Origin of the sequence: Streptomyces albireticuli (assembly GCF_002192455.1) — a bacterium.
In the GTDB taxonomy this organism is placed as follows: domain Bacteria; phylum Actinomycetota; class Actinomycetes; order Streptomycetales; family Streptomycetaceae; genus Streptomyces; species Streptomyces albireticuli_B.
Genome location: NZ_CP021744.1, coordinates 6,119,040 through 6,346,195, shown reverse-complemented (window position 1 = coordinate 6,346,195; position 227,156 = coordinate 6,119,040). Strand labels below are relative to the sequence as shown.

Genomic DNA, 227,156 nt, shown 5'->3' with positions numbered 1-227,156 from the left:
TCACGCACGGCCCTTCCAGGTCGCCTCCTGCGTCACGAGGCCTTCCGTCGCACGGTGGGCAGCAGGATCAGGTGGGTGCCCGGCCGGCCCGCGCGCCGGCCGTTGGTGGTGGCGTAGACGTCCACGGGGCCGGCCGGGCGCCAGTGCTGGCCCAGCCGCTTGGCCGTGTACATCGCCTCGTCCGCGCCCCGCAGCAGCTCCGGGAGCCCGGCGCCGGGGCGGTGGCCGACCCGGCAGAGGCCTATCGAGGCCCGTGGGGAGAGCGTCGCCGCGTCGGTCTCGAGGGGCGCGGAGAGCCGGGCCGAGAGCCCATAGGTCAGTTCGGCGTCGGGGTCCGTGTCCGGGGCGAGCCGGACGACGGCGGTGAACTCGTCGCCGCCCAGCCGCGCCGCGAACCCGCCCCGCTCCCGGCACCAGAGCGCCAGGCGCCGGCCGGTCGCCGCGATGACCTGGTCGCCCACCGCGTGACCGTGGGTGTCGTTGATCTGCTTGAAGCCGTTGAGGTCCAGGAGCAGCACCGCGGCGTCCGGGTGCCGGATCGCCCGCTGCGCGCGGGAGGTGAACTCCTCACGGCGCATCAGGCCCGTCAGCGGGTCGGTGCGGGCGGTACGGAGCCGGCGGGCGAGGACGAGCGCGTGGGTGGCCCAGCCGAGGGTGGGGGCGGCTATGGGTAAGACCTGGAGCAGCAGGTTCATCGGGCACCTTCCGGAACGGAGAGCGGCCCGTCGCGTCGTCGTCGTGGGGGCGCGGGCGGGCCTGTGGGTGGGTCCGGTCATGCTGGAGATCCCCACTTCTGCCGGAAGGGAGCGAGCGACGGCGAACGCCCTGCCGCCGCAAGGGCTTTCCTGAGACAGCCCGCCCTCCGGTGCGTGCTTCCTCTGGCGGCGGGCGGCCGTCCCCGGCAGGCTGTGCACCCCGGGCGCTCCGCCCCACCCGACGCCCCGCCCGGCGCCCCACCGGGCGCCCCGACCGATGCCCCACCCGGCGCCACGGCCCGGCGAGTCACCCGCGGCGCGCGGCGGAAGCACCGGAAGATCCACCGGAAGGACCGAGGAACCAGCGGACAGAGACCAGCCGGAGGCCGGACCATGAGCCCACGCGACACCCGCCCCACGACTCCGCGGGGCGACGCGCGGCAGAGCCTGCGCGTCGCCCTCACCCCGCGCGCCGCCGAGCTCGTGCGCAGGCTGCGCGCGGAGCACGGCCCTCTGATGTTCCATCAGTCCGGCGGCTGCTGCGACGGCAGTTCGCCCATGTGCTACCCGTACGGCGAATTCCGTACGGGCGCCTCCGACGTGCTGCTCGCGGAGCTCGGCGTCGACGGCGTGGCCGAGCCGGTCGGGTTCTGGATGTCGGCCGACCAGTTCGAGCGCTGGCGCCACACCCACCTCACGGTGGACGTGGTCGCCGGGCGCGGCAGCGGCTTCTCCCTGGAAGCCCCGGAGGGGGTGCGCTTCCTGGTCCGGTCACGCCTGCTCACGGACGACGAGACCCGCCGCCTCGGGCCGGAAGGCTGAGACGGGACAGCGCGGACGGAGGCCGTCCGTACGTACGGCCAGCCGGACGTACACGGGGCCGTACGGGCGCCCGGCCGCGCGTACACCCAACCCCTACGGGGCCTCACCTCACAGCGACGCGTCCGCCGACGCCAGCGCGCACAGCCGCTCCGGCGGCCCCGGCCGGGCGTAGTACCAGCCCTGCGCCGTGTCGCAGCCGAGCCCCCGCAGGTGCTCCGCCTGCGTGCCCGTCTCGACGCCCTCGACCGTCACCGACAGGTCGAGGGTGTGGGCGAGGGACACGATCCCCTCGACGATCTTCACATCGACGGGGTCGGCGGGCGAGCACTGCATGCCGCGGGTGAAGGAGCGGTCGAGCTTGAGCGTGCTGACGGGCAGCCGGCGCAGGTAGGAGAGGTTGGAGTAGCCGGTGCCGAAGTCGTCGAGGGCGATGTCCACGCCCATGTCGGCGAGCTGCCGCAGCGGGCGCAGCTCCTCCTCGTCGGCGCCGATCAGCGCGTTCTCGGTGACCTCCAGGCAGAGGGCGGACGGCGGCAGGCCGGCGTTCTCCAGGATCGCGACCGTCTCGGCGACGAGCGAGGGGTAGCGCAGCTGGGACGGCGAGAGGTTGACGTTGACCCGCATCGGGGCCCGGCACTTGCCCTCGCTCCGCCAGGCGCGGGCCTGCCGGGCCGCCTCCTCCAGCACCCAGCGGCCGAGCGGCACTATCAGGCCCGTGCTCTCGGCGAGCGGGATGAACTGGTCGGGCCCGAGCACGCCGTGCACGGGATGCAGCCAGCGTACGAGCGCCTCGGCGCCCCGCACGCTGCCGTCGGTGAGCCGGACCAGCGGCTGGTACTCGATGAAGAACTCGCCGTTCTCCAGCGCCGCGGGCAGGCCGTTGGTCAGGCTGTGCCGGGCGATGGCGCGGGCGTCGCAGTCCGCGTCGGCGAGCTCGTAGCGATTGCCGCCGGCCGCCTTGGCGCGGTACATCGTGATGTCGGCGCTGCGCAGCACCTCGGCCGCGTCGCGCCCGCCCGCGGTCCCGTCGACGATGCCGATGCTGGCCCGTACGGACAGGTCGCGGCCTTCGAGGCGGACGGGCTCGGCGAGGGCGGCCAGCATCCGGCGGGCCAGCGCGGTGGCGTCGCTCGGCGCGGACGGGCCGGTGAGCAGGGCCACGAACTCGTCGCCGCCCAGGCGGGCGACGAGCTGCTCCGGCGCGGTGACGCAGGAGCGCAGCCGCTCGGCGACGGCGACCAGCAGCTGGTCGCCGACCGCGTGGCCGAGGCTGTCGTTGACGGCCTTGAAACCGTCGAGGTCGAGGTAGCACAGGCCGAAGCGGGCGGGGCCGTCCCCGGCCGTGTCGAGCGCCCGGTCCAGGGCCTCGAAGAAGAGGGTGCGGTTGGGCAGGCCGGTGAGGGCGTCGTGGGTGGCCTCGTAGCGCAGCTGCTCGTGCAGGAGGCGGCGCTCGGTGATGTCCTCCATGAGCGCCAGCTGGTACTGGGGGCGCCCGTGGGCGTCGCGCAGCAGGGACACCGTCAGGTCGGTCCACAGGACGCTGCCGTCGCTGCGGTAGTACGGCTTCTCGACGCGGTAGTAGTCGCGGTCGCCGCGGACGAGCTCGCGGTAGAGGCCCCATATGCCGGGCGCGTCGTCGGGGTGGACCATCTCGCCCACGTTCCGGCCCGTCACCTCGTGGGCCACGCTGCCGAACATCCGGGTCAGGGCGTCGTTGACGTCCATGATGCGGCCGTCGACGTCGGCGATGCCGACGCCGATGGCCGCGCCCTCGAACACCGCCCGGAACCGGGCCTCGCTGGTGTGCAGGGCCCGCTCGGTCTCCGCCTGCGCGGCGAGCGCGGCGCGGGAGAGGGCCTCCTGCTCGGCGAGGGTGCGCTCGCGCAGGGCGCGGGCGAAGCCCTCGGCGACGGCGTGCTGGATCCGCGCGCAGCGGGCGCGGGCCTCCTCGGGCGCGAGGACGCCGTCGCCGGGCGGGCAGCACGCGAGGAGGTGGGTGTCGACGGCGCCGAGGACCAGCGGCAGGGTGCCGGGGTCGGTGCAGTGGGCCTTGACGAGCGCGGCGCCGACCTCGGCGGCGGGCGCGGGGTCGAAGCCGGGGGCGCGCAGGGCGGCGGCGAGCCGCTCGACGAGGGGGACGAGGTGCTGCTCGAACTCGTCGCGGGTCATGGGCGTCGCGGTGGCCGGGTAGATCACCCGGTTCCAGAGCGCGGCGAACCGCCGCGGGCCGTCGGCGGAGGCCGTGGCGGTACGGGGCCGGGTGACGGGCCCCGGGCCGCGGCGGCCCGGCTCCGGAAGGGGCTCGCCCGGGCCACGGGCGCCCGCCCGAGGAAGGGGCTCCCCGGGACCGCGGACGCCCGCCCCGGGGAAGGTCTCTCCCGGGCCGTGAACGCGTGTCCCCGGAAGGGTCTCCCGCGGGCCGCGCGCATCCGCCGGCGGGGACTCCCCCGGACCGCGGACGCCCGCCCCGGGCAGAGGCACCCCCGGACCGCGGGCACCCGCCGCCGGGGAGGGCTCCCCCGGGCCGCTCCGGTCGCGTCCGCACAGGTCGAGTCCGCACGCGTCGGAGCCGCCCGGCTCCGGGCCTTTGGTCTCAGCCGTCCCGGCCGTCGCGGCTGCCCTGGCCGTCGCGACTGTCCCGGGCGACCCATCCGCCCCAGCCATCCCGACCGGCCCGGCCGTCTCCACCTCGTCGGCGCCGTCGCCACCGTCACCGCCGGCCGTCTCCCGTGCCCGGACGTGCGTCTGCCCGTCCCGCACGCAGAATCCGGCGATCCTGCCCACCGCGGCCCCCATAGCGGGCACCCCGCTTCCGATTCCCACCCCGACCCCGACCCCGGTTCCACCCGCGGTTCCGTTTCCGGTTCCGCTTGTCGTTCCGTCTGTTGCCCCGCCCGGCGCCTTGTCCCCCACAAGGTGCCCGGCGACTTCCGTCCTGGCAGGACCTAAGGTAACCCGGCGGGACGTTCCGTCCCCCGGTCCGCCCGGCCTGCCGCCTCCCGGCGGGCGGGTCATGGCTTGTGCCCCACTCCGCCGAACCCCACGTGCATCGCGGGGTCGTCGGCCGGGGCCGGTGGCGCGCCCCGCCCGCCGTTGACCGGATCGGGGCGCCAGGCCGGCATGGACACCAGGCCCGGCTCGACCATCTCGAAGCCGTCGAAGAAGCGGGCCACCTCGGCGCGCGGGCGCATGTGCAGCGGCGAGCCCGCCCTGCGGTAGACGCCCTCCACGGCCTCGCCCTCCTCCGGCTTCATCGGGCCGACGTCGGTCGACGCGTGGGTGAGGACCAGCAGGCTGCCCGGGGCGAGCGCCTCGCGCAGCTCCGCGACGGCGCCCCAGGGGTCGTCCCCGTCCGGCGTGAAGTGCAGCACGGCGACGAGGAGCAGGGCCACGGGCCGGTCCAGGTCGAGCAGGCCCACGACCTCGTCGCTGGCCAGGACGGCCCGCGGGTCCCGGAGGTCCGCGGCCACCACGGCGGCACGGGGGTCGCCGTCCAGGACGGCCCGGCTGTGGGCGACGGCGACCGGGTCGTGGTCGACGTAGACGACGCGCGTGGCGGGGTCCGCGGCGCGCGCGATCTCGTGGACGTTGCCGAAGGTCGGTATGCCGGAGCCGATGTCCAGGAACTGGGTGACGCCCTGCCCGACGGCGTAGCGCACGGCGCGCCGCAGGAAGGCCCGGTTCGCCTGCATGATCTTCGGCAGCCCCGGGAAGGCGACCATGGCGCGGCGCCCGGCCTCCCGGTCGGCCTCGAAATTGTGCGAACCACCCAGGAAGTAGTCGTAGATACGGGACACGCTCGGCACCGAGATGTCGATGCCCGGTGGGGCCCAGGTAGGACGCTCGATCACTCTGTCGCTCCAGCTCATCGCGCGGGCATTGGAGCAGAGGCTACTGATCGTTCGTTCGAATGGAAGATGCAAGCGGAAATCAACCATCCGCATGCGGTCGTTCACTCGTGTCCATCCGCTGCGAGTGCGTCACTCAGGGCGCGGTGAAACCACTTTCCCGCGTGAGATGCATCTCTCCCGCTCCCCTCATCCGCCACGCCCGTCCCGCGGTGGGCGGCGACGGCGGCACGCTCGGCCGAATCATGCCGATAAATAATTATGAGGGGGAAATGTTCCACTCCTGCCCCCGCGCCCGGGCACCCCGGCGCGCGGGGGCGCCCGGCGTCAGCGCAGCCGGAGCTCCTTCAGCACGCGGGCCTGCTCCGGGGCGGGGTCGACGGGGAAGTAGAGGTAGCAGACGCCTCCCGTGCCGCTCCTGACCTGCCCTTGCGCGTTGTAGCGCTTGGTCCTGAGCCAGATGTTCTCGAACTGGCGGCGCTTGTAGACGCGCCGGACCTCCGCGTCCGTGGGGCTCGCCGGGTCGTTGGCCACGACGTCACCGTTCCGGGTGAACCCGATGAGACACATGAGATGACCGGCCGTGCCGTAGCCCGCGCCGTCGAGCTCTTCGGCGAGGAACGACTGGGAGGTGATGACGGGGATCTTCGCGCGGATGAGCCGCTCGACGTCGTTCAGCGAGCCCAGCCGGGTGACCAGGGCCTGGAGTTCGCGGTACGTGGCGGCGTAGGCGGCGTTGAACGGCCAGTTGCCGCAGCCCTTGTACTGGTAGTCGTAGGTGTACCGGGCCGCGTGGCAGACCTGGGGGTCCTCGAAGGCCGGGTCGACCCAGGCGAGGTCCTCGGGCGTGGCCCTGCGGCCCCAGTACTCGATGACCATCTGCGAGGAGGTCGGGCTGCACCACGCCTCGCCGCCGTTGTCGTACTCCGGGTACTGCCCCTTGTGGATCTCCTGCGAGAAGCGCGGCACCTTCAGCTCGCGCCCGGCGCCGGGCCCCGGCGCCGAGGCGGGCACGGTGAAGCGGTCGGGGAGGTCGGACCCCATGGCACCGAGCCGCCACACGGTCGGGGTCAGCCCGGACCCGGGCCTGCGGTACAGGGTCAGGCGCAGCTCGTACGAGGCGATGCGCAGCCCGGTCGCGGGGTTGTCGACGGCCAGCGTGTCGGTGGAGACGCTGCTCTTCCCGTCGCCCTGCCCGTCGACGGAGGTGCGCCGGATGTCACCGGCCGCGTCCCCCGCGGTCCACCGGCCCATGACGTACCAGGGGGTCGTCGCGTGGTCGGTGTAGGTGCCGCGCAGCTCCACCTGGAGCCAGGTACCGGCGGGGGCGTGGGCGTTCCAGGAGGCGATGACCTCGCTCGCGGGGGCGGGCAGCCGGTGGACGGGGCTGGTCCAGGTGGCGTACTCCCAGGCGGCCGTGGTGCGGGTGTGCGGATCGGTGTAGTCGAGGGTGCCGACGGGGCGGGCGAGGGCCAGGCCGGGGCGCTTGTCCGTACGGACACGGGTGCCGTGGGCGCTGCCCTGGCGCCAGTCGGCGGCGGTGGTCCAGGCGCGGTCGTCGACGGCGGAGCGCCCGCCGGGCGCGGCCGTCGACGCGGAGGAAGCGGAAGAAGCGGAAGCGGAGGACGAGGAAGGCGAGGAGGAAGCGGACGGGGAGGCGGCGAAGGCGAGCGCGGGGGCGGAGGTGACGCCACCCGCCGCCGCGGCTCCGAGGGCCGCGGCGAGTACGGTGCGGCGGGGCGTGGGTCTGCTGGACATGGCGGTGGTCCCCCAGTCGGTCGACGGGTGCGGAAGTCCGCGGTCGGGCCCGGGTACGGGTTCGGCTCCGGGTACCCGTGCGGGTTCGGGTACGCCTACAGGTTCGGCTTCGGGTACGCGTACGGGTGCGGATTCGGCGTCGGGTTCAGGCGTACGGGTTGAGGCGTACAGGTTCAGGCGTACAGGTTCAGGCGTACAGGTTCAGGCGTACAGGTTCGCTTCAGGTGCGAGCCACTGATTCCCCGTACGGCGCGTCCCCAATACCGGGCGCCCGCCGTACCGGCCATAGGGTGATCCGGTGAACGACCCGCGCCCCGCTTCCGCCCGGTTCCCCCTGGATCCTCCCCCGGACCCGCTGCCGGCCCTCGCCCGGCGGCTGCGGGCGCTGCCGCCCTCGCTCGGGCCGGTGCGGCTCGTGGCCGTCGACGGGCACGCCGGATCGGGCAAGACGACCTTCGGCGCCCGGCTGGCCGCGGCGCTGGGCGGCGCGCCCGTCCTCCATCTGGACGATCTCGCGACGCACGAGGAGCTGTTCGGCTGGGTCGGACGGCTCGCCGAGGGGGTCCTCACCCCCTTCGCGCGCGGCGAGGCCGCGCGCTACCGCGCCTACGACTGGGTGGCACGGCGTTTCGCGGAGGAGCGCGAGCTGCCCGCCGCCCCCGTGGTGCTCGTCGAGGGAGTCGGCGCGGGGCGCCGGGCCCTGAGGCCCCATCTGGCGTGCCTGATGTGGATGGAGTTGGCGAACGAGAACTCCTGGGAAAGGGGTCAACTCCGCGACGGGCCCGGTCTGACCGAATTCTGGGACGGCTGGAAGCGAGCGGAAGTCGAACATTTCACCGTGGACCCGACGCGCCCGTACGCCGAACTGCTGATTCTTCAGGGCGAAGAGGGGTACGAGGTGCTGCCGGGGCCGCGGCAACTCCCTTGAATTCCCCTCACCCTCACTCTCGGTGACCGGTCGCCGCCCCACAGCCTCCACACATCCGCAGGTCGGAGGCACCCCACCGCCGGATCCCCGCCGAGTGCGCCAACTCCGCTTGACCGAGGGGGCGTACAGGACTTACGTTCTCATTGTGCGGCCGGTGAAGGCCGCCCGCGGACGCGAAGCCCCCGGTTGTTCCCCCGTGATCGGGGGCTTCGTTCCCCTCACCCCTTTCCCGTATGAGCGCTTTGCTCCCGGGCCCTCCTCACCCAGGGTGACCGCCCTCCGGCCCCCGGACCGACCTCGCGGGGAGCGCATTTCCGCCGTGAACAGCGGTGCGGCACCCTTCGGCCCATGCCGACCACGCAGGTACGATGCGAGCGGTGCACCCATCGGCGGGTGCGCCGAGCACACTGGTCAACTCCCGTCCACAGCACAGCGGTTCAAAAAGCGGGTCAGGCACGAGCCCGGCAGTACGCTACGGGGGCACGGTTTGTGGGGGACGTGATGGATTTCGGCATGCAGGGCCCACCCGCCCCGGCCGATCTCGCCTGGCTGCGCGCCGTCGACGCCTACACCATGGGCGCGTACGCACAGGCCGAGGAGGAGTTCCGCGCGGCGGTCCGGGTCGACCCGGGGATGGCGGACGCCTGGCTCGGGCTGCACGCGCTGCGCGCCGACACCACGACCGCGCTGCTGCGCATGTACCGCCACCGGGACCGCTTCGGCGAGCAGCGCGCCCGTCACCGGCGGACCCTCAATTCCTGGTACTGGCTCGGCTGGTGGGTGCAGCCCGTCCTGGAGAGCGGCCGCGACCTGCTGCTCGCGCACGCCTCGCACTGGCTCGACGGCCGCCATGTGCCGGAGCTGGACCGGGCCCTGGCCGGCTGCCCGCCCGTCGAGACCGATCTCCAGGCCCGCTTCCTGCACGCCTGCCGCGCCTATCTGGTGAAGGACTGGGAGCAGCTCGTACGCCACACCGAGCCGCTCCTGGACGACCCCCTGCTCGGCATCGAGGCGGGGCTGTTCGGCGGCATGGCCCGGGTCCGGCTGGAGATGTACGGGCAGGCCGAGCCGCTGCTGGCCGCCGCCCTGATGCGCTGCCGCAGCGAGCAGCCGCAGCGCAAGGAGCTGCGCTACTGGCTGGCCCGCGCCCACGAGGGCACCGGGCGCAGCGCCGCGGCCCTGCCCCTCTACCGGGCGGTCCACCGGGTGGACCCCTCCTTCATGGACACCTCGGCCCGGCTCACCGCCATCGCCGACGGGGACGGCCTGGAGGACCACCTGGGCCTCGCCCCGGTGCCGCTCGGCGGCCCGCCCGGCCAGGAGCCCGCGCCCGGCGACAGCACGGCGGGCGAGACCGATCCGGGCGCGGCTCCGGCGGCCCCGGGTTCCCTCGACGGCCGCGGCGTGCTGACCGGCACGGACCCGGCGCCCACCGGCTCCTCGCAGGCCGGCGGCGACGACCTCCGCCGCAAGGCCCGGGTCCCCGCGCAGCCCGCGCCCGAGCAGCCGTCGCCGGGCCCCTCCGACCCCGTGCTGCTGGCCAAGGCGCTCTCGGAGCTGGAGCGGATGGTGGGCCTGGAGCCGGTGAAGCGGCAGGTGCGGGCGCTGTCGGCGCAGCTGCACATGGCGCGGCTACGGGCCGGCCAGGGGCTGCCCGTGCAGCCTCCCAAGCGCCACTTCGTCTTCTCCGGCCCCTCGGGCACCGGGAAGACGACGGTCGCGCGGATCCTCGGCCGGGTCTTCTACGCCCTCGGGCTGCTGGGCGGCGATCATCTGGTGGAGGCCCAGCGGGCCGATCTGGTGGGCGAGTTCCTGGGCCAGACGGCGGTCAAGGCCAATGAGCTGATCGACTCGGCGCTCGGCGGGGTGCTCTTCGTCGACGAGGCGTACAGCCTCTCCAACTCCGGCTACAGCAAGGGCGACGCCTACGGCGACGAGGCCCTCCAAGTGCTGCTCAAGCGCGCCGAGGACAACCGCGACCGGCTGGTGGTGATCCTGGCCGGCTACCCCGAGGGCATGGACCGCCTGCTCGCCACCAACCCCGGCCTGGGCTCCCGCTTCACCACCCGGGTCGACTTCCCGAGCTACCGCCCGGCCGAACTCACCAGCATCGGCGAGGTGCTCGCCGGTGAGAACGGCGACCGCTGGGACGACGAGGCGCTGGAGGAGCTGCGCAGCATCAGCGGGCACGTGGTCGAGCAGGGCTGGATCGACGAGCTGGGCAACGGCCGCTTCCTGCGCACCCTGTACGAGAAGAGCTGCGCGTACCGCGATCTGCGGCTGTCGGGGTATCCGGGCGAGCTGACGCGGGACGATCTCGCGACGCTGCGGCTGCCGGATCTGATGCAGGCGTACGGCGAGGTGCTGTCCGGGCCGGGCTGGAACTCACCGCGGCCCGGGTCCCGGGATCCCCAGGACCCGGCGTAGGGCGGGGGCGCCTTCGGCCGGTCCTTCCCCTGACCGCCCCGTCCCGGGAGTCCTCGATCGCCGGACGGTCCGGAATCGGCCCGCCCGGCGACCGGGGACCGGCCGTCAGCCCGCCATCGCCTCCTCCCGGGGGAGCCGGGGATCCGCGACCCGCACCGTGGGGACCACCCGGTGCGAAGGATCCCGCACCTCGCCCACCAGCTTCTCCAGCACGTCCTCCAGCGCCACCAGCCCCAGCACCCGCCCGGTCCCGTCCGCGACGGCCGCCAGGTGCGCGGCGGCCCTCCGCATCACGGTGAGGGCGTCGTCCAGGGGCAGTTCGGCCCGGAGGGTCTCGACGCGGCGCCAGATGTGCTGCGGGACGGCGCGCTCGCGGTCCTCCAGGTCGAGGACGTCCTTCACATGGAGGTAGCCCATGACGGCGCCGCCGGGGCCGGCCACCGGGAAGCGGGAGTAGCCGGTCCGTACCGTCAGCTCCTCGACCTGCCGGGGAGTGACGGACGGGTCGACGGTGACCAGGGTGGCGGGGTCCAGCAGGACGTCGGTGACCGGGCGGCTGCCCAGCTCCAGGGCGTCCTCCAGGCGCTCCTGCTCGGCCCGCTCCAGCAGCCCGGCCTGACGGGAGTCCGCCACCAGGCGGTTGAGCTGCTCGCTGGTGAAGACGGCCTCCACCTCGTCCTTGGGCTCGACGCGGAACAGCCGGAGCACGCCGCGCGCGCAGGCGCCGAGCAGCGCGGTGACCGGCCGGCAGAGCCGGGCGAAGGCGACGAGCCCCGGGCCGAGCCAGAGCGCCGCCCGGTCGGGCGCCGACATCGCCAGGTTCTTCGGCACCATCTCGCCGATGACCAGGTGCAGGAAGACCACCAGCGCCAGGGCGATCACATAGCCCAGCGGGTGGATCAGCCCCGCCGGCAGCCCCACCCCGTGGAAGACGGGCTCCAGCAGCCGGGCCACGGTGGGCTCGGCGACCGCGCCGAGGGTCAGGGAGCAGACCGTGATGCCGAACTGCGCCGCCGCCATCATCTGCGGCAGGTTCTCCAGTCCGGTCAGGACGGTGCGGGCGCGGCCCGAGCCCGCCGCGGCCCGGGGTTCGATCTGGCTGCGGCGCACGGAGACGAGCGCGAACTCGGCGCCGACGAAGAAGCCGTTGGCGAGCACCAGCACGAGGGCGAAGAGGAGTGGGAGGACGCTCATCGCGCGTCCCCCAGGCCTGTCGCGCCCGCGCCGACGCCCACGCCGGCCAGGGTGGCCGTACGGGCGAACCGCACCCGCTCGGCGCGGTGGTGGCCCACCCGGCGCACCGAGAGCCGCCAGCCGGGCAGTTCGGCGGTGTCGCCGGGCACGGGGATGCGGCCGAGGAGGTCGGCGACGAGCCCGGCCACGGTCTCGTACGGGCCGTCGGGGGCCTCCAGCCCTATGCGGCGCAGGGCGTCGACCCGGCAGCCGCCGTCGGCGTCCCAGGCCGAGCGGCCGTCCTCGCAGGCCACGGGGGCCAGTTCGGGCCGGCCGGCGTCCAGGGCGTCGTGCTCGTCGCGGACCTCGCCGACGAGCTCCTCGACGATGTCCTCCAGGGTCACCACGCCGGCCGTGCCGCCGTACTCGTCGACGACGACGGCTATCGGCTGCTCGTTGCGCAGCTGCTCCAGCAGCGGCTGCACGGGCAGCGTCCCGGGGACGAGCATGGGGGCGACGGCGATCCGGCCGACGGGGGTGCGCAGCCGGTCGGGGCCGGGGACGGCGAGGGCCGCCTTGAGGTGGACCATGCCGACGACCTCGTCCAGGCGCTCGTGGTAGACCGGGAAACGGGAGAGGCCGGTGGCCCGGGTGAGGTTGAGGACGTCCTCGGCGGTCGCCGACGACTGGAGGGCGCTGACCTTCACCCGGGGGGTCATCACGTGCTGCGCGGTCAGCTCGCCGAGCGAGAGGGTCCGTACGAACAGGTCGGCGGTGTCCTGCTCCAGGGCGCCGGCCCGGGCCGAGTGCCGGGCGAGGGAGACGAGTTCGCCGGGGGTGCGGGCGGAGGCCAGCTCCTCGGCGGGCTCGACGCCCATGGCCCGCACCAGCCGGTTGGCCACCGCGTTCAGCGCGGTGATCACGGGGCGGAAGAGGTGGGCGAAGGCGTGCTGGGGGCCGGCGACGAAGCGCGCGACCTGGAGGGGCCGGGAGACCGCCCAGTTCTTCGGCACGAGCTCGCCGACGACCATCTGGACGGCGGAGGCGACCAGCATGCCGGTGACCACGGCGGCGCCGGGCGCCGCGCCCTCGGGGACGCCCGCGCCGGCCAGCGGGCCGGTGAGCAGGTGGCCCAGGGCGGGCTCGGCGAGCATGCCGACCACCAAGGAGGTGATGGTGATGCCGAGTTGGGTGCCCGAGAGCTGGAAGGAGAGTTCGCGCAGGGAGGCGACGACGGTGCGGGCGCGGCGGTCGCCGTCGGCCGCGGCCCGCTCGGCCTCCGGCTTCTCGACGGTCACCAGGCCGAACTCGGCGGCGACGAAGAAGCCGTTCGCCAGGATGAGGAGCAGGGCTGCCGCGAGGAGCAGCAGGGACACGGTGACACTCATGCCGCCGCCTCGTCACGGTGGGCGGCGGCGCGGGTACTACAGGACGATCCGTCCATTGCCGGAGGGAGTCACTCCTCGGTTCGCAGGTGCCCCGCGCGGCCGTGCTGAACCGTGACCGCTGCGGTGCGGGGCGGGGCACGGTGTGTGCCCGTGGCACCAGAGTAATCAAGGAGGTGCCGCCCGGGGGCGGGCGGGCGCCTCAGGTCGCGGAGCTGCCCGTGCCGTGCGCCTCGGCGAGCGCGCGCAGCGCGCGGGCGTCGGCGATGGCCTGCTGCTTGGCGACGCCCGGCTGGATGCCCATGGCCGGCAGGCTGGTGCCGTCGGAGAGGTCGAGGTGGACCCAGGCGTCACCGGCGCGCAGGTTGACCCGGACGACCTGGGCCCAGGCGAGCCGCCGGGTCGTCGCCAGGTTCACGACGGTGACGCCCTCCTCGGAGGCGACGACCTTGGGGCGGCTGAGCACCGCGAGCGCCGCGAAGAACAGCAGCCCGGTGCCGATGAAGGTGGCCCGGTCCCCGCCCGTCAGCGTGGAGAGCGTCAGGGACATCACCGTGAGCACGGTGAGCAGCGCGGCGCCGAGGGACAGCAGCACGATCCGGGTACGGGTGGGCCGGAAGGTGACGGGCAGCTCGGGCAGGCCGGCCGGGGGCGGGGTCGCGGTGGACACGTCGTACGTTTCCTTCGGGCCGTCAGAGGCGGCAGGCGTGGATGCCGGTGGTGAGGATGGCGCGCGCGCCCAGCTCGTACAGCTCGTCCATGATCCGCTGGGCGTCCTGGGCGGGGACCATCGAGCGGACGGCGACCCAGCCCTCGTGGTGCAGCGGGGAGACGGTGGGCGACTCCAGGCCGGGGGTGAGGGAGACGGCGCGCTCGACGTGCTCGACCCGGATGTCGTAGTCCATCATCACGTAACGCCGGGCGACGAGGACGCCCTGCATCCGGCGGAGGAACTGCTGGACCTTGGGGTCGTCGAGGGGCGCGCCGGCGCGGCGGATGACGACGGCCTCGGACTCCAGGATGGGCTCGCCGATGATCTCCAGGCCGGCGTTGCGCAGGGTGGTGCCGGTCTCGACGACATCCGCGATGATCTCGGCCACGCCGAGCTGGATGGCCGTCTCGACGGCGCCGTCGAGGTGCACGACGGAGGCGTCGACGCCGTGGTCGGCGAGGTGCTTGGTGACCAGGCCGGAGAAGGAGGTGGCGATGGTCATGCCGCCGAAGTCGCCGACGTCCTTCGCGGTGCCCGGCCGGGTGGCGTAGCGGAAGGTCGACCCGGCGAAGCCGAGCTGCATGATCTCCTCGGCCTGGGAGCCGGAGTCCAGCAGCAGGTCGCGGCCGGTGATGCCGATGTCGAGCTTGCCGGAGCCGACGTACACCGCGATGTCGCGCGGGCGCAGGAAGAAGAACTCCACGTCGTTCGCCGAGTCGACGAGGACCAGTTCCCTGCGGTCCTTGCGCTGGCGGTAGCCGGCCTCATGGAGCATCGCCGACGCAGGCTCGGAGAGAGAACCCTTGTTGGGAACGGCGATGCGCAGCATGAGGTTTGCTTCTTCCTTTATGTGTGATGCGTGTTTGTCTGTGATGCGGGTGCGTCAGATGCGGTCCGTGGGGCGTTTCGCGGGGTGCGAATCGCCCTACGGGCTACAGATGAGCGTATACGTCGTCGAGGGAGATACCCCGGGCGACCATCATCACCTGAACGTGGTAGAGGAGCTGGGAGATCTCCTCGGCGGTGGCGTCGGCGCCCTCGTACTCGGCGGCCATCCACACCTCGGCGGCCTCCTCGACCACCTTCTTGCCGATGGCATGCACCCCCTTGTCCACCAGCTCGGCGGTGCGGGAGGTGGCGGGGTCGCCGGAGGCGGCCTTCTGCTGGAGCTCGGTGAACAGCTCCTCGAACGTCTTCTTGGACATGGTGGTCCTACCCTACGGGGTCCGGCCCGCGGGTCAGTGCCAGGGCTCCGACACGGAGCGCAGGATGACGGCCGTGGCGACGGCGGCGGTGACCGCCTCGTGGCCCTTGTCCTCGTGGGAACCCTCCAGCCCGGCGCGGTCCAGGGCCTGCTCCTCGGTGTCGCACGTCAGGACGCCGAAGCCGACGGGGACGCCGGTGTCGGCGGAGACCTGGGCGAGGCCCTGGGTCACGCCCTGGCACACGTACTCGAAGTGCGGGGTGCCGCCGCGGATGACGACGCCGAGGGCGACGATCGCGTCGTAGCCCCGGCCGGCCAGGACCTTGGCCACGACCGGCAGCTCCCAGCTGCCGGGGACGCGGAGCAGGGTCGGCTCGTCGATGCCGAGGTCGTGCAGGGCCCGCAGGGCGCCGTCGACGAGGCCGTCCATCACCTTCTCGTGCCACTGCGCGGCGATCACGGCCACACGCAGGTCCTGACAGTTCCGCACACTCAGCTCGGGGGCGCCCTTGCCGCTCACGTTTCTCCTCGGTGATTCGTCTGGGGGGGTTCTGGGGTGGTCAGGGACGGGTCACTGGTTGGCGCAGGGGGACACCGGGTCGGCGTCGAGCCAGGGCAGGTCGTGGCCCATCCGGTCGCGCTTGGTGCGCAGATAGCGGAGGTTGTGCTCGCCCGCCTTCACGGGCATCGGCTCCCGGCCGGTGACCTTGAGCCCGTGCCGGGTGAGGGCGGCGGTCTTGTCGGGGTTGTTGGTCATCAGCCGCAGCGAGCGGACGCCGAGGTCGGCGAGGATCTGGGCGCCCGCCGCGTAGTCGCGGCCGTCCGCGGGGAGGCCGAGTTCGAGGTTGGCGTCCAGCGTGTCGCGGCCCTCCTCCTGGAGCTCGTAGGCGCGCAGCTTGGGCAGCAGGCCGATGCCGCGCCCCTCGTGGCCCCGGAGGTAGAGGACGACGCCGCGGCCCTCGGCGGTGATCCGCTCCAGGGAGGCGTGCAGCTGCGGGCCGCAGTCGCAGCGCTGGGAGCCGAAGACGTCGCCGGTCAGGCACTCGGAGTGGACGCGCACCAGGACGTCCTCGCCGTCGCCGAGCTCGCCGGCCACCAGCGCGATGTGCTCCACGCCGTCCACCGTCGAGCGGTAGCCGTGCGCGCGGAAGTCGCCGAAGGCGGTGGGCAGCCGGGTGACGGCCTCGCGGCGGACGGTGGGCTCGGCCGAACGGCGGTAGGCGATCAGGTCCTCGATGGAGATGATCGACAGGCCGTGCTTCCGGGCGAAGGGGATCAGCTCGGGCAGCCGCAGCATGGTGCCGTCCTCGCCCGCGATCTCCACGATCGCGGCGGCGGGCCGCAGCCCGGCGAGCCGGGCGAGGTCCACGCCGGCCTCGGTGTGGCCGTCGCGGACGAGCACCCCGCCGGGCTTGGCGCGCAGCGGGAAGACGTGGCCGGGGCGGACGAAGTCGCCGGGGGCCGTGGCCGGGTCGGCGAGCAGCCGGATGGTGGTGGCCCGGTCGGCGGCGGAGATGCCGGTGCCGGTGCCGTGGGCGCGGGTGGCGTCGACCGAGACGGTGAAGGCGGTGCGCATCGACTCGGTGTTGTGCTCGACCATCTGCGGCAGGTCGAGCCGGGTGATGTCCGGCTCCTCCAGCGGCACGCAGATCAGGCCGCGGCACTCGCTCATCATGAAGGCCACGATCTCGGTGGTGACCTTCTCGGCGGCGACGACGAGGTCGCCCTCGTTCTCCCGGTCCTCGTCGTCCACGACGACGACGGGCCGGCCGGCCGCGATGTCGGCGACGGCGCGCTCGACCGGGTCGAGGGTCAGGTCGTCGGTGTCGTACCAGGTCGGCAGGGCGGTCATGCCGCTGCTCCTTCCAGTGCCGGCTGCCGCGCGCCCGTACGGGAACGCAGCCACCAGTCGCGCAGGCCCCACAGGACGAGGGCGAGATAGATGACGTAGACGAGGCCGGAGAAGGCCAGGCCGCTGCTGAAGGCGAGGGGGACGCCGACGACGTCCACGAGCAGCCAGGCGAACCAGAACTCGACGAGGCCGCGCGCCTGGGCGACCATCGCGGCGAGGGTGCCGACGAAGATGTAGGCGTCCGGCCAGGGGTTCCAGGACAGCTCCGGCACGGCGGTGAACAGGGCGCCGACGGCGAGGGTGCCGAGGGCGGTGCCCGCGAGCAGGGTGAGGCGCTCGCGCCAGGTGGCGAAGCGGACGGCGATCGAGCCGTCCTGCGCCTCGCGCCGGCCGCGGTGCCACTGCCGCCAGCCCCACAGCGAGACGCCGATGACCAGGAGCTGCTTGCCGATGCCGCCGCTGAGGTGCGCGGAGGCGTAGGCGGCGACGAGGATCAGGCCGGAGAGGAACTGCGCGGGCCAGGTCCATATGGAGCGCCGCCAGCCGAGGGCCAGGGCGGCCAGGCCGATGCTGTTTCCGATCATGTCGGACCAGATGACGTGCTGCCCGAAGGCGGCGAACGCCTCACCGTTGAGCCAGGTCAGGGCGCTCATGCGACCGGCTCCCCGGTGCCCCGGACGGCGCCGTCGGCGAGCAGCCGCTCGACGTACTTGGCGAGGACGTCGACCTCTAGGTTGACCGGGTCGCCGGCCCGCTTCACCCCGAGGGTGGTCAGCTGGAGCGTGGTGGGGATGAGGCTGACGGTGAAGAAGTCCTGGCCGGCCTCGACGACGGTCAGGCTGATGCCGTCGACGGTGATGGAGCCCTTGTCCACGACGTAGCGGCGCAGTCCGGCGGGGAGGGCGATCTTCACGATCTCCCAGTGCTCGCCGGGCACCCGCTCCAGGATGGTGCCGGTGCCGTCGACGTGGCCCTGGACGAGGTGGCCGCCGAGGCGTCCGCCGAGCGCCATGGGGCGTTCGAGGTTGACGCGGGAGCCGGGGACGAGGGCCCCGAGGCTGGAGCGCTTGAGGGACTCGGCCATCACGTCCGCCGTGAACTCGCCGTCCGCGGTCTCGACGACCGTCAGGCAGACGCCGTTGACGGCGATGGAGTCGCCGTGCTTGGCGCCCTCGGTGACGAGCGGGCCGCGGAGCCGGAACAGCGAGGAGTCGCCACGGTTGTCGACGGCGACGACCTCGCCCAGTTCTTCGACGATTCCGGTGAACACGTTCAGTTCTCCTCAGGAGCGGTGGTGGAGTCGGTGGGGACCGCGGTGATCCGCAGGTCGGGGCCGAGCCGGGTGACGTCCGTGACGGCCAGGCGCGGGGCCCGCGCGATGGTGGCGACACCGGCATCGCCGAGGGCCGTGGGCCCCGCGCCGAGCAGGGCGGGGGCGAGGTAGCCGACGACGCGGTCGACGGCGCCGGCCGCGACGAACGCGCCGGCGAGGGTGGGGCCGCCCTCCAGCAGGACGGAGCGGACCCCGCGCCCGTGGAGCTCGGCGAGCAGGGCGGTGATGTCCAGGCCGGTCCCGTCCTGGGGCAGCCGGACGACGTCGGCGCCGGTCAGGTGGGCGGTGTCGGCGTGCTCGCCGACGGCGATCAGGGTGGGCGCCGCGTCGTCGAGGACCCGGGCGCCGGGCCGGACCGAGGCGTGGGTGTCGACGACGACGCGCAGCGGCTGGGTGACGGTCCCCGCTTCGAGGAGGGGGCCGCGCACGGCCAGGTGCGGGTCGTCGGCGCGCAGGGTGCCGGAGCCGACGACGACGGCGTCGGCCTCGGCGCGCAGCCGGTGGACGTCGGCGCGGGACTCGGCGGAGGTGATCCAGCGGCTGGTGCCGTCGGCGGCGGCGCTGCGCCCGTCGAGGGTGGCGGCGTACTTCCACAGCACGAAGGGGCGGCCGAGGGCGGCCGAGGTGAGCCAGGCGGCGTTGCCGGCCGCGGCCTCCTCGGCGAGCAGCCCGCCCTCGACGTCCACCCCGGCGGCGGCCAGGGTGGCGGCGCCGCCGGTGGCGTCGGGGGTGGGGTCGGCGACGGCGTAGACGACCCGGCCGACGCCGGCGGCGATGAGGGCCTGGGCGCAGGGGCCCGTACGACCGGTGTGGTTGCAGGGTTCGAGGGTGACGACGGCGGTGCCACCGCGGAGGTCGTGGCCGGCGTCGGCCGCGGCACGCAGGGCGTTCACCTCGGCGTGCGGCGTGCCGGCGCGGTGGTGCCAGCCCTCGCCCGCCGGGCGGCCCTGCGCGTCGAGCAGGACGCAGCCCACGACGGGGTTGGGGCTGGTGGAGCCGAGGGCACGAGCGGCGAGCGCGATCGCACGCCGCATCGCTTCTGCTTCGACGGTGCCCTCTTGGGTGGCCACCGGGTCCTCCTGCCTCTTCGGGCACGGACTCCGGGGCTGTCGTCACGGGACGACGAAGAGACGGGTACGCCGACGACGAGGACACCGGTGGCCCGGAACGGCCGAGGAGGGAACTCACCCCTCACGGGGCGGCCGCCACCTGTGGAACGGTGTGCCGTCGCATACCCGCCGCGCACTGCCTCCCATCCGGACTTTAACCGTCGGTCCAGGAATTTCACCTGGTCAACCGGCCGCTGGCTGCGGACGGGTCGCGGACTGTAACCGCCGGTTCGGACTTTCACCGACCCCGGAGTGCGCTGCGTAAATGGATCTCAGTTCATGCTACATGGCGCCTGACCTGCACGTTCCTTGAAACTGCCGGGACGTTACCGGTAAGGCGCCTCCGAGCGTACGCCGAGGGGCGGCGCGGTGTCCACGGTGATGTGACGGAGTACGGCGGCCGGAACCCGGGGTCCGGGAGGAGCCGCCCGGCGGAATCGGAGGGTCCGCCGAGCCGGTGCCGCGCGGGGGGCGGGGGCGTGCGGGCCGCGCGGTACGACCGGAGGCGCCCTGTCCGAAAACCGCGACTCGAACTTTGGTCCATACCTATTGACGCACTGGTCTAGTCCTCTTAACCTCTGCCACACCTCCGAGGAGTACGGCCCGCGGTACGCGCGAACCCGGGCCATGGCACGACGCACGCACCCCCCGCATCGCTCGACCGACCCCCCACCTGGAGGAACCCGATCGTGTTGGCCGGAAACAGACCCCTCGACCACCCGCCCGCGAGGCCCGCCCGCGGGCCGCGCCGCGGCCTCACCCTCGCCGCCGTCGGCACCGCCCTGGCCGGGCTGCTCGTCGGCACGCTCTCCGCGACCGCCTCGCACGCCGAGGACCAGACCGCCTGTCGCCCCGACGGCCTCTACACCACACCGGGCGTCGACGTCCCCTACTGTTCCGTCTACGACGCCACCGGCCGCGAGAAGATGGGCGCCGACCACCAGCGCCGCGTCATCGGCTACTTCACGGGCTGGCGCACCGGCAAGGACGGCACCCCCGCCTACCTCGCCCCCGACATCCCCTGGGACAAGGTCACCCACCTCAACTACGCCTTCGCGCACGTCGGGCCGGACGACCGGATCTCCGTCGGCGCGGACGGCGCGAACAACCCCGCGACCGGCATGACCTGGCCGGGCGTCGCGGGCGCCGAGATGGACCCGGACCTGCCCTACAAGGGCCACTTCAATCTGCTGAACAAGTTCAAGAAGCAGCACCCTCAGGTGAAGACCCTCGTCTCGGTGGGCGGCTGGGCCGAGACCGGCGGCTACATCGACGAGAACGGCAAGCGCGTCGACTCCGGCGGCTTCTACAAGACCGCGACCAACGCCGACGGCTCGGTGAACCAGGCCGGCATCGACACCTTCGCGGACTCCGCCGTCGCGTTCGTCAGGAAATACGGGTTCAACGGCCTCGACATCGACTACGAGTACCCGACCTCGATGAAGGACGCCGGCAACCCCAAGGACTGGGCGCTCGCCAACGCCCGCCGCGGCGGCCTCAACAAGGGGTACGCGGCGCTGATGAAGACCCTGCGCGAGAGACTGGACCGCGCGGGCGCGGCGGACGGGAAGCACTACCTCCTCTCCGTCGCCGCCCCCTCCTCCGGCTATCTGCTGCGCGGCATGGAGACGTACCAGACGACGAAATACCTGGACTACGTCAATGTGATGTCGTACGACCTGCACGGCGCCTGGAACGAATTCGTCGGGCCCAATGCCGCGCTGTACGACGACGGCAAGGACGCCGAGCTCGCCAAATGGGGCGTCTACACCACCGCGCAGTACGGCGGCCTCGGCTATCTCAACGGCGACTGGTCGTACCACTACTTCCGCGGGGCCATGCCGCCCGGGCGGATCAACCTCGGCCTGCCCTATTACTCGCGCGGCTGGAAGAACGTCACCGGCGGCACCGACGGCCTGTGGGGCACCGCGAAGACCACCACCTGCCCGGCCGGGTCGGGCCTGACCACCTGCGGTGACGGCGCCGTCGGCATCGACAACCTCTGGCACGACAAGGACGACGCGGGCAAGGAGTCCCCGGCCGGGTCGAACCCCATGTGGCACGCGAAGAACCTGGAGAAGGGCGTCGTCGGGGACTACGCCACGAAGTACGGCTTCCCGGCCGGCACCAAGCTGACCGGCACCTACGCCCGCAAGTACGACGCCACCCTGGTGGCCCCCTGGCTCTGGAACGCGGAGAAGAAGGTGTTCCTCTCCACCGAGGACGAGCAGTCGGTGAAGGCCAAGGCCCAGTACGTCGTCGACAAGGGGCTCGGCGGCACGATGGTCTGGGAGCTCGCGGGCGACTACGGCTACAACGCCGCCAAGGGCCAGTACGAGCCGGGCACCACCCTCACCTCCACGATGTACGACGCGTTCAAGGCGGCCCCCGCCTACGGCGCCCGGCGGGCCACCACCGAACTCCCCGCCCAGGCCGTCGACATCGACGTGAGCCTCAACAGCTTCCCGCTGGGCGACAGCAACTACCCCATCAACCCGAAGATCCACTTCACCAACCGGACGAAGAGCACCATCCCCGGCGGCGCGGAATTCCAGTTCGACTACGCGAATTCCGCACCGGGCAACGCCAAGGACCAGTCGGGCTGGGGACTGAAGGTCGTCCGCAGCGACCACACGGCGGGCAACAACATCGGCGGCCTCAAGGGCGACTACAACCGGGTCTCCGTGAAACTGCCGGCCTCCCAGCCGCTCGCGCCCGGCGCCTCGGCGGACCTCGACTTCGTCTACTACCTGCCGACGTCGACGCCGTCCAACTGGACCGTCACCTTCGGCGGGAAGACGTACGCCCTCGCCGGTGACCTGGCGCGCGGCACGACCGTGGTCGAGCCGGGCGGCGCCACGCCCACCCCGACCGGGACGCCGACGGGCACCCCCACCCCGACCCCGACCGGCGGCGCCTGCACCGCCCCGTCCTGGGACAAGGCGGGCGTCTACAACGGCGGCGCCACCGTCTCCTGGAAGGCGCACTCCTGGAAGGCCAGGTGGTGGACCCAGGGCGACGAGCCCGGCACCACCGGCGAATGGGGGGTGTGGCAGGACCTCGGCGCCTGCTGAGCGGGCCGTTTCACGGGCCGCGTCATCCATGACCGGGTGACGCGGCGACCCCGCGGGGTCCGTGGCGGGCTCGACCCGCGCGGACCCCGTCCGGAAGGATGCGCGTCCATGGCCACCAGAGCGAGGCGAACGGACCGCACGGCTCCCCCGGACCTCCGGCTGCGCCGGGCGAGACGTGCCGTGGCCGCCGTCTTCGCCGTGCACGGCGCGGTGAGCGGGAGCTTCGCCACCCGTATCCCCTGGATCCAGGGCCACTTGGACCTCGGCGCCGGCGAGCTCGGCCTCGCCCTAGCCTGCCCCGCGGTCGGCGCCTGCTGCGCGATGCCCCTGGCCGGCCGGATCGGGCACCGCTTCGGCGCGCGGGCCGCGCTGCGCGGGCTGCTCGTCCTGTGGTGCGCCGCCGTCGCGCTCCCCGCGCTCTCCCCCGGCCTGGCCGTGCTCTGCGCCGCGCTGGCCGTGTACGGGGCCACGTCGGGAACGGCGGACGTGGCGATGAACGCGCTCGGCGTGGAGACGGAGGAGCGGCTGGGCCGCTCGATCATGTCGGGGCTGCACGGGATGTGGAGTGCCGGCGCGCTCGCCGGGTCGGCCGCGGGCACCGTCGCCGCGCACACCGGCCTCGACGCCCGGATCCATCTCGGGCTCGCGGCCCTCGTGCTCGCCGTCCTCGGTGTCCTCGCCTGCCGGCACGTCCTGGACCCGCCGGCGGCGGCCGGGGAGCACCCGCCGCCGCGGTTCGCGCTGCCGCCGCGCTCCGCGCTGGCCATCGGGGCGGTGGCCTTCTGCGCGGTGTTCGCCGAGGGGGCGAGCCTGGACTGGTCGGCGGTCTACCTCCGCGACGTCGTCGGCACCGGACCCGGGCTCGCGGCGGCCTGCACCACGGCGTTCTCCTGCACCATGGCCGCGGCCCGGTTCGCGGGCGATCCGGTGACCGAGCGGCTCGGTCCGGTGCGGACGGTACGGGCGGGCGGCGCCCTGGCGACGGCCGGCGGGCTGCTGGTGGTCCTCGCGACCGGACCGGTCCAGGCCATCGGGGGTTTCGCCCTGATCGGGCTGGGCGTCGCCGTCGTCGTGCCGCTGGCCTTCGCGGCGGCCGGGCGCCGCGGTCCGGCGCCGAGCCAGTCCATCGCGGGCGTCGCGACGATCACCTACACCTCGTGGCTGATCGCCCCCGCCGTGATCGGCCAGATCGCCGGCGCCGGCTCGCTGGCGATGTCGTTCGGGCTGGTCACGGCGCTGACGGCGGGGCTGGTGGCGGGGGCCGGGGTGCTGCGGACCCCGGCGCGTACGGGTGCGGTCACCGCCGGGAAGCCGGCACCGTCGCGGGCACCGGACGCGTAGGCACGGGCGCCACGCGCGGAACGGGCCGTACGGCGGCCCCACTGGGGGGTCCGCCGTACGGCCCGGATCATCCGGCCTGGGAGTGTCGGTTACAGGATGCCGAACAGACCGCCGAGGCCGCCGAAGCCGTGGTTGCCCCAGCCCCAGCCGCCGCCGTGGTGGTGACGGCCGCAGCCGTCGTCGTCCCAGCCCCAGCCGCCGCGGTGGTGGCCGCCGCCCCAGCCGTGGTCGTCACAGTCGTCGTGGTGGCCGCCCCAGCCCCGGCCGTCGTGGTGGCGGTGGCCGCCCCAGCCGCCGCGGCCGTCGCAGTCACCGTCACGGTCGTGGTGACGGCCGTGGTCGTGGCCGTGGTGGTGGTCGCGGTCACGGTCACCGTCGTGGTCGTGGCCCCACGCCTGGACCGCCGGGGTCACGGGGGTGGCCTGGGCCACTCCCGACAGCGGGACGATGGCGGCGGCGGCGAGAACGGCGGCGGCCGCGGTACGGCCGACGAGCTTGCGCATATCTAGTCTCCTGGTTGCAGGAAGTCGGACAACGGACGCATACCGTGCGAGCGGTCCGGAACATCCCGAGGACCGGGTCATACAGTCGTACGGACCATCAATTGCCCCGATTGCAGCAACGCGCCGAGCGCCGCCGTCCCGCCCGGACGGCGAGGAGCACCACCCGCCGCGGCTTAGCATGAGGCGAATCCCCCACCACGAACATCAGGAGCAGTCATGGGCCTCGGCGTGCGCTGGACCCTGCACGGTGACGGGCGCACCCCCGCCCCCGGGGCCGTCGTCAGACCGGACGAACGGCTCTCCTGGCCACGGACGGCGGGCCTCGGCGCCCAGCACGTGGTCGCGATGTTCGGCGCGTCTTTCGTCGCCCCGGTCCTCATGGGCCTGGACCCCAACCTCGCGATCATGATGTCGGGCGTCGCCACCATGATCTTCCTGCTCGCGACGCGCGGCAGGGTGCCCAGCTACCTCGGGTGCAGCCTCTCCTTCGTCGGCGTGGCAGCGATCATCCGGGCCCAGGGCGGCGGCAGCGCGGCCGTCACCGGCGCGATCTTCGTGGTGGGCGCGGCGCTGTTCGCGGCCGGTCTGGTGGTGCGGAAGTTCGGCGCCCGGATCATCCACGCGGCGATGCCGCCGGTGGTCACCGGCGCCGTGGTGATGCTGATCGGCTTCAACCTGGCACCGGTCACGGCGCGCACGTACTGGCCGCAGGACCAGTGGACGGCGCTGCTGACGATGCTCTTCACCGGTCTCGCCGTGGTCTGCCTGCGCGGCTTCTGGTCGCGCGTGGCGATCTTCCTCGGCCTGGTCTTCGGCTACGCGCTCTCCTGGTGCCTGGACCGGGTCTTCGGGAAGATCCACTCGGTGAACGGCGGCACCGAGGCCGTCGACCACTGGCGCCTGGACCTCTCGGGGGTCTCCAAGGCCGACTGGATCGGGCTCCCCTCGCTGCACGCGCCGAGCTTCGGCTGGTCGGCGATCCTGGTGGCGCTGCCCGTGGTCATCGCGCTGATCGCGGAGAACGCCGGCCATGTGAAGGCCGTCGGGGAGATGACGGGCGACCGGCTGGACGACCAGCTGGGCACCGCGATCTCCGCGGACGGCGCGGCGACGATGCTCTCGACCGCGGTCGGCGGACCGGCCAACACCACGTACTCCGAGAACATCGGCGTGATGGCCGCCACCCGGGTCTACTCCACGGCCGCCTACTGGGCCGCGGCCCTCTTCGCCCTCCTCTTCGGCGTGTGCCCCAAGTTCGGCGCCGTGGTCGCCGCGATCCCGGGCGGTGTGCTGGGCGGGATCACCGTGATCCTCTACGGCATGATCGGCCTGCTGGGCGCCCAGATCTGGGTCCACAACAAGGTCGACCTGCGCAATCCGCTGAACCTGGTGCCGGTCGCGGCGGGCGTCATCATCGGCATCGGCGGCGTCAGCCTGAAGGTCAGCGGCAACTTCGAGCTCAGCGGCATCGCGCTCGGCACGATCGTGGTCCTCTCCGGCTACCACGTCCTGCGCGCCCTGGCCCCGGCCCACCTCAAGACGCAGGAGCCCCTGCTGGACGAGGGCACGAGCAGCTACGACCCCGTGCCCGCCCGCGAGGGGGACGGCGCGAACGGCGACGGGAACGACGGCGGGGGCGACGCGGCCGCGCGGGGCCGGGCCTGACGGCCCGCCTCCTCCCGGCTCCCTTCGCGTGAACCCGCAGGGCCTTCCGCCCCGGGCCGCCGGCTTCGGCCGTGTCGGCCCGGGGCGGCGCGCGTTGGCCGGGTATGAGACCTCCCCGCACGCTCCCCCGGCTCCTGACCGCCGCCCTCGCCACGGCCCTGCTCCTCGTGGGGCAGGCCCCGCCGGCGGTGGCCTCCACGCACCCCGGCCCGGCGGCCGGGCGGCTCTTCGGGACGGAGGTGCGCCGCCTGCCCACGGACGAGCGGGTGGTGGCCATGACGTTCAACGCGGGGTGGGACGAGGCCGGGCTGGCGAAGGTTCTCCGGGTGCTGCGCGCCGAGGGCGTCCCGGCGACGTTCTTCCCGACCGGGCAGTTCGCCGAGCGGCACCCGAGGGCGGTGCGGGCGATGGCGGCGGCCGGTTTCGGGCTCGGCAACCACTCGTACAGCCACCCGAGGTTCGGGGAGCTGAGCCGGAAGGAGATCGCCGCCGAGGTGCTGCGGGCGGACCGGGCGATCCGGGCGGCGGGCCGCGCGGAGCCGCTGCCGTTCTTCCGCTTCCCCTACAGCGACACCACGCCGCGCGGGATCGCGGCGGTGAACGCGCTGGGCTTCGCGGACATCGAGTTCACGGCGGACACCAACGGATACCTCGGCGCCGAGGGCGGCATGACGGTCCGTGAGGCCGTCCGGCGGGCCCTGGACGCGCTGGTTCCGGGGGCCGTCGTCCAGATGCACGTCGGCAGCTTCGACGAGCGGACGCCCCTGGACCCGGCGGCGCTGCCGCTGGTCATCGACGGCGTCCGGGCGCGCGGATACCGGTTCACCGATCTCCGCGCCTTCACCGGCACGCCGTGCCCGTTCACCCGTTCGGGCGGTCTGACCGAGCGGAGCCCCTACGCTCCGTACACGCATGTCACTCTGTGTGCATGACGATGACATGGGGGAAGCCCGTCGCACCCACCGGTATCGCCGAGGTGCTGGCGCGGATGCGGGGGCTGGAGGCGGCGCTGCCGCCGAGGGACGGTGTGGCCGTGTTCAACCGCGTGTATCTCGCGGTCACGGAGGAGATCGGGCGGCGGGTGCGGTCCGGCGGATTCACCGACGGCCCGGCGGCGGCCGAGCTGGACGTGCGGTTCGCCGGGCGCTATCTGGCGGCCGTGGACAGCGTCGCGACGGGCGGCCGGGCGCCCGCCTGCTGGCGGCCGCTGTTCCAGCTGCGGGGCCATCCCGCCGTGCGGCCGCTCCAGTTCGCGCTGGCCGGGATCAACGCCCACATCGGGCACGACCTCGCGCTGGCGCTGGCCGACACCTGCCGGGCGCTGGGGAAGGAACCGACGGCGCTGGAGGGCGACTTCGACCGGATCGGCGAGCTGCTGGCCGCCATGGAGGGGCGGATCCGCGAGGAGCTGATGCCGGGGCCGGACGTCCTGGACGTCGCCGACCCGCTGACGCATCTGGTGGGCGCCTGGAGCCTGGACGCGGCCCGCGGCGCGGCGTGGGCGTCGTTCCGCGCGCTGTGGGCGGTGCGGACGCTGCCCGATGTGGCGGAGGAGCTCACCGACCGGCTGGATTCCGGCGTCGGACTGGTCGGCCGGTGCCTGCTCACCCCGCTGGGATGAGGGCCCCGCCTTCCCGGGCGGGGAAGGCGGGGCCCGCACAGCGGACTTCGCGCGCGGCTCAGTCCTCCGGGAGCTCCACCGGCGCGATCTCGTCGTAGACGTCGCCCGGGCCCGGGTTGGTGGCGTCGGTCTCGCCGCCGAACTGGTGCATCACGCCCCACACGGCGTTGAGCGCGGTCTGCACGGCACCCTCGGCCCAGCCGGCCGTCCAGGAGATGTCGTCGCCCGCGAGGAACAGGCCGCGCTTGTCCTCCGGCAGCCGGTCCTGCATGAAGTGGGTGAACAGACGCCGCTGGTAGCGGTAGTGGCCCGGGAGGTTGGCCTTGAAGGCGCCCATGAAGTAGGGCTCGTTCTCCCAGGAGACCGTGACCGGGTTGCCGATGATGTGGCGCCGGATGTCGACCTTGGGGTAGATCTCGCCGAGCGACTTGAGCATGACCTCCATGCGCTCGTTCGCCGACAGCGGCAGCCACTTGAGGCTGTCGTCGCACCAGGTGTAGGAGAGGCAGATGACGGCCGGCTTGTCGGGGCCGTCGTCCAGGAGGTAGGTGCCCCGGGTCATCCGGTCGGTGAGCGTCATCGACATGACGTCACGGCCGGTCTCCTCGTCCTTGTCCAGCCAGAACGGCCGGTCCACCGGCACGAACAGCTTGGAGGACTCCATGTAGTGGGTGCGCTCCATCGCCGTCCAGTGGTCGATGGGGAAGAGCGAGTCGTCGCACGCGATCTTCGAGAGGAGCATCCAGGACTGCGCGGTGAAGATCGCCGCCCGGTAGGTGCGGATGTCGCCGCTCGCGTCGGTGACGGTGATGTGGTTGCCCGCCGTGCGGTGCAGCCGGGTGACGGCGGGGCGGGGCTCGCCGTCGTGCAGCGAGGAGAGGGAGGTGCCCGGTGCCCAGTGGACGAGCTTGCCCGGCTCGCGGTCCCACAGCCGCAGAGGGAGCTGCTGGCTGCCGCCGACGATGCCGCGGTGGTGGTCGTCGGCCTCGGTGTAGACGACGCGCAGGATCTCCAGGATGGAGTTGGGGAAGTCGGTGTCCCAGCCGCCGGTGCCGAAGCCGACCTGGCCGAAGATCTCCCGGTGCCGGAAGGACTTGAAGGCCTCCGACTCGCACAGGTAGCCGTAGAAGGTCTGGTTGTCGAGCTTCTCGACGAGCTTCGCCCAGATCTCCCGGATGCGCGGCACGTCGCGCTCGCGCAGGGCGCGGTTCATGTCCGAGAAGTCGGCGCCCTCCTCCAGACAGGCGTTCCACGCGTCCGCGACCTCGCGGTAGACCGCGGGCAGGTCGTCGAGGGACTTGGCGTAGTGCGACTCGCCCTTGAGGTCGACGACGGTCGACGGGGTGTCCGGGGCCAGCGGGTTGGGGAAGGGCTTGGTCTCCAGGCCCACCAGGTCGATGTAGTACTGGAGGGCGGTGGAGCTGGGCGGGAAGCGCATGGCGCCCATCTCGGCGGTGAGCGAGGGGTCGCAGCCCTCGAAGCCGACGGTGCGCAGCCGGCCGCCGATCTGGTCCGCCTCGTAGACGACGGGCTTGAGGCCCATCTTCATCAGCTCGTACGCGGCGATGATGCCCGACAGGCCGCCGCCGATGACCGCGACCTCGGTGCCGTGCTCGGTCGCGGGTATCTGGCCGAGGCCGGCGGGGTGCGCGAGGAAGTCGTCGTACGGGAAGGGGAAGTCCGGGCCGAACATCGTGATCGGCGGCAGGGCCGGCTCCGACTGCTCGTCGTGGGCGGCGGTGGGCACCATGGACGTCATCGGCTGAACTCTCCTGCGGAATGGGGGGCGGCTCTGAAAGCGGGCATCACGGGGCTTCGCTGCGCTGCGTCGCCTCGGCGGGGGGTGTCAGACGGATCAAGCGGGATCGAGCGGGTTCGTGCGGGACGGGACGGGGGGTGTGTCAGGTGAGTGAGCCGTAGAGCTCGGGGCGGCGGTCGTCCAGGTAGGTGTTCTCCGCCCGGGAGGCCTTCAGCAGCGCCGGGTCGACGTCGGCGACGATCAGGTCCTCACCTGCACCGGCCCGGGCCCGTACGGTCCCGTCGGGGGCGGCGAGGCAGCTGAGCCCGGCGAAGGAGAAGTCCCCTTCGGCGCCGCAGCGGTTGGCGTAGGCGAGGTAGAGCTGGCTCTCCCACGCCCGGGCCGGGACGATCGTCTGCGGGACGATCTCGTACGGGCGCATCAGCGCGGTCGGGGCGAGCAGCAGCTCGGTGCCGGCCAGGGCGTGCGCGCGGACGGGCTCGGGGAACTCGATGTCGTAGCAGATCAGCAGGCCGAGGCGGACGCCGTCGAGCTCGGCCTGGACGACCGGCTCGGAGCCCGGTGTGAAGTACGTGGTCTCGTACTCACCGAAGAGATGCGTCTTGCGGTAGTTCGCGAGGCTCGTCCCGTCCGGCCCGATGAGCTGGAGGGAGTTGAAGAGCGTGCCGTCGCCGTCGCGCTCGGGGTAGCCGTAGCCGATGGCCAGGCCGTGCTCGGCGGCGATGCGGGCCACCGCGCGGGCGCCCGGCCCGTCGGCGGGCTCGGCGAGGTCACGGACCGCGGGGCCGAGGGCGTAGCCCGTGAGGTACAGCTCATTGGTGAGCAGCAGCCGGGCCCCGGCGGCGGCGGCCCGGCGGGCGGCGGCGGCGAGCGAGGCGAGGCTGTCGGAGGTGGAGGCGGGAACGCCGGCGGGGCCTTGGTACAGCGCGGTACGCAGCGGCGTCATGCGGCCTCTTTCCACCTGCCGTGCTCGTGAAACGAGCGCGTTCGTTAAGACGCCTTGACGGTACGGTCCGCGCTCGGGGCCCGACAAGGCACCACTGTTGCGCGTGGGTGGACGATTCGTTGCGCCTTTTGGTCTTTTACGTGCGATTCATTGCGTGGGGCCCGCGGGGGTCCCCGGGGTGCCGTGCGCGCCCACCGCGTCCCGGACCAGGCCGCGCAGCCAGCGGTGGCCGCTGTCGGCGTCGTGGCGGGGGTGCCAGGCCATGGCGATGGCGAGCGGAGGGAGCTCCACCGGGACCTCGAAGGTCCGCAGGCCGAGCGCCGCGACGGCCGGGGCGCCGAACCGCTCGGGGGCGAGCCCGACGGCATCGGTCCCCGCGAGCACATGGAGCGCGGCGGCGAAGGTGGGCACGGTGCCGACGACCCGGCGACGCAGCCCGTACGCGGCGAGCGCCTCGTCGACCGGGCCGGACAGCCTGCCGCGCCGGGAGTCCACGAGGTGGCCCGCGGCGGCGTAGCGGCGCGGGGTGACGGTACCGGTGAGCAGCGGGTGACCGGCCCGGGCCACGCCGACCATGCGGTCCTGGAGCAGCGTCCCGACGCGGATCTCCGGCTCCTGCCGGTCGATGACCCCGACCTCCAGATCGATCGCCCCGTCGCGCAGCGGCGCCGGGCCGCCGGGCCCCTCGGCGAGGAAACGCAGCGTGACACCTGGGGCCTCGTCACGGGCGCGGCGCAGCAGTGCCGCGCCGAAGGCCAGGATGTTGATGTCGTGCCCGCTGAGGGTGAAGGTGCGGGCCAGGGTGGCCGGGTCGGCCTCCGCCTCGGCGGTGAAGAGGCCGCGGGCGTCGTCGAGGACCTGCCGGACCCGGGGACGCAGGGCGAGGGCGCGCGGCGTGGGCACCATGTGACGTCCGGCGCGTACGAGCACGGGGTCGCCCAAGGCCTGCCGGATGCGGCCGAGGGTGCGGCTCATGGCCGGGCCGGAGAGCCCCAGCCGGTCCGCGGCGGCGGTGACGCTCTCCTCGGCGAGCAGGGCGTCGAGCGCGACGAGCAGGTTCAGGTCGAGGCGGGCGGCGCCACCGGGGCCGCCGAGGGGGCCCGCCGGGCCGCCGGAGCCCTCGGCGGGGCCCCTGCTCATCGGGTGCTCATCGGGTGCTCATGGCGCGGTCGTCTCCCGCGTGCGTCGGCGTCGGAAGGCGGCACCGGTGCGACCGGCGGCCGCCGTGACTCAGGAGGGGGCGCCGGAGCTGAAGCGGCGCAGCAGCGGGGAGAGTACCAGCACGGACTTGGTCCGCTCGACGAAGGGCTCCCCCGCGATGCGCTCCAGCACGCGCTCGAAGTGGCGCATGTCGGAGGCGAAGACCTGGACGATGGCGTCCGCCTCACCGGTGACGGTCGAGGCGGACGCCACCTCCGGGTAGCGCGACAGGCCGCGGTGGATCGCCTCGGGCGAGGTGTTCCGGCGGCAGTAGATCTCGATGTACCCCTCGGTCTCCCAGCCGAGCGCCGCCGGGTCCACGCGGACGGTGAACCCGGTGATGGCGCCCTCGGCCCGCAGCCTGTCCACGCGCCGCTTGACGGCGGGCGCGGACAGACCGACCTCGGTGCCGATGTCGGCGTAGGAGCGGCGGGCGTCCTCGGCGAGGGCGTGGACGATGCGTTCGTCCAGATCGTTCAGTCGCACTGCGGGTGGATCACTTCTCTAGAGATACCTGCTGGTCTTCCCGGGACAGCCGCGAGCGGCTCTTCCCGTACATGAAGTAGATCACAAGACCGACGAGCATCCAGCCGCCGAAGTACTGCCAGGTCGTGCCGGGCAGGCTGAGCATCATGTACACGCACAGCCCGAAACCGATGGCCGGGAAGATCGGGGCGAGCGGGACACCGCGGACCCGCAGGCCGGAGAGCGGCACCTTGAAGCTGCGGTGCATCTCGGGGCGGGTGAAGAAGAGCACGATGACGGCCACGTTGACCAGGGCGAACGCGAAGAGCGTGCCGATGCTGGTGGCGTTCGCCAGCTCGCCCAGCGGCACGGCCGCGGCGAGGACGCCGCAGAAGACCGAGACGATCACGGTGTTGGCGCGCGGCACGCCGGTCTTCGCGTGGACCTTGGAGAAGGTCTTGGGGACGAGCCCGTCGCGGGACATGGCGAAGAGGATGCGGGTCTGGCCGTAGAGGACGGTCAGGACGACGCTGGCGATGGCGATGACGGCACCGGCGGCGAGCAGCACGGCCCAGAAGCTCTGGCCGGTGACGTCCTTCATGATCCCGGCGAGGGCGGCCTCGGAGCCCTCGAAGTCGCCCCACGGCATGGCGCCGACGGCGACCGCCGCGACCAGCACGTAGAGCGCCGTCACGATGAGCAGCGACAGCATGATCGCCTTGGGCAGGTCCTTCTTCGGGTCCTTGGCCTCCTCGCCGGCCGTGGAGGCGGCGTCGAAGCCGATGTAGGAGAAGAAGAGGCTGGCGCCCGCGGCGCTGACGCCGCCGAGGCCGAGCGGCATGAACGGGGCGTAGTTACCGGCCCGGATGCCCAGGAAGGCGACGGCGCAGAAGAGCAGCAGGGCCGCGATCTTCACGCCGACCATGATCGTGTTGGCGCGGGCGCTCTCCTTGGCCCCGCCCAGCAGGAAGGCCATGCAGAGCAGGACGACGAGCAGCGCCGGCAGGTTGAAGATGCCGCCGTCGGTGCCCGGCGGGTTGGCCAGCGCGGCCGGGATGGTGACCCCGATGGTGCCGTCGAGCAGTTCGTTGAGGTACTCGCCCCAGCCGACCGCGACGGCCGCGACCGAGACGCCGTACTCCAGGATCAGGCACCAGCCGCAGACCCAGGCGACGATCTCGCCGAGGGTCGCGTAGGCGTAGGAGTACGAGGAGCCGGAGACCGGGATGGTGCCGGCCAGCTCCGCGTAGGACAGGGCCGAGAACAGCGCCGTGAGGCCGGCGATGACGAAGGAGATGACGACGGCCGGACCGGCCTTCGGCACGGCCTCGCCGAGCACCACGAAGATGCCGGTGCCGAGGGTCGCCCCGATGCTGATCATCGTGAGCTGCCACATGCCGAGCGAGCGCCGCAGCGTGCCGCCCTCGCCCTGGCCGCCCTCGGCGACCAGGCGCTCGACGGGCTTGCGCCGCATGACACCGGTCACGAAGCCGGCGGCCGGCCGCGGGGACGACGGCTTCTCGTCGTCCGTGGCGGGGGGCGCTGTGCCGTTGTCCAACACTGAGGTGGCTCCATTCGTCGATGCCTGTCGAGGGGGATGACCGGCGACGGAACGCCCTCAGGGGGTGCTGTGGGCAGGGGGAGCCGACCCGAGGCAGAGGGGGAACCGCCGAGCAAGCGGTATCCGCCACTCCACGTACTGCGCAGACCTTATGAGCTGAGGGCCCGCGCTCGTAATGCACCATTCTTGCGCATGGCCGTTCGATCATTGCGCATGGGGGGCATTCACAGCCAATCGTTGCATCTCACATCATGAATCGGTACATCTGGGCGGATTACCGTGGTCCACATCACGTCTTCCGCACCCCCTCCGGAGAACGCGAAAAGGGGCGCGGTCCGGATCGGACCACGCCCCTTTCGGGCTGTGCGGACTACTGCCAGCTGGCGTGCAGCGGCTTGCCCTCGGCGTAACCGGCGGCGCTCTGGACGCCGACCACGGCACGCTCGGCGAACTCCTCCAGGGAGCCGGCGCCGGCATAGGTGCAGGAGGAACGGACACCCGCGATGATCGAGTCGATCAGGTCCTCGACGCCCGGACGGGACGGGTCGAGGAACATCCGCGAGGTGGAGATGCCCTCCTCGAACAGACTCTTGCGGGCCCGGTCGTAGGCCGACTCCTCGCTGGTGCGGTTGCGCACGGCGCGGGCCGAGGCCATGCCGAAGCTCTCCTTGTACAGCCGCCCGTCGGCGGTCTGCTGGAGGTCGCCCGGGGACTCGTACGTCCCGGCGAACCAGGAGCCGACCATGACGTTGGACGCGCCGGCGGCGAGCGCCATGGCGACGTCACGGGGGTGCCGGACGCCACCGTCGGCCCAGACGTGCTTGCCGAACTTCTTCGCCTCGGCGGCGCACTCCAGGACGGCGGAGAACTGCGGGCGGCCCACGCCGGTCATCATGCGGGTGGTGCACATGGCGCCGGGGCCCACACCGACCTTGATGATGTCCGCGCCGGCCTCGATGAGGTCACGCACGCCCTCGGCGGCGACGATGTTGCCCGCGACGATCGGGACCTGCGGGTCGAGGGCCCGCACGGCCTTGATCGCGGAGATCATCGACTCCTGGTGGCCGTGCGCGGTGTCCACGACGATCGTGTCGGCACCGGCCGCCAGCAGGGCCTTGGCCTTGCCGGCCACGTCGCCGTTGATGCCGACGGCGGCGGCGATGCGCAGCTTGCCGTCCGCGTCCGTGGCGGGGGTGTAGAGCGTGGCGCGCAGGGCGCCCTTGCGGGTCAGGATGCCGGCCAGGCGGCCGTCCTTGCCGACCGCCGGGGCGAGCTTGCGGTGGGCGGCGTCCAGCTGGTTGAACGCCTCGCGCGGGTCGATGTCGGCGTCGAGGAGCAGCAGCTCCTTGGACATGACCTCGGACAGCTGGGTGAAGCGGTCCACACCGGTCAGGTCGTGCTCGGTGACGATGCCGACCGGGCGCTGCTCCTCGTCGACCACGACGCCGGCGCCGTGCGCCCGCTTGGGCAGCAGCGAGAGCGCGTCGGCGACGGTCTGCGTGGGGGCGAGCACGATGGGGGTGTCGAGCACGTGGTGACGGCTCTTGACCCAGGAGATGACCTCGGTGACGACCTCGATCGGAATGTCCTGAGGGATGACGACGAGGCCACCGCGGCGGGCGACCGTCTCCGCCATCCGGCGGCCGGCGATCGCGGTCATGTTCGCGACCACGAGCGGAATGGTGGTGCCGGTCCCGTCGGGGGCGGAGAGGTCCACACCCTGGCGGGAGCCGACCGCGGAGCGGCTCGGCACCATGAACACATCGTCGTACGTCAGGTCGTACGGCGGCTTCTGGTCATTGAGGAAACGCACGTGCTGAACATCCCAGTCGTTCGGAGGTGACCCCCGACAAGGCATGCCGAGGGAAAAGCACGTACTTCATTCTCCCATGACGACCGGTGTGCGCGGCCCGGGCCGAACCTCCAGACCGGGCGGGACGCCCTGGTCGGATCGTCCTAAATCCGGCGGCGCGGCCCGCGGGACCCGCCGGCTACGCGCCGTCCGGGTCCGCCCGGTCCAGGGCCGGACGCGGCCCGGGGCCCGTCTCCAGGAGCAGGTAGTCGGCCGCGGCGGTGTCCGTGACCAGGCTGGTGACCAGTCCGGAGCGCAGCACCGCGCCGATCGCGGCCGCCTTGCGGGACCCGCCGGCGATGGCGACGACCTCCGGTATGCGCCGCAGCCGGTCCGCCTCGACGGTGATGCAGCGCTCGCCCAGGTCACGGCCGATACGGCGGCCGTCGGCGTCGAAGAGGTGGGCCGACATCTCGGCGGCGGCGCCGAGCGAGGCGTACTGCGCGCGCTCCTCGTCGGTGAGCATGTCGTAGACCGTCGAGATGCCCGGGGCCCAGGAGCCGATGGAGACGGCGGCGACGGTGACCTTGTCGAAGTAGTCGAAGGCCCGCGCGATGCCCGTCTGGCCGCGCAGGGCGGCGGCGGTGGCGGAGTCGGGCAGCAGCATCGGGGCGTAGATCGGGTGCGCCTCGCCGCCGGAGACCTGGGCCGCCCGGCGCACCGCCTCCACCGAGCCGCGCTCGGCGGTGCCCGCGTCGTAGACGCCGGTGAGCTGGACGACCGTGCACGGCGGCAGCCGGTGCAGGGCCGCGGCCATGTGGATGGTGGAGCGGCCCCAGGCCAGGCCGAGGACGTCGCCCTCGTGCACCAGCTCACCGAGCAGGTCCGCCGCCACCTCACCGAGGTTCTCGGGGTCGGGGGCGTCGTCCGCGGCGTCGGCCGGGGACTCCACCACGACCGCGTGCCGCAGGCCGTAGCGGGCGCGCAGCGCGTCGGAGCGCTCCGCGTCCAGCTCGGCCGGGACCCGGATCTCGATCCGCACGAGATCGCGCTCGAGCGCCGTCTCCAGCACCCGTGCGACCTTGAAGCGGCTCACGCCGAACTCCTCGGCGATCTGGATCTTCGACTTGCCCTCGAGATAGAAACGGCGGGCCATCGCCGCCGCCTGCACCAGCTCGGCGGGCCCCATCGGCGTGGCTGAACGGCCCGTCGACACCGCGGTCTCCTCACTACTGTGTTCAAGCTTCTGGACTCGACCGTCATCCTGTCAGAAACGGCGGTCCTTGATCAGCCCTTGACCTTCGCCCTCAGCATTTCGGGCGAGCGCCGGGGGCTGCGTCAGTGGGCGCAGGCCCAGGGCGCACCGGCCGTGGCCCGCTCCGCCTGCGCGCGCAGGGAGCGTACGGCCGCCGCCGGGTCATCCGTACCGTAGACGGCGGATCCGGCCACGAAGACGTCCGCCCCCGCCTCCGCGCAGCGCTCCACGGTCTCCGCCGACACCCCGCCGTCGACCTGGAGCCACATCTCCAGGCCGTGGCGCGAGATCAGCTCACGGGTGCGGCGGATCTTGGGGAGCATGATGTCGAGGAACGCCTGGCCGCCGAAGCCGGGCTCGACCGTCATGATCAGCAGCATGTCCAGCTCGGGCAGCAGGTCCTCGAACGGCTCGATCGGCGTCGCGGGCTTGAGCGCCATCGACGCCCGCGCCCCCTTGGCCCGGATCTCCCGCGCCAGCCGCACGGGGGCGGCGGCCGCCTCCGCGTGGAAGGTCACGGAACCGGCGCCGGCCTCGACGAACCGAGGGGCCCAGCGGTCCGGGTCCTCGATCATCAGGTGGCAGTCCAGCGGGATGTCCGTGGCCCGGCTCAGCGACTCGACGACCGGCACGCCGAGGGTGAGGTTGGGGACGAAGTGGTTGTCCATCACGTCGACGTGGAGCCAGTCGGCGCCCTTGACCGCCTGCGCCTCGTCGGCGAGGCGGGCGAAGTCGGCGGAGAGGATGCTGGGGTTGATCTGCGCGGCCATGTCCTTAAGCCTGCCATGCGGGCGCTTCTTTCCCCTACCCGCCCCTTCCCGGGACCCCGCCCCGGGAAGCTACGCCGTGCGGCGCAGCAGGGCCAGGTACATCGCGTCCGTGCCGTGCAGATGCGGCCACAGCTGCACGTCGGGGCCGTCCCCGAGCGCCGGGACCCCCTGCATGTACGGGCGCGCGTCGATCCACTCCGCGCTCACGCCGTCCCGCTTGAGGACGTCCGTCACGACGGCCTTGGTCTCCGCCGGGTGCGGCGAGCACGTGGCGTAACCGACGACGCCCCCGACCCGCACGGCCCGCAGCGCCTCCCGCAGCAGGTCGCGCTGGAGCGGCGCGAAGCCCGCCAGGTCCTCGGGGCGGCGGCGCCAGCGCGCCTCGGGACGGCGGCGCAGGGCGCCCAGACCGGTGCAGGGCACGTCCATCAGGACCCGGTCGAAGGTGCCCTCGCGCCACGGCGGGCGCGTGCCGTCGGCGGCGATCACCTGGTACGGGCCGGGGTTGCCGGCCAGCGCGCGCTCGACCAGCCGGGCGCGGTGCGGCTGCTTCTCGGAGGCCAGCAGCGCGGCACCGCGCCCGGCCGCGAGCGCGCCGAGCAGCGCCGCCTTGCCGCCGGGGCCCGCGCAGCCGTCCAGCCAGCGCGTGTCCGGCCCCTCCACGGGCACGGCCGCGAGGGCGAGCGCGACCAGCTGGCTGCCCTCGTCCTGGACGCCGGCCCGGCCCTCGCGCACGGCCTCCAGCGCGCCGGGCTCGCCGCCCTCGGCGAGCCGCACGGCGTGCGGCGACCAGCGGCCGGGCAGCGCGGAGTCCTCGCCGACCGCGGCCAGCAGCTCCTCGGTCGTGGCGCGCCCGGGGCGGGCGACGAGCGTGACCTCGGGCCGTTCGTTGTCGGCGTCCAGCAGGTCCTCGATGCCGGCCCGGCCGCCGCCGAGCGCGTCCCACAGGGCGGAGACGATCCAGCGCGGGTGGGAGTGGACGACGGCGAGGTGCTCCTCGGGGTCGTCCTCGTACGGCGGGGCGACCCGCTCCAGCCAGCCGTCCAGGTCGTGCGCCGTGATCTTGCGCAGCACCGCGTTGACGAACTTCGCGCGGCCGTCACCCAGCACGACCCGCGCCAGCTCGACACTGGCGGACACCGCCGCGTGCGGCGGGATGCGGGTGCCGAGCAGCTGGTGCGCGCCCAGGCTCAGGACGTCCAGCACCGGCGGGTCGACCTCGCGCAGCGGCCGGTCGACGCAGGACGCGATGATCGCGTCGTACGTCCCCTGGCGGCGCAGCGTGCCGTAGACGAGCTCGGTGGCGAGGGCGGCGTCGCGCGCCTCGAAGCCCTCCTGCTCACGGGCCTTGCGCAGCAGCGGGGGCAGCACCAGGTTCGCGTAGGCGTCGCGCTCGTCGACGGCCCGCAGCGCCTCGAAGGCGAGGATCCGCACCGGGTCCTTCTTGGGCCGGCGGTAGGGCTTTGCGGGACGGCGAGGGGCGCGATCGTTCACGAAAGGTGCTCCGGAGCTGGGGTGGTGAAGGGGTCAAGCGTACGACGGGCGCGGTGGGCGGGGCGCGGCGTCCCTCGGCGGGGGCCGGGCGGGGCCGCCGCGCGTCCTGGGCGGGGCGGCCCGCTCTTCCCGTCGGGGGGCGGCCCGCCCTTCTCCCCGGCGAAGCGGCCCACCCTTCGCGGGAGGCCATACGTCCGTCACGGGAAGCCACACGTCCGTTGCAGGAGGCCGCACAGCGGTGACGGGAAGCCAGGCTCGCACGCCCCACGGAAGGCAGCCGCCCCACGGAAGGCAGCCGCCCCACGGAAGGCAGCCGCCGCGGGCTACGCCGCGCCGAGCCGCTCGCCCTCGGCGATGCGGACGCCGCGGGCCCAGTCGGCCGCCTTCATCGGCTTCTTGCCCTGCGGCTGGACCCAGAGCAGCTCCACCGCGTGCGAGCCGGTGCCGACGTGCACGGAGTTCTTGGCGGCGGCGACGGCGCCGGGCGCGAGGTCGGTGCGGGCGGTGTCGAGGGCGACGGCCATCACCTTGAGCCGCTCGCCGCGGAAGACCGTCCAGGCGCCGGGCGCGGGGGCGCAGCCGCGCACCACGCGGTCCACCCGCAGGGCGGGCGCGGACCAGTCCAGCTGGGCGTCCTCGACATTGATCTTCGGGGCGAGGGAGATGCCGTCGGCCGGCTGCGGAACGGCCTCCAGGGTGCCGTCCTCGATGCCGTCCATGGTCGCGGAGAGCAGCCCGGCGCCCGCGAAGGCGAGCCGGGTGAGCAGATCGCCGCTGGTGTCGGTGGGTCGTACGTGCTCGGTGAGCACGCCGTAGACCGGGCCGGAGTCCAGACCCTCCTCGATCAGGAAGGTGGAGGCGCCGGTGACCTCGTCGCCGGCGAGGATCGCGTGCTGGACGGGCGCGGCACCGCGCCAGGCGGGCAGCAGCGAGAAGTGGAGGTTGACCCAGCCGCGGGCGGGGACCTCCAGGGCAGCCTTGGGCAGCAGCGCGCCGTAGGCGACGACCGGGCAGCAGTCGGGGGCGATCTCCGCCAGCCGGGCGAGGAAGTCCTCATCGCGCGGCCGGACGGGCTTGAGCACCTCGATGCCGGCCTCCTCGGCGCGCTGGGCGACGGGGCTGGCGACCAGCCGGCGGCCGCGCCCGGCGGGGGCGTCGGGCCGGGTGACGACGGCGACGACCTCGTGCCGGTCCGAGGCGATCAGGGCGTCGAGGGCGGGGACGGCGACCTCGGGGGTGCCGGCGAAGACGAGCCTCATGGGTGGCGAACTACCTCTCCTCGAGCGCCGAGTGGAACAGCCCACCAGTCTAGGGGCCCGCTCCCCCAGGGGGCGTACGGGCACTCACGCGCCCCATTCCGGCGGATGTGCGCCCCCATACCGTGACCCGGCGGCCAGTGGCGCGTTGTGGTCAAGAGAGATTGACCTGAACGGGCCGCGGCAGCGGCCCGCTTCCGTTCCTTGTCAACTCTCGCCTTTTTTAGTCCTTTTACCCCGCCGGTCCGAGAGGCTACTTCATGGCCGACCACGCAACCCACGACGCCCAGGCACGGGCCAGCCTGCATCTTCTGGTCCGGGACATCGAGCGGGTCCGCAGGCAGGTGGACGCCCTGCGCACCCTCACCGCTCAGCTGGGCAACGTCTACCGCCCGCGGCGCACCGGCCCGTCGGCCGGCTTCGTCGTCTACGGGCGGGCCCCCGCGCCGACCGTACGGCTGGCGCAGGAGCTGCGGGACAGCGTCGAGACGCTGGTGACGGCCGCGGTCGACTTCGACCGCTCGCTGGGCTTCTCGTGGGACGCGGTGGGTTCGGCACTGGGCGTCACCAAGCAGGCGGTGCACCGCCGTTACGGCGCCCGCCGGTCCAACGGCCAGAGCACCCCGGAGCCCGCGGAGGCGGTCCGCACCGCCGAGCCCGCGGCCGTCCCGGCGGTCCCGGTCGTCCCCGCGGCCCGCACCGTCCCGGTCCAGAGCGTGGCCCCCCACCGCGACGAACCGAGGCCCCCGGCCTTCCCCGGCCCGCGCAACGGCTGAGCGACGCGGGCCGTGGCACTCCGGCGGGCGGGGGCCCCGCACCGGGCCCGGCCCGCGCGGGCCGGCACCGGCCCCGAGGTCCCCGAAGGCTCCGTCGGCCTTCCGGGAAGCCGGCACCGGCCGGGCGCGTACGGGCCGGTCGCGGAACGCCGCCGCCCGGGAGGCGTCCCCGCTCAGCCGATGTTGAGCGGGTCGATCCGGAGCGACACCGGCTCGCCGTCCCGGCGGGCCAGCCGGGCGGCCTGGGCGATCTTGAGCGCCGAGGCCAGCGCGGCGCCCCGCCCGGGACGGACCCTCAGCAGGGCACGGTCCCACCGCTCCCCCGCCGGTGCCTCGCCCGGCCGGCGCGGGCGACCGGGTGCCGTGACGGGCATGGGCACCGGACCGAGCACCTCCGCGTCCGCCGGCAGCTCGGCCGCCGCGAGGAATTCGGCCACGGCCGCCGGGGGGCCCGAGACGGAGGCCATCCGCGACACGGGCGGGAAGCCCAGCTCCGCGCGGTCGGCGAGCTCGCGCACGGCGTGCCCCGCGGGGTCCCAGCGGACGAGCGCCTGCACCGGACGGAGCGTCGGCTCGGCGACGATCACCACGGTGCCGCCCTCGGCCTGGCTCCGCACCAGCGCCGCCGCGTCCAGCCAGCGGCGCAGCGCCTCCTCGTCCGCCCGCAGGTCGGGAAAGCCGAGCAGCGCCCAGCCGTCGAGGAGCAGCGCCGCCGCGTACCCCCCCTCGGCGACCGGCTCGGCCCCGGGCGTGGACACGACGAGCGCCGGGCGGTCGGGAACGCTGTCGAGGATGTGGTCACGGCCGGAGGTGCGCACGGGCACCGATGGAAAGGCCTGTCCCAGCTCCTCCGCGGTGCGCCCGGCCCCGACGACCCGGGCGCGGAGCTGCCTCCCGCCGCACTCGGCGCAGTGCCAGTCCGGCTGCCCCTGACCGCACCAGCCGCAGCGCAGGCCGCCGTCGCCCTTCAGCGCCTCCAGGGGCCCGACGCACGTCGTGCAGCGGGCCCGCTCGCGGCACCGCTCGCAGGCCAGCCGGGGGACGTACCCACGGCGCGGCACCTGCACCAGCACCGGGCCGTGCTTGAGGCCTTCCCGGGCGGCCTGCCAGGCGAGCGTGGGCAGGCGAGCGGCGCGGGCGGCCTCGTCCCGTGCCTCGTCGGCGTCGCCGACCGTGCGGATCAGCGGTGCCGTCGCCCTGACCCGGTCCCGGTCGGCGGCCAGCGGCAGGGCCCAGCCGGTGTTGACCAGCTGGGCGGCCTCCACCGTGCAGCCGAAGCCGCCCAGCAGGAACGCCGCCTTCTCGTGGGCCGCCCGGGACATCAGCACCTCGCGGGCGTGCGGGTGCGGGGCGTTCTGCGCGCTGTGGCTCGCGTCGCCGTCGTCCCAGATCGCGACGAGGCCGAGGGAGCGCACCGGCGCGAACATGGCGGCCCGGGTCCCGACGACGACCCGCACGGACCCCCGGCTGACCGCCAGCCAGCGGCGGTACCGCTCCTCGGGGCCGAGGTCGGCGGTCAGGAGGACATGCCGCCCCTCCCCCAGCAGCGCGGTCAGCTCGGCGTCGACCCGCGCGGCGGACCGGCCGTCCGGCAGGACGAGCAGCGCGCCGCGCCCGGCGGCGAGGGCGGTGCCGGCGGCCCGGGCCAGCTCCTGCGGCCAGTGCGGGCCCGGCAGGGCCGTCCACACGGCACGCGGCGAGTCTCCCCGGGAGACCGCGTCCAGGAAGGCCTGGCCCGTCGGATAGCGGGACCAGGTGCCCGGGCCGGGGCGGGCCGGGGAAGGCAGCGGTTCGGGGGACGGCTCGGCCTCGATGCGGGCGTGCCGGGGCGGCACCGCCAGCTGGAGGACGTCCGCGAGCGAGCCGGCGTAACGGTCGGCGACGGAGCGGCACAGCTCGTACAGGGCGGGGCTGAGCACGGGCTCGGGCGACAGGACCTGCGCCAGGGCCGCGAGCGGCCCCCGGTACTCGGACTCGGCCACCCGCTCGATGATGTACCCGTCGAGGAGCCCGCCGCCCTCCCGGCGGCCGTCCCGTACGTTGCGGGTGCCCGCGCCGAAGCGGACCCGCACCCGCGTGCCCGGCTGGGCGGCGGCGTCCAGCTCGGCCGGGACGGCGTAGTGCCACAGCTGGTCGAGGTGGACGGGGCCCTTGTCGACCAGCACACGGGCGATGGGCAGGGACTTCGCCAGAGGCGCGCCGCGCCACGTCCGCGGCTTCGCCCGCGGCACCTTCGCCTTGCGGACCGTCTCCCGGATGAACGCGAGCTGCTCCCCCCCTTGCTCCGCCGCCTCGGGCGGCACTCCCGCCCCCGACCGCCCGTTCTCGCTGCTCACAGCTCCAGTCTTAGCAGACCGCACTGACAGCGGAGGGCGCTCGGCCGGGGCGGGCGCACCGGCGGGAGGGGGTACGCGTACGGCCCCGAACCGATTCTGCGGTCCGGGGCCGTACGCGGCACAGCCGGCAGCCGGGGCTTAGAGGCCCGCGGCCTTCTTCAGGGCGTCCACCCGGTCCGTGCGCTCCCACGTGAAGTCGGGCAGCTCGCGGCCGAAGTGGCCGTACGCGGCGGTCTGGGCGTAGATCGGGCGGAGCAGGTCGAGGTCGCGGATGATCGCGGCCGGGCGGAGGTCGAAGACCTCGGCGATGGCGTTCTCGATCTTCTCGGTCTCGACCGTGTTGGTGCCGAAGGTCTCGACGAAGAGGCCGACGGGCTCGGCCTTGCCGATGGCGTAGGCGACCTGGACCTCGCAGCGGGCGGCCAGGCCCGCGGCGACGACGTTCTTCGCGACCCAGCGCATGGCGTACGCGGCCGAGCGGTCGACCTTGGACGGGTCCTTGCCGGAGAAGGCACCGCCGCCGTGGCGGGCCATGCCGCCGTAGGTGTCGATGATGATCTTGCGGCCGGTGAGGCCGGCGTCGCCCATCGGGCCGCCGATCTCGAAGCGGCCGGTCGGGTTCACCAGGAGGCGGTAGCCGTCGGTGTCGAGCTTGATGCCGTCCTCGACGAGCTCCTTGAGGACGTGCTCGACGACGAACTCGCGGATGTCGGGTGCCAGCAGCGAGTCCAGGTCGATGTCGGACGCGTGCTGGGAGGAGACGACGACGGTGTCGAGGCGCACGGCCTTGTTGCCGTCGTACTCGATGGTGACCTGGGTCTTGCCGTCGGGGCGCAGGTAGGGGATGGTCCCGTTCTTGCGGACCTCCGACAGGCGGCGGGAGAGCCGGTGCGCCAGGTGGATCGGCAGCGGCATCAGCTCGGGGGTCTCGTCGCAGGCGTAGCCGAACATCAGGCCCTGGTCGCCGGCGCCCTGCTTGTCGAGCTCGTCCTCGTCACCCTCGACACGGCTCTCGTACGCGGTGTCGACGCCCTGCGCGATGTCGGCGGACTGGCCGCCGATGGACACCGAGACGCCGCAGGAGGCGCCGTCGAAGCCCTTCTTGGAGGAGTCGTAGCCGATCTCCAGGATCTTGTTGCGCACGAGGGTGGCGATCGGCGCGTACGCCTTGGTCGTCACCTCTCCGGCCACGTGCACCAGGCCGGTGGTGATCAGCGTCTCGACGGCGACGCGGGAGGTCGGGTCCTCCCGGAGGAGGGCGTCGAGAATGGTGTCGCTGATCTGGTCAGCGATCTTGTCGGGGTGACCCTCGGTCACAGATTCCGAGGTGAACAGGCGGCGGGACACATCGCTCCCTGGGGTTGCAGCGGCTGCTGGCTGATCATTTGCAGGACCCGGTTCGAGAGCTGCGCTCGACGCGGATCCTGAGCCAGTTTATCCGGCGTTCTCGTGGTTGGGGCATCCGGTTCCCCTTCACCGGCGGAGTGACCTGCGACACCTTCCGTCTCCGGAGCCCCTGGAGCCTCAGGAAAGGCGGTCCGTCACAAGATTCCAGACGATGTCGGCGAGGCCCTCCTTGGGACCGAAGGGCACCGGCGTCTCGGAGCCGTCGGGCGCCAGCACGACGGCCTCGCTCCGCTCGGCGCCGAAGGTCTTCCGCTCCCCGACCTCGTTGACCACGAGGAGGTCACAGCCCTTGCGCGCGAGCTTGGTCCGGCCGTTGGCGAGGACGTCGTCCGTCTCCGCCGCGAAGCCCACCACGATCTGGCCCGGACGGGCGCGTTCCGCGGAAAGTTCCGCGAGGATGTCCGGATTACGCACCAGAACGACCGGTTCCGGGTCCTGTCCGTCCCGCTTCTTGATCTTGCCGGAGGCGTAGGAGGCCGGACGGAAGTCGGCCACGGCGGCCGCCATCACCACGGCGTCGGCGTCGGCGGCGGCCTTGAGCACCGCCTCCCGCATCTGCACCGCCGTCCCCACCCGCACCACATCGACGCCCGCGGGGTCGGGCAGCTCGCTGTTGGCGGCGACGAGCGTCACCCTGGCCCCGCGCGCCACGGCCGTACGGGCCAGGGCGTAGCCCTGCTTGCCCGAGGAGCGGTTACCGAGGAAGCGCACGGGGTCCAGCGGCTCCCGGGTGCCGCCCGCGCTGACGACCACGTGGCGGCCCGTGAGGTCCATGGCCCGGCCCTCGGCGCCGCGGGCCAGCACCCGGCGGCAGACCTCGAAGATCGCCTCGGGGTCGGGCAGCCGGCCCTTGCCGGTGTCGACGCCGGTCAGCCGGCCGACGGCGGGCTCGATCACGATCGCGCCGCGGCGGCGCAGGGTCGCCACGTTCTCCTGGGTGGCCTGGTTCTCCCACATCTCGGTGTGCATCGCGGGCGCGAAGACGACCGGGCAGCGGGCCGTGAGCAGGGTGTTGGTCAGCAGGTCGTCGGCGAGCCCGTGCGCGGCCTTGGCCAGCATGTCGGCGGTGGCGGGCGCGACGACGACGAGGTCGGCCTCCTGGCCGATCCGCACGTGCGGCACCTCGTGCACGGAGTCCCACACCTGGGTGGCGGCCGGCTGCCCGGACAGCGCCGACCAGGTCGCCTCGCCGACGAAGTGCAGCGACGCGGCGGTCGGAACCACCCGTACGGAGTGCCCCGACTCGGTGAGGCGGCGCAGCAGCTCGCAGGCCTTGTAGGCGGCGATCCCGCCGCTGACCCCCAGGACGACCTTGGGCTTGTCCATCGTTTGGCTTCTCCCCGCCATCTCGTGCGTACGTACGACCGTACGGTCCCATGACACACCACAGGCCCGGCAGGCGCTCCCCCCGGCAAACGCGGGAGGGGCCCTGCCGGGCCTGTGGCTGTGAGGAACCGAAGGCCTACTGGGCCGGGGCCTCGATGGCCTCGGAGGTCAGCAGACCGGCGTTGATCTCACGGAGCGCGATGGAGAGCGGCTTCTCGTGGACGTGGGTGTCCACCAGCGGACCGACGTACTCCAGCAGGCCCTCGCCGAGCTGCGAGTAGTAAGCGTTGATCTGACGGGCGCGCTTGGCGGCGTAGATCACCAGGCTGTACTTCGAGTCGGTGGCCTCGAGGAGCTCATCGATCGGAGGGTTGATGATGCCCTCGGGCGCGGTGATGGAAGAGGACACTGTCTGCCTTCCGATGGGGGTGGAGATCAGGAACTTCGGGGGGATATCCCCAGTTCAACGCAGCAAGGCTAGCAGCTCGCGCGCGACGTCCTCGACGGAGGTGTTGACCAACGTCACATCGAACTCCGACTCGGCCGCCAGCTCGACCTTCGCGGCGGCCAGTCGGCGCTCGATGACCTCGGGCGACTCGGTGCCCCGGCCGGTGAGCCGGCGGACCAGCTCGTCCCAGCTCGGGGGCGCGAGGAAGACCAGCTGGGCGTCCGGCATGGACTCGCGGACCTGCCGGGCGCCCTGGAGGTCGATCTCCAGCAACACGGGCTCACCGGCCTCCAGGCGGTCGAGGACCGCCTGGCGCGGCGTGCCGTAGCGGTTGCCGGCGAACTCCGCCCACTCCAGCAGCTCACCGTTGGCGACGAGCTTGTCGAATTCGCCGTCGTCCACGAAGAAGTACTGGACACCTTCCTGCTCGCCGGGGCGCGGCTTGCGGGTGGTGGCCGATACCGAGAGCCATACCTCGGGGTGGGCCTTGCGCATATGGGCGACGACCGTGCTCTTACCGACCCCGGAGGGGCCGGAGAGCACGGTCAGCCGCGGTTGTCTGGCCGGGGGTACGGGGGACGTCCCCCGGGAGACTGCAGTACTCATGCAGTGATTATCCCGGTTCCCGGGAGTGCCTGGGAACGTCAGGCGGCCTTGCCGCCGAACTCACGCTCCAAGGAGGCGATCTGATTCGAGCCGAGCCCGCGCACCCGGCGGCTCTCGGAGATGCCGAGCCGCTCCATGATCTGCTTGGCGCGGACCTTGCCCACACCCGGAAGGCTCTCCAGGAGTGCGCTGACCTTCATCTTGCCGATGACTTCATTCTTCTGGCCCTGCTCGATGACCTCGTGCAGCGAGGCGCCGGAGTGCTTGAGCCGATTCTTGACCTCGGCGCGCTCCCGGCGAGCCGCGGCGGCCTTTTCGAGCGCGGCTGCGCGCTGTTCAGGGGTAAGGGGCGGAAGAGCCACGCCTACGTCACCTCGGATATCGAACTGTCGGATAACGGACCGGTGAGGAACCTAGTCGGCCCACACCTGCGGAGCAACGAGCAACGCGCTTGCACGTTCGCTCTCGTCGGAGACTAGCGGCCGATCCCGCTCCAGTCAGCGAGAACAGACGAAAAGTCCTGGTCAGACTCGCTCGACCAGGACCTTTCCGGACATAATGACCGACAATTCTTGTCCGAGATCTTGTCCCGGGTACCGCCGGGTACTGTCGGAGACCGGTCCCGGACCCGTCCGGGACCGGCCCGCGGCCCTCCGGGGCCCGCCTCCCGCCGCCCTGCCGGACGGCGGGGCGGCTTCAGCGTGCCCCGGTACCGCTCGCGTCCACCGCTTCCCGGACCTCGTCCGCGAACCGGGCGGCGCTCGCGCGCAGCGCGGCCACGTCCGGGCCGTGCCGCAGCACGCCGCGGCTGACGTTCGGGACGACGTCGCGCACGGCCGCGCCGAAGACCTTCGGCAGGTCCGCCGCGGTCGCGCCCTGCGCGCCGATGCCGGGCGCCAGCAGCGGGCCGCCGATCGCCAGGTCGGCGCCGGCCGCGCCGAGCGTGTCGCCCAGCGTCGCGCCCACGACCGCGCCGTACGAGCCCATGGCACCGGACGCGTTCTCCGCGGCGTTCTCGGCCCGGAGGTGGTCCAGCATCGTCGCGGCGACGCTCGCTCCCCCGGCCCGCACCGCGTGCTGCACCTCGGAGCCCTCGGGGTTCGAGGTCAGCGCGAGGACGAACACGCCGGTGCCGCTCTCGCGGGCCAGGTCCAGGGCCGGGCGCAGCGAGCCGTAGCCCAGGTAGGGGCTGACGGTGACGGCGTCCGAGAAGAGCAGCGAGGCCGGGTCCAGGTAGGTGGCGGCGTAGGCGGCCATGGTGGAGCCGATGTCCCCGCGCTTGGCGTCCATGAGGACCAGCGCGCCGGCCTCCCGGGAGTCGGCGACCGCCCGCTCCAGGACGGCGATGCCGCGCGAGCCGAACCGCTCGAAGAACGCGGACTGCGGCTTGAGCACGGCGACCCGGTCGGCGAGCGCCTCCACGACGACGCGCGTGAAGCGCTCCAGGCCGGCGATGTCGTCGGACAGGCCCCAGTCGGCCAGCAGGGACGCGTGCGGGTCGATGCCGACGCAGAGCGGGCCGCGCTCGTCCATCGCCCGGCGCAGGCGGGTACCGAAGGGTGCGAGGGTCATGCGGCGGCCTTCTTCCGGGTCTCGGCGCCGACGGCGTCGGCGAGGGTGGCGTACGGGGAGGCGGCGAGGCGCTCGGCCAGGCCGCGGTGGATCCGCCGGCACCAGAAGGGGCCCTCGTAGATGAAGGCGCTGTAGCCCTGGACCAGCGTGGCGCCCGCCAGGATGCGCTCCCAGGCGTCGTCGGCGGTCTCGACGCCGCCCACGCCCACGAGGGTGATCCGGTCGCCCACGCGGGCGTACAGGCGGCCGATGACCTCCAGCGAGCGGGCCTTGAGGGGCGCGCCGGACAGGCCGCCGGCGCCGATGGCCTCGACGGTCCGCGCGGGGGTCTTCAGGCCGAGGCCGTCCCGGGCGATGGTGGTGTTGGTGGCGATGATGCCGTCCAGGCCCAGCTCGACGGCGAGGTCGGCGACGGCGTCGACGTCCTCGTCGGCCAGGTCGGGGGCGATCTTCACCAGCAGCGGGACGCGGCGCGAGGTGACCGTGCGGTCCGCGGCCTCGCGGACGGCGGCCAGCAGGGGGCGCAGCGCCTCGGTGGCCTGGAGGTTGCGCAGGCCGGGCGTGTTGGGCGACGAGACGTTGACGACGAGGTAGTCGGCGTGGGCGGCGAGGCGCTCGGTGGAGGTGACGTAGTCGGCGACGGCCTCCTCCTCGGGCACCACCTTGGTCTTGCCGATGTTGACGCCCACGGTCGTCCGGAAGGCCGCCTTGCGGGCCGCCAGGCGCTCGGCGACGGCCGCGGAGCCGTCGTTGTTGAAGCCCATGCGGTTGATGAGCGCGCGGTCGGCCACGAGGCGGAAGAGGCGCTTCTTCGGGTTGCCGGGCTGCGGCTGGGCGGTGACGGTGCCGATCTCGACGTGGTCGAAGCCCAGCATCGTCATGCCGTCGATGGCGGAGGCGTTCTTGTCGAAGCCGGCCGCGAGGCCGAAGGGGCCGTGCATGCGCAGGCCGAGGGCCTCGGTGCGCAGCGCCTTGTGGCGGGGGGCCAGGACGGCGGCGACCAGGGTGCGCAGGACGGGCACCCGGGCGGCGGCGCGGATCCAGCCGAAGGCCAGGTGGTGGGCCTTCTCCGGGTCCATGCGCTTGAAGAGCAGATCGAAGAGGAGACGGTACATTTCAAGCCTTCTTGGCGAGGGGGGCGGCGGGCCCCGGGCGAAGGGGGCCCGTGAGGGCTCATGAGCGGGCCCGTGCGGGCCCGTGGAGGGGCTTCATGAAGAGGGGGACACCGGTCGGTGTCCCCCTCCTGTGCCCTACGCCTCGCGGGCGGCGGTGAGCGCTCCGGCGTGTTCCTGGAGGGAACGGACGCCGACGTCGCCGCGGGTGAGTGCCTCGATGCCCTGGACGGCGGCGGCGAGCGCCTGGACCGTGGTCAGGCACGGGACCGCGCGGGCGACCGCGGCGGTGCGGATCTCGTAGCCGTCGAGACGGCCGCCGGTGCCGTACGGGGTGTTGACGATCAGGTCGACCTGGCCGTCGTGGATGAGCTGGACGATCGTCTTCTCGCCGTTGGGGCCCTCGCCCTCGCTCTGCTTGCGCACGACGGTGGCGTTGATGCCGTTGCGCTTGAGGACCTCGGCGGTGCCGGAGGTGGCCAGCAGCTCGAAGCCGTGGGCGACCAGCTCACGGGCCGGGAAGATCATCGAGCGCTTGTCGCGGTTGGCGACGGAGACGAACGCGCGGCCCTTGGTGGGCAGCGCGCCGTAGGCACCGGCCTGCGACTTGGCGTACGCCGTGCCGAAGACCGTGTCGATGCCCATGACCTCGCCGGTGGAGCGCATCTCCGGGCCGAGGACGGTGTCCACGCCGCGGCCGGAGGCGTCGCGGAAGCGCGACCACGGCATCACGGCCTCCTTGACGGAGATCGGCGCGTCCAGCGGCAGGGTGCCGCCGTCGCCCTCCCGGGGCAGCATGCCCTCGGCGCGCAGCTCGGCGACGGTGGCGCCCAGCGAGATGCGGGCGGCGGCCTTGGCCAGCGGCACGGCGGTCGCCTTGGAGGTGAAGGGGACCGTGCGGGAGGCGCGCGGGTTGGCCTCCAGGACGTAGAGGATGTCCCCGGCCATGGCGAACTGGATGTTGATCAGTCCGCGCACGCCGACGCCCTTGGCGATCGCCTCGGAGGAGGCGCGCAGCCGCTTGATGTCGTGGCCGCCGAGGGTGATCGGGGGCAGCGCGCAAGCGGAGTCGCCGGAGTGGATGCCGGCCTCCTCGATGTGCTCCATGACGCCGCCGAGGTAGAGCTCCTCGCCGTCGTAGAGCGCGTCGACGTCGATCTCGATGGCATCGTCGAGGAAGCGGTCGATGAGGACCGGGTGCTCGGAGATCAGGCCGGCGTGCCGCTCCAGGTAGCCGCCGAGGGAGGGCTCGTCGTAGACGATCTCCATGCCGCGGCCGCCAAGGACGTAGGACGGGCGGACCATGACCGGGTAGCCGATCTCGGTGGCGATGGCCTTGGCCTCGTCGAAGGAGAAGGCCGTGCCGTACTTCGGCGCGGGCAGCCCGGCCTCGGTGAGCACGCGGCCGAAGGCGCCGCGCTCCTCGGCGAGGTCGATGGCCTCGGGCGAGGTGCCGACGATCGGCACGCCGTTGTCCTTGAGCGCCTGGGCGAGGCCGAGCGGGGTCTGGCCGCCGAGCTGGACGACGACGCCCGCGACGGGACCGGCGAGGGTCTCGGCGTGCACGATCTCCAGGACGTCCTCCAGGGTGAGCGGCTCGAAGTAGAGCCGGTCGGAGGTGTCGTAGTCGGTGGAGACGGTCTCGGGGTTGCAGTTGACCATCACGGTCTCGTAGCCCGCCTCGCTGAGCGCGAAGGAGGCGTGGACGCAGGAGTAGTCGAACTCGATGCCCTGGCCGATGCGGTTCGGGCCCGAGCCCAGGATGATCACGGCGGGCTTCTCACGCGGCGCGACCTCGGTCTCCTCGTCGTAGGACGAGTAGAAGTACGGGGTCTTCGCGGCGAACTCGGCGGCGCAGGTGTCGACCGTCTTGTAGACCGGGCGGACGCCGAGCGCGTGGCGGACCTCGCGGACGACGTCCTCGCGCAGGCCGCGGATGCCGGCGATCTGGGCGTCGGAGAAGCCGTGCCGCTTGGCCTCGGCGAGGATGCCCGGCTCCAGCTTCTCGGCGGTGCGGACCTCCTCGGCGATCTCGTTGATCAGGAAGAGCTGGTCGACGAACCACGGGTCGATCTTCGTGGCGTCGAAGACCTCCTCGGGCGTGGCGCCGGCGCGGATCGCCGCCATGACCGTGTTGATCCGGCCGTCCGTGGGGACGACGGACTTCGCCAGCAGCTCCGCCTTGTCGCCGGGCACGGAGACGAAGTCGAACTGCGAGCCCTTCTTCTCCAGCGAGCGCAGGGACTTCTGGAGCGCCTCGGTGAAGTTGCGGCCGATGGCCATGGCCTCGCCCACCGACTTCATGGTGGTGGTGAGGGTGGCGTCGGCGGCCGGGAACTTCTCGAAGGCGAAGCGGGGGGCCTTGACCACGACGTAGTCGAGCGTGGGCTCGAAGGAGGCCGGGGTCTTCTCGGTGATGTCGTTGGGGATCTCGTCCAGCGTGTAGCCGACGGCGAGGCGGGCCGCGATCTTGGCGATCGGGAAGCCGGTGGCCTTGGAGGCGAGCGCCGAGGAGCGGGAGACGCGCGGGTTCATCTCGATGACGATGATCCGGCCGTCCTCGGGGTTCACCGCGAACTGGATGTTGCAGCCGCCGGTGTCGACGCCGACCTCGCGGATGATCGCGATGCCGATGTCGCGCAGCCGCTGGTACTCGCGGTCGGTGAGGGTCATCGCCGGGGCGACGGTGATCGAGTCACCGGTGTGCACGCCCATCGGGTCGAAGTTCTCGATGGAGCAGACGACCACGACGTTGTCGTTCTTGTCGCGCATCAGCTCCAGCTCGTACTCCTTCCAGCCGAGGATGGACTCCTCCAGGAGCACCTCGGTGGTCGGGGAGAGCGTGAGGCCCTGGCCGGCGATGCGGCGCAGCTCCTCCTCGTCGTGGGCGAAGCCGGAGCCGGCGCCGCCCATGGTGAAGGAGGGGCGGACGACGACGGGGTAGCCGCCGAGGGTGTCGACGCCCGCGACGACCTCGTCCATGGTGTGGCAGATGACCGAGCGGGCGGACTCACCGTGGCCGATCTTGGCGTGGACGGCTTCGACGACGCCCTTGAACAGGTCGCGGTCCTCACCCTTGTGGATCGCCTCGACGTTGGCGCCGATCAGCTCGACGCCGTACTTCTCCAGGACGCCGTTCTCGTGCATGGAGATCGCGGTGTTGAGCGCGGTCTGGCCGCCGAGGGTGGGCAGGAGGGCGTCGGGGCGCTCCTTGGCGATGATCTTCTCGACGAACTCCGGGGTGATCGGCTCGACGTACGTGGCGTCGGCGATCTCCGGGTCGGTCATGATCGTGGCCGGGTTGGAGTTGACCAGGATGACCCGCAGGCCCTCGGACTTCAGGACGCGGCAGGCCTGGGTGCCGGAGTAGTCGAACTCGGCGGCCTGGCCGATGACGATCGGGCCGGAGCCGATGACCAGAACGGACTGGATGTCGGTGCGCTTAGGCACGCTGGCCCTCCATCAGGGTCACGAAGCGGTCGAACAGGTAGGCGGCGTCGTGCGGGCCCGCCGCTGCTTCGGGGTGGTACTGGACGCTGAAAGCCGGCTGGTCGAGCAGCTGGAGGCCTTCCACCACGTTGTCGTTGAGACACACGTGGGAGACCTCCACCCGGCCGTAGGGCGTGTCGGTCGGCGCGTCGAGCGGGGCGTCGACGGCGAAGCCGTGGTTGTGCGCGGTGACCTCGACCTTGCCGGTCGTGCGGTCCTGCACGGGCTGGTTGATGCCGCGGTGGCCGTACTTCAGCTTGTAGGTGCCGAAGCCGAGGGCGCGGCCCAGGATCTGGTTGCCGAAGCAGATGCCGAAGAGCGGGGTCTTCCGCTCCAGCACCCCGCGCATCACGGAGACGGGGTGGTCGGCGGTGGCGGGGTCGCCGGGGCCGTTGGAGAAGAACACGCCGTCGGGGTTGACGGCGTAGACGTCGTCGAGCGTCGCCGTGGCGGGCAGCACGTGCACCTCGATGCCGCGCTCGGCCATCCGGTGCGGGGTCATGCCCTTGATGCCGAGGTCGATCGCGGCGACGGTGAACTTCTTCGCGCCGATCGCGGGGACCACGTAGGTCTCCTTGGTGGCGACCTCGGCGGAGAGGTCGGCGCCCTGCATCTCGGGGGCCTGGCGGACCTCGGCGAGCATCGTGCCCTCGTCGGGCAGGCTGTTGCCGGAGAAGATGCCGACGCGCATGGCGCCGCGCTCGCGCAGGTGGCGGGTGAGGGCGCGGGTGTCGATGCCGCTGATGCCGACGACGCCCTGCTTGACCAGCTCCTCGTCGAGGGAGCGGCGCGAGCGCCAGTTGGAGGGCATCCGGGCGGGGTCGCGGACGACGTAGCCGGCGACCCAGATCCGCTGGGACTCGGGGTCCTCGTCGTTCACGCCGGTGTTGCCGACGTGCGGGGCGGTCATGACGACCACCTGGCGGTGGTACGAGGGGTCGGTCAGGGTCTCCTGGTAGCCGGTCATGCCGGTGGAGAACACCGCCTCGCCGAAGGTCACCCCCACGGCCCCGTAGGCGCGGCCGCGGAACATCCGGCCGTCCTCCAGGACGAGTACGGCGGGAGCGTGCGCGGCTCCCCTGGTGGAGGTCGTCATCGTGCGCCTTCCATGTCGTGTCGGTTCGAGTGGTGCTGTGCGGTGAGGGCCTCGACCCAGGCCGCGTGCTCGGCGGCCCGGTCGGAGCGGAACCCGGAGTCGATCTCCCGGCCGCCGTGCTCCCAGGTGATCACCAGCAGGCCGCCCTCGGCGAGGACCTTGCCGGCGATGCCCTTGTCGAGGCGGGCGCCGCGGAGCGCGGCGGCGGGGATGAAGAAGTCCTCCGCGCCGGGCCGTACGACGTCGACGCCCTGGTCCGTCAGGGTGAGCTCGGCCCGGCTGCGGGTGCCGAGGCCACGGGCCACGATGCGGTCGAGCCACTGCCCGGCGGTGGTGGAGCCGTGGTAGCGGCCCGCCATCGTCAGGGTGGCCGCGCCGGGCTCGGCGGGGGCGGTGGGCAGCTCGGGCAGGTCGCCCTGGAGCGTGCCGCGCCACTTCCAGCCCTCGCGCATCAGCCAGTAGACGAGCGCGATGAAGAGCAGCAGTCCCACGACCCAGCCGATGCGTGCGGCCCAGTCGGTCACCTGCTGGGACTTCTCCTCAGCTGCGAGCGTTGTCAGAGTGTGCAGAGGTGTCACGCCAGTTTCCCGTCCACGACCGTCGCGCGGCCCCGCAGGAAGGTGTGGGTGACGCGACCCGGCAGCTCTCGCCCCTCGTAAGGGGTGTTCCGGCTGCGGGAGGCGAAGCCCGCGGGGTCCACGACACCACGGTAAGCCGAATCGACCAGCGTGAGGTTGGCGGGCTCCCCGGGAGCGATGGGGCGGCCGTGGCCGGGGAGGCTGCCGATGCGGGCGGGGGTGGCGGACATCCGGTCGGCGACGCCGGCCCAGTCCAGCAGCCCGGTCTCGACCATCGTGTGCTGGACGACGGAGAGCGCGGTCTCCAGGCCGACCATGCCCATGGCGGCCGCGGCCCACTCGCAGTCCTTGTCCTCGTGCGGGTGCGGGGCGTGGTCGGTGGCGACGATGTCGATCGTGCCGTCGGCCAGCGCCTCGCGCAGCGCCATGACGTCGCGCTCGGTGCGCAGCGGCGGGTTCACCTTGTAGACGGGGTTGTACGAGCGGACCAGGTCGTCGGTGAGGAGCAGGTGGTGCGGGGTGACCTCGGCGGTGACGTCGATGCCGCGGGACTTGGCCCAGCGGACGATCTCGACGGAGCCGGCCGTGGAGAGGTGGCAGATGTGCACCCGGGAGCCGACGTGCTCGGCGAGGAGGACATCGCGGGCGATGACCGACTCCTCGGCGACGGCGGGCCAGCCGCCGAGGCCCAGCTCGGCGGAGACGACGCCCTCGTTCATCTGGGCGCCCTCGGTGAGGCGGGGCTCCTGGGCGTGCTGGGCGACGACGCCGCCGAACGCCTTCACGTACTCCAGGGCGCGGCGCATGATCACGGCGTCGTCGACGCACTTGCCGTCGTCGGAGAAGACGGTGACCCCGGCGGCGGACTCGTGCATGGCGCCGAGCTCGGAGAGCTGCTTGCCCTCCAGGCCGACGGTGACGGCGCCGATGGGCTGCACGTCGCAGTAGCCGGACTCCTTGCCCAGGCGCCAGACCTGCTCGACGACGCCGGCGGTGTCGGCCACGGGGAAGGTGTTGGCCATCGCGAAGACGGCGGTGAAGCCGCCGCCGGCGGCGGCGCGGGTGCCGGTGAGGACGGTCTCGGAGTCCTCGCGGCCGGGCTCGCGCAGGTGGGTGTGCAGGTCGACCAGGCCGGGCAGCAGGATCTTGCCGTCGGCCTCGATCACCTGGGCGCCCTCGGCGGAGAGGCCGGTGCCCACCTCGGCGATGGTCTCGCCGTCGATCAGGACGTCCTGCGGCTCGCCGCCGAGGACCTTCGCACCACGGATCAGGATCTTGGACATCAGTTGTTCTCCTCGGTGCGGGCGTTGTTCGTGCTGACGGCCGGCCCGGAGCCGCCCAGCAGCAGGTAGAGGACGGCCATGCGGGTGCTGACGCCGTTGGCGACCTGCTCCACGGCCGTGCAGCGGTCGGAGTCGGCGACCTCGGCGGTGATCTCCATGCCGCGGTTCATCGGGCCGGGGTGCATCACGATCGCGTGCTCGGGCATCTTCGCCATGCGGTCGCCGTCCAGGCCGTACCGGCGCGCGTACTCGCGCTCGGTCGGGAAGAAGGCCGCGTTCATCCGCTCGCGCTGCACCCGCAGCATCATCACGGCGTCGGACTTCGGCAGCACGGTGTCCAGGTCGTAGCTGACCTCGCAGGGCCAGGTCTCGACGCCCACCGGCACCAGGGTGGGCGGTGCCACCAGGGTGACCTCGGCGCCGAGGGTGGTCAGCAGGTGGACGTTGGAGCGGGCCACCCGGCTGTGCAGGACGTCGCCGACGATCGTGATCCGGCGGCCGGACAGGTCCCGGCCGAGGCCGGCGTCGCGGCCGACCAGGCGGCGGCGCATGGTGAAGGCGTCCAGCAGCGCCTGGGTGGGGTGCTCGTGGGTGCCGTCGCCGGCGTTGACGACGGCGCCGTCGATCCAGCCGGAGTTGGCGAGCCGGTAGGGCGCACCGGAGGCGTGGTGGCGGATGACGACGGCGTCCGCGCCCATGGCCTCCAGCGTCAGGGCGGTGTCCTTGAGCGACTCGCCCTTGGAGACCGAGGAGCCCTTGGCGGAGAAGTTGATGACGTCGGCGGAGAGCCGCTTGGCGGCGGCCTCGAAGGAGATGCGGGTGCGCGTCGAGTCCTCGAAGAAGAGGTTGACGACGGTGCGGCCGCGCAGGGTCGGGAGTTTCTTGATCGGCCGGTCGGCGACCCGGGCCATCTCCTCGGCGGTGTCGAGGATCAGGACGGCGTCGTCGCGCGTGAGGTCGGCGGCCGAGATGAGGTGGCGCTTCATCCGGTTGCTCCGTGGTCGAGGAGGTGTGGGGGGATATGAACGGGCAACAGCCGGGCATGCGGCTTCACGGGCCCGGGCGCACCGGGTCCGCGGGGGCTGCTACTGCTCGGCCGGGGTGGTCTCGCGCGTGCCGAGGAGCACGCTGTCGCGGCCGTCCTCCTCGGTGAGCTGGACCTTGACCGTCTCCCGCAGCGACGTGGGGAGGTTCTTGCCGACGTAGTCGGCGCGGATCGGGAGCTCGCGGTGGCCCCGGTCGACGAGGACGGCGAGCTGGACGGCGCGCGGGCGGCCGATGTCGCCCAGCGCGTCGAGCGCGGCGCGGATCGTGCGGCCGGAGAAGAGCACGTCGTCGACGAGGATCACCAGACGGCCGTCGACGCCCTCACCGGGGATCTCGGTGCGGGCCAGCGCGCGGGCGGGCCGCAGCCGCAGGTCGTCGCGGTACATGGTGATGTCGAGGGAGCCGACCGGCATCTTTCCGCCGGTGATCTCTTCGAGCTTGGCGGCCAGCCGGCGGGCGAGGAAGACCCCGCGGGTGGGGATGCCGAGGAGCACCACGTCGTCGGCGCCCTTGGCGCGTTCGACGATCTCGTGGGCGATACGGGTCAGGACCCGGGCGATGTCCGGTGCTTCGAGCACGGGACGGGCGGAGACGGAACCCGGAGGGTTTGCGTCACGGTGTGCGTCCATACGAAACGGACCTCCTTCTCCGCCTCACGGGACGGACTTTAAAGGACGTCGGATTAACGGTTTCACGTTACCAGGGTCCGCGCTGAACAGGCGCCATCGCCCCTGACGGGGGATGCTGTGGACCATTCGGCTTGACGAAGTCAGATTACGCTGCGTAACCTCACAGTGAGTTACCAGTCTTCGTCCGGGGAGCTTTATGTCCAGCGAATACGCCAAACAGCTCGGGGCCAAGCTCCGCGCCATCCGCACCCAGCAGGGCCTCTCCCTCCATGGCGTCGAGGAGAAGTCCCAGGGCCGTTGGAAGGCCGTCGTAGTGGGCTCGTACGAGCGCGGCGACCGTGCAGTGACCGTCCAGCGCCTGGCCGAGCTGGCCGATTTCTACGGCGTTCCGGTGCAGGAACTGCTGCCGGGCACCACTCCCGGCGGGGCCGCCGAGCCGCCGCCGAAGCTGGTCCTGGACCTTGAGCGCCTGGCTCATGTGCCGGCCGAGAAGGCGGGCCCGCTCCAGCGTTACGCGGCGACCATCCAGAGCCAGCGTGGCGATTACAACGGCAAGGTCCTGTCGATCCGCCAGGACGACCTCCGCACTCTTGCCGTGATCTACGACCAGTCGCCCTCGGTGCTCACCGAGCAGCTGATCAGCTGGGGCGTCCTGGACGCCGACGCGCGCCGCGCCGTCCAGCACGAGGACGCCTAGCCGTCCCGGTCATAAAAAACGAACCGCCGTGGGGGGCGGGAAACCCGATGGGTTTCCCGCCCCCCACGGCGGTTTCGTCATGCCCGGCGGAGACTCGGCTTGAGCTCCTTGAAGCGGCCGAGCAGGCCGTTGACGAAGGCCGGCGAGTCATCGGTCGAGAACTCCTTGGCGAGCTGCACCGCCTCGTCGATCGCGACCGCGTCCGGAGTGCCGTCCTCCCAGATCAGCTCGTAGGCACCGAGCCGCACGATGTTCCGGTCCGCGACCGGCATCCGGTCCAGGTCCCAGTCGACCGCGTAGGTGGCGATCAGCTCGTCGATACGGGCGACGTGCTCGGCGTACCCCTCGACCAGCTGCATGGTGTACTCATTGACCGGCGGCTGCCGGTCGTCGGACCGCGAGTGCCGGATCCAGTCGGCGAGGACGTTCTGCACGGTGATCCCGCGCTGATCGGCCTCGAAGAGGATCTGGAAGGCGCGCTTACGGGCCTTGCTGCGAGCGGCCACGGTTAGCTGTTCACCCGACCGAGGTAATCACCGGTGCGAGTGTCGACCTTGATCTTCTCACCGGTGGTGATGAAGAGCGGGACCTGGATCTCGTAGCCGGTCTCCAGTCGCGCGGGCTTCGAGCCACCGGTGGAACGGTCGCCCTGGACACCCGGCTCGGTGTGCTCGATGACGAGCTCGACGGCGGCCGGCAGCTCGACGTAGAGCACCTCGCCCTCGTGCGCGGCCACGGTGGCCGTGAAGCCCTCGAGCAGGAAGTTGGCGGCGTCGCCGACGGTCTTGCGGTCGACCATCAGCTGGTCGAAGGTCTGCATGTCCATGAAGACGAAGTACTCGCCGTCCATGTACGAGAACTGCATGTCGCGGCGGTCAACGGTGGCCGTCTCGACCTTCACGCCCGCGTTGAAGGTCTTGTCGACGACCTTGCCGGAGAGCACGTTCTTCAGCTTCGTACGGACGAAGGCGGGGCCCTTGCCGGGCTTGACGTGCTGGAACTCGACGACGGACCAGAGCTGGCCCCCGTCGAGCTTGAGCACCATGCCGTTCTTGAGGTCGTTCGTGGATGCCACGGTTGCGGTATCTCCTGGGCTGGTGGAACCAGAAAGTGCGGTGCGCCCGTCAGAGCGCGAGCAGCTCTTTGGTCGTAATGGTGAGTAGCTCGGGTCCGCCGTCCGCTTCTGAGCGGACGACGAGCGTGTCATCGATCCGGACCCCGCCGCGCCCCGGGAGGTGAACCCCCGGATCTACGGTGACCGGCACGCAAGCGTCCAGTTTACCCATTGCCGAAGGCGTCAGCCGAGGGTCCTCGTCGTTTTCGAGTCCCACGCCGTGTCCGATGCCCGGTCCGAGCCGCTCACCGTGCCCCGCGGCCTCCAGCACGACCCTCGCCGCCCGGTCCACGTCGCGGTACGGAGTGCCCGGCGCGAGGGCCTCCCGGCCGGCCCGCTGAGCCGCGAAGACCTGGTCGTACAGCTCGATCTGCCAGTCCGCCGGGGCGGTGCCGATGACGAACGTACGGGCGATCTCGCTGCGGTAGCCCCGGTAGTCGGCACCCAGGCAGACGCTGAGGAAGTCACCCTCCTCGACCCGCCGGTCGGTGGGCGTGTGCCCGGCGAGACCGGAGTTCGGCCCGGCACCCACCGAGGTCGGGAAGGCCGGCCCGACCGCGCCGTGGTCCACCAGCCGGCGCTCCAGCTCCAGCGCCAGATGGCGCTCGGTGCGGCCGACGAGAATCGACTCCAGGAGCTCGCCGAGGGCCTGATCGGCGATCTCCGAGGCGATCCGCAGCGCGGAGATCTCCTCGGGGTCCTTGACCAGCCGCTGCTGCTCCACGGCCGTGCCCAGGTCGGCCAGGCGCAGCCGGGGCGCGACCGAGCCCAGGGCGCGGTGCCGGGCGACGGTGAGGTGGTGCTCCTCGACCGCCAGCGAGCGGACGCCCGCCTCGGCGGCCCGCTCGGCGGCGGCGACGGCCGGGTCGCCGTCGGGCGCTGCCAGCACCAGGACCCGCACGTCCTCGGCGGGATGGTCGGCCGCACGGTCCCCGAAGGGGTCCGTGGCGCAGCACAGGAGGTCCTGGCCGGCCCCCACGAGCAGGGTGGCACCCGGCGGGGCACCACCGGCCAGATACCGGACGTTGGCGTCGCCGGACACCAGGGCGGCCTCGCTCCCGGCCGCCTCGCAGCGCTCACGCAGCCGCGCGCGGCGAGCCGCGTACACCTCGGACATGCCTCCGAGCGTACGGCGGGGCCCGGCACCCGGCCGTCCCAGCGCGTCCGACCGGGCGCGCGGGCCGGGCTACCGGCCGGGGCCGGGCGGGGCGGTCAGGGCGCGGGCGACGATGTCGTCCAGGAGGCGGCCGGTGGTGGCGACGTCCTGCTGGGTGTTGTCGATGATGGGCAGGCCCGAGCCGTACCAGCCGGCCATCCGGCCGTGGATCCGGGCGACCTCCTCGTCGCTCAGACGGCGGTTGCCGGAGCGCTCGGCGTTGCGCTCCAGGACGACCTCCAGGCCCGGCAGCAGGACCACAGGCAGCAGACCGGGGCCCACGTGCCGCTTCCAGCCGCCGAGGCCCACCACGGGCCGGTCGGGGAAGACGGCGTCGTCGAGGATGCAGGAGATGCCGTTGGCGAGGAAGTTCCGGGCGGCGAAGCCGCAGGTGCGGCGGGCCAGGCGGTACTGCGCCTCGGAGTGGTCGTTCCAGCCTGACTGCGGGTCGGCGAAGCCGGACCGCACCCATTCGCGGACGTCGTCGAGGCTGATGTGGGCCGTGGGCACCCGGCGGGTGTCGGCCCAGTGCCGCGCCACGGTCGTCTTGCCCGCCCCGGCCGGACCGATGAGGAGCACCGCCACGGGGGCGTGCGCGGGGTCGGCGACGGCCATGGGCTGCGGGGGTGCCGGGGCGGCGGGGAGGGGCGGGGGTGCGGGCAGGGTGAAGTGACCGGTGGGGCCCACCGCGGGCGCGGGGGCATCGGGGGATGGCCGCCCTGGCCCGCGGGGACGCCGGGGGCGTGGGGTGGTGGCGGTCCCACGGGGTGCTGCATCCGGTGGCTCCGTCTCGTTGCGGCGAAGTGAAGGGGCGCGGGGTGGTCGGCCGGAGGTTCCTTCTCCCCTGCCCCGCCCCTTCCCGATACCGGGGCTCCGCCCCGGACCCCGGTCCTCAAGCTCCCCCAGCTACCGCTGGGAGGTGCCCCCAGACGGGCTGATTTTCAGCCCGCCCGGCGATTGAGGTCACCGCGCGTCAGCGCGGAAAAGGGGGCCCGGGGGCTTGCCCCCGCCACGCGGCGGAGCCGCACATCGGATGCAGCGGGAAGGGGCGGGGCTGGGGAAAAAACAACCCCCCGGCCAGACGGGAGCGTACCCGAGCCCGTTCCCGCGACCACCGTCGTGGCAACGCCCGCGTCAGCCCCCGAGTTCCTCCGCCAGCGCACGCAGCGCCAGCCGGTACGAACCGATGCCGAACCCCGCGACCGTCCCGCTCGCCACCGCCGCGATCACGGACGTGTGGCGGAACTCCTCCCGGGCGTACGGGTTCGAGATGTGCACCTCGATCAGCGGGGCCGTGCGCTGCGCGGCCGCGTCCCGCATCCCGTAGGAGTAGTGCGTGAACGCACCGGGGTTGATGACGACCGGGAGCGAGCCGTCGGCGGCCTCGTGCAGCCAGCGGATCAGCTCGCCCTCGTCGTTGGTCTCCCGGACCTCGACGGCGAAGCCGAGCTCCTTGCCGAGCCGGGTGCACTCCTCGACCAGGCCCGCGTAGGAGGTCGCGCCGTACACATCGGGCTCACGGGAGCCGAGCCGGCCGAGGTTCGGCCCGTTGAGCACGAGGACCCGGCGCGCTCCGGCCGCTCCTGCCACGGGGGTCACGCCGCGATCTCGGCGTGCGCGGCCAGCAGCATCGCCGGGTCCGGCGACTCCAGGACCGTCGGCTTGGCGAGCCCGTCGAGGACGATGAAGCGCAGCCGGTCGCCCCGGGACTTCTTGTCGACCTTCATGTTCTCCACCAGCTTGGGCCACTGGTCGCCGCGGTAGGTGACGGGCAGGCCCACGGCCTCCAGGATCGCGCGGTGCCGGTCGGCGGTCGCGTCGTCCAGCCGGCCGGCGATCCGGCCGAGCTCGGCGGCGAAGACCATGCCGACGGAGACGGCCGCGCCGTGCCGCCAGTTGTAGCGCTCGTTCTTCTCGATGGCGTGGGCGAGGGTGTGGCCGTAGTTGAGGATCTCCCGCAGGCCCGACTCCTTGAGGTCGGAGGAGACGACCTCGGCCTTGACCCGGATCGCGCGCTCGATCAGCTCGGCGGTGTGCGGGCCCTCGGGCGTACGGGCCGCCTCCGGGTCCGCCTCGATCAGGTCGAGGATGGCCGGGTCCGAGATGAAACCGGCCTTGATGACCTCGGCGAGGCCGCTGACGTAGTCGTGCACCGGCAGCGAGTCCAGGGCCGCCAGGTCGCACAGCACGCCGGCCGGCGGGTGGAAGGCGCCGACGAGGTTCTTGCCCTCGGCGGTGTTGATGCCGGTCTTGCCGCCGACGGCCGCGTCGACCATGGCCAGCACGGTGGTGGGCACGGCGATCCAGCGGACGCCGCGCAGCCAGGTGGCGGCGACGAAGCCGGCCACGTCGGTGGTGGCGCCGCCGCCGACGCCGACGATCACATCGGTGCGGGTGAAGCTGGTCTGGCCGAGCGCCTTCCAGCAGTAGGCCGCGACCTCGACGGTCTTGGCCTCCTCCGCGTTGGGGAGCTGGATCGCGATGGCCTCGTAACCCTGTGCGGCCAGGTCCGCGCGCAGCACCTCCCCGGTCTCGGCGAGCGCCTCGGGGTGCAGCACGGCCACGCGCTTGGCCTGGGTGCCGATCAGTCCGGGCAGCTCGCCCAGCAGCTGGCGCCCGACCAGGACCTCGTACGGCGCGGTGCCCGCGCTGCCGGCGACCTGGATGCGGGTGGGGGCGTCGGTCATGCGTTCCTCACTGCGTGGTGTCGGGGGTACGGTCCCGGGGCAGGGCCAGCGCGTCGAGCACGGCGTCGGCCACCTCGGCCGGGGTCCGGTCGCCGGTGCTGACGGTGGCGCGGGCGACCTCGGTGTACAGCGGGCGGCGCGCCGCCATCAGCTCGCGCCAGCGCTGCCGCGGGTTGACCGCGAGGAGCGGGCGGGGGGCGTCCAGGCCCACCCGGTGCACGGCGTCGGCGAGTTCGACGTCGAGGAAGACCACCGGAAGGCCCTTGAGCAGGGCGCGGGTGCCGTCGTCCATGATCGCGCCGCCGCCGAGGGCGAGCACCCCGGGGTGCTCGGCCACGGCGTCGCGGACGGCCTGCCGCTCCAGCTCGCGGAAGTGCGGCTCGCCCTCGTCGATGAAGATCTCCGGGATGGACTTGCCGGCCCGCCGCTCGATGTCGGCGTCGGTGTCGCGGTAACCGGTGCCCAGCCGCTGGGCGAGCAGGGCACCGGTGGTGGACTTGCCGGATCCCGGCGGGCCCACCAGCACGACCACGGGCGGGGTCACTTGATGGCCAGGTTGTCGAGGTAGCCCTGGACGTTGCGGCGGGTCTCGGTGACGCTGTCGCCGCCGAACTTCTCCGTCACCGCGTCGGCCAGCACCAGCGCGACCATGGCCTCGGCGACGATGCCCGCGGCGGGCACGGCGCAGACGTCGGAGCGCTGGTGGTGGGCCTGGGTGGCCTCGCCGGTGGTGACGTCGACGGTGGCGAGCGCGCGGGGCACGGTGGCGATGGGCTTCATGGCCGCCCGGACGCGCAGCAGCTCGCCGGTGGTCAGACCGCCCTCGGTGCCGCCGGAGCGGCCGGAGGTGCGGCGCAGGCCCTCGTCGGTGGCCACGATCTCGTCGTGGGCCTTGGAGCCGGGCACCCGGGCCAGCTCGAAGCCGTCGCCGACCTCGACGCCCTTGATGGCCTGGATGCCCATCAGGGCGGCGGCCAGCCGCGCGTCGAGACGGCGGTCCCAGTGGACGTGCGAGCCCAGGCCGACGGGCACGCCGTAGGCGAGGACCTCGACGACGCCGCCGAGGGTGTCGCCGTCCTTGTGGGCCTGGTCGATCTCGGCGACCATCGCCTTGCTCGCGGCCTCGTCCAGGCAGCGCACCGGGTCGGCGTCCAGGCGCTCGACGTCGGAGGGCTTCGGGTAGACGCCGTACGGGGCCTTGGCGGCGGCCAGCTCCACGACGTGGGAGACGATCTCGATGCCGGCCGTCTCCTTGAGGAAGGAACGGGCGACGGCGCCGAGGGCGACGCGGGCGGCGGTCTCGCGGGCGGAGGCGCGCTCCAGGATCGGGCGGGCCTCGTCGAAACCGTACTTCTGCATGCCGGCCAGGTCGGCGTGGCCGGGGCGCGGGCGGGTCAGCGGGGCGTTGCGGGCCATCGTGGCGAGCTCGGCCGGGTCGACCGGGTCGGCCGCCATGACCTTCTCCCACTTGGGCCACTCGGTGTTGCCCACCATGACGGCGACCGGGGAACCCAGGGACAGACCGTGGCGCACGCCGCCCAGGAAGGTGACCTCGTCGCGCTCGAACTTCATCCGGGCGCCGCGGCCGTAGCCGAGCCGGCGCCGGGCGAGGGCGTCCGCCACCAAGTCGGTGGTGATCGGCACACCGGCGGGGAGACCCTCCAGCGTCGCCACCAGTGCCGGACCATGCGACTCCCCGGCCGTCAGCCAGCGCAACCTGCTCAACGGGACTCCTCTACTCGCACCACGGATCATGCAGTGGCGCGCCGCGGGGGCGCCGCCCAGCCCAGCTGGGGGCGCGCGGCCCTGGCCCGCCACCTCTGATCCTCCCATGCCGGGAGGGCGTTCCCCGCCGCAGGTCCGTCCACCGGACCTACTGCGTCAGATAGGAGCGGCCGGAGGCGGCTACTCCGTCAGCTCGCGTCCCGCGGCGCGGGCGCCGAGCGCCGCCTCGCCCGCGGCGCGCATGGCCGCCAGCGGCGCCGTGGCGCGGCCGGTCATCAGCCCGACCTGGAGCACCGCCTGGTGGACGAGCAGGTCGAGGCCGCCGACGACGGCCCCGCCGCGCCCGGACCAGGCCGCGGCCAGCGGGGTCGGCCAGGGCTCGTACAGCACGTCGAAGAGGGTGCCGGGGCGGTCCGGGACGACGCCCGCGAGGCCGTCGGTGGCACCCGCCGGGGTGGTCGCGACGACAAGCGGCGCGGTGAGGGCCTCGGCGGCGCGGGACCAGTCGGCGGTGCGCACGGACACGCCGAGCCGCTCGCCCCACCGGCGCATCTCGGCGGCCCGCGCCTCGCTGCGGACGTACGCGGTGACCTCGCCGGTGCAGATCCGGGCGAGGGCGGCCAGGGCGGAGGAGGCGGTGGCCCCGGCGCCGAGGACGGCGGCGGAGGGCACGGAGCCGACGCCGCGCTCGCGCAGGGCCGCCACGATGCCCGGGATGTCGGTGTTCTCGCCGACGCGGCGACCGTCCGGCGTGAACACCACGGTGTTGACGGCCTCGACGGAACCGGCGGTCTCCCGCACCTCGTCCAGCAGCGGGATCACCGCCCGCTTGAGCGGCATGGTCAGCGACAGCCCGGCCCAGCCGGCGTCCAGCCCGTCCAGGAAGGCCGGCAGCGCCGCCTCGTCGACCTCGAAGCGGTCGTACGACCACTCCTTCAGGCCGAGCTCCGCGTAGGCGGCCCGGTGCAGCACCGGGGAGAGCGAGTGGGCGATCGGCGAACCGAGCACGGCCGCCCGGCGGCGGTGCTCCCTCAGGTCACTCATCCCTGCTTCTGCTTCCTGGCGAACTCGTCCGCGAGCTTCTGGTGCTCCGCGTAGGTGGTGGTGAACGTCGTGGTCTTCCCGTCCAGGGAGACGAAGTAGTACCAGTCACCGGCCTCCGGGTCCATCGCCGCCTTGAGCGCCTCCTCGCCGGGGTTGCCGATGGGGCCCGGGGGCAGGCCCTTGTTCTTGGCGAAGTACGTGTTGTACGGGTGGTCCAGGGCACGCATCGCCGACTGGCTCATGTTCAGCTTGCTCTGGTTCGTCGCGTAGTTGTACGTCGAGTCGAACTCCAGCTTGCCGTTCGTCTGGGTGTTGCTGGGCTTGAGGCGGTTGTAGATGACGCGCGACATCTTGCGGAAGTCGTCGTGCGTCTTGCCCTCGGCGTTGACCAGGCTCGCCACGGTGATCAGCTGGAGCGGGGACTTCAGGCCGAGTTCCCTGGCCTTGCCCTCCAGGTCCTGCTTGGCGTAGTTCTCCTTGGCCCGCGCCACCATCTGCTTGAGGACGGCCTCCGGCTTGGTGCCCTTGCCCGCGCTGTACTGCGAGGGGAAGAGGAAGCCCTCCAGCGGGTCCTCGATCTTCGGGTCGCTGTTCGCCCAGTCCGGCAGCCCGAGGTTCTTCGCCTCGCTCTTCGCGACGCCCTTGGTCGTTCCCGCCGGGAGACCGAGCTTCTGGTCGATGGCGGCGTAGATCTGCACGGCACGCCGGCCCTCGGCGATGACGAGGAAGTTCGCGGCGTTGGTCATCATCTCGACCGCCGCCTTGCCGGACATCTCCTTGTGCAGGGAGTACGTGCCGGGCTGGATGGCCCCGCCCTTGGGGTTCTTTCCGGCCGCCTCGGTGAAGGCGCCGACGCTCTTCACGACGCCCGCCTTCTGGAGGACCTCGCCCATCTGACCGAGGCCGGCCCCCTTGGGGATCTCGACCTGCACCTGACCGGTGCCCTCGCCCTCGTAGTCGGGCGCGGCGCCGAAGTGGCTCTGCCAGTAGTCGTAGGCGAGGTAGCCGCCACCGCCGACGACGCCGACGAGGACGACCGCCACCAGCAGGCAGGCGGTGCCGCTGCGGCGCTTGTTCTTCTTGGGCTTCTTGCCGCGCCGGTCCCGCCGGGACTCCTCGCGGGGCTCGTCGTCGGCGTCACCGGAACCGCCGGCGGGCTTCACGGGGGCCGCGGGCTCATCGTCGAAGAGGGAGATCTTCTCCTCGTCGGGCTCGGAGTTCCAGCGGAGGGCCGGCTCCGGCTCGGGCGCCCCCTGCTGCTCGTACCCCTGCTGCCCCTGCTGCCCCTGCTGTTCGTACCCCTGCTGCTGCCCCGGCTGCTGGGGCTGGGGGTGCGGCGGGTACGAGGCGTCCTGCTGCGCGTAGTAGTCGGGGCCGCCGCCGGCGTAGCCGCCGGCGGACCGCCCGTACTGCTGCGGGTCGCCCGGCTGCTGGTGACCGTACTGGCCCCCCGCGGTCTGCGAGGGGTCCCAGTCGTACTGCTGCTGACCGTACGAGGACTGCTGCTGCGACTGCGGGTGCTGCTGCTGTCCGCCGTACCCCTGGTCCCCGTACAGAGGGTCCCCGGGGTGCCACGGGTGGGAGCCGGAGTCCCGGCCGTACTCAGTCATCGATCCCCTAGAGCCGCACAGCGGCAGCCGGCGCGTTCTCGCGAGCGCGAGTCCGAATCGTCCGGTTCTATAGGGACGACGCGCGGACGGCTGCCATGTCGCGCGGAACGTTACCGTATTGCGATCAGATGACCACTTCGACTGCCTCGCCCGGAGGCCGTCCCGAGACCTTCTCGATCTCCAGCGCGTTCTGGAGAATCACCACGGCCGCCGCCTGGTCAACGACCGAGCGGCCCTTCTTCGAGGACACCCCCGAGGCGCGGAGACCCTGTGTCGCTGTGACGGTCGTCATGCGCTCGTCGACCAGCCGGACCGGCACCGGCGCGATGCGCCGGGCCATCTCCCGGGCGAAGGTCCGCACCTTGGCCGCGGCCGGCCCCTCTCCCCCCTTGAGGGAGCGGGGCAGACCGACGACGACCTCGACCGGCTCGTACTCCGCGACGATCGCCACGAGCCGCTTGTGGGCCTGCGGGATGTCACGGCCCGGCACGGTCTCGACCGGGGTGGCGAGGATCCCGTCGGGGTCGCACGAGGCGACCCCGATCCGGGCGTCCCCGACGTCCACCGCGATACGCCTGCCTCGTCGCACGATCAGGCCGCTTCCGCTACGAGACGCTCGACGGCGGCCATGGCCTCGTCGACGGCCTCGGGGTTCTGGCCACCGCCCTGGGCGACGTCCGGCTTGCCGCCGCCACCGCCGCCGAGGGTCTTGGCGGCCGTACGGACCAGGTCGCCGGCCTTGAGGCCGCGCTCACGGGCGACGTCGTTGGTGGCGATGACCGTCAGCGGGCGGCCGTTCACCACGGTGAACAGCGCGACCACGGCGGCCCGGCCGCCCTGGATCCGGCCCCGCACGTCCAGGACCAGCTTGCGCAGGTCGTCGGCGCCGGTGCCGTCCGGCACCCGGCCGACGGCCAGCGCCACGCCCTTGACGTCCTTGGCGCCCTCGGCGAGACCCGCGGCGGCCTGGAGGACCTTCTCCGCGCGGAACCGCTCGATCTCCTTCTCGGCGTCCTTGAGCTTGGCGAGCATGCCCGAGATCTTCTCGGGGAGCTCCTCCGGACGGCCCTTGACCAGCTCCTGGAGCTGGGCGACGACCGTGTGCTCCTTGGCCAGGAAGTTGTAGGCGTCGGCGCCGACGAGGGCCTCGACGCGGCGCACGCCGGAGCCGATCGAGGACTCGCCGAGCAGCTTCACCAGACCCAGCTGGGCGGTGTTGGCGACGTGCGTACCGCCGCACAGCTCCTTGGAGAAGTCGCCGATGGTGACGACGCGCACGCGCTCGCCGTACTTCTCGCCGAACTCGGCGATGGCACCGGACTTCTTGGCCTCGTCGAGGCTCATGACCTCGGCGTGGACCTCCAGCTCGCGGGAGAGGACCTCGTTGATCCGCTGCTCGACGTCGGTGAGGACGCTGCCGGGGACGGCGGCCGGGGAGCCGAAGTCGAAGCGGAAGCGGCCCGGGGAGTTCTCCGAACCGGCCTGGGCGGCCGTCGGGCCCAGGGCGTCGCGCAGCGCCTGGTGGGTCAGGTGGGTGGCGCTGTGGGCGCGGGCGATGGCCCGGCGGCGGGCGACGTCGATGACGGCGTACGCGGTGGCGCCGACGGTGACCTCGCCGACCTGGACGACGCCCTTGTGGACGTTGACGCCCGGGACGGGCTTCTGGACGTCGCGGACCTCGATCACGGCGCCGCTGTCGAGCTTGATGCGGCCCTGGTCGGCGAGCTGGCCGCCGCCCTCGGCGTAGAAGGGGGTGCGGTCCAGGACGACCTCGACCTCGTCGCCCTCGGTGGCGGCGGGCGAGGGCACGCCGTCCACCAGCAGGCCGACGACGGTGGCCTCGTTCTCCGTGCCGGTGTAGCCGGTGAAGACGGTCTCCCCGACGCTGTCGGCCACCTCGCGGTAGGCGGACAGGTCGGCGTGGCCGGTCTTCTTGGCCTTGGCGTCGGCCTTGGCGCGCTCCCGCTGCTCCTTCATCAGGCGGCGGAAGCCGTCCTCGTCCACGGACAGGCCCTGCTCGGCGGCCATCTCCAGGGTGAGGTCGATCGGGAAGCCCCAGGTGTCGTGGAGCAGGAACGCCTTGTCGCCGCCGAGGACCGTGCCGCCCGCGGCCTTGGTCTCGGAGACGGCGGTGTCCAGGATGTTGGTGCCGCCCTTGAGGGCCTTGAGGAAGGCGGCCTCCTCGGCGAGCGCGACGGTCTCGATGCGCTTGCGGTCGGTCAGCAGCTCCGGGTACTGCTCGCCCATCGTCCGGATGACGACGTCGACCAGCTCGGCCACGACCGGGCCGGTGGCGCCCAGCAGACGCATGTTGCGCACGGCGCGGCGCATGATGCGGCGCAGGACGTAGCCGCGGCCCTCGTTGCCGGGGGTGACGCCGTCGCCGATGAGCATGACGGACGTGCGCATGTGGTCGGCGACCACGCGCAGCGAGACGTCGGTGCCGTGGGCGGCGCCGTAGCGCACGCCGGTGAGCTCGGTGGCCTTGTCCATGACGACGCGCAGGGTGTCGGTCTCGTACATGTTCTGTACGCCCTGGAGGATCATCGCGAGGCGCTCGAGGCCGAGACCGGTGTCGATGTTCTTGCTGGGCAGGTCGCCGAGGATCGGGAAGTTCTCCTTGTCCTCGCCGGCGCCGCGCTCGTACTGCATGAAGACCAGGTTCCAGATCTCCACGTACCGCTCGTCGTTGACGGCGGGGCCGCCCTCGGCGCCGAACTCGGGGCCGCGGTCGTAGTTGATCTCGGAGCACGGGCCGCAGGGGCCGGGGACGCCCATGGACCAGAAGTTGTCCTTCTTGCCCAGGCGCTGGATGCGCTCGGCGGGCACGCCGATGACGTCGCGCCAGATCCGCTCGGCCTCGTCGTCGTCGAGGTAGACGGTGATCCAGAGCTTCTCGGGCTCCAGGCCGTAGCCACCGTCCGCCACGGAGCTGGTGAGCAGCTCCCAGGCGTGCTTGATGGCGCCTTCCTTGAAGTAGTCCCCGAAGGAGAAGTTGCCGCACATCTGGAAGAACGTGCCGTGGCGGGTGGTCTTGCCGACCTCTTCGATGTCCGGGGTGCGGACGCACTTCTGCACGCTGGTGGCGCGCGGGAAGGGCGGCTTGACCTCGCCGAGGAAGTACGGCTTGAAGGGGACCATGCCGGCGGGGACCAGGAGCAGCGTGGGGTCGTCCGCGATGAGCGACGCCGACGGCACGACGGTGTGCCCGCGCTCCTCGAAGAAGCGCAGCCAGCGGCGGCGGATTTCAGCCGACTCCATCAGTGGTCCTCTTTCCGGGTGAAGTGGTAGGTGTGGTTCGGTTCGAGTGCGGCCAGGCGGCGCTGCTCGGGCAGTTCGCGGTGCTCGGGGCCGGGCGCGGCGCCGAGGCCGAGCGCGTCCTTGAGCGCCTCCTCGCGGTGCGCCATGCCGTCGCGTACGTCGAGGGCGAAGAGCTTGACCCGGCGGCCGGCGATGACCGCGCGGTCCGCGGCCTGGAGGGCGAGGCTCTCGGGGGTGAGCTTGGCGAGCTTCCGGTTGACCTTGGTGGTGGCCCAGACACCGGCTGCTACACCGGTGGTGAACCAAAAGGTGCGGCGGAACATTTCTGGGGTCAACCCTTCCCACGGGCGCGGCGGCTGCCGCGCCGGGCGGACGGCAGGGTCCGGTCGACGGTCCGGCCGACGAACGCGGAGCGCTCGGGGGCGGGCTCGGCCTTGCGGCCCATCGCGCGCCGCACGCCGTACCCGAACGCGGCGACCTTGACCAGCGGACCGCCGAAGGCGGAGGAGACGGTCGAGGAGAGCGCGGAGGCGTTCGCCGTGACCTCCTGGACGTCCGCGGCGATCGAGTCGACGCGGGCGAGCTGGGTGTGGGCGGAGCGGACGGTGGCGGAGGCGTCGGCGAGGAGGGGCACGGCCTGCTCGGAGACGTCGGCCACCAGCTTGGTGGCGGCCTTCAGCGTCTGCGCGAGGCGCGCCAGCACAAGGGCGAGGAAGGACACGAGGATCGCCCAGAAGACGGCCACGAGGATCCCGGCCACCTCTCCACCGGACACGCTGCACCGCTCCCTGCTGGTCGTCGTCGGTTGCCTGCTGCTTGCTCAATGACGTCTGCGGACGTCCCTGGACGTCCGGTACGACCTTATCGCGCCGGGCCTCGGCAGCCGTACCGCATTGTCGGCGCCCCGCCGCGGGCGGAACGGGTGCTCACCAGCCGGAGTTTACGGTGCGCATCCTCATCAGTACGCTCTGTGTGCCATGTCACCGCACTCCGGCTCCGCGTTCCCACCGTTCCCGCCTTTCCCCCCACGACCGGGCTCCTCGTCCGACGGCGCGACGCCGGGCCCCGGCCGGTTCGCGCCGCCGGGCAACCTCCCCGCCGAGCCCGGCCGCTTCGTCGGCCGCGCCGAGGAGCTGGCGGCGCTGGCGGACGAGCTGGCGCGATCCCGGGTGGTGACGGTCACGGGGGTCGGCGGCGTGGGCAAGACGCGGCTGGCCGGCCGGGTGGCCAGAGAGGTGCAGTATCGCTTCTGCGACGGGGTGTGGCTGGCGGAGCTGTCGACGCTCACCGACCCGGCCCTGCTGGACCACGCGGTGGCCGGCGCGCTGGGCCTGACCGACCACACGGACCGCCCGCCGCGCGCCTGTCTGCTGGAGCAGCTCGCCGACCGCCGGCTGCTGCTCGTCCTCGACGGCTGCGAGCACCTCGTGGAGGAGTGCGCGCCGCTGGTCCGGGAGCTGCTGCGGCGGGCGCCCCGGCTGCGGGTCCTGGTGACCTCCCGGCGCCCGCTGGAGATCGCGGGCGAGCAGGTCTTCCCGTTGCGGCCGATGGCGGAGGCGGAGGCCGCCGCGCTGTTCGAGGACCGGGCGGCGGCGGCCTGGCCGTCCTCGCTGCGGTCCCGCTCCGCCCGCGCCGAGCCGGGCGCCGTGGCCGAGCTGTGCCGCAGGCTCGACGGCATCCCGCTGGCCCTGGAGCTGGCGGCGGCGCGGCTGGGCGCGCTGTCGGTGACCCAGGTGCTGGAGCGGCTGGACGACCGCTTCCGGCTGCTGACCGGGGGCGCGCGCGGGGAGCTGCCGCGCCACCAGACGCTGCGCACGGCCATCGGCTGGAGCCATGAGCTGTGCACGCCCGCCGAGAGGCTGTTGTGGGCCCGGCTGACGGTCTTCGCGGGCCTCTTCGACCTGGAGGCGGCGGAGTACGTCTGCTCGGGCCCCGAGCTGCCCGCGGAGGAGCTCCCGCATGTGCTGGCGGAGCTGGTGGCGCAGTCCGTGGTGGTCCGCGAGGACACCCCGGCGGGCCCGCGCTACCGGCTGCTGGACAGCGTGCGGATGTACGGGGCGGGCTGGCTGGACGCGCTGGCGGACTCCGGGCGGATGCGGCGCCGGCACCGCGACTGGTACATGGGCCTGGCGACCTGGTGCGAGCTGGACTGGTTCAGTCCGCGGCAGGCGGAGGTGGCGGCCATGGTCGACGCCGAGCTGCCGAACCTGCGGCTCGCCCTGGAGCACAGCCTGGAGGACAGCGCGGAGGCGCACATCGGCCAGTACCTGGCGGGGACGCTGTGGTTCTGCTGGGTGGGCTGCGGACGGCTCGCGGAGGGCCGGTACTGGCTGGACCGGGCCGTGGCGGTGCCGGCCGACAACCCGGCCACCGAGGAGACCCGGCTGAAGGCGCTGTGGGTGCTCGGCCACGTGGCGGTGCTCCAGGGCGACCAGGCCGGCGCGGTGGCCGCGCTGGACGAGTGCCGGGAGGCCGCGGAGCGCGCCGGGAACGCCCGCGCGCTGGCCTACGCCGAGCACCGCACCGGCTGTCTGGCGCTGGTCTCGGACGACATGCCGCGCGCGGAGGCGCTGCTGCGCGGCGCGCTGGCCCGCTACGAGGCGATCGGCGAGCTCAACAGCAATGTGCTGATGGGCAAGGTGGAGCTGGCGATGGCGGTGGCGTTCCAGGGCGACCTGGCGGGCGCGGTGCGTTTGTGCGAGGAGGTGCGGGCGGCCTGCGACGAGCACGGCGAGCGGTGGACGCTGGCCTACGCGCTGTACGTGCTGGGGTTCGCGGCGTTCAGCGGCGGCGACAGCGCGCGGGCGCGGGCGCTGCTGGAGGAGTGCCTGGCGATCGACTACGCCTTCCACGACCTGGTGGGCGCGGTGCTGGCGCTGGAGCTGCTGGCGCTGATCACCCTGGAGGGTGAGGGCGGGGCGCACGAGGGCGACGCGGTGGAGGCCGCGGTGCTCCAGGGGGCCGCGGGGCGGCTGTGGCGCTCGGTGGGGCTGCCGCTGTTCGGGTCGCGGTACTTCAACGGTCCGCACGCGCTGTGCGAGCGGCGGCTGCGGGACCGGCTGGGCGCCCGGCGGTACGAGAACCACGTCCGCGAGGGGGCCCGGCTGGATCTGGACGCGGTGACGGCGCGGGCGCTGCGCGGGCCGCGGCCGGACCACGAGGCCCTGCCGGACCGGGGCAGGGTGCCGGGCGCGCGCACCCGCTCGCGGTCCCCGGAAACGCACCAGCCCGCCGGCTCTCCGGTCACGGGGACCGGGGAGACGGCGGGCTGAAACCGATCTCACTGGAGCGGCTCCCCCGGCCGAGGCCGGGGGGCGCCCCCGGGATCAGCGGGCGTAGTACTCGACGACGAGCTGCTCGTCGCAGATGACCGGGATTTCCTTGCGGTTCGGGTCACGGTCCAGGCGGAAGGCCAGAGCCTGGAGGTTCACCTGGAGGTAGCGCGGGGTCTCGCCCTCACCGGCGTAGCCGCCGGCCATGGCCACCTGGAAGGGGTGCTTGGCGCGGCTGCGCTCGCGGACCATCACGACGTCGTCGGGACGGACGCGGAACGACGGCTTGTCGACCTTGCCACCGTTGACCTCGATGTGGCCGTGGACGACCATCTGACGGGCCTGGTAGATGGTGCGGGCGATGCCCGAACGCAGGACCAGGGCGTCGAGGCGGCGCTCGAGCTCGACGACCAGCGCCTCGCCCGTCTTGCCCTCGGCCTTCTTGGCACGGTCGTAGGCGCGGGCCATCTGGCGCTCGCTGATGTCGTACTGGGCGCGCAGACGCTGCTTCTCGAGCAGACGAACCTTGTAGTCCGAGTTCTGCTTGCGGCCGCGGCCGTGCTCACCCGGCGGGTAGGGGCGGGCCTCGAAGTACTTGACAGCCTTCGGGGTCAGCGCGATACCGAGCGCACGGGACTTCTTGACCTTGGGACGCGACTGGTTAGGCACGTTCTCCAGACCTCCGTTGTAGGTTAGGTTAGGCTCACCTTACTCAAGGAGATCGCATGTCTCGCCCTGGGAAAACCACGCGCGCCACAGACAACACAGACGAGAATGTCGACGCGGCACAGCGCATCGACTCGACGGAGGTCCGATCAGCTCATGGTCTGCCGCGTCCCAGCGGGCTTGAAATCGCGCGGATGCCGTCAGCAGCCGAGCGCACACGAACTCTCGTACAGAGTACATGCTCCGCGGTGCTCCTCATCCCGGGGCTGACCGGGGGCGCCGCCACGCGCGTGGACCAGCTGACCCCGGAGGCCCGCAGCGTGGGCCCCGACGGCGAGATCTTCCTGGTCTTCCCGGCCGATTCCCCGGCCGTCCGGGCCGCCACGCACGCACAGGACGACGAGCTGTCGGCCGTGCTGGAGATCACGGACGTCGCACCGGTCTCCGTGCCCCACCGGATCCGCGGCCGCGCCTGGATCTCCGGCTGGCTGACCTGCGTGCCCGGGGTCACCGAGCCCGGCCGGATGATGCTGCGGCTGGAGGTCGGCGAGACCAGTGTGGACGACCTGTGGGGCGCGGAGAGCGTCGAGCCGGACGACTTCGCGCGGGCCGAGCCCGATCCGCTGGTCACGCACGAGGCGGAGCTGCTCCAGCACCTGCACTCGGCCCACGGGGACCAGGTGCGCGGGCTGTCCGTGCTGCTCGGCGAGCGCGGCTCGGAGGGTGAGCACCGGGCGGTGCCGCTGTCGCTGGACCGCTTCGGGCTGCGCGTCCGCTTCACGGAGGGCGGGGGCGTCGGCGCGGCCGACCGCACCTTCGACGCGCGCTTCGAGTTCCCGGAGCCGGTGCGGGACATCGCCCAGCTCCGCAGGGCGATGCACACGCTGTTCGAGGCGGCACTGGGATAGGTACGGGCCGCATACCGGCTCCGCCCCGGGCCCGGTCCTCACACGCCGGACAGGCTTGAGTGCAGATCGCCCGGACCGGGCGCGATCGAGCCCGTCCGGCGTGTGAGGGCACCGCGCGCAGCGCGGCAGGGGCCCCGGGGCACAGCCCTCGGAGTCACTCACCCGCCCCCGGCGGGGCCTCGCCGCGCAGGCGGGCCCGGACGCGCTCCGCCACGTCCGCGTACCGCGCCTCCGCGCCGTACCGCGTCGGCTCGTAGTACCGCTTGCCGTGGATCGCGTCCGGCGCGTACTGCTGCGCGGCGATGCCGCCGGGCAGGTCGTGCGGATAGAGATAGCCCTGGGCGTGGCCCAGCTTCTCCGCGCCCTTGTAGTGCCCGTCGCGCAGGTGCGGCGGGACCGGGCCCGCGAGACCCGCGCGCACGTCCGCGAGGGCCGCGTCGATCGCGAGGTACGCGGCATTGGACTTGGGGGCGAGCGCGAGGGCCACGGCCACCTGGCCCAGCACGATCCGGGCCTCCGGGAATCCGATCAGCGCCACGGCCTGGGCGCCGGCGACCGCCGTCTGTAGAGCCGTGGGGTCGGCCATGCCGATGTCCTCGCTCGCCGAGATCATCAGCCGCCGCGCGATGAACCGGGGGTCCTCCCCCGCCTCGATCATCCGAGCGAGGTAGTGCAGCGTGGCGTCCACGTCCGAGCCGCGGATGGACTTGATCAGGGCGCTGGCGACGTCGTAGTGCTGGTCGCCGTCGCGGTCGTACTTCACCGCCGCCCGGTCGACGGCGTCCTCCAGGGTCTCCAGGGTGATCTCGGCCTTGCCCTTGGCGAGGGCCGACCCGGCCCCCGCCTCCAGCGCCGTGAGCGCCCGCCGCGCGTCGCCGCCGGCGATCCGCAGCAGGTGCCCCTCGGCGTCCTCGGGCAGGGTGACCGCGCCGCCGAGGCCGCGCTCGTCGGTGAGCGCGCGGCGCAGCAGGCCGCGCAGGTCGTCGTCGGTGAGCGCCTGGAGGGTGAGCAGCAGCGAGCGGGAGAGCAGCGGGGAGATGATCGAGAAGTAGGGGTTCTCCGTCGTGGCCGCGATGAGGGTGACCCAGCGGTTCTCGACGGCGGGCAGCAGGGAGTCCTGCTGGGCCTTGCTGAAGCGGTGGATCTCGTCCAGGAAGAGGACGGTCTCCTTGCCGTAGCCACCGGAGGCGCGGCGGGCGCTGTCGATGACGGCGCGCACCTCCTTGACCCCGGCGGTGATCGCGGACAGCTCCACGAAGCGCTTGTTGGTGGCCTGGCTGACGACATAGGCCAGCGTCGTCTTGCCGATGCCGGGCGGGCCCCAGAGGATCACCGAGGACGGGCCGGCCGGACCGCCGCTGCCCTCCCCGACCAGGCGCCGCAAGGGGCTGCCCGGCTTGAGGAGGTGCCCCTGGCCGACGACCTCGTCGAGGGTGCGCGGGCGCATGCGGACGGCCAGAGGACTGCTCGCCGGGTCTTTCTCCTGGCGGTCCTCCGCGGCGGCGGTGAACAGGTCGGGTTCCACGTCGAAAACCCTATGCCACCCCACTGACAACGCCGCCGGACATCCCTGTCCGGCGGCGTTGTCAGTGAGGTGCGGGGGTGGTCAGGCGGAGCCGCCCGTCCAGAAGTCCCACCACTTGGTGAGGATGAGCATCCCGATGACGCCGATCCACAGCACCGGCACCACCCAGTGGAACTCCAGCAGGCCGTTCTTCACCGCCCCGCGGACGGGGATGAAGCCGTGCCGGATGTTCTGCACGGTGACGTACCAGAACATGACGATCGTGGCGACCCAGGCGAGGCAGCACCACAGGCAGAGCGAGCCGATGACGTACAGCGACTGGTACTGGAGCCAGGTGCAGAAGCCGACGCCGAAGAGCGTGCCGGCCTCCATGCCCAGCCAGTACCAGCGGCGGTAACGGGCGCCGGAGAGCAGACCCAGCCCGATCGCGATGATCGCGCCGTAGCAGACCAGGCCCAGCATCGGGTTGGGGAACCCGAAGGCGTGCGCCTGCTCGCTCTCCATGATGTTGCCGCAGGAGACGATCGGGTTCAGGCTGCACCCGGGGGTGTAGGTCTTGCCCGCGACCTTGGCCTCAAGGATCTTGTTCTTGTCGATCGTGATGACCCAGGCCGCGAGCAGCCCCAGCGCGCCGGTGATCACCAGCAGCAGTGCGAACGCGCGGCTGCCTCCGACAGCCCCCGTGGGCGGGCCGTCCCGTTCCGCTCCGTCGGTCGCCGAGCGGTCAAGTGCCGAAGTGGTCATAGCGCCGTTGATCCCATCAGTCGGTCGTCGCCGCCCATTCTGCCCCAAGCGCCCGGGAATCAGCCCTGCTTGGCGAGGAGTTCGCCCACCACCGCGTCGAACGCGACGGCGGTCTGCTCACCGCTCTCCAGGTCCTTGAGCTGCACGACACCCTCGGCGAGGTCCCGCTCGCCCGCGACGAGCGCGAAGCGGGCACCGGAACGATTGGCCGATTTCATGGCGTTCTTCAGGCCCTTGCCGCCGAACGCGAAGTCCGTGGCGACGCCGGCCCGGCGCAGCTCGGTCACGAGGCCGAAGAGCGTCTTGCGGGCCTCCTCGCCCAGCGGCACCGCGTAGACCTGGGTGGCGGCCGGCAGGTCGAGCTCGATGCCCTCGGCCTTCAGCGCCAGGACCGTGCGGTCGACGCCGAGCGCCCAGCCGACGGACGGCAGCGCGGGGCCGCCGATCATCTCGGAGAGGCCGTCGTAGCGGCCGCCGCCGCCCACCGCGGACTGCGAGCCGAGGCCGCCGTGGACGAACTCGAAGGTGGTGCGGGTGTAGTAGTCCAGGCCGCGGACCAGCTTCTCGTCGTCCACGAAGTCGACGCCGGCGGCGGTCAGCAGCGCGCGGACCTCCTCGTGGTAGGCCTTGCAGGCCTCGCAGAGGTGGTCGCGGAGCATCGGGGCGCCGACGAGCTGCTTCTGGACGGCCTCGCGCTTGTCGTCGAGGACCCGCAGCGGGTTGATCTCGATCCGGCGCCGGGTGTCCTCGTCGAGGTCGAGGCCGCGCAGGAAGCCCTGGAGGGCCTCCCGGTAGGCCGGACGGCACTCCTTGTCGCCCAGCGAGTTCAGCAGCAGGCGGAAGTCGCTCAGGCCGAGCGACTTGTAGGCGTCGACGGCCAGGATGATCAGCTCGGCGTCCAGCGCCGGGTCCTCGGTGCCGATGGCCTCGGCGCCGACCTGCGAGAAGTGCCGGTAGCGGCCGGCCTGCGGGCGCTCGTAGCGGTAGTACGAGCCGGAGTACCAGAGCTTGACCGGCAGGTTGCCGGCCTTGTGCAGGTTGGCCTCCAGGGCCGCGCGCAGCACGGAGGCGGTGCCCTCGGGGCGCAGCGCGAGCTCGTCGCCGCCGCGCGTGGTGAGGGTGTACATCTCCTTGGACACGATGTCGGTGGACTCGCCGACGCCGCGGGAGAACAGCTCGACCTGCTCGAAGCCGGGCGTCTCGATGTAGCCGTATCCGGAGCGCTTGAGCGGCGCGGCGATGGCCTCGCGCACGGCGAGGTAGATCGCGGAGTCGGGCGGGGTCAGGTCGTAGGTGCCCTTGGGGGCCTTGAACGTACTCACGGAAAAATCGTCACATTCCTCGTCGCGGAGCGGCGGTAGAACCGCTTCCGATGCCGCGCTGCGCGTCGGCGACCTCCCGCAGGAACGGGTTGGTGGCGCGCTCGCGGCCGATGGTCGTCTGGGGGCCGTGGCCGGACAGCACCACGGTCGAGTCGTCCAGCGGCAGGGCCACGCGGGCCAGCGACCGGAGCATCTCGGCGTGATCGCCGCCGGGCAGGTCGGTGCGTCCGATGGAGCCGGCGAACAGGAAGTCCCCCGAGAACAGCACCGACGGGACGTCGGCGGTCTCGGGCATCCTGAAGGTCACCAGCCCCTTGGTATGGCCGGGCGCGTGCGCGACGGTGAACTCCAGGCCCGCGAGCTCCAGACGGGTGCCGTCGGACAGCTCCTTGAGGTCATCCGGCTCTCCCACCGTCAGCTCGCCCATCAGACGCTCCCCCAGGGAGCGGCCCAGCGCCTTCTCGGGGTCGCTCAGCATGTAGCGGTCCCCGGGGTGGATCCAGGCCGGGATGTCGTGCGCGCCGCACAGCGGGACGACCGACGCGACGTGGTCGATGTGGCCATGGGTGACGAGGACGGCGACGGGCTTGAGCCGATGCTTCTTCAGTGCGTCCTCGACGCCCTGGGCCGCCTGGTGGCCCGGATCGATGATCACGCACTCCTCACCGGCGGCAGGGGCGACCAGATAGCAATTGGTCCCCCAGGCCCCGGCGGGGAACCCGGCAATGAGCACGTTCGTCCTTAGAGATCGACCAGCGGAGAATCCAGCAGTGGATCACCGGGGGCCCCTGGCGGGGAACCCGGCCGCTACAGAGCCTACCGGCGGCACTCCCGCCACCGCGAACCCGTATACGGTACGGGCACACACGCAACACGGGCTCACCATCTGGACGAGACGGCACGAGGAGACACCCGGTGGTCAGTAACGAGCAGCGGCGGCGGCAGCTCGCCCGGGAGAAGTTCGAGCGCCAGCAGGAGCGCCGGGAGGCGGCGCGCCGCAAGGTCCGCCGCCGCAACGCGGTGATCGCCGCCGGGCTCGCCGTCGTGGTGGCCGCGGGCGCGACCGCGTTCGCCACGGGCGCGCTGTCGGGCGACGACAAGAAGGACACCGCGGCGGACGCGGCGGCCCCGTCGGCCACGCCGAGCCGCGGCCCGGACCCGTGCGCGAAGGCGGCCCCGGGCGCGCCCGCCGCCAAGACGTGGAAGACCGAGCCGGAGATGTCCGTCGACACCTCGGCGTCGTACGCGGCGAAGCTCGACACCACCTGCGGCACCATCGACCTGAAGCTGGACGCCGCCAAGGCCCCGCACACGGTCAACTCCTTCAACTTCCTCTCCGGGCAGGGTTACTTCGACCACACCACCTGCCACCGGCTGACCACGGACCCGTCCCAGATCTTCGTGCTCCAGTGCGGCGACCCCAAGGGCACCGGCATGGGCGACCCCGGCTACCGCCTCAAGGACGAGAACCTGAAGGACCCGGCCGTCAAGGACGGGGTGTACCCGGCCGGCACGGTCGCGATGGCCAACGCCGGTCCGGACACCGGCGGCAGCCAGTTCTTCCTCGTCTACAAGGACAGCAAGCTGGCGCCGAACTACACCCCGTTCGGCAAGGTCGGCCCCGAGGGCATGAAGGTGCTCCAGAAGATCGCCGCCGCGGGTGAGCAGCGCGGCGGCGGGGACGGCCCGCCGAACGCGACGGTCGTCGTCAACAAGGCGGCGGTGACCAAGTCCTGAGCCCGTTCCGGTGGCCGCCGGCCGTCCGTCACATGCCCGCCCGGCGAAATTTCGGTCGCGCGGGATACGGACAGCCGGGCCGCCGGTCGCCTATGTTGGCGTTGTGTAGGGTGCCTGCTCCGACGGCTGCGAAGCACCCATCGACACCCGAATCGATCAGGCCGTCGGACCGGTCAGGGCGCGGCCCTGCCGGAACAACTGTGGACGATGCCCGAGGGGCCGCGCACCGGCCCCGGCATCATGTGGAGGAGGCGCTGTGAGCAGCGACCCATGGGGCCGCGTCGATGAGACGGGGACTGTGTACGTGCGTACCGCCGACGGGGAGAAGGTCGTCGGATCGTGGCAGGCGGGCTCCCCCGAGGAGGCCCTCGCTTACTTCGAGCGCAAGTACGAGGGCCTGGTCGTCGAGATCGGCCTCCTCGAACGCCGGGTCAGGACCACCGACCTTTCGGCCAAGGACGCGACGACCGCGATCGACCATCTGCGCACGCAGGTGGACGAGCACCACGCGGTCGGCGATCTGGACGCGCTGCGCAAGCGGCTCGACCAGCTCGTCGCCACGGTCGAGACCCGCCGCGAGGAGCGTAAGGCCGCCAAGGCCAAGCAGTCCGACGAGGCCCGTACGGCGAAGGAGGCGCTGGTCGCCGAGGCCGAGGAGCTGGCGGCGAGCGAGCAGTGGCGGTCGGCGGGTGAGCGGTTGCGCGCCCTGGTCGACACCTGGAAGGGCCTGCCGCGCCTCGACCGCAAGGCGGACGACGAGCTGTGGCACCGCTTCTCGCACGCCCGCTCGGCGTTCTCCAAGCGGCGCAAGGCGCACTTCGCGTCGCTGGACGCGCAGCGCGAGGAGGCCCGTAAGGCCAAGGAGAAGCTGGTCGCCGAGGCCGAGTCGCTCTCCGGGTCCACGGACTGGGGACCGACGGCCGCGCGCTACCGCGAGCTGATGGCCGAGTGGAAGGCCGCGGGCCGGGCGCAGCGCGAGTCGGAGGACGACCTGTGGACCCGCTTCCGCGGCGCCCAGGACGTCTTCTTCCAGGCGCGCGGCGAGGTGTTCGCCGAGCGCGACGCCGAGCAGCAGGTCAACCTGACGCAGAAGGAGGAGCTGGCCGTCGAGGCCGAGAAGCTGCTCCCCGTCACGGACCTGAAGGCGGCGCGGGCCGCGTTCCGCTCGATCAACGAGCGCTGGGAGGCCATCGGCCATGTGCCGCGGGACGCCCGGCCCAAGATCGAGGGCCGGATGCACACCGTCGAGCGCGCCCTCCAGGAGGCCGAGGAGTCCGAGTGGCGGCGTACGAACCCGGAGGCGCGGGCCCGTGCGGCCGGTCTGACCGGGCAGCTCCAGGCCGCCGTGGACAAGCTCCAGGAGCAGGCCGACAAGGCGCGGGCCGCGGGCAACACCGCCAAGGCGGACAAGCTCACCCGTGAGCTGGAGGGCCGCAAGGCCCTGCTGGACCAGGCCCTGAAGGGTCTTGAGGAGTTCGGCGGCTGAACGCGGCGTCACGCGTGAGTGAGGGGCTCCGGCGATTGCCGGAGCCCCTCACTCATGCGCGGGCCGAAGTGGTGCTCAGGGCCGGCGGGCCGACGTGACGCGGTAGACGTCGTAGACGCCCTCCACGCCCCGCACCGCCTTCAGGACGTGGCCCAGGTGCTTGGGGTCGCCCATCTCGAAGGTGAAGCGCGAGGTGGCCACCCGGTCCCGGGAGGTCTGCACGGCGGCCGACAGGATGTTGACGTGCTGGTCGGACAGGACGCGGGTGACGTCCGACAGGAGCCGCGACCGGTCCAGCGCCTCCACCTGGATGGCCACCAGGAAGACGGAGGACTGGGTGGGCGCCCACTCGACGTCGATGATCCGCTCGGGCTGCTGGGAGAGCGAGTCGACGTTGACGCAGTCGGCGCGGTGCACCGAGATGCCGCTGCCGCGGGTGACGAAGCCGATGATCGGGTCGCCCGGCACCGGGGTGCAACAGCGGGCGAGCTTCACCCACACGTCGTCGACGCCCTTGACGACGACGCCGGGGTCGGCGCTGGAGCGGCGCTTGGAGCGCGCCCGGATCGGGGCGTCCTCCTCGATGTCCTCCGTCGCCGCGTCCTCGCCGCCGAGGGCCTGGACGAGCTTCTGCACGACGCCCTGCGCCGCGACGTGTCCCTCGCCGATCGCGGCGTAGAGCGAGGAGATGTCGGGATAGCGCATCTCGTGCGCGAGGGTGACGAGCGAGTCGCCGGTGAGGATCCGCTGGATCGGCAGGTTCTGCTTGCGCATGGCGCGCGCGATGGCGTCCTTGCCCTGCTCGATGGCCTCGTCGCGGCGCTCCTTGGAGAACCACGCGCGGATCTTGTTGCGGGCGCGGGGCGACTTGACGAAGCCCAGCCAGTCGCGGGAGGGGGCGGCGCCGGGCGCCTTGGAGGTGAAGACCTCGACCAGGTCGCCGTTGTCGAGCGTGGACTCCAGCGGGACGAGCCGGCCGTTGACCCGGGCGCCTATGGTGCGGTGGCCGACCTCGGTGTGGACGGCGTAGGCGAAGTCGACCGGGGTGGCGCCGGCCGGCAGCGCTATGACATCGCCCTTGGGCGTGAAGACGAAGACCTCGTTGCGCGAGAGGTCGAAGCGCAGCGACTCCAGGAACTCGCCCGGGTCCTCGGTCTCCTTCTGCCAGTCCAGGAGCTGCCGCAGCCAGGCCATGTCATTGACGGTGTCCTGGTTCTTGCCGGCGTTCTTCGGGACGTCGGTGCGGATCTTGGAGGCGCCGGCGACGGCCTCCTGCTTGTACTTCCAGTGCGCGGCGATGCCGTACTCGGCGCGCCGGTGCATGTCGAAGGTGCGGATCTGGAGCTCTACGGGCTTGCCGCTGGGGCCTATGACCGTCGTGTGCAGCGACTGGTACATGTTGAACTTGGGCATCGCGATGTAGTCCTTGAACCGCCCCGGGACCGGGTTCCACCGGGCGTGGACGGTGCCGAGCGCCGCGTAGCAGTCGCGGACGGTGTCGACGAGGACGCGGATGCCCACCAGGTCGTAGATCTCGGCGAAGTCGCGGCCTCGCACGATCATCTTCTGGTAGACGCTGTAGTAGTGCTTGGGGCGGCCGGTGACGGTGGCCTTGATGCGGGCGGCGCGCAGGTCGGCCTGGACCTCGTCGGTGACGATGGCCAGGTACTCGTCGCGCTTGGGGGCCCGCTCGGCGACGAGGCGGACGATCTCGTCGTACATCTTGGGGTAGAGGATCGCGAAGGCGAGGTCCTCCAGCTCCCACTTGATGGTGTTCATCCCCAGCCGGTGCGCCAGCGGGGCGTAGATCTCCAGCGTCTCGCGGGCCTTCTTCTCCTGCTTCTCCCGCTTGAGGTAGCGCATGGTGCGCATGTTGTGCAGGCGGTCGGCGAGCTTGATGACCAGGACCCGGGGGTCCTTGGCCATGGCGACGACCATCTTGCGGACGGTCTCGGCCTGCGCTGCCTCGCCGAACTGCACGCGGTCGAGCTTGGTGACGCCGTCGACCAGCAGGGCGACCTGGTCGCCGAAGTCGCGGCGGAGGGTGTCCAGGCCGTACTCGGTGTCCTCGACCGTGTCGTGCAGCAGCCCGGCCATCAGGGTGGCCGGATCCATGCCCAGCTCGGCGAGGATCGTGGTCACCGCGAGGGGGTGGGTGATGTACGGGTCGCCGCTCTTGCGCTTCTGGCCCCGGTGCCAGCGCTCGGCGACCTGGTAGGCGCGCTCGATCTGGCGCAGGGTGCCCGCGTCGGCCTTGGGGTCGTTGCCGCGGACGATCCGCAGCAGGGGCTCCAGCACGGGGTTGTACGGGCTGGAGCGCTGGACGCCCAGGCGGGCGAGGCGGGCCCGGACGCGGCTGGAGGAGCCGGAGCGGGGCGGAGGTCCCGGCGTCGGCGTGGGCCGGACGGGTGAGGCGCCCGCCGGGGCGCCGCCGGCCGGCTTGTCGGCGGCGGGGCGGCTGTTCGAGAGGGGGCCGCCTGGGGGGCCGTGGTGGGGGCCGGACGCGTCCGGCCCGCCTGGTCCGGGCCGCCGGTGGCGTCCGGGGGCTCAGGGGCGCTCTGCGGGCGGCCCTGGGGCGTGCCCGGGGCCGCCGCGGCCTCGGGAGACGGCTTGTCCTGCTGTGCGGCGGTGAGCGGCTGGGCCTCGTCTGGCAAGAGCACTCCTCAAGCGGGGTCCGGCCCCCGATCAGGTCCGGGACTGCCATGGTATCGAGCCACGGCGGCCGACCGCCGCGCGCCCGGCTGTGCCCCGGTACGACAGGGGGCGGGCCCGGAGGTTCTCCCCCGGGCCCGCCCCCTGTCGTACGCCGTCGGCTCAGACGGTGATCAGCGCCTCCAGCGGCGCCCCGCCGAGCGCCTCGGCCAGCCGCGCGCGGCCGGGCAGGAAGCCCAGCTCCATCAGCACGGCGACGCCCGCGACCTCGGCGCCGGCCCGGCGGATCAGCCGCAGGGACGCCTCGGCGGTGCCGCCGGTGGCCAGCACGTCGTCGATGACCAGGACGCGGTCGCCGGCACCCACGGCGTCGGCGTGCATCTCGATCTCGGCGGTGCCGTACTCCAGGTCGTAGGCCTGGGCGAGGGTGGCACCGGGCAGCTTGCCGGCCTTGCGGACGGGCACGAAGCCGAGCCCCGCGCGGACGGCGGCCGGGGCGCCCAGGATGAAGCCCCGGGCCTCCAGGCCGACGACCTTGGTGGCGCCGTACTTCTCGCACAGCCCGGCGAGGGCGTCGGTCAGCGCGGCGAACGCCTTGGCGTCGGCGAGCAGCGGGGTGATGTCCTTGAACATCACGCCCGGCTTGGGGTAGTCCGGCACGTCGTGGATGTGCGCCAGGAGCAGGTCGCGCAGCTTCTCGTCGGCGGTGCCGACGCTCACGGCGCTCATCGGCGCTTGCCCGACGGACGGCCGCGGCCACCGCGGCTACGGGTGTCGGTCTGCGGGACGACACCGGCCGGGGACGCGTCCTCCGGCTCGTCGCCGTACCCGGCGTCCTGCGGCTCCTGCTCCACCGACTCGCCCTTGGCGGCAGCGGCGGCGCGCTTGGCGCGCACCCGCTTGGCCAGGGCCTTCATCTGCGGGTCGCGCTCCTTGAGGTCGGCGACCAGCGGGGTGGCGATGAAGATCGAGGAGTAGGCGCCGGCCGCGAGGCCGACGAACAGGGCGAGCGAGATGTCGTTGAGCATGCCCGCGCCGAGGAAGCCGCCGCCGATGAACAGCAGGCCGGCGACCGGCAGCAGCGCCACGACGGTGGTGTTGATGGAGCGCACCAGGGTGCCGTTGAGGCTGCGGTTGGCGATCTCGCTGTAGGTGAAGCGCGTCTGCTTGGTGATGTCCTTCGAGCCCTCCTTGAGACCGTCGAAGACGACGACGGTGTCGTAGAGGGAGTAACCGAGGATGGTCAGCAGACCGATCACGGTGCCCGGGGTGACCTCGAAGCCGACCAGTGCGTACACACCGACGGTGATGGTGAGGTCGTGGATCAGGGCGATCAGCGCGGCGATGGCCATGCGCCACTCGAAGGCGATCGCCAGATAGATCACCACGAGAACCATGAAGATCCCGAGACCCATCCAGGCCTTGTTGGCGATCTGGTCACCCCAGCTGGGGCCGACGATGTCGGTGTTGACCTTGTCCGTGGAGACGCCCAGCTTCTTGGCCAGCGCGTCCTGGGTCTCCCGCGACTGCTCGGTGGTGAGGTCGCTGACCTGGACGCGCAGCGAGCCGCCGCCGAGCTTCTGGACGATGGCGGTGTGGCCGGAGGCCTCCTCCGCCGTGTGCTGGGCCTGGGTGGCCGAGACGGACGTCTTCGGGGTGGTGAAGACGGCACCGCCGGAGAACTCGATGCCCATGTTGAGGCCGCGCACCGCCAGGCCGACGATGGCCGTGATGGTGATCAGGATCGAGATGCCGTACCAGATCTTCCGCTTGCCGACGAAGTCGTAGCCGACCTCGCCGCGGTAGAGCCGGGCGCCGAGATTGCCGAGCTTGGACATCTCACGCCTCCTTGGGGTCGACGGGGGCGGAGGGGCGGCGGCGGGCCCGCAGCGGCGGGCGGGCGCCGAGCCGCTTGGGGTCGAGCCCGGACCACGGGTGGCCGCTGGCGAAGAACTTCCGCCGGGCCAGGAGCGTCATCAGCGGCTTCGTGAAGAAGAAGACCACGACCACGTCGAGGAGGGTGGTCAGACCCAGCGTGAACGCGAAGCCCTGGACCTTGCCGACGGTCACGATGAAGAGCACCGCGGCGGCGAGGAAGGACACGAAGTCGGAGACCAGGATCGTGCGGCGGGCGCGCGGCCAGCCCCGCTCGACGGCCGGGCGCAGCGTCCGGCCCTCCCGGATCTCGTCCCGGATGCGTTCGAAGTAGACGATGAAGGAGTCGGCGGTGATACCGATCGCGACGATCGCACCGCAGACGGCCGGCAGGTTCAGCGCGAAGCCGATGGCCTCACCGAGCAGCACCATGATCGTGTAGGTGAGGATCGCGGAGGCCAGGAGGCTGGCGAGCGCGACGAGCGCGAGACCGCGGTAGTACGCCACCAGGTAGACGATCACCAGGACGAGGCCGATGGCGCCGGCCAGCAGACCCGCGCGCAGCTGCTCACCGCCGAGCGCGGCGGTGACCGTCTGCTCGGTGACGACGTCGAAGGACAGCGGCAGGGCACCGTAGGACAGCACGTTCGCGAGGTCGCGGGAGCTCTCCTGGGTGAAGCCGCCGGAGATCTCCGCCTGGCCGCCCGAGATGGAGGTGGACACCGAGGGGTCGGAGACGACCGAGCCGTCGAGGACGATCGCGAACTGGTTCTGCGGCGGGGCCTTGGTGGCCAGCTGGCCGGTGATGTCGGCGAACTTCTTGGAGCCGCTGGAGTCGAACTTCAGCTGGACGATCCAGCCCTTGCCCTGCTGGCTGTCGAAGACGGCGTCGGCGTCGGTGACGCCGGTGCCCTCGACGGCCACCGGGCCGAGGATCTCCTTGGCCGAGCCGTCCCGCTTGCACGCGACGATCGTGTCGGTGGGGAGGGCGCTCGCGGCGGCCTTGCTCGCCGCGGCCATGCCCTCCTTGGTGGTGCAGTCGAGAGCGCCGAGCTTCTTCTGGAGCGCGGCGATGTCGGCCGGGGACGGCGTGGGGTCCTTCTTGGCGTCCTTGTCCTTGGCCTTGTCGTCCTTGGCCTTGTCGTCCTTCGCGCCGTCCTTGAGGGAGGCGGTCGCGTTCGGGCTCGGCGTGCCGTCGGCCTTCAGCGCGTCGGAGACCGCGCGGCCCTTCGGGGCCGTGCTCGCGGAGGCGGAGGCCGAGGCGGACGGGGAGCCGGACGGCTTGGTCTTGTCGTCCTTGCTCTTGTCGCCGTTCTTGCCGTCCTTGTCCGAGGCGGAGGAGCTGGGGGACGGGGCGGGCGCGGGGGCGGCGGCGTCGGCGATGCTCAGCACCGGGCGGAAGCCCAGCTTGGCGGTGGTACCGACCTGCTCACGGGCCTGCTTCGCGTTCGTCCCCTTGGGGATGTTCACGATGATGTGGTTCTCGCCCTGCGTCTGGACCTCGGCCTCGGAGACACCGAGACCGTTGACACGGCGCTCGATGATGCCGACCGCCGTGTTCATGTTGGTCTGATTGATCGCGTTGGGCTTGCCGGGCTCGTTCTTGGCCTCCAGCGTGAAGCTGGTGCCACCCGCGAGGTCGATGCCCAGTCGTGGAGTGGTGCGCCCGGAGGCGAACATCCCCGCCGTGAGCGCCACCATGGCGATCAGGATCAGGACCAGGACACGGCCCGGCCTGCCCTGGCCGCCCGGGGACCTGCGGCCCTTCTTCGGTGCTGCCACCTTGTCGTTTCTCCCTGTCCAACCGCCCGGCGTCGGGTGTTCGCCGGACGGCCACGAAGTCTTGTGGGGACGTGCCCCCCGCCGGAGCCTAGACCGTAAAGGAACCGCGGCGCACCGCTCACGCAGTGCTCCGCGGTTCCCTGAAGGGGCTACTTCGCGTCGGCGTCGCCGTCCTGCTTGCCGTCCCGCTTGGCGTCCTCGGTCTTCTCGGCCTTCGCGGCCTCGTCCGTGGCGCCGGCCGCGGTGTCCTTGCCGAGGTCGATCTTCTTCTCGGCCGGGGCGTCGCCCTCGGCGGCCTCGGTCAGCGAGGAGGCGTCGTCCGGGACGACGGGGGCGTCGGACTCGTCCGGCTCGATCCCGTGGACGATGCGGTTGTACTCCTCGTCCTCCAGGACGGCGCCGATGGCGTTCTTCGCGTAGATCGCGTGGACGCCCGGGGCGACCTCGAGGAGGACCGAGTCGTCGCTGACCTCCTTGACCGTGGCGTACATGCCGCCGATCGTCCGCACGCCGGTGCCCGGCTGCATCTGGTCGCGCATCTGCGCCGCCTGGCGCTGCTTGTTCTTGGCCGACCGGGTCATCAGGAACATGGCCCCGATAAGCACGATGAACGGCAGGAGAGTCATGATATTCACGGGACGGGGTTTCCTTCGCACGACCACGGGAGGACGCGGCCTGGTCTACGGGGGTGGTATGCCGCGTCTGTACGGACGGGCATCGGCGGAGTCTAAGCGAGTCCGCGCCTAGGGAACAACGCCCAGCATGGCACCGTGGTTCCTGACCGGACCAGTACCCGCGCCGTTCAGCCGCCGAAGAGTCCCTGCTGGCCGGGGGCGCCCGCCGCCTGCTGCGGGGGCACCAGACCGAGGTGGTTCCAGGCCGCCGGGGTCGCGATCCGGCCCCTGGGCGTGCGGGCCAGCAGACCCTCCCGGACCAGGAACGGCTCGGCGACCTCCTCGACCGTCTCGCGCTCCTCCCCCACCGCGACGGCGAGCGTGGACAGGCCCACCGGTCCGCCGCCGAAGAGCTTCAGCAGGGCGGTGAGCACGGCCCGGTCCAGCCGGTCGAGGCCGCGGGTGTCGACCTCGTAGACCGCGAGGGCCTGGGCGGCGACCTCCCTGGTGACCAGGCCGTCGGCCTTGACCTGGGCGTAGTCGCGCACACGGCGCAGCAGGCGGTTGGCGATGCGGGGGGTGCCGCGGGAGCGGCCCGCGATCTCGGCCGCGCCGTCCGCGTCTATGCCGACGTCGAGGAGCCGGGCGGAGCGGTGGATGACGCGCTCCAGCTCGGCGGGGGCGTAGAACTCCATGTGCCCGGTGAAGCCGAAGCGGTCGCGCAGCGGGGGCGGCAGCAGGCCGGCCCGGGTGGTGGCGCCGACGAGGGTGAAGGGCGGCAGCTCCAGCGGGATCGCGGTGGCGCCGGGGCCCTTGCCGACGATCACGTCGACGCGGAAGTCCTCCATCGCCATGTACAGCATCTCCTCGGCGGGCCGGGACATGCGGTGGATCTCGTCGAGGAAGAGGACCTCGCCCTCGGTGAGGGAGGACAGGATCGCGGCCAGGTCGCCGGCGTGCTGGATGGCGGGGCCGGAGGTGATGCGGATGGGCGCGCCCATCTCCGCCGCGATGATCATCGAGAGGGTGGTCTTGCCGAGGCCGGGGGCGCCGGAGAGCAGGACGTGATCGGCGGTGGCGTTGCGCTGCCGGGCGGCCTTGAGCACCAGGTCGAGCTGCTCCCGGACCCGCTCCTGCCCGACGAACTCCTCCAGGTCCTTGGGGCGCAGGGCGGCCTCGACGGCCTGCTCCTCGCGGTCGGCGGCGGCACCGACGAGGCGGTCGCCGGGGGTGGTCGTGGGGGCTTCGTCGTCCCAGTTCACAGGGGCCTCTCTGGGGAGCGGGGTCGGGTGCGGGTGGGTGGGTCGGGGCGGGTCTTTCCCCTACCCGCCCTTTCCCATGACCGGGGGCGGGCTCCCGGGCCCCCCTTCCGCGCTGACGCGCGGTGTCCTCGAACGCCGGACGGGCTGGATCTCCGCCCGGTCCGGACGACGAGCCGGCCCGTCGGGCATGCGAGGGCCGTGGGCCGGGACCGGGTCCCGGGCCGGAAAGGGGCGGGGCCGGGGGGCGGCCACCGTCAGCGGGCGCGGTTCAGGGTCTGGAGCGCGGCCCGGAGCAGCTGTCCGACCTGCGGGGTGCCGCCGCCCGCGACGACCTCCTCCGCCTGCGGCGTCACCGCCGCCACCGCGTCGTCCGCCTCGCGGGCCGCGTATCCCAGCCCCACGAGCGCCGCGTGCAGCTGGTCGCGCCAGCCGGCGGCGGCCGCGGGCGCGGGGGCCGCGCCGGTGCCCACGGGGGCGCCCAGCCGGTCCTTCAGCTCCAGCAGCAGCTTCTGCGCCCCCTTCTTGCCGATGCCCGGCACGGCCGTGAGCGCCTTCTCGTCGCCCGTGGCGACCGCGCGCCGCAGGGCGTCCGGCCGGTGCACGGCGAGCATGGCCTGGGCGAGGCGGGGGCCGACGCCGCTGGCCGTCTGGAGCAGCTCGAAGACCTGGCGCTCGTCGTCGTCGGCGAAGCCGTAGAGGGTGAGGGAGTCCTCGCGGACCACGAGGGACGTGGCGAGCTTGGCGTGCTCGCCGACCCGGAGGGTGGAGAGGGTGTCCGGGGTGCACAGGACGGCCATGCCGACGCCGCCGACCTCGACGACGGCGGTGTCCGGGGCGAGGGCCGCGACCGGGCCGGAGACAAAGGCGATCATGCGCTGCCCTTCAGGGTTCGTGCGGTGGCGTCCTGGGGACGCGCGGTGCGGCGGTGGGCGGCGACGGCCTGCTGGAGGCGGTTGGTCGCGGGGGCCCGCCAGATGTGACAGATGGCCAGGGCGAGGGCGTCGGCGGCGTCGGCCGGCCTGGGCGGTGCGTCGAGCCGGAGCAGGCGGGTGACCATGGAGCCGACCTGGGCCTTGTCGGCCCGGCCGCTGCCGGTGACGGCGGCCTTGACCTCGCTGGGGGTGTGCAGGGCGACGGGCAGTCCGCGGCGGGCGGCGCAGAGCATGGCGACCGCGCTGGCCTGGGCGGTGCCCATGACCGTGCTCACGTTGTGCTGGCTGAAGACGCGCTCCACGGCGACGAACTCGGGGCGGTGTTCGTCGAGCCACTGCTCGATGCCGCGCTCGATGAGGACGAGGCGGTCGGCGACCTCGGCCTCGGCCGGGGTGCGCACGACGCCGACGCCGAGCATCCGCAGCGGCCGCCCGGCGACGCCCTCGACCACGCCGATGCCGCACCTGGTCAGCCCCGGGTCCACGCCCAGCACGCGCATCGCGCCCCCTCCTCCGTCGTCCGTCCGCAGACTATCGGCTGCCACTGACAACGCCCGGTCATGCCGACGGGCCGACGGGGCGGTGTCCCGTCGGCCCGTTCACGGCCGGTGTCCGCGGCGCGTGGCGGATCGTCGCTTACGCGTCGACCTTGGCCATCACGTCGTCGGAGACGTCGAAGTTGGCGAAGACGTTCTGCACGTCGTCGCTGTCCTCCAGCGCGTCGATCAGCTTGAAGATCTTGCGCGCGCCGTCCTCGTCCAGCTCGACCTGCATGGTCGGGACGAAGTTGGCCTCGGCGGAGTCGTAGTCGATGCCCGCCTCCTGGAGCGCGGTGCGCACCGCGACCATGTCCGTGGCCTCGCTGAGCACCTCGAAGGTCTCGCCCAGGTCGTTGACCTCCTCGGCGCCCGCGTCCAGGACCGCGCCGAGGACGTCGTCCTCGGTGAGCTCGCCCTTGGGGACGATCACGACGCCCTTGCGGTTGAAGAGGTACGAGACCGAGCCCGGGTCGGCCATCGAGCCGCCGTTGCGGGTCATGGCGACGCGCACGTCGGACGCGGCACGGTTGCGGTTGTCGGTGAGGCACTCGATGAGCACCGCGACACCGTTCGGGCCGTAGCCCTCGTACATGATCGTCTCGTAGTCGGCGCCACCGGCCTCCAGGCCGGCGCCGCGCTTGACGGCCGAGTCGATGTTCTTGTTCGGGACCGAGCTCTTCTTCGCCTTCTGGATGGCGTCGAACAGCGTCGGGTTGCCCGCCGGGTCGGCACCGCCGGTCCGGGCCGCGACCTCGATGTTCTTGATCATCTTCGCGAAGAGCTTGCCGCGCTTGGCGTCGATCACGGCCTTCTTGTGCTTAGTCGTAGCCCATTTAGAGTGGCCGGACATCCGCCTGTCTCCTTCGCGTAACCATTTCTGAACGAACGACTGAGATCCTACCGGGACCTCACCGCTACGCCGCGCGCACCATGTCGACGAACAGCCCGTGCATCCTGTGGTCGCCCGTCAGCTCCGGGTGGAAGGACGTCGCCAGCACGTTCCCCTGCCGCACGGCGACCGTGTGGCCGTCGTACGTGGCCAGCACCTGCGCCTGGGCACCCAGCGACTCCACCCAGGGGGCGCGGATGAAGACGCCCTCGACGGGACCGCCCTCGATCCCCGCGACCTCGACGGCCGCCTCGAAGGACTCGTTCTGCCGCCCGAAGGCGTTACGGCGCACGATCATGTCGATGCCGCCGAGCGTCTCCTGGTCCTCCCGGCCGTCCAGGAGCTTGTCCGCGACCATGATCATGCCGGCGCAGGTGCCGTAGACCGGCAGCCCGGCCCGCACCCGCTCGCGCAGCGGCTCCAGCATCCCGAAGGCGACCGCCAGCTTGGACATGGTGGTGGACTCGCCGCCGGGTATGACCAGGCCGTCGAGGTCGCCGAGCTCCTCGGGACGGCGGACCGGGCGGGCCACGGCCCCGGCGGCCGCGAGGGCGATCAGGTGCTCGCGGACGTCGCCCTGGAGGGCGAGTACGCCGATGACCGGGCTGTCGACGGGGCTTGTCACGGGGTACCTCTCACAGCGGGACGCGGTGTACGGACGGTGGGCGGCCCTGGGAACGGGCCGCCCACCGGGGGGAACGCGGGGCGGACTACCAGCCGCGGTTGGCGTAGCGCTCCGACTCGGGGAGGGTGTCGCAGTTGATGCCGACCATGGCCTCGCCCAGGTTGCGGGAGGCGTCCGCGATGACCTTCGGGTCGTCGAAGAAGGTGGTGGCCTTCACGATGGCGGCGGCGCGCTTGGCCGGGTCGCCGGACTTGAAGATGCCGGAGCCGACGAAGACGCCCTCGGCACCGAGCTGGCGCATCAGCGCGGCGTCGGCGGGGGTGGCGACGCCACCGGCGGAGAAGAGGACCACGGGGAGCTTGCCGAGCTCGGCGACCTCCTTGACGAGCTCGTACGGGGCGCGCAGCTCCTTGGCCGCGGCGAAGAGCTCGTTGTTGTCGTAGCCGCGCAGGCGGGCGATCTCGTTCTTGATCTGGCGCAGGTGGCGGACGGCCTCGACGACGTTGCCGGTGCCGGCCTCGCCCTTCGAGCGGATCATGGCCGCGCCCTCGGCGATGCGGCGCAGGGCCTCGCCCAGGTTGGTGGCACCGCAGACGAAGGGGGTGGTGAACGCCCACTTGTCGGAGTGGTTGACCTCGTCGGCCGGGGTGAGCACCTCGGACTCGTCGATGTAGTCGACGCCGAGGGACTGGAGCACCTGGGCCTCGACGAAGTGGCCGATGCGGGACTTGGCCATGACCGGGATGGAGACCGCGCCGATGATCTCCTCGATCATGTTCGGGTCGGACATCCGGGCCACGCCGCCGTCCTTGCGGATGTCGGCCGGAACCCGCTCCAGCGCCATGACCGCGACGGCGCCCGCGTCCTCGGCGATCTTCGCCTGCTCTGCGTTGACGACGTCCATGATCACGCCGCCCTTGAGCTGCTCGGCCATGCCGCGCTTGACGCGTGCGGTGCCGGTCTCGGGGTTCGTGGACGTGCTGGGGGCCGTGCTGGACACGTGGTGACCTCACTATCAAGGGCGGTGATGCTGCACGGTCATCCAATCCGCCGCCCGATGGGCGAAAAAAGAGCCAATTCGAGGTCAGTGGCTTGTGCGGTCCCCGAGCACCGCCGGCGGCTCGTCGTCCATCTCGAACGCGAGCGGGAACGGCGCGTGGCCCGCCAGCCGGAACCAGCGCACCACCCGGTGCTTGCGGACCGCGCGCGCGGCGCGCACCGCGTCGTTGTGGAACCGCCGCGCCATCGGCACCCGGCGCACGGCCTCCCCGAGCTCCGTCAGCGACTCCTCACCGCCCGGCGCCGCCCGCACCGCCTCGACCTGCGGCGGCTCCGCGAACACGGCCCGCAGCGCCTGGCTCAGCTCGCTCTCCGCGACCTCCCGGTGCTCCTCCTCCGCCTGCCGGGCGGCGTGCGCCGCCTGGTAGAGGACGATCGAGGCCGCCGGATCGAGCACCCCCGCGGTGGCGAGCTCCTGCGCGACCGAGGCGCGCCGCAGCAACTGGGCGTCGAGCGCGGCCCGCGCCGCGTCGATACGGCTGTGCAGCCGGTCGAGACGGCCGGCGGTCCAGCTCAGGTAGACGCCGATGACGACCAGCGCGACGACGATCCAGATCATTGTGGTCACGCGAGCTCACGTTACCGCTCGCCGCGACGCCGCTCGCCGCGTTGCCGCTGCCGCGTTGCCGCTGCCGCGACGGTGCGGGGGCTTACGGGCCGCCGTAAGGGTGCCGCCGAGTGGCGGGCGCGCCTTACCGATGTCCTCAAACGCCGGACGGGCTGGAGTGTGGCCGGGCACGGACCTGATCGTGCCCCCCGCTCGCACTGCGTCGAGCCCCTGGACGCGGAGCGGGCCGCAGGCCCGGCCCGCAACGTGGCCGACGCGAGTGGAGCCCGGCCCGGAGCGTGGCCGGCACGAGTGGAGCCCGGCCCGGAACGTGGCCGGCACGAGTGCACCCCGGCCCGGAACGTGGCCGGCACGAGTGGAGCCCGCCCTTGGCCCGTGGCGTACGACCCCCGCCGACCGGCCTCAGTCCCGCGCCAGCCCGAACCGGGCCCGGAAGCCCGTGCGTTCGTCCGTGGCCACCGACGCCGCGCCCGCCGTCACCGTCTCGTAGACCGCCAAAATGTCCGCGCCGACCCGCGACCAGTCGAAGCGGCGCACGTGCGCCGAGCCGCGCTCGCGCAGTTCCGCCCGGCGGTCCGGGTTGCCCAGCAGACCCACCGCCGCCGCGGCCAGCGCGTCCGCGTCCTCGTTGGCGAACAGCTCGCCCGCCGCGCCCTTGTCGAGGACCTGCGCGAACGCGTCCAGGTCGCTCGCGAGGACGGGCGCGCCCGCCGACATCGCCTCGACGAGGATGATGCCGAACGACTCGCCGCCGGTGTTGGGCGCCACGTACACGTCCACGCTGCGCAGCAGCCGCGCCTTGTCCTCGTCGCTCACCATGCCGAGGAACTCCACCCGCTCGCGCATCTCCGCGGGCAGGGTCGCGACGGCCTCCTCCTCGTCACCGCGCCCGGCCACCAGCAGCCGGGTGCCGGGGCGCTCCGCGAGGATCTTCGGCAGGGCGCGCATCAGGACGGGGAGCCCCTTGCGCGGCTCGTCGATCCGGCCGATGAAGCCGATCGTGCCGCCCTCGACACCACCCTGCCACTCCTTGCGGGGTTCGGCGCGGGCGAAGAAGTCCACGTCGACACCGTTGGGGATGACGACCGCGTCCCCGCCCAGGTGCTCGACCAGCGTCCGCCGGGCGTACTCGCTCACCGCGATCCGGGCGCTGATCTTCTCCAGCGCCGGCTGGAGGATCGGATAGGCCGCGATCATCGCCCGGGAGCGGGGGTTGGAGGTGTGGAAGGTCGCCACGATCGGGCCCTGCGCCGCCCAGCAGGTCAGCAGGCCCAGGGAGGGCGAGGTCGGCTCGTGGATGTGGATGACGTCGAAGTCGCCGTCGTGCAGCCAGCGCCGCACCCGGGCGGCGGACAGGAAGCCGAAGTTCAGCCGGGCCACCGAGCCGTTGTAGGGCACCGGCACGGCCCGGCCGGCCGAGACGACGAACGGCGGGAGCGGCGTCTCGTCGTCCGCCGGCGCCAGCACCGACACCTCGTGCCCCAGCCGGATGAGGTGCTCCGCCAGGTCCCGGATGTGGAACTGCACCCCGCCCGGCACGTCCCACGCGTACGGACAGACGATCCCGATCCTCATGGCTTCCCCTCCCCGGCCTGCGGGAGGTCCGCGAGCCACAGTCGCTGGAGCATGTGCCAGTCCTGCGGGTGCTCGGCGATGCCGCTCGCGAAGGCGTCGGCCATCTGCTGGGTCATCGCGGCGGCCTTCTCCTGCCGGGTGCCCGTCTCGGGCACGTCGACGGGCGGGTGGATCCGCCCCCGCATCACCGGCGACCGGTCGTACCAGAGAGTGACGGGCAGCAGCGCCGCACCGGTCTGCACCGCCAGCATGGCGGGCCCGGCGGGCATCTTCGCCGCCTCGCCGAAGAACTTCACCTCTATGCCGGAGGAGGACAGGTCGCGGTCGGCCACCAGGCAGACCAGCCCGCCGGCCCGCAGCCGGCGGGCGAGGGTGCCGAACGCGCTGCCGCCTGCGTGCGGCAGCACCTCCATGCCGAGCCCCTCGCGGTAGGCCACGAACCGGTCGTAGAGCGTCTCGGGCTTGAGCCGCTCGGCGACGGTCGTGAAGGGCACCCCCAGCCGGGTGGTGACCCAGGCGCCCGCCAGGTCGTAGTTGCCCATGTGCGGCAGGGCGACGACGACGCCCCGACCGGCGGCCAGGGCCTCCTCCAGGATGCGCAGGCCCTCCGGCGTGAAGCCGTCCCGGATCCGCTGCGGGCTCCACGCCGGCAGCCGGAAGGACTCCATCCAGTAGCGCATGTACGAGCGCATGCCCGCCCGCGAGAGCTGGGCCAGCCGCCCGGGGCCCGCGTCGGGCAGCACCCGTGCGAGATTGGCCTCCAGGCGCAGCACGCCCTTGCCGCGCCGCTTCCAGGCGGTGTCGGCGATCCGCTGTCCGAGCCGCGTGGCCACCGGCTCGGGGAGCTTCTTCACCGCGCCCCAGCCGAGCCCGTACAGCGCGTCGGTCAGCTTCTCCTTCACCCGGCCCCGCCTCCGCTCGCCGCCGCGTCGGCCTCGTCCGCCTCACGGCGCACGGTCACCACACGCTGGACCATGGTCACCAGGCTGCCGACCGCCACGATCCACAGGGCGATGGGCAGCAGGATCTGGATGCCCGGCACGCCGAACTTGTGCAGCCCCGAGAAGCCGCACGCCACCAGCGAGATCACGAGCCGCTCGGCCCGCTCGACCAGGCCGTTCACATCGACCGGCAGGCCGATGGCCTCACCGCGCGCCTTGGTGTACGACACCACCTGGCCGCTGGCGAGGCAGAAGATCGTCACCGCGCACAGGGTGAGGCTGTCGCCGCGCCCCGCGTACCAGAGGGCGAGCCCGCCGAAGATCGCCGCGTCGGCGACCCGGTCGAGCGTGGAGTCGAGGAACGCGCCCCAGCGGCTGGAGCGGCCGAGCTGGCGGGCCATGTTGCCGTCGACCAGGTCGGAGAAGACGAACAGGGTGATGGTGACCGTGCCCCAGAAGAACTCCCCCTGGGGGTAGAAGACCAGCGCACCCGCCATCACACCGCCGGTACCGATGAGGGTCACCGCGTCGGGGCTGACGCCGAGGCGGATGAGCAGGGCGGCGAACGGCGTGAGAACACGCGTGAAGAACGCACGCGCGTACTTGTTCAGCATGGCCTTCCCGGAGGGTCGAATCGGGCCGGGTGGTCAGAAGGCCACCGGCTGGCCCATCGTAGCCAGGCGGCCGGGGGCGCCCGCGCACGCACCGCTCGCACACCGGCCGGGGCCGCCGCCGCCCCGCGCGCGCACCCGCCCGCGCGCCGCCGACGGCGCGCCGGTGGCACCGCCGCGGGTACGCCTCCGTGTGCGACGTATGGACGCAGCGTTACGGCGGTGGAAAGCTCGAAGGACCGCAGGTGTCGACCGGGAGGCGGGACACATGGGCGAGAAGACGGGCACGTACCCAGGGGCCGCGGGCAGAGCAGTGTCGGCCGACCGGCCGAGCCACGTACGCAACGTGGTGCTGGTCGGCCACAGCGGTTCCGGCAAGACCACGCTGGTGGAGGCACTGGCGCTGGCGACGGGCGCGGTCAACCGCGCCGGCCGGGTGGAGGACGGCTGCGCGATCTCGGACTACGACGAGATGGAGCACCGCCAGCAGCGCTCGGTGCAGCTCTCGCTGGTCCCCGTGGAATGGGCCGGTATCAAGATCAATCTCTTGGACACCCCCGGCTACGCCGACTTCGTCGGAGAGCTCAGGGCCGGTCTGCGCGCCGCGGACGCGGCCCTTTTCGTCGTCTCGGCGGCCGAGGGCGCCGAGAACATCGGCGGCGCGACCCGCATGGTGTGGGAGGAGTGCGCGGCCGTCGGCATGCCCCGCGCGATCGTCGTCACCCACCTGGAGGCCGCCCGCGCGGACTTCTCCGAGATGACGGAGAACTGCCGCACCGCCTTCGGCGGCGACTCCCCCGACAGCGTGCTGCCGCTCTACCTCCCCCTGCACGGGCCCGAGGGCCCCGACGGGCACCGCGGCGTGGCCGGCCTGATCGGCCTCCTGTCGCAGCGCGTCTTCGACTACTCCTCCGGCGAGCGCGCCGAGCACCCGCCCGCCCCCGACCAGCTGCCGCTGATCGAGGAGGCCCGCAACCGGCTCATCGAGGGGATCATCGCCGAGAGCGAGGACGAGACCCTCATGGACCGCTATCTGGGCGGCGAGGAGATCGACGTCAAGACGCTCGTCGAGGACCTGGAGCGGGCCGTGGCACGCGGCACCTTCCACCCCGTCCTCGCCGCCGCGCCCGCGGCGGAGGGCGCCCGGCACGGGCTGGGCACCATCGAGCTGCTGGAGCTGGTCACCGGCGGCTTCCCCACCCCGCCCGAGCGGACCGTCCCGGCGGTCACCACCCCCGACGGCCGTCCCCGCGCGCCCCTGACCTGCGACCCGGCCGGACCCCTGGCCGCAGAAGTGATCAAGACCTCCTCCGACCCCTATGTCGGACGGATCTCCCTCGTCCGGGTCTTCTCCGGCACCCTGCGCCCGGACGAGACCGTGCACGTCTCCGGCCACGGCCTGGAGGACCGCGGCCACGAGGACCACGACGTGGACGAGCGCGTCGGCGCCCTCTCCTCACCCTTCGGCAAGCACCAGCGCCAGCTGAGCCAGGCCATCGCCGGGGACATCGCCTGTGTCGCCAAGCTCACCCACGCCGAGACCGGCGACACCCTCTCCGCACGCGGCGAGCCCCTGCTCATGGAGCCGTGGCAGATGCCCGACCCGCTGCTGCCCGTGGCCATCCAGGCACACAGCAAGGCGGACGAGGACAAGCTCTCGCAGGGCCTCGCCCGGCTGGTCGCCGAGGACCCCACCATGTGCCTGGAGCAGAACGCCCAGACCCACCAGGTGGTCCTGTGGTGCCTGGGCGAGGCGCACCGCGACGTCGCCCTGGAACGGCTGCGCACCCGCTACGGCGTCCGCGTCGACGCCGTGCCGTACAAGGTGTCGCTGCGCGAGACCTTCGGCGCCAGGGCCACCGGGCGCGGGCGGCACGTCAAGCAGTCCGGCGGCCACGGCCAGTACGCCATCTGCGAGATCGAGGTCGAGCCGCTGCCCGGCGGCTCCGGTATCGAGTTCGTCGACAAGGTGGTGGGTGGCGCGGTGCCCCGGCAGTTCATCCCCTCCGTGGAGAAGGGCGTCCGGGCCCAGGCGGCGCGCGGCGTCGCCGCCGGCTACCCCCTGGTCGACGTGCGGGTGACGCTCCTCGACGGCAAGGCGCACTCGGTGGACTCCTCCGACGCCGCCTTCCAGACCGCGGGCGCCCTCGCCCTGCGCGAGGCCGCCACCGAGACCCGCATCCACCTCCTCGAACCCGTCGCGGAGGTCCGGGTCCTGGTTCCCGACGCCTACGTCGGCCCGGTGATGAGCGACCTCTCGGGGCGGCGCGGCCGGGTGGTCGGCACCGAGCAGTCCGGCGCCGGCCGCACCCTCGTCCGGGCCGAGGTCCCCGAGATCGAGATCGTCCGGTACGCGGTGGACCTGCGCTCCCTGTCGCACGGCACCGGCCGGTTCGCGCGGAGTTACGCCCGCCACGAGCCGATGCCCGCCCAGGTCGCCGACCGGCTCCGCGAACTCCCCGAAAACGGAGCATAGTTCACAAGCCGCCCGTCCCAACTCCAAGGAGACGGGCGGCTTTCCGATCTCCGGCGACAGCCGGTACCCCGCACGGATACGCTGGGCACGCGGACCAACACGTATGACACGGGCGGCCGTCGTCAGGCAGGCCGCAGGATCGGGCATGCGCGGCATTGGGGGCAGCGGTGGCAGCAGGGGACGCGTTCGACTTCAGCCCGGGTGCACAGATCCCGCTCTCGGGCTCCTCCGGGCAGACGGCGGCGACCCAGGCACTCGCCTCGGCCGCCTACCGCGACGGCCCGGTGGACCAGCTCCTCAAGGCCAACTCCGACTGGGCCACCTCCGAGGTCAAGCCGCCCCGCATATCGCTCTTCGAGCCGAACCTCGGCGAGGCCTTCTCCCGCGCCGTCCAGCTGAGGGTCCTCGGCGGCGGCCGCAAGCCGCTGATCCAGTCCTTCGGCCTCGACCCCCAGCCCGTCGTCGAGCACTGTCTGGCGGCCAGCCGCATCCGCAAACAGCGCGACACCCGGCTCACCGTCATCATGCTCGTCTGCGGCCTCCTCTTCCTGCCCGGCGTGCTCCTCTGGCTCGGCGCCTTCCAGCTCCGCCGCTCCCTCGCCGGCGCCCAGAACAAACGGGCCGGCGCCCTCGGCATGGCCCTGCTCGCCGCCCTCGCCGTGTTCGCCGTGATCTTCATGGTCAAGATGCCCTTCCACGGCTTCTGGAGCCTCTACCTCCGCGCCATGCTCATCGCCCCCCTCATCGGCGGCCTCTGGGCCAAGACCGTCTGCGAGAACACCGCCAAGGACCTCCGCGACCGCTGGACCGGCCTCCTCTCCGGCGGCGGCATCGGCGCCAAGATCCCCGAAGCCGTCCCCAAGAACCCCGGCGAGACCGCCGCCGAGCGGCTCCGCCAGTCCCTGGAACGGCTCGCCGCCGAACAGCACAGCAACGTCGCCTTCTACGCCGGCCCCAAAGGCATCCTCGGCATGGGCACCCGCTGGGGCAGCTGGCAGCTCGCCGAGGAGCTCGTCCCCGCCGACCCCGACAAGGAGATCAACCCCTTCCGCAGCTGGGACGTCGTCCGCGCCATCCACGACCAGCTGCGCCTCCTGGAGCGCAGCCCCCTGCACACCGGAGGATTCCCCACCCCCTCCGTCGAGCACTGGGTCGTCTCCCCCGTCGGCGAGGGCGCCGGAGCCGTCTCCCGCCCCGAGGGCACCGACGGCTTCCAGATAAGGGGCGCGGAGCTCCAGAAGATCTGCAACGAACAGCAGTTCGGCGCCGGCAGCCGGCACTACCTCGGCGTCCAGTTCGTCCTCTGGGACGGCCAGCTGGTCATCACCCTCCTGATCACCGTCACCGTCCTCCACAAGACCCTCCGCATCGAGGTCACCGGCCACGCCCTCGGCCCCGTCCACGGCCTCTTCATGGGCAAGCCCTCCCCCCGCACCAAGACGGTCACCAAGACCGTCAAGTTCTGGGAGACCAGGACCCGCAAGCTGTCGATCGTCCCCGCCAAGGAGGTCGTCCGGCTCGCCGCCCGCGCCCCCCTCACCTGGTACCCGCCCCTCCTGGAGTACTGGGGCGGCAAGCTCGTCCTGCCCGAGCCCTTCGGCCTGCGCCACGCCTGGGCCGACAAGCCCTGGCGCCACCGCTTCATGGCCGACGACGCCCTGCGCGCCACCACCCCCGTCCTCCGCGTCGTCCACGAGGCGGCCCTGCGCGTCCTCGCCGAGAACGGCGTGAACACCGAGCGCTTCGCCGGCCGCGCGATGTCCCTCAGCGGCGCCGTCCAGGACCCCAAACCCGGCCAGGCCGACGTCTACAACGCCTGACGGCAGAAAACGACAGGGAGGGGCCGCCGTCCCCGGACGGCGGCCCCTCCCCCTTCCCTCAGCTCACCTGAAGATCCCCGTGTGGCCCAGCGAATACCGCCCCGGCTGCGGATACACCGCCAGCCCGTGCGGCCCCGACCCCACCGGGATCCGCGCGATCTGGTGCCCGTCCCGGGTGTCGATGGCGTACACCTCACCGTCGTAACGCCCCGACAGCCACAGCACCTTGCCGTCCGCCGACACCCCGCCCATGTCCGGACTCCCCCCGTCCGGCAGCTCCCACTTCTTCACCAGCTTGCGGCTCGGCAGGTCCAGCACCGACACCGAACCCTCACCCCGGTTCGAGATGTACATCGACCGGGAGTCCCGGCTGACGTACAGCCCGTGCGCCCCCTTGCCCGTCCGCATCAGCGACGGCTCGGTGAACCTGTCCCCGTCCAGCACCCAGATCCCGTCCGCCATCATGTCCGCGACGTACCAGGTCTTCCCGTCCGAGGAGATCTTCACGTCCTGCGGCATCGCCCCTCGAACGGCAGCTTCTGCTTGGCGATCACCTTCATCCGCGCCGTGTCGACCTTCAGCAGCTCCCCCGAGAACTCGCACGAGACGATGAAGTACTTCCCGTCGGGCGAGAAGTCCGCGTGGTTCACCCCCTTGCAGTTCACCGGCTCCGTCTTCATCCGCTTCATGGTGTGCGCGTCCCGGAAGACCAGCTCCCGGTCCATCGACGCCATCACCACCGCGTACTTCCCGTCCGGCGTGAAGTAGAGGTTGTACGGATCGTGGACGTCGACCGTCTTCCCCGCCTTGCCCGTCGCCGGATCGATGGGCGTGAGGGTGTGGCCCCGGTCGTTGTTCACCCACAGCGTCTTCAGGTCCCACGACGGCACCACGTGCTGCGGCTGCCTGCCCACCGGGATCGTCTCGATGACCTTGTACGTCTTCGGGTCGATGACGCTGACCGTGTCCGACTCGGTGTTGGGCACGTACACCCGCGACGGGAAGTCCTTCACCACCGGCGACAGGGCGTTCGGCCGGTCCGCCGCGTACAGGTCGTTCGGATCGAGCAGCGGCGGCATCCCCGGCAGGCCCGCCGGAGCGGCACCGGCCTTACGGGTCCCGCCCTCACGGGCGGCGGTGCCGGGCCCGTCGTCACCCGAACCGCCGCAGCCGGACGCCAGCAGGACACCCGCCGCGGCGAACAGCAGGGCCCGGCGGACCCGGCGCGGCCGCGACCGGCCGGGACACGGACCGGAACGCGCGCCCCGCCGGCCCCGGGCGGACTGGGCGGACTGAGCGGGCTGGGAGGACTGGATCGAGGACTGGCTCATCGGGTCAGCAGCTCCGTTGTCGTCACCGCGCGCAGACCGCGCCGGTGCAGGCCGTCGAGGATCGCGGGCAGCGCGGCGACCGTGCCGGCGTGCCCGAAGTGCAGGCTCACCACCGACCCCGGCCGCACCGCGCCCAGCACCGTACGCCGGACCGCTTCCGCGCCCGGGTCGGTGTGGTCGAGGGAGTCCACGTCGTACGAGAGGACGTGCGGATATCCGGCCTTACGCGCGAGCCGGACCACCCGATCGGTGGCGAGCCGGGCCCGCGACGGCCGGAACCACCGGCCGATCCCGCCCGTCAGCCTGCGCAGCCGCTCCGCACACTGGACGATCTCGGCGGTGGCCGCGCGCTCCCCCATCGTGCAGATGTCCAGATGGTGCATCGTGTGATTGCCCAGCTCGTGCCCCCCGTCGAGAACCCGGCGCGCCATCCGTGGCTCGGCGTCCAGCCAGGAACCGACCGCCAGCACGGTCACCCGCGCCCCGGCCCGCTCGGCCTCGGCCAGCAGCGCGGTGACACCCTTCGGGTCACCCTGCCCATGAAAGGTGAGCGCTACGGCGGAACCCTTGCGGGACCCGTACTCGATCTGCGGGGGCAGCAGCGGCGGAAGCGGGGGCAGGGCGGACACGCCCGGAGCCACCGGCCCTACGAGCGCGGGGGCGCGCGGACCGGGCGGCGGGGAAGAGGCGGCGGGCGAGGGCGCGGACGCCGAGGCGTGCGACGCGGGCGCCCGCGCGGACGGGTCCGCCGCGCGGACCTCGTCCCCATCGGACCGGCCGCAGCCGACGGCGCCCGCCCCGGCGAGGGCACCGCCCGCGGCCGCGCGCAGCACGGTGCGGCGGTGAAGGAAAGTCACCGCACCATTAGAACTTCTCTTTATTAATGCTTGGGGATATTTGCCCGATTTTGCCTCACGCGTGTCCCCGGGGTACGCAGGCGGGCAGGGTGGCTACGCCTCGGGCCAGACGTCCGCGAGCATCTTGCGGGTGTCGGCGAGCAGTTGGGGCAGCACCTTGGTATGGCCGACGACGGGCATGAAATTGGTGTCGCCGCCCCAGCGGGGGACGATGTGCTGGTGCAGGTGGGCGGCGATGCCGGCACCGGCGGCCTGCCCCTGGTTCATCCCGATGTTGAAGCCGTGCGCCCCGGACGCCTTGCGGAGCGCGGTCATGGCCCGCTTGGTGAAGTCCGCGAGCTCGGCCGTCTCGGGCCCGTCCAGCTCCGTGTAGTCGGCGACGTGCCGGAACGGGACGATCATGAGGTGGCCGCCGTTGTAGGGGTAAAGATTCAGCACGGCGTAGACGTACTCACCCCGGGCGACGATCAGCCCGTCCTCGTCACTCTTGGCCGGAATCGAACAGAACGGACAGCCGTCGTCGGCGCCCGGCCCGGTGGGCTTGTTCTCACCCTGGATGTACGCCATCCGGTGGGGCGTCCACAGGCGCTGGAACGCGTCCGGTGCGCCGACTCCGATCTGCTGCTCCGGCTCAGTCGTCATGGTGAGCAGCATATTCCCCGTGTGGGTGAGGATGCGCCGAGGGGCGGCCCTGATGGGCCGCCCCTTCATTAACCCCGCAGAAGCGGGGACGACGTCTACACTCTGCACGCCACTAAAGGCGCCCTCGGAGCACCCCCGCTCACACGGGGACCAGCGTCACACCTGCACGCGACGCTCCACCACATCAACGAGCTTGGCGAGCGCCCGGTCACGGGGAACCCCGTTCTCCTGCGACCCGTCCCGGTAGCGGAACGACACCGTGCCCGCCGCCATGTCGTCATCACCGACGATGATCATGAACGGGGTCTTGGCCTTCTGGTGGTTCCTGATCTTCTTCTGCATCCGGTCCGAGGACGCGTCCACCTCGACCCGCAGGCCCTTCTTCTTCGCGTCGGCCGCGAACTCCTGAAGGTATTCGACGTGGGCGTCACCGATCGGGATGCCGACCGCCTGGACCGGGGCCAGCCACGCCGGGAACGCGCCCGCGTAGTGCTCCAGCAGAACGGCGAAGAACCTCTCGATGCTGCCGAACAACGCACGGTGGATCATGACCGGCTGCTGCTTGGTGCCATCAGCCGCCGTGTACTCGAGATCGAACCTCTGCGGCAGATTGAAGTCCAGCTGAATCGTGCTCATCTGCCACGTACGGCCGATCGCGTCCCGCGCCTGGACCGAGATCTTCGGGCCGTAGAAGGCCGCGCCGCCCGGGTCCATGACGAGCTCCAGGCCCTGCTTCTCCGCGACCTTGCGCAGGGTCTCGGTGGCCTCTTCCCAGTTCTCGTCGCTACCGACGAACTTTTCCGGGTCCTTGGTGGACAGCTCCAGGTAGAAGTCGGTCAGACCGTAGTCACGGAGCAGGTCCAGGACGAAGGTGAGCGTCGTGTCGAGCTCCTCGCCCATCTGCTCGCGGGTGCAGTAGATGTGCGCGTCGTCCTGCGTGAAGCCACGGGCACGGGTCAGACCGTGCACGACGCCCGACTTCTCGTACCGGTACACGGTGCCGAATTCGAACAGGCGCAGCGGCAGCTCACGGTACGAACGCCCGCGCGCGTCGAAGATCAGGTTGTGCATCGGGCAGTTCATGGGCTTCAGGTAGTAGTCCGTGCCCTCGTCGAGCTGCATGGGCGGGTACATGCCGTCGGCGTACCAGTCCAGGTGGCCGGACTTCTCGAAAAGCTTGCCCTTGGTCGCGTGCGGCGTGTAGACGAACTCGTAGCCGCTCTCCTCGTGACGCCGGCGCGAGTAGTCCTCCATCACCCGGCGGATGATGCCGCCCTTGGGGTGAAAGACGGCCAGACCGGAACCGATCTCCTCGGGGATGGAGAAGAGGTCCAGTTCGGAGCCCAGGCGGCGGTGGTCGCGCTTCTCGGCCTCGGCCAGGAACTCCAGGTGCGCCTTCAGCTCGTCCTTGGTCGGCCACGCGGTGCCGTAGATGCGCTGGAGCATCGGATTCTTCTCGCTGCCGCGCCAGTACGCGGCGGCGTTCCTCATCAGCTTGAACGCCGGGATGAACCGCGTCGTCGGCAGGTGCGGCCCACGGCACAGGTCCGACCAGCAGGTCTCGCCGGTCTTCGGGTCCAGGTTGTCGTAGATGGTCAGCTCGCCGGCGCCCACCTCGACGTCCGCGCCGTCGGCGTGCGAGGCCGAGCCCTTGAGGCCGATGAGCTCCAGCTTGTAGGGCTCGCCGGCGAGCTCCTCGCGCGCCGCCTCGTCGGTCACCACGCGGCGGGAGAACTTCTGCCCGCGCTTCTGGATTTCCTGCATTTTCTTCTCGATGGCCTTGAGGTCATCGGGGTGGAAGGGCTTCTCGACGTCGAAGTCGTAGTAGAAGCCGTCCTTGACCGGCGGGCCGATGCCCAGCTTGGCCTCGGGGAAGAGCTCCTGCACGGCCTGGGCCATGACGTGGGCCGTCGAGTGGCGCAGGATGTCGAGGCCGTCCTTGGAGGAGATCTCGACCGGCTCGACCTCCTCGCCGTCGAGCACGACGTACGCGAGGTCCTTCAGCTCGCCCGCGATGCGTGCGGCCACGACGGTGCGCTCCCCGGCGAACAGGTCGGCGGCAGTAGTGCCCGTCGTCACCACGCGCTCTTCCCGCTCGGAATCGCGATGGATGATCACACGGACGTCTGACACCGGTCTCTCCTGACTCAAGGGGTCGCGCGGGCGGATGCCGCGCGCCTGAATCGTACCGAGCCCGGCCCCTTGGTCGCGAAACGGTTGCGTCGCGCTCCCGGCGGGCCGCCGGGAGCGCCGTCCCCGCCTGTGCCCGGTCAGCCCTCGGGGCGGTCGTCCTCGCGGGAGTCCTGGAAGAGGTCGAGGTTCTCGTGGAGGGACTTCAGCAAGCGGTCCCGCTCGGCCTCGTCCACCTCTACGGGCGTGACGTCGGAGGCCTCCGCCAGCCGGCGGAAGCCGGCCCGGCTCTCCAGCCGGCCGCTGACCCGGACCGGGACGCCGACGAGGTGGGCGTGGCCCGCGATGCGGTAGTCGTCCTCGCCGAGGGCGACGCGGACCTGGGGGACCTCGGCGCCCGCGAGGACGCGGAGCCGCACCACGCCCGGCCCGGCGGGGTCGTCCCGGCGCATGCGCACCACGGCGCCCGTGAGCCGCACGGGTACCGAGGGTTCGTCGCGTATGTAGCGGGCGCCGGCCTCCCGGAGCGCGGGGAGGTCGCCGGGGGTGAACTCCACGGGCTCGGGGTGCGCGGCGAAGCCCTCGGGCGGGCCCGCGGCCGGGGACCAGTGCAGGGCGATGCGGATGCCCGCCGAGCCGCGGAGGAGGGTGCCGAGGGCCTCGGTCAGCTCCTGGCAGACGCCGTCCTCGACCGCCGCGGCGAAGGCGTCCCGGCCTCCTGTGGCGCGCTGGTGGTCCGTGGCGTCGCGGGTGGCGTACAGGGCGCGCAGCAGGGTGGTGGTGACCGTCCGGCCGGAGGGTTCCGGTCCGGGGTCGCCGGGGCCGACGGGCAGGAAGACGGTGAGTTCCCGGCCGCTCGGGGCGGGGCCGGTGAGGAGGCCGTCGAGGGTCGCCTCGGCGGGGCGGCGGTGGCGGGCCCCGTGGTAGCCGGCGCGGTCGTGGGCGGCGAGCGCGGCGGCGAGGAGCAGGGCGCGGGCGCCGGCCCGCAGGCGTTCCTGGGCGGCCCAGGCGGCGGCCGGGACGGCGGGTTCGGGTACGTCGCGCGTCCAGTGGATCTCGTCGCCGGGCACGCGCAGCGACAGCAGGATGTCGCGGGCCGACGGGGCGGGGCTGCGCTCCAGTGCGGTGAGGGCCTCGGCGAGCAGGTCGGCGCTGTCGGGGAAGGAGCGGCTCGCGGGGAGGAGGAGGCTGGTGCCGCCTCCTTCGGGCGGGGTCCAGCGGCTGTAGGAGGCGCCGGAGCTCCCGCCGCGCCGCCGCCAGCCGTGGCGGGCGAGCAGGGCGCCCAGGACCAGGGGGTCGGCCTGCTCGGGGGCGGGGGTGCGGGCGGGTCGTACGGGCTCGTGCGGTGGCCGGTGCATCAGGGTCTCCCTCCCGCTCCGACCCGCGTCATGATCTCGCAGAGCGCGCGGTCGTCGAAGACGCGTGCGGTCGGTATCCGCACGGTGGTCCTGCGTCTGCCGGTCACGGGGTGGCCTGCGAGGTTGGTCCAGTAGCAGCAGTGCCTCAGTTCGAGGCGGTCGTGGCCGGCGCGCAGCCAGTCGTCGCGGGCGCGCGGGACGATCATCACGACGAGGATCTTGTGGACCGAGACGGGGGTGCGGGCGAGCTTGGCCAGGTGGTCGTTGTCGAGGGTGAAGGAGAAGGTGGGCGTGGTGGGGGCGGGGGTGAGCTGGTAGGTGCTCTTGAGCTGCACCTTGATGGTGACTTCGTCGTCTATGCCATGGCCGCCGGGGGCGGTGTGGCTGATGTGCCAGTCGATGCCGTAGTCGGGGAACGGCTGGGCCAGTGAGCAGCCCGCCGCGGCGGCGACGGCGTGCAGATAGCCGACCTGGAGCGTCTCCATGCAGGCGGTGGTGGCGAGCGCGCCGCGCGGTGGGGCGGTCCGTCCGGGCAGCAGCCCGCTCGGTTCGGGGCGCGGGAACGCCATGTCCGAATCCCTCCGGGCGTCAGGACCTTCGGTCCGTACACATGTGTTGTCTCCTTTGCAACTCCACTGCAAACAAAGGCGGTTCGCCGGACCTGTGGGCCGGGTATCACCTGGCCGGGAGGGCGGAATCACGCCAGTCCCCTGGCAAGCGCGAGGAGTTGGGACATGTGCTGGTTCGAGGGGCCGCTCACCGCGTTCGACACCGAGACCACCGGGGTGGACGTCGAGCGTGACCGGATCGTGTCGGCGGCGCTGGTGGTGCAGTCGGCGGCGGGCGCACAGCCGATCACGACGCGGTGGCTGGTGAATCCGGGGTGCCGGTGCCGCCGGGGGCGACGGCGATACACGGTCTGACGGACGAGCACCTCCAGCGGCAGGGGCGGTGGCCGGCGCCGGTGATGGAGGAGGTGGCGCGGGCGCTCGCGGGGCACGCGGCGCGGGGGATACCCCTGGTGGTGATGAACGCGCCGTTCGATCTGACGTTGCTGGACCGTGAGTTGCGGCGGCACCGGGCGTCGACGCTGGCGGATTATCTGGCGGCGGCCCCGCTGTGCGTGCTGGATCCCTGGGTGCTGGACAAGCATCTGGACCGGTACCGGAAGGGCCGGCGGACGCTTTCGGATCTGAGCGCGCAGTACGGGGTGGAGCTGGCGGGCGCGCACGACGCGGGTGCGGACGCGCTGGCGGCGCTGGAGGTCGTACGGGCGGTGGGGCGCAGGTTCGCGGAGCGGCTGGAGCGGTTGAGTCCGGCGGAGCTGCACGCCCGGCAGGCGGTGTGGCACGCGGCGCAGGCGCGGGGGCTCCAGGCGTGGTTCGCGCGGAACGGTACGGAGGAGGCGTGCGATCCGGCGTGGCCGCTGCGGCCGGCGATGTCGGCGGCGGCGTGAGCGGTGGCGGGTCGTGGCGGGCCGGCCCGTGTCCGGCGGTCCGGTCCGGTCGGTGTCCTTCGGGTGGAACGCGCAAGGCCGGTCCGTCTGGTGACGGACCGGCCTTGCCGGGGTGGGCGATACTGGGATCGAACCAGTGACCCCTTCGGTGTGAACGAAGTGCTCTCCCGCTGAGCTAATCGCCCGGGTCTGTCCCCGGTGTTTCCCCCGGCGACGCACTGAACAATACAGGCCCTGGCGCCGCCGCATCAAATTCCTTCCGTGTGGGGTGCCAGCCGGGCCCTGAGTCCGCGCCGGGCGCCGCGCATCATCCAGGTGTGGTTGGCGCGCAGGAGGGGGCGGGCGGGGAGGGCGAGGAGGCGCAGGAGGGGTCTGCGGGCCTCGACGGCCTGTTCGTAGCGGAGGTGGGTGCCGGTGGGGTGGCGGGGCAGGACGGTCCAGCGGGCCCAGCCCTCGACGTCGCCGGTCATGGTGATCTCCAGGACGCGGGCGGCGGGGTCCTGGCGGCCGGCGCGGACGGTGACGGTGAGCTCGTAGGGGAGGAAGGAGCGGATGCGGGCGGTGCCGGTGTCGGGGCCGGTTCCGGTGCGGGTCACCTGGCGTATCTGGGGCCACCAGGCCGGGTAGTCGTCGGGGGTGCCGAGGCAGGCGTAGACGGTGGCGGGTGCCACGGCGAGGTCCCACTCGCTGTGGAAGCGGTAGTGGTGGCGGCCGGTCCGGGAGGTGCGGGGTTCGACGGTCACGGCTTCAGGGCACACAAAAAACCGGCGGTACGCAAGGGGTCTTCCTTGCGTACCGCCGGTTTCGACGTGGGCGATACTGGGATCGAACCAGTGACCTCTTCGGTGTGAACGAAGCGCTCTCCCGCTGAGCTAATCGCCCGGGCGCACCGCAAACATTACCGCATGTCAGACGGTGTTCCGAACCAGGGTGAGGGGTCAGCGGCCGGCCTTCCACGGCATGGTCATGCCGTACTTCCAGACGTAGACGGCGACGAGGGCCGCGACGATCACCAGGCCGACGGTGGTGAGGATGATGTTGCGTCGGCGGACCGCGGGGTCGAGGGCGCGCTGGGCGGCCTCGGTGACCTTGCGCTTGGTCCAGCGGAGGACGAGCTGGGCCCAGACGAACTCGGTGGCCCAGATCGCCATGCCGCCGAAGATCACCAGCCAGCCGGGGCCGGGCAGGGGCAGCATGATGATGCCCGCGACGACGACGGCGAGGCCGACCACGAAGACGCCGACCTGCCAGCTGACGTGCAGGGGCCGGGAGCGCTTGATGAAGTGGGGAGCGCGCGATCCGAGGGCGGGTTCCGCCGTCGTGCCGTTGTCCCCGTCGGCCGTGGCGCCATCCGCGTCCGTGCCCGGGGTTCCCGGGGTTCCGGCCTTCGCGGCGGGCCGCCGCTCGTCACTCTCCGCATTCATACGCCCTAACCTACCGGACCGAACCGGAACTCACTGGAATGGCGGTATTAGCGGGCGAGCGGCTGGGCCGTACGAGGTATCCGAAGAGTCTCAAAACGGTCAGAGGGGTTTACAACGGCACCGTAGGTGGCATGTCGATTTCGCCGACGTGCGAATCCCCGAGCGCACACTGAGCGAAAGGCCCTGGCGCTTATGAACACCACGGTCAGCTGCGAGCTGCACTTGCGCCTCGTCGTGTCGAGTGAATCCTCACTGCCTGTCCCCGCAGGCCTGCGGTACGACACGGCCGATCCGTATGCCGTTCACGCCACCTTCCACACCGGAGCCGAGGAGACGGTGGAGTGGGTCTTCGCCAGAGATCTGCTGGCCGAAGGCCTGCACCGGCCCACCGGTACCGGAGACGTCCGTGTCTGGCCGTCCCGCAGCCACGGTCAGGGCGTCGTGTGCATCGCCCTGAGCTCCCCCGAGGGGGAGGCGCTGCTGGAGGCCCCGGCGCGGGCCCTGGAGTCGTTCCTGAAGCGGACCGACGCCGCGGTGCCGCCGGGCACCGAACACCGTCACTTCGATCTGGACACGGAGCTCTCGCACATCCTCGCGGAGAGCTGAGTCCGGACGGTGTGACACCGGGCGCGCCCGCCCACTCGGGGGTCGGGCGCGCCGGCCGGCACGAAGGGCGTGGCGCGACGGCGCCGTCGCCGCGGATCCACCGCGGGCGACGGCGCCGTCGCGCTGCGGAGCCGCTAGAGTCGTCTCCCTGATCGAACCGATCGAACAGCCGCCGCGCCACTCCAGTCGGCCAGGGAGCGAACGAACCGTGCTGATCAACCATGACACCCGGTGCGCGCTCGACGCCGTCGTCGATCTCGTGAACACCGCGGCCCCCGGGCCGGACGGCACGGTCCGGGAGGGGCTCGCGGACCTCGCGGCGCTGCGCGGTTTCGTCGAGCGCAACGACGTCAGCGGGGTCGGTGAGCTCCGGGAGCGGGACCTCGCGGCCGTGCGGGCCGTGCGGGGCCGGTTCGCCGAGGTGTTCGCCGCGAAGGACACGGCGGCCGCGGCGGAGCTGCTGAACGCGATGGTCGCGGAGGCGGGTACGACGCCGCGGCTGACGGACCACGACGGCTACGACTGGCATGTGCACTACTTCGCGCCGGGCGCCGCGGTGGCCGAGCACCTCGCGGCGGACGGCGGGATGGCGCTGGCCTTCCTCGTGGTGGCGGGTGAGCGGGAGCGGCTGCGGCAGTGCGAGGCGCCGGACTGCGGGCGGGCGTTCGTGGACCTGTCGCGGAACCGTTCGCGGCGCTACTGCGACGGGCGTACGTGCGGTAATCGGCTGCATGTGGCGGCGTACCGGGCGCGGCGCAAGGGCGCGGCGGGCTGACGGCGGCGTTCCGCGGCGATTCACGCCGGCCGGGAATGTGTAGTGCCCCGATAAATGTACGGAAACAGGTGCCGGAGAGAGCGCGGAGCGCATCCCGGAAGCTGACGCCCCGGCAGTGCGCCGGGCGTGCGGGCGGGTTCGCTTTATATTCCGTGCTTTTTCAGAATTGCCTCGATGTCGGAGAAGTCCTCGCCCGTGCCGGATTTCCGTTCGGCGGGGCGGGGGGCGGGCGTCCGGCGGCCCGGGCCCAGTGACGGAGCGGAGGCGGCGGGGGCCACGGCGTCACTCCCCGTGGCGGCGACGGCGCGCCGCTCGGCGACCCTGCTCACCGTGAACAGCAGGGCGGAGAGCGCCAGCACCCCGAAGCCCGCCCAGACGGTGGGCTTGAGGACCAGGCCGGCTATCCAGTCGAGGATCCCGGTCATGAGGAGCCCGAGGGGCACCAGGGCGTAGGCGGCGGTGCGCGTGGCGGCCCGGTAGCGGCGGCGCCGGGCGGTCAGCACCGCGAGGCCCAGGCCGGCCGCGGTCACCGCGGCGCAGATGATCGTGGTCAGCATCCGGCTCTCCTGCTCCCGTACGGAAATGGGGCTCTTCTCCCATCCTGCACCGGCCGGTACCCCGGCAGCCAGGTCCGGACGACGGCCTCAGGGAGATCTCCGGGTCGCCCCGGAGACGGTCCCCTCCCGGGGCCGCCCGGCCCCGGGCCTGGGAGACTGGCCCCATGAGCGATTCCGACTCCGCCCGCGCCACCCTCGACGTCTGGTGCGAGCTCCAGTGCACCGACTGCCGCAGCGCCCTCGACGACCTCCGCGCGCTGCGCGCCCGCTACGGGGACCGGCTGGAGATCCGGCTGCGGCACTTCCCGCTGGAGAAGCACAAGCACTCCTACGCCGCCGCGCAGGCCGCCGAGGAGGCCGCCGGGCAGGGCAAGGGCTGGGCGTACGCGGAGGCGGTGCTGGGCCGCGCCGAGGAGCTGGCCGAGCGGGGCGAGGAACTGCTCGTCGCGGTGGCCGCCGAGCTCGGGCTGGACGCCGAGGAGGTGGACACCGCGCTGATCGACGGCAGGCACCTGCTGGTCGTCGACGCGGACCAGGCCGAGGGCAAGGCGATCGGGGTGCGGGGCACCCCGACCTACGAGATCGGCGGGAAGCTGCTCGACGGCAGCAAGGACCAGTCGGGGCTGCGGGAGCGGATCGAGGAGATCGCCGACCGGCTGCTGGGCTGACGCCCGTGCGCCGGCCCGGCGGTCAGAGCAGCGCCTTGTACAGGTGGAACTCGGTCGGCCGGTAGCCCAGCGACTCGTAGAGCCGCAGGGCCGGGGTGTTGCCCGCGAAGACGTTGAGGCCGAGCCGGGTCTCCCCCGCCCTCAGCGCCTGGCCCTCGGCCAGCAGCATCAGCGACCGTCCGTGACCGTGGCCGCGGTGCGCCTCGGCGACCTCGATGTCGTAGACGTACGCGCCCGGGTCCCCGGGGTCGGCGTCCGAGGCGGCGCGCAGGGTGACCCAGAGGGTGCCGACGGGCTCTCCCGCGTGGGTGAGGACGCTGAGGAGCGCGCCGGGGGTGGCCAGGCCGTCGGGGAGCGCGCCGCGGTGGTCGGCCTCGGCCTTGGCGCGGGCCTGCTCGGGCGGGACGCCCCGGCGGGCCCAGTCCTGGGCGTAGGCCTCCTTGGCGTGCCGCTCCCAGGCGGTGAACTCGTCGGCGGTCATCGGCCGCCCGTCGGTGCCCTCGGGCAGCCGGGGGGCGGCCGTCAGTGTCTTGGCCATGTTGCGGTTGCGCTCGACGTAGCCGAGGGCACCGGCCAGGCCCAGGGCGACCCGCTGCGCCGCGCCGACGGAGATCTCGACGCGGCGGCATCCCCAGCCTCGCAGCACCTCCTCGGCGGCGAGCGCGGCGACGGTGCCCCGGCCGCGGTGCCGGTCGCGCGGGTCTATCCGGAGGTGGGTGATCCGGCCGACGCGGGAGCCGAAGCGGGCGTCCGTGGCGAGGTCGATCCGGCCGACAGGCCTGCTGTTGACGCAGACCTCGTAGGAGCGGGCCCGGCCTCCGTCGGGTGTGCGCTGTTCGGGTGCGGTGGGGCGCAGCGTGGTGGTCACCTTCGTGTTGTACCTGCCGTGCGGCCGCGCGTCACGCCCTTTACGGATCGAGGTCGGCCGTCGACCGCTCGTCGAAGATCCGCATGGCCTTGGCGGTCACCGGGCCGGGGGCGGTGGGCAGTTCGCGTCCGTCGAGGCGGTGGACGGCCTGGACGTCGCGCAGGGACGAGGTCAGGAAGATCTCCTCGGCGCGGTCGAGGACGTCCATGGGGAGGGTGGTCTCCGCGGCTCCGGTCCACTCGGTCACAAGGGCGCGGGTGATGCCGGGGAGGCAGCCGGAGGTGAGCGGCGGGGTGTGCAGTTCGCCGTCGAGGACGACGAAGACGTTGGATCCGGTGCCTTCGCAGAGGGCGCCGGTGGTGTTGGCGAGGAGCGCCTCGGTGGCGCCCTGCGCGCGGGCGCGGGCGAGGGCGACGACGTTCTCGCCGTACGAGGTGGATTTGAGGCCGGTGAGGGCGCCGCGTTCGTTGCGGGTCCAGGGGACGGTGACGGCGGCCGTGGCGGCGGGGCGGGGGTCGGCCGGGACGAGGGCGACGCAGAGGGTGGGTCCGCCGGTGCCGCGGTCGGAGCCGAGCGGGGAGAGGCCGCCGGTGTAGGTGACGCGCAGCCGGCCGAGCGGCATGGGGTTGGCCTCCAGGACGGCGGCGCAGGCCCGGCGCACCTCGTCGAGGTCGGGCTCGGGCAGGCCGAGGCCCTGGGCGGAGGTGGCGAGCCGGGTGAGGTGGCGGGTGAGCGCGAAGGGGCGCCCGTTCTCGGCCTTGAGGGTCTCGAAGATGCCGTCGCCGACGGTCAGCCCGTGGTCGAAGACCGAGACGCGGGCGCTGTCGGGGTCGCGGAGGGAGCCGTTCAGCCAGATCTTCACCGTTTCGTCCCTTCGAGCGGCTGATGTGTGCCCGACGCTATCGCGAGCAGCCTGGCCGCCTTGAGCTCCGTCTCGGCCCACTCGCGCTCGGGGTCGGAGCCCCAGGTGATCCCGGCGCCGGTGCCGAACCGGAGGACGGGCGCGGGGCCGGCCGCGCGGTCGATCCAGAAGGTGCGGATGCCGACCGCCAGTTCCCCGGTGCCGCGGTCGGCGTCGACCCAGCCGACGCCGCCGCAGTACGGGCCGCGGGGCGCGGTCTCCAGGGCGCCGATGATCTCCAGGGCGCTGGCCTTGGGGGCGCCGGTGACGGAGCCGGGCGGGAAGGTGGCGGCGAAGAGGTCCGCCCAGCCGGTGCCGGGGGCGAGCTCGCCGCGCACGGTGGAGACGAGGTGGACGAGGCCGGGGTGGGGTTCGACCGCGCAGAGCGCGGGGACGGTCACGGAGCCGGTGGCGCAGACACGCCCGAGGTCGTTGCGGACCAGGTCCACGATCATGACGTTCTCGGCGTGGTCCTTCTCCAGCAGGTCCGCCTCGGTGCGGCCGGTGCCCTTGATCGGCCCGGACTCGACGACGCGGCCGGTGCGGCGCAGATAGAGCTCGGGCGAGGCGGTGGCGACCTCCACGCCGTGCGCGGGGAGGCGGACGGTGCCCGCGTAGGGGGCGGGGTTGCCGCGGGCCAGCAGGGCGGTCAGGGCGTCGATGTCGGCGGGGGCGCCGGTGGGGGCGGGGGGAAGCGGTGCGCCGAGGACGCGGCAGAGGTTGGCCTGGTAGACCTCGCCGGCCGCGATGTGCTCGCGTATGCGCCGTACGCCCGCGGTGTAGGCGTCCCGGTCCAGGGAGCTGGTCCAGTCCTCGCGGGCGGGGCCGCGCCAGTGGCCGGGCACGGCGGTGGGGGCCGGTGCGGGGCGGACGTCGCCGAAGCGCGCGCACACGGTCCTTCCCTCGAAGTCCGCGACCACGGCCCACCAGCCCGTGGAGTCCAGGGCCGCCGGATCACGGGTGACATCGCGCAGGTCGGTGGCGAGGAGGCCGCCGAAGCGGGCCATCGGCGGGAGCGTCGGGGAGGACGTCGGGGGGAACGTCGGAGGGGGCTTGCGCACGTCATCGAGTCTATGGCGGGGGCGGGTGATGCGGCCGGGACGGACAATCACGGCAGCACGCTGCGGAAACGGAATTTGAGCTGGCGCTGGAATCCGCTAGAGTTCAACACGTCGCCGGGACGCGGAAGCGGACCGGGCAGACACTGCGGACGTAGCTCAGTTGGTAGAGCACCACCTTGCCAAGGTGGATGTCGCGAGTTCGAGTCTCGTCGTCCGCTCGCTGTGGGGGATCTTCCCGAACCCCCTCACTCCTGGTGGAGTGGCCGAGAGGCGAGGCAACGGCCTGCAAAGCCGTCTACACGGGTTCAAATCCCGTCTCCACCTCCAAGGACGATTAGCTCAGCGGGAGAGCGCTTCCCTGACACGGAAGAGGTCACTGGTTCAATCCCAGTATCGTCCACCAAGGTCCTCACGGACCTTCCCGCGCGATTAGCTCAGCGGGAGAGCGCTTCCCTGACACGGAAGAGGTCACTGGTTCAATCCCAGTATCGCGCACGCTGCACCTGCGGAAACGCGGTGCGATCCCGGACGATTAGCTCAGCGGGAGAGCGCTTCCCTGACACGGAAGAGGTCACTGGTTCAATCCCAGTATCGTCCACCGAGATCCTCGCGGATCTCCCCGCGCGATTAGCTCAGCGGGAGAGCGCTTCCCTGACACGGAAGAGGTCACTGGTTCAATCCCAGTATCGCGCACATGATCGGCGGAGGGCCGGGGCCATGAGCTCCGGTCCTCCGTCTTTTGCGTTCCGTTTTCGTGTCCCGTTTTCGTATCCCGTTTCGCGTTCCGTGCGCTCCGGTGCCGGCAGGCCCTGCCTTCGGGTGCGGACGCGCGTCGGGCCGGGTACCTCCCCAGGTACCCGGCCCGTCGTGCCGTCCGCCGTACCCCCGTCCCCACGGGGTTGATCACCGGGACTGTCCCCGGCCCGGGCCGCTCTCCCGGGCCCGGGGCGCCTCTCAGCGCCCCAGCATTCCGGCTACGGACGACGCTTGGATGACGACGGCGTCCCAGCCGCCGAAGAGCACGGCGAGGAACGCCGCGAGGGGGAGCACCATGGCCGCGGCGACGAGCGGGTGACGGGTGCCGGACGGGCCGGCGCCGAAGGCGTCCGCCGCCTGCCGGCCGCGCGCCCTCACCGTGCGCCCCGCGATGTCCGCCATCGTCCCTCTCCTCGCCTTTCCCGTGCCGTCGTGCCGTGCTTGGTATGTCTGTCCGCCGTGCCTGTCGCGCCCGTCGTGCCGGGCAAGCGGCGGGCGTATGACCTCGGGGGACGAGTACTCCACCCGCCGCTCTTCCACCACATTAGGGGCGGACCGGCGGGCCGGTCGTCATGCGTGCGTACCGCTCGCGGGCCTCCCCGAGGATGAGCGGATCCGGGGGCGGCTACTCCTCTGGTTGGAGACGGGCGGCCGGGACCCCGGGGTCTTCCCGGAGGGGTCGCCCCGGAAGCCCTCACTCCGCGCACTTCCGCCGTCCCGGGTGACTTCGCTCACTTCCGCCGCTCCCCCGCACATCAAGATCATCCCCATCTCCCCGGCCCCCTCCCCCACCGCTTCACGGGCCTCACGCGCCTCTTCCGCCTCCCGCGTCCGCGGCCTCCGGACGCGTCGCCGGCGCCCAAACCCCCTGCCGGGACGGCTCCTTGGCCACTCGGCCGGCACCCGCCGCGCGGCAACCGGCGCCCCGCACCCGGCCGTCGCCGTTCCGCGCACACGCCGGCAAACCGGTTGCCGACGCATGCGCGGCCTATCAGCGCGCCCGCCCGTCAATCCGTAAGCTGGGCCACGTCAGACGGACCGGGCAGCGGGGATGAACATGGCGATGATGCGGCTCCGGCGCGAGGACCCGCGAGTCGTCGGCTCGTTCCGGCTCCACCGCCGGCTCGGCGCGGGCGGCATGGGTGTGGTGTACCTCGGCTCCGACCGGCGCGGGCAGCGGGTGGCGCTCAAGGTGATCCGGCCGGACCTGGCCGAGGACCAGGAGTTCCGTTCGCGCTTCGCGCGTGAGGTGTCCGCGGCCCGGCGCATCCGCGGCGGCTGTACGGCACGGCTGGTGGCCGCCGACCTCGACGCGGACCGCCCCTGGTTCGCGACCCAGTACGTACCCGGCCCCTCGCTGCACGACAAGGTGAACGAGGAGGGGCCGCTGTCGGCGGCTCAGACCGCGTCCATCGGGGCCGCGTTGGCCGAGGGTCTGCTCGCCGTGCACGACGCGGGGGTCGTGCACCGCGACCTCAAGCCGTCGAACATCCTGCTGTCCCCCAAGGGCCCCCGGATCATCGACTTCGGCATCGCCTGGGCCACCGGCGCGAGCACCCTGACCCACGTCGGCACGGCGGTCGGCTCCCCCGGCTTCCTCGCGCCCGAACAGGTGCGCGGCGCGGCCGTGACGCCCGCGACGGACGTCTTCGCGCTCGGCGCGACCCTCGCCTACGCCTCGACGGCGGACTCCCCGTTCGGCCAGGGCAGTTCGGAGGTCATGCTCTACCGCGTCGTGCACGAGGAACCTCAGCTCATGGCCGTACCGGACGCGTTGGCGCCGCTGGTGCACGCCTGCCTCGCCAAGGACCCGGAGGAGCGGCCCAGCACCCTCCAGCTGTCCCTGCGGCTGAAGGAGATCGCGGCGCGCGAGGCGCACGGCCTGCCGGACAGCCGGCCCCCCGCCGCCCGTCAGCCTGACCGTCCGTCGGGCCAGCGCGCCGCGCAGTACGCGGAGCAGCGCACCGAGCGGCGCACCCTCCAGGCCCCCGCGCCGCGCCCGCAGGCGCCGGCCCCCGGCCGTCACCCCGACCAGGCCCGGCCCCCGGCCCAGCGCCCCGCGACGGGCCGCCCGCCCGGCGCCCGGCGCCCCGGCTCCGCCGCGCGTGGCGGTGCGGCGCGCGGCGGGGCCGCCGGTGGCGCGGCCCGCGGCAAGGCGCGCCCTGGTGCGCGTACGGGCTCGGGGGCGCGGCGGCCCGGGCCGGACCGGCGGCTGCTGCGGCAGCGGCTGACGGTGTTCGTGGTCGTGACGCTGCTGGTGGCGCTGGGGATCGCGGTGGCCCAGGGGTGTCAGGGACCCGCGCACAGTGCGGGGGAGGTTTCCCGGGTGCCGGTGGTGTCCGTGGACCGTGTGATGTCCGTGGAACCGGTGGTGTCCGTGGGTGTGGACGCTCTTGAGGCCCGGCCCGACGGTGAGGACGCCGCGGCCGCTGGTTAGGGCCTGGTGCGGTCGTCGGGGCTCGGTGAACGTCGGGCCCCTCGCCGAGGGATTTCCAGGGGGCTCCGTGCGGAGCCCCCTCGGGCGTTTCAGGCCGTCGGCCGGCCCGTCGCCACCGCGTAGAACGCCACGGCCGCCGCCGCGCCCACGTTCAGCGAGTCCACCCCGTGCGCCATCGGGATGCGCACCCAGTCGTCCGCCGCCCGCAGCGCCCGCGCCGACAGCCCCTCGCCCTCCGCGCCGAGCATGAGCGCGACCCGCTCCATCCGGTGCGGGGCGACGTCGTCCAGGGACAGGGCCTGCTCGGCCGGGGTGAGGGCGAGGATCCGGAAGCCCGCCTCGCGGACGGTCTCCAGGTCGCGGGGCCAGGTCTCCAGGCGCGCGTACGGCACCGAGAACACCGCGCCCATGGACACCTTCACGGACCGCCGGTAGAGCGGGTCCGCGCAGTCCGGCGAGAGCAGGACGGCGTCCATGCCCAGGGCGGCGGCGCTGCGGAAGATCGCCCCGATGTTGGTGTGGTCGTTGACCTTCTCCATCACGGCGACGCGCCGGGCGTCACGCAGCAGCTCGGCCGGTTCCGGGAGCTGCTTGCGCTGCATGGAGGCCAGGGCGCCGCGGTGCACGTGATAGCCCGTCACCCGCTCGGCGAGCTCCGGGCTCACCGCGTAGACCGGCGCGGGCACCTCGTCGATGACGTCCCGCATGGTGTCCACCCACTTGGCCGACAGCAGCATCGAGCGCATCTCGTACCCGGCCTGGCGGGCGCGCCGGATGACCTTCTCGCCCTCGGCGATGAAGAGTCCCTCGGCGGGCTCGCGGCGGCGGCGCAGCTCCACGTCGGTCAGGCCGGTGTAGTCGCGCAGGCGCGGGTCGTCGGGGTCTTCGATGGTGATGAGCTCGGCCATGCTGGGGTCTCGTCGTCCTCGGTGCGGTGCGGTGCGGTGGTGTGGTGGTGCGGTGGTGCGGTGCCGGGGTTCAGCGTTCGGCTGCCGGGCCGACCTTGACCACATCGCCGACCACGATGACGGCCGGCGGGCGTATGCCCTCGGCCGCGATCCGCTCCCCGAGGGTGGCGAGCGTCGCGTCGACGCGGCGCTGGGCGGCGGTGGTGCCTTCCTGGACCACGGCCACGGGGGTGTCGGCGGCGCGGCCGTGGCGGACGAGCTCGGCGGCGATGGCGCCGCCGTTCTCGACCGACATCAGCAGCACGAGCGTGCCGCGCATCCGGGCGACGGCCTCCCAGTCGACCAGCGAGCGCGGGTCGTCGGGCGCGACGTGGCCGCTGACGACGGTGAACTCGTGGGACACGCCCCGGTGGGTGACGGGGATGCCGGCGGCGCCGGGCACGCTGATGGTGCTGGAGATGCCGGGCACGACGGTGCACGGGATGCCGTGCTCGGCGAGGGCCTGGACCTCCTCCATGCCGCGGCCGAAGACGTAGGGGTCGCCGCCCTTGAGCCGGACGACGGCCTTGCCGGCCTTGGCGTGCTCGATCAGGGCCTCGTTGATGGCCTCCTGGGCCATGTAGCGGCCGTACGGGATCTTCGCCGCGTCGATGACCTCGACGTGCGGCGGGAGCTCGTCGAGCAGGTCGCGGGGGCCGAGCCGGTCGGCGATCACGACGTCGGCCTCGGCGAGCAGCCGGCGGCCGCGGACGGTGATGAGGTCGGGGTCTCCGGGGCCGCCGCCCACGAGGGAGACGCCCTTGCCGCGGGCGCGGTGGTGCGGTGCGGTCAGGGAGCCGTCGCGCAGGCCTTCCACGACGGCGTCGCGGAGGGCGGCGGAGCGGCGGGGGTCGGAGCCGGTGAGCACGGCGACGGTGACGCCCTCGACGCGGCCGGTCGCCGGGGTCCAGGCGGAGGCCGCGGTGGCGTCGTCGCTGCGGACGGCCCAGACGCGGTGGGCCTCGGCCTCGGCGGAGGCGGCGCGGTTGGCGTCGGGGTCGTCGGTGGAGATCAGGGCGTACCAGGCGTCCGCGAGGTCGCCCTCGCGGTAACGGCGGCGCTCCCAGCGCAGCTCGCCGGCCTCGGCCATGGCCTCGACGGAGGGGGTGGCCGAGGGGGAGATCAGCAGCACGTCCGCGCCGGCTGCGAGCAGGGCGGGGAGCCGGCGCTGGGCGACCTGGCCGGCGCCTAGCACGACGACGCGGCGCCCGGCGAGGCGCAGTCCGACGGGGTAGGCGGCGGATTCGTTGTGCTCGGCCATGGGGGTGCGGGTCTCCTCGTGGGCGAATGCGCTGGTGGGGACACCCTACGGTGCGCGGGCGGGTCGGGGGCGGGGCGGGACAGGCCCTTCCGGGGCTGCATGATTTACGGCGGGTGAGGTCACCTGTGGAGCGAGCCCCCCAAGCCGCCGCAAATCATGCTTCACGCCCTCTCCAGGGCCCGTCCCGCCCCGCCCCCTCCGGCCGGTGGGTCCCCTACCGCGGGGACGACCGGTCTCCGAGAGCGTGCCCGCGCGCCCGGGCTTTGACAGCGCGGGGTGGGCTCGCGGACAGAGACGGCGGCCGCGTCACGCCCGTACGTCGCGCTGTCGCGCCGCGATGCGCCCGCCTGCCGGTGGGCGGCAGCCTCGGGGCGGCGTAGGCCGGTCGACCGCGGCCGGTCCGGTTCCGATTCCGGCGCCGGGCGCGTCAGCGGGCTGCGGGTGGTCGGGCCTCCGGATGCCGGGTGCCGGGTGCCGGATGCCGGATGCCGGATGCCCGTACGCCGCGGCGGCGTACGGGCCTGCGGCGGCCCGCGCGTCAGCCCTTCTCCGTGACTCCCGCCGAGTCGAACGTCGCGACCTCGTGCATCGCGCGCGCGGCGCTCTGCACGATCGGCAGGGCCAGCAGTGCGCCCGTGCCCTCGCCCAGCCGCAGGTCGAGGTCGACCAGCGGGCGGAGGCCCAGCTTGGTGAGCGCGGCGACGTGGCCCGGCTCGGCGCTGCGGTGGCCGGCGATGCAGGCCGCCAGCGCCTCGGGGGCGATGGCCCGCGCCACCAGCGCCGCGGCGCCCGCGCTCACACCGTCGAGGATCACCGGCGTGCGCAGCGACGCGCCACCGAGGATCAGGCCGACGAGGGCCGCGTGCTCCAGGCCGCCGATCGCGGCGAGGACGCCGATCGGGTCCTTCGGGTCCGGCTGGTGCAGTTCCAGGGCGCGCCGGACGACGTCGATCTTCCGGGCGTGCATCTCGTCGTTGATGCCCGTGCCACGGCCGGTGATCTCGGCCGGGTCGGTCTCGGTGTAGACGGCGACGAGCGCGGCGGACACGGTCGTGTTCGCGATGCCCATCTCGCCCGTGAGCAGGGCCTTGTTGCCCGCCGCGACCAGGTCGCGGGCGGTCTCGATGCCCACCTCGACGGCGCGCAGCGCCTCCTCGCGGGTCATCGCCGGGCCCGCGGTGATGTCGCTCGTGCCGGGGCGGATCTTGCGCGGGAGCAGGCCGGGCGTGCTCGGCAGTTCGCTCGCGACGCCGACGTCCACGACGCAGACCTCGGCGCCGACCTGCGCGGCGAAGGCGTTGCACACGGCGCCGCCGCCCAGGAAGTTGGCGACCATCTGCGACGTGACCTCCTGCGGCCACGCGGTGACGCCCTGGGCGTGCACGCCGTGGTCACCCGCGAAGACCGCCACGGCGGCGGGCTCGGGGATGGGCGGCGGGCACTTGCGCGACAGGCCGCACAGCTGCGCGGAGATGATCTCCAGCATGCCGAGGGCGCCGGACGGCTTGGTCATCCGCTTCTGGCGCTCCCAGGCCTCGCCGAGCGCCTTGGCGTCGAGCGGGCGGATGCCCCGCAGGGTCTCGGAGAGCAGGTCGTGCGGCTCCTCGCCGGGCAGCGCGCGACGGCCGTACTCCTCCTCGTGCACGACCCACGACAGCGGCCGGCGCTTGGACCAGCCGGCCTGCATCAGCTCGGGCTCGTCCGGGAACTCGTCGACGTAGCCGACGCAGAGGTAGGCCACGACCTCCAGGTGCTCGGGCAGGCCGAGCTCGCGGACCATCTCGCGCTCGTCGAAGAAGCTGACCCAGCCGACGCCGAGGCCCTCGGCGCGGGCGGCGAGCCAGAGGTTCTCGACCGCGAGCGCGGAGGAGTACGGGGCCATCTGCGGCTGGGTGTGCCGGCCGAGCGTGTGGCGGCCGCCCCGGGTGGGGTCGGCGGTGACGACGATGTTGACCGGCGTGTCGAGGATCGCCTCGATCTTCATTTCCTTGAACTGCTTCGCCCGCCCCTTGGGCAGCGACTTCGCGTACGCGTCGCGCTGCCGGGCGGCCAGCTCGTGCATCGCCTGCCGGGTCTCCGCGGACCGGATGACGACGAAGTCCCAGGGCTGCGAGTGCCCGACGCTGGGCGCGGTGTGCGCGGCCTCCAGGACGCGCAGCAGCACCTCGTGCGGGATGGGGTCGCGGCGGAAGCCCTTGCGGATGTCCCGGCGCTCGCGCATCACGCGGTGCACGGCGTCGCGCTCGGCGTCGCCGTACCCGACCGCCGCCGGGCCGGTCGGCTCGGCAGCCTCGGCCGGTTCGGTCAGTTCGGCGGCCGGCGTCGCGGGCTCGGTGAGCTCGGTCTGCTCCAGGGCCTGCGGGACCTGGGGTGCCTCGTCGGCGACGACGGCCTCCGTCGGCTGTTCGGCGGTCGCCTCCACGGGCGCCTCCGTCACCGGGGCCGTCTCCGGGGCCTCGGGAGTCGCCGGCGTCTCCACCGGCGCCCGCTGCTCCACCACCGGGGCGGCGTCCACGGGCGTGGGCTGCGGCGCGGATTCCGCCGGGGTGATCACGGGCGTACCGGCCACGGGGGGCTGCTCCTGTGACAGGTCGTCGGAGATCTGGGGTGCGGGCGTGGCCGGGGTCGCGGCCGGGACCTCGGGCTGCTCCGGGGCCGGGGCGGCGGCCGGGGCGGTTTCCACCTGCGTGGTGTCCGCCGGGGCCGTCCCGGGCGCTACGGCCTCGGGGAGCGGCTCCTGTGACGGGGCGTCGGCGGCCGGGACCTCCGCCGGAGCGGGCTGCTCCGGGACGTCCGCCGCCTGAGGCTCGACCGGAGCCGCCACCTCCGCTTCCGCGGCGGGCTGCTCCGCCGCCGGGGCCTCCGCCGCCGGTACGGGCTCCACGACGGCCGCCTCGGTCACCGGCGCGGCTTCCTCGGCCGGAGCGGCCGGGGGCTGCTCCTGCGGCGCGGTGGCCGCCGGGACCTGGACCGCCACGGGCTCGGAGGCGGCCACGGCGGGCTGCGCCTCGGCCGGAGCGGTCTCCGCCGGCTGCTGCGGCGCGTCGGCCTGGACCGCCTCGGCGAGCTGCTCCGGGGCCGTCGTCTCCACGGCGGGGGTCGCGGCCTCGGGGGTCACGACGGGTACCACCGGCTGCTGCGCGGCCTCGGCGGCCGGGGCCTCGACCGGGGTGACGGGCGCCGGAGCCACCGTCTCGGCCGGAGCCACGGCCACCGGCTGCGCCTCGGCCTCGGGTGCCTGCTCGGCCGGGACCGTGGCGACCTGCTGCCGCGTCATGTCGGCCTGCTGGTCGACGGGCTGCGCCCGCGGCACCGCGACGGCGGCGGGCGGCACGGGCGCGCCGGTCACGATGACGGTCTCCTGCGCCGGGACGTCCACGACCGGTGCGGCCTGCTCCTCCCCGCCGGGCTGCGCCTGCGGAGCGGGCTCGGCGGTCGGCGCGGCCACGGCCTGGGGCGCCTCGGCGGCCACGGTGGGCTGCGCCGGGGCGTCGGCCACCGGGGCGGTGACGGCCTGGGGCTGCTCGGCCGGGGCCGCCTCCGTCACGGGCAGGGCCTGCGGCATCGCGTCCGTCACCGGTGCGGGTGCCGCCTGCGCGGCCTCGGCCGGTGCGCTCACCACGGCGGGCGCCTGCGGCTGCTCGACGGCCGGAGCCTCGGGAACGTCCGGGGTCTCGGCAACGGCCGGGGTCTCGATGACCACAGGGGCCTCGACAACCGCCGGGGGCTCGGCGGCGACCGGCGCCTCGGCGACGGGCCGCGCCGCCGCGACGGGCTGGGCGACCGCCGGCACCGCCTCGGGGGCCGGCGCCGGGGCCGCGGCGGCCTGGAGCTGTTCGGTGGCGGCGGGCGCGGGCTGTGCCTGGACCGCCTCGGCGGGGGCCGCGACGGCCTCCGCCACCGCGTCGGCGGCCGGAGCCGGCTCCACCGGTGCGACGTGCGGGGTCTCCACCACGGGGGCCGCCACGGCGACCTGCTCCGGCGTCACCGGTGCGGCGGCCTGCGGCGCGGGGTCCTCCGCGACTATCGGCTGCGCCGTGTCCCGGTCGGCCGGCACGGCCTGCGGCGGTACGAACGCCACGGCGGGGTCGGCCGCGTATCCGGCCGCGTGGTCGGCGACGGGCTCGGCGACCGGCGCCTGGACGGCGGCCTGCGGCGCCATCGGGGCCTGCTGTGGCTGGGCGTCCCAGGTGCCCGGCTGCTGCTGCGGGACCTCGCCGAGGCGCGGCACCGCGGACACGTCCGGGGCCTCGGGGGCGCCCTGGACGGTGTCGAGGTATTCGGGGCCCGGGACCGGGGTCACGGGCGGCTGTACGGGGGTGCCGGGGGCCGGGTGCGGGGCCGCGGGGCCGCGGTCGGCCAGGGAGCGGACGACGCCGCCGGTGGGGTCCGGCACGGGCGGGCCCATGTGCAGCGGGCGCCGGGGGGCCGCGGGCGGGGCCTGCGCGGGCGTCCGGACGTCACCGTAGTCGACGGACGCCGTGTCACGGCCGCCGGTCTCGTGCGTACCGCCCTGGACGGGCGGCTGCTCCATCCAGGCGCCCTGGGCGCCCGGCATCAGCAGCAGGTCGTCCTCCTCGGCGCCGTCCGCTTCGCCGCCTTCCACATGGTCGTGGAAGGTGTAAGCGGCCGGGGCACCCGGATCGGCAGGGGCTACGGCGTCCGTGGGGAACGGGTGGCCGGGCAGCGCGCCTGCGTTCTCCGGCTGTCCCTCGCCCGGGAACTGGCCGGTGTCGGTCATGCGTACCCCTCGCCCATCGGTAGTGCTCCTTCCAACCGCTCACGCCCATAGTCAAGAACGAGCGTCCATGCCTTGCGGCACGTTGCTTGTCGCCCGCCCCTACCTTGCCGTGCTCCCGCCAAGAGGAGGGTGCGTTCGGGACATTGACGACTGTGGTGTCGGACACCGAGGGGCGGTACAACGATCCGCCAGCCTACCCCGCGCTCGGCGGAGCAAGGTCACAGGTGGGTGAGGCGCCCGCTCAGCAGGAAGGCCACGGACCGCTCGCGCTCGGTCCAGGCGGTGGTGTCCAGCTGCACCGCCTGGAGCAGCGCGCACTCGACGGCGTAGCCGCCCTCGGCGAGCGCCCGGCCGATGGCTTCCGCGTCGTCACGGGTGGCCGCGTGGGCGACGATCCGCTCGGGGCGGCGGGCCGCGCAGGCGGCGACGACGGGGGCTCCGCCGCCGCCGACGCGGACCACGTCGGGCTCGGGGAGGTCCTCCAGGACCAGCGGCGCGGTGCCGTGGACGACCTGGAGCTGGACGCCGTAGCGGCGGGCGACGGCGGTGGTGCGCGCGCAGGCGTCGGCGTCGCGGTCGACGGCGATGACGGCGGCGCCGAAGCGGGCGGCCTCCACGGCGGCGGCGCCGCCGGCGGAGCCGATGTCCCAGACGAGGTCGCCCACGCGCGGGCCGAGGCGGGCGAGTTGCGCGGCCCTCAGTTCGGCGGACTCGCCCTCGCCGAGGCCCGCGCCGTAGGCGTCGGCGGGCAGCGCCCAGCCGCGGACGGCGGGCGGGTAGTTGGGGTCGCGGCCGGCGATCCAGCCGCCGCCGGCCCGGGTGCGCACGGCGCCCCAGCCCTGGGCGGCGGGCTGTCCGCCGCCCACGCCGGCGCCGGTGCCCGCGCCGCCGATGACGATGACGACGTTGGGGTCGCGCCAGCTGTGGTCGGCGACCTTGTCGGAGGTGAGGACGGTGACCTGTTCCCGCTCGGTGCCCAGCTCCTCGCAGATGACGAAGGTGCGGTGGACGGGGCCGAGGAGGAGGGCCAGTTCGGCGGGGCCGGCGCCGGGCGCGGTGAGGACGGCGACCTTGGTGTGGGCGCGGCAGACGTTGACGGCGCGGCGCAGGTCGCGGCTGTGGGCGACGACGACCTGGGCGTCGTCCCAGGGCATGCCGGCGCGGGCGAAGGCGGCGGCGACGGCGGAGACCGCGGGCACCACCTCGACCTCCAGGCCGTGCTGGGGGGCGCGCAGGGCCCGTACGACGCCGAAGAAGCCGGGGTCGCCGTCGGCGAGGACCACGGCGCCGCCGCGGTGGCCGGCGATGCGGCGGGCGGCGAGGTCGAGGCTGCCGAGCCTGATCCGCTCGGCGGTGGGCGGGATCTCGGGCAGTGCCAGGTGGTGGGCCGCGCCGGCCACGAGGGTGGCGGCGGCGAGGGCGGAGCGGGCCGCGTCCGTCAGTGGCGAGCCGTCCCACCCGATCACCGTGACCCGGTCGGCCATCGTCGTCATTCTCCTGGGCTTGTCGCGGGTCGGTGCCCTCGGCGGGTACGGGCAGGCTGAGAGTACCCCGGCCGGTGCGGGCCGGAGGCGAGCGCGGGGTGCGGCGGGTCAGCGCCAGTCGGGGAAGGCGCCGGCGTAGCCGGTGCCGCCGGCGTGCTGTTCGAGCGCCTCGTCGAGGTCCTCGGGCAGCAGGCTCCAGACGATGAGGTCGGTGCGGATCTCGGTCCAGCCGCCGTCCTCGGTGCGGCTGCGCGCTATCCAGGCGTTCCTCAGGACGCCCTCGCTGATGCAGCCGATCTTCTGGGCGACCTGCTGGGAGGCGGTGTTGTCGGCGGCGGTGCGCAGTTCGAGGCGTTCGAAGCGCTGGTCGCGGAAGAGCCATTCGGCGACGGCGAGGACGGATTCGCAGGCGTAGCCCTCGCCGCGGGCCCAGGGGGCGACGACGTAGCCGATCTCGGCGGAGAGGGTGCGCCAGTCGGTGTGGTGCAGGTGCACGCAGCCGACGAGGCGGTGGGTGAGGAACTCGGTGACCGCAAAGACGATTCCGCGCCCCTGGGTGCGCTCGGCGGGGGCCTCGCGCAGGGCCCAGTCTCGGGCGTGGACGGTGGTGTAGGGGTGCGGTGCGCAGGTCCAGGCGGTGACGAGCTCGTCGCCCATCATCTCCGCGAGGGCGGGGATGTCCTCGGCCTCGAACGGGCGCAGCACCAGCCGGTCCGTACTGATGGAGATGTCCGGGAAGGTGGATGTCATGTGCTGCTCCAACGCCGGGGCGGGTGGTGCTCGGGACGGGATCCGGAGGTGACTCCGGGGAAGGGTCCTGGCTCTTGAGTGCACCAGCATGCAGCATCGACGCGTGGGTGCGCCAAGCGCCTGGGCCCCGCGCCCGCATGTCGCGGGGGCGGGGCCCAGGCCCGTACGGGCGTCGGCGGCCGGGCCGGGCGGCCGCGGCCCGGCGGGGCGTCAGCTCTTGACCGGGCCGAAGGCCGGGATGACGGAGCCGTCCTTGTACTTGTCCTGGATGAACTTCTTGACCTCGTCGGAGTTGAGGAGCTTGGCGAGCTTCTTCACGCGCTCGTCGTCCTCGTTGCCCTGCTTCACGGCGAGGAAGTTGGCGTAGGGGTTGCCGTCGGCCTTCTCCAGGGCGAGGGCGTCCTCGGAGGGCTTGAGCTTGGCGCCGATGGCGAAGTTGCCGTTGATGACCGCGGCGTCGACGTCGGCGAGGCGGGGGGCGATCTGCGGCGCCTCCAGCTCGGTGAGGTTGAGGCCCTTCTTGTCCTCGACGTCGGCGAGCTTGGCGGTGGCGCCGGCGCCGGCCTTGAGGGTGATGACGCCGTTGTCGGCGAGCAGCTTCAGCGCGCGGCCCTGGTTGGAGGGGTCGTTGGGGACGGCGACGGTGTTGCCGGACTTCAGGTCGGAGAGCTTGTCGATCTTCTTGGAGTAGAGGCCGAGGGGCTCGATCGCGACGTTCACGACGGGCACGACGTGCGTGCCGTTCTTCTTGTTGAACTCGTCGAGGAAGGGCTTGTGCTGGAAGAAGTTGGCGCCGACCTCGCCCTTGTCCGTGAGCTGGTTCGGCAGGGTGTAGTCGTTGAGCTCCTTCACCTCCAGCTTCAGGCCCTCCTTCTCCGCCAGCTTGTCCTTGACGAAGTTGAGGATGGCGCCGTGCGGGGTGGGGCTCGCGGCGACGACGAGCGGCGAGCTCGCGTCGTTCTTCTTGTTGCCGGAGGAGGAGCTGTCGGAGGGGGCGCTGCACGCCGTGGCGCCGAGGGTGAGGGTGGCGGCGGCCGCGACGGCGGCGGAGATCTTGATGATGTTGCGCACGAAGAGTGCCTCTTTCTTGATCACACGAGTTCACGCGAGGTGGTGCGCCCGGCAAAGGGTCCGGGCTCGTGAGGTGGGTTCCTGGGCCTCGGTGGGCTCAGGAGGTCTTGGTCAGGGCGGTGGCCGGCTCCTCGGTCGCGGTGGCCGGGGCGGCCTGGGCGGGCTGGACGGTCTGAACGGGCTGGACGGTCCGCGGGCGGCGCAGGCCGACGCGTACGGAGCCGGAGGAGCGGCTGCCGCGGCCGGCGAGCCGCTTGACGACCAGGTCGCCGAGCAGCTGGACGACGGTGACCAGGAGGATCAGCAGGACGACGGTGACGACCATCAGCCGGGTCTCGTACTGCTGGAAGCCGTAGGTGTAGGCGAGGTTGCCGAGGCCGCCGCCGCCGACGGCGCCGGCGATCGCGGAGTAGCCGATCAGGGTGATGACGGTGGTCGTGACGGCCGCGACGAGGGCGGGCAGCGCCTGCGGCAGGAGCACCTTGAACACGACGGTCCAGGTGCCGCCGCCCATCGACTGGACGGCCTCGACCAGGCCGTGGTCGACCTCGCGCACCGCGGCCTCCACCAGCCGGGCGAAGAACGGTATGGAGGCGATGGCGAGCGGGACGACCGCGCCCGAGGGGCCGATGGAGGTGCCGACGAGGAAGCGCGTGAAGGGGATCAGCACGACCATCAGGATGAGGAAGGGGAAGGAGCGGCCGATGTTCACGATCGCGCCGACGACCTTGTTCACCACGACGTTCTGGAGCAGTCCGCCGCGGTCGGTGAGGATCAGCAGCAGGCCCAGCGGTACACCGACGACGACCGCGTAGAAGGTGGACCACCACACCATGAACAGGGTGTCGAGCGAGTTGTTGTACAGCAGCGGCTGCATCGTTTCCCAGCTCACTTGGCACCTTCCTTGAGGAGCGCGGCGTCCGCGGGCGCCGGATACGCGACGTCGGCGACGTCGACCTGGAGACCCTGCTCGCGCAGGAAGCCGATGGGCACGACGTTCTCCTCGAAGCGGCCGGGCAGCTCGATGCGCATGCGGCCGATCTGCTTGCCGGCGACGGTGTCCATCGCGGCGCCCAGGATGGAGATGTCGATGTTGTACGTGCGCGACAGCTGCGAGATGACGGGCTGGGTCGCGGCCTCGCCGTGGAAGGTGACGTCCACGACGGTGCGGTCCGCGCCGGAGGGTTCGCCGCCGACGGGGAAGAGCTCGGCGGCGAGCTCGGAGCCCGGGGTGGCGAGCAGCTCGGAGACGGTGCCGGACTCCACGACGCGGCCGCCCTTCATGAGGGCCGCGGAGTCGCAGATGGTCTTGACGACGTCCATCTCGTGGGTGATGAGGAGGACGGTCAGGCCGAGCTGCTGGTTGAGGTCGCGCAGCAGCTGGAGGATGGAGCGGGTGGTCTCCGGGTCGAGCGCGGACGTCGACTCGTCGGAGAGCAGCACCTTGGGGTCGCCGGCCAGGGCGCGGGCGATGCCCACGCGCTGCTTCTGGCCGCCGGAGAGCTGGGCGGGGTAGGCCTTGGCCTTGTCGGCGAGGCCGACGAGGTCCAGGAGTTCGAGCGCCTTGCGCTCGCGCTCCTTGCCGGAGACGCCGAGGATCTCCAGCGGCAGCTCGACGTTGGCCTGCACGGTGCGCGAGGAGAGCAGGTTGAAGTGCTGGAAGACCATGCCGATGTGGCTGCGTGCCTTGCGCAGCGCCGCGTTGGCGCGGGGGCTGCGTCCGGCGAGGGCCGTGAGGTCCTGGCCGTTCACGGTGACCGTGCCGGAGCTGGGGCGCTCCAGGAGGTTGACGCAGCGGATGAGGGTCGACTTGCCGGCGCCGCTCTGGCCGACGACGCCGTACACCTCGCCCTCGCGCACATGGAGGTCGACGCCGTCGAGGGCGGTGACCTCGCGGCCGCGTGAGCGGTAGACCTTTGTCAGGCCCGTAGTGGTGATCACAGGGGTTTCCGTCACTGTCGAGTGCGCGGCGGTGGGGTGCCGGCACGGGCATGCATTGCGGAACGCGGCATCGGTGAGCCCCGGCGGCGCGTGGCGCGGCTTCTCGGGGTCAGGGGTGACGCGGGGGCGGAGCGACCCGTCCGGTCCGGGTGGGACCGGTGGCGGGGGCTCTACGGGTCTCGCTTCGGGGCGCGAGGCACGGATCGGGGGCCCTCAGCAGTCACACATTCGACACATGCAACGAGCAGCACCGGGCGTCGTCATCGCCTCGGTCGCAAGAGTGCGGGTGCTCGTCGTGGTCATGCGGGAAAGTAAAACAGACGGATGTGCGGCTCGGCCAAGCCTGTCCGAATAGCGGACAGGCTTGATCACTTCGTGGACATCGGGCGGCCACCGTCAATGATCTTGAGGGACCGCTCCGGCCTGCGGGAACAGGACCGGAAGGGCGCTGCCCACGGGCCGCGGACCGGCCGCCGGACCGGCTCGTTGTGGCCAAGACCACGCCCGCGCGCGCCCGGGCCGGGGCCGCGCGCGGGGCGGGACCCCCGGGCCATTAAAGTCGTCCCATGCTTGTCAAGCCCCATCCGCACGCCCACGCCGCGCGGGGGCCACGGTGATCGACGCGCTGACGCTCGCGGTCGGTCTGACCGCCCTCGCGCTGGCCGCCTGGTGCGGCTTCGCCTTCTCGCGCGACCAGCCGACCAAGGACTGGCACTTCATCGGCATGGCCGTGGTGTCGGTCCTGGCCCTGGTCCAGCTCGTCATCGGCGTCGTCCGGCTCGGCGGCGGCGACCGGCCCGCGCAGGGCACCGCGATCTTCGTCGCCTATCTGCTGGGCTCGGCCGCGGCCGTCCCGGCCGCCGGCTTCATGTCGCTCGCGGAGCGGACCCGCTGGGGCTCGGCCACCGTGGCGGCGGGCGCCGTCATCCTGGCCGTGCTCGAAGTACGGCTCTACGACATCTGGGGAGGCTGACCGTGTCCGGACCCGTGACGGAAGAGAAGCCCGGCTTCGACCTCGGCCAGGGGCCGGGGCGGCTGCTGGTCTGGCTCTACGGCGTGTTCACCGTGGCCGCGGCGTCCCGCTCGGTCGTCCAGATGCTCATGGACTTCGGCCGGGCCCCCCTGGCGTACGTCCTGTCGGCGATCGCCGCCGTGGTGTACGCCTTCATCACCTACTCCCTGGTCCGCGGCGGGCCGGCCGCCCGCAAGGCGGCGCTGGTCTGCTGCGCCGCCGAGCTGGCCGGCGTCCTCGTCGTCGGCACCTGGACCCTCGTCGCGCCGTCGGCCTTCCCCGACGCGACGGTGTGGTCCGACTACGGGATGGGCTACCTCTTCATCCCGGTGATCCTGCCGGTGACGGCGATGGTGTGGCTGCGGCGGGGCGTCCCTGGCGGGACGGGCTGATCCCAGCCCGTCCGGCACCCGGGGACCGGGGTCCGGGGCGGGGCCCCGGCGCCTAGACCCGCGCCGGCTCCTTCGCCGGCACCGCCACCTTCTCCAGCGTGACCACGGACCGCTTCCCCGTGACCCGCTCCACCGCCACCCGCTCGTACCCCCACCCCCGGTACAGCCGCAGCGTCCGCTCGTTCCGGTGCCCCGTCGCCAGCCGGTACCGGTCCGCCGACCGCTCCGCGGCCAGGCGTTCCTCGATGGCCGCGAGCAGGCGCCCGCCCAGGCCGTGCCGCTGCATCCGCGGGTGCACCATCAGCCCGGAGATCAGGGCCGTGCCGTCCTCGCCCACCGTGCCGCGCGCCGAGCCGACGACCTCGTCGCCGAGCCGGGCGACGAGCACCAGACCGGCGGCGAGCTCCGTCCGCAGCGCGGCGAGGCTCTGGGTGAGGGGTTCGAGGGAGTAGTCGCCGTAGAGCTCGGCCTCTTCCTGGAAGCAGAGGTACTGGAGTTTGAGGATCCGCTCGGCGTCGTCCTCGGTCGCCGCAGCGAGGGTCACGCTCATGCCCATGTGCGCACGCCTCCCCTTTTCGGTTCGGTCCGCCCTGACAGGAGCCGGCGCGGATGCGCGTCGCCTCCATGGCGCCGGTCGTCTACCGCTCCTTTCCCCAACGTCCAGGAGCCGCAACCTCCGCCGTGAGCATTCTGCGCAAGCAACCAAGGCAACGGGAACGCACCGGCCCCAAAGATCCTTGTGACATTCCCAACTCGCCTGCGATTTCCCGGTAGGTCGGGTCGTGGCGGGAAAGCAGCGCGCCGAGCAGCCGGGGGCAGCGGCCGGGCAGCCGGCGCACGGCCGCGCGGAGCACCCGGCCCTCCTCGGCGGCCAGCACCGCGTGTTCGACCCCCGACTCCGGGCCGCCGGAGGGTTCGGAGTGGGTCGGGTCGTAGAGCACCTCGCGGCGCGCCCGGCGGCGGGCGGAGCGGGCCTCGGCCCGTACCGCCGCGCGTAACCGGGCGGCGGACGCGGCCGGGCGGCCGCACTGCGGGCGGCTGTCGCTCAGCACCCGCACCCAGACAGCCTGTTCGAGGTCAGCGGCCTCGACGCCCGCGGCCGGTGCCTCCGCCGCGCACTCGGCGGCCAGCAGGGGCCGGAGCGAGGTCAGAAGATCGTTCGGTGTCATGCGGGTCGGGACGTGCGCCCCGGCCCGGCCGGTTTCGGCGACACCGGGTAACCACCCCTACGGGTGAGGTGACCCGGCGAGGCGACCGGTGGGGGCGGCCGGCCTCGCCGGACCGCCCCCACGGCCGCCCCGGAGGAGTCAGCGCTTGACGAAGTCGGCGCGGGCCAGCGCCGCCGTGTCGCAGTTGTCCGAGAAGATCCCGTCGATGCCGGTGGCGAAGTACGTCTTGAACGCGCCGAAGACGTCGCCGTAAGCGTTGGGGTCGGTGCCGCGCCGGAAGTCCGCCGGCAGGAAGCTGTTCTCGTTGCGCATGGTGTAGGGGTGCACGATCAGCCCGGCGGCGTGGGAGTCCCGCACCAGCGTGGTGGGCTTGGTGAGCCGGTCGTTCTTGTCCCGGGGGATGACCAGGTTCAGCCACGGGCCGATGCCCTGGGCGAAGCCCGCGACCCACCGCAGGCCCTTGGGCGTGATGAGGTCGGCTACCGTGCGCGGGTCCTTGGCCTCGACGAAGTCCCAGGGCTGGGTGGTGAGGTCGTCGAGCAGGAGCACCTTGGGGCAGTCGACGCCCAGCTTGTTCAGCCGCTGGAGGCTGCTGGGCTCGAAGGACTGGAGGAAGGTGTGGGAGTTGCGGCCCGAGCGGCCGTAGCGGCGCAGCAGCTTGGCGAGGCGCTCCTCCAGGCCGAGGCCCGCCTTGCGGAAGTACGTGGGGTGCTTGGTCTCGATGTGCAGCCAGACCCGCCGGCCGCGCTTGCGGCCCTGCTCGTCGGCCCACTTCAGGACCTCTTCGAAGGTGGGCACCTGCCAGCGGCCGTCGTAGAGGGTGTTGTGGCCGCGGGTGCCGGGGATGCGCTCCTTGGCACGGAGCGTCCGCAGCTCGGCCAGGGTGAAGTCCTCGGTGAACCAGCCGGTGTGGGCCTCGCCGTCGACGGTCTTGGTCGTCTTGCGGGAGGCGAACTCCGGGTGCGAGGCGACATCGGTGGTGCCGGTGATGTCGTTCTCGTGACGGCAGACGAGGTGGCCGTCCTTGGTGGGCACGAGGTCCTGCTCGATGACGTCCGCGCCGTTGTCGAGGGCGAACTGGTAGGAGCCGAGGGTGTGCTCGGGGCGGTAGCCGCTGCCGCCGCGGTGGCCGACGACGGTCGGGACCGGCAGGTCCTTGTACGAGCCCGAGTCACCGTGGCCGCCGTGCCCCTGCCCGCGCGGGGCGGCCGAGGCCTGGCCCGCGCCGCCGCCGAGGACGACCGCCCCCGCGCCGAGGGCCGCGGCGGCCCCCAGAAGGCTGCGCCTGCCCGGCCGCTGTCCCTGCTCCATAAAAACTCCTCGTTCTGCGTGTGCGGTGCCCGTCCGGCACCTTTCCGCCGCGCCGATCGTAGACACGTGCGACTTTCGGATGGGGAGACGAAGGTCAAACGGGGTGCAAACTCACGTCAACACTCCGTATCGCCGCGTAAACCTGGTGTGCGCACCACGGGTACCGGCGAGTATGGTCTCCCCCTGCGCAGGCATGCGCCGCACGACCACCACGACCGGAGGGCCCGTTGTCCCGCATCTTGCTCAAGGCGTTTCTCGGATTGCTCATGCGCGTCCTGTACCGCCCGAAGGTCGAGGGCGCGGAGCACATCCCGGGCACCGGGCCGGTGATCCTGGCCGGCAGCCATGTGACGTTCGTCGACTCGCTGTTCCTCGCGCTGGTCGTCAAGCGTCAGGTGTTCTTCATCGGCAAGGACGAGTACGTCACGGGCAAGGGCGTCAAGGGCCGGCTGATGGCCTGGTTCTTCACCAGCTCCGGCATGATCCCGGTGGACCGTGACGGCGGCCGCGGCGGTGTCGCGGCGCTGATGACCGGCCGCCGGGTGCTGGACGAGGGCAATGTCTTCGGGATCTACCCCGAGGGCACCCGCTCCCCCGACGGCCGCCTCTACCGCGGCCGGACCGGCATCGCCCGGCTGACGCTGATGACCGGCGCCCCGGTGGTCCCGTTCGCGATGCTCGGCATGGACAAGGTCCAGCCGGGCGGCAAGGGCCGGCTGCGGCTGGCCCCGGTGACCGTGCGCTTCGGCGAGCCGCTGGACTTCGCCCGCTACGAGGGCATGGACCGCGACCGCTATGTGCTGCGCGCCGTCACCGACGAGGTGATGAGCGAGGTCATGAGCCTGTCGGGTCAGGAGTACGTGGACATGTACGCCACCAAGGCGCGGGAGAAGAAGGCCGCCTGACGGCCACCTCCTCCCGCACATCCCGCACTCCCCCGGGTTCTCAGGCCCGGCCGATGCACTGGGGCTGGAAGCCCGGGTCGGCCGGGCCTTCGTGCGCCAGGGCGTCGAGCACCCACTGGGCGACGACCGGGTCCTTGGTGGCCTGGTCGTGCATGTAGAGGTCCAGCGGGCACTTGTCCTGGAGCACGATGTTGGTGAGGTGCTCCTTCGGGCCGGTGAGCAGCGCGCTGGTGTACGGGATCACGACCTCGTCGTAGCGGGTGGTGATGACCGTGTAGTCGGGGCCGGCCGGGGTCTCCTCGCCGGCGTTGAGCTTGCGCATCAGCGGCGAGTCCCACTGCTGGTCGACGCAGGAGGGGCAGATGGTCCAGCCGGCCGGGACGGCGAGCGGGTTCTTGGTGCCGTGGTTGGAGGGGACGATGCCGACGAGGTCGTCGACCTTGTCCGCGCCGCCGAGGAACTTCACGTAGTAGCGGGGCAGCATGCCGCCCTGGCTGTGGCCGACGAGGTCGACCTTCGCGGCGCCCGTCGCGCCCCGCACGGCCTCGACGAAGTCGCTGAGCTCGGCCGCGGCCTGCGGGATCGGAGCGGTCTCCATGTTCCCGTAGTTGAAGGCGAAGACGCAGTAGCCCGCCTCCTTGAGCTTGGGCGAGAGCTTCGCCCAGTTCTCGGCCATCAGCTTGAAGGTGCCGTTGACCAGCACGACGGGCTGCGGGTGGGCCGAGTCGGGCTTGCAGGACCAGTCGTTGGCCCCGCGCGGCGGGATGTCGAGGACCGAGGCGGAGGCGGGGGCCGCGAAGCCGGTGAGGCCCAGGGCGGCGGTGGCCGCGGCGGCGAGCAGGAACCTGACGGTCTTGCGCATACGCATGTGGGGGATTCCTTTGAACGCGGACTTCGTCGTCCGACCCGTGTTCGACAATGTCGACCAGTGGTCGAGATCGTTGCGCGCACATAAGGATCGCGTCAAGGGAATATGTTTCCGGCGTATGTCACACAGGCCGGGGCTTGCCGCCCCGGCCTGTGATGCGGTTTGCTGCTCGTTTGAGCTTTGGCCTGCTCAGTGCTCGGGAGCGCCTCCGGCGCCCTCTTCGAGCTTCTGGCCGCGCAGCAGGAACCAGGCCGCGACGGCGGTGCCGAGCAGAACCAGCGCGCCGGCCCCGGCGGCGATCCGCAGGCCCTCGACGAACGCGTCCTGCGCGGAGGCCAGCAGCGCCCCGCCGGTGCCGCCCGGCAGTTCGGCGGCCGCCTCGACCGCTCCGCCGAGCGAGTCGTGGGCGTCCGAGGCCGCCTTCGCCGGCACCCCGGCGGGGGTGTCGAAGCCGCGGTAGACACCGGTGACGATCGAGCCCAGGAGCGCGATGCCGAGCGCCGCGCCGAGCTCGTACGCCGTCTCCGAGACCGCCGAGGCGGAGCCCGCCTGCTCCTTGGGCACGCTGGAGAGGATCACGTCGGCGGTGACGGTGAAGGAGAAGCCCGCGCCGACCCCGACGAGCAGCAGGGCCACGCCGAGGACCGGGTAGGCGGTGTCCGCGTGCAGCAGGACGAGCACCGCGAGCGCGACGCCGATCGCCGCGAGCCCGCCGGCCACCACCGACCGCACCGACCAGCGGCGTGCCGCCTTCCCGGCGAGCAGGCCCGCGGTCACGGCGCCGACCGCGGCGGGCAGCTCGGCGAGCCCCGCCTCCAGCGGGTTACGGCCCTGGACCAGCTGGAGGAACTGGGACAGGAAGAACACCAGCCCGGACAGGCCGAGCACGGTCAGCAGGTCGGCGAGGACCGCCCCCGAGAAGCCCCGGTGGTGGAAGAGCCGCATGTCCAGCAGGGGCTTGGGCAGCTTGAGCTGCCGCCGCACGAACCGGATCAGGGCCAGCGCGCCGAGGACGCCCGCGAGCAGGAAGTGCCAGCGGAAGCCGTACGCGGCCGCCTCCTTGATGGCGTAGACGATCGCCACGATGCCGACCATCGACAGCAGGACGCTCGGCATGTCCCAGGGGCCGGGCGCGGGGTCGCGCGACTCGGGCAGCAGCTTGATGCCGACGAGCACCAGCACGGCCATCACCGGCAGGTTGATCAGGAAGACCGATCCCCACCAGAAGTTCTGGAGCAGGACGCCGCCCACGACCGGGCCGACGGCCGCGCCGGCGGAGGCCATGGCGCCCCAGATGCCGATGGCGAGGCTGCGCTCCTTGGGGTCGTGGAAGAGGTTGCGGATGAGCGCGAGGGTGGACGGCATCAGGGTCGCGCCCGCCACGCCGAGCAGGGCCCGGGCGGCGATCATCATCTCGGGACTGGTGGCGTAGGCGTTGAGCACGGACACCGCGCCGAACGCGACCGCGCCGCAGAGCAGGAGCTTCTTGCGGCCGATCCGGTCGCCGAGGCTGCCCATGGACACCAGGAGGCCGGCGATGACGAAGGAGTAGACGTCGCCGATCCACAGCAGCTGGGTGCCCGAGGGGCGCAGGTCCTCGCTGAGGAAGGGCGTGGCGAGGCCGAGGACGGTCGCGTCGACGGCGACGAGGAGGACGGCCAGGACGAGGACGGCGAGGGCCAGCCAGCGCCCGGGGCGGGGTGCCTCGGCGGCCGGGGCGCCGCCGGTGGGGGTGTCGACCGGGGAAGTCACTGTTTCATCCTCCGCTCGGCGCCGCCGAGCAGCAGCTCGGCGACCATGCGGGTGCGGTCCTTCGCGGCCAGCCGGCCGTCCTGCACGGCCCAGGCGCCGGAGCCGATCAGACCGTAGAGGGCCTCGGTGAGCCAGGCGGACGTCAGGTCGAGCCGGAAGGCGCCTTCCTCCTGGCCCCGCCGGAAGAGGGCGTTGACCCGGGCGTCCAGCCGGTTCCAGCCCTCGTTGAGGCCGGCCTCGTAGAGCTGGTTCTCGGTGAAGAGGAAGGCCATGATCCCGGCCACCGGCTCGGTGGAGGCGATCAGCCGGCGGACGGCGTCGGCCGCGTCGCCCTCCTCGATCCGGGCATCGTCCAGGGCCTGCTCCAGCTGGCGGATGCCGAGGTCCTCCAGGGCGCGGACGAGCGCGTCCCGGCCGGAGAAGTGGCGGTGGAGGGTGGCCCGGCCGATGCCGGCGGCTCTGGCGATCTCGTCCATGGAAGCGGTCGCCTTGCGGGTGAGCAGGGCGGCGGCTTCCTTCAGTACATGATCACGATCGACACTCATGAGACGACGATAACCCGAATGAGACAATGATGTCTCATTCGGTTATCGGGCGTATCGCTGCCGAGTGCGTCGGGGCGGTCCGGCGGGGTCGTACGCGCGGAGCCCTCAGGGCCCCGCGTCAGCTCCGGCCGGCGTCCGCCCACTTCCGCTGGACCGCCAGGTCGGCCTTGACCTCGCCCAGCTGGACCGCGACCGCCGAGGGCGCCGTGCCACCCCGGCCGTTCCGCGAGGCCAGCGCGCCGGGCACGTCGAGGACGCCGCGGACCTCGGGCGTCAGGTGCGGCGAGATGGCCGCGAACTGCTCGTCCGTGAGCTGGTCGAGCTCGATGCCGCGCGCCTCGCACTCCTTGACGCACTCCCCCGCGACCTCGTGCGCCACACGGAACGGCACGCCCTGCTTGACCAGCCATTCCGCGATGTCCGTGGCGAGCGAGAAACCGGCGGGGGCCAGTTCCTCCATCCGGGCGCGGTTGACCGTGAGGGTCGCCATCATCCCGGTGAAGGCGGGCAGCAGGACCTCCAGCTGGTCGCAGGAGTCGAAGACCGGCTCCTTGTCCTCCTGGAGGTCGCGGTTGTAGGCGAGCGGCAGCGCCTTGAGGGTGGCCAGCAGGCCCGTCAGATTGCCGATCAGCCGCCCGGACTTGCCCCGCGCCAGCTCGGCGATGTCCGGGTTCTTCTTCTGCGGCATGATCGAGGAGCCGGTGGAGAAGGCGTCGTGGAGGGTGACGAAGGAGAACTCCTTCGTGTTCCAGATGATGACCTCCTCGGCGATCCGGGAGAGGTCCACACCGATCATCGCCGTGATGAAGGCGAACTCGGCGACGAAGTCCCGGGAGGCCGTCCCGTCGATGGAATTGCCCACCGAGCCGCGCTCGAAGCCGAGGTCGGCGGCGACCGCCTCCGGGTCCAGCCCGAGCGAGGAGCCCGCGAGCGCCCCGGAGCCGTAGGGCGAGACGGCCGTGCGGTCGTCCCACTGCCGCAGCCGCTCGGCGTCCCGGCCGAGCGCCTGGACGTGGGCGAGGACGTGGTGGGCGAAGAGCACCGGCTGGGCGTGCTGGAGGTGCGTACGGCCCGGCATGGCGACGTCCGCGTGCGCCTCGGCCAGCCCGACCAGGGCCTCCTGGAGTTCGGTGAGCAGCCCGCCGATGATCCGGGCGTGGTCCCGCAGGTACATCCGGAAGAGCGTGGCGACCTGGTCGTTGCGGGACCGGCCGGCGCGCAGCTTGCCGCCGAGGTCGGGGCCGAGCCGCTCCAGCAGCCCGCGCTCCAGGGCGGTGTGGACGTCCTCGTCGGCGATGGTGCCGGTGAAGGTGCCCGCCGTGACGTCGGCCTCCAGCAGTCCGAGGCCGTCCATCATGCGCTGGAGCTCGTCGTCCGTCAGCAGCCCGGCCTTGTGCAGGACGCGGGCGTGGGCGCGGGAGCCCGCGATGTCGTACGGCGCGAGCCGCCAGTCGAAGTGGACGGAGGCGGAGAGCTTGGCCAGCGCCTCTGCCGGGCCGTCGGCGAAACGGCCGCCCCAGAGCCGGACGTCGTCGGTGGTGCCGTTGCTCACTTGCGTGCTCCTCGTGGGGTGGTGGGGGACGGCCGGCGCCGTGGGCGGGTGGCCTTCGCGGCACTCCTGCCCGCGGCGGCTGGTCGGTCAGGCCAGGTCGCGCTTGGCGGCGATCTTCGAGGACAGGCCGAAGATCTCGATGAAGCCCTTCGACATGGACTGGTCGAAGGTGTCGCCGGTGTCGTAGGTGGCGAGGTTGAAGTCGTAGAGCGACTTCTCGGACCGGCGGCCCGTGACGACGGCCCGGCCGCCGTGCAGGGTCATCCGGATGTCGCCGGTGACGTGCTCGTTGGCCTCGGCGATGAAGCCGTCCAGCGCCCGCTTGAGCGGGGAGAACCACAGGCCGTCGTAGACCAGCTCGGTCCACCGCTGCTCGACCTGCCGCTTGTACCGGGCGAGCTCGCGCTCGACGGTGACGGCCTCCAGCTCCTGGTGGGCGGTGATCAGCGCGATCGCGCCGGGCGCCTCGTAGATCTCCCGGGACTTGATGCCGACCAGCCGGTCCTCGACCATGTCGAGCCGGCCGACGCCCTGGGCCCCGGCCCGGTCGTTGAGCCGCTGGATGGCCTGGAGCACCGTGACGGACTCGCCGTCGACGGCGACGGGGACGCCCTGCTCGAAGGTGATGACGACCTCGTCGGCCTCCCGGGGCGTGGCCGGGTTCGCGGTGTAGTCGTAGACGTCCTCGATCGGGGCGTTCCAGATGTCCTCCAGGAAGCCCGTCTCCACGGCCCTCCCGAAGACGTTCTGGTCGATGGAGTACGGGGACTTCTTGGTGGTCGCGATCGGCAGGCTCTTGGCCTCGCAGAAGGCGATGGCCTTGTCCCGGGTCATGGCGTAGTCCCGGACCGGGGCGATGCAGGTGAGCTCGGGGGCGAGGGAGGAGATGCCCGCCTCGAACCGGACCTGGTCGTTGCCCTTGCCGGTGCAGCCGTGGGCGACGGTGGTCGCGCCGTGCTTCCTGGCCGCGGCGACCAGGTGCTTGACGATCGTCGGCCGCGAGAGGGCGGAGACCAGGGGGTACCGGTCCATGTAGAGGGCGTTGGCCTTGATCGCCGGGAGGCAGTACTCCTCGGCGAACTCGTCCTTGGCGTCGGCGACCTCCGCCTCCACCGCACCGCAGGCGAGCGCGCGCTTGCGGATGACGTCCAGGTCCTCGCCGCCCTGGCCGACATCCACGGCGACGGCGATGACCTCGGCGCCCGTCTCCTCGGCGATCCAGCCGATGGCGACGGAGGTGTCCAGACCGCCTGAGTAGGCGAGTACGACGCGCTCGGTCACGGGTTTCTCCTTACGGTGCATACGCTGATAGGCATAAGTATGCACTCCACCGTATGTTTCGTCAATGAGGTAGCGGAGGGGGCGTGTGACGCGTGCGGAGACTGCAACAGGGGCGGCGGAGGGGTGGCCGGGGGCCCGGATTTGGATCACGCCGCCAAACAGGTTATTTTCTTCTTGCACGCCCGACCGGGGAAGACCCGGGAGGAAGCGGGCACCGGGACGTGGCGCAGCTTGGTAGCGCACTTGACTGGGGGTCAAGGGGTCGTGGGTTCAAATCCCGCCGTCCCGACCAGCGTTTTCGCAGGTCGGAGGCCGTTTTCGCAGAGATGCGAGAACGGCCTTCCGTATTTTTACGATCTTTTCCGCGCCTCTCCCGCCGCGACTCTCCGGGTTCTCAGCCCGCGACGTCCAGGTCCTCGTCGAGCCAGCCGGCCTTCGCCGCGTTGACCCCGGCCTGGAAGCGGCTCGCCGCGTGCAGGCTGGCCGCCAGCTCGGCGACCTTGCGGCGTACCGTCCGCTCGTGCATGCCGAGGTGCCGGGAGATCGTCTGGTCCGTGAGCCCGCTGGCGAGCATCCGCAGCAGGGCGAGCTGCCTCTTGTCGCGCGGCCGGCCGGCCGGGGTGACGGCGGGGGCCGCCGCACCGGCCGGCGGCGGTCCGCTCTCCTCCGGCGCCGGCTCACCGCTCCCCCGCCGGCCGGCCGCCTTCTGCCCCTGGAAGACCACGGAGGCGGAGTGGTTCCAGTAGTGGTCGAAGACGGGGCGGAGGACCTCGTTGACCAGGGGGCTGTGCGCCACGACCATCCGCGGGCCGGCGGTGTCGTCCTCCGTCAGCCTGCTCGGGGGCGCGTAGAACATCGCCATGGAGTCGTCGACGAGCGCGAAGCTGATGGGCAGCGTCGGGGAGATACGGGTCTCCGCACCGGCCGCCGCGAGGTCACGGAGCTTCGCCGCGGGCTGGGGCAGCGTGGCCGTGGACGAGCGGACGACGAGGCGGACCGCGATGCCGCGCCGCAGCAGGGAGTGGCAGACCGGCGCCAGCGCCTCGGTGTAGACGTGCCCCGAGCCCTGGAGCACGACCTCGGAGTGGGCGCCGAGCAGTTCCCTTTCGAGGGTCGCCAGAATCTCCGGCTGCTTGTCGAGGACCGTCAGCCGGTTGTCCTCCAGCTGGCGCATGTAGATCGTCTTGAACTGGGTGAGCACATCGGTCATGACCACGCCGGTCCGTGTCATGTCCTCGTAGAAATCGAGCATTCGGCTCCGCGCGGTGTCCAGGAGATTGTCCGCGGCGGCCTGCGGGGGTAATGCCGTCCAGCCGCTCGGTGTCTCGGAACTCCGCGAGAACAGGCCGATCTCCTCAAGCCCCGCCGCGGTTTTCCATAGGGTCGCCTTCGTCCATTTGAGCCTCTTGAGGGCGGTCTCCGGATGCCAGGAAATATCTTCGAGGGCGAGTTCATAGAGGGCGCGGGCGCGTTGCCGGTCCCCGCATTGATCCCCGGCCGAACTGTTTTTTTCAGACATGAAGAGAGGTCCCCAATCCAATCTCCAGGGATCGATTGATCAACAAGTTAGATGATCGCCACCTGGAAGGCAAGGGATAATTGTGGGCCAAAGCCGACCCACCGATTACTCTGCTTTTCTCGATAAAACAGCAGAGAGCCGCTATATCCGATGTCGGGGAAATGTAGCGGTTTGAACTTTCTGCGGCGTTTGCCCAATACACACAGCGACCGTCGCCGGGTTCACGCTTCACCGATGAATAGCCCGGCATTCCGGCGGGGGCGGCTCACGGATGCGGCCGGGCAATATTCCCGGGGCTCCGGAAGTACCCGCCGGGAGCCCGGGCCCGGCGCTCAATGCGTACCCGCAACCTATCACCACTCCGGCCCTTTCCTTTCGGCCGGCCCCGCACCTCCGCTACCGGACATAGCCGGATCAGGCCACCGTGCGCAGATCTCCGCGAGCTTCGGCTGGTCCATGATGAGAGCCATGCTGCAACCGAAATAAATGAGGCCTCTGATTCATCGGTGTAACCGAGGGGACGTAATTCATGGAACGAGTTCTCGTCATCGGACATGGAATGGCCGGCGCCCGCCTCGCGAGCGAGCTCTCCCGGAGGGATCCGGAACTCTCCGTCACCATCCTCGGGGAGGAGCCGCAGGAGCCTTACAACCGCATTCTGCTGACCGACGTGCTCGCCGGCACGACGGACGAGAGCGAACTGGGCCTCACCGACGAGCGGAACGCCGCGGAGATACGTCCCGGGGTGCGCGCCCTGCGTATCGACCGGGAACGCGCGACCGTCTCCGCGGGCGACGGCCGGACTTATGACTACGACGTGCTGGTACTGGCGACCGGGAGTACCCCGAGGCTGCCCCCGGTGAAGGGTCTGATTTCGGACGACGGGGGCCTGGCCCCGGGAATCGCGGTGTTCCACACGCTCGACGACTGCCGGCGCATTCTGCGGCTCGCCCGGGACTGTTCCCGCGCGGTGGTGCTGGGCGGCGGGCTGCTCGGCCTGGAGACCGCCCGCGCCCTCGCCCTGCGGGGCGTCGAGGTCGAGGTGCTGCACGCCGTGGACACGGTGATGGAGCGCCACCTGGACGCCGAGGCGTCGTCGATGCTGATCGGGCAACTGGCCGGGCTGGGGGTTGCCGTCCGGACGGGCTGCGCCGTGACGCGGACCGTCGGCTCCGGACGGCTCACCGGTGTGCAGCTCGACGACGGCGAGGTCGTCCCGTGCGACCTCCTGGTCGTGTCGTGCGGCGCCAAGCCGGAGACCGCGGTGGCCGAGGCCGCGGGGCTGCCGGTCGGCAGGGGCGTGCTCGTGGACGCGCGGATGCGGACGGCGGACCCGGCCGTCTACGCCATCGGCGACTGCGCCGAGCGGGACGGCGCGCTGCACGGGCTGGTCGCGGAGGCGTGGGAGCACGCCCGGGTGGCGGCGGACGCCATCGCCGGGCCGCTCGACGAGCCGCCGGCCGTGGCCCCGGCCGCGACCACCCGGCTCAAGGCCGACGGGATCGAGCTGACGGTGGTGGGCGAGTCCAACGTGCCCGCCGGGCCGGCGGGCGAGGGCCCGGAGGTCCTCACCTCCGTGGACCGCGACGGCGGCGTGTACCGGCGGGTCGCGCTGCGGGACGGCCGGATCGTGGGCGCGGTGCTGCTCGGGGGCGTGGAGGCCGAGGCGGACCGGATCGTCGAGCTGTTCGCCGCCGGGTCCGTCGTCCCGGCGGCCGAGCGGCCCGCCCTGGTCAGGCCCGGCGCGGCGGAGGAGTCCGGCCGGGCGGCCGGCCCCGACCCCGACGCCACGGTCTGCTACTGCAACAACGTGCCGCGGAAGAAGATCCTCGAAGCCTGGTCGCAGGGGGCGGTGACGGTGGCGGCGGTGGCCCGGCGGACGAAGGCCTCCACGGGGTGCGGGATCTGCCGGAGCAAGGTGAAGGCGCTGATCGAGTCGGCGTCGGCGGAGGCGTAGCCGGGGCCGGGGCCGGGCGCCGCTCCCGTACCGGGGCTCCGCCCGGACCCGGCCGCGCGCCCCGCCCGGACCGCGCCCGGACCGCGCCCGCGGCTAAATTCCGCTCGCCCCACCGCCGTTCTCCGCTAGCCTCGCGCACTCGTCAGACCGGTGCCGGGCCGCCGCGCCCCACCGTCGTCCGCACCCCGTGGGAGCACACCCGTATGACCACGCACAGCGCCAACCGTCTGATCACCGTCGTCCCCGACGACACCCCGCGAGGCGGGCGCCGGCCCGTCCCGCTGCGCCGCCTCGGCCAGTCCGCCAAGCTGGCGGACGTCTGCTACGACATCCGCGGCCCGGTGCTCCAGGAGGCGATGCGGCTGGAGCGGGCGGGCCGGCGGATCCTGAAGCTGAACACCGGGAACCCCGCCGCGTTCGGCTTCGAGGCGCCCCCCGAGATCGTCCAGGACATCCAGGAGGCCCTGGCCTCCGCGCACGGCTACGGCGACGCGCAGGGCCTGCCCGCCGCCCGGCGCGCCGTGGTGCAGCACTACGAGACGCGGGGCGTCGGCGGGATGGACATCGAGGACGTCTACCTGGGCAACGGGTGCTCCGAGCTCATCCAGATGTCCATGCAGGCGCTGCTGGACGACGGCGACGAGGTGCTCGTCCCGGCGCCGGACTACCCCTTGTGGACCGCCTCCGTCAGCCTGTCGGGCGGGCGCCCGGTGCACTACCGCTGCGACGAGGGGGCCGACTGGTTCCCGGACCTCGCGGACATCGAGGCCAAGGTGAGCGACCGCACCAAGGCGATCGTCCTGATCAACCCGAACAACCCCACCGGCGCGGTCTACGACGAGGAGCTGCTGCGCGGGATCGTCGGCATCGCCGCCCGGCACCAACTGGTGCTCTGCGCCGACGAGATCTACGACAAGATCCTCTACGACGGCGCCACCCACACCCCGCTCGCGAGCCTCGCGCCCGACCTGCTGTGCCTGACGTTCAACGGCCTGTCGAAGTCCTACCGGGTGTGCGGCTACCGGGCCGGCTGGATGGCGGTCAGCGGCCCCAAGGCCCACGCCCGGGAGTACCTGGAGGGCCTGACCATCCTGGCCAACATGCGGCTGTGCCCCAACATGCCCTCGCAGCACGCCATCGCCACCGCGCTGGGCGGCCGGCAGTCCATCGAGGACCTGGTGCTGCCCGGCGGGCGGCTGCTCGCCCAGCGCGACGCGGCCTGGCGGGCCCTCGGGGACATCCCGGGCGTCAGCTGCGTCAAACCCAAGGGCGCGCTGTACGCGTTCCCGAAACTGGACCGGTCGGTGCACCCGATCGAGGACGACCGGCAGTTCGTGCTCGACCTGCTCCGGCAGGAGCAGATCCTGGTGGTGCAGGGGACCGGCTTCAACCTCCCGACGCCGGACCACTTCCGCCTGGTCACGCTGCCCGGCGCCGAGGAGCTGACGGACGCGGTGACGCGCATCGGCTCGTTCCTGGCCACCTACCGGCAGAACTGACGACGTCACGGCCCCCACCGGCCGGAACCCGCCGCCGAAACCAGACCACCTCCCCCGCATTGGCTAGGGTTCCGGCCGGTCCGACCTGCCTACCGTGGTCCGCGGGAGCCCCGCCGGCATACACCCCCGGTGCCGGCGGGGCCCCGCCGTGGGAGGGGCGCTCCGCGCGGGGAGGTGGCCCGTCGCGGAGCGCCGACCACGGCTCTGGCCGACACCGGGCACGCCCTGATCATGGCCCCGGCCAGGCCCCCGCCCGTGCGGACTTCCCTCCCATGATGGGTGCGCGGGGCGATCACCTGGGCTGAGGGCAAGTCCTGCGAGAGCGATAGGAAGATGCATGCAACCCGTCACCACATCCAAGTCCAGCAACGGCGTAGGACTCGTGCTCGCGGGAATCGGGGTGCTGGCCTTCTCGCTGACGTTCCCGGCGACGCAGAAGGCCCTGCCCTCGTTCAACGCGTGGACGATCGGCATCGGGCGGGCCGTCATCGCGGCGGCGATCGCGGGCGCCTGTCTGATGATCAAGGGCGTCAAGCTGCCCGAGCGCCGGCACATGACGTCGCTGCTCCTCGTCGGCGTGGGCGTCGTGGCGGGCTATCCCATCTTCACGGCACTGGCCCTGGAGCACGTGACCTCGGCGCACGCCGCGGTCGTCACCGGGCTGCTGCCGCTGGCCACCGCCGCGTGCGGCCGGCTGCTGGGCAACGAGCGGCCGAGCGCGCTGTTCTGGTGGGCCTCGGCCGCCGGCGCGGCCGTCATCGTGGCCTACTCGCTGCGGCACGGCATCGGCGGCTTCGGCCTGGCGGACCTCTTCCTGATCGGCTCGCTCGTCACCGGCGGCCTCGGCTACGCGGAGGGCGGGAAGCTGTCGAAGTCCATGCCGGGCTGGCAGGTGATCTCCTGGGGCCTGGTGCTCTCGCTGCCGCTCACGCTGCCGATCACCGTGGTGTCCGTCGTGGTGTCACCGCCGCACGACATCGGCGGGCAGTCGCTGCTGGGGCTCGGCTATGTGTCGCTCTTCTCGATGTTCCTGGGCTTCTGCGCCTGGTACCCGGGGCTGGCCCGGGTCGGTGTCACCCGGGGCAGCCAGATGCAGCTGCTCCAGCCGCTGATGACGGTGGGCTGGGCCGCGTGGCTGCTGGGTGAGTCGATCGACTCGTGGACCCTCGGCGCCGCGGTGCTGGTGCTCGTGTGCGTGGGGCTCGCGCAGTGGGCCCGGCTCTCCACGCCCGCCGTCACCCTCCCGGCGCCGCCCGACCGGGCACCGGTGCGCGCCGAGCGCACCTGACGCCCCGTCCGGTCCTCCGGCCCGTCCCGCGGGTCCTGCCGCAGCCCTGCCGCAGGGCCCGCCCGGTCCGTCCCGGATCCCCTCAGCCCGCCGGCCCCGCCGCCAACCGCCGTGCCACCCACGCCATCGACAGTAGGGGGACGATCCATGCCTGCGATCTTCGATGATCTGGACAGTCTGCTTCCGGACCTGGAGTACGTGTACAAGGACCTGCACGCCCATCCCGAACTCGCCTTCCAGGAGAAGCGCACCGCCTCCGTCGTCGCCGGCCGGCTGACGGGGCAGGGCTGGGAAGTGACCACCGGGGTCGGCGGCACCGGGGTCGTGGGCGTGCTGCGCAACGGCGACGGGCCGGTGGTGATGCTCCGCGCGGACATGGACGCCCTCCCGGTGCGGGAGGAGACCGGCCTGCCGTACGCCAGCCAGGTCACGGCCCTGGACGACCAGGGCGTACGGGTCCCCGTGATGCACGCCTGCGGGCACGATGTGCACGTCACCTGTCTGCTGGGCGCGTGCGCGCTGTTCGCGGCGCGGCGCGAGGAGTGGCGGGGGACGGTCGTCGCCGTCTTCCAGCCCGCCGAGGAGAGCGGCCTGGGCGCCCGGGCCATGGTGGCCGACGGGCTCTTCGAGCGGTTCCCGAAGCCCGAGGTGGTGCTGGGCCAGCACGTCGGGCCGGGCCCGGCCGGGCTGCTCGCCAAGGTGCCGGGGCTCGCCATGGGGGCCACCGACAACCTCAGCGTGCGGCTCTTCGGGCGCGGCGGGCACGGTTCCAAGCCCGAGTCGGCGGTGGACCCGGTCCTCATGGCGGCCCATCTGGTCACCCGGCTCCAGACCATCGTCTCCCGGGAGACCGCGGCGCAGGACTCCGTGGTGGTGACCGTGGGGTCGCTGCACGCCGGTACCGCCGCCGCGGTCATCCCCGCCGAGGCGGAGCTGGGCATCAACGTGCGGACGTTCTCGCCCGCGGCCCGGGAGCGGGTCATGGCGGCGATCGAGCGGTTCGCGAAGGCGGAGTCGCTGGCGGCGGGCGCGCCGCGCGAGCCCGAGATCGTCTCGCGCTGCGAGCTGCCCGCCACGGTCAACGAGCCGGCCGCCACGGAGCGGGTGGCCGTCGCGCACGGCGAGCTCTTCGGCCCGGGAACGGTCGTCGAGCTGGGCCCGAACACCGCGAGCGAGGACTTCGGGGTGCTCGGCACGGAGGCCGGGGTGCCGTCGGTGCTGTGGTTCTTCGGCGGGAACGACCCCAAGGAGTTCGAGGCCGCGTTCCTCGCCGACCGCCTGGCCGAGGACATCCCGCAGAACCACTCACCGAAGTACGCCCCGGTCGTCCAGCCGACCCTCTCCGTGGGGGTACGGGCCATGACCGCGGCGGCGCTGGCCTACCTCGCGCCCCGGGAGCCCGGTGTCCGCGCCTGACCGGGCGGTGGCGGGGCGGGCGCCGGGGTCCTCCCCCGCGCCCGGCTCCGCCGCGCCCGCTCCGGCGGGCGGCGGGCCGTCGGCCCTGCGCTACGCCGTGGGCGCCTTCGCCACCGGCACCTTCGGCACCGTGCCGGGCCTGCTGCTGCTCTACTACCTGACGGACACCCTGGCGGTGCCGGCCGCGGTGGCCTCGGTCGTGGTCTTCCTGCCCAAGGCGTGGGACGTCTTCCTCAACCCGTGGGTGGGCCGCCGCTCGGACCGTACGCGCGGGCGCTTCGGCCCCCGGCTGCCGTGGATGGCGGGCGGCGGCGTCGCCCTGTCGGCCGGCTTCGTCCTGCTGTTCGCGGCGCCGACGCCCAAGGGCCTGCCGTCGGCGGTCTGGGTCGGGGTGGCCTTCTTCTGCTGCGCCTCCGCCTACGCGGCGTTCCAGGTGCCGTACACGGCGGTGCTCGCCGAGATCGCCGACGACCCGGCGGTCCGGACCCGGCTCGCGACGTGGCGCACCGTCTTCTACGGCACGGCGATCCTGCTGTCCGGCGGCGCGGCCCCGCTGCTCGTGCACGCGGCGCGCAGCGAGCGCGTCGGCTACGCCCTGATGGGCGGGGTGCTGGGGCTGGTGCTGCTGGCCGGGACCCTCGCGGCGGCGTCGAACGCGCCGCGCGCGGTGGACGCCCGGCACCGGCCGGCGCCCATGACGTTCCGTCAGCAGGTCGCCGTGGCGAAGGCGTCGCGGCCGTTCCGCCGGCTCCTCGGCGTCCATCTGGCGCAGACGCTGGCGACCGGGATCATGCTCGGGGCCGCGCAGTACTTCGCGACGTACCGGCTGCACGACTCCAGGGCGACGACCGCGCTGTTCGGCTGCCTGATCCTGCCGCTGCTGCTGACGGCGCCGGTGTGGCACGCGGCCGGGCGGCGGCTGGGGCCGGGGCGCGGTCTGCTGGCCTCGATCTGCCTGTTCGTCGCGGGCGGCTCGCTGCTCCTGGCCACCCCGGTGGTGCCGCGGCTCCTCGTGTACGGGTTCGTCGCCGTCTGCGGCGTCGGGTACGCGGGGATGCAGACCTTCGCCGTGGCCATGCTGAGCGACGTCATCGCCGACGACGCGCGGGAGCGGGGCGGCGGGAACAGCCGCGGCGGCGCGTTCACCGGACTGTGGACCGCGGCGGAGGTGATCGGGGCCGGTGCGGGACCCGCGCTGTTCTCCGGGCTGCTGGCGGTCACCGGCTTCGTGTCGTCGAGCGCGGAGCACCGGGCGGCGCAGCCGGGGGCCGCCCTGACGGCCATTCTGCTGGGGGTGTCGCTGCTGCCGGCGCTGGTCCTGGTGCCGGCCGCGGTGTGTGCCCGGCGGCTGGCGCGCGACCGCGGGGCCCGGCCCGGCGGCTGAGCCGGGCCCCGGGCGCGGGGCTCATGCGCCGGGGCCCACCGGGGCGAGGAGCGAGGACAGCTTGGCCCGCCCGTCCCCCGGCGGGCGGGGCGCCGGCGGGCGGCGGGCGTCGGAGGTCCCGATGTACAGCCAGCCGAGCGACTGCTCGGTGCCGGCGAGGCCGAGCACGCGCCGCACCGGCGGGGCGTCGGCCAGGGCCCCGGTGCGCCAGATGGAGCCCCAGCCGCGCTCGTGCAGCAGCAGGATCAGCGTCTGGACCGCGCACACGGTGGCCGCCAGCTGTTCCCAGCGGGGGACCTTGGGGTGGTCCTGGGGGCAGAGCACCACGGAGATCAGCAGGGGTGCCCGCAGGGCCTTGGCGGCCGTCCGCTCGCGGTCGGCGGGGTCGCCGCCGGCCGCCTCGGCCATCGCCCCGCCCAGCAGGCGCCGTTCGTCGCCCCGGAGGACGACCAGCCGCCAGGGCTACAGCCGCCCGTGGTCGGGGGCGGTCATGGCCAGCTCGACGAGCTCCGCCAGCTCCCGGTCGTCCGGGCCGGGGCCGGTCAGGCGGGTGGCGCTGCGCCGGGCGAGCACGGTCTGTTCGACGTTCATCTTCCCCTGCACCTTCTCCACCCGGTTTCTCACCAGGGCGCTCGGCAATTCCTGCGCCCATGGTGGAGGGGGGAAATGGTGCGGGGACAGGGACGCGCGGCGCCCCTTAGCGGTCATGACCGGATCCGACCACACCGGAGGGGCGGGGGCGGCTCCTCCGGAAAGCGGCTTCTCCGGAAAGGTGTCACAAGAAGTAGCGCTGTGCCGCCCGTACGCCTTCGGCGAGGGCCTTCACATCGTCCTGCGAATTGTAGAGATAGAAGCTGGCGCGAGCCGTCGCCGGAATGCCGTAGCGGTCGCAGATGGGCCGGGCGCAGTGGTGGCCGACGCGGACGGCGACGCCCCGGTCGTCCAGGACCTGGCCGACGTCGTGCGGGTGGATCCCGTCGACGGTGAAGGCGATCGTGGCGCCCCGGTCCCGGGTCGTCCGGGGGCCGATGACGGTCACGCCGTCGATGTCGCCGAGGGCTTCGAGTGCGAGCCGGGAGAGGGTGTTCTCGTGCGCCTCGACGTTCTCCATGCCGAGGGCTTCGAGGTAGCGGATCGCGGCGGCGAGGCCGACCGCCTGGGGGGCCATGGGCACGCCGGCCTCGAAGCGCTGCGGGGGCGCGAGGAAGGTGGTGCGGTCCATGCGCACCTCTTCGATCATGGAGCCGCCGGTGAGGAAGGGAGGCATCCGCTCCAGCAGTTCCCGGCGTCCCCACAGCACGCCGATGCCGTTGGGTCCCAGCATCTTGTGCGCGGAGAAGGCGAAGAAGTCGGCGCCCAGCCCGGTGACGTCGATGGGCTGGTGGGCGACCGACTGCGCGCCGTCGACCAGCACCAGGGCGCCCACCGCGTGGGCGCGGTCGGCGATCTCCCGGACGGGGTTGACGGTGCCGAGCACGTTGGACTGGTGGGTCACGGCGACGAGCCTGGTGCGTTCGCCGATGAGCGCGTCGAAGGTGGTGGTGTCGAGGCGGCCGTCGTCGGTGAGGGGCACCCAGCGCAGGGTGGCGCCGGTCCGCCCGGCCAGCTGCTGCCAGGGCACGAGGTTGGCGTGGTGCTCCATCTCGGTCACGAGGATCTCGTCGCCGGGGCCGACGCGGAAGCCGGCGTACTCCTCCCCCGCCTGGCTCGCGTTGTTCATCGCGTAGGCCACGAGGTTGACGGACTCCGTCGCGCTGCGGGTGAAGACGATCTCGTCGGCCCGCGCCTTGAGGAATCCGGCGACGGTCTCGCGGGCCGATTCGTAGCCCTCCGTCGCCTCCTCGGCCAGCTGGTGCGCGCCGCGGTGCGCGGCGGCGTTGTGGTGGAGGTAGAAGTCCCGCTCCGCGTCGAGCACCTGGAGGGGCTTCTGCGAGGTGGCGGCGGAATCCAGATAGACGAGGCGCTGGTCGTCCCGGATGCGCCTGCCGAGGATGGGGAAGTCCTTCTTGATGACTTCGGGGTCGAATGCCGCATTGTCCAGGCTGGCTGTCACCGAGAACCGTCTCCCTTGGTGCTCAATACTGCTGACATATCGCTGACATATTTTCGTCGGTGTCCTTTTCCCAACCATCGTAGGGGGCACCGGCATTCGCCCGTCCGGGGGTCGCTCCCCTGAGCGCCCTGAACAGGACACGCCCTGTTCAGGGCGCCCTGGGGCGGCCATGTCCCGTGCCGCACCCGGGTGTTCAGACCACCCAGTGCGGGCGTTCGACCGCGGACTCCAGGGGCATCCCCTCGTCGAGCGAGGCGGCGAGGCGGCGGACCGCCTCGTCCAGGGTGTCGGCGGGCAGGGTGTAGGGGATGCGCAGGCGGTGCTCGAACGTCCCGGGGTCGGCGCCGAAGCGGGCGCCGCTCTCGATGCGCACGCCGTGGCCGAGGGCCCGGTCGGCGAGGGCGGAGGCCACGGGCCGCCCCAGGTCGACCCAGAGCGAGAGCCCGCCGGCCGGCAGCCGCCAGTCCCACCGCGGGGCGTGCCGGCCGAGCGCCGCGGCGAGCGCGTCCCGTTGCCCGCGCACCTGCTCGATGCGGGCGGTGAGCCAGTCCCCGGTGGACTCCATGAGGGCGACGGCGAGGAGCTGGTCCAGCACGGAACCGGCCATGTCCACGGTCACCCGCAGCCCGGCGAGTTCGTTGATCAGCCGGGGCGCGGCCCGCAGCCAGCCGATGCGCATGCCGCCCCAGAGGGTCTTGCTCAGTGAGCCGATGGTGATCACATGGTCGCCCTCGCCGGGTGCCGCGTGCGAGGCGTAGGGCGCCGGGACCGGGACATCGAGGGCGATGTCGGCGAGGGTCTCGTCGATCACCAGCCAGGTGCCCGACTTGCGGGTGGCGCGGACGATCCGGGCGCGCTGGGCGACGGGCATGAGGCAGCCGACGGGGTTCTGGAAGTCGGGGATCAGATAGGCCAGCCGGGGCACCACCTGGCGCAGCGTGGACTCCATGATCTCCAGGTCCCAGCCGTTCTCGGTGACGGGCACCGGGGCCATCCGCAGCCGGGCCCGCCGGATCGCCTCCAGGGCGTTGGGGTAGGAGGGGTTCTCGACCATGACCCGGTCGCCGGGCCCGCAGAGCAGCCCGATCGTCAGCATCAGGGCCTGCTGGGCGCCGGAGGTGATGATGATCTGCTCGGGGCGGGTCGGCAGGCCGCGCCGGGTGTAGCGGTTGGCGACGGCGGCGCGTAATTCGATGAGCCCGAAGGGGTTGTAGCCGGCCGTCTGGGCCCGCTCCGTCAGCCGGGGGGCGACCTTGGCCAGGGCGTGGGTGAGCACCTCCTCGGGCAGCGCCAGGGCCGCTGCCGTGAGGTTGATGAAGGCGTCGGGGGCGGGCAGGAGCCGGCTGACGCCCGCCGTCTCACCGCCGTCGGGCACGGCCGTCCAGGTGCCCGAGCCCCGGCGGCTGAGGGCGTAACCGCTCTCGCGCAGCAGGTCGTAGGCGGCGGTGACGGTGGCCCGGCTCATCCTGAGCGTGGGGGCGAGCTCCCGCTCGGCGGGCAGCTTCACATGGAGCGCTATCCGGCCGTCGAGGATCAGGGCGCGGATGGCCGCGGCGAGGTGGCGGTAGACGGGACGGGCCATCGTCACGTCAGAGAGCAGTGCGCCCAGCCTCCGGGCCCCGATCGACCTGCCGCCGGACTGCGGAGTGTACGTGTCAGGCATACCACTACCTCTGAATTGGTCGTGTTTTCCAGACCAATGAATGTACAGACTCGCCCACGTGGCAAGCGGGGCCACGGCGAACCGGCCACAAGGGGGCGGCCGTGGCCGGGAGTACCCGAGGGACGGACCGGGAAGTGGCCGGAGCGGCAGCCCGCATGACGGGACGTCAGTTCTTTGGGGGCGCGAGGAGGAAGGAGAGCCGTGTCCCACGCATCAGGACGCGTCGTCGTAGGGGTCAGCGGGTCGCTGGGCAGTCTGGCGGCGCTCCGCCGTGCGGTCCAGGAGGCCCGGCGCGACGGCCGGACGCTGGTGGCGGTGATCGCCTGGTCGCCGCCGGAGGGCGAGACGCTGTACCGCAGGGCGCCGTGCCCGCCGCTGGCCAAGGCATGGGCGGGCAAGGCGGCGGACCGGCTGGACACGGCCTTCCACGAGGCGCTCGGCGGGGTGCCGGAGGACGTGGACGTCGAGTTCGAGGTGGTGCGCTCCGAGCCCGGGTTCGCGCTGTGCGACATCGCCGACCAGGAGGGCGACCTGCTGGTCGTCGGCGCGGGCGGGCCGGGCCTGGCGGGCCGCCTCCGGTGGAGCCCGGTCCGCCGCTACGTCCTGGCGAGGGCGCGCTGCCCGGTGCTGGCGGTGCCCGCTCCCGCCGTGTCCTGGCGGACGGCCCGCGCCGCCCTGCGCCGGGTCGATCCGATGGACTTCACGCCACGGCGCGCCGACCCGCACGGGACGACGGCGTGACGTCCCGCGGCCGGCGGCCGGGGTTCCCGGGGAGGGCGCGCGCGGGCGCGCCCCGGCCGAGCCCGGTCAGCCGACGAGGCCGGCGAGCGGGGTGTGCAGGAGCGGGTCGCACATGAGGATCACGCCGAGGCCGGCCAGCACCCCGCCGGTGGCCATGGCGATCCGCTTGCCGGCCTTCAGCGCGCGCTCGGCCAGGAAGAGCAGGGTGAGGATGCCCATCCAGAGCAGGTTGTGCAGGCCCACGGCGACCTGGACCAGCATCAGGGCCCAGCAGCAGCCCAGGCAGTACAGGCCGTTGAGCACTCCGGCCCGCAGGGTGCCGAGCGAACCGGCCTTGAAGTCATGGGTGAGGACGAACGACAGCGGGCTGCGGCAGACGGTGAGGCAGCGCGTCTTGAGGCCGCTGAACTGGAACAGGCCGGCGGCCGTGATGACGACGCCGGCGCCCGCGACGGACCAGGGGCTGCCCTCGGAGACCGGGAGCAGCCAGCGCTTGCCCGCCAGGAGCAGCAGCGGCACGAGCCCGGAGAGCACCCAGATCAGCAGATAGCCACCGATGAACACCGAGGTCGAGACGGCTCCGGCGCGGCCCTTGGGGCGGGTGACGAACCGGTGGGCGGCGACCAGGGGCACGGCCACGGGCAGCATCATGGCGATCACCATGCCCGCCCACATCGCGAGGAACATCTCGGCCTCGGCGGCCGAGAGGGTGCCGGCGGCGGCGCCGTGGTGGCCGCCGTGACCGCCTCCGGACATCCCCGGCATGTCCGCCGTGCCCGAGGACCCGCCCGAGTGGGAGGACCCGCTCAGGTACATCCACCACCAGGCGAGGGCCGATACGGCGCACACCCACACCGCGGTGGTGAGGGTGAGGCGCCGCATCACGATCTGAGGCGCAGTGGTCACTCCGACCCCATCTTCATCGGGCCGAAGTCCGCGTGCACCAAGGGCCAGTCCCAGCCGAGGTCGGGGTCGACGAACCGGCTCTCGGTCTTGGCCAGCAGCCGCTCGCCACCGAAGGACATCAGGGCGTTGTGCACCGCGATGGGCGTCTCGCCGTCGCGGCCCAGCAGCGGCTTGACCGGGATGGTGCTGGCCCGGCCGAGCTGGAAGTAGGGCTTGTCCCCCGAGTCGTCGAGCTCGATGGGGACCCTGCGGACGCCCTTGAAGTCCTCGACGAGCGTGAACAGCAGGGCGAGCAGCCCGCCGGCCTTGCCGGTGAGGATCTGCTCCATGGCCTCGCTCTGCGCCTCGGGCGTCTCCTCGCCGATGTACACGGCGACCTTCAGGCCGCCGTCCCAGACGTGCTTGACGGTGCGGTAGGCCACGCCGAGCTTGCAGCCGGCCAGGTCGACGTCCCCGTAATGGCCTTTGTCGACGATGCCGACGCCGATGGCGTCGCAGGATCCGTGGGTCGGCGCTTCCGCGAACCAGCAGGGGCACGGCGTGCCGCAGTTGCACGCGCCCGCCAGGCGGCCCTCGATCGACCACTCCATAGCGCGAGTCCTTTCAAGGTCATTGACAGCTGTCCGACATGGGTGCCCGCCGGCGCAGGGCCGCGCGCCGGCGGGCGGGGCCGGCCGGGGTGCCGCGGGGGAAGGCCCGCGGCACCCCGGCCGCGCGGGTCAGGCCGTGGCGGCCGCCAGCTCGGCCTCCTTGGCGCGGGTGGCCTCGTAGGCCTCGACGAAGTACATGGTGAAGAGCTTGTACAGGTGGGCGAAGTGGCCGAGCAGCCGCTCGACGTCGGCGTCCGTCTTCACCAGCGTCATCAGGGTGTTCCACACATCGCCGGTGTGGTCCTCCTCGATGTCGTAGTTGACGTGCGTACGGGCGCCCTTGACCTCGTCCTTGCCGAGGGTCTTCTCCAGGTTGTCCAGCCAGTCCGGCTGGGTCTTGCGGGTCGTGTACTCCAGGAAGTAGCTGCTGGCTATGGCGGCCAGCGGCGTGCCCTCGAACTCCAGGCAGTAGAGGAAGTAGCCGTTCAGCAGCTTGGTGGCCAGGAACGGGTCGGTGGAGTAGACCTCCTCCGGCTCGATGCCCACCCGGGCCAGGTCGGCGAGGAAGAGACGGTCGTGCAGCATCTCGTCATCGGTGTACTCGGCCCACTCCTTGGCCGCCACCGGGTCGTGCAGGGTGAAGTAGCGGATGGCGTGGGCGTCGATGGTGCGCTTGCGGCGGATCCGCAGGATCGTCTCGATGGTGTGCCGCTTGTAGTACGGCATGTCGACCTCGGCGTCGCTGAGGAAGTGCGTGGCGTACGGCACCTCCTTGTAGAACTGCCCGATGTAGGCGTCGAGCTTCGCGTTGACCTGCTCGCGCAGCTCCGGGCGGATGATTTCGGTGTCGGACATGTGTGTCTCTCCTGGATCCTGTTGGATTTTCACTTGCCGATCGGCCGGCCGCCGGCCACAAGGGCTACTACTGGCCGACCGACCCCGAACCTGACGGCACCCGGGTTTCTCCGATGAGGTCCTCCATCGAGAAATCCATCTTGCCCGCCGCGGTGGCCTCGAGCAGCGGCCCGAATCCATAACCGGTCAACCGCTGCACGACCTCCGCCACATCGGCGACGATGGTGTAGTAATCGTCGCCGCGCTCCGGAATCTCGTACGGCCCGGCCACCACCTTCGCCCCGGACGCCTCGAAGCCGGAGAGTTTTCCGCCCCGGCAGTACGAGACGACCTTCTTGATGGGCAGATTGGCCAGCGCCCATTGCGAGGCCCAGCCGAACAGCAGCCGGGAATAGGGCAGATCCCGGCCATGGCTGGGTGCGGAGACCAGTCGCCCGAGTTCCCAGACCGTCGAGTCACCCTTCAACTCGTCGGGCAGGAGCCCGAGCTCCTCGATCTCCGTCGTGCAGGCCGTGACCGGCACGATGCGAAGGGTCGCCCGGACGCGATCGCCCTTGCGGAGCAGGAATACTTTGCCTTGAAGGTCACGGTCCTTGTCAAGCCACCAGAACTCGCTCTCCGGGAAGCGGGGTTCATAACGGAGCAGACGCAGGGCGTGGGCCTCCGAGAGGTCCTCTATGTTCTGCGCGAGTGAGAATCGGTAGAGGTCTTCCATGAATCCTCCCGAGTCGAACGGCGAAAGAGCAGCCCTCCCATTAAGTTCCTCATCATGGCCCCGCCAATAGCCGCTGGCCAGAAAAAGCCATGGCCCTGAATGGGGCATGCCCGGATGCAGACGTCCGGCACAGGGCGGCTACCAGCCCTGATGCGGGCACGGACGGTGTCCGCATCAGGTCATGCCCGGTTGATGCGCACACCCGCGAACGCGGCGGATCGATGGCATGATCCAGGATGGGGGAGGCCACCGGGCCGGGCCGGCGGGCCCATGCGCGACCGGGCCGGATCCGCGGTCCCACGGCCGCGCCCCCGGGGGCCGGCCGCCGGCCTCCGGGCCCCCGACCGCGGGTCATGGCCGCCCGGCCGGGCGTCCTCCGGACACAGAAAGTCACTGAATACTGTGGAAGCGCACATCGGAAAAGTCTCCGATCCCTCTCCGGGCGATGCCGTCGACGCCCTGGCGAAGACCGGCCGGGACGGCTCGCCGCAGGTCGCGGAGGGCGAATCCGCGGAGGGTTACCACCGAGGTCTCGGTGCCCGTCAGATACAGATGATGGCCATCGGCGGAACCATCGGCACCGGCCTTTTCCTGGGTGCCGGATCGGCCATCGCCCAGGCCGGGCCGAGCCTTATCCTCTGGTACGCCGTCGCCGGCGCGGTCCTCTTCGTCGTCATGCGTGCGCTCGGCGAACTCCTTGTCTACCGGCCCGTTTCCGGAAGTTTCGCCGAATACGCCCGCGAGTTCCTCGGACCGTTCTGGGGCTATGCCACGGCCTGGACCTACTGGATCATGTGGGTCACCACCGGAATGGCCGAGATCACCGCCGCCGGACAGTATGTCCATTACTGGGCGCCCGGTTTCGCCCAGTGGAAGACCGCACTCATCTCACTGCTGGTGCTGTTCGCTCTGAACCTTATTTCCGTGAAGGTTTTCGGCGAGCTGGAGTTCTGGTTCGCCCTCATCAAGATCGTCGCCATCGTCGGGATGATCCTGATCGGCGTCGGAGTGCTCACCATCGGTTTCAGCGCCGCCGGTGACACCGCCTCCGTCACCCATCTCTGGGCCGACGGCGGAATCGCTCCGCACGGTGTGTGGGATTCGACGATGACCCTTCAGATCGTCCTCTTCGCCTATCTTGGCGTGGAGCTCGTCGGGGTGACCGCCGGTGAGTCCAAGGACCCCGAGAAGAACATTCCGCGGGCCATCAAGAGCCTGCCCTGGCGATTCGGCATCTTCTACCTGGGCGCGCTGATCGTCATCCTTTCCGTGGTCAGCTGGCGGGAATTCCAGCCCGGCGTCAGCCCGTTCGTGGCCGCGTTCGCGAAGATCGGCATCCCGGCCGCCGCGGGCATCGTGAATTTCGTGGTGCTCACCTCCGCCCTGTCCTCGTGCAACGCCGGCGGCCTCTACGCCACGGCCCGCATGCTGCGCACGGCCGGGCGGAACGGACACGGCCCCAAGGTCCTGGGGCGGCTGACGAACCGGAACATCCCGGCCGTCGCGCTGACCGTCTCCGCCGTGACCATGGCGATCGGCGTGGGCATCAACGCGATCGACCCGGAGCACGCGTTCGTGTACATCACCTCGGTGTCCACCGGCGGCGCGATCCTCGTCTGGAGCGTCATCCTGGTCACCCACCTGCGCTACCGGCGGGCCGTCAGCGCCGGCCGGGTGGCGGCCTCGGACTACCGGGCGCCGGGCGCGCCGTACACCAACTACCTGGCGCTGGCCTTCTTCGCCTTCGTGACCGTGCTCATCGCGTCCTCGTCCGACAGCCGGGTGGCGCTGTACGTCATCGCGGGCTGGCTCGTCCTGCTGGGGCTCGGCTACGGGCTGCTGAAGCGCCAGGCGCGGGCGCGCCGGGCCGCCGAGCCCCACGGGAGCCGGTGACGCGGGTCCCGCGCGGCGGGCGGCCGGGAGACTCCGGGCCGCCCGGCCGGCTCAGACGACGCGCGCGCCGCCGCGGAAGACCGCCGCCACGGCGTGGACGGCCTCGATGCCGGTGAGCGGGTCGCCCGTCACGGCCACCACGTCCGCGTCGTACCCCGGTGCGAGACAGCCCTTGTGCGCGGCGATCCCGCACAGCCGGGCCGCCGTCGACGTCGCGGCGCGCAGCGCCTCCACGGGGGTGTAGCCCCGCTCGACCATCGCGACGACGCTGTACGGATAGCTGCCGTGCGGCTTGACCGGGAAGACCCCGGAGTCGCTGCCGCACGCGGTGGTCACGCCCGCCTGCCGCATGGCCGCGAGCCCGGCGGCCAGGCCCGGGATCCGCTGGGCGATGCGGGGCGGTGGCGGCGGGCCGCCCGGCAGCGCGCCGAGGGTCAGCGAGGCGACGACGCCGGCGCGGACCATCTCGTCGAGCACGCGGCGGTCGAAGTCGACGCCGTCGTCGGTGAGGAAGAAGCAGTGCTCGACGGAGTCGAAGCCGGCGGCGACGGCGTCGGCGATGCCGCTCGCGGCGTGGGCGTGCGCGGTGATGGGCAGTTCGTGCCGGTGCGCCTCGCGCACGGCGGCCCGTAACTCGGCGGGCCCGTACTGCGGGCGGTAGGGATCGGAGCCGGGCGTCAGGTCGCCGCCGGTGACCATCACCTTGACGACGTCGACGCCGCGCTCGGCGCGTTCGCGGACGGCCGCGCGCACCCCCTCGACGCCCTCGGCCTGGCCGCCGAGGAACCAGCAGTGCCCGCCGGGCGTGGTGACCGGGGGCCCGGCCGCCAGGACGCGAGGGCCCGCCGTGGGGTCCGCGGCGGTCTCCTCGCGCAGCCGCAGGGAGAGATAGCCCCGGTCACCGAGGTCGCGCACGGTCGTGACGCCCGCGGCGAGCGCCGCCCGGCCCGCGGCCCGCATCCGGTCGAGGAGCTCCGCGTCACCGGCCCGCCGGACCCGGCCGACGACGTCGTCGCTGGCGTCGAAGGCCAGGTGGACATGGGTGTCCACGAAGCCGGGCAGCAGTGTCGTGTCCCCCAGGTCGACGACGGTGGCGCCGGGCGGCGGCGCCCCGTGCGCTTCGACGGAGACGATCCGCCCGTCCTCGACGGTCACCAACGGCCGGTCGACGGGCTCCGGACAGGCCCCGTCGAACAGCGATCGCGCGCGTAATGCCAGCATCGGCCCTCCCTGCCACCGGGCAACCATGCCCCGTGGTGGCACGGTGCCAAACCGGGGCCGGCCCGCCCGCCCTGCTCAGCGCTCCTTCTGCGCCAGCCTGAGCAGGTGGTCGGCGAGGGCCTGGCCGCCCTTGGGGTCGCGGCTGATGAGCATCACGGTGTCGTCGCCGGCGATGGTGCCGATGATCTCGTGGACGCCGGCCTGGTCGATGGCCGAGGCGAAGAACTGGGCGGCGCCCGGCGGGGTGCGCAGCACCACGAGGTTCGCGGACGCCTCCGCCGAGATCAGCAGCTCGCCCGCCAGCCTGCCCATCCGGGCCTCGGTCGCCGACTCCCCCAGCGGGGCCCGGGGGGTGCGGTCGCCGCCCTCGGAGGGCACCGCGTAGATCAGCTCGCCGTTGGTGTTGCGGATCTTGACCGCGCCCAGCTCGTCGAGGTCCCGGGAGAGCGTGGCCTGGGTGACGGAGAGTCCGTCGTCGGCGAGCAGCTTGGCGAGCTGGCTCTGCGACCGCACCGGTTGCCGGCCGAGGATGTCCACGATCCTGCGGTGGCGGGCGGTGCGGGTCTGCGGTACGGCCTGTCCGCCGTGGAACGGCTCGGACTCCTGCGCCTCGGTCATCGTCTCGTCTGTCTCCGCATCGTCGTTCCCCGTGGCCTCGGAAAAGGCCTCCTACGCCCCCTCGCCGGCGGTCGCGGCGTCCAGGACGCCGGGCAGCGCCCGGAGGAACGTTTCCACCTCATCTTCGGTGATGATCAGCGGAGGGGCCAGCCGCACCACGTCGGGTGCGACCGCGTTCACCAGGAACCCCGCCTCCTGTGCCGCGTACTGCGCTTTCGGTGCGAGGGGCTCGGAAAGGACAATACCCAGCAGCAGGCCCGCGCCACGGACGTGGTCGACCGCGGGGTGGCCGAGCGCCTCGATCCCGTCACGCAGCAGCGCGCCCACGCGCCCGACGTGCCCGAGGATCCCCTCGGCCTCCAGGGTGTCGAGGACGGCCAGGGCGGCCGCGCAGGCAACGGGATTGCCGCCGAAGGTCGAGCCGTGCTGACCGGGTGTCAGCAGGTCGGCGGCGGGCCCGAAGGCCAGCGTCGCGCCGATCGGCAGGCCGCCGCCGAGGCCCTTGGCGAGGGTGACGACGTCGGCCTCGACGCCCTGCGCCCGGTGCGCGAACCAGTGGCCGGTGCGGCCGATACCTGTCTGGATCTCGTCCAGGACGAGGAGGGTGCCGGTGGCCCGGGTGATCTCCCGGGCGGCGGCGAGATAGCCGGCCGGCGGTACGACCACGCCGTTCTCGCCCTGCACGGGCTCCAGGACGACGAGCGCGGTGTCGGTGGTGACGGCGGCGCGGAGCGCGTCGGCGTCACCGTAGGGGACGTGGGTGACCTCGCCGGGCAGGGGCAGGAAAGGCGCCTGCTTGGCGGGCTGGCCGGTGAGGGCGAGGGCGCCCATGGTGCGGCCGTGGAAGCCGCCGGCCGTGGCGACCATGTGTGTGCGCCCGGTCCGCCGCCCGATCTTGAGGGCGGCCTCGACCGCCTCCGCCCCGGAGTTGCCGAAGTAGACGCGGCCGGGGCGGCCGTCGAGGGCGAGGAGGCGCTCGGCGAGGGCGACCGTCGGCTCGGCGGTGAAGAGGTTGGAGACGTGGCCGAGCGTGGCGATCTGCTCCGAGACCGCCCGGACGACCGCGGGGTGCGCGTGGCCGAGGGCGTTGACGGCGATGCCGCCGACGAGGTCGAGGTAGGGGCGGCCGTCGGCGTCCCAGACGGTGCTGCCGGCGCCCCGGACGAGCGGCACCCGCGGGGTGCCGTAGTTGTCCATGAGGCTTTCCTGCCACCGCCGGGTGAGTGCGGCGTTGCTCGCGGGGCTCACTGGTCGCCCTTCCTCTCTACTTCGTCGTGACCGTCCGGCACGACCATGGTGCCGATGCCCTCGTCGGTGAAGATCTCCAGCAGGATCGAGTGCTGGACCCGTCCGTCTATGACGCGGGCGGTGGTGACGCCGTTGCGCACCGCGTGCAGGCAGCCCTCCATCTTGGGGACCATGCCGCTGGCGAGCTCGGGCAGCAGCCGCTCCAGCTCGCTCGCGGTGAGCCTGCTGATGACCTCGTCGCTGTGCGGCCAGTCCTCGTAGAGACCCTCGACGTCGGTGAGGACCATCAGGGTCTCGGCGCCGAGGGCCGCGGCGAGGGCGGCGGCGGCCGTGTCGGCGTTCACGTTGTAGACGTGCCCGTCGTCGGCGCTGCGGGCGATGGAGGAGACCACCGGGATCCGGCCGTCGTCGAGCAGCGCCTGGAGGGCGCCGGTGTCGATCGCGGAGATCTCGCCGACCCGGCCGATGTCCACGCGCTCGCCGTCGATCTCGGGCAGGTGCTTGGTGGCGGTGAGGGTGTGGGCGTCCTCGCCGGTCATGCCGACGGCGAGCGGGCCGTGGGCGTTGAGCAGGCCGACGAGCTCGCGCTGGACCTGTCCGGCGAGGACCATCCGGACGACGTCCATGGCCTCGGGGGTGGTGACCCGCAGGCCCGCCTTGAACTCGCTGACCAGGCCGTGCCGCTCCAGCTGGGCGCTGATCTGCGGGCCGCCGCCGTGCACGACGACGGGCTTGAGGCCGGCGTGCCGCAGGAAGACGACGTCCTGGGCGAAGGCGGCCTTGAGCTCGTCGTCGACCATGGCGTTGCCGCCGAACTTGATGACGACGGTCTTGCCGTGGTGGCGCGTGAGCCAGGGCAGCGCCTCGACGAGGATGCGGGCCTTGGGGAGGGCGGTGTGCCTACGGGTGGCGCCCGCGGTGGCGTCGGGGATCGTCATGAGGAGTACGCGCTGTTCTCGTGGACGTAGTCGGCGGTCAGGTCGTTGGCCCAGATGACGGCGGTCTCGCTGCCGGCGGCCAGATCGGCGGTGATGCGCACCTCGCGGTAGCGCATGTCGACGAGGTCGCGGTCGTCGCCGATGGAGCCGTCGCGGCAGACCCAGACGTCGTTGATGGCCACGTTGAGCCGGTCCGGGTCGAAGACCGCGGAGGTCGTGCCGATCGCGGACAGCACCCGCCCCCAGTTCGGGTCCTCACCGTGGATCGCGCACTTGAGCAGGTTGTTCCGGGCGAGGGAGCGGCCCACCTCCACCGCGTCGTCCTCGCTCGCGGCGTTGATCACCTCGATGCGGATGTCCTTGGAGGCGCCTTCGGCGTCGCCGATCAGCTGGCGGGCGAGGTCGTCGCAGACGCTGCGCACCGCCTCGGCGAAGGCGTCGGCCGCGGGCTCCACGCCGGAGGCCCCGGAGGCGAGCAGCAGGACCGTGTCGTTGGTGGACATGCAGCCGTCGGAGTCGACGCGGTCGAAGGTCGTGCGGGTGGCCGCGCGCAGGGCCCGGTCGAGGGCGGGGGCGTCGACGTCGGCGTCGGTGGTGAGGACGACGAGCATGGTGGCGAGGCCGGGGGCGAGCATGCCGGCGCCCTTGGCCATGCCGCCCACGACCCAGCCGTCCCCTTCCGCCACGGCGGTCTTGTGGACGGTGTCGGTGGTCTTGATGGCGATGGCGGCCTTCTCGCCGCCGTGCGGGGAGAGTCCGGCGGCGGCCTTCTCGATGCCGGGCAGCAGCTTGTCCATCGGCAGGTACACACCGATCAGCCCGGTGGAGGCCACGGCGATCTCCCCCGCGCTGTGCCCGAGGGCCTCGGCGGCCTTCTCGGCGGTGGCGTGGGTGTCCTGGAAGCCCCGCGGTCCGGTACAGGCGTTCGCGCCGCCGGAGTTGAGGACGACGGCGGAGATCGCGCCGCCCTTGACGACCTGCTCGGACCACAGGACGGGGGCCGCCTTGACCCGGTTGGCGGTGAAGACGCCCGCGGCCGCCAGCCGTGGCCCTTCGTTCACCACCAGGGCGAGATCGGGGTTGCCGCTCTCCTTGATCCCCGCGGCGACGCCGGCCGCCGTGAATCCCTTTGCTGCGGTCACGCTCACTGCGACTCCTCGTTGGCTTCCCTGCCCGCGTGGGGCGGCTGTGCGGGACTGTTCGGTGGATCCTGGGGACCGGCCGGCGGGCCGCACGGCACGAGGCGTGCCAGTGCGGTGGCGACGGCGCGGCGGACGCTCACGGCGCCACCCCGCAGGTGGGCAGCCCCAGCTCCTCGGGGAGTCCGAGGGCGATGTTCATGCTCTGCACCGCGCCGCCGGCGGTGCCCTTGGTGAGGTTGTCGATCGCGCTGACGACGACGATCCGGCCCGCGGCCGCGTCGAGCGCCACCTGGACCAGGGCGGTGTTGGAGCCGGTGACGGCGCCGGTGGACGGCCACTGCCCCGCGGGGAGGAGGTGGACGAACGGCTCGTCCGCGAAGGCCTTGTCGTAGGCCGACCGGAGGCTCTCGGCGGTGACGCCCGGGCGGGCCTTGGCGCTGCACGTGGCGAGGATGCCGCGGGGCATCGGCGCGAGGGTGGGCGTGAAGGAGACGGTGACGCGCTCACCGGCGGCGGCCGAGAGGTTCTGGACCATCTCGGGGGTGTGGCGGTGGCCGCCGCCGACGCCGTACGGGCTCATGGATCCCATGACCTCGCTGCCGAGGAGGTGCGGCTTGGCGGCCTTGCCGGCGCCGGAGGTGCCGGACGCGGCGACGATCACGGCCTCGGGCTCGGCGAGGCCGGCGGCGTAGGCGGGGAGGAGGGCGAGGGAGACGGCCGTGGGGTAGCACCCCGGCACGGCTATCCGCTTGGTGCCGCGCAGGGCCTCGCGGCCGCCGGGCAGCTCGGGCAGGCCGTACGGCCAGGTGCCCGCGTGCGGCACCCCGTAGAACCGCTCCCAGTCCGCCGCGTCCTTGAGCCGGAAGTCGGCGCCGCAGTCCACGACCAGCACGTCCTCGCCGAGCCGCTCGGCGACGGCGGCGGACTGGCCGTGGGGCAGGGCGAGGAAGACGACGTCGTGCCCGGCGAGGGTCTCGGCGGAGGTCTCCGCCAGCACCCGGCCGGCGAGCGGCGGCAGGTGCGGCTGCACCGATCCGAGCCGCTGCCCGGCGCTGGAGTGCGCGGTCAGCGCGCCGATACGGACCTCGGGGTGGCCGAGCAGCAGGCGCAGCACCTCACCGCCCGCGTATCCGCTCGCTCCTGCCACTGCCGCATGGATTGCCATCGGTCCCTCCTCGTCGATGGCATGACTATACGAAGCGTTGAAGATTTATGCAATGCCCACCCCTGTCGAGAGAAGGTGAGGTACGAGATATCTTGATGTCGAGCAATGTTGCAGAGACGTGGAGCGGAGCACCTGGTGACTGACTCGACCATCATCTATACGCACACCGACGAGGCTCCGGCCCTGGCGACGCATTCCTTCCTGCCCGTGATCCAGGCGTACGCCCGGGCGGCCGGCGTCACCGTGGAAACCCGTGACATCTCTCTGGCCGGGCGCATCATCGCCGGCTTCCCCGAGTTCCTCGAGGAGAGCCAGCGCATCGAGGACGCCCTCGCCGAGCTGGGCGAGCTCGCCAAGACGCCGGGCGCGAACATCATCAAGCTGCCGAACATCTCGGCCTCGATCCCGCAGCTGAAGGCCGCGGTCGCCGAGCTCCAGGCGCAGGGCTACGCGCTGCCGGACTACCCGGACGACCCGAAGACCGAGCAGGACAAGGACGTCCGCGCGCGCTACGACAAGGTCAAGGGCAGCGCCGTCAACCCGGTCCTGCGCGAGGGCAACTCCGACCGCCGCGCCCCCGCCTCGGTCAAGAACTACGCCAAGACCCACCCGCACCGCATGGGTGCCTGGAGCTCCGACTCCAAGACCAATGTCGCGACCATGGGCGCCGACGACTTCCGTTCCACCGAGAAGTCCGCGGTGATCGCCGAGGCCGGCACGCTGCGCATCGAGCTGGCGGCGGAGGACGGCACCACCACCGTGCTGCGCGAGTCCGTGCCCGTCCTCGCCGGTGAGGTCGTCGACGCCTCCGTGATGCGCGTCGCCGCGCTGCGCGAGTTCCTGACGGCGCAGATCGCCCGCGCCAAGGCCGAGGGCGTGCTGTTCTCGGTGCACCTGAAGGCCACGATGATGAAGGTCTCCGACCCGATCGTCTTCGGCCACGTGGTGCGCGCCTTCTTCCCGAAGACCTTCGCGAAGTACGGCGAGGCCCTCGTCGCGGCCGGCCTGTCCCCCAACGACGGCCTCGGCACCATCCTCAAGGGCCTGGAGTCCGTGCCGCACCTGGGCACGGAGATCTCGGCGTCCTTCGAGGCCGAGCTCGCCGAGGGCCCGGCCCTGGCGATGGTCGACTCCGACAAGGGCATCACCAACCTGCACGTCCCGAGCGACGTCATCGTCGACGCCTCCATGCCGGCCATGATCCGCACCTCCGGCCACATGTGGGGCCCGGACGGCCAGGAGGCGGACACCCTCGCGGTGCTCCCCGACAGCAGCTACGCCGGCGTCTACCAGGCCGTGATCGAGGACTGCCGTGCCCACGGCGCCTTCGACCCGTCGACGATGGGCTCGGTCCCGAACGTCGGCCTGATGGCGCAGAAGGCCGAGGAGTACGGCAGCCACGACAAGACCTTCGAGATCGCCGCCGCGGGCACCGTCCGCGTCGTCGACGCCGCGGGCGCCGTCGTGCTGGAGCAGGCCGTGAACGCCGGCGACATCTTCCGCATGTGCCAGGCCAAGGACGCGCCGATCCGCGACTGGGTCAAGCTGGCCGTCACCCGCGCCCGCGCCGCCGGCGCCCCGGCCGTGTTCTGGCTCGACGAGAACCGCGCGCACGACGCGCGGCTCATCGAGAAGGTCAAGGCGTACCTGCCGGAGCACGACACCGAGGGTCTGCGGATCGAGATCATGTCGCCCGTCGAGGCGACGAAGTTCTCGCTGGAGCGCATCCGCCGCGGCGAGGACACGATCTCCGTCACCGGCAACGTCCTGCGTGACTACCTGACCGACCTGTTCCCGATCCTGGAGCTCGGCACGAGCGCCAAGATGCTGTCGGTCGTCCCGCTGATGAACGGCGGCGGCCTGTTCGAGACCGGCGCCGGCGGCTCCGCGCCGAAGCACGTCCAGCAGCTGGTCAAGGAGAACTACCTGCGCTGGGACAGCCTGGGCGAGTTCTTCGCGCTCGCGGCGAGCTTCGAGCACCTCGCGCAGACCACGGGCAACGCGCGCGCCCAGGTGCTCGCCGACACCCTCGACCGCGCCACGGCCACGTTCCTCAACGAGGACAAGTCGCCGAGCCGCCGCCTCGGTGGCATCGACAACCGCGGCAGCCACTTCTACCTGGCGCTCTACTGGGCCCAGGAGCTGGCGGCGCAGAGCGACGACGCCCAGCTCGCGGAGGCGTTCACCGCGCTCGCCAAGTCGCTGGCCGAGCAGGAGCGGACGATCGTCGACGAGCTGATCGCCGTCCAGGGCTCGCCGGCCGACATCGGCGGCTACTACCAGCCGTCCGTCGAGAAGGCCGCGGCCGTCATGCGCCCGTCGGCGACCTTCAACGAGGCGCTCGCGACCCTCGCCTGACCGCGACGGCGGGACGGCCCTTCCAGGCCACCCACCGCCCGCACCCGATGAACGACCGCCCCCGACCGGCATTCCGCCGGCCGGGGGCGGCCTGTTTCCCGGGGGTGTCCCTTTCGGGAGAGGGGCTTACGAGGGAGGTCTCCCGGCCGGTCAGGCCGGCTTCCCGCCGAGGGACTCCAGCAGCTTCCGGAGCGAGTCGGCGAGGGCGTCCCGCTCGTCCCGGTCCAGGCCGGCCAGCAGGCGTTCCTCGGTGGCGATGTGGTCGGGCAGCACCCGGTCGATGAGGGTGAGGCCCTCCTCGGTGAGGGAGACGACCATGCTGCGGCCGTCCGAGGCGCTGGGGGTGCGGGTCACCAGGCCGCGGGCCTCCAGGCGGTCGAGGCGCTGGGTGATCGCCCCCGAGGTGACCATCGACGACCGCATCAGCTCGGCGGGCGTCAGGCGGTGCTCGGCGTTGCTGCGGCGCAGGGTGGCGAGGACGTCGAACGAGGCGGCGTCCAGCCCGTGCGCGGTGAACGTGCGGCGCAGCTCGGCGTCGACCAGGCGGGAGAGCCGCGAGAGGCGGCCGATGACCGCCATGGGCGAGGCGTCGAGGTCGGGGCGGCGCGCGCGCCACTGTTCCAGTACTCGGTCGACGTGATCTGTCATGCCCCCAGCCTAAGCAGTTCCTTAGCGGTGAGGTAAACCCTGGACGGATACCTTAGCGGTGAGATACATTGCTTTAGTGCTAAGCAATCGATTCGGGACCGTCGCACTGACCGCCCTCGCGCCCGCCATCTGGGGTACGACCTATCTGGCCACCACCGAGCTGCTGCCGCCCGGCCGGCCGCTGCTGGCCGCCGTGGTGCGGGCCCTGCCCGCCGGGCTGGTCCTCGTCGCCGCGACCCGGCGGCTGCCGAGCGGGATCTGGTGGTGGCGGGCGCTGGTACTGGGCGCGCTCAACATCGGGGCGTTCTTCGCCCTGCTCTTCGTCGCCGCCTACCGGCTGCCGGGCGGGGTCGCCGCCACCATCGGCGCCCTCCAGCCCCTCTTCGTGGCCCTCCTCGCCGCCGGCCTGCTCGGTGAGCGCCTGACCCGGCGCACCCTGCTCACCGCCGTCGCGGGGGTGGCGGGCGTCAGCCTCCTCGTCCTCCGGGCCGACGCCCGGCTGGACGCCCTCGGGGTGGCCGCGGCGGCGGGCGGCGCGGTCGTCATGGCCACGGGCGTCGTACTCAGCAAGCGGTGGGTCTCCCCCGCGCCGCTGCTCGCGACGACCGGCTGGCAGCTGGTCGCGGGCGGGGTCCTGCTGCTGCCCGTCGCGCTCCTGGTCGAGGGCCCGCCGCCGGCCTCGCTGAGCACCGCCAACCTGGCCGGCTACGGCTATCTGACGGCCGTCGGCTCGGCCCTCGCGTACGCCCTGTGGTTCCGGGGCATCCGCGAGCTGTCCCCCACCCAGGTCACCTTCCTCGGGCTGCTCAGCCCGCTGGTGGCCACGGCACTGGGCCTGGCCGCCCTCGGCCAGGGGCTCACCTGGGCCCAGGCGGCGGGCGGGCTCGTCATCCTCGCCGCGCTCGTGGTGGCGCAGCGGCGGCCCGCTCCCGGGGCCCGGCCCCCGGCCGGCCCCGCCGGCGCGCCCCGCGCCGCGGTGCCCGCCCGCTCGGCCCGCTGAAGCACCCGGATCACCGGCGCAGCACCCCTTGAACATCCGCTGAACATCCGCACGTCCGTCGAAGGAGCAGGAAAGATGCGCATCACCGTGTTCGGAGCGGCCGGCAACGTCGGGAGCCGCGTGGTCACCGAGGCCCTCGGCCGGGGCCACGAGGTCACCGCCGTCGTCCGCCGCGAGGCCCGCTTCCCCGAGCTGCCCGCCGCCGCCCACGCCCGCACCGGCGACGCGGCCGACCCGCGGGACGTGGCCCGGCTCGCCGCCGGCCAGGACGTGGTCGTCACCGCGACCCGGCCGGCCCAGGGCAGCGAGGGCGACCTGCTCACGACCACCGAGGGGCTGCTGACCGGGCTGTCCGGGACCGGGGTCCGCCTCCTGGTCGTCGGCGGCGCGGGCAGCCTCACCGTGCCCGGTACCGGCGGCACGACCGTGGCCGACGCCCCGGACTTCCCGCCCTCCTGGCGGCCCATAGCCCTGGCCTGCAACGCCCAGCTGGCCGCCTGCCGCGCCGCCACCGAGGTGGACTGGACGTACCTGAGCCCGCCCGCCCTCCTGGAGCCGGGCACCCGCACGGGCCGCTACCGCCTGGGCACGGACGAGCTGATCGTCGACGCCAAGGGCGAGTCGGCCGTCTCGATGGAGGACCTGGCCGTGGCGCTCCTGGACGAGGCCGAGAACCCCCGGCACCGGCGGACGCGGTTCACCGTCGGGTACTGACCGCGCCGGGCGGGCACGGGGGTCCCGCCCGTACGCGTCAGCGGCCCTGGAGCCGCTCCAGCTCGCGCCGGTCGCGCTTGGTCGGGCGCCCGGCGCCGCGGTCGCGCACGGCCGCCACCGCGACCTGCTCGCGCGGCGGGGGCGGCGGGCTGTTGTCGACGTAGCACTCGGCGGCCACCGGGGCGCCGACCCGCTTGCGGACGAGCCGGGAGACGACCACGATCCGCTCGTGCCCGGCCAGGCGCAGCCGCACCTCGTCACCGGGGCGCACGGCCTGCGCGGGCTTGACCCGCTCGCCGTTGACCCGCACGTGACCCGCGCGGCAGGCCGTCGCGGCCAGCGAGCGCGTCTTCGTGAGCCGCACGGACCAGATCCAGCTGTCGACCCGCACGGGCCCCTCGTCTTCAGCCATGCCCCGACTCTAGTGCCCCCTCCGCCGGGAACCCGGCACTCTCGCCCGGATGCCCACGGGGACGGGCCGTTCGCCCCCGCCGACCGTAGACTTGGCACCGTCCCAGCACACGTGTCGGACCTCGAGACGAAGGGCACGCCAATGCATGCGAGCAAGGGCGACCGGTTGGTGACGCACGGCCGCGTGGTCGGGGAGCACGACCGCGTCGTGGAGATCGTGGAGGTCCTGGGGCCGAACGGGACCCCGCCGTTCCGTGTCCGCGCCGAGAACGGACACGAGACGATCATGTCCCCGGGCCCCGACACCTCGGTGGACCACCGCCGTCAGTCCACCGACCAGGTCTAGCGCTCCGCCACGGCTCAGCGGGGTGGGCGCGCGCGGCCCGGATAGTGGTCCTGGACCACGCGCGCCATCGCCCCGATCGGGTCGCTGACCACGAATTTCGCCGAGAACCAGACGTGGCCGAGCACCTCCGGGCAGCCCCGGGCGAAGGAGAGGTGCCGGGAGAGCTCGGCCGGGTCCTGCCAGGGGGCGGGCTGCCCCGGGTCGCCCGCCCGGTAGAGCGCCTCGCCGATGTACAGCTGCACATCGGTGCCGCGCACGGCCTCCGCCCACCACGGCACGAGCTTGGCGTAGTCGGCGGCGGCGAAGCCCAGGTGCCAGTACACCTGCGGGACGATGTAGTCGATCCACTCCTCGCGCACCCATTTACGGGTGTCCGCGCCCAGGTCGTCGTAGGTCTGGACACCGGCCCTGGTGTCCGAGCCCCGGGGGTCGGTGGATCTGTTGCGCCAGACGGCGAAGGGGCTGATCCCGAAGCGCACGTGCGGCTTGCGTGCCCTGATCCGCCGGCCCATCTCCCGCACGAGGCGGTCGATGTTGTCGCGCCGCCAGGCGGCCCGGTCGGGGAAGCCCGTGCCGTGCCGGGCGTACGCGGCGTCGTCGTCGAACTTCTGCCCGGCGACGGGGTAGGGGTAGAAGTAGTCGTCGAAGTGCACGCCGTCCAGGTCGTAGCGGGTGACGGCGTCGAGCATCGCGTCCTGGACGAAGCGGCGGACCTCCGGCAGGCCGGGGTTGTAGTAGAGCTTGCCGCCGTAGCGCACCACCCAGTCCGGGTGCAGCCGCGCGGGGTGGGTGGCGGTCAGCTTGCGGGGGTCGGTGTGGTTGGCGACGCGGTAGGGGTTGAACCAGCCGTGCAGTTCCAGGCGGCGCTTGTGGGCCTCACGCACGGCGAAGGCCAGCGGGTCCCAGCCGGGATGCCGCCCCTGGACCCCGGTCAGGTACTCCGACCACGGCTCGTGGGGCGAGGGCCAGAAGGCGTCGGCGGTCGGCCGCAGCTGGAGGACCACGGCGTTGAGCCGGCGGGCCACGGCGGCGTCGAGGAGCGCGATCAGCTCCGCGCGCTGCCGGTCGGGGGTCAGGCCGGGCTTGGACGGCCAGTCGACGTTGACGACGGTCGCGATCCACATTCCGCGGAACTCACGTTTCCGGTGGAGCTCACCCGGCTTGCGGACGTCGGCGGCTCCCGGGACCCCCTCGCGGGCGCTCGCCTCCTCCTTCGCCAGCATCGCGGACATCACTCCCGCGGCGGCCACGGTGAACCCTCTTCGACTCATACGCCCCATATGCGGCCCACTCCTTGTCGGATCGGTCACACCATACGGCGGGAGCATGCCCGCCCCGGCCAGCCGGGCACCGCCTGTCGCGGAGTAACGTCTGGATCGAGGCGGGCACGCGCCGGGGGTCCTCCCCATCGCTACCAGCGGTAAGAGGTACGGCCACCCGCCGGACGACCAAGATCAGCGAAAGGCACGATGTGACGGACACTGTGGCAGACGTGGCACGCGTCGGGGTGGTGGGCTGCGGCCAGATGGGCGCGGGCATCGCGGAGGTCTGCGCCCGTTCCGGCCTGGACGTCAAGGTCGCGGAGACCACCGGCGAGGCCCTGGAGCTGGGCCGCACCCGCCTGACGAACTCGCTCGGCAAGGCCGCCGAACGCGGCAAGATCACCGAGGAGGAGCGGGACGCGACGCTGGCGCGGCTGAGCTTCACCACGGACCTGGGCGAGTTCGCCGACCGCGACCTCGTCATCGAGGCGGTCGTCGAGAACGAGCAGGTGAAGACGGAGATCTTCCGGGTGCTCGACCAGGTGATCACCCGCCCGGACGCCATCCTGGCCTCCAACACCTCCTCCATCCCGCTGGTGAAGCTGGCCGTGGCGACCTCCCGCCCCGACCAGGTCATCGGCATCCACTTCTTCAACCCGGCCCCGGTGCAGAAGCTCGTCGAGCTGATCCCCGCGCTGACCACCGGCGAGGAGACGATCAAGCGCGCCGAGGCCCTGGTCTCCCAGGTCCTGGGCAAGCACGCCATCCGGGCGCAGGACCGCTCCGGCTTCGTCGTCAACGCCCTCCTCATCCCTTACCTGCTCTCGGCGATCCGGATGTTCGAGTCGGGCATCGCGAGCCGCGAGGACATCGACAACGGCATGGAGCTCGGCTGCGCCCACCCCATGGGCCCGCTGAAGCTCACCGACCTGATCGGCCTGGACACGGTCGCCTCGGTCGCGGACAGCATGTACCAGGAGTACAAGGAGCCGCTGTACGCCGCTCCCCCGCTGCTCCAGCGCATGGTCGACGCGGGCCGCCTCGGCCGTAAGACCGGTTCGGGCTTCTACACCTACTGACACACCTGCCGGGCCGGCCCGCCGGCGCCCCCACGGGCCCGCGGGCGGACGCCCACGGGCCCCCGCGGCGCCCCGGTGTGACGCCGCGTCACCGTCGCACACCCGTGTTCGCACGGGGTGTGCGACGGTGACCCGCACTCACCCTCCGCACACGCTCCCGCCCCCTGCGTCCGCGCGGTTGACTCCCCTCGTGAACACACACACGGAGAGTCTTCCGGAAGGGGTACGTACCGTGACCAGCCATCCCGAGCACGCCGTCAAGTCGTCGGCCGAGCTCGCGGAGCTCCGTCGTAGCCTCGATGTCGGCGTCGTCCGCATCGACGGCCACCTCGCCCTCCTCACCCAGCGCAGCGATCAGTCGGAGCGCGACATCAGCGAGATGGCGGTGCGGCTACGGGCCCTCGAACACGGCAGGTGGCCGCTGCCGTCGCTCGCCGCGCTCACCGGGCTCGCCGCCCTGGGGCTGACCGTCTGGCAGGCGGCGGGCCGGTGAGCACGGTACGCACCTGATCCTCACCCCGGCCCCCGTCCACGGGAGAAGGTGCTCAGCCGAGCCGCATGTGGTGCAGGAGCAGCAGCGCCGCCGCCATGTTGGCGGCCGGCACCTCGCCGCGGCCGATCATGTCGGGCACCAGCTTGAGCGGCACCCATTCCCGGCGGTCCGACTCGAAGCCGTCCTCCGGCTCGCCCATGCACTCGGCCTCGTCCGACCAGTAGATGTGGTGCCGGGCGTCGGTGAGGCCGTTGGACGGCTCGACGGACATCAGGTGCCGCAGGGGGCCGGGCCGCCAGCCGGTCTCCTCCTCCATCTCCCGGGCCGCCGCGAAGGCCGGGTCCTCGCCGTCCTCGACGACACCCGCGGCCAGTTCCCAGCCCCAGGTGTCCGTGATGAAGCGGTGCCGCCACAGCAGCAGAACCTCATTGGCCTCGTTGACCACCGTGGCCACGGCGACGGGCCGCAGCCTGATGACGAAGTGATCGAGGTGGCGGCCGTCGGGGAGTGCGACATCCGCGAGATTGACCCGGAACCAGCGGTTCGAGTAGACCGTCCGCTCCTTGAGATTCTTCCAACGCACGTATTGCCACCTTCCGCCAAGGTGGCCACCTCCCCGGGCGCTGTCCTCACAAGGGCACGCGCAACGCCCCGTCGATCATCTCGGCGGCCTCGGCGGTAGCCGCACACCCACTCTCGATCAGGTGCTCGCGCACCGCCCGGAGCCGGTCCCGTAAGCGCTGCGATTCCATGCCTCTCGCCTGCTCGGTCATCTCCCGGGCGGTGGCCACCGCCTTGTCCGCGTCTCCTTGACGCAGCTCGATGTGCGTGAGCATGGCGAGCCGGTGGACACGGCCCCGGTCGTGGGCGGGGGTGTCGACGGCGCGGTCCGCGTGCTCACGGGCGGGCCCGAGGTCGCCGAGGCTGAGCAGGGCCTCCGCCACCTGGACATTGACCAGGCCCGGCTGGACGTAGCCGGTCTCGGCGGGTTCCGCGCCGCGGTGGATGCGCTCGGCGGCGGTCTCGGCGCGGCGGATGCAGGCGAGCGCCCCCGCGCCGTCGCCCAGCCGCGCGTACGCCTTGGCCTGCATCGCGTAGAGGTCGGCGGCGAGCGCCGGGGTGAGCTCCGGCCCGGCGGACCGCAGCGCGGACTCGGCGAACGCGACGGCCTGCCGGTACTCCCTCATGAACAGCGACTGGTTGACCAGCAGGGCGATCACATACGCGCCGAGGCCCCGGTCCCCGCTGGCCTTGGCCAGCCGCAGCGCCTGGTGGAAGTAGCGCTGGGCCAGGCCGTGGGCGTCGGAGTCGTAGGCGCAGATCCCGGCGACGGCGACCAGCCCGCCCGTGGCCCGGTGGAGCTGACGGCCCGTCTCGTCGGTGTAGCTGCCGCGCAGCAGGGGCGCGGCCTCGGCGTTGAGGAAACCGACCACCCGGGCGCGCGTGGCGATGCCGCCGGCCTTGCGGTACATCTGCTCGTAGTGGGCGCGGGCGGCGCGCAGCATCTCGATGTCGTCCATGGAGACCCGGGTCAGGCCGCGCCGGGAGACATCGGCGTCCTCGGGCGGGTTCTCCCACTCCCAGACCGGGATGACGGCGGGCGTCCCGGTGACGGCGGGCGCGCTGACGATGTGCTCGCGCTGCTGTTCGTCCGAGCGCCACAGGGCGGTGGCGCGCTCGACGAAGCCGGAGAGCGGGGTGTTGGGCAGCCGGGGGCTGCCCGGGGTGCCGAGGCCTATGTCGTCGAGGGTGAGCGCGCGGCGCAGCCGCTCCCCGAGGACCTCGCAGATCAGGTCGGGCACCTGGCCCCGGGGGCGCTGACCGCGCAGCCAGCGGGCGACGGCGGTGTGTTCGTAACGCAGCGCCAGACCCCGGGCCCGGCCCGCCGCGTTGACATGGGCGGCAAGTCCGGCGTGGGAGATGCCCGCCTCGTCGAGGATGGCGTCAAGCAGTGTGTTGGGCTCCATCCTGCCCTCCGGTGCGCTCGGTGAGGTCAGCGTAGTGGAGATCCCTTCGCACGGGGTGTGAACCGGACGTCGCCGAGCGTCAGAGCGGAGCGGTGTCTTCCAGCCGCCGCGAGGGCGTTTCCCGGGGGTCGAACGGGCGGGCACCGGAGGTGAGCGCACCGGGGCGCGGGGCGGTGCCGGGGACCCGGCAGCGGTCCCGGCGGAGCACCATCAGGGCCATGTCGTCGGACAACCGGCCCCCGGTGTGGCGCAGCAGCGCCGTCCGCACCCGCTCGACGACCGCCGCCGGGACGACGGGGGTGACCGGGGCCGCGTCGGCCAGGACCCGCGCCAGCGGGAAGAACTCCCCCCGGGCGTCCCGCGCGTCCTCCGCGCCGTCGGTGTGCAGCACCAGGGCGTCGCCCGGCGCCAGCCACGTCAGCCGCAGGACCGGCAGCTCCGCGGGCAGCGGGAACAGGCCGAGCGGGGGCAGCGGATCGCCGCGCCCCACGGCCGTGGCGCGCACCCGGTGCCCGGGGGTGCGGGAGAGGCGGTAGGGCCAGGGGTGGCCGCAGTTGAGGGCCTTGACGAGGCCGTCGGGGCCCACCTCCAGGAGCAGGACGGTGACGAACTCCTCGCCGAGCGCCCGCTCGCCGAGCTGCCGCTGGAGCGCGCGCTCCAGGCGGCGCAGCACCCCGGGAAGCTCCGGCTCGTCGTGCGCGGCCTCGCGGAAGCTGCCGAGGACGGCGGAGACGGTGCCGATCGCGCCGAGGCCGTGGCCGCGGACGTCCCCTATGACGACGCGGACGCCGTGCGGGGTGGCCAGGGCCTCGTAGAGATCGCCGCCGACGAGCGCGCCCTCGCTGACGGACAGATGGCCGCCGGCGAGGGTCATCCCGCCGAGCCGGGGCGGCAGGGGGCGCAGCAGTGTCCGCTGCGCGGCGGCGGCGACCTCGCGGGCGCGCTCCAGCTCCCGCAGGAGCCGGCGGCGGCCGGCGGTGAGCAGATGGGCGAGGGCGGCGACCGCGACGACCGCGCAGCAGGTGCCCAGCCGGGCGGCGGCGTCGAGGCGGCCGGCCGAGCCCAGCGGGACGAGCGCGAGGAGGGCGCAGACCCCGGCGAGCAGCACGCACTGGCGGCGGCCGGTGCCGGCGCAGGCGAGGGCGGGCGCGGCGGCGAGCAGCTGGACGAGATGGGTGCCGCGGGGGCTCAGCAGCTCCGCGGCGACGACGGCCAGCACCCAGAGTCCGGGAAGCGCGAACACCATCCCCTCCCCAGCGCACCGCCCTTGTCCGGATCATGCCGTCGGCCCCCCTAGCAGCAATGACGCACTCGATTCTCGCGAGCACTCACCGCCGAGTAACGACCTGACCCTTCAATTCCACCCTATTGAGTGATATTCGGACACTCAGGGACGATGGCACGCGCGAGGGGCGCACCCGGTGAACCGGATGCGCCCCTCGGTGGCCCGGCGGCTCACACCGCCGGACCGGGTCCCGGAGGACCCGGTGGAAACAGCGGGACTCACGCCCCGCGCAGCACCGCGCCCGTGCGCGCGACCGCCGAGGCGACGGCGGCGTCGCGGGCGGCCGAGGCCTCGTCGGCCGTCAGCGTGCGGTCCGCGGCGCGGAACCGCAGCGCGTACGCCAGCGACTTCTTGCCCTCGCCGAGCTGCTCGCCGACGAAGACGTCGAACAGGCGCAGCGACTCCAGGAGCTCGCCGGCGCCGGCCCGCAGGGCGGCCTCGACGTCGGCGGCGGGCACCGAGGCGTCCACGACGAGCGCGACGTCCTGGGTGGCCACCGGGAAGGCGGAGACGCGGGGGGCCTGGAGGGGACCGGTGCCGGCCCGCTCCAGGAGGTCGAGCTCGATCTCCATGGCGCAGGTGCGCTCCGGCAGGCCGAAGGCCTTGGTGACGCGCGGGTGGAGCTCACCGGCGCTGCCGACGAACACCTCCTGGCCGTCGATGACGGCGAGCAGCGCGGCGCAGCGGCCCGGGTGGAACGGCGCGTGCTGGTCCTGACGGACGATCAGCTCCACGCCGGCCTCACGGGCGACCGTGCGGCCGGCCTCGACGGCGTCCGCCCAGGTGGCCTCGCGGCCCTTGCCCCACCAGCCGGCCAGCTCGCGGGAGCCGGCGAGGACGACGGCGGCCCGGCGCGGCTGCCGGGGCAGCGCGGCGTTCAGGCCGGCGATCTCCTCGTCGGTCGGGCGGCGGTCGACGGGCAGCCGGACGGCGGCCGGCTCGTCGCCGGTCGGCCGGAAGACCAGGCCGGTCTCGAACAGCGCGAGGTCGTGCCCACCGCGGCCGTCGTTGCGCCGCAGGGCGGCGAACAGGCCGGGCAGCAGCGTGGTGCGCAGCGCCGGCTCGGTGTCGGCGAGCGGGTTGACCAGGCGCACCACGGTGCGGCGCGGGTCGTCGGCGGCCAGGCCGAGCTGGTCGAGGGCGGCGTCCCCGAGGAAGGGGTAGTTGAGCGCCTCGACGTAGCCGGCGCCGGCGAGGGCGCGGCCGACCCGGCGGTGCAGACGCTGCCGCTCGGTCAGGCCCCGGCCGGCCGGCGGGCGCGGCAGGGTGGAGGGCAGGTTCTCGTAGCCCTCCAGGCGGATGACCTCTTCGGCGAGGTCGTTGGGGTCGGTGAGGTCCGGGCGCCAGCTGGGCACGGTGACGATGAGCTCGTCCTGCCCGTAGACGTCGCAGCCGACCTGCTGGAGGCGGCGGACGACGGTCTCCCGGCCGTACTGGACACCGGCGACGCGGTCCGGGTGGTCGGCGCTGATCGAGATCGTGCGCGGCCCGCTGGGGGCGACGATCTCGGTGACGCCGGCCTCGGCGGTGCCGCCCGCCAGCAGCACCATCAGGTCGACGGTGCGCTGGGCCGCCGCGGAGGCGGCGTTCGGGTCGACGCCGCGCTCGAAGCGCTTGGACGCCTCGGAGGACAGCTTGTGGCGCCGGGCCGTACGGGCGATGGAGACGGCGTCGAAGTGCGCGGCCTCGATGACGATCTCGGAGGAGCCCTGACCGGCGGCGTGGTCGCCGATCTCGGTCTCGGCGCCGCCCATCACACCCGCGAGCCCGATCGGGCCGCGGTTGTCGGTGATCACCAGGTCCTCGGGGTGCAGCGTGCGCTGGGTGCCGTCGAGGGTGGTGAGCTTCTCGCCGCGCTCGGCACGGCGCACGCCGATCGTGCCGTCCACGCGGGACCGGTCGTAGGCGTGCAGCGGCTGGCCCAGCTCGAGCATCACGTAGTTGGTGACGTCGACGGCGAGCGAGATCGGGCGCATGCCCGCCTTCTGGAGGCGGCGCTGGAGCCAGATCGGGGAGCGCGCCTCCGCGTCGACACCGGTGACGGTGCGGGCGGTGAAGCGGGAGCAGCCGGCCGGGTCGGCGACCTTGACGGGGTAGCCGTAGCTGTTGGGCGCCGGGACGTCCAGCAGGGCCGGGTCGCGCAGCGGCAGGCCGTAGGCGGTGGCGGCCTCGCGGGCCACACCGCGCATGGACAGGCAGTAGCCGCGGTCCGGGGTGACGGCGATGTCGAGGACCTCGTCGACGAGCTCCAGGAGCTCGATCGCGTCGGTGCCCGGCTCGTACTCCTGCGGGAGCACGATGATGCCGTGCGTGCCGTCGTCGCCCATGCCCAGCTCGTCGCCCGAGCAGATCATGCCGTGCGAGGTGCGGCCGTACGTCTTGCGGGCGGCGATCGCGAAGTCACCGGGCAGGACGGCGCCGGGGAGCACCACGACGACCTTGTCGCCGACGGAGAAGTTGCGGGCGCCGCAGACGATCTCCTGGGGCTCGCCGGTGCCGTTGGCGGTGCCGACGTCGACCGTGCAGAAGCGGATGGGCTTCTTGAAGCCCTCCAGCTCCTCGATCGTGAGGACCTGGCCGACGACCAGGGGGCCCTTCAGACCGGCGCCGAGCTGCTCGACGCGCTCGACCTCCAGGCCGGCGGCAACGAGCTTGGCCTGCACGTCGCGACCGGTTTCACCGGCCGGCAGGTCGACGTATTCCCGCAGCCAAGAAAGCGGGACCCGCATCAGATCTCCATCCCGAACGGCCGGGTGAAGCGCACGTCACCCTCGACCATGTCTCGCATGTCTTCGACGTTGTGGCGGAACATCAGCATTCGCTCGATGCCGAACCCGAAGGCGAATCCGCTGTACTTCTCCGGGTCGATGCCCGCGGCGATCAGCACCCGGGGGTTGACCATGCCGCAGCCGCCCAGCTCGATCCAGCCCTCGCTGGAGCACGTGCGGCAGGGGCGGTCGGGGTTGCCGACCGACTCACCGCGGCACACGTAGCACTGCATGTCCATCTCGGCGGACGGCTCGGTGAACGGGAAGTAGTTCGGGCGCAGCCGGGTGGACATGCCCGTGCCGAAGAGCGCCTGGACCATGTGGTCCAGGGTGCCCTTGAGGTCAGCCATGGTGAGGCCCTCGTCGATGGCGAGGAGCTCGACCTGGGTGAAGACCGGGGTGTGGGTGGCGTCCAGCTCGTCCGTGCGGTAGACGCGGCCGGGGCAGATCACATAGACCGGCGGCTCGCGGTCGATCATCGTGCGGACCTGCACCGGGGAGGTGTGGGTGCGCAGCACGACGCCGGAGTCGGCCTTGCCCTGCTTGTCCTGGACGAAGAAGGTGTCCTGCATCGCACGGGCCGGGTGGTCCGGCTCGAAGTTCAGCGCGTCGAAGTTGAACCACTCGGCCTCGACCTCGGGGCCCTCGGCCACCTCGTAGCCCATCGCGACGAAGACGTCCTCGATGCGCTCGGAGAGCGTGGTCAGCGGGTGCCGGGCGCCGGCGGGGGCGCGGTCGTACGCGAGCGTGACGTCCACGGCCTCCTCCACGAGCACCCGGGCGTCGCGCTCGGCCTCCAGCTCGGCCTGGCGGGCCGCGAGGGCCTTGCTGACCGCGCCGCGGGCCATACCCACGCGCTTGCCGGCCTCGGCCTTGGCCTGCGGCGGCAGGGCGCCGATCTCGCGGTTCGCCAGGGACAGCGGCGACGTGGGACCGGTGTGGGCGATCTTCGCCTCGTGGAGGGCGGAGAGGTCGGCGGCCGCGGCGAAGGCGGCGAGCGCCTCGTCCCGCATGCGCTCGAGCTCTTCCGGTTTCAGTGCCTCGACCTCGACAGGGTCGTACGACTTATTGGGTGCGGACATCTCTTCCCGTGCTTCCGATTGTCCCCCAGCTACCGCTGGGAGGTACCCCCAGGCTTCGCCTTCGCTGCGCGGCTTCGCCCCTGAGATGGTGCCAAGGTCGTGCCAAAGGTGCCAAAGGTCGAGTCTAAGGGGCGCGCGTGGTGGGGTGGGCCCGTGGGCCGCGCCGGGGGGAGCTCCCCCCTGTCTCCCGCCGGTTTCTCAGCCCTGGGTGAGGAAGGCGGGGGCGCCCACGGGCAGGGTGAAGCGGAACTGGGCGCCACCCCGGACCGCCCGCTCCACCGTGATCGTCCCGCCGTGGGCCTCGACGATGCCCTTGACGATGTACAGGCCCAGGCCGGTGCCCCCGCGCTTGCTGCCCCGCCAGAAGCGGGTGAAGACACGACTCATGGACTCCTCCGGGATGCCGGGCCCCTCATCGCTCACGGTGACCGCCGTGCCCTCGGTCCGGGCCTTGGTCAGCGCCGGGGACACCGCTATGGTGACCGTTCCCGCGCCGTGGCGCACGGCGTTTTCCAGGAGGTTGCCCAGCACCTGGTCGATCTTGTCCGGGTCGGCCCAGAGATCCGGCAGCGGATCCTCCACCTCGACCCGGAAGCGCTCCTCGGGATGCCCGGCGGCGGTGTAGGCCTGGATGTGGCGGCGCACGGCGGCGACGACGTCGACGGGCTGGCGGCGGACCTCCAGCCGGCCGGAGTCGATCCGGGAGATGTCGAGCAGCTCGGCGATCAGCCGGGTGACGCGGTCGGCGTCGGCGTCGACGGTCTCCAGCATCAGGCGCTTCTGGTCGTCGGTGAACCGCTCCCACTTCGCGAGCAGCGTCGCCGTGAAGCCCTTGACGGACGTCAGGGGCGAGCGGAGCTCATGGGCGACGGTGGCGATCAGCTCGGCGTGGCTGCGCTCGGTGCGGCGACGGGCCTCGGTGCCGCGCAGCTGGACGACCAGCCGGCGCACCGGGCCGTTGGGCCGCTCGCGGACGTAGCGGGCGGAGACGAGGACCTCGCGGCCGCCGGGGAGCAGGAGATTGCGCTCCGGCTGGCCGATCCGGGTGGTCAGACCGCCGTACGGGTCGGTCAGCGGCCACCAGCGGCGGCCCTCCAGGTCCTCGAAGGGCAGGGCGCTCTCCAGGGACCGGCCGAGTGCCTCGCGCGGCGCCACGGCGGTGATCCGGGCGGCGGCGGCGTTGAAGCAGGTCACCCGGCCGTTCTCGTCCGCCACGACCAGGCCGTCCGGCAGGTCGTCGGGGTCGATCCCGAGGCCCGGCAGGGACGCCTCGCGGGCCCCGCGGGCTTCCCTGACACCGTGGGTGTCAGGAGAAGCGGCCGGACAGGCGTCGGCCACGCTTCCGGAAGTCCTGACGTTCATCATCCGCACCCCCTCCCGAGCCCCCGGGGGCAACCCTACTAGCTGAAGGTCACGGAGCGGCACCCTCCGGGTGCACGCTGCGCACGGGCGGAGGCGTAGAGGCACACGGCGGCGGCCGTGGCGAGGTTCAGACTCTCGGCCTTTCCGTGGATCGGCACCCGGACGACCTCGTCGGCCAGGGCCCGGGTCTCGGCGGGCAGGCCCCAGGCCTCGTTGCCGAAGATCCAGGCGGTGGGGCCGCCCATGGTGCCCTGGTCCAGCTCGGCGTCCAGGTCGCGCTCGCCCGCGCCGTCGGCGGCCAGGATCCGCGCCCCGGCGCCCTGGAGGCCGCGCACGGCCTGCTCCACGGGCACGCCCACGGCGACCGGCAGGTGGAAGAGGGAGCCGACGGAGGCCCGGACGGACTTGGGGTTGTAGAGGTCCACCGAGGCGTCGGTGAGCACCACGGCGTCGGCGCCGGCGGCGTCCGCGCAGCGCAGCACGGTGCCGGCGTTCCCGGGGTCCCGGACGTGCGCGAGGACCGCGACCAGCCGGGGCCGGCCGGCCAGGATCTCCTCGAAGGGGGTGTCCAGGAAGCGGCAGAGGCCGACGATGCCCTGCGGGGTGACGGTGTCGGACATCTCCGCGATGACCTCGTCCGTCGCGATCAGCACGGGCACACCGGCCTCGCGGGCGGCGGTCACGACGTCGGCGTGCCGCTCGGCGGCGTCCGGCGTCACGTACACCTCGATCAGGTGCTCGACGGCCTCGCGGACGGACTGCGGCCCCTCGGCCAGGAAACGGCGTTCCTTGCTGCGGAAGCTGCGCTTGGTAAGACGGCGGGCCGCGATGACTCGGGGCGATCGCAGGGACGTCAGCTCGGGGGCCGCCATGGGCTCACTTTCGGTTGCTGGGCGTGCCGTGCGGTGTCGGGGTTCGTCCCGGCACCCCCGGTCCACGCCGTCGTGATGGGGTTCCGGCCCGGCGGAATCGGCTGCCCGGAGCTGCGGGTCGGCCGTGCGGCGCGGGGGCCGGACGCGAGCGGACCCGCAGGCCGGAAGGCCTGCGGGTCCGCTCGATGCCTTGGGGCGCCGGGATCAGGCGGCGGCCTTCGGGGCGTTGACGTCGGCCGGCAGCGCCTTCTGGGCGACCTCGACGAGCGCGGCGAACGCGTTCATGTCGTTGACCGCGAGCTCGGCCAGGATCTTGCGGTCCACCTCGATGTTGGCGGCCTTCAGACCCTGGATGAGGCGGTTGTAGGTCATGCCGTTCTGGCGGGCAGCGGCGTTGATGCGCTGGATCCACAGCTGACGGAAGTCGCCCTTGCGCTTCTTACGGTCGTTGTAGTTGTAGACCAGGGAGTGGGTGACCTGCTCCTTGGCCTTGCGGTACAGGCGCGACCGCTGGCCGCGGTAACCGCTGGCCGCCTCGAGGATCGCCCGACGCTTCTTGTGCGCGTTGACTGCGCGCTTGACGCGTGCCACTTGTTAACTCCTTGTAGCGGGGCCGCGGTGCGTTCTCACGCGGCCCGAATTCGAATGGGTCCCGGTCCGACGCGCACCCCGTGGGTACGGGGCGCGGAGCGTCACTTGCCGAGAAGCTTCTTGATCTTCTTGGCGTCGCCCGGGGCCATCTCGGCGTTGCCGGTGAGGCGACGCGTCAGCTTGGACGACTTGTGCTCGAGCAGGTGGCGCTTGCCGGCGCGCTCGCGCATGACCTTGCCGGAGCCAGTGATCTTGAAGCGCTTGCTGGCACCGGAGTGCGTCTTGTTCTTCGGCATGCGCCGTATCTCCTCGTCGGTGGCGCTTCTCCGGCCCGCGGACGGGCACACGGAAGCGTCAGCTGTGTTCGGTTGCTTTCCGGGGCGAACCCCGGGGGCGATCCGCGGGGCGAGGCCCTCGGATCACGCCTCTGCGGGCTCCTCGGCGGACTGCTCCTGCTCGGCGGAGTCGTCCGCGGCAGAAACACCCTGGCGCTCCGCCTTGCGGGCGGCCTGCGCCTCGCGGGCTTCGGCCATCGCCTCGGTCTTCTTCTTGTGCGGACCGAGGACCATGATCATGTTTCGGCCGTCCTGCTTCGGGTTCGACTCGACGAAACCGAGGTCCTGGACGTCCTCCGCCAGCCGCTGGAGCAGTCGGTAGCCGAGCTCCGGCCGGGACTGCTCGCGACCACGGAACATGATCGTGATCTTGACCTTGTCGCCCTGCTTGAGGAACCGGACGACGTGACCCTTCTTGGTGTCATAGTCGTGCGGGTCGATCTTCGGCCGGAGCTTCATCTCCTTGATGACCGTGTGCGCCTGGTTCTTGCGCGCCTCACGGGCCTTCATGGCCGACTCGTACTTGAACTTCCCGTAGTCCATGAGCTTGCAGACCGGCGGACGTGCGTTCGCGGCCACCTCGACGAGGTCGAGGTCGTACTCCTGCGCAAGCTCCAGGGCCTTGGCAAGCGGCACAATGCCGACCTGCTCGCCACTGGGACCGACAAGTCGCACCTCGGGGACGCGAATCCGGTCGTTGATGCGGGGCTCGGCGCTGATGGATCCTCCTCGGTAGCACCACGCGGCCGCCTGGCGGACAGCCACGTAACGTCTGTTTCGTCAGACCAACCGCGCCGGTGCACAAAAAATGCCCCGGACGGGACACAGGCGGGGCTCCATAAATACCGGAACGCCGCGGTGCGATCCGCGGGGCATATCGGGCAGCTCCATCGTCCGTACGGAACGATGGGCGCCGCCTGACCGGAGACCTGCCGGCCTGAAGCCGACCAGGTGGGAGAACGGAGCCTCCACTTGTGGGCCGGGCACGAGAGTGTCCAGCCGGTCATGTGTCCTCACCTTAGCAGCGTTGACACGTAGCGTGCCAACCCGTGGCGAACCGATTCGCCGCCGGGCCGTATCGTGGGCGCCATGAGCGACGCGACCCCCACCGGCGAGACGCCGGACTTCGACACCATGACCCGTGACATCGCGGACGTACCCGCGGTCGAGGTGATCACGACGGTCGCGGTGCACCTGATGAGCTCGGCGGCGGTCAACCTCGGACTCGCCGAGGAGGGCGACCAGCACAAGGACCTCGACGAGGCCCGCAAGCTGATCACCGCCCTGGCGGGTCTGGTCACGGCCAGCGCCACCGAGATCAGCAACTTCCACGCGGGGCCGCTGCGCGACGGCCTGAAGTCCCTCCAGCTGGCCTTCCGCGAGGCGTCGGTCGTGCCGGACGAGCCCGGCCAGGGGCCCGGCGAGAAGTACACCGGCCCCGTCTTCGGCTGAGCCCCTCACTCACTCCTCCTCGCGCGCGTCCGGCCGGGCCGGCTTCACACCGCCCGGCCGCGACGACGTCGAGAGCTCGTCCGCCAGGTTGGCCGGGCCCATCCTCGGGTGGGTCAGCTGGTGGGCGAGGGCCGCGAGCGCGCCGCCGACCAGCGGCGCCACGATGAACAGCCACAGCTGGGCCATCGCCGGGCCGCCCGCGAAGAGGGCCGGGCCCAGGCTGCGCGCCGGGTTCACGGAGGTGCCGGTCAGCGGCACGCCCACCAGGTGGATCACACCGAGCGCCAGGCCGATGGGCAGCCCGTCGAAGCCCACGACGGCCACCTTGTGGGTCACCGCGAGCACGACGAAGACCAGCAGGAAGGTCAGGACGACCTCCGCGAGGAACGCCCCGCCGGTGTTGATGTGCACCAGTGAGCGGTCCCCGTAGCCGTTGCTGCCGAAGGCACCGTGCGTCTTGAGCCCCGGCACCTGCTTGGCCAGCAGGAACAGCACCGCCGCGCCGACGATGCCGCCGAGCAGCTGGGCGACCCAGTACTCGATGGCCGTACGGAGCGTGATGCGGCCCTCCACCAGCAGCCCCAGCGTCACCGCCGGGTTGACGTGGCACCCCGAGATCGGGCCCAGCGCGTACGCCAGGGCCAACAGGGTGAAGCCGAACGCCAGGGCGATGCCGAGCACACCGATGTAGTCGGCCGCGAGGACCGCGGAGCCGACGGCGAAGAAGACCAGCAGCGCGGTGCCGAGGAACTCGGCCGCGACGGTTCTCGTCTGTACGGGGTCGAGCCGCAAAGACCCCAGATTCACGGCGTCCATCGGTCCTCCCGGGGATCTCGTGGACTGTCTTCGCATTGTCGGACGATCCCCGGGTGCCCGCCTGTCGGCCGGTGGCTCAGCGCGTGAAGAGCGGCTCCCCCGGGAGCGTCGCCCCCGCCGGGAGCAGGGCCATGTCCAGGCCCCTGACCAGCCGCGCCCGCAGCACGTCGTCCGCCGCCAGCGCCGTCGCCACCCGCCGCACCGTCTCCTGCGGCGCCTCGTCCTCGGCCAGCGCCAGCGCCAGCGTCCCGTCGGCGTCCCGCGCCGGGCCCAGGTACGCCCGCAGCACGCCCGGCTCCGCGGCCAGCACCGCGCGCAGCGCCTCGGCGACCGCCGGATCCGCCAGCGGGTCGGTGCTCCCCCGCCCCTCGGCCAGCGCCAGCAGCGCCGGGCCGGTCAGCGCGTACGGCACCGGGCCCGCCATGTCCAGGACGATCGTGTCCGCCTTCTCGTGCGCGGCCGCCTGGAGCGCCTGGTGCAGCGGCACCGCCACGGGGCGCGCGTCCGCGCGCCAGCGGGCCAGCGTCTCCGTCGACGTGAACGCCGGCAGCGCCTTGCGCCCGCCGGGCGCCTCCAGCGTCGGCACGGCCATATCACTGGTCTTCTCGCGCTTCAGCCCGTCGGGCCCCGTCTCCACCTCACCGAGCACGGCCACCACGGGCACGAGCAGCCGCGCCTTCGGCAGCGCGGCGAGCACCCGCCCCTCGGCGGCCGGGTCCGCGGCCCAGGCGGCGAGCGCGTCGGCGAGCGCGGGGTCGGCCGAGCCGTTGTCGTCGGAGAATCCGGGGTCCGGAATGTTCTTCAGCACGGTTTGAGCCTACCGGCCGGGGATGCGGGGGCTTTGAGCGGTTGTCCCTCCTCGGAACGCCGCCGTCCGGCCTCTGCGCGCTGTCACGTGCGGCGGCGTTTCCCGCTGCGGGGTCCGCTGCGCGGGGGCGGGTGCGTTGCCGGGTGCGGCGTTGTTTCCGCTGCGCGGGCGGGTCCCGCTGCGCGGGGCGTTCACCGTGGCGGTGTCGGGCCTGCGCGGGTGGTGTCGGGACTGCTTCGCTTTACGTCCCGACACCACCCGCGCAGGCCCGCCCCCTCCCGTGAGTGGGGGGTGAAAAAACCGTCGTGGTCACGGTCAGCCGACATGTGCGGCTCAACCCCCGCGTCTTTCCCCACCCACCCGCAGGAGGGGACGGGCCGGAGGGGTGGTCGCCGGGCGTAAAGCGAAGCAGCCCGGCGACCACCCCTCCGGCCCGGCACCGACCTGAAAGCCCCGCGCAGCGGACCCGCCCCGCGCAGCGGAAACAACGCCGCACCCGAAGAACGGACCGCCCCGCGCAGCGGACACCGCACCCGAAGAACGGGCCGTCACCGCCGCGACGGCCGTCGCCAAAGCACCGCCGCCGCGATCAGGAGCAGGACCCCACCCGCCCCGCCGCAACGGCCGTGGGCATATCGACCCCCGCCGGGCGGCGGCGTTCATGGGGCCCGGGGCCGAAGTACCTGGCCGCGTACTCGCGCGGTACCCGCGCCGGGGCGGGCCGGCCCGCGATCGCCGCCGCCGGGTCGACGAAACCCGCACCCAGCGCGTCGCTGCGCCCACCCGGTGGCGTGTCCCGGGCCGTCTTCACGATCAGCTCACGGACCTGGGCGGGGGTCAGTCCGGGGTGGGCCGCGCGGACCAGCGCCACCGCTCCCGAGACGAAGGCGGAGGCCGCGCTCGTCCCCCAGCCCTCGTAGTAGCGGCGGTCCGGGTCCGCGATGACGACGTCGACGCCGGGGGCGCTGACCGCCGCGTACCAGCGGCGGGTGGAGAAGGGGGCGCGGTTGCCGTAGCGGTCGACGGCGGTGACCGCGATGACCCCGGGGTAGGCCGCCGGGTAGGAGACGTGGTCGCCCTGTTCGCCGCCGTTGCCGGCGGAGGCGACGACGACGGCGCCCTTGTCGAGGGCGTACTGGACGGCGGCGTCCTCGCGGGGTTCCGGGTGGGCGGTGGCGCTGTCGTCGCCCAGGGACAGGTTGATGACGTCGGCGCCGTGGTCGGCGGCCCAGCGGATGCCCTCGGCGAGGGCGGAGCCACGGGCGCCGCGGGCCTTCGCGCGGGCCGGGTCGCCGTCCTCCAGGATCACCCGGACCGGGAGGATCTTCGCTTCGGGGGCGACGCCGAGGACGCCGTCGGCGCGGCCCTCGCCGTGGCCGCGGCCGGCGATGATGCCGGCCATGGCGGTGCCGTGGCGGGCCCAGGCCCGGTCCCCGGGTCCGGCGCCGAAGCCGATGAGGTCCTTGCCGGGCAGCACCTGCCCCTGGAGGTCGGGGTGCCCGTCGTCGACCCCGGTGTCGAGCACGGCGACGGTCACGCCCGCGCCCTTGGTGGTCCGCCAGGCCTCCTCGGTGTGCAGGGCGTCGAGGGCCCACTCCTGCACGCGTATGCCGTCGGCCGCCACCGCCCGGGACGGCAGGGCGGTGAGGACGAGGGCGGCGGTGAGCGCGGCGGCCGCGCGGGGGAGCCGTCTCGCCGCGGCTCGCGCGGGCCGCCTCACCGGGCGTCCTCGCGGGCCGCCGCGCGCAGCGCCCGCCGCAGGGCCGCTTCCATCCGTTCGGCCAGCGCGGACGCGTCGTGGCCGAGGCCAGCCTGGGCCGGGGCGGTGGTCGCGCCGTGGGCGACGGCCTGCGCGGCGGGCTGCGGGGGCATGTCCGTGCGGCCGTCGGCGAAGCCCGTGACGGTGTAGACGACGGCGGGGACGTCGACGAGGACGCCGATGTGCCAGCTGACGCGCTGCGGGTCGCCGAAGCCCTCGGCGACGGTGCCGGGGGGCGCGTACGGGCGGGGCATCAGATCGGTGCGCTCGGCGAGCCGTTCGCCGGTGAAGCGGGTACGCAGGGCGCGCATGCCCTCCTCGTCGGTGGCCGTGACGAGGAGTCCGACCGTGGTCACGGTGGTGGACGTGGCGTCGGTGTACGTGGCCCGCAGCAGGCGCGCGCAGCCCGCCGGGGCCAGGACGCGCGCCAGCGGCGGGTCGAAGGCTCCGGCGCAGTCGGCGTCGGGGGCGACGCCGACGCGGGTCCAGCGGCGGTCCGCGCCACCGGGGCCCGCCCCGGCGCCGCGCACGGTGGGAGGGAAGAGCTCGTCGACGGGGACGGTCCGCCACAGCGTGCGGCCCTCCGCGAAGTCCCGTTCCGCGGCGGTCCGTCGGCCGGGGGCGTCCGCCTGCCGGCCGGTCGCCACGGCGCCGCCGATCAGGCCGACGCCGAGGACGAGGCAGACGGCCGCGGCGACGGTGCGCACGGGACCGCGGGCGCGGACGGGCGCGGGTTCGGCGGCGGTCTCCGGGGCGGCGTGGCCGCGCGGTTCGGCGAAGAGGGAGGGGGGCAGCGGGGCCGTGCGCGGCGGGTGCACGGGGAGCGCCTGCGCGGGGACGGACGGCCGCCGCGCGGCCAGCGTGGGAGCCGACTGCGGCCTGGGGTCCGCTTCGGTGCTCAACCTGCGCTCTCCCTCGCGAGCTGGCGCGCCGTGCCCGATCGCCCTTCGGGACAGGCCGGTTCGTATCCGGACATCACGCCGTGGCGCACGGCCCACGGCGTGCCCGCCACTTTACGGGGCGGGCGGTATCGAAGACCATCCGGTCCGGCCGGCCGGCCGTGTTCTCCCGCACCCGGCCCCTACCGGGCGGCAGGGTGGTCTGGCAGGCTGCGGCCATGCCGGCTCCTCCCGCTCGTACCGCAGACCGGGCCCGCTACGACCGGGCCACCGCCTCCCTCGACGCGCCGCTGGCCGTGGTGGACGTCCGGGCGTTCGACGCCAACGCCGAGGACCTGGTGCGGCGGGCCCGGGGCAAGCCCGTCCGGGTGGCCAGCAAGTCCGTGCGCTGCCGGGCGCTGCTGGAGCGGGTGCTGGAGCGGGACGGGTTCGCGGGCGTGATGAGCCATTCGCTCGCGGAGTCGGTGTGGCTGGCGCGTTCGGGTTTCGACGACGTGCTGCTGGCGTATCCGTCGGCCGACCGGGCGGCGTTCGCCGAGCTGACGTCGGATCCCAAGGTGGCGGCGGCGGTCACCGTGATGGTGGACGACCCGGCCCAGCTGACGCTGATCGACGCCGCGCGGGCGGGCCGCGAAGAGGTACGGGTCTGCCTGGAGTTGGACACCTCGCTGCGGTTGCTGGGCGGGCGGGTGCGGATCGGGGCGCTGCGCTCGCCGGTGCACTCCCCCACGGGGCTGGCGGAGCTGGCGCGGCTGGTGGAGCGCCGGCCCGGCTTCCGGGTGGTGGGGCTGATGGCGTACGAGGCGCATGTGGCGGGTGTGGCGGACGCGGTCGCGGGCCGGCCGGTGCGGTCCGGTGCCGTGCGGCTGCTCCAGGCGGCGGCCCGCCGGGAGCTGGCGGTGCGCCGGGCCGAGGCGGTGCGGGCCGTACGGGCCGTGGCGGAGCTGGAGTTCGTCAACGGCGGCGGCACGGGCAGTGTGCAGCACACGGCGGCCGAGGCGGCGGTGACGGAGGTGGCCGCCGGGTCGGGGCTGTTCGTGCCCCGGCTGTTCGACCACTACACGTCCTTCCGGGCCCGTCCGGCGGCGCTGTTCGCGCTGCCGGTGGTGCGCCGCCCCGGCACGGGCGTGGTGACGGTGGCGGGCGGCGGCTATCCGGCGTCGGGGGCGGCGGGCCGGGACCGGCTGCCGCGGCCCTGGCTGCCGGCCGGGCTGCGGCTCGACGGGCGGGAGGGCGCGGGCGAGGTGCAGACCCCGCTGGTCGGGCCGCCCGCCGACGATCTGCTGGTGGGCGACAAGGTGTGGTTCCGGCACGCCAAGGCGGGCGAGCTGTGCGAGCGCTTCGCGGCGCTGCACCTCGTCGACGGCGACCGGGTGGTGGAGACGGTCCCCACGTACCGGGGCGAGGGCCGGACGTTCGGCTGACCCTCGCCCGGGAGCCGGCGGCACCGATGCCCGCCGGCTCCCGTACCGGGCTCAGACCCGGTCGAGCTGGTCCGGGATGACCGAGCCGTCGGCGCGCCGGACCGGCATCTTCGAGCCGTCCTCGGCCGTGGCGCCCGTCGTGGCGCACGGGTACGCGCCGGACTTGCGCGGCATCGGCTCGATGAACATCGGGTTGGCGACCCAGCGGCCGTCCGCGTCGTCGAAGGCGCGGCACATCAGCTCGGACTTGTTGCGGTTGATGGCCACGTGCGCGCCGGTGGCGTCGTTCACGAACGTGACGTCGGTGTCCGCGTCGCCCGCGCCGAGGGCGATGCGGTGCGCGAAGTCCTGCTTCTGCCAGGCCTTGGCGCCCTTGATCTTGAAGATCTCCTGGTTGATCATGCAGCGCTTGCCGTCCATGTAGGGCAGCGCGTCGCCCCGGCCGGTCTCGACGCCGCCGCAGCCCTTGATCTGGGTGGTGAGGCGGCCGTGCTCGGTGACGCTGCGGATGCCGATGGTGTGCTCGCGGTCGAGGCCGACGCCGCTGGACCAGGCCTCGGCGATGGGCTCGGAGGAGGCGGAGACGATGTAGACGTCGAAGCCGGCCGCCTTGAGCGTGCGGATCAGGTCCTTCTGCTGGTCGTAGTAGCGGACGTAGCCGGCCAGGGTGTGGGTGCCGACGGTCTGCTTGGTACCGACCGGCGCGGCGAGCTGCTCGGCGCGCGCCTTCTTGGCGAAGGAGGTGAGCTGGTCCGGGGTGCGGCCGGCGAAGAGCTGGGGGATCCAGGCGTAGGCGGGCACGGTGCGGCGGTGGTTCCAGTCACCCGCGAAGGCGGCCTCGCCCGCCATGGTCTGCGACTTCTCGCGGATCTCGAAGATCTCGTCGGCGCAGGCGGCGTTCTTCGAGGTGGGCAGCGGCCGGCCGGCGCGCACCTCGGTGCCGCAGGCCTTGGTGAGGGCCTTGTCGGCGGCCGGGGTGAGCCAGGCACTGGTGTCCCGCCAGCTCTTGGGCCGGAGGATCTTGTCGTGCTTGAGGGCCCAGGCGAGCGTGGCGTCCGTGATGTCGTTCTTGACGACGGTGTTGTCCCAGTCGAAGGCGGCGACGGGGCGGGGGCCGCCCTTGCCGGAGCAGGTGCCCCGCTCGTCGATCATCTTCTGGAGCTTGGCGCGGTTGTCACCGGCCCAGGTGAGGCTCTTGTCGAGCTGGGGGCACTTCGCGCGGGACGCGCGGGCCGGGTCATGGGCCGGGGCGGCGGTGGCGGGGACCGTGGTGGCGAGGGCCGCGGCGGCCAGGAGGCCGACGACGATGGCGGGCTTCTTGCGCATGCGTTCTCTTACGTGCGAGGGGGGCAGGACACGCCGGGGCCGGCGGGTGGCCCGCCCCGGCGCTTGATCATGGACCTTACACAGGGGTCACATAGGCGCCCGCGATGCCACCGTCGACGAGGAACTCAGCGGCGTTGACGAAGGAGGAGTCGTCGCTGGCGAGGAAGGCGACGGCGGCGGCCATCTCCTCGGGCTCGGCGAACCGGCCGACGGGCACGTGCACCAGGCGGCGGGCGGCGCGCTCCGGGTCCTTGGCGAAGAGCTCCTTGAGCAGCGGGGTGTTCACCGGCCCGGGGCAGAGGGCGTTGACGCGGATGCCCTCGCGGGCGAACTGCACGCCGAGCTCGCGGGACATGGCGAGGACGCCGCCCTTGGAGGCGGTGTAGCTGATCTGCGAGGTGGCGGCGCCCATCACGGCGACGAAGGAGGCGGTGTTGATGATGGAGCCCTTGCCCTGGCGCCGCATGTAGGGCAGCGCAGCCTTGCAGCAGAGGTAGACCGAGGTGAGGTTGACCTCCTGGACGCGCTTCCAGGCGTCGAGGCCGGTGGTGAGGATGGAGTCGTCGTCCGGCGGGGAGATGCCCGCGTTGTTGAAGGCGACGTCGACGGAGCCGTAGGTGTCGAAGGCGGTCTTGAAGAGCGCCTCGACCTGCTCGGGGTCGGTGACGTCGACCTGGACGAAGAGCCCGCCGACCTCTTCGGCGGCGGCCTTGCCGGCCTTGTCGTCGATGTCGGCGCAGACGACGTTCGCGCCCTCGGAGGCGAGGCGCCGGGCGGTGGCCAGGCCGATGCCGCTGCCGGCACCCGTGATGACGGCGGTACGGCCGACGAGTCGGCGGCACACGGGGGTCTGGTCGGTCACTTGCGCTCCTCTGTGCTGATGAACACGTTCTTGGTGTCGGTGAAGGCGGTCAGCGCGTCGGGTCCCAGTTCGCGGCCGAGGCCGGACTGCTTGAAGCCGCCGAACGGGGTCCAGTAGCGGACGCTGCTGTGGGAGTTGACGGAGAGGTTGCCCGCGGAGACGGCGCGGGAGACGCGCAGGGCGCGGCCGACGTCGCGGGTCCAGATCGAGCCGGAGAGGCCGTAGTCGGTGGCGTCGGCGATGCGCACCGCGTCCGCCTCGTCCTCGAAGGGGATGACGACGGCGATCGGCCCGAAGATCTCCTCGGTGGCGACGCGGTCGTCCGGGGTGCCCTCCAGGACGGTCGCCGGGTACCAGAAGCCCTTGCCGGCCGGGGCCTCGCCGCGGATGGCGGCGGGGGCGGACTCGGGGACGTAGGACCGTACGCGCTCGCGGTGCGCGGCGGAGATCAGCGGGCCCATCTGAGTGGCCGGGTCGGTGGGGTCGCCGACCACGAAGGCCTTGACGGCCGGTTCCAGGAGCTCCATGAAGCGGTCGTACACGTCGCGCTGGACGAGGATGCGGCTGCGGGCGCAGCAGTCCTGTCCGGTGTTGTCGAGGAAGGAGCCGGGGGCGGCAGCGGCGGCGGCCTCGATGTCGGCGTCGGCGAAGACGATGTTGGGGCTCTTGCCGCCGAGTTCGAGGGTCACCCGCTTCACCCGCTCGGCGCAGCTCGCCATGATCTGCTTGCCGACGGCGGTGGAGCCGGTGAAGACGACCTTGGCGACGCCGGGGTGCTCGACGAGCGCGCCGCCCACGACGGGGCCGGCGCCGGGCAGGACCTGGAAGAGGCCCTCGGGCAGCCCGGCGGCCAGGGCGAGCTCGGCCAGCCGGAGGGCGGTGAGCGGGGTGGTCTCGGCGGGCTTGAGGAGGACGGCGTTGCCCGAGGCGAGGGCGGGGGCGAGGCCCCAGCCGGCGATGGGCAGCGGGAAGTTCCACGGGGCGATGACGGCGATGACGCCGAGGGGTTCGTGGAAGGTGACGTTCAGCCCGCCGGCGACGGGGATCTGGGCGCCGTTGAGCCGCTCCGCTCCCCCGGCGGCGTAGTCCAGGAGGTCGCGGACGTTGCCGGCCTCCCAGCGGGCGTTGCCGAGGGGGTGGCCGGCCTCGGCGACCTCCAGCAGGGCCAGCTCCTCCAGGTGCGCGTCGACGGCGGCGGCGAAGCGGCGCAGCTGCCGGGCCCGGTCGCCGGGGGCGAGGGCCGCCCAGGCCCGCTGCGCGACGGCGGCGCGCGCGACGGCGGCGTCGACGTCCCGCGGGGTGGCGTCCGGGACGGTGGCGAGGTGCTCCTCGGTCGCCGGGTTGACGATGTGGTGCTCGTACAAGTCGTTCCCTTACATGCGCTCGAAGGAGCGGAAGCGCTCCCAGTCCGTGACGGCGGTGTCGTACGCCTCCTGCTCGACGCGCGCCATGTGGAGGTAGTGCTCCACGACCTCGTCGCCGAAGGCGGCGCGGGCTATGGGGCTGGCCTCCCACAGGGCGGCGGCCTCGCGCAGGGTCGCCGGCACGTGCGCGGCGTCGCCGGTGTAGGCGTTGCCGGTGCAGGCCTCGGGCAGTTCCAGCTCGTGCTCGACGCCGTACAGGCCCGCGGCGACCATGCCGGCGACGGCGAGGTAGGGGTTCACGTCGCCGCCGGGCAGGCGGTTCTCGAAGCGGTGGGCGTGGCCGTGGCCGACGACGCGTAGGGCGCAGGTGCGGTTGTCGGGTCCCCAGGCGACGGCGGTGGGGGCGAAGGAGCCCGGCCGGAACCGCTTGTAGGAGTTGATGTTCGGGGCGTAGAGGAGGGTGAAGTCGCGCAGGGCGGCGAGCTGTCCGGCGAGGAAGTGCCGCATGGTCTTCGACATGCCGTACGGGCCCTCGTCGTCGGCGAGGACGGGCCGGCCGGCCTCGTCGCGCAGCGAGAGGTGGATGTGGCAGGAGTTGCCCTCGCGCTCGTCGTACTTGGCCATGAAGGTGAGCGCCGAGCCCTCCTGGGCGGCGATCTCCTTGGCTCCCGTCTTGTAGACGGAGTGCTGGTCGCAGGTGATCAGCGCCTCGTCGTAGCGGAAGGCGATCTCGTGCTGGCCGAGGTTGCACTCGCCCTTGGCGGACTCGACGGTCATGCCGGCGGCGCCCATCTCGTTGCGGATGCGGCGCAGCAGGGGTTCGACGCGGCCGGTGCCGAGGACGGAGTAGTCCACGTTGTACTGGTTGGCCGGGGTCATGCCGCGGTAGCCGCGGTTCCAGGCGTCCTCATAGGTGTCCTTGAAGACCATGAACTCCAGCTCGGTGCCGGCGTAGGCGCTCCAGCCGCGCTCGGCGAGGCGGTCGAGCTGGCGCCGGAGTATCTGCCGGGGCGAGGCGAGGACGGGGCTGCCGTCGTGCCAGGCGAGGTCGGCGGTGACGAGGGCGGTGCCGGGGTTCCAGGGGGTGCGGCGCAGCGTGCCGAGGTCGGGGCGCATGGCGAAGTCGCCGTAGCCGCGCTCCCAGGACGACATGGCGTAGCCGTCGACGGTGTTCATGTCGGTGTCCACGGCGAGGAGGTAGTTGCAGCCCTCCGTGCCGTGTTCGAGCGCGTCGTCGAGGAAGAACCTGGCGGCGAACCGCTTTCCCTGGAGCCTGCCCTGCATGTCGGTGAAGGCGAGGACGACAGTGTCGATCTCCCCGCTGTCGACCAGAGCGCGGAGCTCGTCGACGCTGAGCGGGGGCGTGCGGTCTGCCACAGTGAAGCCTCCTGTCGGTGTGACCGGAGGTCTTAAGGTAGGCCCGTAGACCATTGATTGGGAAGGGGTCCCGATGGACGGGAGTTCGACGGACCGGCTGGCGCCGGTGCTGCGACCGGTCCGCGTGGGCAGCGGCTTCGAGGAGGCACTGGAGCAAATACTCCAGATCGTCCGCCTCGGCCTGGTGCCGGCCGGGGAACGGCTGCCGGCCGAGCGGGAATTGGCCGGGCTGCTGCGGATAAGCCGGGTGACGCTGCGCGAGGTGCTCAAGGTGCTCCAGGACCAGGGCCTGGTGGAGAGCAGGCGGGGCCGCTACGGCGGCACGTTCGTGTGCGCCCGTACGACGGCGGCCGCGGCGGGCACGGACGAACTGCGGCGCAGGGTCGCGGAGGTGGACGTGGAGGACACCCTCCGCTTCCGCGAGGTGCTGGAGGTCGGCGCGGCCGGGCTGTGCGCGGCGCACGGTCTGGACGAGGAGGGCGCGGCCCGGCTGCGGGCCGCGCTGGACGCCACGCACGACGCTCCACTGGCCGAATACCGCCGGGTGGACACCCGGTTCCACCTGACGCTGATGGAGCTCGCCGGCTCGCCCACGCTCACCACGCAGTACGCCGCCGTTCGGGCCACGGTGAACGATCTACTGGACTGCATCCCCCTGCTCGTGCGTAACTTGGAACATTCACAGGCGCAGCACACCTCGCTGGTGGGGGCGGTGCTGGCCGGGGACGCGAGCACCGCGCGCGAGGTCATGCGCGAGCACTGCTCGGGGACGGCGGCGCTCCTGCGGGGCTTCCTCTCGTAGCCGGGCGCGGTGCGGGAACGGGCTGTGCGCGGGCGGAGGTCACAAGTAACAGGTCTTTTACGCAAGAGGGTTGCTTCGGCCACATCCGCCTGGCAAAGGTATGCCGCACAACCTTTACCCCTCGCGAGGCAGGAGCGGCCCCATGCCCGACCGTACGGAGATCCCCGACGCACCGCCCACGCCACGCTCCCCCGAGGACGCCTATCTGGAGAAGCGGACCCTGCGGCGGGGCAGCGCGGGCCCCCTGCTGCTCACCGGCCTCGGGGTGGCGTACGTCGTCTCCGGCGACTTCTCCGGCTGGAACTTCGGCCTGGCGCACGGGGGTTTCGGCGGGCTCGCCGTCGCCGCGGTGCTGATGGGGCTGATGTACACCTGTATGGTCTTCGCGCTCGCCGAGATGGCCTCCGTACTGCCCACGGCGGGCGGCGGCTACGGCTTCGCGCGCCGGGCCCTCGGCACCTGGGGCGGCTTCCTCACCGGCACCGCGATCCTCATCGAGTACGTCCTGGCCCCCGCGGCGATCTCGCTCTTCATCGGTGACTACGTCGAGTCGCTCGGCCTGTTCGGGCTGACCTCGTCCTGGCCTGTCCACCTGGCCTGCTTCGTCATATTCATCGGCATCCACCTGTGGGGCGTGGGTGAGGCGCTGCGGTTCAGCTTCGTGGTGACCGGGGTCGCGGTCGCCGCGCTGCTGATCTTCGCGGCCGGGGCGTTCACCGACTTCGAGGTGGGCCGGCTGCACGACATCCCGGTCGACCGGGACGCCTTCGGCGCCTCGTCGTGGCTGCCGTTCGGGCTGCTGGGCATCTGGGCCTCGTTCCCGTTCGGCATGTGGTTCTTCCTCGGCGTCGAGGGCGTGCCGCTGGCGGCGGAGGAGACCAGGGACCCGGCGCGGACCCTGCCGAAGGCCATGGCCACCTCCATGGGCATCCTGCTCCTGCTCGCCCTGCTGACCTTCCTCGCCGCCACCGGCGCCGGCGGCGCGGACGCCATGAAGGACGCGGGCAACCCCCTCGTCGCCGCCCTCCAGAGCGACGGCCGGCCCACCACGCTCGGCCGGATCGTCAACTACGCGGGCCTGGCCGGCCTGGTGGCGTCCTTCTTCTCCCTCATCTACGCCGGGTCCCGGCAGCTGTTCGCGCTCTCCCGGGCCGGCTACCTCCCCCGCTTCCTCTCCCTCACCAGCCGCCGCAAGGCGCCCTACCTCGGGCTGCTGGTGCCCGGCGCGCTCGGCTTCGCCCTGGCGGCGGCGACCGGCGACGGCGCGCGGATGCTGAACGTGGCGGTGTTCGGCGCCACCATCTCGTACGCGCTGATGTCGCTCTCCCACATCGTGCTGCGCCGGCGCGAACCGCACCTGCCCCGCCCGTACCGCACCCCCGGCGGCGTGCTGACCTCGGCCGTGGCGCTCGTACTGGCCTGCGCGGCGCTCGCGGCGACGTTCCTGGTGGACGTCACCGCCGCGTTCATCGCCCTGGGCGTGTACGCCCTCGCCGCCTGCTACTTCGGCTTCTACAGCCGGCACCGGCTGGTGGCGAGCGCGCCCGAGGAGGAGTTCGCCGCACTCGCCGCCGCGGAGGCCGAACTGACCCGCGAATGACAAGAACCCGCTCCAGGAAGGACATCACGCACATGAGCACGCAGCCGCTGATCGGCTTCACCACCTACTTCGCCCAGGCCCGCTGGGGAGTGGCGTGGGACGCGCCGGCGGCCCTGGTACACGCCACCTACCCCCGGTACGCGCAGCGGGCGGGCGGCCTGGCCGTCCTGCTGCCGCCGGACGAGCCGGCCGCCGCCGAGGCGGTGCTCCGGCGGGTCGACGGCCTGGTCCTCGCGGGCGGCGAGGACCTGGACCCGGCGCTCTACGGCCAGAGCCCGCACCCCCGCACCGGGAAGCCGGTCCCCGAGCGCGACCGCTGGGAGAGGGCGCTGCTGGACGCCGCCCTGCGGCGCGGCACCCCGGTGCTCGGCATCTGCCGCGGCATGCAGCTGATGAACATCCACGCGGGCGGCACGCTCTGCCAGCACCTGCCGGACGAGGTGGGCCACGACGGCCACAACCCCAAGGTGGGCACCTTCACCGACCACCTGATCAAGCCGGTCCCGGACACCCTCACCGGCAGGCTGCTGCCCGAGGCGGTCCAGGTGGCCACCCACCACCACCAGTCGGTGGACCGGCTGGGCGAGGGCCTGATCCCGACGGCGTACGCGGAGGACGGCACGGTGGAGGCCCTGGAGTACGTGGGGGAACGGTTCGCGGTGGGGGTGCAGTGGCACCCGGAGGCACGGGAGGACGGGCGGCTGATGGAGGGACTGGTGAGGGCGGCGAGCGGCGGCTGACCCACGACGGGCCCCCTGATCCAGCCCGTCCGGCGTTTGAGGACACCGCGCGGTAGCGCGGAAGGGGGCCCGGGGACCTCCCCGGTTTCGGGAAGGGGCGGGGCTGGGGAAAGGCCCGCGGCGGCGGTCAGCCGGCAGGCCCGCGCGTCAGCCCCAGCAGATCCCGCGCCGGCCCCGAAGGCCGCTGCCCCACCGGCCACACCGCCCGCAACTCCCGCCGCAGCGCGAAGGCGAGCGGCACCGCCACCAGCCGCCGCACCCCCAGTTCCTCCCCCACCGCCAGCTCGCTCAGCACCGACGGCCCCGCCCCGCTCACCGCCGCCCCCTTCGCCGCTGTCGTCGACGCGAGCTCCAGCAGCGGCGGCGCGGCGCCGCCGTGCGCGGCGAGGGCCGCGTCCAGGACCTGCCGGGTGCCCGAGCCCCGCTCGCGGAGGATCAGCGGGGTGTCCGCCAGCTCGGACGCGGACAGCGGGCCGCGGCGGCGGGCCCAGAGGTGTCCCGGGGCGACCACGACGACCAGCCGGTCGTGGCCGATGGCCGCGCCGTCCAGGCCGGCCGGCAGCTCCAGGCCCTCCACGAAGCCGAGGTCGGCCTCGCCCGCGCGCAGCCGGTCGGCGACGGCCGCGGAGTTCCCGGCGCTCAGCGACACGGCCGTGTCCGGCCGCAGCCCGCGCAGCGCGATCAGCCAGCCGGGCAGCAGGTACTCCGCGATGGTCATGCTGGCCGCGACCCGCAGCCGGGAGTCCCGCCGGGTCCGCAGCGCCTGCGCCCCGGCGTCGAAGGCCTCGGCGGCCTCCACGACCCGGCGGGCCCAGTCCGTGACGAGCACCCCGGCGTCGGTCAGCCGCGACCCGCGGGGCGACCGTTCGACGAGCGCGACGCCCAGCAGCGTCTCCATGCTCCGCAGCCGGCCGCTGGCCGCCGGCTGGGTGATGCCGAGCTCCCGCGCCGCCCGTCCCAGGCTGCCCAGCCGTGCCACGGCGAGCAGCAGCTCCAGCGCGCCGAGGTCGGGCACCCGGTGCGCGAGCGGGGTCCGCCAGTCCTCGGTCATAAATCCAGCTTATGCCCTCATAGGCCCATGACCCCTGCCGCCCGGGCGCCCGGGCGGCGACCGTGGAGGCATGAGCACGATCCACGCCACCCGCCCCCGCCCGGGCGTCCGCCACCTCGGGCCCAACTGGTACGCGACCGTCATGGGCACCGCGATCGTCGCGAGCGCCGGCGCCGCGCTGCCCGCGCACTCGCCGCTCCTCCGCGACGCGTACGAGGCGGTGTGGGCGCTGGCCGCGCTCGCCCTGCTCGTCCTGCTCGGGGCGCGGGCCACGCACTGGGCCCGCCACCCTGACCAGGCCCGGCGGCATCTGGCCGACCCGGCCGTCGCGCCCTTCTACGGCTGTCTGGCGATGGCGCTGATGGCGGTCGGCGGAGCGACCCTCTCCGTGGGGTCGGGCGTGATCGGCGAACGGACCGCCGTGGCGGCCGACGCCGTGCTGTGGGTGGCCGGCACCGTGATCGGGCTGGGTGCCGCGGCGGCGATCCCGTACCTTATGGTCACCCGGCACAAGGTGGCGGCCGACGGCGCCTCCCCCGTGTGGCTGCTGCCCGTGGTCGCGCCCATGGTCTCCGCCGCGCTGGGCCCGGCGCTGGTGCCGCACCTGCCGGCCGGTGAGTGGCGGTCGGCGATGGTGTTCGGCTGCTACGCGCTGTTCGGGATGAGCCTGCTGGCCACCCTGGTGATCCTGCCGGCCGTCTTCTCCCGGCTCGTGCACCACGGTCCGCTGCCGCTGGCGCTGACCCCGACCCTCTTCCTCGTCCTCGGCCCGCTGGGCCAGTCCACCACCGCCGTGAACAACCTCGCCGACGCCGCGCAGGGCGCCGTGGCGGCCCCGTACGCGCCCGCGATGGCGGCCTTCGCCGTGCTGTACGGCGTCCCGGTGATCGGTTTCGCGCTGCTGTGGCTGGCGCTGGCCACCGCCATGGTGGTGCGCGCCTTCCGGCAGGGCATGGGCTTCGCGATGACCTGGTGGGCGTTCACCTTCCCCCTCGGCACCTGTGTCACCGGCGCCGCGGGCCTGGCCCGGCACACCGGGCTGCCGGCCTTCACCGGCCTGGCCACCGGGCTGTACGCGCTGCTGGTGGTGGCCTGGGCGGTGGCGGCGACCCGTACGCTGCGCGGGCTGGTCAGTGGCCGGCTGCTCGAAGCGCCGCGCCCAGCACCGTCGGTGCTTCCGCGAGCGACGGTCCGTACCACGTGAGGTGACGGCCGCTGACGAGCGCGCACGGCAGCCCGGGGAACGCCTCCGGGCCGTCGTCGCGCGTGAAGCGGTAGGGCTCGTCCGGCAACACCGCCAGGCGGGCCCCGCACGCGTTCAGCTCGTCGATCGGCACGCGCGGATAGCGCTCGGCGTGGCCGGCGTGCGCGGTGACGACGCCGAGCCGGGCGAGCACGTCGCCCGCGAAGGTGTCCCGGCCGAGGACCATCCAGGGCCGCCGCCAGATCGGCACCACGGCCCGCACCGGGGGTTCCCCGGCCCGTACGTCCCGCCAGGCGTCCTCGGCGTCCGCGAGCCAGCCGGGCCGGGCCAGCCCGCAGCCGGCCACCAGCACCCGCTCCAGCTCGGCGAACGCCTGCCCGAGCGTGCGCACCTCGGTCACCAGCACCTCCAGCCCGGCGGCGCGCAGCGCGGCCAGGTCGGGCGCCCGGTTCTCCTCCTCGTTGGCGAGGACGAGGTCGGGCGCGAGGGCGGCGATCCGCGCCGGGTCGGGGTTCTTGGTGCCGCCGACGCGGGTGACGCCCAGCCCGGCGGGGTGGTCGCACCAGTCGGTGGCGCCCACCAGGAGACCGGGTTCGGTGGCGGCCACGGCCTCGGTGAGGGAGGGGACGAGGGAGACGACGCGCCGTACGCTGCGGAAGGCCATGCGGCCACGGTAGACGCGAAATCGCCGTACGGGCCGGGTGGCCCGTACGGCGATCGAGGACAGGGGCCCGGGGCCGGAGCCCCGGGCGGAGGGGGAGTTACGCCCCCACCGGCGCCAGCCGGTCGGCGAACCCCTTGTGCCCGTCGAGCCAGCGCCGTGCCGACTCCTTCTCCTTGCCCTTGCCGCCGGCCTGGATCTCGGCCTCCAGCGAGGCCAGCTCCTTCTCGCTCATGCGGAAGTTCTTCAGCCAGCCGGTGACCTTCGGGAAGTCCTCGGCGAAGTTCTTCTTCGCCACCGTGTGGATCTTCTCGCCGGTGCCCCAGGCGCCCTTCGGGTCCTTGAGCTTCTTCAGGTCGTACTTGGCGTAGGCCCAGTGCGGGGTCCACAGCGGGACGACGACGGGCTCCTTCTTCTTGTACGCGCGGTCCAGCTCGGCCAGCATCGTGGAGGTGGTGGACGAGACGACCTTGTACTCGCCGTCGAGGCCGTACTCCTTGAGCACCTTGCCGTTGAGCGTGCCCATGTTGCCGGCGCTGGACTCGATGCCGACGATCTTCCCGCCGAACTCGCCGGCCTTGCCCTTGAGGTCCTCGATGGAGTCGACGTCCTTCACGTAGGACGGGACGGTCAGCTCCAGGGACGTCGGCCCGTACCAGGCGCCGAGGTCGGTGAGCCGGTCGCGGTAGACGTCCATGTACCGCTTGTGCGTGGTGGGCAGCCAGGAGTCGAACTGCACGTCCATCTGGCCCTGGGCGAGCGCGGTGTAGAGCGGTCCGGGGTCGAGCTGCTTGACCTCCGGGGAGAAGCCGCGGTCCTCCAGGATGTTCTGCCACAGGTAGGTGGTGGCCACGGCCTCGTCCCAGGGGAAGTAGCCGAGCTTGATCTTCTTGCCGTTCCCGACGTCCTTGCCCGCCGCGACGGTCTGCTTGTCGCCGGTCCCGGCGAGGTTCATCCCGCCCGCGACGAGCGCGAGGACGACGACGCCGACGGCGGCGACGGCCGCGCCGGGGCGGTAGCGCAGGAAGGTGGCGGAGACGGAGCCGCGCGCGGCGGCGGCCGCCTTGGCCAGGGAGCGCCGGCCGAGCGGGGAGACCTGCTGGTTGAGGGCGCCGGTCATCCGGTCCAGGTAGATGGCGAGGATGACGACGGCCAGACCGCTCTCGACGCCGCCGCCGATGTCGACCTGGGTGACGGCCGCGTAGACGGCCTCGCCGAGACCGCCGGCACCGGCCATGCCCGCGATGACGACCATCGACAGGGCCAGCATGATGACCTGGTTGACGCCCGCCATGATGGTGGGCAGGGCCAGCGGCAGCTGGACGCGGGTGAGGGTGTCACGCGGGGTGGTGCCGAAGGCGCGCGCGGCCTCGACGAGCTCGCCGTCGACCTGGCGGATGCCGAGTTCGGTCATCCGGACGCCCGGCGGCATCGAGAAGACGACGGTGGCGATCAGGCCCGGCAGGGGGCCGATCGAGAAGAACATCACGCCGGGGATGAGGTAGACGAAGGCGGGCATCGTCTGCATGACGTCCAGGACGGGCCGCAGCACCCCGCTGACGGTGCGGTTGCGCGCCGCCCAGATGCCGAGCGGCACCGCCATCAGCAGCGTGAGCACGCTCGCGACGAGGACGAGCGAGAGCGTCGCCATCGCCTCGTCCCACAGTCCGAAGGAGTCGACGAGCGCGAGCCCGGCGTAGGTGAGGACGGCGGGCAGCAGCCCGCGCAGCCACCAGGCGACGACGGCGAGGATGCCGGCCATCAGCAGCGGGTGGGGGGCGCCGAGCACGGCGACGACACCGTCGTACGCCCCGCTCAGCACGGTGTTGATGATGTCGAACAGCCAGTCGAGGTGGGTCTGGAGCCAGCTCACGGCGGACTCGACCCACTGGCCGAAGTGGATCCTAGGCATGGGCGGTCACCTCCGCCTCGCGGGCACCGGCGGGTGCGGCGGTCACCGGCTCCTCGCCGAGGGCCGCGAGCAGCCGGTCGCGGGTGACGACGCCGGCCAGCTCGCCGTGCTCGTCGGTGACGGCGACGGGGGCGCCGCCGCCGCGGGCGAAGGGGGCGAACAGCTCGGCGACGGGGGTCGCGGCGCCGACGGTGGCGGGCGCGGCGGCCAGCACCTCGGCCGCGCCGCGGTCACCGCCCGCGGTGTCCATGATCGCTCCGGCGGTGAGCACCCGGGAGCGGTCCACGTCCTGGATGAAGGAGGCGACGTAGTCGTTGGCGGGGCGCATGAGGATGTCCTCGGCGGTGCCGTTCTGCACGATCCGGCCGTCACGCATCACGGCGATCCGGTCGCCGAGGCGCATGGCCTCGTTGAGGTCGTGGGTGATGAAGACGATGGTCTTCTTCAGCCGCGTCTGGAGGTCCAGCAGCTGGTCCTGCATGTCGCGGCGGATCAGCGGGTCGAGGGCGCTGAAGGACTCGTCCATCAGCAGCAGGTCGGCGTCGGTGGCCAGGGCGCGGGCGAGGCCGACGCGCTGCTGCATGCCGCCGGACAGCTCGTCGGGCCAGGAGGTCTCCCAGCCCTTCAGGCCGGCCAGCTCCAGGGCCTCGGCGGCCCGCCGCTCGCGCTCCGGGCGCTCCACGCCCTGGACCTCCAGGCCGTAGGCGGCGTTCTCCAGCACACTGCGGTGCGGGAAGAGCGCGAAGTGCTGGAAGACCATGCTGATGCGGTGCGAGCGCACGGCGCGCAGCTCGCGGGGGGTGAGGGCGGTGAGGTCCTGCCCGTCGTAGAGGACGCGTCCGGCGGTCGGCTCCAGCAGTCCGTTCAGCATGCGCAGCAGGGTGGACTTGCCGGATCCGGAGAGACCCATCACCACGAAGATCTGGCCGGCCTCGACCTCGAAGGAGGCGTCGATGACCGCCGCGGTGGTGCCGTCGGCGCGCAGCTCGTCACGGCCGGCGCCGTCCTCGAGTCGCCTGACGCCGTCTTGGGGTCGTGTGCCGAACACCTTGTACAGGTGCTCGGCCTGAAGCCTGGACACATAAACCTCTCGGGTCGAACTCAGCGATGCCCCGGACGCCCTCCTGCCGGAGGTCCCCCGCGACCGGGACATGGAGCGGCGCGGTATCGGTCCGCGGGTCCGACGTCGCTTCTCCGAGTGGCGACGGCGTCCGCTCCGGTGCCGCGCCTGCCCCGGTTCAATCCGGGCAAACGGAACAGTGATGTGGTTCACATGTCCGGTGCGGCGGTGTCGGTGGCATGCGGCATGATCGGTCCGTGACGCGACGCCTGATGCTCCTCGACACCGCTTCCCTGTACTTCCGCGCCTATTTCGGGGTGCCGGACACCGTGCGGGCCCCCGACGGCACCCCTGTGAACGCGGTGCGCGGCCTGCTCGACTTCATCGCCCGGCTGGTCCAGGACCACCACCCGGACGACCTGGTGGCCTGCATGGACTTCGACTGGCGGCCGCAGTGGCGGGTGGACCTGATCCCGACGTACAAGGCGCACCGGGTCGCCGAGGAGGCGCCCCCGGGCGACCCCGGGGACGGTGCGGGCTTCGTGGAGGAGGTGCCCGACACGCTGTCGCCGCAGGTGCCGGTGATCGAGGACGTCCTCGACGCGCTCGGCATCGCCCGCGTCGGCGCCGCCGGCTACGAGGCGGACGACGTGATCGGCACGCTGGCGGGCCGGGCGGCGGGCCCGGTGGACATCGTCACGGGCGATCGCGACCTCTATCAGCTGGTGGACGACGCCCGCGGGGTGCGGGTGCTGTATCCGCTGAAGGGTGTGGGCACCCTCCAGGTCGTCGACGAGGCGCTGCTGCGGGAGAAGTACGGGGTGGACGGCGCGGGCTACGCCGACCTGGCGCTGCTGCGGGGCGACCCGAGCGACGGACTGCCGGGGGTACCGGGCATCGGCGAGAAGACGGCGGCGAAGCTGCTGGCGGCCCACGGCGACCTGGCGGGGATCGTCGCGGCGGCGGCCGACCCGGCGGTGAGGATGACGCCGGCGCAGCGCAAGCGCCTGGTGGAGGCGGGCCCGTACCTGGCGGTGGCGCCCAAGGTGGTGCGGGTCGCCTCGGACGTCCCGCTGGCGCCGTTCGACGCGGCGCTGCCGGCGGAGCCGCGCGACCCCATGACGCTGGAGGAGCTGGCGCGGCGGTGGGGGCTGGGCGGCTCGTTGCAGCGGCTGCTCACCGTACTCGCCGACTGAACCGTGTTAAGTTAGGGCTGCCTAAGTTAGGCAGCACTTTCTTTTCAGTTCTCGTCGGAGCGTCAAGGGGAGACAGCCATGGCAGACCGTCCCGTACGGAAGGGTCCGCGGCAGAACCGCGCCCGGGTGGTGCGCACCGAGCGGCTGTCGCCGCACATGGTGCGGGTCGTCCTGGGCGGCGAGGGTCTCGCCGACTTCGGGGCGGGTGCGCACACCGACCACTATGTGAAGCTCCTCTTCCCGGTGCCCGGCGTCAGCTACCCGGAGCCCTTCGACATGGAGACCGTCCGCCGGGACCTGCCGCGCGACCAGTGGCCCAGCACCCGCACGTACACCGTGCGCTCCTTCGACCGCGAGGCGCGCGAGCTGGCGATCGACTTCGTCGTCCACGGCGACGAGGGCCTGGCCGGCCCGTGGGCCGCCTCCGTCGAGCCGGGCGCCGAGCTGTACTTCCTGGGCCCCGGCGGCGGCTACGCCCCCGACCCGGAGGCCGGCTGGCACCTGCTGGCGGGTGACGAGAGCGCGCTGCCGGCGATCGCCGCCGCGCTGGAGGCGATGCCCGCGGGCGTGCCCGTGCACGCGTTCGTCGAGGTCGAGGACGCCGCCGAGGAGCAGCCGCTGGCCGTGCCCGAGGGCGTCGAGGTCGTCTGGCTGCACCGCGCGGGCGCGCCCGTCGGCGAGGCCCTGGTGAAGGCCGTGTGCGCGCTGGAGTTCCCGCCCGGTGACGTCCAGGCGTTCGTGCACGGGGAGGCGGGCTTCGTGAAGGAGCTGCGCCGCTATCTGCGGGTGGAGCGCGAGGTGCCGCGCGAGCGCCTGTCGATCTCGGGCTACTGGCGCCGGGGCCACGACGAGGACGGCTGGCAGGCGTCGAAGCGCGAGTGGAACCAGCAGGTGGAGCAGGAGCAGGAGGCGGCCGCGGACCCGTCCGCGGCCTGAACCACGCGTTCCGGGCGGGCGTGGATATCCTCGCCCCCATGACGACCCGCGCCCGGATATCCCTGGCGAGCGTGGCGGCTGCCGCGCTCGTCCTCACGGCTGCCGCCGACGCCTCCGCGGACCCCACCTGGGAGGTGTCCGGGGCCGCGCCCACGCAGCGCGGCCGCGAGGCCACCTTCACCGTCACGATCACGCCGGGCACCCTCGACGAGAACAACGGCTATGTGACGCTCGAGTCGCCGGCCTTCGCCAAGAAGGTCACGCTCAAGGCGAAGCGGTTCCGGGAGGGCAAGGACGGCGTCCTGTACGCCCACGGCGCGGGCATGGTGCTCTGCGACGTGACGCCGGGCACCTACCCGGTGGCCCTGAAGGACCAGGGCGAGGGCGAGGCGGTGGACACGGCCGAGCTGACCGTGGTGGCGGAGATGGACCCGGGCAACCGCGACTTCTGCGCGGGGCCGAAGAGCTACGACGACGCGGTCGACAAGACCAGCGAGGCCGCCCTGGAGGACGAGGACGACGGGGACGGCATGGGCACCGGCGCCGTGATCGGGGTGGCCGCCGGGTCCGCCGCCGTGGCCGCCGCGCTCACCGCCCTCGGCACGTACGCCCTGGTGCGCCGCGCCAGGAGGGGCGCCGACCGCTCCTGGTGACACCCTCCGCATGACGGAAGAGCCCGTCCCGCACACCGCGGGACGGGCTCTCCGTATGCCTGACGAGCCGTCAGCCCACCGAGGAGTACGCGACGACACCGCGCAGCAGGCCGTCGACGGCCTTACGGGCGTTCCGGGCGACCGGGCTGCCGGCCGGGGCCGCCGCCGCGATCTGGCCGAGGACGTCGATGAGCTGCTTGCACCAGCGGACGAAGTCGCCGGCGGGCATCTCGATCTCGCGGAGCACCTCGTCCAGGCCGTGGCCGGACGCCCAGCGGAAGGCGGGCCAGGCGAAGCCGAGGTCCGGCTCGCGCTGGCCGACGCCCTCGGCCTGGTTGATCTTGTGCTCCTCCTCCAGGGCGTCGAGCCGGCCCCAGATGCGGACCATCTCGCCGAGCGCGTCCTTCGCCGGGCCCGTGGGGAGCTTCGGCGGCGCCGCGTCGTCGGCCGCCCGCGCCTCGAAGACCAGCGCGGAGGCGCAGGCCGCGAGCTCGGCCGGCTTGAGGCCGTCCCAGACGCCCTCGCGCAGGCACTCGGAGGCCAGCAGGTCCAGCTCGCCGTAGAGCCGCGCGAGCCGCTTGCCGTCCTCGGTCACCTCGCCGTCCCGGAGGTAGTCCAGGTCGGTCAGGAGCGCGCAGATCCGGTCGAAGGTGCGGGCGATGGTGTTCGTACGCCCCTCGATGCGCCGCTCCAGCTGCCGGGTGTCGCGCAGCAGCCGCTGGTAGCGCTCGGCCCAGCGGGCGTGGTCCTCGCGCTCGTCGCAGCCGTGGCAGGGGTGTGCGCGGATGGCCGTGCGCAGCCGGGTGATCTCGGTGTCGTCGGCCGCGGCGGCGCGGGACTTGCGGTGCCGCTCGGGCTCGATGTGCCCGGCCTTGGTGCGCAGCGCGGAGGCGAGGTCGCGGCGGGACTGCGGGGAGCGGGGGTTGAAGGACTTGGGGATCCGCATCCGCTCCAGGGCCTCGACCGGGACCGGGAAGTCGATCGCGGCGAGCCGCTTGACCTGCCGCTCGGCGGTGAGCACCAGCGGGCGCGGCCCGTCCTGCGGGTCGGGGCGGCGGTGCCGGTCGGTGCGGCCGGCGGGCAGGCCGGGGTCGAGGACCAGGGCCAGGCCGGCGAACTTGCCCGTGGGCACGTGGATGACGTCGCCGGGCTTGAGCCGCTCCAGCGCCGCCGCCGCGGCGGCCCGGCGCTGCGTCGCGCCCTGCTTGGCCAGCTCGGTCTCGCGGTCCTTGAGCTCGCGGCGGAGCCGGGCGTACTCCTCGAAGTCGCCGAGGTGGCAGGTGACGGCCTCGCGGTAGCCCGCCAGGCCCTCCTCGTTCTTCTGGACCTGCCGGGAGATCCCGACGACCGACTTGTCGGCCTGGAACTGCGCGAAGGAGGTCTCCAGGAGCTCCCGGGAGCGGTGCCGGCCGAACTGCGAGACCAGATTGACCGCCATGTTGTACGACGGCTTGAAGCTGGAGCGCAGCGGGTACGTGCGCGTGCCCGCCAGGCCCGCGAGGGCGCCCGGGTCCATGGCGCGCTGCCACAGCACCACCGCGTGGCCCTCGACGTCGATGCCGCGGCGGCCGGCGCGGCCCGTCAGCTGGGTGTACTCGCCGGGGGTGATGTCGGCGTGCTGCTCGCCGTTCCACTTGACGAGCTTCTCCAGGACCACCGAGCGGGCGGGCATGTTGATGCCGAGCGCCAGCGTCTCGGTGGCGAAGACGGCCTTGACCAGGCCCTTGACGAAGAGCTCCTCCACGACCTCCTTGAAGGTCGGCAGCATGCCGGCGTGGTGGGCGGCGATGCCGCGCTCCAGGCCCTCCAGCCACTCGAAGTAGCCGAGGACGTGCAGGTCCTCGTCGGGGATCGAGGCGGTGCGCTCCTCGACGATCTCCCGGACCCGCGCGCGGGCCTCGGTGTCGTTGAGCCGCAGGCCCGCGTACATGCACTGCTGGACGGCGGCCTCGCAGCCCGCGCGGCTGAAGATGAAGGTGATCGCTGGCAGCAGGCCCTCGGCGTCGAGCCGCTCGATGACCTCCACCCGGCTCGGCGTCCAGATCCTGCTGCGCTGGCGCCGCTCGCGCTCGCGGTCGGCCTCGCGGAGGTTCCCGCGCCGCTTGTCCCGGCCGCCGAAGGGCCGGCTGTTCTCCATCCGGGCCAGCCGCACCAGGTCGGGGTTGACCTCGCGGCGGCCGGTACCGGGGGTGCCCTGCCCGCCGCTCTTCTCCTCGAAGAGGTCGTACATCCGGCGGCCGGCCAGGACGTGCTGCCACAGCGGCACGGGCCGGTGCTCGGAGACGATCACCTCGGTGTCGCCGCGCACGGTGTCCAGCCAGTCGCCGAACTCCTCGGCGTTGGAGACGGTGGCGGAGAGGGAGACCAGCGTCACCGACTCGGGGAGGTGGATGATCACCTCTTCCCAGACGGCGCCGCGGAAGCGGTCGGAGAGGTAGTGCACCTCGTCCATGACCACGTGGCCGAGGCCGATCAGCGCCTGGGAGCCGGCGTAGAGCATGTTGCGCAGGACCTCGGTGGTCATCACGAGCACCGGGGCGTCGGCGTTGACGCTGTTGTCGCCGGTCAGCAGGCCGACCTTGTCGGCGCCGTAGCGCTTGACGAGATCGCTGTACTTCTGGTTCGACAGCGCCTTGATGGGCGTGGTGTAGAAGCACTTGCGGCCCTGGGTGAGGGCCAGGTGGACGGCGAACTCGCCCACGATGGTCTTGCCGGATCCGGTCGGCGCCGCGACCAGCACGCCCTTCCCGGCTTCCAGGGCCTTGCACGCCTCTATCTGGAAGGGGTCGAGCTCGAATTCGTACATCTCGCGGAAGGGAGCGAGCGCGGTGGCCTGCTCGGCGGCGCGCACCCTCGACAGGGCGTAGCGCTCAGCAGGGGACATGTCGTCGGTCATCTTGTGTACGAGCCTACCGGGGACCTCCGACAGCCACCCGATCTTTATGCGGCTCCCAGCAGGCGCACGGCGCCCGGCACGGTGCGGGCCGTGAGCGGCAGCGGGCCGAGCGGCTCGCCGTCGGCGTAGCCGGTGACGCCGTCCGCGGCGAGGGTCACCTTCGCCGCGCGGTGGACCGTGACGGCGGGATGCGTGAGGTGGGTGCCCCGGTACACCTTGGGGAAGACCTTGAGCAGGGTGGTGCGGCGGCAGGCGCCGACGACGGTGACGTCGAAGAGGCCGTCGTCCATGCGGGCGCCCGCGCAGATGCGCATGCCGCCGCCGTAGGAGGTGCCGTTGCCGACGGCGACGAGCGTCGCCTCGACGGCCAGCTCGGGCCCGTCGTCGAGGGTGATCCGGTAGGGGACGGGCCGCAGGGCGGCCAGCTCCGCGACCAGCGCCGCGTCGTAGCGCAGCCGGCCGGTGGGGAAGCGCATGCGGTTGCCGCGGTCGTTGACGCGGGAGTCGAAGCCGGAGGCGAGGACCGTGCCGAAGTAGGTGCCGCCGGCCAGGCCGAGGTCGACGGGGCGGCCGCCGTCCCCTTTCAGCGATCCGGCGATCAGCCGCCCGGCGGCCGCCGGGTCGCGTACGGGCAGGCCCGCCGCGCGGGCGAAGTCGTTGCCGGTGCCGACGGCCACCACGCCGAGCGGGGTCGGGGTCCCGGCGACGGCCTGGAGGGCGAGGGAGGTCATTCCGTCGCCGCCGACGGCTATCAGGGCGCCGGTGCCCCCGGCGACCGCTTCCCGGGCCCGGCGCAGGGCGTCGGCGGCGTTCTCGCCCAGGACCGTACGGACGGTGAACCCGGCGTCGCGCAGCACCCGGGCCGCGGGCTGGGTGGCGCTCGCGCCCCGGCCGCGGCCTGCCGTCGGGTTGACGAAGAGGGTGATGTCGCTGGTCACCCGCCGGACCCTATCGGGTCCGGCGGGGCGTCAGGCCGGGGTCAGGTGACGTCGTCGTAGCCGTTGCGTCGGGCGCCGCGGTCGGCCCGGTCGGTGAGGGCGGGCATCGGCTCGGAGTCGCCGAGCGGCTGCGGGGCGAGGTCCAGCGGGGCGGCCTCGTCGTCGTCGAGCAGGGCGTCGGGGTTGTTCCGCGCGCGCCGCTTGTCGTTGAGGAGGGAGAACCCGACGGCCCCGAAGTACAGGATGATGATCGGGACGGCCAGGATGCACATGCCGAACGGGTCGGTGCTGGGCGTGGCGATCGCGCCGAAGACGAAGATGCCCATCACGACGCCGCGCCACCAGGTGGCCATGGTCTTGCCGGTGACCATGCCGACCATGTTCATCATGACGAGTATCAGCGGCAGCTCGAAGGCCAGGCCGAAGACCAGGATCATCCGGACCGTGAAGTCGAGGATGTCGTTCAGGCTGAGGGTGTTGGCCGCGGTCTCCGGGGTGATGCTGAGCAGCACCCGCATGCTGGTCGGCATGATCAGGTAGGCGAGGTAGGCGCCCGCGACGAAGAGGGGAGCGGCCGTCGCCACGAAGGCGACCGTGTACTTCTTCTCGTTCTTGTGCAGACCGGGAGCGAGGAACGCCCACAGCTGGTAGAGCCAGACCGGGGAGGAGATCGTGACGCCCGCGAGCAGGCACACCTTCACGACCGTCCCGAACGGCGCTCCCAAGGAGTTGAACGTCAGGACCGCGCAGTTGCCGCCGTGACTCTGGGCCAGGTCACGGTCGGGGCACTTGGGAACGGGGCTGGACAGGAAGTCCATGAGCTGCGTGTTGTAGAACGCGGCGAGGAGTGCGACCACGACGATGGCCAGCACCGCCTTCGCCAGGCGGTTCCGCAGTTCCCGCAGGTGCTCCGCGAGCGGCATCCGCCCCTCGGGGTCCTTCTCCTTCTTGCGGGCAGACTTGAGCAACCCACGTCCCTATCTCGTGCGGCAGGCGGACGCCAAGGACGGCCGGCCCGATCCCTCGGTCAGTGCTGGGTCTGTATCGCTGCTCAGTGCTGCGTGGTGCGGTCGCTCGGCTCGGTCACCGGGCGGGCACCGGTGACATCACCGGGAGCGGCCTTGATCGTACGGGGCGTGGTGGAGGCCGGCGGGTCGGCCGGGGCGGAGGCGTTGTCCTGGCCCTCGGACTTCATGGCCTTGGCCTCGCTCTTGAGGATCCGGGCGGACTTGCCGAGGGAGCGGGCCATGTCCGGAAGCTTCTTCGCACCGAACAGCAGGACGATGACGACGAGAATAAGAATGATCTCGGGGGCGCCGAGCCTTCCGAACATATGCGTAACCTTCTCACCGAAGCGGCATGGGTGTGGGTGCTGCCCGACCGATCGGACATTTGTCCATCAGTCGTACGGCAGCGATCGTAACGCGCAGGGGTAAACGCGGGGCAATCCCTGTGCGTACTCCCGATGCGACCCTCCGCTTCGTCAGCAGGGTCACCCGAAACAGCGTACCGCCCGCCCCTTGGGCCCAGGAAAGACTGTGCCCGAGCTTGTCGGGTTTCGTGACGCCCGCTGACCGCCTCCCGATCAGCCCCTGATCAGTCCTGTCGCAGGGTGTGCGCGGCCTGCGCGGCGAGCGGCGTCGCGGCCCGTTCGAGGTCCTCGGCGGCGCGGGTGATCCGCCGCGAGCTCTCGGACACCTGTGCGGCCAGCCTCCGCACCTCCACCAGGACCCGGACGGCGAGGACGCCGAGCACGGCGATGCCGCTGAAGGCGAGGGCGATGGCGAGCATGGGCCAGAACATGGAGCGAGCCTATCGGGGCTGGAGGGGGACAGGAGCGAGGCGGGAGGGGACAGGCGCGACATGGGAGACGACCGGAAAAAGGCGGAAAGAGACCGAAGAACGCGGCGAAATTGGCCGAAACAAGCGGTCGGAATGGAATATTCCGGGGCGGATCGCGCGGTCGGCACCAACGGGTGGCACGAGGGTGACGGTCCGTGGAGGGTCCCGGGAGGGCTCACGGCCGGCCCGGGGACACCGGCGGGCCGGCCCCGGCGGCCCCTCACCGCGTCACACCGACGAGTGCAGCCGGAGCGTGCTCACCCCGCCGCCGGTGAGGAGCTCCACGATCCGCTCCCCCGCCGGCTTGCGGACCGAGGCCCCGCAGTCGGGGCAGGTGAACGAGTAGAAGGTGGTGCGGTGGCTGGCCCCGATGGCGAGCCGCAGCGCGCCCGCGGCCAGCTCGAAGCGCCCCCGGCAGTCGGGGCAGGCCGCCTTGAAGACGGCCGCGACCGTGGTGCGCGCCTCCACCGCTCCCCCGCTCACTCGCCGTAGGCCGCGAGGGCCTCGCGGGCCGCGTCCCTGGCGCTCTCCGCCAGCTCCGGCGGGGTGACGATCCGGCCGTCCCGGCCCAGCCGCAGGGCCAGCCGGCGCAGGGAGGCCGGGTCGGGGGTGCGCAGTGTGATCCGCAGACCGCCGTCGGCCAGCTCCTCGGCGCTGTCGTGCGGGTAGTACTCGGCGACCCAGCGCCCGCCCGGCCCGACCTCGACCACGACCTCCGGGTCCTCGGCGGCGGGCTGCACCAGCCCCTCCGACAGGTCGCGCGGCTCGACGGGCGGCGGGTCGGAGCGCTCGTCCAGGAGCCGGATCTCGGCCACCCGGTCCAGGCGGAAGGTGCGCCGCGCCTCCGACAGGCGGCACCACGCCTCCATGTAGGTGTGGCCGACGGCGAACAGCCGGATCGGGTCCACCTCGCGCTCGGTGAGCTCGTCCCGCGCCGGGGAGTAGTAGCGCAGCCATACCCGGCGGCGCTCGGAGATTGCCCGGTCGACGTCGGCGAAGACGCCGCCCTCGGACTCGAAGGTGACCGAGAGCCGGGAGCTGGCGGCGGCCGTGTCCCCGGCCGCGGTCTCGATCTTGGCGGTGGCGCGCACCAGCGCCTGCCGGTCGCTCTCCCGGAGACCGGGCAGGGTGGCGACGGCGCGGGCGGCCACCAGCAGGGCGGTCGCCTCGTCCGCGGCGAGCCGCAGCGGCTCGCCGGTGCTGGTGCCCGAGGCGTCGGGGTTGTGCCACCAGATGCGGTCGCCGTCGGTGTCGATGTCCAGCAGGTCACCGCCGCGGAAGCTGGTGCCGCACATCGGCAGCACGTCGAGGTCGCCGATCAGCTCGTCCTCGGTGATCCCGAAGGCGCGGGCCACGTCGGCGACCCGGGCGCCGGGGCGCTCCCGCAGATAGGTGACCAGCGACAGCATCCGCCGGGTCTGGTCAATGGCGTTTCCGGCCATGAGAAGTCGGTACCGTTCCCTTCTGCTTCGGTCAGCCCTTGGCCACGGCGCGCAGCCGGTCGATGACATCGGCCCGCAGCTCGGCGGGTCCGAGGACGATCACATCGGGCCCGAACTCGACCAGCCAGGCGTCCAGGCCGTGCCCGGACGGGATCTCCAGCTCGTCCCAGCCGTCACCGAGGTCACGGGTGGCGATCGCGCGGGCGCGCAGCGGATAGCCGTGCCCGGCCCGCACCTTGATCAGGGCCGTGCCGGTGGCGTTCTCGCCGGCCCAGGTCTCGACCGTCTCGCGGACGGTGACGTGGTCGGGCACGGGGGCGGTGAAGGGGATGCCCCGGGAGCGCACCCGGCCGGTGATCCGGGAGAGCCGGAAGACCCGCTCGGCGCCGCGGTCGCGGTCCCAGCCCGCCAGGTACCAGTGGCCCCGCCAGCACTCCAGGGTCCAGGGCTCCACCTGGCGCTGCTCGGCGCGGGCGCTGTTGGCCTTGCGGTAGTCGAAGGTCACCGGGCGGCGGTCGCGGGCGGCGAGCATCAGGGGCTCGAAGGCGGCCTCATGGGCCGGGATCCGCGGTTCCAGGGCGCTGTGGCCCTCGTACGCGTCCTCCGCGAGCGGCATCCCGGCGGCGCGCAGCTTCTGGAGCGCGCCGCTGGCGGCGCCGGCCAGCCGGGCCTGCTGCCACACCTTGGCCGCGACGCCCAGGGCGGCGGCCTCCTCGACGTCGAGGGTGATCGGGGGAGGCGGTTGCTGTCGCGGCGGGCGAGGTAGCCGATGTCGCCCTCGACGCTCTCGACCGTCTCGATGATCAGCCCGAGCTCGCGCAGGTCGTCCTTGTCGCGCTCGAACATCCGGTTGAAGGCGTCCTCGCTGCCGGTCGCGGTGTCCGAGGGCGCGGAAGCCCCTCCGTTCCCCGGACCGAAGGCCTCCAGATAGGCCTCGATCGAGGTCCGCAACTCCCGCTTGCTGAGCGGTCGGCGGGTGCCCAGCAGGCACAGCGCCAGGTTCATCAGCCGCTCGGCCTTGGCAATCGCCATCGACGCCCTCTCTACTTGTGCTCTCAACCGTTGACCGTACCGCTCAAGGCTTCCCTGGCAAAAGCCGAGGGCCCATGCCCGCAGGCATGGGCCCCCGGCCCGCGGTGGCGAAGGCCTCAGCCGGCCACGGCGACCAGGTCGCAGACGAAGATCAGCGTCTCGCCCGGGGCGATCGCGTTACCGGCGCCACGGTCGCCGTAGGCGAGGTGGGCGGGGATGACCAGCTTGCGGCGGCCACCGACCTTCATGCCCTGGACACCCTGGTCCCAGCCCGCGATGACCTGGCCGACGCCCAGCTGGAACTGGAGCGGCGTGCCGCGGTTCCAGCTCGCGTCGAACTCCTCGCCGGTGGAGAAGGCCACGCCCACGTAGTGGACCTTGACCATCTGGTTGGCCTTGGCGACGGGGCCGTCACCCTCCCAGATGTCCTTGATCTCGAGGTCGGCCGGAGGCGGGCCGTCCGGGAAGTCGATCTCCGGCTTGTCGATGCTCACGAAAGTGCTCCTACGAACGAATCTTGTAGACAACCGTGCAAGTCTGGCAGATGTCCGGCCGTGCGAACGGCCGACGCCGTCCGTTCCCGATCTGTTCCCGGCCGGGAACGGAACGGGCCCGGATCAGTTGACGCCCAGGATGTCGACGACGAAGACCACGGCCGAGTCGAACTGCTTCTGCTGCGCCTCGGTCAGCGCGCTCTTCGGCACGACCAGCAGCACCCGGCTGCCGACCTTCTTGCCGGCCAGGCCCTCCTGCCAGCCCGGCAGGCTCTTCAGCGCCACCGACTGCATACCGCTCTGCTGCCAGGTGTTGTCCAGCGGCTTGCTGTCCTTCCAGAGCACGGCCTCGAAGTGCGTCTGGATCGTGGCGTCCTTGCCGACGGGCTTGCCGGTGCCCTCGATGATCGTCTCGGACTGCGTCTTGGACGGCGCGTCCTTGTCCTTGGGGATCGTCACCGACGGGGCCTTGCCGTCGGTGTTGGTGCCCACCTTCGGCAGGTCCTCGTTCTTCTGCTCGACGACCTTGCCGGTCGGCTTGTTCGGCGTGACGCTCTTCAGGTCGACGACGAAGACCAGCGTGGACTTGGGCGGGATCTGCTCGCCCTGGCCCTGCTCGCCGTAGCCCTTGTCCGGCGGGATGACCAATTCGACGCGGCTGCCGAGCTTCTGGCCCACCAGGCCCTCGTCCCAGCCCTTGACGACCTTGCCGGTGCCGATCTCGAAGGTGGCCGGCTGGCCGCGGTCCCAGCTGTTGTCGAAGACCTTTCCGTCCCAGAGCTGACCCAGGTAGTTCGCCGTCAGCGCGTCGCCCTTCTGGAGCTTCGCGCCGTCGCCCTCCTTGAGCACCTTGATCTTCAGGTCCTTGGGCGGGTCGCCCTTACCCTTGTCGATCTTGGGCTTCTTGTCGGCCTCCCCGCTGACCGCGGGAGGCTCACCGGCCTTGCCGGAGTCGTCGCTGCCGCACGCCGTAGCGGTGACGAGCAGCAAGGGGGCGATCAACAGGGCTGCGATTCGGCGCACAGAAATCCCTCAAGACGGGCAGCGGTCGGACACATTCGGACGGGCCCACTCTAACCATGGCACGCAACGGCGGTGGAGCCCCTGCACACCGGCCCCACCGCCGTCCGCCCGTACGGGCGGCACACCGCCCGGACTACATCCCGGCGATCAGCTTTTCCACCCGGTCGTCCACCGACCGGAAGGGGTCCTTGCACAACACCGTCCGCTGCGCCTGGTCGTTCAGCTTCAGATGCACCCAGTCGACCGTGAAGTCACGGCGCTGCTCCTGCGCCCGGCGGATGAAGTCGCCGCGCAGCCGCGCCCGGGTGGTCTGCGGAGGCACCGACTTGCCCTCGAAGATCTTGAGGTCGTTGCACACCCGGGCCGCCCTGCCGCGCTTCTCCAGCAGGTAGTACAGCCCCCGCCGGCGGTGGATGTCGTGGTACGCCAGGTCTATCTGGGCGACCCTCGGATGGGACATGCTGATGTTGTTCTTCGCCCGGTACTGCTCGATGAGCTGGTACTTCATCACCCAGTCGATCTCCGTGGAGATCCGGTCCAGGTCCTCGTCGCGCACCGCCTCCAGGGTGCGGCCCCACAGCTCCAGGACCCGCTCCACCGTGCCCGTGCGGATGCCGCGCCGCTCGCAGAAGTCCACGGCCTTCTCGTAGTACTCCTGCTGGATCTCCAGCGCCGAGGCCTCCCGGCCGCTGGCGAGGCGCACCTTTCGTCTTCCCGTGATGTCGTGGCTGACCTCACGGATGGCCCGGATCGGGTTCTCCAGGGTCAGGTCCCGCATCACCGTGCCCGCCTCGATCATGCGCAGCACCAGATCGGTGGCGCCGACCTTGAGCAGCATCGTGGTCTCGGACATGTTCGAGTCGCCGACGATCACGTGCAGCCGGCGGTAGCGCTCGGCGTCGGCGTGCGGCTCGTCCCGGGTGTTGATGATCGGGCGCGAGCGGGTCGTGGCCGAGCTGACGCCCTCCCAGATGTGCTCCGCGCGCTGGCTGACGCAGTAGACCGCCCCACGCGGGGTCTGGAGGACCTTCCCGGCGCCGCACAGCAGCTGCCGCGTCACCAGGAAGGGGATGAGGATGTCCGCGAGCCGGGAGAACTCCCCGTGCCGGGCCACGAGGTAGTTCTCGTGGCAGCCGTAGGAGTTCCCCGCGGAGTCGGTGTTGTTCTTGAAGAGATAGACGTCGCCCGCGATCCCCTCCTCGTGCAGGCGCCGTTCGGCGTCGACGAGCAGGCCTTCGAGAATGCGCTCGCCCGCCTTGTCATGGGTGACCAGCTCGATCACGCTGTCGCACTCGGGAGTTGCGTATTCCGGGTGCGAACCCACATCGAGGTAGAGCCGGGCACCATTGCGCAGGAAGACGTTGCTGCTGCGCCCCAGGAAACGACACGGCGGAAGAGGTAGCGCGCCACTTCGTCAGGTGACAGCCGGCGCTGTCCCCTGAAGGTGCACGTGACGCCGTACTCGTTCTCCAGCCCGAAAATGCGGCGGTCCATGCCTGAACATTACGCCTGAACCCCTGCGCTGAAACCGGGTTCGACGGCACCGTTTCGATCATTTTCCGACCGCGCCACGACCGTCCCCGAGGATTCGGGAGCGCGCAGGGAGCGGCGCGCCACCAGAAGGACGAGCAGGGCGGTGGCTCCGCTGCCGACGGCGACCACGAAACCCGCCGTCGCGCCGCCGTACTCGACCGCGGGGCCGACGAAGGCGGTGCCGATGGCGGCGCCCACGCCGAAGGACGTCACCAGCCAGGAGAACGCCTCCGTGACGGTGCCGCGCGGGGCGTGCCGGTCCACGACGACGAACGCGCAGGCCAGCGAGGGCGCGAGGAAGACACCGGCCACACCGGCCAGGATCGTCATGCTGACGACGCCCGGGACCAGCAGCAGCGGCACATAGCCCACGGCCAGGCCCGCGACGAGCACCCGCAGCCGCTGCTCCGGCGTGCCGGGCCACTGCCGGGCGCCGTAGATCGAACCGCCGATGAGGGCGCCGACGCCGAGGGCCGACAGGAGGTAGCTGGCGACGCCGCCCCCACCGTGGTCGTCGCCGTAGGCCACCGCGGCCACGGCTATCGAGCCCAGGGCCGAGCCGATGAAGAAGAACGCGCCGAGGAGCACCAGCAGCCCGCGGGAGCGCAGCGCGCCCAGCCAGTGCGCCTCACGGGCCTCGCTGCGCCACTTCCGCGAGGGCGGCGAGGTGACGACCGCGAGGGCGCCGAGGAGTCCGAGGATGTTGAGGACGAACAGCGCGCCGGCCTCGGACCAGAAGGCCACGATCCGCATGACGATCAGCGGACCGACCACGTAGATCAGTTCCTGGGCTATCGCGTCGAGGGAGTACGCGGCGTGGATGTCGTCCTCGCTCTTGAGGACGGAGGGCCACAGGGCGCGCAGCCCGCCCTCCAGCGGCGGCGTGAAGAAGCCGGCCACCACCATGGCGGCGTAGGACAGCAGCAGCGGGTCCAGGCCGACCACGGTGAAGAGCGTCATGCCGAGCGCGGCCAGGACGGCCGAGGGCAGGATGACGCGCGGCTGGCCGTGGACGTCGACGGCCCGCCCGAGCAGCGGCTGACCGAAGGCGTTGGCCACGCCGTAGACGGCGGAGAGCGCTCCGGCGAGGGTGTAGCTGCCGCCCTCGGCGCGGACGAAGAGCACGATCGCCAGCGCGGCGGTCGCGTTGGGCAGGCGGCCCACGAGGGTGCCGGTCAGCAACCGTGCCGCATGCTTCGTTCTGAGCATCTCGACATAACCGCCACCCGCCGACGCCATGGTCCGCCTCTCGTTCGACCGGGTCGTTTTCGACCGAGCCATTCCGGTTTTACGTATAACTAGCGACGTTATACGTACCATGGCCGCAGCCCACGGGTCCAACCCTGTGGGCGCGGCGATCGGGGAGACAGCCAGTGACCAGGCCAGTGACCAGCACGGACGGCAACGAAGAGGACCAGGGGGAGGCGGCCGCGGCCGCCGCGACGGGCTCGGGCGGGGGGCCCGGCGCCGCTCCCGGGAACCGCTGGCCCAGCATCCGCGGCCCCCGCACCGGGGCCCGCGCCACCAGCCGGGACGTCGCCCGCGTCGCGGGCGTCTCACAGGCCACGGTCTCCCTCGTGATGGGTGAGAAGTGGCGCGGCCGTGTCTCCGAGCGCACCGCCGAATCCGTGCGCTCCGCCGCGCGCAGCCTGGGCTACCGCCCCAACCTCGCGGCCCGGAACCTCCGGCTCGGCCGCACCCGCACCGCGCTGCTGGTCGTACCGGCGCTCACCAACGAATTCTTCGCCCGTGTCTACACCGGGGCCGCCCGGGTGGCCGCCGAACACGGCATCGGGGTGGTCCTCTACCCCTCGCCCGAGGGCGTCGGCCCCGCCCGCGACCCCTTCGCCTCCGCCCGCGCCACGCTGGACGGCGTGATCGCCTCCTCCATGGCGGCGGAGGCGCTGGGCGCGCTGCGCGAGGGCGGGCTGCCGCTGGTCATGCTCGACAGCGACCCGGAGCGCGCGGAGGCCGCCACGACCGTCAACCTCGACCTCGCCGACGGTATGCGGCAGGCCGCCGGGCACCTGCTCGCCCTGGGCCACCGCCGCTTCGTCCACCTCGCGGCGGACATCGACTCCTGGACCTTCCGGGTACGGGCCGCGGCCCTCGCCGAGGCGCTGCGGGGAACGCCCGGCACGGAGCTGAGCGTGGTGCGGGCCCCGCTGACCGTCGCCGACGGCCTCCGCGCCGCCGAACACGCCCTCACCCGGCCGGGGCCCCGGCCGACCGCGCTGGTCTGCGACGACGACGTCCTCGCCGCGGGTACCTGCAAGGCCGCCCGGCGGCTCGGCCTCAGGGTGCCCGAGGACCTCTCGGTGACCGGCTTCGACGACCTGTCCCTGGCCACGGCGGTCGAACCGGAGCTCACGACCGTCCGGCTGCCGGCCGAGGAGGTGGGCGAGGCGGGCATGCGGGCGCTGATGGGGGTGCTGGACGGGGGGCCGGTCGCGCCGCGCCTGCTCCCCGTGGAACTCGTCGTCCGGGGCACGACGACGGCGGCCGGGGGCTGACACCGCCCTCTTTCCGCGCGCCGCGCGGTGCCCTCAGGAGCCGGACGGGCCGGAGTCCCCAGCCCGTCCGGCGCGGGTGAGGACTCAGTCCTCCGAGCTCTCCTGCTCCTCGTCCGGCTCGTCCGCCGCGGAGGCGCCGCTGGCGCCTTCCAGCAGACGCGACAGCTGCCGCCCGAGCAGCCGCTTGAACTTCCGCTGCTGCGGCCGCGTACGGTCCAGGACCGCGACCTCCAGCTGCTCCGCCGTGAGCGTGCGCTCCCCGCCGTTGTTGTCCCGGGTGAGGGACTCGACGGCGAGCTTGAGCGCCTCGGAGAGGGTCATCCCGTCCCGGTGGCGCTGGTCCAGATAGCTGCTGATCTGGTCGGCGTTGCCACCGACCGCGACGGAGCCGTGCTCGTCGACGATGGAGCCGTCGTGCGGCAGGCGGTAGATCTGGTCGTTCTCCGGGCCGGCCCCGACCTCGGCGACGATCAGCTCGACCTCGTACGGCTTCTCACCGGCGCTGGAGAAGATGTTGCCCAGCGTCTGGGCGTAGACGTTGGCCAGGCCGCGGGCCGTGACGTCGTCCCGGTCGTAGGTGTAGCCCCGCAGGTCGGCGTAGCGGACGCCGCCGATGCGGAGGTTCTCGAATTCGTTGTACTTCCCGACCGCGGCGAAGGCGATCCGGTCGTAGATCTCGCTGACCTTGTGGAGCGCGCGGGACGGGTTCTCGGCGACGAAGACAACGCCGTCGGTGTACTGGAGCACGACGACGCTCCGGCCGCGCGCGATGCCCTTGCGGGCGTATTCGGCGCGGTCGGCCATGGCCTGCTGGGGGGAGACGTAGAACGGCGTCGACACCGGCTATCCGTCCCTTTCTGTCAGTGGCGGGTGCATTCAGAGGAGCGCGGCTCGGGGACCGTCCGGCTCCTCCAGCCGGCGGTCGTGGATCGCGCGGACGACCTCCGAGCACTCGGCCTCGGTCAGCTTCCGGAAGCCCTCGTCGGTGATGACGGTGACGATCGGATAGATCCTGCGGGCGAGGTCCGGTCCGCCGGTCGCGGAGTCGTCGTCGGCGGCGTCGTACAGCGCCTGGACGACGAGCGTGGTGGTCTGACTCTCCGTCAGGTCCGGGCGGAAGAGCTTCTTGAGCGAGCCCCGGGCGAAGACCGACCCGGAGCCGGTGGCCGCGAAGCCGTGCTCCTCCGAGCGCCCGCCGGTCACGTCGTAGGAGAAGATGCGGCCCTTTTGCCGGTCGACGTCCCAGCCCGCGAAGAGCGGCACCACGGCGAGGCCCTGCATGGCCATGCCGAGGTTGCTGCGGATCATCGTGGACAGCCGGTTCGCCTTGCCCTCCAGGGAGAGCTGCACCCCTTCGACCTTCTCGAAGTGCTCCAGCTCCAGCTGGAAGAGCTTGACCATCTCGACGGCCAGCCCGGCGGTGCCGGCGATGCCGACCGCGGAGTACTCGTCGGCCGGGAAGACCTTCTCGATGTCGCGCTGCGCGATGACATTGCCCATCGTCGCCCGCCGGTCACCGGCGAGCACCACACCGCCGGGGAACGACGCCGCGACGATCGTCGTACCGTGCGGGATCTCGACGGCGCCCTGCACCGGTGGCAGCGCCCGGTTGCCCGGCAGCAGCTCCGGCGCGTGGGAGCCGAGGAAATCCATGAACGACGAGGAGCCGGGTGTCAGGAAGGCAGCTGGTAGACGCCCGGTGCTACGAGTGTTGGCTTCCACACGTTTCCTTCCAGATATGCGGCGGCCCGCCCTTCGCGTCCGCCCGATCCATGAACTGCCCCGGCGCCGCGTCGCGGCCGAGGCACCGTACGCGAGGGACCTTACCCGTCCCATGATCGTGATAGATATCCCCGGAAGGAGCAGCGGGACGGATCACGCGCGCCCCGCCCGCGCGCCCCACCGGGCCGCGCGGCCCGGTCCGGACCGGGCCGCACCCGCGGCGCCGGCGGAGGGCTACTCGCCGCCCTTTTGCACGAAGCTCCGGACGAAATCCTCCGCATTCTCCTCAAGGACGTCGTCGATCTCGTCCAGCACGGAGTCGACGTCGTCGGAGAGCTTCTCCTGCCGTTCCTTGAGATCTTCCGAGACCTGCGCGTCCTGCGCCTGCTCCTCCACGTCCTCCGTGGATCGCGTGGCCTTCTGCTGCCCGCCGCCGGTGTCCTTGGTCGCCATATCCCTCACCCCGCTCGGTTCGACGTACAAGATCAGAGGTACTTCGACGTACTCGGCCGTACAAGATCCGACCCTACAAGCAGGGTCCGACATCGGCCCCGTACTTGCTACAACGTCCCGGAACCACCGTGATGATTCCCTGAACGCAGCCCTCTCAGACCCCACCGGCGCCCCTGGCCGGAAGGGACCTCCGCTCAGCCTCCGGACAGCACCCGGACCAGGTCCTCGGCGGTGCGACAGCGGTCGAGGAGCTCCTTGACGTGGTTGCGCGTGCCGCGCAGTGGCTCCAGGGTGGGCACCCGTTGCAGCGAGTCACGGCCCGGCAGGTCGAAGATCACGGAGTCCC

General features: G+C 72.8%; 200 protein-coding genes, 9 tRNA genes, 6 pseudogenes and 1 riboswitch (1 of these 216 only partly in view). Of the genes and pseudogenes, 54 read left to right on the top strand and 161 right to left on the bottom strand.

The genetic code is table 11. From position 1 onward, the window contains the following. Positions 1–32 precede the first annotated feature (32 nt). Positions 33–695 carry a GGDEF domain-containing protein gene (locus tag SMD11_RS27575; RefSeq protein ID WP_087929019.1) on the bottom strand — a complete coding sequence of 221 codons (663 nt, stop codon included), beginning with the start codon at positions 693–695 and terminating at the stop codon, positions 33–35. Between the two features lie 393 nt (positions 696–1,088). Between SMD11_RS27575 and SMD11_RS27570 the strand changes: the two genes are divergently transcribed. After that, positions 1,089–1,517 carry a DUF779 domain-containing protein gene (locus tag SMD11_RS27570; RefSeq protein WP_087929018.1) on the top strand — a complete coding sequence of 143 codons (429 nt, stop codon included), beginning with the start codon at positions 1,089–1,091 and terminating at the stop codon, positions 1,515–1,517. Between the two features lie 108 nt (positions 1,518–1,625). On the opposite strand, the gene SMD11_RS27565 is transcribed toward SMD11_RS27570, so the two are convergent. The 3 genes from SMD11_RS27565 to SMD11_RS27555 form a co-directional block, all read right to left on the bottom strand. Then, on the bottom strand, positions 1,626–3,713 hold the full coding sequence (locus SMD11_RS27565; protein ID WP_087929017.1) for a putative bifunctional diguanylate cyclase/phosphodiesterase: 2,088 nt from the start codon (positions 3,711–3,713) through the stop codon (positions 1,626–1,628). A gap of 815 nt (positions 3,714–4,528) precedes the next feature. Next, complete coding sequence (locus tag SMD11_RS27560; RefSeq protein WP_087930761.1) at positions 4,529–5,365, bottom strand: SAM-dependent methyltransferase; 837 nt, start codon at positions 5,363–5,365, stop codon at positions 4,529–4,531. A 327-nt stretch (positions 5,366–5,692) separates the two neighbouring features. Further along, on the bottom strand, positions 5,693–7,123 hold the full coding sequence (locus SMD11_RS27555) for a peptidase C39 family protein (protein ID WP_087929016.1): 1,431 nt from the start codon (positions 7,121–7,123) through the stop codon (positions 5,693–5,695). 298 nt (positions 7,124–7,421) lie between these two features. On the opposite strand from SMD11_RS27555, the gene SMD11_RS27550 reads away from it, so the two are divergent. Beyond that, complete coding sequence (locus SMD11_RS27550; protein ID WP_418952486.1) at positions 7,422–8,051, top strand: uridine kinase family protein; 630 nt, start codon at positions 7,422–7,424, stop codon at positions 8,049–8,051. A gap of 501 nt (positions 8,052–8,552) precedes the next feature. Then, positions 8,553–10,478, top strand: coding sequence for an AAA family ATPase (locus tag SMD11_RS27545; RefSeq protein ID WP_087930759.1), 1,926 nt, complete (start codon positions 8,553–8,555; stop codon positions 10,476–10,478). A 105-nt stretch (positions 10,479–10,583) separates the two neighbouring features. Here SMD11_RS27545 and SMD11_RS27540 read toward each other — a convergent pair whose 3' ends face one another. The 10 genes from SMD11_RS27540 to ribD all read right to left on the bottom strand — a co-directional run bounded on the left by SMD11_RS27540 (position 10,584) and on the right by ribD (position 19,171). Beyond that, the gene (locus SMD11_RS27540) at positions 10,584–11,672 is read right to left on the bottom strand and encodes a hemolysin family protein (protein WP_087929015.1); all 1,089 of its coding nucleotides are present in this window, start codon (positions 11,670–11,672) and stop codon (positions 10,584–10,586) included. Beyond that, positions 11,669–13,039, bottom strand: a complete 1,371-nt coding sequence (locus tag SMD11_RS27535) for a hemolysin family protein (protein ID WP_087929014.1) — start codon at positions 13,037–13,039, stop codon at positions 11,669–11,671. Before SMD11_RS27535 ends, SMD11_RS27540 begins: the two co-directional genes overlap by 4 nt. A 199-nt stretch (positions 13,040–13,238) precedes the next feature. Beyond that, the gene (locus SMD11_RS27530) at positions 13,239–13,706 is read right to left on the bottom strand and encodes a PH domain-containing protein (protein ID WP_087929013.1); all 468 of its coding nucleotides are present in this window, start codon (positions 13,704–13,706) and stop codon (positions 13,239–13,241) included. A 22-nt stretch (positions 13,707–13,728) separates the two neighbouring features. Further along, positions 13,729–14,577 (bottom strand): ATP phosphoribosyltransferase, encoded by an 849-nt coding sequence (gene hisG / locus SMD11_RS27525; protein WP_087929012.1) that lies wholly within the window; start codon positions 14,575–14,577, stop codon positions 13,729–13,731. Between the two features lie 103 nt (positions 14,578–14,680). After that, entirely contained in the window at positions 14,681–14,953 is a 273-nt protein-coding gene (locus tag SMD11_RS27520; protein WP_087929011.1) for a phosphoribosyl-ATP diphosphatase, read from the bottom strand. 33 nt (positions 14,954–14,986) lie between these two features. Next, positions 14,987–15,472: a 6,7-dimethyl-8-ribityllumazine synthase gene (gene ribH / locus SMD11_RS27515; protein ID WP_087929010.1), complete on the bottom strand. Its 486-nt coding sequence runs from the start codon at positions 15,470–15,472 to the stop codon at positions 14,987–14,989. Between the two features lie 51 nt (positions 15,473–15,523). Then, positions 15,524–16,804, bottom strand: a complete 1,281-nt coding sequence (locus tag SMD11_RS27510; RefSeq protein WP_087929009.1) for a bifunctional 3,4-dihydroxy-2-butanone-4-phosphate synthase/GTP cyclohydrolase II — start codon at positions 16,802–16,804, stop codon at positions 15,524–15,526. Further along, positions 16,801–17,457: a nicotinamide mononucleotide transporter family protein gene (locus SMD11_RS27505; RefSeq protein ID WP_087929008.1), complete on the bottom strand. Its 657-nt coding sequence runs from the start codon at positions 17,455–17,457 to the stop codon at positions 16,801–16,803. Before SMD11_RS27505 ends, SMD11_RS27510 begins: the two co-directional genes overlap by 4 nt. Further along, complete coding sequence (locus SMD11_RS27500; RefSeq protein ID WP_087929007.1) at positions 17,454–18,074, bottom strand: riboflavin synthase; 621 nt, start codon at positions 18,072–18,074, stop codon at positions 17,454–17,456. Before SMD11_RS27500 ends, SMD11_RS27505 begins: the two co-directional genes overlap by 4 nt. 2 nt (positions 18,075–18,076) lie before the next feature. Next, positions 18,077–19,171 carry a bifunctional diaminohydroxyphosphoribosylaminopyrimidine deaminase/5-amino-6-(5-phosphoribosylamino)uracil reductase RibD gene (gene ribD / locus SMD11_RS27495; RefSeq protein WP_087930758.1) on the bottom strand — a complete coding sequence of 365 codons (1,095 nt, stop codon included), beginning with the start codon at positions 19,169–19,171 and terminating at the stop codon, positions 18,077–18,079. 204 nt (positions 19,172–19,375) lie between these two features. Beyond that, positions 19,376–19,506, bottom strand: a riboswitch (FMN riboswitch). A 522-nt stretch (positions 19,507–20,028) separates the two neighbouring features. Between ribD and SMD11_RS27490 the strand changes: the two genes are divergently transcribed. Together SMD11_RS27490 and SMD11_RS27485 are read left to right on the top strand one after the other, a co-directional pair. Beyond that, complete coding sequence (locus SMD11_RS27490; protein ID WP_234366474.1) at positions 20,029–22,320, top strand: chitinase C-terminal domain-containing protein; 2,292 nt, start codon at positions 20,029–20,031, stop codon at positions 22,318–22,320. Between the two features lie 108 nt (positions 22,321–22,428). Next, positions 22,429–23,661, top strand: coding sequence for an MFS transporter (locus SMD11_RS27485; RefSeq protein ID WP_087929005.1), 1,233 nt, complete (start codon positions 22,429–22,431; stop codon positions 23,659–23,661). An 89-nt stretch (positions 23,662–23,750) separates the two neighbouring features. Here the strand turns inward: SMD11_RS27485 and SMD11_RS27480 are convergent, their stop codons facing one another. Further along, a complete protein-coding gene (locus SMD11_RS27480; RefSeq protein ID WP_087929004.1) occupies positions 23,751–24,164 on the bottom strand; it encodes a hypothetical protein in 414 nt (137 codons plus the stop codon). Positions 24,165–24,380: 216 nt separating this feature from the next. Between SMD11_RS27480 and SMD11_RS27475 the strand changes: the two genes are divergently transcribed. The 3 genes from SMD11_RS27475 to SMD11_RS27465 all read left to right on the top strand — a co-directional run bounded on the left by SMD11_RS27475 (position 24,381) and on the right by SMD11_RS27465 (position 27,450). Continuing rightward, positions 24,381–25,829 carry a uracil-xanthine permease family protein gene (locus tag SMD11_RS27475; protein ID WP_087929003.1) on the top strand — a complete coding sequence of 483 codons (1,449 nt, stop codon included), beginning with the start codon at positions 24,381–24,383 and terminating at the stop codon, positions 25,827–25,829. A gap of 104 nt (positions 25,830–25,933) precedes the next feature. Beyond that, on the top strand, positions 25,934–26,761 hold the full coding sequence (locus SMD11_RS27470) for a polysaccharide deacetylase family protein (protein WP_087929002.1): 828 nt from the start codon (positions 25,934–25,936) through the stop codon (positions 26,759–26,761). After that, on the top strand, positions 26,758–27,450 hold the full coding sequence (locus SMD11_RS27465; RefSeq protein WP_087929001.1) for a DUF5995 family protein: 693 nt from the start codon (positions 26,758–26,760) through the stop codon (positions 27,448–27,450). Before SMD11_RS27470 ends, SMD11_RS27465 begins: the two co-directional genes overlap by 4 nt. 58 nt (positions 27,451–27,508) lie before the next feature. Here SMD11_RS27465 and SMD11_RS27460 read toward each other — a convergent pair whose 3' ends face one another. The 10 genes from SMD11_RS27460 to fmt form a co-directional block, all read right to left on the bottom strand. Next, on the bottom strand, positions 27,509–29,209 hold the full coding sequence (locus SMD11_RS27460) for a flavin monoamine oxidase family protein (protein WP_087929000.1): 1,701 nt from the start codon (positions 29,207–29,209) through the stop codon (positions 27,509–27,511). 142 nt (positions 29,210–29,351) lie between these two features. Then, entirely contained in the window at positions 29,352–30,155 is an 804-nt protein-coding gene (locus tag SMD11_RS27455) for a carbon-nitrogen hydrolase family protein (RefSeq protein WP_087928999.1), read from the bottom strand. Between the two features lie 147 nt (positions 30,156–30,302). Further along, positions 30,303–31,295, bottom strand: a complete 993-nt coding sequence (locus tag SMD11_RS27450) for a LysR family transcriptional regulator (RefSeq protein ID WP_087928998.1) — start codon at positions 31,293–31,295, stop codon at positions 30,303–30,305. Positions 31,296–31,385: 90 nt separating this feature from the next. After that, the gene (locus tag SMD11_RS27445; RefSeq protein WP_087928997.1) at positions 31,386–31,841 is read right to left on the bottom strand and encodes an Lrp/AsnC family transcriptional regulator; all 456 of its coding nucleotides are present in this window, start codon (positions 31,839–31,841) and stop codon (positions 31,386–31,388) included. Between the two features lie 10 nt (positions 31,842–31,851). Beyond that, positions 31,852–33,381 carry an amino acid permease gene (locus tag SMD11_RS27440; protein ID WP_199843963.1) on the bottom strand — a complete coding sequence of 510 codons (1,530 nt, stop codon included), beginning with the start codon at positions 33,379–33,381 and terminating at the stop codon, positions 31,852–31,854. Positions 33,382–33,751: 370 nt separating this feature from the next. Beyond that, positions 33,752–35,239 (bottom strand): GuaB1 family IMP dehydrogenase-related protein, encoded by a 1,488-nt coding sequence (locus SMD11_RS27435; RefSeq protein ID WP_087928996.1) that lies wholly within the window; start codon positions 35,237–35,239, stop codon positions 33,752–33,754. 133 nt (positions 35,240–35,372) lie between these two features. Continuing rightward, a complete protein-coding gene (locus SMD11_RS27430; RefSeq protein ID WP_184743126.1) occupies positions 35,373–36,362 on the bottom strand; it encodes a sugar-binding transcriptional regulator in 990 nt (329 codons plus the stop codon). Positions 36,363–36,511: 149 nt separating this feature from the next. Further along, positions 36,512–37,198, bottom strand: a complete 687-nt coding sequence (gene rpe / locus SMD11_RS27425) for a ribulose-phosphate 3-epimerase (RefSeq protein WP_087928994.1) — start codon at positions 37,196–37,198, stop codon at positions 36,512–36,514. Positions 37,199–37,267: 69 nt separating this feature from the next. Beyond that, complete coding sequence (locus tag SMD11_RS27420) at positions 37,268–38,692, bottom strand: RsmB/NOP family class I SAM-dependent RNA methyltransferase (protein WP_087928993.1); 1,425 nt, start codon at positions 38,690–38,692, stop codon at positions 37,268–37,270. A 323-nt stretch (positions 38,693–39,015) separates the two neighbouring features. After that, complete coding sequence (gene fmt / locus SMD11_RS27415; protein ID WP_087928992.1) at positions 39,016–39,951, bottom strand: methionyl-tRNA formyltransferase; 936 nt, start codon at positions 39,949–39,951, stop codon at positions 39,016–39,018. 257 nt (positions 39,952–40,208) lie between these two features. On the opposite strand from fmt, the gene SMD11_RS27410 reads away from it, so the two are divergent. Further along, positions 40,209–40,724: a hypothetical protein gene (locus tag SMD11_RS27410; RefSeq protein WP_087928991.1), complete on the top strand. Its 516-nt coding sequence runs from the start codon at positions 40,209–40,211 to the stop codon at positions 40,722–40,724. Positions 40,725–40,897: 173 nt separating this feature from the next. On the opposite strand, the gene SMD11_RS27405 is transcribed toward SMD11_RS27410, so the two are convergent. The 14 genes from SMD11_RS27405 to pyrR form a co-directional block, all read right to left on the bottom strand. Beyond that, positions 40,898–43,060, bottom strand: a complete 2,163-nt coding sequence (locus SMD11_RS27405) for a primosomal protein N' (RefSeq protein ID WP_087928990.1) — start codon at positions 43,058–43,060, stop codon at positions 40,898–40,900. 138 nt (positions 43,061–43,198) lie between these two features. Beyond that, complete coding sequence (gene metK / locus SMD11_RS27400; RefSeq protein WP_087928989.1) at positions 43,199–44,407, bottom strand: methionine adenosyltransferase; 1,209 nt, start codon at positions 44,405–44,407, stop codon at positions 43,199–43,201. 177 nt (positions 44,408–44,584) lie between these two features. Further along, positions 44,585–45,793, bottom strand: coding sequence for a bifunctional phosphopantothenoylcysteine decarboxylase/phosphopantothenate--cysteine ligase CoaBC (gene coaBC / locus SMD11_RS27395; RefSeq protein ID WP_199843962.1), 1,209 nt, complete (start codon positions 45,791–45,793; stop codon positions 44,585–44,587). A 136-nt stretch (positions 45,794–45,929) separates the two neighbouring features. Then, complete coding sequence (gene rpoZ / locus SMD11_RS27390) at positions 45,930–46,202, bottom strand: DNA-directed RNA polymerase subunit omega (RefSeq protein ID WP_004948662.1); 273 nt, start codon at positions 46,200–46,202, stop codon at positions 45,930–45,932. A 54-nt stretch (positions 46,203–46,256) separates the two neighbouring features. Further along, on the bottom strand, positions 46,257–46,847 hold the full coding sequence (gene gmk, locus SMD11_RS27385; protein WP_087928987.1) for a guanylate kinase: 591 nt from the start codon (positions 46,845–46,847) through the stop codon (positions 46,257–46,259). A 38-nt stretch (positions 46,848–46,885) separates the two neighbouring features. Then, entirely contained in the window at positions 46,886–47,209 is a 324-nt protein-coding gene (locus tag SMD11_RS27380; RefSeq protein ID WP_087928986.1) for an integration host factor, read from the bottom strand. 334 nt (positions 47,210–47,543) lie between these two features. Next, positions 47,544–48,419: an orotidine-5'-phosphate decarboxylase gene (pyrF, locus tag SMD11_RS27375; protein WP_087928985.1), complete on the bottom strand. Its 876-nt coding sequence runs from the start codon at positions 48,417–48,419 to the stop codon at positions 47,544–47,546. Further along, positions 48,416–49,534: a quinone-dependent dihydroorotate dehydrogenase gene (locus SMD11_RS27370; protein ID WP_087928984.1), complete on the bottom strand. Its 1,119-nt coding sequence runs from the start codon at positions 49,532–49,534 to the stop codon at positions 48,416–48,418. Before SMD11_RS27370 ends, pyrF begins: the two co-directional genes overlap by 4 nt. 135 nt (positions 49,535–49,669) lie before the next feature. Next, positions 49,670–52,981 (bottom strand): carbamoyl-phosphate synthase large subunit, encoded by a 3,312-nt coding sequence (gene carB / locus SMD11_RS27365; RefSeq protein ID WP_087928983.1) that lies wholly within the window; start codon positions 52,979–52,981, stop codon positions 49,670–49,672. Continuing rightward, positions 52,974–54,116 (bottom strand): glutamine-hydrolyzing carbamoyl-phosphate synthase small subunit, encoded by a 1,143-nt coding sequence (carA, locus tag SMD11_RS27360; protein ID WP_087928982.1) that lies wholly within the window; start codon positions 54,114–54,116, stop codon positions 52,974–52,976. Before carA ends, carB begins: the two co-directional genes overlap by 8 nt. Then, complete coding sequence (locus SMD11_RS27355; protein ID WP_087928981.1) at positions 54,113–54,694, bottom strand: hypothetical protein; 582 nt, start codon at positions 54,692–54,694, stop codon at positions 54,113–54,115. The genes carA and SMD11_RS27355 overlap by 4 nt, the downstream gene beginning before the upstream one ends. Beyond that, a complete protein-coding gene (locus SMD11_RS27350; RefSeq protein ID WP_087928980.1) occupies positions 54,691–55,977 on the bottom strand; it encodes a dihydroorotase in 1,287 nt (428 codons plus the stop codon). Before SMD11_RS27350 ends, SMD11_RS27355 begins: the two co-directional genes overlap by 4 nt. Further along, positions 55,977–56,963, bottom strand: coding sequence for an aspartate carbamoyltransferase catalytic subunit (locus tag SMD11_RS27345; RefSeq protein ID WP_087928979.1), 987 nt, complete (start codon positions 56,961–56,963; stop codon positions 55,977–55,979). Before SMD11_RS27345 ends, SMD11_RS27350 begins: the two co-directional genes overlap by 1 nt. A gap of 99 nt (positions 56,964–57,062) precedes the next feature. Beyond that, complete coding sequence (gene pyrR / locus SMD11_RS27340; protein ID WP_087928978.1) at positions 57,063–57,653, bottom strand: bifunctional pyr operon transcriptional regulator/uracil phosphoribosyltransferase PyrR; 591 nt, start codon at positions 57,651–57,653, stop codon at positions 57,063–57,065. 196 nt (positions 57,654–57,849) lie between these two features. Between pyrR and bldD the strand changes: the two genes are divergently transcribed. Next, entirely contained in the window at positions 57,850–58,350 is a 501-nt protein-coding gene (bldD, locus tag SMD11_RS27335; protein ID WP_004948690.1) for a transcriptional regulator BldD, read from the top strand. Positions 58,351–58,427: 77 nt separating this feature from the next. On the opposite strand, the gene nusB is transcribed toward bldD, so the two are convergent. From nusB to SMD11_RS27265, 14 genes are all read right to left on the bottom strand, one after another. Beyond that, the gene (nusB, locus tag SMD11_RS27330) at positions 58,428–58,856 is read right to left on the bottom strand and encodes a transcription antitermination factor NusB (protein WP_087928977.1); all 429 of its coding nucleotides are present in this window, start codon (positions 58,854–58,856) and stop codon (positions 58,428–58,430) included. Positions 58,857–58,858: 2 nt separating this feature from the next. Continuing rightward, the gene (gene efp / locus SMD11_RS27325) at positions 58,859–59,425 is read right to left on the bottom strand and encodes an elongation factor P (protein ID WP_087928976.1); all 567 of its coding nucleotides are present in this window, start codon (positions 59,423–59,425) and stop codon (positions 58,859–58,861) included. A 49-nt stretch (positions 59,426–59,474) separates the two neighbouring features. Then, the gene (locus SMD11_RS27320) at positions 59,475–60,581 is read right to left on the bottom strand and encodes a M24 family metallopeptidase (protein WP_087928975.1); all 1,107 of its coding nucleotides are present in this window, start codon (positions 60,579–60,581) and stop codon (positions 59,475–59,477) included. A 69-nt stretch (positions 60,582–60,650) separates the two neighbouring features. Beyond that, positions 60,651–61,526 (bottom strand): AAA family ATPase, encoded by an 876-nt coding sequence (locus SMD11_RS27315; RefSeq protein ID WP_418952539.1) that lies wholly within the window; start codon positions 61,524–61,526, stop codon positions 60,651–60,653. 228 nt (positions 61,527–61,754) lie between these two features. Beyond that, a complete protein-coding gene (gene aroQ / locus SMD11_RS27310; protein WP_087930756.1) occupies positions 61,755–62,210 on the bottom strand; it encodes a type II 3-dehydroquinate dehydratase in 456 nt (151 codons plus the stop codon). Positions 62,211–62,215: 5 nt separating this feature from the next. Next, complete coding sequence (gene aroB / locus SMD11_RS27305; RefSeq protein WP_087928974.1) at positions 62,216–63,307, bottom strand: 3-dehydroquinate synthase; 1,092 nt, start codon at positions 63,305–63,307, stop codon at positions 62,216–62,218. A gap of 7 nt (positions 63,308–63,314) precedes the next feature. Further along, positions 63,315–63,851 (bottom strand): shikimate kinase, encoded by a 537-nt coding sequence (locus SMD11_RS27300; RefSeq protein WP_087928973.1) that lies wholly within the window; start codon positions 63,849–63,851, stop codon positions 63,315–63,317. Next, positions 63,848–65,032, bottom strand: coding sequence for a chorismate synthase (aroC, locus tag SMD11_RS27295; protein ID WP_087928972.1), 1,185 nt, complete (start codon positions 65,030–65,032; stop codon positions 63,848–63,850). The genes SMD11_RS27300 and aroC overlap by 4 nt, the downstream gene beginning before the upstream one ends. 180 nt (positions 65,033–65,212) lie before the next feature. Then, a complete protein-coding gene (locus tag SMD11_RS27290; RefSeq protein ID WP_087928971.1) occupies positions 65,213–66,076 on the bottom strand; it encodes a shikimate dehydrogenase in 864 nt (287 codons plus the stop codon). Beyond that, on the bottom strand, positions 66,073–67,686 hold the full coding sequence (mltG, locus tag SMD11_RS27285; RefSeq protein WP_087928970.1) for an endolytic transglycosylase MltG: 1,614 nt from the start codon (positions 67,684–67,686) through the stop codon (positions 66,073–66,075). Before mltG ends, SMD11_RS27290 begins: the two co-directional genes overlap by 4 nt. A gap of 124 nt (positions 67,687–67,810) precedes the next feature. Continuing rightward, a complete protein-coding gene (gene ruvX / locus SMD11_RS27280) occupies positions 67,811–68,275 on the bottom strand; it encodes a Holliday junction resolvase RuvX (RefSeq protein ID WP_087928969.1) in 465 nt (154 codons plus the stop codon). Positions 68,276–68,277: 2 nt separating this feature from the next. Further along, a complete protein-coding gene (alaS, locus tag SMD11_RS27275; protein WP_087928968.1) occupies positions 68,278–70,947 on the bottom strand; it encodes an alanine--tRNA ligase in 2,670 nt (889 codons plus the stop codon). After that, entirely contained in the window at positions 70,947–71,270 is a 324-nt protein-coding gene (locus SMD11_RS27270; RefSeq protein ID WP_087928967.1) for a DUF6167 family protein, read from the bottom strand. The genes alaS and SMD11_RS27270 overlap by 1 nt, the downstream gene beginning before the upstream one ends. An 8-nt stretch (positions 71,271–71,278) precedes the next feature. Further along, complete coding sequence (locus tag SMD11_RS27265; protein ID WP_234366179.1) at positions 71,279–71,722, bottom strand: DUF948 domain-containing protein; 444 nt, start codon at positions 71,720–71,722, stop codon at positions 71,279–71,281. A gap of 202 nt (positions 71,723–71,924) precedes the next feature. On the opposite strand from SMD11_RS27265, the gene SMD11_RS27260 reads away from it, so the two are divergent. Next, positions 71,925–74,219 (top strand): ATP-binding protein, encoded by a 2,295-nt coding sequence (locus tag SMD11_RS27260; RefSeq protein ID WP_107421979.1) that lies wholly within the window; start codon positions 71,925–71,927, stop codon positions 74,217–74,219. Between the two features lie 54 nt (positions 74,220–74,273). On the opposite strand, the gene rpsD is transcribed toward SMD11_RS27260, so the two are convergent. After that, positions 74,274–74,888 carry a 30S ribosomal protein S4 gene (gene rpsD / locus SMD11_RS27255; protein ID WP_087928965.1) on the bottom strand — a complete coding sequence of 205 codons (615 nt, stop codon included), beginning with the start codon at positions 74,886–74,888 and terminating at the stop codon, positions 74,274–74,276. A gap of 191 nt (positions 74,889–75,079) precedes the next feature. Here rpsD and SMD11_RS27250 point away from each other — a divergent pair, with 191 nt between their 5' ends. After that, positions 75,080–75,793 carry a DUF2470 domain-containing protein gene (locus tag SMD11_RS27250; protein WP_087928964.1) on the top strand — a complete coding sequence of 238 codons (714 nt, stop codon included), beginning with the start codon at positions 75,080–75,082 and terminating at the stop codon, positions 75,791–75,793. A 154-nt stretch (positions 75,794–75,947) separates the two neighbouring features. Here the strand turns inward: SMD11_RS27250 and SMD11_RS27245 are convergent, their stop codons facing one another. From SMD11_RS27245 to SMD11_RS27230, 4 genes are all read right to left on the bottom strand, one after another. Beyond that, complete coding sequence (locus SMD11_RS27245; protein ID WP_087928963.1) at positions 75,948–77,318, bottom strand: replication-associated recombination protein A; 1,371 nt, start codon at positions 77,316–77,318, stop codon at positions 75,948–75,950. 81 nt (positions 77,319–77,399) lie between these two features. Beyond that, positions 77,400–78,062, bottom strand: coding sequence for a vitamin K epoxide reductase family protein (locus SMD11_RS27240; protein WP_087928962.1), 663 nt, complete (start codon positions 78,060–78,062; stop codon positions 77,400–77,402). 59 nt (positions 78,063–78,121) lie between these two features. Then, on the bottom strand, positions 78,122–79,384 hold the full coding sequence (gene hisS / locus SMD11_RS27235) for a histidine--tRNA ligase (protein ID WP_087928961.1): 1,263 nt from the start codon (positions 79,382–79,384) through the stop codon (positions 78,122–78,124). 10 nt (positions 79,385–79,394) lie between these two features. Then, on the bottom strand, positions 79,395–80,117 hold the full coding sequence (locus SMD11_RS27230) for an MBL fold metallo-hydrolase (RefSeq protein WP_087928960.1): 723 nt from the start codon (positions 80,115–80,117) through the stop codon (positions 79,395–79,397). Between the two features lie 182 nt (positions 80,118–80,299). On the opposite strand from SMD11_RS27230, the gene SMD11_RS27225 reads away from it, so the two are divergent. Continuing rightward, positions 80,300–81,121, top strand: coding sequence for a peptidylprolyl isomerase (locus SMD11_RS27225; RefSeq protein WP_087928959.1), 822 nt, complete (start codon positions 80,300–80,302; stop codon positions 81,119–81,121). A 256-nt stretch (positions 81,122–81,377) separates the two neighbouring features. Then, on the top strand, positions 81,378–82,607 hold the full coding sequence (locus SMD11_RS27220) for a DUF349 domain-containing protein (RefSeq protein WP_087928958.1): 1,230 nt from the start codon (positions 81,378–81,380) through the stop codon (positions 82,605–82,607). 75 nt (positions 82,608–82,682) lie between these two features. Here the strand turns inward: SMD11_RS27220 and SMD11_RS27215 are convergent. The 15 genes and pseudogenes from SMD11_RS27215 to pgsA all read right to left on the bottom strand — a co-directional run bounded on the left by SMD11_RS27215 (position 82,683) and on the right by pgsA (position 98,534). After that, positions 82,683–85,261 (bottom strand): annotated as a pseudogene (locus tag SMD11_RS27215) (RelA/SpoT family protein). A 160-nt stretch (positions 85,262–85,421) separates the two neighbouring features. Continuing rightward, positions 85,422–85,988: an adenine phosphoribosyltransferase gene (locus SMD11_RS27210; protein WP_087928957.1), complete on the bottom strand. Its 567-nt coding sequence runs from the start codon at positions 85,986–85,988 to the stop codon at positions 85,422–85,424. Then, positions 85,985–87,097 carry a protein translocase subunit SecF gene (gene secF / locus SMD11_RS27205; protein WP_087928956.1) on the bottom strand — a complete coding sequence of 371 codons (1,113 nt, stop codon included), beginning with the start codon at positions 87,095–87,097 and terminating at the stop codon, positions 85,985–85,987. The genes SMD11_RS27210 and secF overlap by 4 nt, the downstream gene beginning before the upstream one ends. Position 87,098: 1 nt before the next feature. Next, the gene (gene secD / locus SMD11_RS27200; protein WP_087928955.1) at positions 87,099–88,916 is read right to left on the bottom strand and encodes a protein translocase subunit SecD; all 1,818 of its coding nucleotides are present in this window, start codon (positions 88,914–88,916) and stop codon (positions 87,099–87,101) included. Positions 88,917–89,065: 149 nt separating this feature from the next. Further along, positions 89,066–89,551 carry a preprotein translocase subunit YajC gene (gene yajC / locus SMD11_RS27195; RefSeq protein WP_087928954.1) on the bottom strand — a complete coding sequence of 162 codons (486 nt, stop codon included), beginning with the start codon at positions 89,549–89,551 and terminating at the stop codon, positions 89,066–89,068. A 167-nt stretch (positions 89,552–89,718) separates the two neighbouring features. Further along, positions 89,719–90,792, bottom strand: coding sequence for a Holliday junction branch migration DNA helicase RuvB (gene ruvB / locus SMD11_RS27190; RefSeq protein WP_087928953.1), 1,074 nt, complete (start codon positions 90,790–90,792; stop codon positions 89,719–89,721). Between the two features lie 254 nt (positions 90,793–91,046). After that, the gene (gene ruvA, locus SMD11_RS27185; protein ID WP_087928952.1) at positions 91,047–91,664 is read right to left on the bottom strand and encodes a Holliday junction branch migration protein RuvA; all 618 of its coding nucleotides are present in this window, start codon (positions 91,662–91,664) and stop codon (positions 91,047–91,049) included. Further along, positions 91,661–92,224: a crossover junction endodeoxyribonuclease RuvC gene (ruvC, locus tag SMD11_RS27180; protein WP_087928951.1), complete on the bottom strand. Its 564-nt coding sequence runs from the start codon at positions 92,222–92,224 to the stop codon at positions 91,661–91,663. Before ruvC ends, ruvA begins: the two co-directional genes overlap by 4 nt. A gap of 136 nt (positions 92,225–92,360) precedes the next feature. Next, positions 92,361–93,113, bottom strand: a complete 753-nt coding sequence (locus SMD11_RS27175; RefSeq protein WP_087928950.1) for a YebC/PmpR family DNA-binding transcriptional regulator — start codon at positions 93,111–93,113, stop codon at positions 92,361–92,363. A gap of 64 nt (positions 93,114–93,177) precedes the next feature. Further along, entirely contained in the window at positions 93,178–93,777 is a 600-nt protein-coding gene (gene pdxT / locus SMD11_RS27170; protein ID WP_087928949.1) for a pyridoxal 5'-phosphate synthase glutaminase subunit PdxT, read from the bottom strand. Positions 93,778–93,862: 85 nt separating this feature from the next. After that, positions 93,863–94,777, bottom strand: a complete 915-nt coding sequence (gene pdxS / locus SMD11_RS27165) for a pyridoxal 5'-phosphate synthase lyase subunit PdxS (RefSeq protein WP_087928948.1) — start codon at positions 94,775–94,777, stop codon at positions 93,863–93,865. An 84-nt stretch (positions 94,778–94,861) separates the two neighbouring features. Then, a complete protein-coding gene (locus SMD11_RS27160) occupies positions 94,862–95,395 on the bottom strand; it encodes a hypothetical protein (RefSeq protein ID WP_087928947.1) in 534 nt (177 codons plus the stop codon). A 411-nt stretch (positions 95,396–95,806) separates the two neighbouring features. Further along, entirely contained in the window at positions 95,807–96,979 is a 1,173-nt protein-coding gene (locus SMD11_RS27155) for a glycosyltransferase family 4 protein (RefSeq protein ID WP_087928946.1), read from the bottom strand. After that, entirely contained in the window at positions 96,976–97,881 is a 906-nt protein-coding gene (locus SMD11_RS27150) for a phosphatidylinositol mannoside acyltransferase (RefSeq protein WP_087928945.1), read from the bottom strand. The genes SMD11_RS27155 and SMD11_RS27150 overlap by 4 nt, the downstream gene beginning before the upstream one ends. Continuing rightward, the gene (gene pgsA, locus SMD11_RS27145; protein ID WP_087928944.1) at positions 97,878–98,534 is read right to left on the bottom strand and encodes a phosphatidylinositol phosphate synthase; all 657 of its coding nucleotides are present in this window, start codon (positions 98,532–98,534) and stop codon (positions 97,878–97,880) included. The genes SMD11_RS27150 and pgsA overlap by 4 nt, the downstream gene beginning before the upstream one ends. Positions 98,535–98,799: 265 nt before the next feature. Between pgsA and SMD11_RS27140 the strand changes: the two genes are divergently transcribed. Both SMD11_RS27140 and SMD11_RS27135 read left to right on the top strand, forming a co-directional pair. Then, positions 98,800–101,007, top strand: coding sequence for an elongation factor G-like protein EF-G2 (locus SMD11_RS27140; RefSeq protein WP_087928943.1), 2,208 nt, complete (start codon positions 98,800–98,802; stop codon positions 101,005–101,007). Positions 101,008–101,174: 167 nt separating this feature from the next. Beyond that, positions 101,175–102,827 carry a hypothetical protein gene (locus SMD11_RS27135; protein ID WP_087928942.1) on the top strand — a complete coding sequence of 551 codons (1,653 nt, stop codon included), beginning with the start codon at positions 101,175–101,177 and terminating at the stop codon, positions 102,825–102,827. Between the two features lie 63 nt (positions 102,828–102,890). Here the strand turns inward: SMD11_RS27135 and SMD11_RS27130 are convergent. From SMD11_RS27130 to SMD11_RS36545, 7 genes and pseudogenes are all read right to left on the bottom strand, one after another. Next, positions 102,891–104,032 (bottom strand): annotated as a pseudogene (locus SMD11_RS27130) (beta-propeller fold lactonase family protein). 122 nt (positions 104,033–104,154) lie between these two features. Continuing rightward, positions 104,155–105,015, bottom strand: coding sequence for a polysaccharide deacetylase family protein (locus SMD11_RS27125; protein WP_087928941.1), 861 nt, complete (start codon positions 105,013–105,015; stop codon positions 104,155–104,157). A 93-nt stretch (positions 105,016–105,108) separates the two neighbouring features. Continuing rightward, positions 105,109–105,669, bottom strand: coding sequence for an HIT family protein (locus SMD11_RS27120; RefSeq protein WP_087928940.1), 561 nt, complete (start codon positions 105,667–105,669; stop codon positions 105,109–105,111). A gap of 144 nt (positions 105,670–105,813) precedes the next feature. Then, on the bottom strand, positions 105,814–107,790 hold the full coding sequence (gene thrS, locus SMD11_RS27115) for a threonine--tRNA ligase (protein WP_087928939.1): 1,977 nt from the start codon (positions 107,788–107,790) through the stop codon (positions 105,814–105,816). A 137-nt stretch (positions 107,791–107,927) separates the two neighbouring features. After that, positions 107,928–109,145: a hypothetical protein gene (locus tag SMD11_RS27110; protein WP_087928938.1), complete on the bottom strand. Its 1,218-nt coding sequence runs from the start codon at positions 109,143–109,145 to the stop codon at positions 107,928–107,930. Beyond that, entirely contained in the window at positions 109,145–109,714 is a 570-nt protein-coding gene (locus SMD11_RS27105; protein ID WP_087928937.1) for a DUF4365 domain-containing protein, read from the bottom strand. Before SMD11_RS27105 ends, SMD11_RS27110 begins: the two co-directional genes overlap by 1 nt. A 128-nt stretch (positions 109,715–109,842) precedes the next feature. Then, on the bottom strand, positions 109,843–110,004 hold the full coding sequence (locus SMD11_RS36545; protein ID WP_234366510.1) for a hypothetical protein: 162 nt from the start codon (positions 110,002–110,004) through the stop codon (positions 109,843–109,845). Between SMD11_RS36545 and SMD11_RS27100 the strand changes: the two are divergent. Next, positions 109,931–110,601 (top strand): annotated as a pseudogene (locus SMD11_RS27100) (exonuclease domain-containing protein). The gene SMD11_RS36545 and the pseudogene SMD11_RS27100 overlap by 74 nt on opposite strands. A 113-nt stretch (positions 110,602–110,714) precedes the next feature. Here the strand turns inward: SMD11_RS27100 and SMD11_RS27095 are convergent. The 4 genes from SMD11_RS27095 to SMD11_RS27080 form a co-directional block, all read right to left on the bottom strand. Further along, a tRNA-Val gene (locus tag SMD11_RS27095) sits at positions 110,715–110,786 on the bottom strand. A 63-nt stretch (positions 110,787–110,849) separates the two neighbouring features. Then, positions 110,850–111,344: an SRPBCC family protein gene (locus SMD11_RS27090; protein WP_087928936.1), complete on the bottom strand. Its 495-nt coding sequence runs from the start codon at positions 111,342–111,344 to the stop codon at positions 110,850–110,852. A gap of 67 nt (positions 111,345–111,411) precedes the next feature. Then, a tRNA-Val gene (locus tag SMD11_RS27085) sits at positions 111,412–111,483 on the bottom strand. A 56-nt stretch (positions 111,484–111,539) separates the two neighbouring features. Then, complete coding sequence (locus SMD11_RS27080; RefSeq protein ID WP_087928935.1) at positions 111,540–112,025, bottom strand: TIGR02611 family protein; 486 nt, start codon at positions 112,023–112,025, stop codon at positions 111,540–111,542. A gap of 192 nt (positions 112,026–112,217) precedes the next feature. Here SMD11_RS27080 and SMD11_RS27075 point away from each other — a divergent pair, with 192 nt between their 5' ends. Then, positions 112,218–112,631 (top strand): SsgA family sporulation/cell division regulator, encoded by a 414-nt coding sequence (locus tag SMD11_RS27075; protein ID WP_003959770.1) that lies wholly within the window; start codon positions 112,218–112,220, stop codon positions 112,629–112,631. Positions 112,632–112,839: 208 nt separating this feature from the next. Continuing rightward, positions 112,840–113,406 (top strand): CGNR zinc finger domain-containing protein, encoded by a 567-nt coding sequence (locus tag SMD11_RS27070; RefSeq protein WP_087928934.1) that lies wholly within the window; start codon positions 112,840–112,842, stop codon positions 113,404–113,406. A 143-nt stretch (positions 113,407–113,549) separates the two neighbouring features. On the opposite strand, the gene SMD11_RS27065 is transcribed toward SMD11_RS27070, so the two are convergent. After that, positions 113,550–113,963: a hypothetical protein gene (locus tag SMD11_RS27065; RefSeq protein ID WP_087928933.1), complete on the bottom strand. Its 414-nt coding sequence runs from the start codon at positions 113,961–113,963 to the stop codon at positions 113,550–113,552. A gap of 164 nt (positions 113,964–114,127) precedes the next feature. On the opposite strand from SMD11_RS27065, the gene SMD11_RS27060 reads away from it, so the two are divergent. After that, positions 114,128–114,631 (top strand): DsbA family protein, encoded by a 504-nt coding sequence (locus tag SMD11_RS27060; RefSeq protein WP_087928932.1) that lies wholly within the window; start codon positions 114,128–114,130, stop codon positions 114,629–114,631. Between the two features lie 22 nt (positions 114,632–114,653). On the opposite strand, the gene SMD11_RS27055 is transcribed toward SMD11_RS27060, so the two are convergent. Genes SMD11_RS27055 through SMD11_RS27045 form a run of 3 tightly spaced genes read right to left on the bottom strand, consistent with a single transcriptional unit; the run spans position 114,654 to position 117,407 of the window. Beyond that, positions 114,654–115,499, bottom strand: coding sequence for a GNAT family N-acetyltransferase (locus SMD11_RS27055; RefSeq protein ID WP_087928931.1), 846 nt, complete (start codon positions 115,497–115,499; stop codon positions 114,654–114,656). A 40-nt stretch (positions 115,500–115,539) separates the two neighbouring features. Then, positions 115,540–116,361 carry an aminotransferase class IV gene (locus tag SMD11_RS27050; RefSeq protein ID WP_087928930.1) on the bottom strand — a complete coding sequence of 274 codons (822 nt, stop codon included), beginning with the start codon at positions 116,359–116,361 and terminating at the stop codon, positions 115,540–115,542. Beyond that, positions 116,358–117,407, bottom strand: coding sequence for a chorismate-binding protein (locus SMD11_RS27045; RefSeq protein WP_087928929.1), 1,050 nt, complete (start codon positions 117,405–117,407; stop codon positions 116,358–116,360). The genes SMD11_RS27050 and SMD11_RS27045 overlap by 4 nt, the downstream gene beginning before the upstream one ends. Before the next feature lie 199 nt (positions 117,408–117,606). On the opposite strand from SMD11_RS27045, the gene SMD11_RS27040 reads away from it, so the two are divergent. From SMD11_RS27040 to SMD11_RS27015, 6 genes are all read left to right on the top strand, one after another. After that, positions 117,607–117,679, top strand: a tRNA-Gly gene (locus SMD11_RS27040). Between the two features lie 35 nt (positions 117,680–117,714). Continuing rightward, positions 117,715–117,788, top strand: a tRNA-Cys gene (locus SMD11_RS27035). Position 117,789: 1 nt separating this feature from the next. After that, positions 117,790–117,864, top strand: a tRNA-Val gene (locus tag SMD11_RS27030). Between the two features lie 20 nt (positions 117,865–117,884). Next, positions 117,885–117,956, top strand: a tRNA-Val gene (locus SMD11_RS27025). A 31-nt stretch (positions 117,957–117,987) separates the two neighbouring features. Next, positions 117,988–118,059 (top strand) — tRNA-Val (locus SMD11_RS27020). Between the two features lie 23 nt (positions 118,060–118,082). Next, a tRNA-Val gene (locus SMD11_RS27015) sits at positions 118,083–118,154 on the top strand. 261 nt (positions 118,155–118,415) lie between these two features. Here SMD11_RS27015 and SMD11_RS27010 read toward each other — a convergent pair. Next, complete coding sequence (locus tag SMD11_RS27010; RefSeq protein WP_087928928.1) at positions 118,416–118,619, bottom strand: hypothetical protein; 204 nt, start codon at positions 118,617–118,619, stop codon at positions 118,416–118,418. Positions 118,620–119,274: 655 nt separating this feature from the next. Between SMD11_RS27010 and SMD11_RS27005 the strand changes: the two genes are divergently transcribed. After that, entirely contained in the window at positions 119,275–120,654 is a 1,380-nt protein-coding gene (locus SMD11_RS27005; RefSeq protein WP_087930754.1) for a serine/threonine-protein kinase, read from the top strand. Positions 120,655–120,743: 89 nt separating this feature from the next. On the opposite strand, the gene SMD11_RS27000 is transcribed toward SMD11_RS27005, so the two are convergent. The 8 genes from SMD11_RS27000 to SMD11_RS26965 form a co-directional block, all read right to left on the bottom strand. Further along, on the bottom strand, positions 120,744–121,562 hold the full coding sequence (locus tag SMD11_RS27000) for a TrmH family RNA methyltransferase (RefSeq protein ID WP_087928927.1): 819 nt from the start codon (positions 121,560–121,562) through the stop codon (positions 120,744–120,746). Between the two features lie 70 nt (positions 121,563–121,632). Continuing rightward, a complete protein-coding gene (gene cobA, locus SMD11_RS26995) occupies positions 121,633–122,862 on the bottom strand; it encodes a uroporphyrinogen-III C-methyltransferase (RefSeq protein ID WP_087928926.1) in 1,230 nt (409 codons plus the stop codon). A gap of 538 nt (positions 122,863–123,400) precedes the next feature. Then, positions 123,401–127,603 carry a nicotinate-nucleotide--dimethylbenzimidazole phosphoribosyltransferase gene (cobT, locus tag SMD11_RS26990; RefSeq protein WP_087928925.1) on the bottom strand — a complete coding sequence of 1,401 codons (4,203 nt, stop codon included), beginning with the start codon at positions 127,601–127,603 and terminating at the stop codon, positions 123,401–123,403. A 218-nt stretch (positions 127,604–127,821) separates the two neighbouring features. After that, complete coding sequence (cbiE, locus tag SMD11_RS26985) at positions 127,822–129,087, bottom strand: precorrin-6y C5,15-methyltransferase (decarboxylating) subunit CbiE (RefSeq protein ID WP_087928924.1); 1,266 nt, start codon at positions 129,085–129,087, stop codon at positions 127,822–127,824. Positions 129,088–129,195: 108 nt separating this feature from the next. Then, positions 129,196–129,837: a GNAT family N-acetyltransferase gene (locus tag SMD11_RS26980; protein WP_087928923.1), complete on the bottom strand. Its 642-nt coding sequence runs from the start codon at positions 129,835–129,837 to the stop codon at positions 129,196–129,198. 210 nt (positions 129,838–130,047) lie between these two features. Continuing rightward, positions 130,048–130,908, bottom strand: a complete 861-nt coding sequence (locus SMD11_RS26975; RefSeq protein WP_199843961.1) for a MetQ/NlpA family ABC transporter substrate-binding protein — start codon at positions 130,906–130,908, stop codon at positions 130,048–130,050. A gap of 97 nt (positions 130,909–131,005) precedes the next feature. Beyond that, entirely contained in the window at positions 131,006–131,800 is a 795-nt protein-coding gene (locus SMD11_RS26970; RefSeq protein WP_087928921.1) for a methionine ABC transporter permease, read from the bottom strand. After that, positions 131,797–132,849, bottom strand: a complete 1,053-nt coding sequence (locus SMD11_RS26965) for a methionine ABC transporter ATP-binding protein (RefSeq protein WP_199843960.1) — start codon at positions 132,847–132,849, stop codon at positions 131,797–131,799. Before SMD11_RS26965 ends, SMD11_RS26970 begins: the two co-directional genes overlap by 4 nt. 613 nt (positions 132,850–133,462) lie before the next feature. Between SMD11_RS26965 and SMD11_RS26960 the strand changes: the two genes are divergently transcribed. Both SMD11_RS26960 and SMD11_RS26955 read left to right on the top strand, forming a co-directional pair. Next, positions 133,463–133,822: a hypothetical protein gene (locus SMD11_RS26960; RefSeq protein ID WP_087928919.1), complete on the top strand. Its 360-nt coding sequence runs from the start codon at positions 133,463–133,465 to the stop codon at positions 133,820–133,822. Further along, on the top strand, positions 133,819–134,253 hold the full coding sequence (locus SMD11_RS26955) for a hypothetical protein (RefSeq protein WP_234366472.1): 435 nt from the start codon (positions 133,819–133,821) through the stop codon (positions 134,251–134,253). Before SMD11_RS26960 ends, SMD11_RS26955 begins: the two co-directional genes overlap by 4 nt. Before the next feature lie 52 nt (positions 134,254–134,305). Here SMD11_RS26955 and SMD11_RS26950 read toward each other — a convergent pair whose 3' ends face one another. From SMD11_RS26950 to SMD11_RS26940, 3 genes are all read right to left on the bottom strand, one after another. Further along, positions 134,306–134,809 carry a GNAT family N-acetyltransferase gene (locus SMD11_RS26950; RefSeq protein ID WP_087928918.1) on the bottom strand — a complete coding sequence of 168 codons (504 nt, stop codon included), beginning with the start codon at positions 134,807–134,809 and terminating at the stop codon, positions 134,306–134,308. Between the two features lie 82 nt (positions 134,810–134,891). Continuing rightward, positions 134,892–135,422, bottom strand: a complete 531-nt coding sequence (locus SMD11_RS26945) for a sigma-70 family RNA polymerase sigma factor (RefSeq protein WP_087928917.1) — start codon at positions 135,420–135,422, stop codon at positions 134,892–134,894. 138 nt (positions 135,423–135,560) lie between these two features. Then, a complete protein-coding gene (locus SMD11_RS26940) occupies positions 135,561–136,733 on the bottom strand; it encodes a glycerophosphodiester phosphodiesterase (RefSeq protein ID WP_087928916.1) in 1,173 nt (390 codons plus the stop codon). A 227-nt stretch (positions 136,734–136,960) separates the two neighbouring features. Here SMD11_RS26940 and SMD11_RS26935 point away from each other — a divergent pair, with 227 nt between their 5' ends. After that, positions 136,961–137,638, top strand: a complete 678-nt coding sequence (locus SMD11_RS26935; protein ID WP_087928915.1) for a lysophospholipid acyltransferase family protein — start codon at positions 136,961–136,963, stop codon at positions 137,636–137,638. A gap of 40 nt (positions 137,639–137,678) precedes the next feature. Here the strand turns inward: SMD11_RS26935 and SMD11_RS26930 are convergent, their stop codons facing one another. The 5 genes from SMD11_RS26930 to SMD11_RS26910 all read right to left on the bottom strand — a co-directional run bounded on the left by SMD11_RS26930 (position 137,679) and on the right by SMD11_RS26910 (position 143,636). Continuing rightward, positions 137,679–138,506 carry an alpha/beta fold hydrolase gene (locus SMD11_RS26930; RefSeq protein WP_087928914.1) on the bottom strand — a complete coding sequence of 276 codons (828 nt, stop codon included), beginning with the start codon at positions 138,504–138,506 and terminating at the stop codon, positions 137,679–137,681. Positions 138,507–138,695: 189 nt separating this feature from the next. Then, positions 138,696–140,258 carry an MFS transporter gene (locus SMD11_RS26925; protein WP_087928913.1) on the bottom strand — a complete coding sequence of 521 codons (1,563 nt, stop codon included), beginning with the start codon at positions 140,256–140,258 and terminating at the stop codon, positions 138,696–138,698. After that, positions 140,255–140,803 carry a TetR/AcrR family transcriptional regulator gene (locus SMD11_RS26920; protein ID WP_087928912.1) on the bottom strand — a complete coding sequence of 183 codons (549 nt, stop codon included), beginning with the start codon at positions 140,801–140,803 and terminating at the stop codon, positions 140,255–140,257. The genes SMD11_RS26925 and SMD11_RS26920 overlap by 4 nt, the downstream gene beginning before the upstream one ends. A gap of 118 nt (positions 140,804–140,921) precedes the next feature. Next, positions 140,922–142,355, bottom strand: coding sequence for an argininosuccinate lyase (argH, locus tag SMD11_RS26915; protein ID WP_087928911.1), 1,434 nt, complete (start codon positions 142,353–142,355; stop codon positions 140,922–140,924). An 87-nt stretch (positions 142,356–142,442) separates the two neighbouring features. Continuing rightward, the gene (locus tag SMD11_RS26910) at positions 142,443–143,636 is read right to left on the bottom strand and encodes an argininosuccinate synthase (RefSeq protein ID WP_087928910.1); all 1,194 of its coding nucleotides are present in this window, start codon (positions 143,634–143,636) and stop codon (positions 142,443–142,445) included. A 215-nt stretch (positions 143,637–143,851) separates the two neighbouring features. On the opposite strand from SMD11_RS26910, the gene SMD11_RS26905 reads away from it, so the two are divergent. Then, positions 143,852–143,928: transfer RNA gene (locus tag SMD11_RS26905), tRNA-Pro, on the top strand. A 102-nt stretch (positions 143,929–144,030) separates the two neighbouring features. Here SMD11_RS26905 and SMD11_RS26900 read toward each other — a convergent pair. Then, entirely contained in the window at positions 144,031–144,888 is an 858-nt protein-coding gene (locus tag SMD11_RS26900; RefSeq protein ID WP_087928909.1) for a helix-turn-helix transcriptional regulator, read from the bottom strand. Positions 144,889–145,684: 796 nt separating this feature from the next. On the opposite strand from SMD11_RS26900, the gene SMD11_RS26895 reads away from it, so the two are divergent. The 5 genes from SMD11_RS26895 (at position 145,685) to SMD11_RS26875 (ending at position 152,699) form a co-directional block, all read left to right on the top strand. Beyond that, the gene (locus SMD11_RS26895; protein WP_087928908.1) at positions 145,685–147,112 is read left to right on the top strand and encodes an FAD-dependent oxidoreductase; all 1,428 of its coding nucleotides are present in this window, start codon (positions 145,685–145,687) and stop codon (positions 147,110–147,112) included. A gap of 203 nt (positions 147,113–147,315) precedes the next feature. Further along, positions 147,316–148,611, top strand: a complete 1,296-nt coding sequence (locus tag SMD11_RS26890) for a pyridoxal phosphate-dependent aminotransferase (protein WP_087928907.1) — start codon at positions 147,316–147,318, stop codon at positions 148,609–148,611. Between the two features lie 337 nt (positions 148,612–148,948). Then, a complete protein-coding gene (locus tag SMD11_RS26885) occupies positions 148,949–149,899 on the top strand; it encodes a DMT family transporter (RefSeq protein WP_234366178.1) in 951 nt (316 codons plus the stop codon). A gap of 147 nt (positions 149,900–150,046) precedes the next feature. After that, complete coding sequence (locus SMD11_RS26880; RefSeq protein ID WP_087928906.1) at positions 150,047–151,315, top strand: amidohydrolase; 1,269 nt, start codon at positions 150,047–150,049, stop codon at positions 151,313–151,315. Beyond that, the gene (locus tag SMD11_RS26875) at positions 151,302–152,699 is read left to right on the top strand and encodes an MFS transporter (protein ID WP_087928905.1); all 1,398 of its coding nucleotides are present in this window, start codon (positions 151,302–151,304) and stop codon (positions 152,697–152,699) included. The genes SMD11_RS26880 and SMD11_RS26875 overlap by 14 nt, the downstream gene beginning before the upstream one ends. Positions 152,700–152,720: 21 nt before the next feature. On the opposite strand, the gene SMD11_RS26870 is transcribed toward SMD11_RS26875, so the two are convergent. The 4 genes from SMD11_RS26870 to SMD11_RS26860 all read right to left on the bottom strand — a co-directional run bounded on the left by SMD11_RS26870 (position 152,721) and on the right by SMD11_RS26860 (position 156,415). Beyond that, the gene (locus SMD11_RS26870) at positions 152,721–153,152 is read right to left on the bottom strand and encodes a nitroreductase family protein (protein ID WP_267896894.1); all 432 of its coding nucleotides are present in this window, start codon (positions 153,150–153,152) and stop codon (positions 152,721–152,723) included. A 9-nt stretch (positions 153,153–153,161) separates the two neighbouring features. Continuing rightward, positions 153,162–153,290: a hypothetical protein gene (locus SMD11_RS36885; protein WP_267896859.1), complete on the bottom strand. Its 129-nt coding sequence runs from the start codon at positions 153,288–153,290 to the stop codon at positions 153,162–153,164. Positions 153,291–153,474: 184 nt separating this feature from the next. Continuing rightward, positions 153,475–154,752, bottom strand: coding sequence for a cysteine desulfurase (locus tag SMD11_RS26865; RefSeq protein ID WP_234366176.1), 1,278 nt, complete (start codon positions 154,750–154,752; stop codon positions 153,475–153,477). A 193-nt stretch (positions 154,753–154,945) separates the two neighbouring features. After that, complete coding sequence (locus SMD11_RS26860) at positions 154,946–156,415, bottom strand: PLP-dependent aminotransferase family protein (RefSeq protein WP_087928903.1); 1,470 nt, start codon at positions 156,413–156,415, stop codon at positions 154,946–154,948. 201 nt (positions 156,416–156,616) lie between these two features. Here SMD11_RS26860 and SMD11_RS26855 point away from each other — a divergent pair, with 201 nt between their 5' ends. Further along, entirely contained in the window at positions 156,617–157,156 is a 540-nt protein-coding gene (locus tag SMD11_RS26855) for a universal stress protein (RefSeq protein ID WP_159395356.1), read from the top strand. A 66-nt stretch (positions 157,157–157,222) separates the two neighbouring features. Here SMD11_RS26855 and SMD11_RS26850 read toward each other — a convergent pair whose 3' ends face one another. From SMD11_RS26850 to SMD11_RS26835, 4 genes are all read right to left on the bottom strand, one after another. Next, positions 157,223–158,062 carry a DUF2182 domain-containing protein gene (locus tag SMD11_RS26850; protein ID WP_087928901.1) on the bottom strand — a complete coding sequence of 280 codons (840 nt, stop codon included), beginning with the start codon at positions 158,060–158,062 and terminating at the stop codon, positions 157,223–157,225. Continuing rightward, positions 158,059–158,652, bottom strand: a complete 594-nt coding sequence (locus SMD11_RS26845) for a DUF1326 domain-containing protein (protein WP_087928900.1) — start codon at positions 158,650–158,652, stop codon at positions 158,059–158,061. The genes SMD11_RS26850 and SMD11_RS26845 overlap by 4 nt, the downstream gene beginning before the upstream one ends. 129 nt (positions 158,653–158,781) lie before the next feature. After that, entirely contained in the window at positions 158,782–159,507 is a 726-nt protein-coding gene (locus SMD11_RS26840; RefSeq protein ID WP_087928899.1) for an iron-containing redox enzyme family protein, read from the bottom strand. Positions 159,508–159,574: 67 nt separating this feature from the next. Beyond that, positions 159,575–160,222 carry a hypothetical protein gene (locus tag SMD11_RS26835; RefSeq protein WP_087928898.1) on the bottom strand — a complete coding sequence of 216 codons (648 nt, stop codon included), beginning with the start codon at positions 160,220–160,222 and terminating at the stop codon, positions 159,575–159,577. A gap of 459 nt (positions 160,223–160,681) precedes the next feature. On the opposite strand from SMD11_RS26835, the gene SMD11_RS26830 reads away from it, so the two are divergent. Next, positions 160,682–162,115: an amino acid permease gene (locus SMD11_RS26830; protein WP_234366470.1), complete on the top strand. Its 1,434-nt coding sequence runs from the start codon at positions 160,682–160,684 to the stop codon at positions 162,113–162,115. Between the two features lie 51 nt (positions 162,116–162,166). Here SMD11_RS26830 and SMD11_RS26825 read toward each other — a convergent pair whose 3' ends face one another. The 6 genes from SMD11_RS26825 to argC form a co-directional block, all read right to left on the bottom strand. Next, complete coding sequence (locus SMD11_RS26825; RefSeq protein WP_087928897.1) at positions 162,167–163,336, bottom strand: metal-dependent hydrolase family protein; 1,170 nt, start codon at positions 163,334–163,336, stop codon at positions 162,167–162,169. A gap of 75 nt (positions 163,337–163,411) precedes the next feature. After that, positions 163,412–163,954 (bottom strand): arginine repressor, encoded by a 543-nt coding sequence (locus SMD11_RS26820; RefSeq protein ID WP_087928896.1) that lies wholly within the window; start codon positions 163,952–163,954, stop codon positions 163,412–163,414. Between the two features lie 51 nt (positions 163,955–164,005). Continuing rightward, positions 164,006–165,151, bottom strand: a complete 1,146-nt coding sequence (locus SMD11_RS26815; protein WP_087928895.1) for an acetylornithine transaminase — start codon at positions 165,149–165,151, stop codon at positions 164,006–164,008. Between the two features lie 47 nt (positions 165,152–165,198). Then, a complete protein-coding gene (gene argB / locus SMD11_RS26810; RefSeq protein WP_087928894.1) occupies positions 165,199–166,140 on the bottom strand; it encodes an acetylglutamate kinase in 942 nt (313 codons plus the stop codon). Beyond that, a complete protein-coding gene (gene argJ / locus SMD11_RS26805; protein ID WP_087928893.1) occupies positions 166,137–167,288 on the bottom strand; it encodes a bifunctional glutamate N-acetyltransferase/amino-acid acetyltransferase ArgJ in 1,152 nt (383 codons plus the stop codon). The genes argB and argJ overlap by 4 nt, the downstream gene beginning before the upstream one ends. Positions 167,289–167,418: 130 nt before the next feature. Continuing rightward, positions 167,419–168,447, bottom strand: a complete 1,029-nt coding sequence (gene argC, locus SMD11_RS26800) for an N-acetyl-gamma-glutamyl-phosphate reductase (protein WP_087928892.1) — start codon at positions 168,445–168,447, stop codon at positions 167,419–167,421. Between the two features lie 135 nt (positions 168,448–168,582). Here argC and SMD11_RS26795 point away from each other — a divergent pair, with 135 nt between their 5' ends. Continuing rightward, complete coding sequence (locus SMD11_RS26795; RefSeq protein WP_087928891.1) at positions 168,583–170,805, top strand: NADP-dependent isocitrate dehydrogenase; 2,223 nt, start codon at positions 168,583–168,585, stop codon at positions 170,803–170,805. Positions 170,806–170,955: 150 nt separating this feature from the next. Here the strand turns inward: SMD11_RS26795 and SMD11_RS26790 are convergent, their stop codons facing one another. Continuing rightward, complete coding sequence (locus SMD11_RS26790) at positions 170,956–171,453, bottom strand: MarR family winged helix-turn-helix transcriptional regulator (RefSeq protein ID WP_087928890.1); 498 nt, start codon at positions 171,451–171,453, stop codon at positions 170,956–170,958. Between the two features lie 76 nt (positions 171,454–171,529). Here SMD11_RS26790 and SMD11_RS26785 point away from each other — a divergent pair, with 76 nt between their 5' ends. Both SMD11_RS26785 and SMD11_RS26780 read left to right on the top strand, forming a co-directional pair. Beyond that, positions 171,530–172,453 (top strand): EamA family transporter, encoded by a 924-nt coding sequence (locus SMD11_RS26785; protein WP_199843959.1) that lies wholly within the window; start codon positions 171,530–171,532, stop codon positions 172,451–172,453. Positions 172,454–172,528: 75 nt separating this feature from the next. After that, positions 172,529–173,167 carry an NAD(P)-dependent oxidoreductase gene (locus tag SMD11_RS26780; RefSeq protein WP_087928889.1) on the top strand — a complete coding sequence of 213 codons (639 nt, stop codon included), beginning with the start codon at positions 172,529–172,531 and terminating at the stop codon, positions 173,165–173,167. 37 nt (positions 173,168–173,204) lie between these two features. Here SMD11_RS26780 and SMD11_RS26775 read toward each other — a convergent pair whose 3' ends face one another. Further along, complete coding sequence (locus SMD11_RS26775) at positions 173,205–173,579, bottom strand: RNA-binding S4 domain-containing protein (protein ID WP_087928888.1); 375 nt, start codon at positions 173,577–173,579, stop codon at positions 173,205–173,207. A 141-nt stretch (positions 173,580–173,720) separates the two neighbouring features. Here SMD11_RS26775 and SMD11_RS26770 point away from each other — a divergent pair, with 141 nt between their 5' ends. Beyond that, positions 173,721–173,924 carry a DUF1918 domain-containing protein gene (locus tag SMD11_RS26770; RefSeq protein ID WP_087928887.1) on the top strand — a complete coding sequence of 68 codons (204 nt, stop codon included), beginning with the start codon at positions 173,721–173,723 and terminating at the stop codon, positions 173,922–173,924. A 14-nt stretch (positions 173,925–173,938) separates the two neighbouring features. On the opposite strand, the gene SMD11_RS26765 is transcribed toward SMD11_RS26770, so the two are convergent. Next, positions 173,939–175,195 carry a glycoside hydrolase family 10 protein gene (locus tag SMD11_RS26765; protein WP_418952485.1) on the bottom strand — a complete coding sequence of 419 codons (1,257 nt, stop codon included), beginning with the start codon at positions 175,193–175,195 and terminating at the stop codon, positions 173,939–173,941. A 212-nt stretch (positions 175,196–175,407) separates the two neighbouring features. Here SMD11_RS26765 and SMD11_RS26760 point away from each other — a divergent pair, with 212 nt between their 5' ends. Together SMD11_RS26760 and SMD11_RS26755 are read left to right on the top strand one after the other, a co-directional pair. Continuing rightward, positions 175,408–176,265: a 3-hydroxybutyryl-CoA dehydrogenase gene (locus SMD11_RS26760; RefSeq protein ID WP_087928885.1), complete on the top strand. Its 858-nt coding sequence runs from the start codon at positions 175,408–175,410 to the stop codon at positions 176,263–176,265. A 232-nt stretch (positions 176,266–176,497) separates the two neighbouring features. Then, on the top strand, positions 176,498–176,758 hold the full coding sequence (locus SMD11_RS26755; protein ID WP_087928884.1) for a hypothetical protein: 261 nt from the start codon (positions 176,498–176,500) through the stop codon (positions 176,756–176,758). A gap of 52 nt (positions 176,759–176,810) precedes the next feature. Here SMD11_RS26755 and SMD11_RS26750 read toward each other — a convergent pair whose 3' ends face one another. The 10 genes from SMD11_RS26750 to infC all read right to left on the bottom strand — a co-directional run bounded on the left by SMD11_RS26750 (position 176,811) and on the right by infC (position 187,785). Then, positions 176,811–177,341 carry an NUDIX hydrolase gene (locus SMD11_RS26750; protein ID WP_087928883.1) on the bottom strand — a complete coding sequence of 177 codons (531 nt, stop codon included), beginning with the start codon at positions 177,339–177,341 and terminating at the stop codon, positions 176,811–176,813. Between the two features lie 46 nt (positions 177,342–177,387). Further along, positions 177,388–178,725: a transcriptional regulator gene (locus SMD11_RS26745; protein WP_087928882.1), complete on the bottom strand. Its 1,338-nt coding sequence runs from the start codon at positions 178,723–178,725 to the stop codon at positions 177,388–177,390. 79 nt (positions 178,726–178,804) lie between these two features. Continuing rightward, entirely contained in the window at positions 178,805–179,971 is a 1,167-nt protein-coding gene (locus tag SMD11_RS26740) for a PP2C family protein-serine/threonine phosphatase (RefSeq protein WP_087928881.1), read from the bottom strand. 257 nt (positions 179,972–180,228) lie between these two features. Continuing rightward, positions 180,229–182,739: a phenylalanine--tRNA ligase subunit beta gene (pheT, locus tag SMD11_RS26735; protein ID WP_087928880.1), complete on the bottom strand. Its 2,511-nt coding sequence runs from the start codon at positions 182,737–182,739 to the stop codon at positions 180,229–180,231. After that, entirely contained in the window at positions 182,739–183,860 is a 1,122-nt protein-coding gene (gene pheS, locus SMD11_RS26730; RefSeq protein ID WP_087928879.1) for a phenylalanine--tRNA ligase subunit alpha, read from the bottom strand. Before pheS ends, pheT begins: the two co-directional genes overlap by 1 nt. Positions 183,861–184,058: 198 nt before the next feature. Then, positions 184,059–185,222, bottom strand: a complete 1,164-nt coding sequence (locus SMD11_RS26725) for a sensor histidine kinase (RefSeq protein WP_087930749.1) — start codon at positions 185,220–185,222, stop codon at positions 184,059–184,061. Positions 185,223–185,260: 38 nt separating this feature from the next. Next, the gene (locus SMD11_RS26720) at positions 185,261–186,094 is read right to left on the bottom strand and encodes a TrmH family RNA methyltransferase (RefSeq protein WP_087928878.1); all 834 of its coding nucleotides are present in this window, start codon (positions 186,092–186,094) and stop codon (positions 185,261–185,263) included. Between the two features lie 204 nt (positions 186,095–186,298). Further along, complete coding sequence (gene rplT, locus SMD11_RS26715) at positions 186,299–186,685, bottom strand: 50S ribosomal protein L20 (RefSeq protein WP_071964710.1); 387 nt, start codon at positions 186,683–186,685, stop codon at positions 186,299–186,301. Positions 186,686–186,786: 101 nt separating this feature from the next. Continuing rightward, positions 186,787–186,981 (bottom strand): 50S ribosomal protein L35, encoded by a 195-nt coding sequence (gene rpmI / locus SMD11_RS26710; RefSeq protein WP_071964711.1) that lies wholly within the window; start codon positions 186,979–186,981, stop codon positions 186,787–186,789. 123 nt (positions 186,982–187,104) lie between these two features. Beyond that, on the bottom strand, positions 187,105–187,785 hold the full coding sequence (gene infC / locus SMD11_RS26705) for a translation initiation factor IF-3 (RefSeq protein WP_087928877.1): 681 nt from the start codon (positions 187,783–187,785) through the stop codon (positions 187,105–187,107). A 324-nt stretch (positions 187,786–188,109) separates the two neighbouring features. On the opposite strand from infC, the gene SMD11_RS26700 reads away from it, so the two are divergent. Next, positions 188,110–188,472 carry a DUF1844 domain-containing protein gene (locus tag SMD11_RS26700; protein ID WP_087928876.1) on the top strand — a complete coding sequence of 121 codons (363 nt, stop codon included), beginning with the start codon at positions 188,110–188,112 and terminating at the stop codon, positions 188,470–188,472. Between the two features lie 9 nt (positions 188,473–188,481). Here SMD11_RS26700 and SMD11_RS26695 read toward each other — a convergent pair whose 3' ends face one another. The 4 genes and pseudogenes from SMD11_RS26695 to SMD11_RS26680 all read right to left on the bottom strand — a co-directional run bounded on the left by SMD11_RS26695 (position 188,482) and on the right by SMD11_RS26680 (position 192,757). Then, on the bottom strand, positions 188,482–189,288 hold the full coding sequence (locus SMD11_RS26695) for an MIP family channel protein (protein WP_087928875.1): 807 nt from the start codon (positions 189,286–189,288) through the stop codon (positions 188,482–188,484). Positions 189,289–189,364: 76 nt separating this feature from the next. Next, the gene (locus SMD11_RS26690) at positions 189,365–190,096 is read right to left on the bottom strand and encodes an SseB family protein (RefSeq protein WP_087928874.1); all 732 of its coding nucleotides are present in this window, start codon (positions 190,094–190,096) and stop codon (positions 189,365–189,367) included. Between the two features lie 548 nt (positions 190,097–190,644). Beyond that, a pseudogene (gene mycP, locus SMD11_RS26685) lies at positions 190,645–191,816 on the bottom strand (type VII secretion-associated serine protease mycosin). Beyond that, positions 191,813–192,757, bottom strand: a complete 945-nt coding sequence (locus tag SMD11_RS26680; protein WP_234366175.1) for a hypothetical protein — start codon at positions 192,755–192,757, stop codon at positions 191,813–191,815. Before SMD11_RS26680 ends, mycP begins: the two are co-directional and overlap by 4 nt. Before the next feature lie 215 nt (positions 192,758–192,972). Here SMD11_RS26680 and SMD11_RS26675 point away from each other — a divergent pair, with 215 nt between their 5' ends. Next, positions 192,973–194,178, top strand: coding sequence for an amino acid deaminase/aldolase (locus SMD11_RS26675; RefSeq protein ID WP_087928873.1), 1,206 nt, complete (start codon positions 192,973–192,975; stop codon positions 194,176–194,178). 51 nt (positions 194,179–194,229) lie between these two features. Here the strand turns inward: SMD11_RS26675 and SMD11_RS26670 are convergent, their stop codons facing one another. From SMD11_RS26670 to SMD11_RS26655, 4 genes are all read right to left on the bottom strand, one after another. Continuing rightward, the gene (locus SMD11_RS26670) at positions 194,230–195,504 is read right to left on the bottom strand and encodes a haloacid dehalogenase-like hydrolase (RefSeq protein ID WP_087928872.1); all 1,275 of its coding nucleotides are present in this window, start codon (positions 195,502–195,504) and stop codon (positions 194,230–194,232) included. 76 nt (positions 195,505–195,580) lie between these two features. Continuing rightward, positions 195,581–196,366, bottom strand: coding sequence for a 3-oxoacyl-ACP reductase (locus SMD11_RS26665; protein WP_087928871.1), 786 nt, complete (start codon positions 196,364–196,366; stop codon positions 195,581–195,583). Next, entirely contained in the window at positions 196,363–197,730 is a 1,368-nt protein-coding gene (locus SMD11_RS26660) for an aldehyde dehydrogenase family protein (RefSeq protein ID WP_087928870.1), read from the bottom strand. The genes SMD11_RS26665 and SMD11_RS26660 overlap by 4 nt, the downstream gene beginning before the upstream one ends. Positions 197,731–197,739: 9 nt before the next feature. Next, on the bottom strand, positions 197,740–199,107 hold the full coding sequence (locus tag SMD11_RS26655) for a glutamine synthetase family protein (protein WP_087928869.1): 1,368 nt from the start codon (positions 199,105–199,107) through the stop codon (positions 197,740–197,742). A gap of 73 nt (positions 199,108–199,180) precedes the next feature. On the opposite strand from SMD11_RS26655, the gene SMD11_RS26650 reads away from it, so the two are divergent. From SMD11_RS26650 to SMD11_RS26640, 3 genes are all read left to right on the top strand, one after another. Continuing rightward, the gene (locus tag SMD11_RS26650) at positions 199,181–199,909 is read left to right on the top strand and encodes a FadR/GntR family transcriptional regulator (protein WP_087928868.1); all 729 of its coding nucleotides are present in this window, start codon (positions 199,181–199,183) and stop codon (positions 199,907–199,909) included. A 142-nt stretch (positions 199,910–200,051) separates the two neighbouring features. After that, on the top strand, positions 200,052–201,509 hold the full coding sequence (gene eat / locus SMD11_RS26645) for an ethanolamine permease (protein ID WP_087928867.1): 1,458 nt from the start codon (positions 200,052–200,054) through the stop codon (positions 201,507–201,509). Between the two features lie 32 nt (positions 201,510–201,541). After that, positions 201,542–202,249, top strand: a complete 708-nt coding sequence (locus tag SMD11_RS26640; RefSeq protein ID WP_087928866.1) for a gamma-glutamyl-gamma-aminobutyrate hydrolase family protein — start codon at positions 201,542–201,544, stop codon at positions 202,247–202,249. A 127-nt stretch (positions 202,250–202,376) separates the two neighbouring features. On the opposite strand, the gene SMD11_RS26635 is transcribed toward SMD11_RS26640, so the two are convergent. Next, positions 202,377–203,300 carry a LysR family transcriptional regulator gene (locus tag SMD11_RS26635; protein WP_087928865.1) on the bottom strand — a complete coding sequence of 308 codons (924 nt, stop codon included), beginning with the start codon at positions 203,298–203,300 and terminating at the stop codon, positions 202,377–202,379. A 70-nt stretch (positions 203,301–203,370) separates the two neighbouring features. Here SMD11_RS26635 and SMD11_RS26630 point away from each other — a divergent pair, with 70 nt between their 5' ends. Then, positions 203,371–204,504 (top strand): TDT family transporter, encoded by a 1,134-nt coding sequence (locus tag SMD11_RS26630; RefSeq protein WP_087928864.1) that lies wholly within the window; start codon positions 203,371–203,373, stop codon positions 204,502–204,504. Here the strand turns inward: SMD11_RS26630 and SMD11_RS26625 are convergent. The 3 genes from SMD11_RS26625 to SMD11_RS26615 all read right to left on the bottom strand — a co-directional run bounded on the left by SMD11_RS26625 (position 204,431) and on the right by SMD11_RS26615 (position 208,158). Continuing rightward, positions 204,431–205,168: a helical backbone metal receptor gene (locus tag SMD11_RS26625; RefSeq protein ID WP_087928863.1), complete on the bottom strand. Its 738-nt coding sequence runs from the start codon at positions 205,166–205,168 to the stop codon at positions 204,431–204,433. The two genes, SMD11_RS26630 and SMD11_RS26625, sit on opposite strands and share 74 nt — an antisense overlap. Before the next feature lie 97 nt (positions 205,169–205,265). Next, positions 205,266–207,077: an ABC transporter permease/substrate binding protein gene (locus tag SMD11_RS26620; RefSeq protein WP_087928862.1), complete on the bottom strand. Its 1,812-nt coding sequence runs from the start codon at positions 207,075–207,077 to the stop codon at positions 205,266–205,268. After that, on the bottom strand, positions 207,070–208,158 hold the full coding sequence (locus SMD11_RS26615) for a quaternary amine ABC transporter ATP-binding protein (protein ID WP_234366174.1): 1,089 nt from the start codon (positions 208,156–208,158) through the stop codon (positions 207,070–207,072). The genes SMD11_RS26620 and SMD11_RS26615 overlap by 8 nt, the downstream gene beginning before the upstream one ends. A gap of 251 nt (positions 208,159–208,409) precedes the next feature. On the opposite strand from SMD11_RS26615, the gene SMD11_RS26610 reads away from it, so the two are divergent. The 3 genes from SMD11_RS26610 (at position 208,410) to SMD11_RS26600 (ending at position 210,922) form a co-directional block, all read left to right on the top strand. After that, on the top strand, positions 208,410–209,333 hold the full coding sequence (locus tag SMD11_RS26610) for a 5'-3' exonuclease (protein ID WP_087928860.1): 924 nt from the start codon (positions 208,410–208,412) through the stop codon (positions 209,331–209,333). Between the two features lie 78 nt (positions 209,334–209,411). After that, the gene (locus SMD11_RS26605) at positions 209,412–210,269 is read left to right on the top strand and encodes a siderophore-interacting protein (RefSeq protein WP_087928859.1); all 858 of its coding nucleotides are present in this window, start codon (positions 209,412–209,414) and stop codon (positions 210,267–210,269) included. Positions 210,270–210,307: 38 nt separating this feature from the next. Further along, entirely contained in the window at positions 210,308–210,922 is a 615-nt protein-coding gene (locus SMD11_RS26600) for a hypothetical protein (protein WP_087928858.1), read from the top strand. Between the two features lie 70 nt (positions 210,923–210,992). On the opposite strand, the gene SMD11_RS26595 is transcribed toward SMD11_RS26600, so the two are convergent. From SMD11_RS26595 to SMD11_RS26540, 12 genes and pseudogenes are all read right to left on the bottom strand, one after another. Then, positions 210,993–213,818, bottom strand: coding sequence for a DEAD/DEAH box helicase (locus SMD11_RS26595; protein WP_087928857.1), 2,826 nt, complete (start codon positions 213,816–213,818; stop codon positions 210,993–210,995). A 44-nt stretch (positions 213,819–213,862) separates the two neighbouring features. Beyond that, positions 213,863–214,756 carry a diacylglycerol kinase gene (locus tag SMD11_RS26590; RefSeq protein WP_087928856.1) on the bottom strand — a complete coding sequence of 298 codons (894 nt, stop codon included), beginning with the start codon at positions 214,754–214,756 and terminating at the stop codon, positions 213,863–213,865. Between the two features lie 41 nt (positions 214,757–214,797). Next, the gene (tatC, locus tag SMD11_RS26585; RefSeq protein WP_087930747.1) at positions 214,798–215,679 is read right to left on the bottom strand and encodes a twin-arginine translocase subunit TatC; all 882 of its coding nucleotides are present in this window, start codon (positions 215,677–215,679) and stop codon (positions 214,798–214,800) included. Positions 215,680–215,807: 128 nt separating this feature from the next. Then, the gene (gene tatA, locus SMD11_RS26580; protein WP_087928855.1) at positions 215,808–216,089 is read right to left on the bottom strand and encodes a Sec-independent protein translocase subunit TatA; all 282 of its coding nucleotides are present in this window, start codon (positions 216,087–216,089) and stop codon (positions 215,808–215,810) included. A 263-nt stretch (positions 216,090–216,352) separates the two neighbouring features. After that, positions 216,353–216,559: a hypothetical protein gene (locus tag SMD11_RS26575; protein ID WP_087928854.1), complete on the bottom strand. Its 207-nt coding sequence runs from the start codon at positions 216,557–216,559 to the stop codon at positions 216,353–216,355. Between the two features lie 267 nt (positions 216,560–216,826). Beyond that, positions 216,827–217,081: a hypothetical protein gene (locus tag SMD11_RS26570; RefSeq protein WP_234366172.1), complete on the bottom strand. Its 255-nt coding sequence runs from the start codon at positions 217,079–217,081 to the stop codon at positions 216,827–216,829. After that, positions 217,078–218,040: a helix-turn-helix transcriptional regulator gene (locus SMD11_RS26565; RefSeq protein ID WP_087928852.1), complete on the bottom strand. Its 963-nt coding sequence runs from the start codon at positions 218,038–218,040 to the stop codon at positions 217,078–217,080. The genes SMD11_RS26570 and SMD11_RS26565 overlap by 4 nt, the downstream gene beginning before the upstream one ends. Positions 218,041–218,071: 31 nt before the next feature. Beyond that, positions 218,072–219,072, bottom strand: a pseudogene (locus tag SMD11_RS26560) (helix-turn-helix transcriptional regulator). Between the two features lie 116 nt (positions 219,073–219,188). Next, a complete protein-coding gene (locus SMD11_RS26555) occupies positions 219,189–219,566 on the bottom strand; it encodes an FKBP-type peptidyl-prolyl cis-trans isomerase (RefSeq protein WP_087928851.1) in 378 nt (125 codons plus the stop codon). A gap of 123 nt (positions 219,567–219,689) precedes the next feature. Further along, positions 219,690–220,589: an FKBP-type peptidyl-prolyl cis-trans isomerase gene (locus tag SMD11_RS26550; RefSeq protein ID WP_087928850.1), complete on the bottom strand. Its 900-nt coding sequence runs from the start codon at positions 220,587–220,589 to the stop codon at positions 219,690–219,692. A gap of 133 nt (positions 220,590–220,722) precedes the next feature. Beyond that, a pseudogene (gene pafA / locus SMD11_RS26545) lies at positions 220,723–222,083 on the bottom strand (Pup--protein ligase). A gap of 9 nt (positions 222,084–222,092) precedes the next feature. Further along, on the bottom strand, positions 222,093–223,331 hold the full coding sequence (locus SMD11_RS26540) for an MFS transporter (RefSeq protein ID WP_087930746.1): 1,239 nt from the start codon (positions 223,329–223,331) through the stop codon (positions 222,093–222,095). A gap of 371 nt (positions 223,332–223,702) precedes the next feature. Here SMD11_RS26540 and SMD11_RS26535 point away from each other — a divergent pair, with 371 nt between their 5' ends. Beyond that, a complete protein-coding gene (locus tag SMD11_RS26535) occupies positions 223,703–224,635 on the top strand; it encodes a LacI family DNA-binding transcriptional regulator (RefSeq protein ID WP_418952538.1) in 933 nt (310 codons plus the stop codon). An 84-nt stretch (positions 224,636–224,719) separates the two neighbouring features. On the opposite strand, the gene prcA is transcribed toward SMD11_RS26535, so the two are convergent. The 4 genes from prcA to dop form a co-directional block, all read right to left on the bottom strand. After that, positions 224,720–225,475, bottom strand: a complete 756-nt coding sequence (prcA, locus tag SMD11_RS26530) for a proteasome subunit alpha (RefSeq protein WP_087928847.1) — start codon at positions 225,473–225,475, stop codon at positions 224,720–224,722. 36 nt (positions 225,476–225,511) lie between these two features. Then, positions 225,512–226,357 (bottom strand): proteasome subunit beta, encoded by an 846-nt coding sequence (prcB, locus tag SMD11_RS26525; protein WP_087928846.1) that lies wholly within the window; start codon positions 226,355–226,357, stop codon positions 225,512–225,514. A 234-nt stretch (positions 226,358–226,591) separates the two neighbouring features. After that, positions 226,592–226,810 carry a ubiquitin-like protein Pup gene (locus SMD11_RS26515; protein WP_058045164.1) on the bottom strand — a complete coding sequence of 73 codons (219 nt, stop codon included), beginning with the start codon at positions 226,808–226,810 and terminating at the stop codon, positions 226,592–226,594. A gap of 194 nt (positions 226,811–227,004) precedes the next feature. Further along, positions 227,005–227,156: the final stretch of a depupylase/deamidase Dop gene (dop, locus tag SMD11_RS26510; RefSeq protein ID WP_349294356.1), read on the bottom strand. Its footprint extends 1,360 nt past the window's final position; 152 of the gene's 1,512 nt are visible here — the last part of the coding sequence; the start codon falls outside the window, past its right edge; its stop codon occupies positions 227,005–227,007.

What these genes read in the sequence shown, in the direction of transcription:
- SMD11_RS26890 (WP_087928907.1), top strand. Translation starts at nt 147,316, where the DNA reads ATGACCACGCACAGCGCCAACCGTCTGATCACCGTCGTCCCCGACGAC.
- SMD11_RS26745 (WP_087928882.1), bottom strand. Translation starts at nt 178,725, where the DNA reads ATGGAGCCCAACACACTGCTTGACGCCATCCTCGACGAGGCGGGCATC.
- SMD11_RS26950 (WP_087928918.1), bottom strand. Translation starts at nt 134,809, where the DNA reads ATGGGCATGAGCGTGACCCTCGCTGCGGCGACCGAGGACGACGCCGAG.
- SMD11_RS26600 (WP_087928858.1), top strand. Translation starts at nt 210,308, where the DNA reads ATGACGACCCGCGCCCGGATATCCCTGGCGAGCGTGGCGGCTGCCGCG.
- SMD11_RS27345 (WP_087928979.1), bottom strand. Translation starts at nt 56,963, where the DNA reads ATGAAGCGCCACCTCATCTCGGCCGCCGACCTCACGCGCGACGACGCC.
- SMD11_RS27290 (WP_087928971.1), bottom strand. Translation starts at nt 66,076, where the DNA reads ATGAGTGACCTGAGGGAGCACCGCCGCCGGGCGGCCGTGCTCGGTTCG.
- pyrR (WP_087928978.1), bottom strand. Translation starts at nt 57,653, where the DNA reads ATGGACGCACACCGTGACGCAAACCCTCCGGGTTCCGTCTCCGCCCGT.
- SMD11_RS26630 (WP_087928864.1), top strand. Translation starts at nt 203,371, where the DNA reads ATGAGCACGATCCACGCCACCCGCCCCCGCCCGGGCGTCCGCCACCTC.
- SMD11_RS26920 (WP_087928912.1), bottom strand. Translation starts at nt 140,803, where the DNA reads ATGAGTGTCGATCGTGATCATGTACTGAAGGAAGCCGCCGCCCTGCTC.
- SMD11_RS26780 (WP_087928889.1), top strand. Translation starts at nt 172,529, where the DNA reads ATGCGCATCACCGTGTTCGGAGCGGCCGGCAACGTCGGGAGCCGCGTG.
- SMD11_RS26515 (WP_058045164.1), bottom strand. Translation starts at nt 226,810, where the DNA reads ATGGCGACCAAGGACACCGGCGGCGGGCAGCAGAAGGCCACGCGATCC.
- SMD11_RS27570 (WP_087929018.1), top strand. Translation starts at nt 1,089, where the DNA reads ATGAGCCCACGCGACACCCGCCCCACGACTCCGCGGGGCGACGCGCGG.
- aroB (WP_087928974.1), bottom strand. Translation starts at nt 63,307, where the DNA reads ATGACCGACGCCCCCACCCGCATCCAGGTCGCCGGCAGCGCGGGCACC.
- alaS (WP_087928968.1), bottom strand. Translation starts at nt 70,947, where the DNA reads ATGGAGTCGGCTGAAATCCGCCGCCGCTGGCTGCGCTTCTTCGAGGAG.
- rpe (WP_087928994.1), bottom strand. Translation starts at nt 37,198, where the DNA reads ATGGCCGCGCAGATCAACCCCAGCATCCTCTCCGCCGACTTCGCCCGC.
- SMD11_RS26700 (WP_087928876.1), top strand. Translation starts at nt 188,110, where the DNA reads ATGAGCGACGCGACCCCCACCGGCGAGACGCCGGACTTCGACACCATG.
- SMD11_RS27075 (WP_003959770.1), top strand. Translation starts at nt 112,218, where the DNA reads ATGAACACCACGGTCAGCTGCGAGCTGCACTTGCGCCTCGTCGTGTCG.
- SMD11_RS27320 (WP_087928975.1), bottom strand. Translation starts at nt 60,581, where the DNA reads ATGTCCGAGGTGTACGCGGCTCGCCGCGCGCGGCTGCGTGAGCGCTGC.
- SMD11_RS27510 (WP_087929009.1), bottom strand. Translation starts at nt 16,804, where the DNA reads ATGACCGCCCTGCCGACCTGGTACGACACCGACGACCTGACCCTCGAC.
- SMD11_RS26740 (WP_087928881.1), bottom strand. Translation starts at nt 179,971, where the DNA reads ATGGTGTTCGCGCTTCCCGGACTCTGGGTGCTGGCCGTCGTCGCCGCG.
- SMD11_RS26885 (WP_234366178.1), top strand. Translation starts at nt 148,949, where the DNA reads ATGCAACCCGTCACCACATCCAAGTCCAGCAACGGCGTAGGACTCGTG.
- SMD11_RS26880 (WP_087928906.1), top strand. Translation starts at nt 150,047, where the DNA reads ATGCCTGCGATCTTCGATGATCTGGACAGTCTGCTTCCGGACCTGGAG.
- SMD11_RS26765 (WP_418952485.1), bottom strand. Translation starts at nt 175,195, where the DNA reads ATGAGTCGAAGAGGGTTCACCGTGGCCGCCGCGGGAGTGATGTCCGCG.
- SMD11_RS27520 (WP_087929011.1), bottom strand. Translation starts at nt 14,953, where the DNA reads ATGTCCAAGAAGACGTTCGAGGAGCTGTTCACCGAGCTCCAGCAGAAG.
- SMD11_RS27010 (WP_087928928.1), bottom strand. Translation starts at nt 118,619, where the DNA reads ATGGCGGACATCGCGGGGCGCACGGTGAGGGCGCGCGGCCGGCAGGCG.
- SMD11_RS27370 (WP_087928984.1), bottom strand. Translation starts at nt 49,534, where the DNA reads ATGTACCGTCTCCTCTTCGATCTGCTCTTCAAGCGCATGGACCCGGAG.
- SMD11_RS26900 (WP_087928909.1), bottom strand. Translation starts at nt 144,888, where the DNA reads ATGCTCGATTTCTACGAGGACATGACACGGACCGGCGTGGTCATGACC.
- SMD11_RS27480 (WP_087929004.1), bottom strand. Translation starts at nt 24,164, where the DNA reads ATGCGCAAGCTCGTCGGCCGTACCGCGGCCGCCGCCGTTCTCGCCGCC.
- pyrF (WP_087928985.1), bottom strand. Translation starts at nt 48,419, where the DNA reads ATGACCCTCGCACCCTTCGGTACCCGCCTGCGCCGGGCGATGGACGAG.
- SMD11_RS26790 (WP_087928890.1), bottom strand. Translation starts at nt 171,453, where the DNA reads ATGACAGATCACGTCGACCGAGTACTGGAACAGTGGCGCGCGCGCCGC.
- SMD11_RS27350 (WP_087928980.1), bottom strand. Translation starts at nt 55,977, where the DNA reads ATGTCCAAGATCCTGATCCGTGGTGCGAAGGTCCTCGGCGGCGAGCCG.
- SMD11_RS27575 (WP_087929019.1), bottom strand. Translation starts at nt 695, where the DNA reads ATGAACCTGCTGCTCCAGGTCTTACCCATAGCCGCCCCCACCCTCGGC.
- SMD11_RS26620 (WP_087928862.1), bottom strand. Translation starts at nt 207,077, where the DNA reads ATGCCTAGGATCCACTTCGGCCAGTGGGTCGAGTCCGCCGTGAGCTGG.
- SMD11_RS27460 (WP_087929000.1), bottom strand. Translation starts at nt 29,209, where the DNA reads ATGACGTCCATGGTGCCCACCGCCGCCCACGACGAGCAGTCGGAGCCG.
- tatA (WP_087928855.1), bottom strand. Translation starts at nt 216,089, where the DNA reads ATGTTCGGAAGGCTCGGCGCCCCCGAGATCATTCTTATTCTCGTCGTC.
- SMD11_RS27105 (WP_087928937.1), bottom strand. Translation starts at nt 109,714, where the DNA reads ATGGCGTTCCCGCGCCCCGAACCGAGCGGGCTGCTGCCCGGACGGACC.
- argB (WP_087928894.1), bottom strand. Translation starts at nt 166,140, where the DNA reads ATGACGATCCCCGACGCCACCGCGGGCGCCACCCGTAGGCACACCGCC.
- SMD11_RS26595 (WP_087928857.1), bottom strand. Translation starts at nt 213,818, where the DNA reads ATGACCGACGACATGTCCCCTGCTGAGCGCTACGCCCTGTCGAGGGTG.
- SMD11_RS27535 (WP_087929014.1), bottom strand. Translation starts at nt 13,039, where the DNA reads ATGAGTGTCACCGTGTCCCTGCTGCTCCTCGCGGCAGCCCTGCTCCTC.
- SMD11_RS26575 (WP_087928854.1), bottom strand. Translation starts at nt 216,559, where the DNA reads ATGTTCTGGCCCATGCTCGCCATCGCCCTCGCCTTCAGCGGCATCGCC.
- argC (WP_087928892.1), bottom strand. Translation starts at nt 168,447, where the DNA reads ATGGCAATCCATGCGGCAGTGGCAGGAGCGAGCGGATACGCGGGCGGT.
- SMD11_RS27120 (WP_087928940.1), bottom strand. Translation starts at nt 105,669, where the DNA reads ATGCTGCTCACCATGACGACTGAGCCGGAGCAGCAGATCGGAGTCGGC.
- secF (WP_087928956.1), bottom strand. Translation starts at nt 87,097, where the DNA reads ATGTCCAAGCTCGGCAATCTCGGCGCCCGGCTCTACCGCGGCGAGGTC.
- SMD11_RS26650 (WP_087928868.1), top strand. Translation starts at nt 199,181, where the DNA reads ATGGACGGGAGTTCGACGGACCGGCTGGCGCCGGTGCTGCGACCGGTC.
- SMD11_RS26860 (WP_087928903.1), bottom strand. Translation starts at nt 156,415, where the DNA reads ATGCCTGACACGTACACTCCGCAGTCCGGCGGCAGGTCGATCGGGGCC.
- hisG (WP_087929012.1), bottom strand. Translation starts at nt 14,577, where the DNA reads ATGCTGCGCATCGCCGTTCCCAACAAGGGTTCTCTCTCCGAGCCTGCG.
- SMD11_RS26835 (WP_087928898.1), bottom strand. Translation starts at nt 160,222, where the DNA reads ATGGAAGACCTCTACCGATTCTCACTCGCGCAGAACATAGAGGACCTC.
- SMD11_RS27450 (WP_087928998.1), bottom strand. Translation starts at nt 31,295, where the DNA reads ATGAGCAGGGGCCCCGCCGAGGGCTCCGGCGGCCCGGCGGGCCCCCTC.
- cobT (WP_087928925.1), bottom strand. Translation starts at nt 127,603, where the DNA reads ATGACCGACACCGGCCAGTTCCCGGGCGAGGGACAGCCGGAGAACGCA.
- SMD11_RS27430 (WP_184743126.1), bottom strand. Translation starts at nt 36,362, where the DNA reads ATGGGGCCCGCCGAGCTGGTGCAGGCGGCGGCGATGGCCCGCCGTTTC.
- rpmI (WP_071964711.1), bottom strand. Translation starts at nt 186,981, where the DNA reads ATGCCGAAGAACAAGACGCACTCCGGTGCCAGCAAGCGCTTCAAGATC.
- eat (WP_087928867.1), top strand. Translation starts at nt 200,052, where the DNA reads ATGCCCGACCGTACGGAGATCCCCGACGCACCGCCCACGCCACGCTCC.
- SMD11_RS27260 (WP_107421979.1), top strand. Translation starts at nt 71,925, where the DNA reads ATGTCACCGCACTCCGGCTCCGCGTTCCCACCGTTCCCGCCTTTCCCC.
- carA (WP_087928982.1), bottom strand. Translation starts at nt 54,116, where the DNA reads ATGACGACCTCCACCAGGGGAGCCGCGCACGCTCCCGCCGTACTCGTC.
- SMD11_RS26605 (WP_087928859.1), top strand. Translation starts at nt 209,412, where the DNA reads ATGGCAGACCGTCCCGTACGGAAGGGTCCGCGGCAGAACCGCGCCCGG.
- SMD11_RS26825 (WP_087928897.1), bottom strand. Translation starts at nt 163,336, where the DNA reads ATGCTGGCATTACGCGCGCGATCGCTGTTCGACGGGGCCTGTCCGGAG.
- SMD11_RS27250 (WP_087928964.1), top strand. Translation starts at nt 75,080, where the DNA reads ATGCCGTCAGCAGCCGAGCGCACACGAACTCTCGTACAGAGTACATGC.
- SMD11_RS27470 (WP_087929002.1), top strand. Translation starts at nt 25,934, where the DNA reads ATGAGACCTCCCCGCACGCTCCCCCGGCTCCTGACCGCCGCCCTCGCC.
- SMD11_RS26565 (WP_087928852.1), bottom strand. Translation starts at nt 218,040, where the DNA reads ATGGCCGGAAACGCCATTGACCAGACCCGGCGGATGCTGTCGCTGGTC.
- pheS (WP_087928879.1), bottom strand. Translation starts at nt 183,860, where the DNA reads ATGTCCGCACCCAATAAGTCGTACGACCCTGTCGAGGTCGAGGCACTG.
- SMD11_RS26635 (WP_087928865.1), bottom strand. Translation starts at nt 203,300, where the DNA reads ATGACCGAGGACTGGCGGACCCCGCTCGCGCACCGGGTGCCCGACCTC.
- ribD (WP_087930758.1), bottom strand. Translation starts at nt 19,171, where the DNA reads ATGCGGCGTGCGATCGCGCTCGCCGCTCGTGCCCTCGGCTCCACCAGC.
- bldD (WP_004948690.1), top strand. Translation starts at nt 57,850, where the DNA reads ATGTCCAGCGAATACGCCAAACAGCTCGGGGCCAAGCTCCGCGCCATC.
- SMD11_RS26695 (WP_087928875.1), bottom strand. Translation starts at nt 189,288, where the DNA reads ATGGACGCCGTGAATCTGGGGTCTTTGCGGCTCGACCCCGTACAGACG.
- gmk (WP_087928987.1), bottom strand. Translation starts at nt 46,847, where the DNA reads ATGAGTACTGCAGTCTCCCGGGGGACGTCCCCCGTACCCCCGGCCAGA.
- SMD11_RS26540 (WP_087930746.1), bottom strand. Translation starts at nt 223,331, where the DNA reads ATGCTCAGAACGAAGCATGCGGCACGGTTGCTGACCGGCACCCTCGTG.
- SMD11_RS27240 (WP_087928962.1), bottom strand. Translation starts at nt 78,062, where the DNA reads ATGACCACTTCGGCACTTGACCGCTCGGCGACCGACGGAGCGGAACGG.
- SMD11_RS26675 (WP_087928873.1), top strand. Translation starts at nt 192,973, where the DNA reads ATGCCGGCTCCTCCCGCTCGTACCGCAGACCGGGCCCGCTACGACCGG.
- SMD11_RS27485 (WP_087929005.1), top strand. Translation starts at nt 22,429, where the DNA reads ATGGCCACCAGAGCGAGGCGAACGGACCGCACGGCTCCCCCGGACCTC.
- SMD11_RS27155 (WP_087928946.1), bottom strand. Translation starts at nt 96,979, where the DNA reads ATGAGGATCGGGATCGTCTGTCCGTACGCGTGGGACGTGCCGGGCGGG.
- SMD11_RS27175 (WP_087928950.1), bottom strand. Translation starts at nt 93,113, where the DNA reads ATGTCCGGCCACTCTAAATGGGCTACGACTAAGCACAAGAAGGCCGTG.
- coaBC (WP_199843962.1), bottom strand. Translation starts at nt 45,793, where the DNA reads ATGGACAAGCCCAAGGTCGTCCTGGGGGTCAGCGGCGGGATCGCCGCC.
- SMD11_RS26775 (WP_087928888.1), bottom strand. Translation starts at nt 173,579, where the DNA reads ATGGCTGAAGACGAGGGGCCCGTGCGGGTCGACAGCTGGATCTGGTCC.
- SMD11_RS27110 (WP_087928938.1), bottom strand. Translation starts at nt 109,145, where the DNA reads ATGCACCGGCCACCGCACGAGCCCGTACGACCCGCCCGCACCCCCGCC.
- SMD11_RS26770 (WP_087928887.1), top strand. Translation starts at nt 173,721, where the DNA reads ATGCATGCGAGCAAGGGCGACCGGTTGGTGACGCACGGCCGCGTGGTC.
- SMD11_RS26725 (WP_087930749.1), bottom strand. Translation starts at nt 185,222, where the DNA reads ATGAACGTCAGGACTTCCGGAAGCGTGGCCGACGCCTGTCCGGCCGCT.
- SMD11_RS26845 (WP_087928900.1), bottom strand. Translation starts at nt 158,652, where the DNA reads ATGGAGTGGTCGATCGAGGGCCGCCTGGCGGGCGCGTGCAACTGCGGC.
- mltG (WP_087928970.1), bottom strand. Translation starts at nt 67,686, where the DNA reads ATGACTGAGTACGGCCGGGACTCCGGCTCCCACCCGTGGCACCCCGGG.
- SMD11_RS26670 (WP_087928872.1), bottom strand. Translation starts at nt 195,504, where the DNA reads ATGCGCAAGAAGCCCGCCATCGTCGTCGGCCTCCTGGCCGCCGCGGCC.
- SMD11_RS26535 (WP_418952538.1), top strand. Translation starts at nt 223,703, where the DNA reads ATGGGTGAGAAGTGGCGCGGCCGTGTCTCCGAGCGCACCGCCGAATCC.
- tatC (WP_087930747.1), bottom strand. Translation starts at nt 215,679, where the DNA reads ATGCCGCTCGCGGAGCACCTGCGGGAACTGCGGAACCGCCTGGCGAAG.
- SMD11_RS27455 (WP_087928999.1), bottom strand. Translation starts at nt 30,155, where the DNA reads ATGACGCCGCTGCGTACCGCGCTGTACCAAGGCCCCGCCGGCGTTCCC.
- SMD11_RS27000 (WP_087928927.1), bottom strand. Translation starts at nt 121,562, where the DNA reads ATGGCCGAGCTCATCACCATCGAAGACCCCGACGACCCGCGCCTGCGC.
- SMD11_RS27465 (WP_087929001.1), top strand. Translation starts at nt 26,758, where the DNA reads ATGACGATGACATGGGGGAAGCCCGTCGCACCCACCGGTATCGCCGAG.
- SMD11_RS27160 (WP_087928947.1), bottom strand. Translation starts at nt 95,395, where the DNA reads ATGATCTGGATCGTCGTCGCGCTGGTCGTCATCGGCGTCTACCTGAGC.
- cobA (WP_087928926.1), bottom strand. Translation starts at nt 122,862, where the DNA reads ATGGCCGAGCACAACGAATCCGCCGCCTACCCCGTCGGACTGCGCCTC.
- SMD11_RS26640 (WP_087928866.1), top strand. Translation starts at nt 201,542, where the DNA reads ATGAGCACGCAGCCGCTGATCGGCTTCACCACCTACTTCGCCCAGGCC.
- SMD11_RS27540 (WP_087929015.1), bottom strand. Translation starts at nt 11,672, where the DNA reads ATGAGCGTCCTCCCACTCCTCTTCGCCCTCGTGCTGGTGCTCGCCAAC.
- SMD11_RS27270 (WP_087928967.1), bottom strand. Translation starts at nt 71,270, where the DNA reads ATGTTCCGCCGCACCTTTTGGTTCACCACCGGTGTAGCAGCCGGTGTC.
- SMD11_RS26610 (WP_087928860.1), top strand. Translation starts at nt 208,410, where the DNA reads ATGCTCCTCGACACCGCTTCCCTGTACTTCCGCGCCTATTTCGGGGTG.
- SMD11_RS26930 (WP_087928914.1), bottom strand. Translation starts at nt 138,506, where the DNA reads ATGCGTATGCGCAAGACCGTCAGGTTCCTGCTCGCCGCCGCGGCCACC.
- SMD11_RS26840 (WP_087928899.1), bottom strand. Translation starts at nt 159,507, where the DNA reads ATGTCCGACACCGAAATCATCCGCCCGGAGCTGCGCGAGCAGGTCAAC.
- SMD11_RS27080 (WP_087928935.1), bottom strand. Translation starts at nt 112,025, where the DNA reads ATGAATGCGGAGAGTGACGAGCGGCGGCCCGCCGCGAAGGCCGGAACC.
- SMD11_RS26940 (WP_087928916.1), bottom strand. Translation starts at nt 136,733, where the DNA reads ATGGAGCAGGGACAGCGGCCGGGCAGGCGCAGCCTTCTGGGGGCCGCC.
- SMD11_RS27435 (WP_087928996.1), bottom strand. Translation starts at nt 35,239, where the DNA reads ATGCCTTGTCGGGGGTCACCTCCGAACGACTGGGATGTTCAGCACGTG.
- SMD11_RS27410 (WP_087928991.1), top strand. Translation starts at nt 40,209, where the DNA reads ATGGCCGACCACGCAACCCACGACGCCCAGGCACGGGCCAGCCTGCAT.
- SMD11_RS26625 (WP_087928863.1), bottom strand. Translation starts at nt 205,168, where the DNA reads ATGGCCTTCCGCAGCGTACGGCGCGTCGTCTCCCTCGTCCCCTCCCTC.
- fmt (WP_087928992.1), bottom strand. Translation starts at nt 39,951, where the DNA reads ATGAGGCTCGTCTTCGCCGGCACCCCCGAGGTCGCCGTCCCCGCCCTC.
- SMD11_RS27140 (WP_087928943.1), top strand. Translation starts at nt 98,800, where the DNA reads ATGGGCGAGAAGACGGGCACGTACCCAGGGGCCGCGGGCAGAGCAGTG.
- pgsA (WP_087928944.1), bottom strand. Translation starts at nt 98,534, where the DNA reads ATGCTGAACAAGTACGCGCGTGCGTTCTTCACGCGTGTTCTCACGCCG.
- SMD11_RS36885 (WP_267896859.1), bottom strand. Translation starts at nt 153,290, where the DNA reads ATGAACGTCGAACAGACCGTGCTCGCCCGGCGCAGCGCCACCCGCCTG.
- SMD11_RS27065 (WP_087928933.1), bottom strand. Translation starts at nt 113,963, where the DNA reads ATGCTGACCACGATCATCTGCGCCGCGGTGACCGCGGCCGGCCTGGGC.
- SMD11_RS27475 (WP_087929003.1), top strand. Translation starts at nt 24,381, where the DNA reads ATGGGCCTCGGCGTGCGCTGGACCCTGCACGGTGACGGGCGCACCCCC.
- SMD11_RS26980 (WP_087928923.1), bottom strand. Translation starts at nt 129,837, where the DNA reads ATGACATCCACCTTCCCGGACATCTCCATCAGTACGGACCGGCTGGTG.
- ruvC (WP_087928951.1), bottom strand. Translation starts at nt 92,224, where the DNA reads ATGCGCGTGCTGGGCGTGGACCCGGGGCTGACCAGGTGCGGCATCGGC.
- SMD11_RS27005 (WP_087930754.1), top strand. Translation starts at nt 119,275, where the DNA reads ATGGCGATGATGCGGCTCCGGCGCGAGGACCCGCGAGTCGTCGGCTCG.
- SMD11_RS26820 (WP_087928896.1), bottom strand. Translation starts at nt 163,954, where the DNA reads ATGACCGAGGCGCAGGAGTCCGAGCCGTTCCACGGCGGACAGGCCGTA.
- SMD11_RS26720 (WP_087928878.1), bottom strand. Translation starts at nt 186,094, where the DNA reads ATGGCGGCCCCCGAGCTGACGTCCCTGCGATCGCCCCGAGTCATCGCG.
- SMD11_RS27045 (WP_087928929.1), bottom strand. Translation starts at nt 117,407, where the DNA reads ATGGCCCGCTTCGGCGGCCTCCTCGCCACCGACCTGCGCGATGTCACC.
- SMD11_RS26945 (WP_087928917.1), bottom strand. Translation starts at nt 135,422, where the DNA reads ATGACACCGAACGATCTTCTGACCTCGCTCCGGCCCCTGCTGGCCGCC.
- SMD11_RS27545 (WP_087930759.1), top strand. Translation starts at nt 8,553, where the DNA reads ATGGATTTCGGCATGCAGGGCCCACCCGCCCCGGCCGATCTCGCCTGG.
- ruvA (WP_087928952.1), bottom strand. Translation starts at nt 91,664, where the DNA reads ATGATCGCCTTTGTCTCCGGCCCGGTCGCGGCCCTCGCCCCGGACACC.
- SMD11_RS26815 (WP_087928895.1), bottom strand. Translation starts at nt 165,151, where the DNA reads ATGGACAACTACGGCACCCCGCGGGTGCCGCTCGTCCGGGGCGCCGGC.
- SMD11_RS27505 (WP_087929008.1), bottom strand. Translation starts at nt 17,457, where the DNA reads ATGAGCGCCCTGACCTGGCTCAACGGTGAGGCGTTCGCCGCCTTCGGG.
- SMD11_RS27060 (WP_087928932.1), top strand. Translation starts at nt 114,128, where the DNA reads ATGAGCGATTCCGACTCCGCCCGCGCCACCCTCGACGTCTGGTGCGAG.
- pheT (WP_087928880.1), bottom strand. Translation starts at nt 182,739, where the DNA reads ATGCGGGTCCCGCTTTCTTGGCTGCGGGAATACGTCGACCTGCCGGCC.
- SMD11_RS27555 (WP_087929016.1), bottom strand. Translation starts at nt 7,123, where the DNA reads ATGTCCAGCAGACCCACGCCCCGCCGCACCGTACTCGCCGCGGCCCTC.
- cbiE (WP_087928924.1), bottom strand. Translation starts at nt 129,087, where the DNA reads ATGGCCGACCGGGTCACGGTGATCGGGTGGGACGGCTCGCCACTGACG.
- SMD11_RS27210 (WP_087928957.1), bottom strand. Translation starts at nt 85,988, where the DNA reads ATGAGCGCCGTGAGCGTCGGCACCGCCGACGAGAAGCTGCGCGACCTG.
- SMD11_RS26895 (WP_087928908.1), top strand. Translation starts at nt 145,685, where the DNA reads ATGGAACGAGTTCTCGTCATCGGACATGGAATGGCCGGCGCCCGCCTC.